At 64.4% G+C, this 226,898-nt stretch carries 206 protein-coding genes, 9 tRNA genes and 1 riboswitch (1 of these 216 running past the window's edge); of the genes, 123 read left to right on the top strand and 92 right to left on the bottom strand.

What is annotated here, in order from left to right:
* Positions 1-42 precede the first annotated feature (42 nt).
* The 6 genes from LG367_RS04855 to LG367_RS04880 form a co-directional block, all read right to left on the bottom strand.
* Positions 43-1,305: a CynX/NimT family MFS transporter gene (locus LG367_RS04855; RefSeq protein WP_226468110.1), complete on the bottom strand. Its 1,263-nt coding sequence runs from the start codon at positions 1,303-1,305 to the stop codon at positions 43-45.
* Between the two features lie 257 nt (positions 1,306-1,562).
* On the bottom strand, positions 1,563-2,693 hold the full coding sequence (gene pgaD, locus LG367_RS04860) for a poly-beta-1,6-N-acetyl-D-glucosamine biosynthesis protein PgaD (RefSeq protein ID WP_226468111.1): 1,131 nt from the start codon (positions 2,691-2,693) through the stop codon (positions 1,563-1,565).
* Positions 2,690-3,937, bottom strand: a complete 1,248-nt coding sequence (gene pgaC, locus LG367_RS04865) for a poly-beta-1,6-N-acetyl-D-glucosamine synthase (RefSeq protein WP_226468112.1) — start codon at positions 3,935-3,937, stop codon at positions 2,690-2,692. The genes pgaD and pgaC overlap by 4 nt, the downstream gene beginning before the upstream one ends.
* 7 nt (positions 3,938-3,944) lie before the next feature.
* On the bottom strand, positions 3,945-5,840 hold the full coding sequence (gene pgaB / locus LG367_RS04870; protein ID WP_226468113.1) for a poly-beta-1,6-N-acetyl-D-glucosamine N-deacetylase PgaB: 1,896 nt from the start codon (positions 5,838-5,840) through the stop codon (positions 3,945-3,947).
* Positions 5,841-5,844: 4 nt separating this feature from the next.
* Positions 5,845-7,896 carry a poly-beta-1,6 N-acetyl-D-glucosamine export porin PgaA gene (pgaA, locus tag LG367_RS04875; RefSeq protein ID WP_226468114.1) on the bottom strand — a complete coding sequence of 684 codons (2,052 nt, stop codon included), beginning with the start codon at positions 7,894-7,896 and terminating at the stop codon, positions 5,845-5,847.
* A 274-nt stretch (positions 7,897-8,170) separates the two neighbouring features.
* Positions 8,171-8,247, bottom strand: a tRNA-Pro gene (locus tag LG367_RS04880).
* Positions 8,248-8,527: 280 nt separating this feature from the next.
* Here LG367_RS04880 and hisS point away from each other — a divergent pair.
* From hisS to LG367_RS04895, 3 genes are read left to right on the top strand one after another with little or no spacing between them, the layout of a single operon-like run.
* The gene (hisS, locus tag LG367_RS04885) at positions 8,528-9,931 is read left to right on the top strand and encodes a histidine--tRNA ligase (protein ID WP_226468115.1); all 1,404 of its coding nucleotides are present in this window, start codon (positions 8,528-8,530) and stop codon (positions 9,929-9,931) included.
* Between the two features lie 13 nt (positions 9,932-9,944).
* A complete protein-coding gene (locus tag LG367_RS04890) occupies positions 9,945-11,831 on the top strand; it encodes an HAL/PAL/TAL family ammonia-lyase (RefSeq protein ID WP_226468116.1) in 1,887 nt (628 codons plus the stop codon).
* Between the two features lie 25 nt (positions 11,832-11,856).
* A complete protein-coding gene (locus tag LG367_RS04895) occupies positions 11,857-12,228 on the top strand; it encodes a hypothetical protein (RefSeq protein ID WP_226468117.1) in 372 nt (123 codons plus the stop codon).
* 46 nt (positions 12,229-12,274) lie between these two features.
* Here LG367_RS04895 and LG367_RS04900 read toward each other — a convergent pair whose 3' ends face one another.
* The 3 genes from LG367_RS04900 to LG367_RS04910 are packed head-to-tail and all read right to left on the bottom strand — an operon-like array spanning position 12,275 to position 14,457.
* Positions 12,275-12,721: a DUF6691 family protein gene (locus LG367_RS04900; RefSeq protein WP_226468118.1), complete on the bottom strand. Its 447-nt coding sequence runs from the start codon at positions 12,719-12,721 to the stop codon at positions 12,275-12,277.
* The gene (locus LG367_RS04905) at positions 12,718-13,149 is read right to left on the bottom strand and encodes a YeeE/YedE family protein (RefSeq protein ID WP_226468119.1); all 432 of its coding nucleotides are present in this window, start codon (positions 13,147-13,149) and stop codon (positions 12,718-12,720) included. The genes LG367_RS04900 and LG367_RS04905 overlap by 4 nt, the downstream gene beginning before the upstream one ends.
* Before the next feature lie 27 nt (positions 13,150-13,176).
* Entirely contained in the window at positions 13,177-14,457 is a 1,281-nt protein-coding gene (locus LG367_RS04910; RefSeq protein ID WP_226468120.1) for an OmpP1/FadL family transporter, read from the bottom strand.
* Between the two features lie 235 nt (positions 14,458-14,692).
* On the opposite strand from LG367_RS04910, the gene LG367_RS04915 reads away from it, so the two are divergent.
* From LG367_RS04915 to LG367_RS04970, 12 genes are all read left to right on the top strand, one after another.
* Positions 14,693-15,022, top strand: coding sequence for a YerC/YecD family TrpR-related protein (locus LG367_RS04915; RefSeq protein ID WP_226468121.1), 330 nt, complete (start codon positions 14,693-14,695; stop codon positions 15,020-15,022).
* A gap of 10 nt (positions 15,023-15,032) precedes the next feature.
* Positions 15,033-15,947: an ATP phosphoribosyltransferase gene (gene hisG / locus LG367_RS04920; RefSeq protein ID WP_226468122.1), complete on the top strand. Its 915-nt coding sequence runs from the start codon at positions 15,033-15,035 to the stop codon at positions 15,945-15,947.
* A gap of 26 nt (positions 15,948-15,973) precedes the next feature.
* Positions 15,974-17,302: a histidinol dehydrogenase gene (hisD, locus tag LG367_RS04925; RefSeq protein ID WP_226468123.1), complete on the top strand. Its 1,329-nt coding sequence runs from the start codon at positions 15,974-15,976 to the stop codon at positions 17,300-17,302.
* Positions 17,299-18,408 carry a histidinol-phosphate transaminase gene (gene hisC, locus LG367_RS04930; RefSeq protein ID WP_226468124.1) on the top strand — a complete coding sequence of 370 codons (1,110 nt, stop codon included), beginning with the start codon at positions 17,299-17,301 and terminating at the stop codon, positions 18,406-18,408. The genes hisD and hisC (LG367_RS04930) overlap by 4 nt, the downstream gene beginning before the upstream one ends.
* Positions 18,405-19,487 (top strand): bifunctional histidinol-phosphatase/imidazoleglycerol-phosphate dehydratase HisB, encoded by a 1,083-nt coding sequence (gene hisB, locus LG367_RS04935; RefSeq protein WP_226468125.1) that lies wholly within the window; start codon positions 18,405-18,407, stop codon positions 19,485-19,487. Before hisC (LG367_RS04930) ends, hisB begins: the two co-directional genes overlap by 4 nt.
* Positions 19,488-19,509: 22 nt before the next feature.
* On the top strand, positions 19,510-20,124 hold the full coding sequence (hisH, locus tag LG367_RS04940) for an imidazole glycerol phosphate synthase subunit HisH (protein WP_226468126.1): 615 nt from the start codon (positions 19,510-19,512) through the stop codon (positions 20,122-20,124).
* Positions 20,121-20,876 (top strand): 1-(5-phosphoribosyl)-5-[(5-phosphoribosylamino)methylideneamino]imidazole-4-carboxamide isomerase, encoded by a 756-nt coding sequence (locus tag LG367_RS04945; protein WP_226468127.1) that lies wholly within the window; start codon positions 20,121-20,123, stop codon positions 20,874-20,876. The genes hisH and LG367_RS04945 overlap by 4 nt, the downstream gene beginning before the upstream one ends.
* Entirely contained in the window at positions 20,870-21,658 is a 789-nt protein-coding gene (gene hisF, locus LG367_RS04950) for an imidazole glycerol phosphate synthase subunit HisF (protein WP_226468128.1), read from the top strand. The genes LG367_RS04945 and hisF overlap by 7 nt, the downstream gene beginning before the upstream one ends.
* Before the next feature lie 126 nt (positions 21,659-21,784).
* Entirely contained in the window at positions 21,785-22,378 is a 594-nt protein-coding gene (gene hisIE, locus LG367_RS04955; RefSeq protein WP_264179793.1) for a bifunctional phosphoribosyl-AMP cyclohydrolase/phosphoribosyl-ATP diphosphatase HisIE, read from the top strand.
* Positions 22,379-22,457: 79 nt separating this feature from the next.
* Complete coding sequence (locus LG367_RS04960; protein WP_226468130.1) at positions 22,458-23,996, top strand: calcineurin-like phosphoesterase C-terminal domain-containing protein; 1,539 nt, start codon at positions 22,458-22,460, stop codon at positions 23,994-23,996.
* Complete coding sequence (locus LG367_RS04965; RefSeq protein ID WP_226468131.1) at positions 23,993-24,931, top strand: TolB family protein; 939 nt, start codon at positions 23,993-23,995, stop codon at positions 24,929-24,931. Before LG367_RS04960 ends, LG367_RS04965 begins: the two co-directional genes overlap by 4 nt.
* On the top strand, positions 24,921-25,502 hold the full coding sequence (locus tag LG367_RS04970; RefSeq protein ID WP_226468132.1) for a YdeI/OmpD-associated family protein: 582 nt from the start codon (positions 24,921-24,923) through the stop codon (positions 25,500-25,502). The genes LG367_RS04965 and LG367_RS04970 overlap by 11 nt, the downstream gene beginning before the upstream one ends.
* Positions 25,503-25,742: 240 nt before the next feature.
* Here LG367_RS04970 and LG367_RS04975 read toward each other — a convergent pair whose 3' ends face one another.
* The 6 genes from LG367_RS04975 to LG367_RS05000 all read right to left on the bottom strand — a co-directional run bounded on the left by LG367_RS04975 (position 25,743) and on the right by LG367_RS05000 (position 32,006).
* Entirely contained in the window at positions 25,743-26,609 is an 867-nt protein-coding gene (locus LG367_RS04975; protein ID WP_226468133.1) for a C13 family peptidase, read from the bottom strand.
* Entirely contained in the window at positions 26,606-27,322 is a 717-nt protein-coding gene (gene mtnC, locus LG367_RS04980; RefSeq protein ID WP_226468134.1) for an acireductone synthase, read from the bottom strand. The genes LG367_RS04975 and mtnC overlap by 4 nt, the downstream gene beginning before the upstream one ends.
* A gap of 152 nt (positions 27,323-27,474) precedes the next feature.
* Complete coding sequence (locus tag LG367_RS04985) at positions 27,475-28,029, bottom strand: 1,2-dihydroxy-3-keto-5-methylthiopentene dioxygenase (protein WP_226468135.1); 555 nt, start codon at positions 28,027-28,029, stop codon at positions 27,475-27,477.
* Between the two features lie 251 nt (positions 28,030-28,280).
* Complete coding sequence (locus tag LG367_RS04990; protein ID WP_226468136.1) at positions 28,281-28,919, bottom strand: methylthioribulose 1-phosphate dehydratase; 639 nt, start codon at positions 28,917-28,919, stop codon at positions 28,281-28,283.
* Positions 28,920-29,002: 83 nt separating this feature from the next.
* Entirely contained in the window at positions 29,003-30,439 is a 1,437-nt protein-coding gene (locus LG367_RS04995) for an amino acid permease (protein ID WP_226468137.1), read from the bottom strand.
* A 64-nt stretch (positions 30,440-30,503) separates the two neighbouring features.
* Entirely contained in the window at positions 30,504-32,006 is a 1,503-nt protein-coding gene (locus LG367_RS05000) for an amino acid permease (protein ID WP_226468138.1), read from the bottom strand.
* A gap of 181 nt (positions 32,007-32,187) precedes the next feature.
* On the opposite strand from LG367_RS05000, the gene LG367_RS05005 reads away from it, so the two are divergent.
* Positions 32,188-32,751 carry an NUDIX hydrolase gene (locus LG367_RS05005; RefSeq protein ID WP_226468139.1) on the top strand — a complete coding sequence of 188 codons (564 nt, stop codon included), beginning with the start codon at positions 32,188-32,190 and terminating at the stop codon, positions 32,749-32,751.
* 227 nt (positions 32,752-32,978) lie between these two features.
* Positions 32,979-33,266 (top strand): hypothetical protein, encoded by a 288-nt coding sequence (locus LG367_RS05010; protein ID WP_226468140.1) that lies wholly within the window; start codon positions 32,979-32,981, stop codon positions 33,264-33,266.
* A 109-nt stretch (positions 33,267-33,375) separates the two neighbouring features.
* On the opposite strand, the gene LG367_RS05015 is transcribed toward LG367_RS05010, so the two are convergent.
* The 10 genes from LG367_RS05015 to LG367_RS05060 all read right to left on the bottom strand — a co-directional run bounded on the left by LG367_RS05015 (position 33,376) and on the right by LG367_RS05060 (position 43,082).
* Entirely contained in the window at positions 33,376-34,218 is an 843-nt protein-coding gene (locus tag LG367_RS05015) for a class I SAM-dependent methyltransferase (protein ID WP_226468141.1), read from the bottom strand.
* A 309-nt stretch (positions 34,219-34,527) separates the two neighbouring features.
* Positions 34,528-34,614, bottom strand: a tRNA-Leu gene (locus tag LG367_RS05020).
* Positions 34,615-34,680: 66 nt separating this feature from the next.
* The gene (locus LG367_RS05025) at positions 34,681-35,133 is read right to left on the bottom strand and encodes a DUF2214 family protein (RefSeq protein ID WP_226468142.1); all 453 of its coding nucleotides are present in this window, start codon (positions 35,131-35,133) and stop codon (positions 34,681-34,683) included.
* Positions 35,134-35,252: 119 nt separating this feature from the next.
* Positions 35,253-36,056 carry a c-type cytochrome gene (locus LG367_RS18605; RefSeq protein ID WP_226468143.1) on the bottom strand — a complete coding sequence of 268 codons (804 nt, stop codon included), beginning with the start codon at positions 36,054-36,056 and terminating at the stop codon, positions 35,253-35,255.
* Complete coding sequence (locus tag LG367_RS05035) at positions 36,053-38,515, bottom strand: MtrB/PioB family outer membrane beta-barrel protein (protein WP_226468144.1); 2,463 nt, start codon at positions 38,513-38,515, stop codon at positions 36,053-36,055. Before LG367_RS05035 ends, LG367_RS18605 begins: the two co-directional genes overlap by 4 nt.
* A 250-nt stretch (positions 38,516-38,765) precedes the next feature.
* Positions 38,766-39,800 (bottom strand): DmsE family decaheme c-type cytochrome, encoded by a 1,035-nt coding sequence (locus LG367_RS05040; RefSeq protein ID WP_226468145.1) that lies wholly within the window; start codon positions 39,798-39,800, stop codon positions 38,766-38,768.
* Positions 39,801-39,968: 168 nt separating this feature from the next.
* On the bottom strand, positions 39,969-40,580 hold the full coding sequence (locus LG367_RS05045; protein ID WP_226468146.1) for a TetR/AcrR family transcriptional regulator: 612 nt from the start codon (positions 40,578-40,580) through the stop codon (positions 39,969-39,971).
* A 289-nt stretch (positions 40,581-40,869) separates the two neighbouring features.
* Positions 40,870-41,466, bottom strand: a complete 597-nt coding sequence (locus tag LG367_RS05050; protein WP_226468147.1) for a cysteine dioxygenase family protein — start codon at positions 41,464-41,466, stop codon at positions 40,870-40,872.
* Positions 41,467-41,530: 64 nt separating this feature from the next.
* The gene (metX, locus tag LG367_RS05055) at positions 41,531-42,646 is read right to left on the bottom strand and encodes a homoserine O-acetyltransferase MetX (protein ID WP_226468148.1); all 1,116 of its coding nucleotides are present in this window, start codon (positions 42,644-42,646) and stop codon (positions 41,531-41,533) included.
* 88 nt (positions 42,647-42,734) lie between these two features.
* A complete protein-coding gene (locus tag LG367_RS05060; protein ID WP_226468149.1) occupies positions 42,735-43,082 on the bottom strand; it encodes a hypothetical protein in 348 nt (115 codons plus the stop codon).
* A 278-nt stretch (positions 43,083-43,360) separates the two neighbouring features.
* Between LG367_RS05060 and LG367_RS05065 the strand changes: the two genes are divergently transcribed.
* Positions 43,361-45,718, top strand: coding sequence for a DNA internalization-related competence protein ComEC/Rec2 (locus tag LG367_RS05065; protein WP_425490931.1), 2,358 nt, complete (start codon positions 43,361-43,363; stop codon positions 45,716-45,718).
* Positions 45,719-45,746: 28 nt separating this feature from the next.
* Here LG367_RS05065 and LG367_RS05070 read toward each other — a convergent pair whose 3' ends face one another.
* Positions 45,747-46,613 (bottom strand): aspartyl/asparaginyl beta-hydroxylase domain-containing protein, encoded by an 867-nt coding sequence (locus tag LG367_RS05070; protein WP_226468150.1) that lies wholly within the window; start codon positions 46,611-46,613, stop codon positions 45,747-45,749.
* 166 nt (positions 46,614-46,779) lie between these two features.
* Between LG367_RS05070 and LG367_RS05075 the strand changes: the two genes are divergently transcribed.
* From LG367_RS05075 to LG367_RS05135, 13 genes are all read left to right on the top strand, one after another.
* Complete coding sequence (locus LG367_RS05075) at positions 46,780-47,445, top strand: MotA/TolQ/ExbB proton channel family protein (RefSeq protein WP_226468151.1); 666 nt, start codon at positions 46,780-46,782, stop codon at positions 47,443-47,445.
* Positions 47,446-47,449: 4 nt separating this feature from the next.
* Positions 47,450-47,899, top strand: a complete 450-nt coding sequence (locus LG367_RS05080) for an ExbD/TolR family protein (RefSeq protein WP_226468152.1) — start codon at positions 47,450-47,452, stop codon at positions 47,897-47,899.
* Positions 47,896-49,659, top strand: a complete 1,764-nt coding sequence (msbA, locus tag LG367_RS05085) for a lipid A export permease/ATP-binding protein MsbA (protein ID WP_226468153.1) — start codon at positions 47,896-47,898, stop codon at positions 49,657-49,659. The genes LG367_RS05080 and msbA overlap by 4 nt, the downstream gene beginning before the upstream one ends.
* Entirely contained in the window at positions 49,656-50,654 is a 999-nt protein-coding gene (gene lpxK, locus LG367_RS05090) for a tetraacyldisaccharide 4'-kinase (RefSeq protein WP_226468154.1), read from the top strand. The genes msbA and lpxK overlap by 4 nt, the downstream gene beginning before the upstream one ends.
* A gap of 463 nt (positions 50,655-51,117) precedes the next feature.
* Entirely contained in the window at positions 51,118-51,891 is a 774-nt protein-coding gene (kdsB, locus tag LG367_RS05095; RefSeq protein WP_226468155.1) for a 3-deoxy-manno-octulosonate cytidylyltransferase, read from the top strand.
* Between the two features lie 17 nt (positions 51,892-51,908).
* Positions 51,909-52,394 (top strand): low molecular weight protein-tyrosine-phosphatase, encoded by a 486-nt coding sequence (locus tag LG367_RS05100; RefSeq protein ID WP_226468611.1) that lies wholly within the window; start codon positions 51,909-51,911, stop codon positions 52,392-52,394.
* A gap of 33 nt (positions 52,395-52,427) precedes the next feature.
* Positions 52,428-53,858 (top strand): redoxin domain-containing protein, encoded by a 1,431-nt coding sequence (locus LG367_RS05105; RefSeq protein WP_226468156.1) that lies wholly within the window; start codon positions 52,428-52,430, stop codon positions 53,856-53,858.
* Complete coding sequence (gene uvrC, locus LG367_RS05110; RefSeq protein ID WP_226468157.1) at positions 53,855-55,714, top strand: excinuclease ABC subunit UvrC; 1,860 nt, start codon at positions 53,855-53,857, stop codon at positions 55,712-55,714. The genes LG367_RS05105 and uvrC overlap by 4 nt, the downstream gene beginning before the upstream one ends.
* A 251-nt stretch (positions 55,715-55,965) precedes the next feature.
* Positions 55,966-56,616: a CDP-diacylglycerol--glycerol-3-phosphate 3-phosphatidyltransferase gene (pgsA, locus tag LG367_RS05115; RefSeq protein ID WP_226468158.1), complete on the top strand. Its 651-nt coding sequence runs from the start codon at positions 55,966-55,968 to the stop codon at positions 56,614-56,616.
* A tRNA-Gly gene (locus tag LG367_RS05120) sits at positions 56,607-56,682 on the top strand. The genes pgsA and LG367_RS05120 overlap by 10 nt, the downstream gene beginning before the upstream one ends.
* 129 nt (positions 56,683-56,811) lie before the next feature.
* Positions 56,812-56,885 (top strand) — tRNA-Cys (locus LG367_RS05125).
* A 255-nt stretch (positions 56,886-57,140) separates the two neighbouring features.
* Positions 57,141-57,983 (top strand): N-acyl homoserine lactonase family protein, encoded by an 843-nt coding sequence (locus LG367_RS05130; protein ID WP_226468159.1) that lies wholly within the window; start codon positions 57,141-57,143, stop codon positions 57,981-57,983.
* 132 nt (positions 57,984-58,115) lie between these two features.
* A tRNA-Leu gene (locus LG367_RS05135) sits at positions 58,116-58,202 on the top strand.
* 95 nt (positions 58,203-58,297) lie between these two features.
* Here LG367_RS05135 and LG367_RS05140 read toward each other — a convergent pair.
* The 6 genes from LG367_RS05140 to LG367_RS05165 form a co-directional block, all read right to left on the bottom strand.
* Positions 58,298-60,064, bottom strand: coding sequence for a cholesterol oxidase substrate-binding domain-containing protein (locus tag LG367_RS05140; protein ID WP_226468160.1), 1,767 nt, complete (start codon positions 60,062-60,064; stop codon positions 58,298-58,300).
* A gap of 212 nt (positions 60,065-60,276) precedes the next feature.
* Positions 60,277-60,585, bottom strand: coding sequence for a hypothetical protein (locus tag LG367_RS05145; RefSeq protein ID WP_226468161.1), 309 nt, complete (start codon positions 60,583-60,585; stop codon positions 60,277-60,279).
* Positions 60,586-60,670: 85 nt separating this feature from the next.
* On the bottom strand, positions 60,671-62,803 hold the full coding sequence (locus LG367_RS05150; RefSeq protein ID WP_226468162.1) for a peptidase domain-containing ABC transporter: 2,133 nt from the start codon (positions 62,801-62,803) through the stop codon (positions 60,671-60,673).
* A complete protein-coding gene (locus LG367_RS05155) occupies positions 62,790-64,076 on the bottom strand; it encodes an HlyD family secretion protein (RefSeq protein WP_226468163.1) in 1,287 nt (428 codons plus the stop codon). Before LG367_RS05155 ends, LG367_RS05150 begins: the two co-directional genes overlap by 14 nt.
* Before the next feature lie 221 nt (positions 64,077-64,297).
* Positions 64,298-65,389: a hypothetical protein gene (locus LG367_RS05160; protein ID WP_226468164.1), complete on the bottom strand. Its 1,092-nt coding sequence runs from the start codon at positions 65,387-65,389 to the stop codon at positions 64,298-64,300.
* A gap of 52 nt (positions 65,390-65,441) precedes the next feature.
* Positions 65,442-66,290, bottom strand: a complete 849-nt coding sequence (locus tag LG367_RS05165) for a hypothetical protein (RefSeq protein ID WP_226468165.1) — start codon at positions 66,288-66,290, stop codon at positions 65,442-65,444.
* Between the two features lie 236 nt (positions 66,291-66,526).
* On the opposite strand from LG367_RS05165, the gene LG367_RS05170 reads away from it, so the two are divergent.
* From LG367_RS05170 to LG367_RS05180, 3 genes are all read left to right on the top strand, one after another.
* Positions 66,527-67,078 (top strand): DUF1993 domain-containing protein, encoded by a 552-nt coding sequence (locus tag LG367_RS05170; protein WP_226468612.1) that lies wholly within the window; start codon positions 66,527-66,529, stop codon positions 67,076-67,078.
* Between the two features lie 9 nt (positions 67,079-67,087).
* Entirely contained in the window at positions 67,088-68,710 is a 1,623-nt protein-coding gene (locus tag LG367_RS05175) for an FMN-binding glutamate synthase family protein (RefSeq protein WP_226468166.1), read from the top strand.
* 96 nt (positions 68,711-68,806) lie between these two features.
* Positions 68,807-70,078, top strand: coding sequence for a PQQ-dependent sugar dehydrogenase (locus LG367_RS05180; protein ID WP_226468167.1), 1,272 nt, complete (start codon positions 68,807-68,809; stop codon positions 70,076-70,078).
* A 64-nt stretch (positions 70,079-70,142) separates the two neighbouring features.
* Here LG367_RS05180 and LG367_RS05185 read toward each other — a convergent pair whose 3' ends face one another.
* The 3 genes from LG367_RS05185 to LG367_RS05195 form a co-directional block, all read right to left on the bottom strand.
* Complete coding sequence (locus LG367_RS05185) at positions 70,143-71,348, bottom strand: neutral zinc metallopeptidase (protein WP_226468168.1); 1,206 nt, start codon at positions 71,346-71,348, stop codon at positions 70,143-70,145.
* Between the two features lie 395 nt (positions 71,349-71,743).
* Positions 71,744-71,818: transfer RNA gene (locus tag LG367_RS05190), tRNA-Val, on the bottom strand.
* A 156-nt stretch (positions 71,819-71,974) separates the two neighbouring features.
* Positions 71,975-72,826 (bottom strand): hypothetical protein, encoded by an 852-nt coding sequence (locus tag LG367_RS05195; protein ID WP_226468169.1) that lies wholly within the window; start codon positions 72,824-72,826, stop codon positions 71,975-71,977.
* A gap of 188 nt (positions 72,827-73,014) precedes the next feature.
* On the opposite strand from LG367_RS05195, the gene LG367_RS05200 reads away from it, so the two are divergent.
* Entirely contained in the window at positions 73,015-73,404 is a 390-nt protein-coding gene (locus LG367_RS05200; protein WP_226468170.1) for a hypothetical protein, read from the top strand.
* A gap of 51 nt (positions 73,405-73,455) precedes the next feature.
* On the opposite strand, the gene LG367_RS05205 is transcribed toward LG367_RS05200, so the two are convergent.
* Together LG367_RS05205 and LG367_RS05210 are read right to left on the bottom strand one after the other, a co-directional pair.
* The gene (locus tag LG367_RS05205) at positions 73,456-74,085 is read right to left on the bottom strand and encodes a TetR/AcrR family transcriptional regulator (protein WP_226468171.1); all 630 of its coding nucleotides are present in this window, start codon (positions 74,083-74,085) and stop codon (positions 73,456-73,458) included.
* Positions 74,086-74,113: 28 nt separating this feature from the next.
* Entirely contained in the window at positions 74,114-74,371 is a 258-nt protein-coding gene (locus tag LG367_RS05210) for an acyl-CoA-binding protein (protein ID WP_226468172.1), read from the bottom strand.
* A gap of 156 nt (positions 74,372-74,527) precedes the next feature.
* Between LG367_RS05210 and LG367_RS05215 the strand changes: the two genes are divergently transcribed.
* Positions 74,528-76,516 carry an SDR family oxidoreductase gene (locus LG367_RS05215; RefSeq protein WP_226468173.1) on the top strand — a complete coding sequence of 663 codons (1,989 nt, stop codon included), beginning with the start codon at positions 74,528-74,530 and terminating at the stop codon, positions 76,514-76,516.
* Positions 76,517-77,137: 621 nt separating this feature from the next.
* On the opposite strand, the gene LG367_RS05220 is transcribed toward LG367_RS05215, so the two are convergent.
* Both LG367_RS05220 and LG367_RS05225 read right to left on the bottom strand, forming a co-directional pair.
* The gene (locus LG367_RS05220) at positions 77,138-77,662 is read right to left on the bottom strand and encodes a phasin family protein (RefSeq protein ID WP_226468174.1); all 525 of its coding nucleotides are present in this window, start codon (positions 77,660-77,662) and stop codon (positions 77,138-77,140) included.
* Between the two features lie 112 nt (positions 77,663-77,774).
* A complete protein-coding gene (locus LG367_RS05225; RefSeq protein WP_226468175.1) occupies positions 77,775-79,043 on the bottom strand; it encodes a patatin-like phospholipase family protein in 1,269 nt (422 codons plus the stop codon).
* A 94-nt stretch (positions 79,044-79,137) separates the two neighbouring features.
* On the opposite strand from LG367_RS05225, the gene LG367_RS05230 reads away from it, so the two are divergent.
* Positions 79,138-79,854 (top strand): DUF8198 family protein, encoded by a 717-nt coding sequence (locus LG367_RS05230; protein WP_226468176.1) that lies wholly within the window; start codon positions 79,138-79,140, stop codon positions 79,852-79,854.
* 76 nt (positions 79,855-79,930) lie between these two features.
* On the opposite strand, the gene LG367_RS05235 is transcribed toward LG367_RS05230, so the two are convergent.
* Positions 79,931-80,206, bottom strand: coding sequence for a polyhydroxyalkanoic acid system family protein (locus LG367_RS05235; protein WP_226468177.1), 276 nt, complete (start codon positions 80,204-80,206; stop codon positions 79,931-79,933).
* A 113-nt stretch (positions 80,207-80,319) separates the two neighbouring features.
* On the opposite strand from LG367_RS05235, the gene LG367_RS05240 reads away from it, so the two are divergent.
* On the top strand, positions 80,320-81,144 hold the full coding sequence (locus tag LG367_RS05240) for an FHA domain-containing protein (RefSeq protein WP_226468178.1): 825 nt from the start codon (positions 80,320-80,322) through the stop codon (positions 81,142-81,144).
* On the opposite strand, the gene msrQ is transcribed toward LG367_RS05240, so the two are convergent.
* Positions 81,121-81,789 carry a protein-methionine-sulfoxide reductase heme-binding subunit MsrQ gene (msrQ, locus tag LG367_RS05245; protein ID WP_226468179.1) on the bottom strand — a complete coding sequence of 223 codons (669 nt, stop codon included), beginning with the start codon at positions 81,787-81,789 and terminating at the stop codon, positions 81,121-81,123. The two genes, LG367_RS05240 and msrQ, sit on opposite strands and share 24 nt — an antisense overlap.
* Before the next feature lie 13 nt (positions 81,790-81,802).
* Positions 81,803-82,783: a protein-methionine-sulfoxide reductase catalytic subunit MsrP gene (gene msrP / locus LG367_RS05250; protein ID WP_226468180.1), complete on the bottom strand. Its 981-nt coding sequence runs from the start codon at positions 82,781-82,783 to the stop codon at positions 81,803-81,805.
* A 302-nt stretch (positions 82,784-83,085) separates the two neighbouring features.
* Between msrP and serC the strand changes: the two genes are divergently transcribed.
* The 4 genes from serC to aroA are packed head-to-tail and all read left to right on the top strand — an operon-like array spanning position 83,086 to position 87,899.
* Positions 83,086-84,186, top strand: coding sequence for a phosphoserine transaminase (gene serC, locus LG367_RS05255; RefSeq protein ID WP_226468181.1), 1,101 nt, complete (start codon positions 83,086-83,088; stop codon positions 84,184-84,186).
* Positions 84,179-85,372 carry a prephenate dehydratase gene (gene pheA / locus LG367_RS05260; protein WP_226468182.1) on the top strand — a complete coding sequence of 398 codons (1,194 nt, stop codon included), beginning with the start codon at positions 84,179-84,181 and terminating at the stop codon, positions 85,370-85,372. Before serC ends, pheA begins: the two co-directional genes overlap by 8 nt.
* 41 nt (positions 85,373-85,413) lie before the next feature.
* A complete protein-coding gene (gene hisC / locus LG367_RS05265) occupies positions 85,414-86,589 on the top strand; it encodes a histidinol-phosphate transaminase (protein WP_226468183.1) in 1,176 nt (391 codons plus the stop codon).
* Entirely contained in the window at positions 86,586-87,899 is a 1,314-nt protein-coding gene (gene aroA, locus LG367_RS05270) for a 3-phosphoshikimate 1-carboxyvinyltransferase (protein ID WP_226468184.1), read from the top strand. The genes hisC (LG367_RS05265) and aroA overlap by 4 nt, the downstream gene beginning before the upstream one ends.
* A gap of 30 nt (positions 87,900-87,929) precedes the next feature.
* On the opposite strand, the gene LG367_RS05275 is transcribed toward aroA, so the two are convergent.
* Together LG367_RS05275 and LG367_RS05280 are read right to left on the bottom strand one after the other, a co-directional pair.
* Positions 87,930-88,505 (bottom strand): energy transducer TonB, encoded by a 576-nt coding sequence (locus LG367_RS05275; RefSeq protein WP_226468185.1) that lies wholly within the window; start codon positions 88,503-88,505, stop codon positions 87,930-87,932.
* A 309-nt stretch (positions 88,506-88,814) separates the two neighbouring features.
* A complete protein-coding gene (locus tag LG367_RS05280; protein WP_226468186.1) occupies positions 88,815-89,447 on the bottom strand; it encodes an energy transducer TonB in 633 nt (210 codons plus the stop codon).
* 86 nt (positions 89,448-89,533) lie between these two features.
* On the opposite strand from LG367_RS05280, the gene serS reads away from it, so the two are divergent.
* The gene (gene serS, locus LG367_RS05285; protein WP_226468187.1) at positions 89,534-90,814 is read left to right on the top strand and encodes a serine--tRNA ligase; all 1,281 of its coding nucleotides are present in this window, start codon (positions 89,534-89,536) and stop codon (positions 90,812-90,814) included.
* A 93-nt stretch (positions 90,815-90,907) separates the two neighbouring features.
* On the opposite strand, the gene LG367_RS05290 is transcribed toward serS, so the two are convergent.
* Complete coding sequence (locus LG367_RS05290) at positions 90,908-91,486, bottom strand: FMN-dependent NADH-azoreductase (protein WP_226468188.1); 579 nt, start codon at positions 91,484-91,486, stop codon at positions 90,908-90,910.
* A 114-nt stretch (positions 91,487-91,600) separates the two neighbouring features.
* Here LG367_RS05290 and LG367_RS05295 point away from each other — a divergent pair, with 114 nt between their 5' ends.
* From LG367_RS05295 to galE, 14 genes are all read left to right on the top strand, one after another.
* Positions 91,601-92,623: a LysR family transcriptional regulator gene (locus tag LG367_RS05295; RefSeq protein ID WP_226468189.1), complete on the top strand. Its 1,023-nt coding sequence runs from the start codon at positions 91,601-91,603 to the stop codon at positions 92,621-92,623.
* 65 nt (positions 92,624-92,688) lie between these two features.
* Positions 92,689-92,778: transfer RNA gene (locus tag LG367_RS05300), tRNA-Ser, on the top strand.
* Between the two features lie 54 nt (positions 92,779-92,832).
* Positions 92,833-93,528: a hypothetical protein gene (locus LG367_RS05305; RefSeq protein ID WP_226468190.1), complete on the top strand. Its 696-nt coding sequence runs from the start codon at positions 92,833-92,835 to the stop codon at positions 93,526-93,528.
* Between the two features lie 589 nt (positions 93,529-94,117).
* Positions 94,118-95,554 carry an undecaprenyl-phosphate glucose phosphotransferase gene (locus tag LG367_RS05310; protein ID WP_226468191.1) on the top strand — a complete coding sequence of 479 codons (1,437 nt, stop codon included), beginning with the start codon at positions 94,118-94,120 and terminating at the stop codon, positions 95,552-95,554.
* A gap of 104 nt (positions 95,555-95,658) precedes the next feature.
* Positions 95,659-96,372 carry a polysaccharide biosynthesis/export family protein gene (locus LG367_RS05315; RefSeq protein ID WP_226468192.1) on the top strand — a complete coding sequence of 238 codons (714 nt, stop codon included), beginning with the start codon at positions 95,659-95,661 and terminating at the stop codon, positions 96,370-96,372.
* A gap of 3 nt (positions 96,373-96,375) precedes the next feature.
* Entirely contained in the window at positions 96,376-97,866 is a 1,491-nt protein-coding gene (locus tag LG367_RS05320; RefSeq protein ID WP_226468193.1) for a GumC family protein, read from the top strand.
* 1 nt (position 97,867) lies between these two features.
* Positions 97,868-98,986 (top strand): glycoside hydrolase family 5 protein, encoded by a 1,119-nt coding sequence (locus LG367_RS05325; protein ID WP_226468194.1) that lies wholly within the window; start codon positions 97,868-97,870, stop codon positions 98,984-98,986.
* Positions 98,983-100,314, top strand: coding sequence for a VpsF family polysaccharide biosynthesis protein (locus LG367_RS05330; protein ID WP_226468195.1), 1,332 nt, complete (start codon positions 98,983-98,985; stop codon positions 100,312-100,314). Before LG367_RS05325 ends, LG367_RS05330 begins: the two co-directional genes overlap by 4 nt.
* Positions 100,314-101,498, top strand: a complete 1,185-nt coding sequence (locus LG367_RS05335; protein ID WP_226468196.1) for a glycosyltransferase family 4 protein — start codon at positions 100,314-100,316, stop codon at positions 101,496-101,498. The genes LG367_RS05330 and LG367_RS05335 overlap by 1 nt, the downstream gene beginning before the upstream one ends.
* Before the next feature lie 164 nt (positions 101,499-101,662).
* Positions 101,663-103,681 carry a WecB/TagA/CpsF family glycosyltransferase gene (locus tag LG367_RS05340; protein ID WP_226468197.1) on the top strand — a complete coding sequence of 673 codons (2,019 nt, stop codon included), beginning with the start codon at positions 101,663-101,665 and terminating at the stop codon, positions 103,679-103,681.
* 196 nt (positions 103,682-103,877) lie between these two features.
* A complete protein-coding gene (locus tag LG367_RS05345; RefSeq protein ID WP_226468198.1) occupies positions 103,878-105,290 on the top strand; it encodes a glucosamine inositolphosphorylceramide transferase family protein in 1,413 nt (470 codons plus the stop codon).
* On the top strand, positions 105,287-106,429 hold the full coding sequence (locus LG367_RS05350) for a glycosyltransferase (RefSeq protein ID WP_226468199.1): 1,143 nt from the start codon (positions 105,287-105,289) through the stop codon (positions 106,427-106,429). Before LG367_RS05345 ends, LG367_RS05350 begins: the two co-directional genes overlap by 4 nt.
* A complete protein-coding gene (locus LG367_RS05355) occupies positions 106,426-107,553 on the top strand; it encodes an acyltransferase family protein (RefSeq protein WP_226468200.1) in 1,128 nt (375 codons plus the stop codon). Before LG367_RS05350 ends, LG367_RS05355 begins: the two co-directional genes overlap by 4 nt.
* A gap of 8 nt (positions 107,554-107,561) precedes the next feature.
* On the top strand, positions 107,562-108,572 hold the full coding sequence (gene galE / locus LG367_RS05360) for a UDP-glucose 4-epimerase GalE (RefSeq protein ID WP_226468201.1): 1,011 nt from the start codon (positions 107,562-107,564) through the stop codon (positions 108,570-108,572).
* A gap of 12 nt (positions 108,573-108,584) precedes the next feature.
* On the opposite strand, the gene LG367_RS18610 is transcribed toward galE, so the two are convergent.
* The 6 genes from LG367_RS18610 to LG367_RS05390 all read right to left on the bottom strand — a co-directional run bounded on the left by LG367_RS18610 (position 108,585) and on the right by LG367_RS05390 (position 114,486).
* Complete coding sequence (locus LG367_RS18610) at positions 108,585-109,742, bottom strand: GNAT family N-acetyltransferase (protein WP_226468202.1); 1,158 nt, start codon at positions 109,740-109,742, stop codon at positions 108,585-108,587.
* Positions 109,739-110,707 carry a cupin domain-containing protein gene (locus LG367_RS05370; protein WP_226468203.1) on the bottom strand — a complete coding sequence of 323 codons (969 nt, stop codon included), beginning with the start codon at positions 110,705-110,707 and terminating at the stop codon, positions 109,739-109,741. The genes LG367_RS18610 and LG367_RS05370 overlap by 4 nt, the downstream gene beginning before the upstream one ends.
* Before the next feature lie 90 nt (positions 110,708-110,797).
* Positions 110,798-112,213, bottom strand: a complete 1,416-nt coding sequence (locus LG367_RS05375) for an oligosaccharide flippase family protein (protein ID WP_226468204.1) — start codon at positions 112,211-112,213, stop codon at positions 110,798-110,800.
* A 292-nt stretch (positions 112,214-112,505) separates the two neighbouring features.
* Complete coding sequence (locus LG367_RS05380) at positions 112,506-112,871, bottom strand: hypothetical protein (RefSeq protein ID WP_226468205.1); 366 nt, start codon at positions 112,869-112,871, stop codon at positions 112,506-112,508.
* Positions 112,872-112,956: 85 nt separating this feature from the next.
* The gene (locus tag LG367_RS05385; RefSeq protein ID WP_226468206.1) at positions 112,957-113,547 is read right to left on the bottom strand and encodes a class I SAM-dependent methyltransferase; all 591 of its coding nucleotides are present in this window, start codon (positions 113,545-113,547) and stop codon (positions 112,957-112,959) included.
* A 21-nt stretch (positions 113,548-113,568) separates the two neighbouring features.
* The gene (locus LG367_RS05390; RefSeq protein WP_226468207.1) at positions 113,569-114,486 is read right to left on the bottom strand and encodes an oxidoreductase; all 918 of its coding nucleotides are present in this window, start codon (positions 114,484-114,486) and stop codon (positions 113,569-113,571) included.
* 120 nt (positions 114,487-114,606) lie between these two features.
* On the opposite strand from LG367_RS05390, the gene LG367_RS05395 reads away from it, so the two are divergent.
* From LG367_RS05395 to LG367_RS05405, 3 genes are all read left to right on the top strand, one after another.
* Entirely contained in the window at positions 114,607-115,245 is a 639-nt protein-coding gene (locus LG367_RS05395) for a TetR/AcrR family transcriptional regulator (protein WP_226468208.1), read from the top strand.
* Positions 115,246-115,329: 84 nt separating this feature from the next.
* The gene (locus LG367_RS05400) at positions 115,330-116,223 is read left to right on the top strand and encodes a ZIP family metal transporter (protein WP_226468209.1); all 894 of its coding nucleotides are present in this window, start codon (positions 115,330-115,332) and stop codon (positions 116,221-116,223) included.
* Between the two features lie 73 nt (positions 116,224-116,296).
* Positions 116,297-116,944 (top strand): response regulator, encoded by a 648-nt coding sequence (locus tag LG367_RS05405; protein ID WP_226468210.1) that lies wholly within the window; start codon positions 116,297-116,299, stop codon positions 116,942-116,944.
* Positions 116,945-117,075: 131 nt separating this feature from the next.
* On the opposite strand, the gene rne is transcribed toward LG367_RS05405, so the two are convergent.
* Positions 117,076-120,279, bottom strand: coding sequence for a ribonuclease E (rne, locus tag LG367_RS05410; protein WP_226468211.1), 3,204 nt, complete (start codon positions 120,277-120,279; stop codon positions 117,076-117,078).
* 476 nt (positions 120,280-120,755) lie between these two features.
* Here rne and LG367_RS05415 point away from each other — a divergent pair, with 476 nt between their 5' ends.
* Entirely contained in the window at positions 120,756-121,715 is a 960-nt protein-coding gene (locus LG367_RS05415; RefSeq protein WP_226468212.1) for an RluA family pseudouridine synthase, read from the top strand.
* On the opposite strand, the gene LG367_RS05420 is transcribed toward LG367_RS05415, so the two are convergent.
* The gene (locus tag LG367_RS05420; RefSeq protein WP_226468213.1) at positions 121,716-122,183 is read right to left on the bottom strand and encodes an energy transducer TonB; all 468 of its coding nucleotides are present in this window, start codon (positions 122,181-122,183) and stop codon (positions 121,716-121,718) included.
* A 59-nt stretch (positions 122,184-122,242) separates the two neighbouring features.
* Entirely contained in the window at positions 122,243-122,584 is a 342-nt protein-coding gene (locus tag LG367_RS05425) for a 4a-hydroxytetrahydrobiopterin dehydratase (RefSeq protein WP_226468214.1), read from the bottom strand.
* A gap of 110 nt (positions 122,585-122,694) precedes the next feature.
* On the opposite strand from LG367_RS05425, the gene LG367_RS05430 reads away from it, so the two are divergent.
* The 4 genes from LG367_RS05430 (at position 122,695) to LG367_RS05445 (ending at position 127,981) form a co-directional block, all read left to right on the top strand.
* Positions 122,695-123,291, top strand: a complete 597-nt coding sequence (locus LG367_RS05430; RefSeq protein ID WP_226468215.1) for an NfuA family Fe-S biogenesis protein — start codon at positions 122,695-122,697, stop codon at positions 123,289-123,291.
* A gap of 43 nt (positions 123,292-123,334) precedes the next feature.
* Complete coding sequence (locus tag LG367_RS05435) at positions 123,335-124,981, top strand: hypothetical protein (RefSeq protein WP_226468216.1); 1,647 nt, start codon at positions 123,335-123,337, stop codon at positions 124,979-124,981.
* A gap of 159 nt (positions 124,982-125,140) precedes the next feature.
* The gene (locus LG367_RS05440; protein ID WP_226468217.1) at positions 125,141-127,279 is read left to right on the top strand and encodes a TonB-dependent siderophore receptor; all 2,139 of its coding nucleotides are present in this window, start codon (positions 125,141-125,143) and stop codon (positions 127,277-127,279) included.
* Positions 127,280-127,525: 246 nt separating this feature from the next.
* Positions 127,526-127,981 carry an SRPBCC family protein gene (locus LG367_RS05445; RefSeq protein WP_226468218.1) on the top strand — a complete coding sequence of 152 codons (456 nt, stop codon included), beginning with the start codon at positions 127,526-127,528 and terminating at the stop codon, positions 127,979-127,981.
* A 162-nt stretch (positions 127,982-128,143) separates the two neighbouring features.
* On the opposite strand, the gene LG367_RS05450 is transcribed toward LG367_RS05445, so the two are convergent.
* Complete coding sequence (locus LG367_RS05450; RefSeq protein ID WP_226468219.1) at positions 128,144-128,587, bottom strand: c-type cytochrome; 444 nt, start codon at positions 128,585-128,587, stop codon at positions 128,144-128,146.
* Between the two features lie 8 nt (positions 128,588-128,595).
* The gene (locus tag LG367_RS05455; protein WP_226468220.1) at positions 128,596-129,009 is read right to left on the bottom strand and encodes a c-type cytochrome; all 414 of its coding nucleotides are present in this window, start codon (positions 129,007-129,009) and stop codon (positions 128,596-128,598) included.
* Positions 129,010-129,848: 839 nt separating this feature from the next.
* Between LG367_RS05455 and LG367_RS05460 the strand changes: the two genes are divergently transcribed.
* The 3 genes from LG367_RS05460 (at position 129,849) to LG367_RS05470 (ending at position 137,729) form a co-directional block, all read left to right on the top strand.
* Positions 129,849-130,970: an efflux RND transporter periplasmic adaptor subunit gene (locus LG367_RS05460; protein WP_226468613.1), complete on the top strand. Its 1,122-nt coding sequence runs from the start codon at positions 129,849-129,851 to the stop codon at positions 130,968-130,970.
* The gene (locus LG367_RS05465) at positions 130,967-134,479 is read left to right on the top strand and encodes an efflux RND transporter permease subunit (protein WP_226468221.1); all 3,513 of its coding nucleotides are present in this window, start codon (positions 130,967-130,969) and stop codon (positions 134,477-134,479) included. Before LG367_RS05460 ends, LG367_RS05465 begins: the two co-directional genes overlap by 4 nt.
* A 145-nt stretch (positions 134,480-134,624) precedes the next feature.
* The gene (locus LG367_RS05470) at positions 134,625-137,729 is read left to right on the top strand and encodes an efflux RND transporter permease subunit (protein WP_226468222.1); all 3,105 of its coding nucleotides are present in this window, start codon (positions 134,625-134,627) and stop codon (positions 137,727-137,729) included.
* 3 nt (positions 137,730-137,732) lie between these two features.
* Here LG367_RS05470 and LG367_RS05475 read toward each other — a convergent pair whose 3' ends face one another.
* The 3 genes from LG367_RS05475 to LG367_RS05485 are packed head-to-tail and all read right to left on the bottom strand — an operon-like array spanning position 137,733 to position 138,966.
* The gene (locus LG367_RS05475; RefSeq protein ID WP_226468223.1) at positions 137,733-138,140 is read right to left on the bottom strand and encodes an antibiotic biosynthesis monooxygenase family protein; all 408 of its coding nucleotides are present in this window, start codon (positions 138,138-138,140) and stop codon (positions 137,733-137,735) included.
* Positions 138,137-138,373, bottom strand: a complete 237-nt coding sequence (locus LG367_RS05480; protein WP_226468224.1) for a hypothetical protein — start codon at positions 138,371-138,373, stop codon at positions 138,137-138,139. The genes LG367_RS05475 and LG367_RS05480 overlap by 4 nt, the downstream gene beginning before the upstream one ends.
* A gap of 47 nt (positions 138,374-138,420) precedes the next feature.
* A complete protein-coding gene (locus LG367_RS05485; protein WP_226468225.1) occupies positions 138,421-138,966 on the bottom strand; it encodes an NADPH-dependent FMN reductase in 546 nt (181 codons plus the stop codon).
* Between the two features lie 157 nt (positions 138,967-139,123).
* Between LG367_RS05485 and soxR the strand changes: the two genes are divergently transcribed.
* Both soxR and LG367_RS05495 read left to right on the top strand, forming a co-directional pair.
* Positions 139,124-139,564: a redox-sensitive transcriptional activator SoxR gene (gene soxR / locus LG367_RS05490; protein WP_226468614.1), complete on the top strand. Its 441-nt coding sequence runs from the start codon at positions 139,124-139,126 to the stop codon at positions 139,562-139,564.
* Between the two features lie 77 nt (positions 139,565-139,641).
* Positions 139,642-140,061 carry an MAPEG family protein gene (locus LG367_RS05495; protein WP_226468226.1) on the top strand — a complete coding sequence of 140 codons (420 nt, stop codon included), beginning with the start codon at positions 139,642-139,644 and terminating at the stop codon, positions 140,059-140,061.
* A 30-nt stretch (positions 140,062-140,091) separates the two neighbouring features.
* On the opposite strand, the gene LG367_RS05500 is transcribed toward LG367_RS05495, so the two are convergent.
* The 7 genes from LG367_RS05500 to LG367_RS05530 form a co-directional block, all read right to left on the bottom strand.
* The gene (locus LG367_RS05500; protein WP_226468227.1) at positions 140,092-141,330 is read right to left on the bottom strand and encodes a TraB/GumN family protein; all 1,239 of its coding nucleotides are present in this window, start codon (positions 141,328-141,330) and stop codon (positions 140,092-140,094) included.
* 236 nt (positions 141,331-141,566) lie between these two features.
* On the bottom strand, positions 141,567-142,481 hold the full coding sequence (locus LG367_RS05505; RefSeq protein WP_226468228.1) for an alpha/beta hydrolase: 915 nt from the start codon (positions 142,479-142,481) through the stop codon (positions 141,567-141,569).
* A gap of 199 nt (positions 142,482-142,680) precedes the next feature.
* On the bottom strand, positions 142,681-143,307 hold the full coding sequence (locus LG367_RS05510) for a TetR/AcrR family transcriptional regulator (protein WP_226468229.1): 627 nt from the start codon (positions 143,305-143,307) through the stop codon (positions 142,681-142,683).
* A gap of 194 nt (positions 143,308-143,501) precedes the next feature.
* A complete protein-coding gene (locus LG367_RS05515) occupies positions 143,502-144,074 on the bottom strand; it encodes a GNAT family N-acetyltransferase (RefSeq protein WP_226468230.1) in 573 nt (190 codons plus the stop codon).
* Between the two features lies 1 nt (position 144,075).
* Positions 144,076-144,960: a carbon-nitrogen hydrolase gene (locus LG367_RS05520; RefSeq protein ID WP_226468231.1), complete on the bottom strand. Its 885-nt coding sequence runs from the start codon at positions 144,958-144,960 to the stop codon at positions 144,076-144,078.
* A gap of 90 nt (positions 144,961-145,050) precedes the next feature.
* Positions 145,051-146,103 carry an agmatine deiminase family protein gene (locus tag LG367_RS05525; RefSeq protein ID WP_226468615.1) on the bottom strand — a complete coding sequence of 351 codons (1,053 nt, stop codon included), beginning with the start codon at positions 146,101-146,103 and terminating at the stop codon, positions 145,051-145,053.
* A 197-nt stretch (positions 146,104-146,300) separates the two neighbouring features.
* Entirely contained in the window at positions 146,301-146,651 is a 351-nt protein-coding gene (locus LG367_RS05530) for a hypothetical protein (RefSeq protein WP_226468232.1), read from the bottom strand.
* Between the two features lie 254 nt (positions 146,652-146,905).
* Here LG367_RS05530 and LG367_RS05535 point away from each other — a divergent pair, with 254 nt between their 5' ends.
* Positions 146,906-147,232, top strand: a complete 327-nt coding sequence (locus LG367_RS05535) for a hypothetical protein (RefSeq protein WP_226468233.1) — start codon at positions 146,906-146,908, stop codon at positions 147,230-147,232.
* A gap of 93 nt (positions 147,233-147,325) precedes the next feature.
* Here LG367_RS05535 and ykgO read toward each other — a convergent pair whose 3' ends face one another.
* The gene (ykgO, locus tag LG367_RS05540; protein ID WP_010342887.1) at positions 147,326-147,451 is read right to left on the bottom strand and encodes a type B 50S ribosomal protein L36; all 126 of its coding nucleotides are present in this window, start codon (positions 147,449-147,451) and stop codon (positions 147,326-147,328) included.
* A gap of 151 nt (positions 147,452-147,602) precedes the next feature.
* On the opposite strand from ykgO, the gene cmk reads away from it, so the two are divergent.
* From cmk to galU, 8 genes are all read left to right on the top strand, one after another.
* Positions 147,603-148,289, top strand: coding sequence for a (d)CMP kinase (cmk, locus tag LG367_RS05545; protein ID WP_226468234.1), 687 nt, complete (start codon positions 147,603-147,605; stop codon positions 148,287-148,289).
* A gap of 253 nt (positions 148,290-148,542) precedes the next feature.
* Complete coding sequence (gene rpsA, locus LG367_RS05550; protein WP_226468235.1) at positions 148,543-150,231, top strand: 30S ribosomal protein S1; 1,689 nt, start codon at positions 148,543-148,545, stop codon at positions 150,229-150,231.
* 80 nt (positions 150,232-150,311) lie between these two features.
* A complete protein-coding gene (locus LG367_RS05555) occupies positions 150,312-150,617 on the top strand; it encodes an integration host factor subunit beta (RefSeq protein WP_226468236.1) in 306 nt (101 codons plus the stop codon).
* Positions 150,618-150,682: 65 nt separating this feature from the next.
* Entirely contained in the window at positions 150,683-150,958 is a 276-nt protein-coding gene (locus LG367_RS05560) for a lipopolysaccharide assembly protein LapA domain-containing protein (protein WP_226468237.1), read from the top strand.
* Between the two features lies 1 nt (position 150,959).
* On the top strand, positions 150,960-152,138 hold the full coding sequence (gene lapB, locus LG367_RS05565) for a lipopolysaccharide assembly protein LapB (protein ID WP_226468238.1): 1,179 nt from the start codon (positions 150,960-150,962) through the stop codon (positions 152,136-152,138).
* A 74-nt stretch (positions 152,139-152,212) separates the two neighbouring features.
* Positions 152,213-153,133 carry an MraY family glycosyltransferase gene (locus LG367_RS05570; protein WP_226468239.1) on the top strand — a complete coding sequence of 307 codons (921 nt, stop codon included), beginning with the start codon at positions 152,213-152,215 and terminating at the stop codon, positions 153,131-153,133.
* A 33-nt stretch (positions 153,134-153,166) separates the two neighbouring features.
* Positions 153,167-155,077 carry a polysaccharide biosynthesis protein gene (locus LG367_RS05575; RefSeq protein WP_226468240.1) on the top strand — a complete coding sequence of 637 codons (1,911 nt, stop codon included), beginning with the start codon at positions 153,167-153,169 and terminating at the stop codon, positions 155,075-155,077.
* A gap of 110 nt (positions 155,078-155,187) precedes the next feature.
* The gene (gene galU, locus LG367_RS05580) at positions 155,188-156,105 is read left to right on the top strand and encodes a UTP--glucose-1-phosphate uridylyltransferase GalU (protein ID WP_226468241.1); all 918 of its coding nucleotides are present in this window, start codon (positions 155,188-155,190) and stop codon (positions 156,103-156,105) included.
* Positions 156,106-156,220: 115 nt separating this feature from the next.
* Here the strand turns inward: galU and LG367_RS05585 are convergent, their stop codons facing one another.
* The 3 genes from LG367_RS05585 to LG367_RS05595 are packed head-to-tail and all read right to left on the bottom strand — an operon-like array spanning position 156,221 to position 160,534.
* The gene (locus LG367_RS05585) at positions 156,221-157,426 is read right to left on the bottom strand and encodes an acetyl-CoA C-acyltransferase (protein ID WP_226468242.1); all 1,206 of its coding nucleotides are present in this window, start codon (positions 157,424-157,426) and stop codon (positions 156,221-156,223) included.
* Between the two features lie 51 nt (positions 157,427-157,477).
* Complete coding sequence (locus tag LG367_RS05590) at positions 157,478-159,850, bottom strand: 3-hydroxyacyl-CoA dehydrogenase/enoyl-CoA hydratase family protein (RefSeq protein WP_226468243.1); 2,373 nt, start codon at positions 159,848-159,850, stop codon at positions 157,478-157,480.
* A gap of 24 nt (positions 159,851-159,874) precedes the next feature.
* On the bottom strand, positions 159,875-160,534 hold the full coding sequence (locus tag LG367_RS05595) for a TetR/AcrR family transcriptional regulator (protein ID WP_226468244.1): 660 nt from the start codon (positions 160,532-160,534) through the stop codon (positions 159,875-159,877).
* 264 nt (positions 160,535-160,798) lie between these two features.
* Here LG367_RS05595 and ndk point away from each other — a divergent pair, with 264 nt between their 5' ends.
* The 12 genes from ndk (at position 160,799) to LG367_RS05655 (ending at position 173,925) form a co-directional block, all read left to right on the top strand.
* Complete coding sequence (gene ndk, locus LG367_RS05600) at positions 160,799-161,224, top strand: nucleoside-diphosphate kinase (protein ID WP_226468245.1); 426 nt, start codon at positions 160,799-160,801, stop codon at positions 161,222-161,224.
* 13 nt (positions 161,225-161,237) lie between these two features.
* Positions 161,238-162,446: a dual-specificity RNA methyltransferase RlmN gene (rlmN, locus tag LG367_RS05605; protein ID WP_226468246.1), complete on the top strand. Its 1,209-nt coding sequence runs from the start codon at positions 161,238-161,240 to the stop codon at positions 162,444-162,446.
* 24 nt (positions 162,447-162,470) lie between these two features.
* Positions 162,471-163,271, top strand: a complete 801-nt coding sequence (gene pilW, locus LG367_RS05610) for a type IV pilus biogenesis/stability protein PilW (RefSeq protein ID WP_425490932.1) — start codon at positions 162,471-162,473, stop codon at positions 163,269-163,271.
* A complete protein-coding gene (locus LG367_RS05615) occupies positions 163,268-164,119 on the top strand; it encodes a helix-turn-helix domain-containing protein (protein ID WP_226468248.1) in 852 nt (283 codons plus the stop codon). Before pilW ends, LG367_RS05615 begins: the two co-directional genes overlap by 4 nt.
* 216 nt (positions 164,120-164,335) lie before the next feature.
* Entirely contained in the window at positions 164,336-164,971 is a 636-nt protein-coding gene (locus tag LG367_RS05620; RefSeq protein WP_226468249.1) for a YfgM family protein, read from the top strand.
* A gap of 29 nt (positions 164,972-165,000) precedes the next feature.
* Positions 165,001-166,251 (top strand): outer membrane protein assembly factor BamB, encoded by a 1,251-nt coding sequence (bamB, locus tag LG367_RS05625; RefSeq protein WP_226468616.1) that lies wholly within the window; start codon positions 165,001-165,003, stop codon positions 166,249-166,251.
* A 496-nt stretch (positions 166,252-166,747) separates the two neighbouring features.
* Complete coding sequence (der, locus tag LG367_RS05630) at positions 166,748-168,163, top strand: ribosome biogenesis GTPase Der (protein WP_226468250.1); 1,416 nt, start codon at positions 166,748-166,750, stop codon at positions 168,161-168,163.
* Between the two features lie 13 nt (positions 168,164-168,176).
* The gene (mobA, locus tag LG367_RS05635) at positions 168,177-168,767 is read left to right on the top strand and encodes a molybdenum cofactor guanylyltransferase (protein WP_226468251.1); all 591 of its coding nucleotides are present in this window, start codon (positions 168,177-168,179) and stop codon (positions 168,765-168,767) included.
* A 50-nt stretch (positions 168,768-168,817) separates the two neighbouring features.
* A complete protein-coding gene (locus tag LG367_RS05640; RefSeq protein WP_226468252.1) occupies positions 168,818-170,065 on the top strand; it encodes a molybdopterin molybdotransferase MoeA in 1,248 nt (415 codons plus the stop codon).
* Positions 170,066-170,137: 72 nt separating this feature from the next.
* A complete protein-coding gene (gene moeB / locus LG367_RS05645; protein ID WP_226468253.1) occupies positions 170,138-171,292 on the top strand; it encodes a molybdopterin-synthase adenylyltransferase MoeB in 1,155 nt (384 codons plus the stop codon).
* A gap of 121 nt (positions 171,293-171,413) precedes the next feature.
* Positions 171,414-172,445 carry a DUF2272 domain-containing protein gene (locus tag LG367_RS05650; RefSeq protein ID WP_226468254.1) on the top strand — a complete coding sequence of 344 codons (1,032 nt, stop codon included), beginning with the start codon at positions 171,414-171,416 and terminating at the stop codon, positions 172,443-172,445.
* A gap of 121 nt (positions 172,446-172,566) precedes the next feature.
* A complete protein-coding gene (locus LG367_RS05655; protein WP_226468255.1) occupies positions 172,567-173,925 on the top strand; it encodes a cytochrome ubiquinol oxidase subunit I in 1,359 nt (452 codons plus the stop codon).
* A gap of 12 nt (positions 173,926-173,937) precedes the next feature.
* On the opposite strand, the gene LG367_RS05660 is transcribed toward LG367_RS05655, so the two are convergent.
* Positions 173,938-174,711 carry an alpha/beta hydrolase gene (locus tag LG367_RS05660; RefSeq protein WP_226468256.1) on the bottom strand — a complete coding sequence of 258 codons (774 nt, stop codon included), beginning with the start codon at positions 174,709-174,711 and terminating at the stop codon, positions 173,938-173,940.
* Complete coding sequence (locus LG367_RS05665; protein ID WP_226468257.1) at positions 174,711-175,028, bottom strand: DUF1244 domain-containing protein; 318 nt, start codon at positions 175,026-175,028, stop codon at positions 174,711-174,713. The genes LG367_RS05660 and LG367_RS05665 overlap by 1 nt, the downstream gene beginning before the upstream one ends.
* A 102-nt stretch (positions 175,029-175,130) precedes the next feature.
* On the opposite strand from LG367_RS05665, the gene folD reads away from it, so the two are divergent.
* From folD to guaA, 3 genes are all read left to right on the top strand, one after another.
* Complete coding sequence (gene folD, locus LG367_RS05670) at positions 175,131-175,988, top strand: bifunctional methylenetetrahydrofolate dehydrogenase/methenyltetrahydrofolate cyclohydrolase FolD (protein ID WP_226468258.1); 858 nt, start codon at positions 175,131-175,133, stop codon at positions 175,986-175,988.
* A gap of 113 nt (positions 175,989-176,101) precedes the next feature.
* Positions 176,102-177,559, top strand: coding sequence for an IMP dehydrogenase (gene guaB, locus LG367_RS05675; RefSeq protein ID WP_226468259.1), 1,458 nt, complete (start codon positions 176,102-176,104; stop codon positions 177,557-177,559).
* A 117-nt stretch (positions 177,560-177,676) separates the two neighbouring features.
* Positions 177,677-179,260 (top strand): glutamine-hydrolyzing GMP synthase, encoded by a 1,584-nt coding sequence (gene guaA, locus LG367_RS05680; RefSeq protein ID WP_226468260.1) that lies wholly within the window; start codon positions 177,677-177,679, stop codon positions 179,258-179,260.
* Between the two features lie 96 nt (positions 179,261-179,356).
* Here guaA and LG367_RS05685 read toward each other — a convergent pair whose 3' ends face one another.
* Both LG367_RS05685 and LG367_RS05690 read right to left on the bottom strand, forming a co-directional pair.
* The gene (locus LG367_RS05685; protein WP_226468261.1) at positions 179,357-180,061 is read right to left on the bottom strand and encodes a helix-turn-helix transcriptional regulator; all 705 of its coding nucleotides are present in this window, start codon (positions 180,059-180,061) and stop codon (positions 179,357-179,359) included.
* Between the two features lie 41 nt (positions 180,062-180,102).
* Positions 180,103-181,173: an alpha/beta hydrolase gene (locus tag LG367_RS05690; RefSeq protein WP_226468262.1), complete on the bottom strand. Its 1,071-nt coding sequence runs from the start codon at positions 181,171-181,173 to the stop codon at positions 180,103-180,105.
* 343 nt (positions 181,174-181,516) lie between these two features.
* Here LG367_RS05690 and LG367_RS18615 point away from each other — a divergent pair, with 343 nt between their 5' ends.
* The 3 genes from LG367_RS18615 (at position 181,517) to LG367_RS05705 (ending at position 184,954) form a co-directional block, all read left to right on the top strand.
* On the top strand, positions 181,517-183,433 hold the full coding sequence (locus tag LG367_RS18615; protein ID WP_226468263.1) for a DUF11 domain-containing protein: 1,917 nt from the start codon (positions 181,517-181,519) through the stop codon (positions 183,431-183,433).
* 210 nt (positions 183,434-183,643) lie between these two features.
* Positions 183,644-184,033, top strand: coding sequence for a glutaredoxin family protein (locus tag LG367_RS05700; RefSeq protein WP_226468264.1), 390 nt, complete (start codon positions 183,644-183,646; stop codon positions 184,031-184,033).
* Between the two features lie 408 nt (positions 184,034-184,441).
* The gene (locus LG367_RS05705) at positions 184,442-184,954 is read left to right on the top strand and encodes a DUF1993 domain-containing protein (protein ID WP_226468265.1); all 513 of its coding nucleotides are present in this window, start codon (positions 184,442-184,444) and stop codon (positions 184,952-184,954) included.
* Positions 184,955-184,965: 11 nt separating this feature from the next.
* Here the strand turns inward: LG367_RS05705 and LG367_RS05710 are convergent, their stop codons facing one another.
* Positions 184,966-185,721, bottom strand: a complete 756-nt coding sequence (locus LG367_RS05710) for a sulfite exporter TauE/SafE family protein (RefSeq protein WP_226468266.1) — start codon at positions 185,719-185,721, stop codon at positions 184,966-184,968.
* Between the two features lie 223 nt (positions 185,722-185,944).
* Here LG367_RS05710 and LG367_RS05715 point away from each other — a divergent pair, with 223 nt between their 5' ends.
* Positions 185,945-186,406, top strand: a complete 462-nt coding sequence (locus LG367_RS05715; RefSeq protein WP_226468267.1) for a (2Fe-2S)-binding protein — start codon at positions 185,945-185,947, stop codon at positions 186,404-186,406.
* Positions 186,403-188,751, top strand: coding sequence for a xanthine dehydrogenase family protein molybdopterin-binding subunit (locus tag LG367_RS05720; RefSeq protein ID WP_226468268.1), 2,349 nt, complete (start codon positions 186,403-186,405; stop codon positions 188,749-188,751). Before LG367_RS05715 ends, LG367_RS05720 begins: the two co-directional genes overlap by 4 nt.
* Here the strand turns inward: LG367_RS05720 and LG367_RS05725 are convergent.
* The gene (locus tag LG367_RS05725; RefSeq protein ID WP_226468269.1) at positions 188,748-189,590 is read right to left on the bottom strand and encodes an NAD(P)H-dependent oxidoreductase; all 843 of its coding nucleotides are present in this window, start codon (positions 189,588-189,590) and stop codon (positions 188,748-188,750) included. The genes LG367_RS05720 and LG367_RS05725 overlap by 4 nt on opposite strands.
* Positions 189,577-190,587 (bottom strand): zinc-dependent alcohol dehydrogenase family protein, encoded by a 1,011-nt coding sequence (locus LG367_RS05730; RefSeq protein ID WP_226468270.1) that lies wholly within the window; start codon positions 190,585-190,587, stop codon positions 189,577-189,579. Before LG367_RS05730 ends, LG367_RS05725 begins: the two co-directional genes overlap by 14 nt.
* A 123-nt stretch (positions 190,588-190,710) precedes the next feature.
* Between LG367_RS05730 and LG367_RS05735 the strand changes: the two genes are divergently transcribed.
* Positions 190,711-191,616: a LysR family transcriptional regulator gene (locus LG367_RS05735; RefSeq protein WP_226468271.1), complete on the top strand. Its 906-nt coding sequence runs from the start codon at positions 190,711-190,713 to the stop codon at positions 191,614-191,616.
* A gap of 38 nt (positions 191,617-191,654) precedes the next feature.
* On the opposite strand, the gene LG367_RS05740 is transcribed toward LG367_RS05735, so the two are convergent.
* Entirely contained in the window at positions 191,655-193,007 is a 1,353-nt protein-coding gene (locus LG367_RS05740; protein ID WP_226468272.1) for an Nramp family divalent metal transporter, read from the bottom strand.
* Between the two features lie 173 nt (positions 193,008-193,180).
* Between LG367_RS05740 and mntR the strand changes: the two genes are divergently transcribed.
* On the top strand, positions 193,181-193,654 hold the full coding sequence (gene mntR, locus LG367_RS05745) for a manganese-binding transcriptional regulator MntR (protein ID WP_226468273.1): 474 nt from the start codon (positions 193,181-193,183) through the stop codon (positions 193,652-193,654).
* Positions 193,651-194,166, top strand: a complete 516-nt coding sequence (gene tadA, locus LG367_RS05750; RefSeq protein WP_343225833.1) for a tRNA adenosine(34) deaminase TadA — start codon at positions 193,651-193,653, stop codon at positions 194,164-194,166. The genes mntR and tadA overlap by 4 nt, the downstream gene beginning before the upstream one ends.
* Before the next feature lie 22 nt (positions 194,167-194,188).
* Here tadA and LG367_RS05755 read toward each other — a convergent pair whose 3' ends face one another.
* The gene (locus tag LG367_RS05755; RefSeq protein WP_226468274.1) at positions 194,189-195,244 is read right to left on the bottom strand and encodes a saccharopine dehydrogenase family protein; all 1,056 of its coding nucleotides are present in this window, start codon (positions 195,242-195,244) and stop codon (positions 194,189-194,191) included.
* Between the two features lie 72 nt (positions 195,245-195,316).
* A complete protein-coding gene (locus LG367_RS05760) occupies positions 195,317-195,844 on the bottom strand; it encodes a DUF2721 domain-containing protein (protein WP_226468275.1) in 528 nt (175 codons plus the stop codon).
* Positions 195,845-195,903: 59 nt separating this feature from the next.
* On the opposite strand from LG367_RS05760, the gene orn reads away from it, so the two are divergent.
* Positions 195,904-196,476 (top strand): oligoribonuclease, encoded by a 573-nt coding sequence (orn, locus tag LG367_RS05765; RefSeq protein WP_425490925.1) that lies wholly within the window; start codon positions 195,904-195,906, stop codon positions 196,474-196,476.
* Here the strand turns inward: orn and LG367_RS05770 are convergent.
* Together LG367_RS05770 and ppsA are read right to left on the bottom strand one after the other, a co-directional pair.
* Entirely contained in the window at positions 196,431-197,372 is a 942-nt protein-coding gene (locus LG367_RS05770; RefSeq protein WP_226468277.1) for a mechanosensitive ion channel family protein, read from the bottom strand. The two genes, orn and LG367_RS05770, sit on opposite strands and share 46 nt — an antisense overlap.
* An 83-nt stretch (positions 197,373-197,455) precedes the next feature.
* On the bottom strand, positions 197,456-199,852 hold the full coding sequence (gene ppsA / locus LG367_RS05775; RefSeq protein WP_226468618.1) for a phosphoenolpyruvate synthase: 2,397 nt from the start codon (positions 199,850-199,852) through the stop codon (positions 197,456-197,458).
* A 119-nt stretch (positions 199,853-199,971) separates the two neighbouring features.
* On the opposite strand from ppsA, the gene ppsR reads away from it, so the two are divergent.
* The 3 genes from ppsR to LG367_RS05790 all read left to right on the top strand — a co-directional run bounded on the left by ppsR (position 199,972) and on the right by LG367_RS05790 (position 201,772).
* Positions 199,972-200,790, top strand: coding sequence for a posphoenolpyruvate synthetase regulatory kinase/phosphorylase PpsR (ppsR, locus tag LG367_RS05780; RefSeq protein WP_226468278.1), 819 nt, complete (start codon positions 199,972-199,974; stop codon positions 200,788-200,790).
* Between the two features lie 189 nt (positions 200,791-200,979).
* Positions 200,980-201,495, top strand: coding sequence for a DUF1249 domain-containing protein (locus LG367_RS05785; RefSeq protein WP_226468279.1), 516 nt, complete (start codon positions 200,980-200,982; stop codon positions 201,493-201,495).
* A 97-nt stretch (positions 201,496-201,592) separates the two neighbouring features.
* The gene (locus LG367_RS05790; RefSeq protein WP_226468280.1) at positions 201,593-201,772 is read left to right on the top strand and encodes a hypothetical protein; all 180 of its coding nucleotides are present in this window, start codon (positions 201,593-201,595) and stop codon (positions 201,770-201,772) included.
* Between the two features lie 70 nt (positions 201,773-201,842).
* Here the strand turns inward: LG367_RS05790 and LG367_RS05795 are convergent.
* Both LG367_RS05795 and LG367_RS05800 read right to left on the bottom strand, forming a co-directional pair.
* Positions 201,843-201,918: transfer RNA gene (locus LG367_RS05795), tRNA-Glu, on the bottom strand.
* Positions 201,919-201,965: 47 nt separating this feature from the next.
* Positions 201,966-202,041: transfer RNA gene (locus LG367_RS05800), tRNA-Ala, on the bottom strand.
* Between the two features lie 159 nt (positions 202,042-202,200).
* Between LG367_RS05800 and LG367_RS05805 the strand changes: the two genes are divergently transcribed.
* The 5 genes from LG367_RS05805 (at position 202,201) to LG367_RS05825 (ending at position 208,452) form a co-directional block, all read left to right on the top strand.
* Positions 202,201-202,989, top strand: a complete 789-nt coding sequence (locus LG367_RS05805) for an APH(3')-II family aminoglycoside O-phosphotransferase (RefSeq protein ID WP_226468281.1) — start codon at positions 202,201-202,203, stop codon at positions 202,987-202,989.
* Positions 202,990-203,150: 161 nt separating this feature from the next.
* Complete coding sequence (locus LG367_RS05810; RefSeq protein ID WP_226468282.1) at positions 203,151-203,687, top strand: RNA polymerase sigma factor; 537 nt, start codon at positions 203,151-203,153, stop codon at positions 203,685-203,687.
* Between the two features lie 14 nt (positions 203,688-203,701).
* Complete coding sequence (locus LG367_RS05815; protein WP_226468283.1) at positions 203,702-204,685, top strand: FecR family protein; 984 nt, start codon at positions 203,702-203,704, stop codon at positions 204,683-204,685.
* A 238-nt stretch (positions 204,686-204,923) separates the two neighbouring features.
* A complete protein-coding gene (locus LG367_RS05820) occupies positions 204,924-207,929 on the top strand; it encodes a TonB-dependent receptor (RefSeq protein WP_226468284.1) in 3,006 nt (1,001 codons plus the stop codon).
* The gene (locus LG367_RS05825; RefSeq protein WP_226468285.1) at positions 207,916-208,452 is read left to right on the top strand and encodes a hypothetical protein; all 537 of its coding nucleotides are present in this window, start codon (positions 207,916-207,918) and stop codon (positions 208,450-208,452) included. Before LG367_RS05820 ends, LG367_RS05825 begins: the two co-directional genes overlap by 14 nt.
* A gap of 393 nt (positions 208,453-208,845) precedes the next feature.
* Here the strand turns inward: LG367_RS05825 and LG367_RS05830 are convergent, their stop codons facing one another.
* Both LG367_RS05830 and LG367_RS05835 read right to left on the bottom strand, forming a co-directional pair.
* Positions 208,846-209,085: a hypothetical protein gene (locus LG367_RS05830; protein ID WP_226468286.1), complete on the bottom strand. Its 240-nt coding sequence runs from the start codon at positions 209,083-209,085 to the stop codon at positions 208,846-208,848.
* A gap of 46 nt (positions 209,086-209,131) precedes the next feature.
* Entirely contained in the window at positions 209,132-209,770 is a 639-nt protein-coding gene (locus LG367_RS05835) for a DUF6988 family protein (RefSeq protein ID WP_226468287.1), read from the bottom strand.
* 527 nt (positions 209,771-210,297) lie between these two features.
* On the opposite strand from LG367_RS05835, the gene LG367_RS18740 reads away from it, so the two are divergent.
* Positions 210,298-210,417, top strand: a complete 120-nt coding sequence (locus tag LG367_RS18740; protein ID WP_226468288.1) for a DUF3653 domain-containing protein — start codon at positions 210,298-210,300, stop codon at positions 210,415-210,417.
* A 111-nt stretch (positions 210,418-210,528) separates the two neighbouring features.
* On the top strand, positions 210,529-211,116 hold the full coding sequence (locus tag LG367_RS05845; RefSeq protein WP_226468289.1) for a hypothetical protein: 588 nt from the start codon (positions 210,529-210,531) through the stop codon (positions 211,114-211,116).
* Positions 211,117-211,142: 26 nt separating this feature from the next.
* On the opposite strand, the gene LG367_RS05850 is transcribed toward LG367_RS05845, so the two are convergent.
* Both LG367_RS05850 and LG367_RS05855 read right to left on the bottom strand, forming a co-directional pair.
* On the bottom strand, positions 211,143-211,715 hold the full coding sequence (locus LG367_RS05850; RefSeq protein ID WP_226468290.1) for a hypothetical protein: 573 nt from the start codon (positions 211,713-211,715) through the stop codon (positions 211,143-211,145).
* A 144-nt stretch (positions 211,716-211,859) separates the two neighbouring features.
* The gene (locus LG367_RS05855) at positions 211,860-212,270 is read right to left on the bottom strand and encodes a DUF4124 domain-containing protein (RefSeq protein WP_226468291.1); all 411 of its coding nucleotides are present in this window, start codon (positions 212,268-212,270) and stop codon (positions 211,860-211,862) included.
* A gap of 93 nt (positions 212,271-212,363) precedes the next feature.
* Here LG367_RS05855 and chrA point away from each other — a divergent pair, with 93 nt between their 5' ends.
* Positions 212,364-213,533 (top strand): chromate efflux transporter, encoded by a 1,170-nt coding sequence (gene chrA, locus LG367_RS05860; protein ID WP_226468292.1) that lies wholly within the window; start codon positions 212,364-212,366, stop codon positions 213,531-213,533.
* Positions 213,534-213,551: 18 nt separating this feature from the next.
* Here chrA and LG367_RS05865 read toward each other — a convergent pair whose 3' ends face one another.
* On the bottom strand, positions 213,552-214,841 hold the full coding sequence (locus tag LG367_RS05865) for an MFS transporter (RefSeq protein WP_226468293.1): 1,290 nt from the start codon (positions 214,839-214,841) through the stop codon (positions 213,552-213,554).
* 251 nt (positions 214,842-215,092) lie between these two features.
* Between LG367_RS05865 and cyoA the strand changes: the two genes are divergently transcribed.
* The 8 genes from cyoA (at position 215,093) to LG367_RS05910 (ending at position 223,061) form a co-directional block, all read left to right on the top strand.
* Positions 215,093-216,160 (top strand): ubiquinol oxidase subunit II, encoded by a 1,068-nt coding sequence (cyoA, locus tag LG367_RS05870; protein ID WP_226468294.1) that lies wholly within the window; start codon positions 215,093-215,095, stop codon positions 216,158-216,160.
* Positions 216,161-216,260: 100 nt separating this feature from the next.
* A complete protein-coding gene (cyoB, locus tag LG367_RS05875; RefSeq protein ID WP_226468619.1) occupies positions 216,261-218,237 on the top strand; it encodes a cytochrome o ubiquinol oxidase subunit I in 1,977 nt (658 codons plus the stop codon).
* The gene (gene cyoC, locus LG367_RS05880) at positions 218,230-218,865 is read left to right on the top strand and encodes a cytochrome o ubiquinol oxidase subunit III (RefSeq protein WP_226468295.1); all 636 of its coding nucleotides are present in this window, start codon (positions 218,230-218,232) and stop codon (positions 218,863-218,865) included. The genes cyoB and cyoC overlap by 8 nt, the downstream gene beginning before the upstream one ends.
* Complete coding sequence (gene cyoD, locus LG367_RS05885; protein WP_425490926.1) at positions 218,862-219,257, top strand: cytochrome o ubiquinol oxidase subunit IV; 396 nt, start codon at positions 218,862-218,864, stop codon at positions 219,255-219,257. Before cyoC ends, cyoD begins: the two co-directional genes overlap by 4 nt.
* The gene (locus LG367_RS05890; RefSeq protein WP_226468296.1) at positions 219,254-220,036 is read left to right on the top strand and encodes an SURF1 family protein; all 783 of its coding nucleotides are present in this window, start codon (positions 219,254-219,256) and stop codon (positions 220,034-220,036) included. Before cyoD ends, LG367_RS05890 begins: the two co-directional genes overlap by 4 nt.
* Positions 220,037-220,047: 11 nt before the next feature.
* Complete coding sequence (locus LG367_RS18515) at positions 220,048-221,391, top strand: ATP-binding protein (RefSeq protein ID WP_264179797.1); 1,344 nt, start codon at positions 220,048-220,050, stop codon at positions 221,389-221,391.
* On the top strand, positions 221,381-221,935 hold the full coding sequence (locus tag LG367_RS05905; protein ID WP_226468297.1) for a response regulator transcription factor: 555 nt from the start codon (positions 221,381-221,383) through the stop codon (positions 221,933-221,935). Before LG367_RS18515 ends, LG367_RS05905 begins: the two co-directional genes overlap by 11 nt.
* Before the next feature lie 163 nt (positions 221,936-222,098).
* Positions 222,099-223,061 (top strand): methyl-accepting chemotaxis protein, encoded by a 963-nt coding sequence (locus LG367_RS05910; RefSeq protein WP_226468298.1) that lies wholly within the window; start codon positions 222,099-222,101, stop codon positions 223,059-223,061.
* Positions 223,062-223,100: 39 nt separating this feature from the next.
* Here LG367_RS05910 and LG367_RS05915 read toward each other — a convergent pair whose 3' ends face one another.
* From LG367_RS05915 to crcB, 3 genes are all read right to left on the bottom strand, one after another.
* The gene (locus tag LG367_RS05915) at positions 223,101-224,369 is read right to left on the bottom strand and encodes an NTP/NDP exchange transporter (RefSeq protein WP_226468299.1); all 1,269 of its coding nucleotides are present in this window, start codon (positions 224,367-224,369) and stop codon (positions 223,101-223,103) included.
* Positions 224,370-224,384: 15 nt separating this feature from the next.
* The gene (locus LG367_RS05920; RefSeq protein ID WP_226468300.1) at positions 224,385-225,356 is read right to left on the bottom strand and encodes an aldo/keto reductase; all 972 of its coding nucleotides are present in this window, start codon (positions 225,354-225,356) and stop codon (positions 224,385-224,387) included.
* Positions 225,357-225,522: 166 nt separating this feature from the next.
* Positions 225,523-225,927 carry a fluoride efflux transporter CrcB gene (crcB, locus tag LG367_RS05925; protein WP_226468301.1) on the bottom strand — a complete coding sequence of 135 codons (405 nt, stop codon included), beginning with the start codon at positions 225,925-225,927 and terminating at the stop codon, positions 225,523-225,525.
* A gap of 89 nt (positions 225,928-226,016) precedes the next feature.
* A riboswitch (Fluoride riboswitch) is annotated at positions 226,017-226,086 on the bottom strand.
* Between the two features lie 173 nt (positions 226,087-226,259).
* Between crcB and LG367_RS05930 the strand changes: the two genes are divergently transcribed.
* Positions 226,260-226,898 carry the 5' end (the start) of a tetratricopeptide repeat protein gene (locus tag LG367_RS05930; RefSeq protein ID WP_226468302.1) on the top strand. Its footprint extends 1,761 nt past the window's final position, so 639 of the gene's 2,400 nt are visible here — the first part of the coding sequence; the start codon lies at positions 226,260-226,262; the stop codon falls past the right edge of the window.

Consider the following 226,898-nt stretch of genomic DNA (forward strand, 5'->3'; position numbering starts at 1 on the left):
AGCACTCAACTGCCGTCACCACGAGCGTACTCAAGACAAGATCTACCAAGTATCTTCAAGCATCCGCGGCCGCGATGCCATCCAGCCGCCGATCAACAGCACACCCACCGCGACCAGCAGCATCGCGAACGGCCACGTCCAGCCGTGGGTGTATTCGTGCAGCACACCGAACAGCAGCGGACCCAGGCAGCTCAAGGCATAGCCCAGCCCCTGCATGAAACCGGACAATGCCGATGAACCGGCCGGTGTGCGCGTGCGCAGATTGATCAACGTCAATGCCAGCGGGAACGTCGATGGTCCGAGGCCGAGCAGTGCCACCCACAGCGCCGGCAACAGCATGGGCGCGAACAGCAGGCCGGCGAATGCGGTCACGTGGCAGGCCGCGCATGCGAGGATCAGGGGGAAAGGATTGCGCACGCGCACGGCCAGTGCCGGCATGCCCAGGGCGCTCAACAGGCCGAGCGTGGAGAACAGCGCCACCATCACGCCACCGAAAGCGGGTGTGGCGCCGGCTTCGGTCAGCAGCTTCGGCAACCAGGTGAACATGGAGTAGGTGATCAGCGAGGTGGTGCCGAACATCAGCGCCAGGCCCCAGGCGATCGGTGAGCGCCAAGCCTTGCCGCGCACGGGCGGAGCGGTCAGCTCGGGTGCTTCGTCGCCATCCTTGCAGGCATGATCATGGACTTGCGCCAGCGCCGATGACTTGCGTCGTTCGGCGATCAGCACGCCGACCCACGGCACGGCGGCGATGAGCGCGGTCACGGCCCAGATGCCCATCGACCAGCGCCAGCCGGCGGCGTCGGCGAGCGGTACGGCGAGCAATGCCGGCAGAATGGTGCCAGCCTGCAGCACGGTGAGGTAGATCGTGCTGATCGTGCCGACTCGATCGGCGAAATAGCGCTTCACCAACGGCGGCAGCACCACGTTGCCGATGCCCATGCCGGCGAGGGCGATGATCGAGCCGAGCATGAGCACGCCGATGTTGCCGGCGAACGAGCGCAGGATCAGGCCGGCCGCGGCCAGCAGCATCGACAGCAGCGCGGTGCGCTCCAGGCCGAGGCGGTGCGCGATCGAGGGTGTCGTCACGCCGAGCAGTGCGAACGAGGCGGTGGGCAGCATGCCGAAGACGCCGGCGACGGTGGCGCTGAACCCGAACGTATGTCCCAACGAATCGAGCAGCGGCGTCAACGAAGTGACGGCCGTGCGCAGATTGAACGCCGACAGGGCGATGCCGGCCAGCACCAGTGCCGCGCCCTTCACCTGGGGTGTTGCGATGGCACTAGGAGATGTTGTCAAGCGGGTCATGGATAAGAACTCGAATGCATCCGAGCAAGGATGGCCACGGAGTCGCCGGACCATGCGTGACGGATGCCATCTATAAGATTGCACGGATACGCGGAATCGCGCATCTGCGAGAAGAATTCGTCTATGGGAGTCGGCCGGACGGAAATGTCCGGGAATACTCCAGTATCAGTTTAACCGGGGTATGTGACGAACACGTCGGGAAAGCCGCAACGGAGTGTTGCGGACTTTCCGATCGTGCTTTCCCATCGGGGCCGCGATCAGCGATCCGGCGTGAATTCCACCGGCACCAATACCGTCGATGCGACCGGCTTGCCGTTGCGCACGGCCGGCGTGAAGCGCCAGCGCATGACCGTGTCGTGCGCAACGCGATCGAGTTCGCGCACGCGGCTGCGACGCGCGAAATCGACCTTCGTCGGTCTGCCATCCGGGCTGACCGTCACGCGCAACACCACCAGACCGCCTTCGCCTCCGCGCAATGCCTCGCGCGGGTAGGGCGGCTTCGGACTCTGGCCCGGAATCGGCTTGGCTGCCGTCGTCGTCGGACGTGGTTTCTTGTCCTTCTTCTCTTTCTTCGGCTTCTTGGTCTCGGTCTGCTTGGCGACGACCTTCTTCTCCGCCTGCGGCTCGACGGTGTTCTGCGGCGGCGTTTGTGCCTGCTGCAAAACCTGCGTCTGTCGCTGTGCCTCGTCGATGGCCGCCTGCAGTTCCTTGGTGGCCTCCGCGAACGCACTGGTGCCCTGCGGGACCGGGCGATGCAGGACCGGATCGGTATAGGTATGGGAGATCAGCACCAGTGCGCCGACCGCAACGGCGATCAGGAGCAGGCCCAACGGCACCAGCCAGCGGCTCGACTTCGTTCCCGGCAACAGCGTCCGTGATTCGGCGGGTGGCGCGGGTGGCGGGGAGGGTGTTGTCGGCGCGGTCGGCGCGACGGCCGTCACCGACAGCGGGAAGGCGCGCTCCTGATCCATGTGCAGGATCGAGATGCGGCCGCTGTTGAGTTCGGCGGCGATCTCCGGCGTCGCGTGCAGCGCGGCGGCGACCCGATCGAGCGTGATATCGGCCTGCGGGCTCCGCCGTTCCTTGTCCTTGAAGCGCCAGCGGTTGTACTCCGCCCATAGGATCAGCAGGACGGTTGCCGCGATGGCGATCAACGGCAGCGCCAGGATCAGGAACGGATCGATCTGGTGCTCGCGCAGGTACAGCTCGAAGATGGTGGTGCGGATGCCGAACAGCCACAGCACCAGCGTCAGCAGCGGCAGCCACAGATAGAGATACAACGCCCAGAACGCGGCGGTGATGATGCCGAAGAAGGAGCGGTGCAGGGTAGGTTGAGCACTCGGCTTGCTGATGATGCGCGGATCGAATTTTCCCCGGGCGGCGTTCATCGCAACCCCCGGTCCGGGCTGACCCAGGTCGCGCGTTGCCGGCGCCGCTTCAGCAGCGTCTTCGGCACGGCGGTGACCGTGGTGAGCAGGCTGAGCAGCCAGTATGCGATCGGATACCAGATCATCCAGTAGTAGTTGCGGCCGACGCGCGCTTCGTAGCGGCGGTCGATGATCAGGCTGGCCGCGAACTGGGTGAGGCAGACCATGGCCAGGATCACGCCATGCCACGACGGCAGGATGCTGCGCACTTCCAACTGCGCGGGCATCTGCACGAACAGGCCGATCGCCCACAGCAGCATGATGAACACCATGATGTAGGCCCAGACCACGCTGAGCAGGTATTCGAACAGCACCAGCCACATGCGGCGCTTGCGCCAGCTCAGCAGGTCACTGGTATGGCGTAGCATGACCTCGACGCCGCCCTGGGCCCAGCGCAGGCGCTGCTTCCACAAGCCCTTGAGGGTTTCGGGCATCAGGATGAAGCACAGCGCGCGCGGCTCGTAGCGGATGTCCCAATGGTCCATCTGCAGGCGCCAGCTGATGTCGATGTCCTCGGTGATCATGTCGTCGGACCAGTAGCCGATCCGATGCAGGGCGGTACGACGAAACGCGCTGATCACGCCCGAGACCGTGAACAGCCGTCCGTACACGCGTTGTGCGCGCTTGATCATGCCGATGATCGAGGAGAACTCGCCCACCTGCAGGCGGCCGAGCAGGGTGGAGCGGTTGCGGATGCGCGGATTGCCGGTCACCGCGCCCACGCGCGGCCCCGACATCAGATGCCACACCATCCAATGCACGGCGTACTCGTCGAGCAGGGCGTCGCCGTCAATGCAGACCAGGTATTCCGAACGCGCCGCCAGCGCGCCCATGCGCATGGCGTTGGCCTTGCCGAGATTGCGGTCGAGGTGGACCACGCGCAGCCGCTCGTGCTGCGCGGCGAGCTGATTGAGTTGCTCGGCCGTGTCGTCCTTGCTGCCATCGTTGATGGCGATGACTTCGAAATCCGGATAACGCTGCGCGAGCGCGGCGCTGATGGTCTCGCGGACCTGTTCACCCTCGTTGAAGCAGGGGATCAGGACCGAGACCAGCGGCGTGGACGCCAGAGGCGGCGGCTCGATGCGTGGCCGCTCTTTCCGTTCGCGACGGAAGTAGTAGTACAGACCGCCGGAAATCCAGAAGAAGGACATCACGATCGGGTACAGGAACGCGAACTGGAACAGCAGGGCAATCACCGGCGCCATCTTGGCTTTATCTCCTTAAGGGGTAGGGGAACCCGCGCGAGGAAATGATCTCGCGGGCCGTCTCCAGACGCGGTCTGTTGGCGATGAAATCGTCCGGATACCAGGCCAGATGGCGAACGCCCATCGCTTTCAGCTTGCGTGCCTGCTCCAGCAGGGTCTTGTCCGCGATCGGCTTGCGGCTGTTCCAGTCCACCGTCTGCAGTTCGAAGATGGTCTTGTCGAACTTCGGATCATGCTCGCCGACCATTTTCGCCAGGTGCTGCATCCAGCTCCACGGACGGTCGCCGCTGCCTTCCAGCCACGGCATCGCCATCAGCGCGGTGTAGTCGTAGTAACGGTTGAACGTGTCCAGCCGCTGCGCGAACCAGGCCTCGCTGGCGGGATCGATCACGGTGCGCGCGTACAGATTGCGCACCGTCTTCAGCTTCGAGCGCCAGTGTTCGGCGGTGTTCCTCAGATCGAGCGTGAAATCGATCAGCGCCTGCGTGCGCTTTGCGGGATCGTTGCCCAGCGAGGGCAGCTCGTTGTCGCGCAGGAAGGCATCGTCATGGAACAGCAGGCCCTGGAAGCTGCTGCTGGCGGCCATTTCATCGTAGATGCCTTCGATGATCTTGCGCGCTTCCGGCTTGGTGAAGTCGAGGCGATAGACGTCCTTGGAATCGGCATTGGCGATGCCGAGCTCGCGGCGCTTGTCCGCATCCGGCAGTTCGAAACCGAGCACGGGCAGCCAGGCATAGACCTGGGTTTGCGCGCGCGTCTGCAACTGCCAGGCGACGAAGCTGAAGAGATCGGCGCGCATCGGCAGATAGCTGTTCGGGAAATACAGCGCGTCGGCGGAACCGTTGCCGTCGGGGTCGGCGAAGGCCTGCAGGAACACGTAGTTGGGGCCGATCTGCTTGATGCGTTCGATCAGCGCATCGATGTTGCGCGACTGCTGCTGCGGGTCGGCGTCGTAGACCGAATCCAGATCCACCTGCACGGCGCGGATGCCGTCCAGGCGCAGATCGCGGCGCAGGTCGACAGCCAGATCGGCGGCGGTCGGATTGTTGGTGATCAGCATGCGGCCGAGGCCTTCCAGCCCGTGATCCAGCCAGGTCGTGCGGCCTTCGAGGTCGAAGGTCGCGGTCATGCCCAATTCCTTGGAAGTGTCGTTGGCGACGCCGTTCTCGGCGCCATACGGCCAGACCAGCGAACGCGGCGCGCGGCCGAGGTGCTGCTTGATCTTGTCGCGGCTGCGGGCGAGGTCGGCGCCGATGCGGGCACGATAGGCGTCTTCATCCTCGTATTTGCCGTTGGCCGAGTCGTAGAGCAGCGTGACTGCCGCCGGGCGCTGGTTGCCTTGCGGATTGGCCAGCAGGCCCTGGTGCATGTTGTCTGTGTGCGATGCGACCTCGACCAGCCCGGAATCCTGCATTTCGCGCAGCTGTTCCCAGGTGACGAAATCGTCGTGGCCCATCGGGCGGCTGAACTGCACGGTCTGGCCTTGAGGCAGATCGACCCATGCCGTGATCACGGCGACCAATGCCGGGTAGTTGTAGGCGCGCAGCAACGGGAACACCTTGCTGTACACGCTGCGCAGGCCGTCGTCGAAGGTGAGCAGCACCGGTTTGCTCGGCAGCTTGGCGCGGCCGGCCGAGGCGTCGATGACCTGCTGCAGGCTCACCGGGTGATAGCCCTGCGCATTGAGCCAGTCGAGGTGGCCGATGAAGTTCTGCGTGCTGATCGCGAACTGGTCGGGATCGCCATGCGGCGCGACGTCGTCACGCACGTCGTGATAGTTCAGCACCAGCAGCGGCTCCGGCTGCGTAGCCGTTTCGGCTGCGGCCACGATGCCGCCGACGGGCAGCAGGCCGAGCAGCAGCAACAGCAGGCCGAGCGGTCTCAGGAAACGATGACGATGCATGATCTTATTTACCCCAACGGAATTCGGCATCGAAGCCAAGATGACGCTCACGCTGCCCGTCGTAGACCGGGCGCGACCAGTTGACGCCGTAGACCAGCACCTGGCCGGTCGCGAATTGCCATTCGTGTTCGTAGCGCAGCGATGGCACCCAGGCGGTTCCGTAATCCTCCTGCCAGTAGGGCGCGACCGTCACCGTCAGGCGGTGGCGGAAATAGCGCTCGTACTCGCGCCACACGATCTGGTCGGCGCGCACGCCGAATTCCAGCGAGGCATCGCGCGAGGGGTTGAAGTAGGGCGCGTCGTCGCGCGTGCCGCGGCTGGTGTAGATCGAGGCCAGGCCGTTGAGCAGGAAATGCGGTCGCGTGACCAGTCGCTGGTCGAGGTTCACGCCCAGCGACTGGCGGCGGTTGCCGTCGTCGAAACGATAGGCCTGCGCACTGGCCTGCACCGTGGTGAGTTCGCTCGGATGCCAATTGGCGGAAAGCGCGGCGGAGTCGGCGGTGATGCCGAACGCGCGGGCCTGCAGGGAGGCTTCCGGGTCGTACTTGCGCAGCGTCAGGCCGGCGTCGAAGACGTCGCTGAAGCGCCAGCCGACATCGAGGCTGGCGCCGGTGTTGTCGAGGTCGTCGTGGGAACGGTTGGCCTGCAGGTGCACGTCGAGGCGGTCATAGGTGTAGCGCACGCCAAAAGCGCCGCGGCGATCGTGGATGCGGCGGTCGTTGAAGTCGGCGTAGCGGTCCGCGTAGCCGGCGGTGAGACGCCAGCGGTCGCCCAGCAGCGGAGTTTCCGCCTCGATGCCATAGACGCCATCGCGCGAACCGACTGGCGAGACGTTGCTGCTGCCGTTGCTGTCGCTGCGGCCCCAGGCCGCGAATGCGCGCCACTGCCAGCCCACGTTCTGGTTCCAGCGGTCGCGCAGGGTGCGTGACTGCAGGGTGTCGGGATAGACCGTCTGCAATTCGTTGTAGATCGGACGCGCCTGTTCGACGCGCTGCAATTCCAGCAATGATTCGACTTGTCCTGTGCGGGCATCGATGCTTTGTGGATCGAGCGTGCTGGCGATGCGATGGCGTTCCAGCGCGCGTTCGTGCCAGCCGCGGCGATCGTAGATCGAACCGAGCGAGGACTGCACGCCGGAATCATCCGGGCCATAGGCACTCATGGTTTCCAGCGTCTTCTGCGCGCCGGTCAGGTCGCCCGCGTAGGAGCGCACCATCGCTTCGTTGACCTCGGCGTGGTAGCGATCCCAGTTCTCGTAGGGCAGCGGGGCGCCGGGTACGGTGCGCCAGTCGGGATTCGCCTCGACCAGCGCCTTGAGCTCGGGCTGGGCGAGATCGAAGCGCTCGGCTTCCATGAGCGCGTAGGCGTGCATGATCTTGTACTGGACTTTCTTCGGATTGTCGTCCGGGATTGCCTCGATGGCTTTTTCCAGGACCGGAATCGCTTCCTTCGGCCGCTTCTGATCCATCAGCGAGGCGCCGATCGGGATCATCGCGTAGCCCGGGATGTCATATCCTTCGGCGCGCAGCTTCTCGTATTCCTCGACCACCTCGCGATGGCGTTCGAGCCTGTTGAGCAGGTCCAGCCGGTCGTAGCGCATGCGCAACGGCATTTGCGACGCATCGATCCCGGCACGCTTGAGATAGTCCTGATTGGCCGCTTCGACGGCGCGGGCCTCCTCGAGGCGCCGGGTTTCGTCGGCGACGAAGTATTCGCTGGCGGAGGTGAGCCGTGCCAGACGATCGAGCTCGATGCGCTGCGCCTCCTCGGCGCTGAACAGCTGCGGCTTGGCCTGATACAGCTGCCAGGCGCGCTCGCGGGAGCCGATCTCGCTCAGGGTGTGGACGCGCAGGACGTAAAGCGTGTCGTCGTCCGGATACTTGGCCGCGGTCTGCTCGATCAGGGAGAGGGCGGGGAGCCACTGCTTCTGGTCGCGCAATTGCCGGATCTCGGAAAGAGCGCTGTTTAGGCCCGAGGGCTGGCCGGTGCCGGACTGTGCCCAGGAGGGCGAGGCGGCAGCGGTCGCGAGCGCAACCGCCAGTGCGAGGCGGCACATCGATGGAAAAGTCGGCATTGGAGCCCCAGCGTGTTGCGGCGAGTTATGAAATGCGACTTAAGTCACACAATTCGTCAGAGTAAGCCAGAAATCGTCAACGAAGTCTGAACTCAGGCTTTCGAATCTTCACAAACATGAACCACTTGACGCCTGGATATCGTCACACGACCGGTGTGAGCGCGCAGAGAACCCAATCACAGAGCCACGCCCCGGGTAGACGCGTGGATACGCGTCCGTGGAATTCGAAGAGGGGCGGGAGGAGAAATCAAGAAGATGGTCGGGGAGACAGGATTCGAACCTGCGACCTCTACGTCCCGAACGTAGCGCTCTACCAGACTGAGCTACACCCCGACTTGGGTGAGCCGCGCATTGTAGAGATGCGGGGTGGGGTCGGGCAAGCGTTCGTTCGCATTCCGGTGCCGGCGGGAAGATCGCGGGTGTTCGACCCGGCGCCACGCATGCGGGGCGCGTCGCCCTTGCGCGGGTTCCGCCGGCGTGGTCAGCCGCGTTGATTCTCCGTGCCATCGCGCCGGATGCAGCGGATGTCCGGCCGGCGTGATGCCAAGCGCGAGCCCCGCGACGTTAAACTGTAGGCAGCAATGCGCAGACGATCTGCGCCGGAGTCCTCCCCTTGATCAAGCCACGCACGCCCCCGGGCGTCCTGGAGCTGTTGCCCCGCGACCAGATCGCGTTCCAGCGCATGCTCGACACCATCCGCACCACGTTCGAGCGCTTCGGCTTCCTGCCGGTGGAGACGCCGGTGTTCGAGCTGTCGGAAGTGCTGCTGACCAAGTCGGGTGGCGAGACCGAGCGGCAGGTGTATTTCGTGCAGTCCACCGGCGCGTTGGAGAAGGCGGGTGACGGCTTGCCCGAGCTCGCACTGCGCTTCGACCTCACCGTGCCGCTGGCGCGCTACGTCGCCGAGCACGAGCACGAACTGGCCTTCCCGTTCCGCCGCTACCAGATGCAGCGTGTCTACCGAGGCGAGCGTGCGCAGCGCGGCCGCTTCCGCGAGTTCTACCAGTGCGACATCGACGTGATCGGCAAGGATGCGCTGTCGCCGCGCTATGACGCCGAGATTCCCGCGGTGATCCACGCCGTGTTCTCCGCCTTGAACATCGGCGAGTTCACCATCCAGCTCAACCATCGCAAGCTGCTGCGCGGCTTCTTCGAGGGGCAGGGCATCGCCGACGATCAGCAGGTCGCGGTGCTGCGCGAGATCGACAAGCTCGACAAGCGCGGCGAGGATGCGGTGCGGGCGACGCTGGCCGGAGAAGGCTTCGGCCTGTCTGATGAGGTGATCGACCGCCTGATGACGTTCTCGCGTGTGCGTTCCAGCAATCATGACGATGCGCTGGCGAAGCTCGACGCGCTTGGTGCCGGAACGCCGCTGTTCGAGGAAGGCCGCGACGAATTGCGCGCGCTGCTGCAGCGGCTGCGCGCGATGGGCGTGCCGGAGTCGAACTATGCGATCAACCTGTCGATCGCGCGCGGCCTCGATTACTACACCGGCATGGTGTACGAGACGCAGCTCGATGCGCATCCGCAGATCGGTTCGATCTGCTCCGGCGGCCGCTACGACAATCTCGCCAGCCATTACAGCAAGTCGAAGCTGCCGGGCGTCGGCATCTCGATCGGCCTGACGCGCCTGTTCTGGCAGCTGCGCGAAGCCGGCCTGATCGCGACCGCGGAAAGTTCGGTGCACGTGCTGGTCTCGCTGCTCGACGACTCCGCGCTCGATCACGCGCTGGCTTTGTCGCAGCGCCTGCGCGCGGCCGGGCTCAATGTCGAAACCCAGCAGGAGCCGCGCAAGTTGGCGAAGCAACTGCAATACGCCGATCGCGCCGGTATCCGTTTCGTGGTGATCCGTGGCGAGGACGAAGCCGCGAAGGGTGTGGTGACGGTGCGCGATCTGCGCCGTGGCGAACAGTTCGAAGTGGCCGATGCCGAGATCGCCTCGGCGCTGCGCACCGAGCTGGAACAGGCCAGGTTGGAACAGGCCAAGCTGCAACTGCGCGCGTCGCCACAATCCTGAGCATGAGGTCCAGATGAAAGCGATTCGACTCGATGGACGCTCGCTCACGCGCGCGCAGCTGTGCGCGGTGGCGCATGGCGCGCAGGTGGCGTTGGACGAGGGCGCGCTGACGGCGGTGGCCCGCGCGGCGGATTTCCTCGCCGAACAAGTGCGCCGCGAAGAACCGATCTACGGCGTCTCCACCGGCTTCGGCAGCAATGCCGACAAGCTGCTGGGCGCGCATCCGCTGCGCGATGAGTTGCCGGGAGCCGCGCCTTCCGGCCGTTCGCTGCACGCGGAGCTGCAGCAGAAGCTGATCGTCACGCACGCGGTCTGTGTCGGCGAGCCGCTCGCGACCGAGGTGGTGCGCGCGATGCTCTGCATTCGCATCAACACGCTGCTACACGGCCACTCCGGCATCCGCGTGCAGACGCTGCAGGCGCTGGCGGCGATGCTCAACGCCGGAATCGTGCCGGTGGTGCCGGCGCTGGGCTCGGTTGGCGCGTCGGGCGATCTCGCGCCGCTGTCGCATCTGGCGATCGTGCTGCTGGGTGGCGGCGAAGCGTTCTACGGCGGCGAGCGCCTCCCCGGCGCCGAAGCGCTGCGTTGCGCAGGCTTGGAACCGGTGTCGCTGTCCTACAAGGAAGGCCTGGCGCTGAACAACGGAACCGCGCAGATGCTTGCAAGCGGTGTACTTGCGGTGCAGCGGATGGAGGAGCTGCTCGACACGGCCGATCTCGCCGCGGTGATGACCATCGATGCTTTCGCGGGACGCCTTGGCGCGTTCGCCGAGGAAGTGCATGCGCTGCGCCCGCATCCGGGACAGGTGCATGTCGCGGCGCATCTGCGCGAGCTGCTCGGCGGTTCTACGCTCGCAGACATTCCGTATCACCTGGTGCCACGCTTCCGGCAATGGCTGCCCGCGAGCTGGGACACACCGGAAGCGCAACAGCTCAGCTTCGATATCGGCTGGGACTGGGTGCCGTTCGGCCAGCGTCACGGCCGCGAGAAGTTCTACAAGCGCTTCAAGCCGTTCCGCGGCGGCAAGAAACATCAGCCGCAGGACAGTTATTCGTTGCGCTGCATCCCGCAGGTACACGGCGCGGTGCGCGACGCGGTGGCGCAAGCCAAGCGCGTGTTCGACATCGAACTCAACGCAGTTACCGACAATCCGCTGGTGTTCCCGGACAAGCAGGCCGAGCACGTCGAGCAGCAGGTGATCTCCGCCGGTCATTTCCACGGCATGCCGTTGGCGCTGGCGATGAGTTACGTGAAGGCGGCGATCCCGGTGCTGGCCTCGATCAGCGAGCGGCGCCTCAACAAGCTGGTCGATCCGGCCACCAACGACGGCCTGCCGGCTTTCCTGATCGGCAACGAGGACGGCACCGAATCCGGCTTCATGATCGTGCAGTACACCGCGGCGGCGATCGTCAACGATCTGGCCAGCCGCGCGCATCCGGCCAGCGTGTACTCGATTCCGACGTCGGCCAATGCCGAGGATCATGTTTCGATGGGCGCCAACGAGGCGCGCCATGTGCTGGCGATGGCCGACGACCTCGGCAAGGTGCTCGCGCTCGAACTGATGACCGCCGCGCAGGCGCTGGATCTGCGCCGCGACATGATCAACGCCGCGCGCGATCTCGCCGACCGCGCCGACGCCCGCACGTTCGCCGCGAAGGTGCAGGGCGGTCCGGCGCCGGATCATCCCGACTACGCCGGATTCCTCGCCGAAGTGGAAGCGCTGCGCGCGGAACTGGCCGCCGCCGACGCCTTCCATCCGGGCGCCGCGGTGGCGACCGCGCATGCGGTGATCCGTCGCGAGATCGCCTTCCTCGACCAGGACCGCGCGCTCGACGCCGACGTGGCGGCGGCGGTGCGATTGGTCGCCGACGATACGGTTCTCACGGCCCTGCACGCATGATCGGATCACACGAGGCAAGCTCGCCATGAACTTGACGCTGCACTACGGTTGGCTGGGCGTGCTGGAGGCGGGGGCGATCGCGTTCGCGATCGGTGCGGTGATTTGCCTGATCTGGCGGCCGTTGTGCCGCTTGATGGGATTGGACACCGGCCATGTGATCGGTTGGGCGTCCTTCGCGTCGGTGCTCATCAGCGCCGGTATCGATCTGCGGCATCTGGTGTCGCTGTTCTTCGTCAATCCGGGTTCGCCGGCCTACGCGCAGCAAGCGCTGGCCGGCATCCACGATCCCGATCGCCTCGGGCTGCGTGTATTGCTCGAAATCATCGGCGCGTTGACGGGTGTCGTGCTGGTCTGGCTGGCCTATGAGCAGATCGGAAAGCAGCGTCCGCGCGACTGATCGAGTCGCCGCGGATGGCGGGATCGATGAGACGCCGTCGTCGCGATCAGGATGCTCCGTTCGCGCGGCCGGCTCTCAATCGCCATGCCAGCGCGCCCGCCAGCAGGGACGGCAGGAATAACGCGGCCTCGCGACCGCTGCCGGGCAGGGCGGCGAGTAGGGCGATCGCGGGTCCGGGACAGTAGCCACTCAATCCCCAGCCGAGACCGAACAACACGGCGCCGATCGCCAGCGGGCGATCGATGCGGGTGGCGAGTGGCAGCTCGAAGGACGTCGCCAGCAATGGTGCCCGGCGTCGCAGGATCAGCGGGAACAGAACGCCGGCGACACCGACCGCGCCACCCAGCACGAACAGGAGGCTGGGATCCCAATGACCACCGAGGTCGAGGAATCCCAGCACCTTCTCCGGCAACGTCATGCCGGACAGCGCCAGCCCGGCGCCGAACACGAGACCCGCGCCAAAGACGGCGGACAGCGCGCGCGATGTGCTCATCCCAGCCATTCCGGAAGATGACGCAGCACGCTCGCCGTCAGCAGGCCGACGCCGAGGAAGATCACGGTCGCGACCAGCGAGCGCGGCGAGCGGCGCGCCAGCCCGCAGACGCCGTGGCCGCTGGTGCAGCCATTGCTCATGGCCGTGCCGTATCCCACCAGCAGGCCCGAGACGATCAGGAGCCAAGCCGGTACGCCGGCACGACCGAGCGGCGCCGGCACGCCGAGCCGATACAGCAGCGCGGCGCCCGCGATCAGGCCAAGCAGGAACAGCGCACGCCAGGCGAACTCGAAACCGCGCGACAGCGGCAGGCTGCCGACGATTCCGCTGATGCCGGCGACGCGGCCGAGCACAAGCAATAGCCAGCTCGCGCCGGCGCCGATCAACAGGCCGCCCAGCAGGGCACTCACGGGTGTGAATGAAGCCATCAGCGGAAGCTCGCCAGGAAGTGCGGACTACAGTTTCCACGCATACGCGAAGCCTAGCGAATCCTCGCTCAGCTGGATGTCCGCCTCGCCGCCGCCGAACGGCTGCGGGATCGAGCCGCGTCCGTTCACTTCCTTCTCGAACGCGTGGCTGTAGTAGATGCTGAACTCGCCGCGTTCGCCGGTTTGCCAGGTGGCGCCGAGACTGAGCTGATCCTGCACCGCGCCGGGCGCGAGGATGTTGAAGAAGGTCTGATCATCGGGAATCGGCTGCTCCGCATGACTGAAACCGGCCCGCAGCGTGAGCCTCGGCGAATAGTCGTAGCTGGCGGCGATCTTGTAGACATCGATGTCGCGCCAGCCGAAGCCTGGTCCTTGTTTTCCACCCAGGGGCTGGCCTTGCAAGAGCGGTGCCAGCGAATTCCCGACGGATTTGGTTTTCGAGTAATAGATGCGCTGCACGTCGGCCAGCAACGTCAATTTGTCATTGGCGCGGAACGCGGCGCCGATGCTGGCGTTCTGCGGAATGTCGAAGCCACCGTTCTCGGCGAACAGGCCTTCGTAGTCGTCGAAATGGCCTTCGATCTTCGAGGCCCAGGTCGCGCCGAAGCTCAAGCGCTCGTCGAGGAAGCGGCCGGTCCAGCCCAAGCGCACGCCCACGCCGGTGGAGGTGGAATAGTCGTTGCCGGTGAGTCTGTCCGGCGCCAGCGATGCGCCGGCGAATCCTTCCAGCCCTTTCGCGTAGAAGCGCTGCACGGCGAAGTTCAGGCCGATGCCGATCGACTGCTGTTCGCCCACCCGGAAGGCCAGGGACGGTGTGAGGAAGATCTGCTGCAGGTTCACGCCCGCCGAGCCGCGGCCGCCGAAGGCGCGATAGGGGTTGCGGCGGTAATCGGTGTTCATGCCGCCGTTGCCGGTGAGCGAGAGGCCGAAGGACACATCGTCGTTGATGCGATGGGTGTGGCCGGCCTCCGGCAGCAGGAAATATTCGCGGGCGTTGCCGGAATACTCGCCATCGGCGCCAAACGCGTTGCCTTCGATCGTCGAGGAGCGATCCGGGCGGAACACGGTCAGCCCGACATCGACGCGATCGCCGACGAACAGGATGCCGGCCGGATTGATGAATCCGGCCAGCGAATCGACCGGGAACGCGGTGCCGGCGCCGCCGAGGCCGTTCGACTTCACGCTTGGGCCATTGCTGAAGTACCCGTTGGTGGCGAAGGCGCTGAAGGGCAGGGATGCCATCGCCAGGGCGAGAATGCCCAGGCCGCGCGCGCCCTTGCGGCGCGGCAGGAATGCCGACGTTTGCATGTGGAACCTCGTTTACGACGTGGGGAATTCCGATATAGCCGCGTGCGTGAGTCCCTCCAAACCATTGTTTTGCATCACGACAGAAGACGTGGATATATGTGCTTGATTTTGTTCAGAGACGTGAGGGGGATGAGAAATCCGTCGCCGGGCCAACACCTGCTGTCGGATCGGGATCACCGGCTTGACGAGTCCGTTTTCATGAATTAATGTATTAACACGCTAATACATTAATTCGATGAAACAACGACTCGAACCCCTGCCGGAACGCGATGCCGACGCCTCTTTCAAGGCGCTGGCGCGGACGCTTGCCAGCCTGAGCCGTCCGCAGGACGTCGCGGCCTTCCTGGAAGACCTGTGCACGCCGGCCGAGATCGAAGCCATGGTCGACCGCTGGCGGGTGGTGCCGCTGCTGCTGGAAGGCGTGCCGTACCGGGAAATCCACGAGCGCACCCAGGTCAGCGTGACGACCATCGGCCGGGTCGCGCGCACGCTCGAACGCGGTGCGGGCGGCTATGCCATCGCAGCGCGTCAGCTACCGTCTTCGCGCCAGAAAGCGTCGCACTGAGGAATCCGATATGAGTCTCACTGCCGCCGCGACCGCGCGCGATCGTCTGCGCATCGCTATCCAGAAATCCGGCCGCCTCAGCGAGCCCGCGCGCGCGCTACTGGCCTCGTGCGGACTGTCGTGGCGCGAAAGCCGCGACAAGCTGTTCTGCTACGGCGAATCGCTGCCGGTCGACCTGCTGCTGGTGCGCGACGACGACATTCCGGGGCTGCTGGCCGACGGCGTCTGCGATTACGGCATCGTCGGCCGCAACGTGCTCACCGAGCAGGCGGGCGAGCGCGCCGAGCGCGGACTGCCGCAGGTGGCCTTCGAATTGCGCGCGCTCGGTTTCGGCGGCTGCCGTCTCGACATCGCCGTTCCCGAGGAGTGGCAGTGGGAAGGACCGGCGCAGCTGGAGGGACGGCGCATCGCCACGAGTTATCCCTATCTGCTGCAGAACTGGCTGCGCGAGCAGGACGTGCAGGCGACGGTGGTCACGCTGTCCGGTTCGGTGGAGATCGCGCCTCGGCTTGGACAGGCCGATCTGGTCTGCGATCTCGTATCGAGTGGCGCGACCCTGACCGCCAATCACCTCAAGCCCGTGACGACGCTGCTGCAGAGCGAAGCGGTGCTGGCCGGTCCTCAGGTACCGTTCGCGGATGCGCGCGCGGAACTGGCGCAGTTGCTGCTGCGTCGTCTGGAAGGCGTGCTGAAGCTCAAGGACAGCCGCCTGTTGCTGTTCCAGGCGCAACGCAGCGCGGTGCCGGATCTGCTCAAGCTGCTACCGGATGCGGAAGCGCCGACGATGATGCAGGTGGACGGTGCCGATACATTGGCGCTGCAAGCACTCTGCCATGGCGCGATGACCTGGCAACGGCTGGAAGACCTCAAGCATGCCGGCGCGCGCGGCCTGATGGTGGTGCCGGTGGAGCGGACATTGGCATGAACGCGGCGATGCGAACCGGAGTCGCCGTGTCACGTCTCGATTGGGCCGTGCTCGATGCCGCCGCGCGCGAGAACGCGCTGCAGCGGGCCACGCAAGCGACTTCACGTCAGACAACGGAAGCAGTGGCCGACATCCTCGCGCGCGTGCGCGAGGGCGGCGATGCGGTGCTGCGTGAGCTGGGAACGCGCTTCGATGGCGTGACATTGCCGTCACTGGAAGTGCAAGGCGAGGAATTCGATTCCGCCGAGGCGAGCGTCCCCGCGGAACTGCGCGCGGCGATGGTGGCGGCCATGCGCCGCATCGAGGCTTTCCACCGCGCCGGCATGACACAGCCATATGCCGTGGAGACCGCACCGGGCGTGGTGTGCGAACGCGTCATCCGTCCCATCGCGCGCGTCGGCCTGTACGTGCCGGCGGGTAGCGCACCGCTGCCATCGACGGCGTTCATGCTGGGTGTGCCGGCGAAACTCGCCGGTTGCCGCGAAACCGTGTTGTGCACGCCGCCGCGACGTGACGGCACCGCCGATCCCGCCGTGTTGGTGGCGGCGAGGCTCACCGGCGTGTCGCGTGTCTTCAAGCTGGGTGGCGCGCAAGCGATCGCGGCGATGGCGTTCGGCACGGAATCGGTGCCCACATGCGACAAGTTGTTCGGGCCGGGCAATGCCTACGTCACCGAAGCCAAGCAGCAGGTCGCGCAGTCCGGTGCCGCCGCGATCGACATGCCGGCGGGGCCGTCGGAAGTGCTGGTGATCGCCGATAGCGGCGCCAATCCGGCGTTCGTGGCGGCCGATCTGTTGTCGCAGGCCGAGCACGGCCCGGATTCGCAGGTGCTGTTGTTGTCCGACAATGCCGATTTGTTGTCGCGAGTGGAGGCGGAGCTCGCCGAGCAGCTCGCTCAGCTGCCGCGTGCTGAAATTGCACGCACATCCTTATTGCGCTCGCGCCTGATCCTGGTGCAGTCGCTGGAGCAAGCTTTCGAGATCAGCAATACCTACGCGCCCGAGCATCTGATCCTGGCGCTGCGCGAACCGCGCGCCTGGCTCGATCGCGTGCAGGCCGCGGGCTCGGTGTTCCTCGGCGACTGGACGCCGGAAGCGCTCGGCGACTACTGCAGCGGGACCAATCACGTGCTGCCGACGAACGGAGCCGCACGCGCGTACAGCGGCGTGAGCGTCGCCAGTTTCCAGAATTTCGTCAGCGTGCAATCGGCCACGCGCGCCGGCATCGACGCCATCGGGCCGGATGCGGTGACGATGGCCGAGGCCGAAGGGCTCGATGCGCACGCCAATGCGGTGTCGCTGCGATTGAGCCCAGCGGTCGCGCGCCAGGACGATCGCAGGGAGGCCAGGGGATGAGCACGCTGCTCGATCTCGTCCGTCCTGATCTGCGTGGCTTCGGCGGCTACAAATCCGCACGCAGCGAAGCCTTGCGCGGCGATGTGTGGTTGAACGCCAACGAATCGGCCTGGGCGAATCCCGCCGATGCCACGGCGTCCAGCCGGCGTTATCCCGATCCGCAGCCACTCGCTTTGCGCGCCGCGCTGGCATCGCTGTATGGCTGCGAGCCCGAGCGCTTGCTCATTGGCCGTGGCAGCGACGAGGCGATCGATCTGCTGGTGCGCGCATTGTGCGTGCCGGGACGCGATGCGGTGCTGATCGCACCACCCGTGTTCGGCATGTACGCGGTCAGCGCGCGGTTGCAGGGCGCGTCCTTGCTGGAAGTTCCTTTGCGTGATGGCGAAGCCGGATTCGTTCCGGATTTCGATGCCATCGCCGATGCGGCGTTGTCGCAGCCGGTGAAGCTGGTGTTTCTGTGTTCGCCCGGCAATCCGACGGGCGAAGCGCTCGCGCTGCGGGAGATCGAGGCATTGGCGGACAAGCTCGCGGGACGGGCGCTGGTGGTGGTGGACGAGGCTTACGGCGAGTTCTCCGGAGCAGAGTCCGCCACGACGTTGCAGGCGCGCTGCGAGAATCTGGTCGTGCTGCGCACCTTGTCGAAGGCGCACGCACTGGCGGCCGCGCGGATTGGTTGCGCGATCGCTGATCCGGCCCTGATCTCGGTGTTGCGTGCCTGTCAGGCTCCGTATCCGGTACCGACGCCTTGCGCGGAGCTTGCGCTGGCGGGTCTATCGCCGCAGGTGCTGGCGGAAACCCGGCAGCGCGTCGCGCTCGTGCGCGCGGAGCGCGAGCGTGTGCGCGAGGCATTGGTGAAGTTGCCCGGCGTGAAGCGTGTCTATCCGTCGCAGGGCAATTTCCTGCTGGCACGCTTCGGCGATGCGGAGACGGCGTTTCGCGCGCTGTTGGGCGCGGGTGTGGTGGTGCGCGATCAGCGCGCGGCGCCGCAGCTCGGCGACGCTTTGCGCATCACGATCGGAACGCCGCAGGAGAACGACCGAGTGTTGGCAGCGTTGAAATCTTGTTCTGCCGCGGGCGGAACGGTGACGCGGGAGGCGGCGGCATGACCACGCAGACACCGGTCCTGTTCGTCGACCGCGACGGCACCCTGATCCAGGAGCCGGCCGATTTCCAGATCGATGCCTACGAGAAGCTGCGCTTCGTCGACGGCGTGATCCCGGCGCTGTTGAAACTGCGCGATGCCGGTTACCGCTTCATCATGGTCACCAACCAGGATGGCCTCGGCACCGAGGCATTCCCGCAAGCCGCCTTCGACGGACCGCACGCATTGATGATGCAGATCCTCGAAAGCCAGGGCATCGTGTTCCGCGATGTGCTGATCGACCGCAGCTTCCCGGCGGACAACGCGCCGACACGCAAACCCGGCATCGGGCTGGCGCTGCCGTATCTGAAGGACAGAAGCATCGACTGGACGCGCTCGGCGGTGATCGGCGATCGCGAGACCGATCTGCAGTTCGCCACGAATCTCGGCATTCGCGGCTTCCAGCTGCATACGGCGCAGTTCGGCGGCGAGTGGGACTGGGCCACCATTGCCCACGAACTGGCCGACGCGCCGCGACGCGCGACGGTGCAGCGCGATACCAAGGAAACCAAGATCCGTATCGTGCTCGATCTCGATCGCAGCGCCGATCCGCGCGTGCACACCGGCCTGCCGTTCTTCGATCACATGCTGGAACAGATTGGCAAGCACGGCGGCATCGCGCTGGAAGTGCGGACCGACGGTGACCTGCACATCGACGAACACCACACCGTCGAGGACACCGGCCTCGCGCTCGGGCAGGCGTTGCGCGAGGCGCTTGGCGACAAGCGCGGCATCGGCCGCTACGGCTTCACACTGCCGATGGACGAAACCTTGGCCAGCGCGGCGCTGGATTTCAGCGGCCGGCCGTATTTCGTCTTCGACGGCGCATTCCGGCGCGAGCGCGTGGGCGATCTGCCCACCGAACTGGTGCCGCACTTCTTCCGTTCCGTCTGCGATGCCGCCGGCCTCAACCTCAACCTGCGGGTGCGCGGCGACAACGACCACCACCAGGTCGAGGCCTGCTTCAAGGCGTTCGCGCGCGCGCTGCGCCAGGCGGTGCGGCGTGAGGGCACCGAATTGCCGACTACCAAGGGTCAGCTGTGAGGGGCCGGCCATGAGGGAGCGCGTGACGGATGTCGCACTGATCGACGCGGGCGGTGCCAACCTCGGCTCCGTGCGCTATGCCCTGGAGCGGCTCGGGGTGACCCCGCGCATCGTCCGCGACGCCGACGAGTTGGCCGGCGCCGACCGGGTGATCCTGCCCGGCGTGGGCGCGGCTGCACCGGCCATGCGCGCCCTGCGGGCCCAAGGGCTGGTGGAGGCCCTGCGCGATCTGAAAGTGCCGCTCCTAGGCGTCTGCCTGGGCATGCAGCTGCTGTACGAGTCCTCGGAGGAGGGGGAGACCCCCTGTCTGGGGCTGCTTCCGGGGCGGGTGAAGGCGTTGCGGCCGGCTCCGGGAATCCGCATTCCGCACATGGGGTGGAATGCCCTGTCCTGCGTTACAGGAGATGGACTGTTGCAAGGCATCCGGGACGGCGATCGTGCCTACTTCGTGCACGGCTACGCCGCCCCGGTCGACGTGGGCGTGTCGGGGACCAGCGTGCTGGCCACCGCGCATCACGGCGAGGCCTTCGCAGCCATCGTCCGGCATGGACTGTATTTCGGCGCGCAGTTCCATCCGGAACGATCTTCGGCCCTTGGGTCACGGCTGCTGGAGAACTTCATCCGATGGGTACCATGAACGCATATGTGCTGCGCGAGACCTTCCAGATCTACCCGGCCATCGATGTCCGTTCCGGACGCGTGGTGCGGTTGGCGCAAGGTGACTATGCGCGCGAAACCCGTTATGCCGACGACCCGTTCACGCTCGCCAAGAGCTATGCGGATGCGGGCGCGCAGTGGCTGCATCTGGTCGATCTCGACGCCGCCCGCAACGGTGGCTACACGCTGGGCGATCTGCTGCGCCGGCTCAAGGCGGAAACGCCGCTCTCGGTCCAGACCGGCGGCGGCGTGCGCAGCGAGGCCGACATCGAACGTCTGCTGCAGGAGGGCGCAGATCGCGTCGTGGTCGGTTCGCTTGCCGTCACCGAACCCAATCGCGTGGTGCGCTGGATCAACCGCTACGGGAACGAACGCGTGACCGTGGCCCTGGACGCCTGGTGCGGGCAGGATGGCCGCTGGTTCCCCACCAGCCACGGCTGGACCCAGCCCGGCCGCCGCAGCCTCGGCGATCTGGTGCGCTTCTATTCGCGCTCCGGCTTGCGCCACCTGCTGTGCACGGACATCGCCCGCGACGGCACCCTGGCCGGCCCCAATCTGCAGCTTTATCAACTGCTGCGGCAGTGGGCGCCGCGACTCGAATTGCAGGCCTCGGGCGGCGCCCGCGATCTGGACGACGTGCGCGACGCGCGCGGCGCCGGTTGCGCGGGCATCGTGCTCGGCAAGGCCCTGCTCGAAGGCAGGTTCGACTTGCCACAGGCGTTGCGGTGCTGAGCCGACGCATCATTCCTTGTTTGGATGTGCGCGACGGCCGTGTCGTCAAGGGCGTGCGTTTCCGCGATCACGTGGACATGGGCGACATCGTCGAACTGGCGATGCGCTACCGAGACGAAGGTGCCGACGAACTGGTGTTCTATGACATCGCCGCGAGCCCGCAGGGCCGCAGCGTCGATCGCGGCTGGGTGGAGCGCGTGGCGCGGTCGATCGATATTCCGTTCTGCGTCGCCGGCGGCATCCGCAGCGTGGAGGATGCGCGCGCCGTGCTGCATGCCGGCGCCGACAAGATTTCGATCAACACACCGGCGCTCGAACGGCCGGCATTGATCGGCGAGATCGCCGAAGCCTTCGGCGTGCAATGCGTGGTGGTCGGGATCGATTCGCTGCGCGACGGCGACGGCCAGTGGCGCGTGCGCAGCCATACCGGCGATCCGGACAACATGCGCGCCTTGTCCAGGCGCACCGTCGATTGGGTGGTGGAAGCGCAGGAACTCGGTGCCGGCGAAATCGTGCTCAATTGCATGGGCAGCGACGGTGTGCGCGGCGGTTACGACATCGCGCAATTGCAGGCCGTGCGCGCGTTGTGCCATGTGCCGCTGGTGGCTTCTGGCGGCGCCGGTGCGCCGGCGCATTTCATCGAAGTGTTCCGCGACGCCGATGTCGATGCCGCGCTCGCCGCCAGCGTGTTCCACAGTGGGCAGATCGCGATTCCCGTGCTGAAGCGCGAACTGCGCGAGGCTGGGATTGAGGTGCGTGATGGTGAGGGAGCGCGCGCTTAGCGGATGCCTTCAAGGCGTCCGCTGCGCTCCCGAACGCCCGGCCATGGATGGCTGGGCAGAGCATCCGCAGACGGTACTGTTGCGCCATGGAAGGCATCGACGCTCTTTTTTGAAATGGAAAGACCTATGAATATCGAGTCCCTGGCCTGGGACAAGCAAGACGGCCTGCTGCCGGCGATCGTGCAGGATGCGTGCACCCTGCGTGTGCTCATGCTCGGCTACATGAACCGCGAGGCGCTCGAGACGACATTGCAGAGCGGACGGGTCACCTTCTTCAGCCGCAGCAAGCAACGGTTGTGGACCAAGGGCGAGGAGAGCGGCCACGTGCTCGAATTCGTTTCCGTCGAGACCGACTGCGATAGCGACACTCTGCTGGTGCAAGCAAATCCGCGCGGGCCGACCTGCCATCTCGGGCGCACGAGTTGCTTTCCTGAGGCGCCGAGCTCGCAGCTGGGCGCGCTCGACGCGCTGATCGAGCGCCGCGAGCGCGAGCGTCCGACCGACAGCTACACCACGCGCCTGTTCGAAGGCGGCACGCGCCGCATCGCCCAGAAAGTGGGAGAGGAAGGCGTGGAGACGGCTCTGGCGGCGGTTGCCGAGGGCGATGACGCGCTGCTCGGCGAGGCCGCCGATCTCGCCTACCACCTGCTGGTGCTGCTGCGCGCGCGTGGCTTCGGCCTGGCCGATCTGGAGGCCGCTCTGCGGAAACGTGAGCGCTAGCGCTCGCGCATGACGTTCCGTAGATAGGGGCGAGGGGAGCGGCGCGGCATAATCGCGGCTTCCCACCAGGATGCCGGCGATGAGTCATCGCTTCCTTTGTGTATGTTTCCTGTTGATCGGCAGCGCCGCCGCGCATGCCGCGACGATCCGTGGTGTCGTGTTCGACGACGGCAACGGCAATGGCCGACGCGATCCGGGCGAGCGCGGCATCGTGGATGTCGCGGTGTCGAACGGGCGCGACATCGTCCGCAGCGATGCGGCGGGGCGCTACACGCTGGAAACCCGGCCGGGCTTGCCGGTGTTCGTGATCAAGCCGGCTGGCTGGCGCGTGGAAGCGGGCGGCGAAGGGCTGCCGGGTTTCTGGCGCGAGTCGTCGTCCGATGCCGACTTCGCTCTGCGCAAGGCACCACGGTCGAAGCGTGCGCTGGACGTGCTCGTTTTCGCCGATCCGCAGCCGAAATCGCAAGTCGACGTCGACTACTACCGTCGTGACATCGTCGAGCCGCTGATCGGCAAGACCCAGGCCACGCTGGGCCTGAGCCTGGGCGATATCGTCAACGACGATCTCTCGCTTTATCCCGGCATGAATGCCGTCACCACGCGTCTCGGCGTGCCGTGGCTGCACGTCGCGGGCAATCACGATCTCGATGCGGACGCGGGTGACGACGAAAGCTCGCTGCGCACGTTCCGCCATCACTTCGGCCCCGACACCTTCGCATGGGAGGAATCGCAGGCGAATTTCGTGCTGTTCGACGACGTGATCTCCCAACCTGGGATGAAGCCCGCCTATGTCGGCGGCCTGCGCGAGGATCAGCTCGCGTTCCTCGAAGCTTATCTGCGCGATGCACCGAAGGATCGCTTGCTGATGCTCGGCATGCATATTCCGCTGTTCGAACCGGATGGGGAAGACACGTTCCGGGACGCCGATCGCGAGCGCCTGTTCGCGCTGCTGCAACCATTCCCGCACGTGCTGGTGCTGAGCGGGCACAGTCATACCCAGCGTCATTTCTTCCATGACGCGAAGACGGGTTGGCATGGCGCCCGTCCCTTGCACGAATACAACGTCGGTGCCGCCTGCGGTGCGTTCTGGAGCGGCGTCAAGGACGCGCAGGGCATTCCCGACACGACCATGAGCGATGGCACGCCGAACGGCTACGCGACGCTGCGGATCGATCGCGCTGGCGGTTATTCGTTGGCCTGGCATCCGGCGCGACTCCCCGCGGGTGATGCCGCTTTCACCGCGGAGATGGCGCTGCATGCGCCGAAACTGCTGCGCAAGGGCGCGTATCCGGCGGCGGGCGTGTACGCGAACGTGTTCATGGGCGGCGACGACACGCGCGTGGAGTACCGGATCGACGGCGGCGACTGGAAGCCGATGCGGCAGGTCGCGCAACCCGATCCCGGCGTGCTCGCGGAGAATGCGCTCGATGATGCGGCGACGGCGCTGCGCGGCTACGATCGCGCGGCCCAGGCCACGCCATCACCGCATTTGTGGCGTGGCACCTTACCCACCGATCTGGCGCTGGGCGAGCACGTGGTCGAAGTCCGTGCTTTCGATCAATGGCAGGGCGAGCGGGGTGCGACGACGCGTTACGGTCTGGCGGAAGCGCAACCATGAAGATGTTGGGCGATTTCCACGATGTTCTTCGTTGGAGTGGCTTCGCTTCCTTGATGATGTGCATCGCTGCAGGGACGGCCCTGCACGCGAGAACACCACCGAAGGTCGAAGCCTGGATTCCCGAGGGTGTATCCAGCGACCAGTTCGAATCCCATCCCGCCTTCGACCCTACCAACGGCGATTTCTATTTCGTTCGCAGCAATCCGCAATTCAAGGGCTGGCGCATCCTAGTCAGCCAGTGCGGCGCCGAAGGCTGGACGTCGCCGCAGCCGGTGGCATTTTCGGGTGATGGCGTGGAAGCCGATCCCTGGTTCGCCGAGGCAGGGCGCACGCTGTACTTCATCAGTACGCGCTCGACCGACGGTATCAAACGCAAGGATCTCGACATCTGGCGCGTGCAGCGCAATGCCGACGACAGCTGGGGCACGCCTGAACGCTTGCCGGAGCCGGTGAATTCGACTGGGAACGAATGGTTTCCGCGCCTGGACAAGGATGGCTGGCTGTATTTCGGTTCCGATCGCCCTGGCGGGCTCGGCAAGACCGACATCTGGCGCGCGCATCGATCGCAGGACGGTCATTGGACAGTGGAGAACGCGGGCACGGCGCTCAACACCGCCGACGACGAATACGAGCCATTGCCGGCACCGGATGGCCGCACGCTGATTCTGATGGCCAACGATGGCCTTTACCGAAGCGAGCGTGATGCGCGTGGTGCGTGGCGCCCACGCGAGAAGCTGCCGGCGCCGATCAATGTCAACGGCAGCGAGATCGGCGCACTGTTCTCGCCGAGTAGACACTCGCTGCTGTTCGCGCGCGATCTCAAGGGCGAGAAGTCGGGCGAATTCTTCGTCTGGCGCCTTCGCGGCGACGAAGCATGGCCGCCGGCCTGTCCGGCATCGGACGCACAAGGAAAGGTGGACAAGCATGGTCGCTGAGCTGCCGACAGACTTGCCGATCCGGCATTTCCGCAATGCCGCTGCCTTCGAGAAATGGCTTGCGGCAAATGTGGGCGAGAAGGGGCTCTGGCTGAAGATCGCCAAGAAAGAGTCGGGCATCGCTTCGGTGACGTATGCCGAGGCAATTGAAGTCGCACTGTGCCACGGGTGGATCGATGGCCTGAAGCGTAGCTGCGATGCGCAATTCTTTCTGCAGCGTTTCACGCCGCGGCGCCCGCGCAGTCTGTGGTCGAAGATCAACATCGCTCATGTCGAGCGCCTGACCACCGCCGGCCGCATGCAACCGGCCGGCCTGCGCGAAGTGGAGGCCGCCAAGGCCGACGGCCGCTGGCAGGCCGCCTACGACAGCGCGACGACGATGGAAGTACACGCGGAACTGGCGGTGGCGTTGGCGAAGAATCGTAAGGCCAAGACCTTCTTCGAGACGCTCGACAAGACCAACCGCTACGCAGTGTGCTGGCGCGTGCAAACGGCAAAGAAGCCGGAGACGCGCGCGGCCCGCATCGAGAAGCTGGTGGCGATGCTGGCGCGCGGAGAGAAGATCCACTGAGGCAGATTGCTCGTCATTTCCGCAAAGGTGGGAATGACGAAGAACTTCCCTGGCCAAAAACGAAAAACCCACGCATCGGCGTGGGTTTCGTTAACGACTGGCTGGCGAGCGGATGCTGGCGGGCGAATCGTTGTGCGCGTGGCTGGCTGGCGTTGAGCTGGCTGGCAGCGCCCGCGCAGTGTAGCGGGGCGCGTTTTTCGATGACGAAATGAGAATCGCTTTCAGCTGTGGCGGGCCGCCTCAGCGGTCGTACGGATAGGTCACCGATGCTCCGATCTGCAGTTGCCGCTGCCAGGCCTGCAGCCGAGGGACGATGCCGTCGCCGACGTCGATCTGGGGCATCGACGGTTCCTGGCCGTCCTCGCGCTCCCATTTCGCGATCTCGGCCGTGGCGATGTCGTAGGCGCCGATGAAGCTGTCACTGTGGTTAAGCCCGTCGACGAGAAAGGCGCGACCGAAATAGGTGATGTTGGATTCCACGCCGCAGCCGAACGAGGTGCGGTCCTCGCGCGATGCGGTGATCACCAGGCTGTCGCTGCTGCGCAGGCCCGGGACGAAACCGCCCGAGTAGCAGGCCGAGACGATCACGATGCGGTTGCGGATGCCGGAGGCATTGAGCGCGCCGCGCAGCTGTTGCGGATCGATGGTGGTCTGGAAGACGGGCAGCAGTTCCGAGATCAGCTCGTGCTTCTCGGTGCCGTGCGTGGTGAGGAACAGCAGCACGATGTCCTCGTCGCGATCGACGATCTTGCCGATGCCGGCCAGGGCCAGGCGCAGGTTGTCGAGCGTCGCCAATGGCCGCTGCGCATCGCCGAGGCTGTCGAGGTGGTTGACCAGCGTCACCACGCGTCCGCTGGTGCCGAAGCGCTGCGACATCAGCGTGTCGAGATATGCGACTTCGTTGCGGAACACGTCCTCGTTGCCGTCGCCGGCGAAGCCGACCACGTAAAGATCGACCTTGCCCGGCCGCTGCGGCGACAGGCCAGCGAGGGATTTCTGCAATAGCTCGCGATCGCGTTCGGGAACACTGATGTCGTCGCCGGCTTGGGCAGGCAGGGCGGCCAGCGCGAGCGCCAGCCAGACGAGTGCGTGCAGTGCGGACTTCATGTGTCGTCGGGTCGTATCTCGGCGAAGCTTTCCACGCGGGGATGGCCGTGCGTGGCCTCGCCCGTGCGTGGCTGCGGGTAATCCTCGCGGCGATCGACCAGCACCGTGCGCAGGCCGGCTTCGCGGGCGGCGTCCAGTTCCTCGACGACATCGGAGAGGAACACGATCTCGCCAGGATCGTGCTTGCCAGAGCCGTGCCCCAGCACTTCGGTGATGCGGCGATAGCTGCCGGATTCGCGCTTGCCGCCGACTTCGGTGTCGAAGAACGCGCCGAACACAGGCAGTAAATCGCCGGCCTCGGTGTAGCCGTATAGCAGTTTCTGCGCAGGCACCGAACCGGAGGAATAGACGGCCAGCGATCGGCCTTCCTCGTGCCAGCGGCGCAGCGCCGCGGCCGCGTCGGGATAGATGTGCGAGGTGTAGTCGCCGCTGCGGTAGCCGTCGGCCCACAGCATGCCTTGCAGCGCTTTCAACGCGGTGTGCTTGCGATCCTGGTCGATCCAGCCTTGCAGCGTCTCGACGATCACATCATCGCTGCAGATGCCGCCTGCCGCCTCGATCGCCACCGCGTCGAGCCAGCGCCGCACTTCCGGTTCCTGCCCGTGCTCGCGTACGAAGCGCGGCAGCTCGCGGCGCGCGTACGGGAACAGCACGTCCTTCACGAACGAGATGCTGCTGGTGGTGCCTTCGATGTCCGTGAGAATGGTGCGCATGAGGTGTGAGAGTCTGAGATTCTGCTTTTGCTCGTCATTCCCGCGAAGGCGGGAATCGATGGACTTTGCGGTTGATTTCGCAACTCAGGCACGAACGTCCATGGATTCCCGCCTTCGCGAGAATGACGAAGGATTTGGAAGGCTGGTGTGCGTCAGGCCGCCTGTTTCTCGTAGCGCGGGAAGCGCTGCGCGATGTCCGTCCCGGTGAAGTGGCCGATCCAGCCGTCCGGCTGCTGGAAGAACCGGATCGCGACGAAGCTCGGCTCGGCGCCCATGTCGAACCAGTGCGTGGTGCCGTCGGGCACGGCGATCAGGTCATTCTTCACGCATTCGATCTCGTAGACCTTGCCACCCACGTGCAAGGTGAACAGGCCGGAGCCGTCGACGAAGAATCGCACCTCGTCTTCCTTGTGGTAGTGCTCGTCGAGGAACTTGCCGCGCAGCTCCTCGCGCTTCGGATTGTCCGGCGCGATGCTGATCACGTCGATCGTGGTGAAGCCGCGTTCGGCGGTGATGCGGTCGATGTCGGCCTGGTAGGCGGCGATCACTTCTTCCTGGCTCGCACCGGCCTTGATCGGCTGGTTGGCCTGCCAGCGTTCGAAGGTGACGCCGATCTTGTTCAGTTCGCGCGCGATGGCATCGCCGTCGTGGCTCACGAACTCGGGCGCGTCGGGGGCGTTGTCGGCGAAGATGCGGAGTCTGCTCATGGGGGAGACCTCGTCGGGTGAGGAGCCGCGCTTGGCCGATGTCCTATCGACATCGGCTGCGGCTCCGAACGCCCGGCCATGGATGGCCGGGCCGGACGTTCCGAAGCCGACATGACAACGCCATGGACGGCTACGGCGTCTTCAAGATTAACAGTTGAAGATGATCGTTCCTATCTAAGCGCTGGAACGGCAGGATTCAAGCCTTGGAACGTCGGGCCGGCGCATTGTCCGGGGCCTGCGAAACCGCCGTCTCAGGCGGTATGCAGCTTGCGCAGCTCCAGTTCGCAATTGATCAGGAACTCGAACGCTTCCAGATGACGCCGCGCCTCGGCCATGTCGCGGCCCCAGGCGTACAGGCCGTGGCCGTCGATGAGGTAGCCCCACAGCCGGTCTTTGTCGAGCAGGGCGTCCACCTGGGCCGCCAGCGTCGGCATGTGCTGGGTGTTGGCGAAGACCGGCACGTCGATCATCGTCTCGTGCGTGGTGTTGCCGTGGAAGGCCTTGAGCAGCTCGTAGCCTTCCAGGCGCAGATGGCCGGCGCCGGCGAACAGGCGCGAGGCGACAGTCTGCGCCTGCGAATGGGTATGCAGCACGCAGCCGATTTCCGGGAAGCGCTTGTACAGCTGCGTGTGCAGCAGCGTTTCCGCGGACGGCTTGTGCTCGGTGGCGACGGGCTGGCCGTCGAAGTCGACCACCATGATGTCCGACTCCTTCAGCTTGCCCTTGTCGCGGCCGGAGACGGTGATCGCGGCGAAGCGGTCGTCGAGGCGGCGCGAGAAGTTGCTGCTGGTGGCCGGCGTCCAGCCGCGCGCGGCCAGCTCGCGGACGTTGATGATGATCTCGCCGGCGAGGTCGCAGAAGCGGTGATAGTCGTAGGGCAGGGCGCTCATGCCGCGAGTTTACAAACAAACCGGTGGGCGGCGGTGACAGGAACGTCCGAATTTCGGAAAACCGCCCTTCGGGCGGCGGTTGCTTATTTCTGTGGCTGGTTGCGCAGCCGGCTATGGCGGTACCCGTAACCGAAGTAGATCAGGAAGCCGATCGCGCTCCAGCCCGCCATCAGCATCCAGTTGTGCGGACCCATCGGATACAGCAGTGCCAGGCAACTGAGGACACCCAGCGTGCAGAGCACCGGCGCGAACGGCATGCGGAACGGGCGCGGCAGATCCGGCTGGGTGCGGCGCAGGATCAGCACGCCGGCGCAGACCGCGGCGAAGGCGATCAGGGTGCCCATCGAGGTTAGGTCGCCGAGGATGTCCAGCGGGAATACTGCAGCCAGCACGGCGATGCCGATGCCGGTGATGACCGTGTTGATGTGCGGCGTGCGGTATTCGGGATGGATCCTGGTGAACAGTGGCGAGAGCAGGCCGTCGCGCGCCATGATCATGAAGATGCGCGGCTGGCCGATGATCATCACCAGGATCACCGACGACAGGCCGATCAGCGCGCCGATTTCAACGATGACGCGCAGCCAGCCCAGTCCCGGATGCGCGGCCACCGCGGTGACCACCGGCTCGTCGGTGCCGAGCAGCGTGTACGGCACCAGTCCGGTCATGACCGCCGCCATGGCGATGTAGAGCACGGTGCAGATGCCGAGCGAGAGCATCATGCCCAGCGGCAGGTCGCGCTGCGGGCTGTGCGATTCCTGCGCCGCCACCGACACCGCCTCGAAGCCGATGTAGGCGAAGAACACCATCGACGCGCCGCGCAGCACGCCTTCCCATCCGTATTTGCCGGGGCCCTGGCTTTCGGGGATGAACGGCGTCCAGTTCGCCGGCTCGACGTATTTCCAGCCGACCGCGATCACCAGAATGATCAGCCCGGTCTTGAGGACGACCATCGCCATGTTCATCGCCGAGGACTTGCTGATGCCTACATAACAAAGCCAGGTCAGCAGCAGCACGATGCCCGCGGCCGGCAGATTGAGAATGGCGCCGGTCGGATGCAGCTTGGCGTCGAGCGGCGCCTGCACCAGCGCCTTTGGCAGCACGATGTCGAAATGTTGCAGGAGACTGAGGAAATAACCGGTCCAGCTCGCCGCCACCGCCGAAGCGGACAGTCCGTATTCCAGCACCATCATCCAGCCGATGAACCAGGCCGCGCCTTCACCCAGCGTCGCGTACGTGTAGGTGTAGGCACTGCCGGAGACCGGCACCATCGCCGCGAATTCGGCGTAGGCCAGCGCGCAGAAAGCGCAGCAGATTGCCGCCAATACGAAGGAAAGCATGATCGCCGGGCCGGCATGCAGCGCCGCCGCCTTGCCGGTGATCACGAAGATACCGCCGCCGATCACCGCGCCGATGCCGAGCGCGGTGAGCCCCCACGGGCCGAGCACGCGGCGCAGGCTCAGACCCTCGGCGTCGCTATGCGCGGCGTGCGGGTGTTTGGTAGCCAGAAGTTGTCGCAACATCGTCCGTTCCGGTTGAATGGAAAGGCCAGCGAATGCCTCGCTGGCCTTAGTGGCATCTTGCCGATCAGCCGGCCGCGATGGCCGCCTTGCGGATCTTGCTGTTGCGGTAGCCGTAGACGAAATAGATGACCATGCCGATCGCGACCCAGGCTGTCATCAGACGCCAGTGCTCGGAGAAGGCCTGCCAGAACAGGAACAGGCAGGCGAGCGCGCCCACCGGGCAGACCACGATGGCGAGCGGCACGCGGAAGGGGCGCGGCAGGTCTGGGCGCGTATAGCGCAGCACGAGGACGCCAATGCAGACCGTCGCGAAGGCGAGCAGGGTGCCCATCGAGACCAGTTCGCCCAACACGCCGATCTCGAAGCTGGCGGCCAGCGACGCCGCCAGGATGCCCACGATGATCGTGCCGACGTAGGGCGTCTGATACTTGGGATGGATCTTGCTGAAGAATCGCGGGATCAGGCCATCCTTCGACATCGTATAGAAGATGCGTGGCTGCGCGATCGCCATCACCAGGATCACCGAGCTCAAGCCGGCCAGCGCGCCGATCACCACGAGCCCGCGCAACCAATTCAACGACGTGTACTGGGCCAGCGCGGTGGCGACGGGCTCAGGCGTGTTGAGGATGCGGAAATCAGCGATGCCCGTCAGTGTGCCGGACACGAGGATGTAGAGCAGGGTGCAGATGAAGAGCGAGCCGAGGATGCCGATCGGCATGTCGCGCTGCGGATTCTTGGCTTCGCCGGCCGCGGTGGAGACCGCGTCGAAACCGATGTAGGAGAAGAACACGATCGCCGCCGCGCGCGCGATGCCGCCCCAACCGAACTTGCCCGGACCTTCGCTTTCGGGAATGAACGGATGCCAGTTTTCCGGCTGGATGTAACGGACGGCAACGGCCAGGAACAACAGGATCACTACCAGTTTGATCGTCACGATGATGGCGTTGACGAACGCCGACTGGGTGATGCCGACGTAGCACAGCCAGCTGATCGCGGCGACGATGCCGATCGCAGGCAGATTGATCACAGTACCGGTTGGTGTAGGTGCGCCGTTGACGAAGGTGAAGGGCGCGGACGCCAACTCCTTGGGCAAGGCGATGGATGTCCCTGTCAAATCGCTTAGCAGTTGCAGGAGTTCATTGAAGTAGCCCGACCAGCCTACCGAGACCGTGGCGACCGCGAACAGATATTCCAGTACGAGACACCAGCCGATGAACCAGGCGACGAACTCGCCCAGCGTGGCGTAGGAGTACGAATAGGCGCTGCCCGACACCGGCAGCATCGCCGCAAATTCTGCGTAGCAGAGGCCAGCCAGGGCGCAGGCGAAGCCCGCGAGCACGAAGCTGAGCACCACGGCCGGACCCGCGTGCGCGGCGGCCGCTTGCCCGGTCAGCACGAAAATGCCTGCTCCGATCACGCCACCGATGCCCAGCATCACCAGATGTTTGGCGGTCAGCGCTCGTTTGAGCGTCGCCTCACCCTGCAGATGATCGGCATGGGCGGGCTCACCGGCGTCGACATGCGGCGCCGGCTCCACCGGCTTGGTGATGAACAGGCCTCTCGACATCGAATTCCCCTCTCCCAAAGAAAAAATGTGACTGAACTCGCCATTCTTGGATGGCGATGACCGTGACCGGTGCTAGGCGGCGGGCCACCATACCCCACGGGAGAAACGGGGAGCAACAGGCGATGGTCATGCGCTTGCCGGCATACTTGTCGTTTCGACTCCAGCGATCGCGCACCCAGGCATGCAGGCGAGACATTCAGACCCGATCGAGCGGCTACGTTCCAATTTCATCGATTATCGGCAGCGTTGGCCTGCTCAGGCGGAGGAAACGGCGCTGTTCCTCGAACTGCTCGACGACTCCGAGAATCCTTTCGAACGCGCACGCCTGGCCGGCCACTTCACCGCCTCGGCCTGGCTGATCAGCGCCGACGGCCAGCGCCTCCTGCTCACCCACCACCGCAAGCTCGATCGCTGGCTGCAGCTCGGCGGCCACGCCGATGGCGACACCGATCTGCAGCGGGTGGCGCTCAAGGAGGCGGAAGAGGAATCCGGTCTGACCGATCTTTCGGTCGAGGCCGGCATCTTCGACCTCGACCGGCACTGGATTCCGGAACACAAGAACGTGCCGGGCCACTGGCACTACGATGTCCGCTACGTCGTGCGCGCACGGGGGCAGGAGGCGTTCGTCATCAGCGACGAATCCAACGCGCTGGAGTGGCGTGACATCGAGGACCTGTTTCGCGATCCATCGCTGGACCCGTCCATCCACCGCATGGCGGAGAAGTGGAGCCAGCGCGCGACATGAATAGGGGCCGGTGCCAGGCCTCCCATATGACACCGTTGGCATAGGGATCAACAGGTGGCAACGGCTTCACGGCCCCCGAAATCGGCCCTGAGAAATTGTTACATTTGCTACCAACATCGTTTTAGACTTGGGATGTCCGGGAGTTCGTGGCGCCAGCCGTCGCGTCCCTGTCTCTCGTCGGGAGTGCGGCGTCCGCCGCGACACCACTACATGTGCGGAGGCAATGCATGAAACGTGTTTTGAAAGCTGGGGGCTTCAAACAGCTGCTTCTGTTGGGCGCCGTGGGTTTCGTGACGTTGTGGACGGCCGGCAGCTCCGCCGGCACGACGGCGCAAGGCGGTTGGCTGATCAGGTATTACTCGGGGCCGGATTACGCCGTGGTGACCGGTCAAAGATATGTGCAGTACGCCCCTTGCCCAGCGGGCGTCGCAACTCCCGCCTCGTGGGGAGACGCAACGAAGTATTCCAAGGAAATGGCCTATAACTGCAGCACGCTGCAACCGATGCAGCGCTGAGCGCCAGGTTCCAAAACGCGAAAGGCCGGGCATGTGCTCGGCCTTTTCGTTTGTGTGGAGAACGAACGGCAGCACATGGATGCCAATCGAAGACCAACGACATAGGCCATCATCTTCGGCCCGCCGCACACAGAGCTATATTTGGAATCCGAACGCCGCCATCAGCCGTCACGTACTGCTGAAGCTTTTCGGCGAGTCTGCGCCGATATTCTGCCTGCCGCCCGGACGACTTGTCGGAAAACAACGAGGCAAATCCCGGCGAAACATCCATTAGGTACTGCGTGCAGTCATCGGTGGACGCAAATGCCAAGGTCAGCGTGACCTCTTCAGTGCGAACATCCGAAAATCCGGCATCAATCATTTCCGTTTCCAGCGCATTCTCAGGCGGAGAAGGCTCGGGCGACGGCATATCGAACATCTCTCGGGCGACAGTCATCGCAAGGCTCGCCAGGGGGCGGGCCTTCGGCCCGGCTTCCCAGACAGATGCGACGAACGAGCCATCGAGCGTCAGCATGCGTCGTATCGCGATCAACGCGTTCGACGGATTCGATAGATCTGTTGGACCCCAGCGCCAGAGAATGGCGTCAAAGCTGCCGTCGCGGAAATCCAGTCGCTCGGCATCCGCTTCCAGGAACTCCACATTCGTCAGCCCCAATGCAGTTGCCCGCTCTCGGGCGATATCGAGCATCTGAGAGGAGAGGTCCGTCGCGACGACCCGTCCCGCGGGACCAACACGGCTTGCCGCCAGCAGTGCGGGCTCGCCAATCCCGGTTGCAATGTCCAACACCCGTTGGCCCGGTTTGACTTCCGCCAGTTCGATCATGCGCTTGCTTACGTCTTGAGCGCCATTTTCGATAGTCAGCCACCACTTCTTCCAGCCGATCGCAACGCTATCCCACTGTTGGCGTTGCTCCTCCTTGTTGTGTGCCAGGTCATTGGATTGGGTGTTCATGGATTCGATCTCATGCTTCTTGCCAAACAATATTCAGGGAGCACAAAGGCCGCTACTCGGCCGATGGCCAGAATGGAGATCAAGTGACAAGGTGCGGATGGCGATTGCGTTCGGGGTTTCAGCGCTAGTGCTCGTGGGGAGGCATCTCGCTAGTCAAGGCGGATGGGCTCGCCTCATGTCCCCAATTATGCCTCTCGATGCCCCGATGCAAAGAGGCGATGTGATGCGGCCGGGCACAAAAAAGCCCGCATTTCTGCGGGCTTTCGCGTGCGTGACGGACGTGGTGGAATGTCCGGATTTCGCATTTTTTGGTGCCGAAGGTGGGACTCGAACCCACACGCTTTTAAGGGCGGCGGATTTTGAGTCCGCTGCGTCTACCGATTCCGCCACTTCGGCGCGGCCGGGAAGTATAGCCGAGGGCGGCGGTTCGGTGCTCGGGGTGCGGATCGGAAGAATGCCGGCTCAGAACATGCCGTAGCGGGCCATGGCGGCGGCGCAGACGAAGATCACGGCCACCATCAGCAGTTCGAAGCGGACGATGCGGGCGAGTGTCGCCGCTTCTCCGGCCGGGGGCAGGAAGGCGGGATCGGCCTTCAGGGCCTTGCGCCAGCGCAGGAAGCGGATGGTCGGCCACGCCGAGAGGATGGCGGCGAGGATGAAGAGGGTGATCTTGGCGTGGAACCAGGGGTTGTGCAGGTAGTAGTTCCAGCCCTTGGCGCCGTAGAGCAGGCGCAGGATGCCGACGACGAGCAGCAGGGTGGCGGTCATGCCGTAGCCGGCATCGACGCCGGCCAGGCGCTTGAGGGCGGCGCCGTCGAGCTTGCCGCGCAGGAGGACGGATTCGGTCACCAGCATGGCGATGAATCCGAATAGCAGCAGGTGATGCAGGCTTGCGAGGATGAGGTCGGTGAGCATGGGAGCCGCCTGGCGCGCCGGAGTGCGGCGGAGGATAGCAAGCCATGTCGGGCTCGGCCGTTGCGAGTGTCCAAAAACGGACTTGGTGATGGGTCGCGTGGGTGTTGCGGATGGTCGACTCAGCCGTCGGGCGGCAGGGACGACAGCCATGTCGAGAGTGCCTGGATGCTGTCGTCGTCGAGTCGCTCGCCGATGCCGCGCATGACGAAGTCGGTGGTGGAATCGTGCAGCTTGCTGTCGCGATATTCGGTCAGCTTGGTCTGCAGGTAGATCGATTGTTGGCCACGCAAGGCGGGATAGGCGGCGTAAGGCGTGTGGCCGTCGCGATCCGGGCGCAGGGCGTCGGCATGGCCGCGCGCGTCGACGCCGTGGCAGCCCTGGCAGGGCGGAATGCCCTTGGCGGAATCGCCGGTGAGATACAACTGCTCGCCGCGTTGCGCCTGCGTCGCATCGACGGGCGCGGCGGCGGCATCGGCGGCGGGTACGGGCGGCTTGAGGCCGGCGAAGTAGGCGGCAAGGTTGCGCATGTCCGCGTCGCTGAGATCGGCGACGAGCGGCGTCATCGGTGATTCGGTGAGCGTGCCGCGCTTGAACTCGACCAATTGCCAGTAAAGGAAGTCCGCGCGCTGGCCGGCGAGGTTGGGGAAGTTGGGCGCGATGGCGATGCCCTGCGCGCCGTGGCAGGCGGCGCAGAGTTCGGATTTGGCTTTGCCGGCGCTGGCATCGCCCGCGATCGGATGCACGCGGCGCAGATCGCTGTAAGGCAGGGAAGGCTTCGCGGGCACGGCAGCCGCCGGCGCGTCTTGCGCGGGAGCCGGTGTGGCTTCCGCCGTGGCTGACGGTGTTTCCTGCGACTGCGCGATGGCGAGCGCGCTAGTGAGGCAGGCGCCGACGATAATCAACGAGAGCGATGTGCGCTTCACAGCTGCATCTCCAGCAGGACGCCGACCATGTTGACGCTGTAGCTCTCGGGGCCGCCGTCGGTGTAGACGCGATGGTCGATCACCTGGCCATCCTCGAAGCCGTAGTAATGCCAGTCGAAGACGCTTCCGCGCTGGTAGGTGTCGAACAGGCGCACGTTGAGGCTGCGATGGATCGGGAAGGTCAGGCCGAGCGTGAATGTGTTGACGCGATAGATCATGGCCGGGAATGCGCCGGTGAGCAGCGGCTCCACGACGGGTGAGACGAGCGCGCCGGCCGAGTTGTAGCGATAACTGGTGATGCCACGCGAATAGGTCCAGTTCCAGTCGGCATCGAGCACGACGCGGCCGATGCGCTGACTGAAATTCGCGCCGGCATAGTGATTGCGTTGTTTGTCGCGCGTCCACCAGCGGTTGGCTTCGGGATAAGTGGCACCGCCGAGATTCGGATCGGACGTCGGCGCGGCATCGTTGACGTTGGCGAAATCGAGCGTGGAGCGGTCGTAGCCGTACCAGGCGCTGGCGACGGTGGTCGGTGTCGGCTGCCATTCCCATTGCAGGCTGCCGCCGAGCGTGTCGTAGCGCTGGCGGCCGAGGAGGGCGTCGTAGTCGTTCCAGTCGCCGCGCAGCGAGGCGTAGAGCGTCATCTCGCGTGGCAGCGTGACGGTGGCCATCAGGTCCAGCTTGTTCTGCACGCGGCCGGAGACGTCGTACTTGCGCAGCTGCGCGACGGTGTGCGCAGTTTCCTCGCCGGTGAAGCCGGGGAGTTGGCTGGAGAAGGTGAATTCGTAGGGATCGTAGTCGTATTCGCTGCCGGTGCGGCGCAGGTAGGTGTAGTTGGCGCGGAAGGTCAGCCAGTCGAGCGCACGGTTGTTCCAGGTGAGCTTGAGCGCATGGTCGCGCGTGGCGGCGACTTCGCGATGCGTGCGCTCGGTGCGGTCGAAGGTGTAGGTGGCGCCGAGGGTGTTCTTGTTGTCGAAACGCCAGTCGCCGCCGAAGGACACTTCGTTGAGTTCGTTGTCCAGCGGCATGTTGCGGATGGTGGTGAAGCCGCCGGGGTTGGTGACCGGATCCCACACGCCGGATTCGCCGGGCACGACGCTGCCTTGCGAACCGTTCTCGCTCGGATAGCCCCATTGCCCGGTGAGCGGGTTGTAGGCCCAGTAGGTGCCCGAATAATCGTTGCGCTGGTATTTGGCGCTGGCCCGCCAGGTGAGGTGGTCGGTGGGTTGCAACACCACGCGCGCGTCGACCAGTTGCGAGTTGATGCGCAGATCGGCGCGGCGGCGCGAGAGCGCGGCGGGCGTGTTCCAGTCGGCGCAGTCGAGCAGGGCGCCGGGGATGCCGTTGATGCCGAACTGTCCCTGGCAGTTCATCGGCGCGACCAGCTTGTCGTTCTGGCGCATGGTGCCGCCCGAAGCAGTCAACGAGAACTCGCCGTTCCAAGCGATCTTGCGGGTGAGGCCGACACGCAGATGATGGTAGTCGTTGTCCGGTTCGTAGGAGAACGAACCTTGCGTCAGCGTCGGCGACGTCAGCCCGGGCACCACCGGCGTGAGTGCGAACGGCACTTCGTAGTCGAAGCTGCGATTGCCGTGGCGGAAGAACGAGCCCGAGTAGCTGAATTCCATGCGCCAGAGATTCCCGGCGAAACGTGCGCCGCCGTTGAAGTTGACGGTGCTGTCGTCGATGGGGCGCGGGATCTCGTAAACGCCGCCGTTGTCGGCGAAGGGATAGTTGAAGAAGAACGGGCCGCCGAACGGTCGCGCGCCCTTGCGCGATTCGTGGCTGGCGTTGGCGAAGGCGGTCCAGCGCTTGTTGATGATGTAGTTGATGCCGATGCCTTGCTTGTCGCGCACCACCTTCAGGAGCCGTTCCGGCTGCGCCGCGGAGACGGCGGCCACCTGCGCAGAGGTGCTGGCGCCGGGTGTGAGGCCGTCCTTCAGCGTGAGATGGTTGCTGCCGACGCCGTTCCAGATCGAGCGCGCATTGCCGCTGGTGACATTGGCCTGGCTGCGCGCGAACGCCTGCACGCGGAACTTGCCGGCGCGCCCGAACACCACACGCGCAGACTGGTTGTCGTCGTTGATGCGGTTGGCGCGCAGGTCGAAATAGCTGCCGTCGGAGGGTTTCTCCAGGCGCAGGTCGGCACCGAGGTAGAGGCCGTCGTCCCAGTTCGAATAGCGGCGCCACAGCATGTTGTTCTCGTCGCCGTGTACGCCGAGGTAGCCGAAAGTCAGAAGGCCGCGATAGACGCCCGTGTCGTCGCCCTTGTAGTCGGAATAGGCGGGCGGGCAGGCGTAGAGGAATCCGGTCGGCGTGCGCTTGTGCTCGCCGGTGAGCCAGCTGGCGCCATCCTCGTCGCAGCGATAGGCACCCACGCCACTGGGATCGAGCGCATTGCCGAATTGCAGATCGGTGCCGATACCGCTGTCCTGCGCGAACGCGCAAGGCGCTGCCAAGGCCAGCGATAGCAACGCGCAACGAGAAAATGCCGTCGTCTTGGCGAAGATCGAAATCCGGTGCTTTTGCTCGTCATTCCCGCGAAAGCGGGAATCCAGTGCCTTTTCTGTTGATCTTGCGTCACCTGCGCGAAAGACGCTGGATTCCCGCTTTCGCGGGAATGACGAACAAAAAACAAGGCTGCGTCCCCAGCGGAGTGTTTGTCTGGGCGAAGAGCGGAAGTCGTACTCGTCCAAGACTACTTCCTCCCTATTTGTGCAGCCGCGGACCGGCGGGATTGTTGGACCCGTGAATCTGCGCGTGGCAGGTCAGGCAACCGCGTCCCATCAGGCGCTCGTCCGGCGCGATGCCGTTAGCGAGCTGCTGTTCGCCGAACAGGTCGTTGGGATGACGCGTGTGCGAGTGGCACTGCTGGCACAGCATCGGTACCGGCGCCACCAGCAGCGCATGCTGGTTGGAGCCGTGCGGGGTATGGCAGTTGAGGCAGTTCTCGCGCGCGGGCGCGTGCTCGAACAGGAACGGCCCGCGCTTCTCGGCGTGGCACTGGTAGCAGGTCTCGTTGACCGTGTCGGTCTTCAGCAGCGCGGTGTTGATGGTGCCGTGCGGGTTGTGGCAATCGACGCAGGCCATCTGGCCTTCCGGCAGCGGCATGTGCGAGCGGCGGTTGAACTGCTGGCGGATGTCCCGGTGGCAGGTGGCGCAGGTTTCGTTGATCGACTGCTTGGCCTCCAGGCCTTCCGCGGACAGCTGCGCCATCGGGTTGTGGCAGTCGCTGCAGGAGAGGTCGTTGCGCTGGTGGATCGAGCCGAGCCAGTGATCGCGCGGGCCGCCGGCATGACAGCCGAGGCAACTCGCCGTCTGCGTCTTGATCGGCGTGGCGCCCTGTTTGGTGAAGGCGATGATGCTGCCTGGTTGTGTCGGGTTCTGCGCATGCGCCGATCCGGCGCCGTGGCAGGCCTCGCAGGTCGCGGTCTTGGGATCGGCCGCGAACGCGGCGTTCATGCCCAGCGCGTGGATGGTGTGCGCGAAGTTCTGGCTTTCCTTGCTGTGGCAGGTGGTGCAGACCTGCCGTCCGACCGGCTTGGCATCCGGCGCGCCGGGATTGTCGGGGATGGACGGATGATCGAAGCCGGGCGCGGGATCGAAGCCGTGTCCGGCTTGTGCCTCCTCGCTGCTGAAATTGGTCGGTGGGAGGTTGTGAGGATTCGCTCGGGCCTCGACGCCTTCCTGCGCGGCGACGGGCGCGAACCAGGCCGCGGCGGCGAACACGCACGCAGCAGCCATTCCAATAGCCAAGAAAATCCGCATCGACCCCTTCCCGTGCGCCTGGCTGGCCGGAACGCTGGCTCGCCGCAGGGCGTAATCTTTATTACGTTTAGACTGCGACCGGATTCAGCCGCCGTCAAGTCTCCCGGGACGGTTCGTGCTTGGCGGGAAGAAAAACAGACTGTCCTATCGGGGCAGCGCGCCGTGCAGGAACAGGTCCATGGCAGCCCGCGCTTCTTCCTGGGCCTTGGTCAGGTCGGGCACAGTCAGGTTGCCGCTGGCCACACGGATGATCAGTTCGCCGAAGATCATCATGAAGAATTGCGCCGAGGCCAATTGCGGGGAATGCAGCGACAGCCGGCCGGCGTCGACTTCGTGTTTGAGGTAGTCGGTGAGCATCGCCTGCGCCGGCGCCACCGCGTTCTCGAAGAACCAGTCGCGCAGGCCGGGGAAGTCGCGGCCCTCGCCGATGACGATGCGGTGGATCAGCACCGATTCGGGGGTGAGGATGCTGTTGATGATGCTCTCGCCGGTCTGACGCAGCGCGATTTCGGGCGGCAATCCGGACAGATTGAGCGCCTGCAATTGCTCCGCCACCACGGCCATGTGGCGTTCGATGATCGCGTGCGCAAGGCCTTCCTTGTCGCCGAAGACACGGTACAGCGTCGCCATCGAACCGCCGGCGCGGGCGACGATGTCACTCAGCCGCGTTTGCCGGTAACCCTTTTCAAGGAAGACATCGGTGGCCGCGTCGAGGAAACGTTCGCAGCGTCGTTCGCCGCGTTTGCACAGCTCCACATCCGGGCGCGGTCGGAACGGCGTATCAGTCCCTTTGCGAGCGATAGTTGTGGATTTCGACATGGGCGGGCGAGATTGCGGCTCGTGAGTGGGATGTCATTCGATATGCTGCTATGCAGCATCCCAGACTGAGTATAGGCCTCCGTTACAGAAACGGGTGGGAAGGACGTCACTGCGGCCATGACCGTCCGATAGCCGGTATCGGACCGTTCACGACCAGCCAAACGTCAAGAATCGATGATCAAGATTCAGTGATCGAGATCTGGCGGGCGAGATCAGGCGGGTGAGATCAGGCCGCCTGATCGGTCTTCAGTGCGCTGTCGGTGCGCAGGAACCATTCGCCGGACTGCGGGAAGAACTTGGAGCAGCACTCCATCGGCGCCTGATAGATGTGCAGCGACACCGCGACCGCGTCGTCGCTGGCATTGGCGATGGTGTGGTACTCGTGCGGCGGAATCAGGCTGCCGGCGCTGCCGGGGCCCGCGTGCATGCCGCCCGCGGCGCGGAAGCGGAAACGATCGCCGTCGCGTTCGAGCAGTTCGTATTGAGTGATTTCCAGCTCGCCGTCCCAGACGCCTTCCACGCACCACAGGCCGGAATGGTCATGGATCGGCGTGCCCTGGCCGGGCCCCCAGGTCATCGCCACGACGCTGTAGCCATGCTTGGCGCTGCGATAGATCTCGCGGCGAGCGTAGTGGTCGGCGATGGCGCTGTGGACGCAGTCCGGAAGATGCACGTCCGGGTCGCGGATCAGCGCACACAGCGTGTTGCGCAGGCTGGCCGTGACGGCGTGTTCGTCGCCCAGCGACACCGAGTGGTCGATGGCGGCGACGAGTTTGTCGTGGCCGGGGAAGTCGAGATCGGGCAGGGGAGCGACGGAAGCCATGGGAAGGTAGTGTACGCCTGGATGCGATTAGTTGCAGGTGAAACTCTAAGCCGCCGAAGCGCGCCTAGAGCGACTTGAGGAAGTCCCCGACCGCCGGTCCGAAGCGTCCGATGTCGACCAGGAAGGCATCGTGTCCCTGCGGCGATTCCAGCGGCAGGAAGGTGGCGTCGACGCCGCCGGCGCGCAGCCCGTCGGCGATCTGCTGTTGCTGTTGCAGCGGGAACAGGATGTCGGTGTGAACGCCGATGGCGAGCGCCTTTTCGACCCGCAGCTTCGCCAGCCCCTGATCGGCGGTGCCGCCGCAGGATTCGCCCAGATCGAACCAGTCCATCGACCGGCTCAGGTAGAGATAGCAGTTGGGATCGAAATTGCGCACGAAGCGGCGCGCATGGCCTTCGAGGTAGCTTTCCACCTCGAACTCCAGGCCGAACGGGTCCTCGTCGTCGCGGCGATCGGATTCCAGCCGCACGCGTCCGAAGCGTCCGTCCCATTCCAGCGCCGAGCGATAGGTGATCACGCCGAGCTTGCGCGCCATGCGCATGCCGCTTTCCGGATAGTTCGCCTCGTCGTAGTTGCCTTCGTTCCATTTCGGATCGAGGCGGATCGCCTCGCGCTGCAGCGAGCGGATCGCGATCGAGAACGGCAGCGCGTGCGCGGCACCGGAAATATTGATGTGGCTGCGCGCCACACCCGGATGGCGCGCGAGGAAGGCGAGCGCGGTCATGCCGCCCATCGAATTGCCGATCACGCAGGCCAGACGCTCGAAGCCGAGCGCGCGCACCACGTGCGCGGCGGCATCGGCGATGTCCTCGATCGAAAGTTCGGGGAAGGCGAGTTTGTATGACGTGCCCGTATTCGGGTCGATCGCGGCCGGCCCGGTCGATCCCTTGCAGCTGCCCAGGGAATTCACGCAGATCACATGCCAGCGCGTCGTGTCGATCGGTTTGCCGGGCCCCAGCATCGCCTCCCACCAGCCGGGCGCCGGGTTGGCGTCATGCATGGCCGCGTGCGCGTCGGGCGAAAGGCCGGTGAGGATCAGGATCGCGTTGTCGCGCGCGGCGTTCGGCGTGCCCCAGGTTTCATAGGCGATGCGGGCACCGGCCAGCGTGCCGCCGCGTTTCATCGGGAAGGGGGAAGGCAGATCGATGTAGCGCGTGCCGGGCGGGATGAATTCGGTCATGCGCATAGTCTAGTGGGTGACCGCGTGTTCCCACGAGCGCCGGGCGATGAACTTCTTGATTGGTTCGCGGGGAAACGGAGGACGGTGATCAGTCTTCCTCGGCTGGATACGCCCGTTGCGGCCGCGATTGCCGATGGCGCTCGCCGCCTGGTCCCTGATTGAGCAGCAGGCGATTCCCGTACAGAGATTCACCTTTGTCGATCGCGAAGGCATGGGCCAGCTTGTCGAAGGACGGTTTGTCGTTTTCGAACAACTGCAATTCATCCGCGGACAGCCAGAAGTAGACGCTGTAGTAGGCGATCCACGGGATCACGACCTCGAGCACGGCGATCCCGGCCTGACGGTCGCGCAGGATCGAGTAGTAGTTGTCGCGATCGACGAACACGCTGACGAGCGTGGCGGGATCGAAGACGTAGCTGTCGAGGGTTTTGGTCATCGGGATCCGATTCTGGCACCGGGCCGTCAAGGAAAATCCTACATCGGTTCGGGGTTTCGCCCGATTTCTCCGGTTCGCGGCGCGAGCGATCCTGCGGGCTGCGTTCTTCGGCAAATGAAAAGCATGTCCGAAATCATGTCCAGCCATCGGTCTCGGCCGCTCGTGCATGTTGAGCTGGCCGCAGGGTGAAATCGGGATGGCTCCGCTTCGCGGCAGCCCGGCTGGAAGGGCAGGTCGCGCCGTTTGGAATCGCGACGGCGGTTTCGCTGCTGGCCGGCATCGTGGCGTGTGCTTGCCTGCCGGTCCTGCCGCCATGGCCATTGCTGATCCCGCTGTTGCTGATCGGGTCGGCGCTGTGGTTTCGGCCCGATCGCTCGAGGGTGCTCGGCGCGCTCCTCACTGGTTTTTCCCTCTTCGGATTGCATGCGGCGCATGCGTTGGCGCAACAGCTCGCGCCGGAGCTCGAACGGCAGGATGTCGTGGTCAGTGGGCGCATCGTCGAGTTGCCGGATCACGAAGATGGGCGCATGCGTTTCCATCTGCGGGTCGAGGAGACCGCATCGCCGCGATCGGCGAGCCTGCGCGGGCGATTGCTGCAGGTGGCGTGGTACGACACGGAAGAAAGCGTCTCGCAATGGAAACGGGTGACCTCCGGCAGCCGCTGGCGGTTCGCGCTGCGCCTGCGCGCGCCGCGCGGATTGCGCAATCCCGGCCCGCTCGACAGCGAGAAGACGGCGCTGGCGCGCGGCATCGCCGCGACGGGCTACGTGCGCAATCCACATCTCGCACGCCAACTGGCACCTGCCACCGGTGTCGATGCCTGGCGCGAACGCATGTCGGCACGCATCGCCGAAACGGTGCCGGCGTCCTCATCGCGATTCGTGCAGGCATTGGCGCTCGGTGATACGCGTGCTTTGAGCGACGAAGACTGGGACGTTCTGCGCGCGGTCGGCACCACGCATCTGATCGCGATCTCGGGATTCCACGTCGGCATGATCGCGGTGCTGTTCGCGTGGCTGGCGGCGATCATGTGGCGCGTGTTTCCGCGATTGGCCTTGAGAGTGCCGCGTCCGCAGGCGATGGCGGGCGCTGCCTTGTTCGGCGCGGCTGGTTATGCGGCTGCATCGGGGTTGGCGTTGCCGACGTTGCGCACGGTGTTGATGATCGCGGTGGTGGTGTCGGCGCGTTTGTTGCGCCGGCCGGTGCGTGTCGTGGATGCGCTGGCATTGGCCGCGCTGGTGATGCTGCTATTCGATCCGATGGCGGTGTTGACCGCGGGGTTCTGGCTCAGCTTCGCGGGCGTCGCATGGCTTGCCTGGTGCCTTCCGCAGAGCGGTGCCGCCAGTGGAAGCAAGCGCATCGTGGGTGATTTCCTTTCCGCGCAAAGCGTGGCGACCTTGGGCTTGCTGCCGCTGACGGTCGTGCTGTTCGGACAGGCATCACTGGCCGGGCCGTTCGCCAATCTCGTTGCGATTCCGTGGTGGAGTCTCGTGGTCGTGCCGCTGTCGTTGCTGGGCACCGCGCTGGAAGTGATCCATGCCGGCTGGGGCGGTGGCGCATGGCGCGGGGCGGCGTGGTGTTTCGATCTCACCTGGCCGCTGTTCACGACATTGGCCGAGAGCCGCTTCGCACTGTGGTGGTTGCCAGAGCCGCGCGGGTTCGCCTTGCCGCTGGCGTTGCTCGGCGCGTTCTGGTGTCTGTTGCCGCGCGGTACGCCAGGCAAGGCTCTCGCGGCATTGTTGTGGCTGCCGTTGTTGTGGCCGGATCGCGGGTTGCCGAAAAAAGGCGAAGCCGAATTCGTGATCCTGGATGTGGGGCAGGGATTGTCCGTGCTGGTACGGACGGCTGGTCACAGCCTGCTCTACGACATGGGGCCGTTTTCCGGCAGGCCGGCGCGGGGATGCGCGGGCGCTTGCGAAAGGGTTCGCATGGCCGGCTTCGACACCGGCGAGCGCGTGGTGCTGCCGGCCCTGCATGCGTTGGGTGTGCGGCGCCTTGACGCCGCGGTCGTGAGTCATGGCGACAACGATCACGCCGGTGGCTTCCCGGCGGTGCGTCGCGCGATGCCGATGCCGGTCGCCTATGCGCCGGAAGGCGTCGGCATCGTTGGAACGCGTGCCTGCCATGCCGGCACGGCATGGGAATGGGAAGGCGTGCGCTTCCGCTTTCTGCATCCGCCGCCGCACTTTCCCTATCTGGGCAACGAGTCCAGCTGCGTGCTGCGCGTGGAAACCCGGCACGGTGCCGCGCTGCTGGTCGGCGACATCGGCGAAGTGGTGGAACGTGATCTGGTCCGGCGCGATGCGGCATCACTGCGCGCGGAGATGGTCGTGGTGGCGCATCACGGCAGCCGCGAGTCTTCAGACCCCGCCTTCGTTGCTGCGACGGGCGCACGTTTTGCCCTGGTGTCGGCGGGATACGGCAATCGCTATCGACATCCGCATCCATCGGCCGTGCGACGCTGGCGCGAGGCTGGCGCCACGGTGGCCGCTACGCTCGATGGCGGTGCCTTGCGTGTCCGGATGGGCGAGGAGGGCGCCACGCTCGAAGCGCGTCGGCGGTCGCAGCCGCGGCTATGGGATGCGGCGCGCCGGCAATTGCGTCTTTCCTTGGAGGACTCAGAAGAGCCGGAGTGATTCCTGGCGTATCGAAGCGCGCTTTCGATTATTTGTCGCGCTTGGAATACATCTTCTTTTCCCACGTCTTCTGCTTCTGTCCCGCTTCGCGCAGGAACGGCGCCAGCGGTGCGAGATTCAGCAGGCGGCGATTGAACCAATTCCAGGGCTGCCGCAGCGGACGCGCGAAATCGATGAACAACACCACGCGCCAGCCGTCGGTATCGTTCCAGACCTCATGGTTGAAGCTGTCGTCGAAGATCAGGCAGCGGCCTTCGCTCCAACTGCGGAACTCGTTGCCGATGCGGATGCGGCAGCGCTCGCGCGGCTCGGGCACCAGCAGACCGAGATGGCAGCGCAGCAAGCCGTTGTAGGCGCCGCGATGGGCGGGGATGTGCTTGCCCGGGGTGAGGATGCTGAAGAACGCGGTGGTCAGGCCCGGCACGCAGGACAGCAACTTCATCGTTTCCGGGCAGCGCCGCGCGTTGCCTTCGCAATCCATGCCGGCGCTGACGAGGAAGAAGGTCTTCCAGGTGTCGTCGGAACTGATCGTCTCCACTTCCTTGAGGATCTCGTGGAAGCTCGGCATCTGGTCGCGATAGACCATCACCTGGTCGAGTTCCGCGCGGACTTTTTCCCAACCGTTCTCGAGCTGCGCCGTCCACGGGAAATCCCGGGCCTCGTAGATCGCCGAATCCGGCAGCACCGACACGGCGGCCACCGCCGCCTCCAGGTGTTCCTGCGCCTTGAGCGCCAGGCGGCCAAGCCAGGTGCGAGGCAGGCCCAGGGTATGGGCGCGGGTGTGATGGTCGATGGTCGGGGGTGTTACGGGGTTGGACGCTGCGACGGGGGCGGTATCCGTCCTGCGCGACCCGAGGCCGGTGGCGGTTGCAGTTTCGTCGTGGGTCTGCGGCATTCTTCCATCGGTCATGGAGTTCGAGCCCATTGCCTTATCCGGGAGGCCCCGTATTTTACCGGAACGTGACAAAAGACCCTGAAGTGAAGCTTGCCCATTCGCCAGTCCGGGCTTTCCTCCGTATGCTTATCTCCCAAATGAACGCGTGATGGGTCGGAGGTAGAAAGTGCTGGAACTGGTGAAGGCGGGCGGCTGGCCCATGCTGCCCCTGGTGCTGTTGTCGGCGCTGGCGGTGGCGATCGTGGTCGAACGGTTCTGGGCGCTGCGGCGCAAGGCCGTGCTGCCGCCGGGACTGGGCAGCGAAGTGCGCGCCTGGGCGGCACGTGGCCGGCTCGATCCCGAGCACATCGATTCCCTGCGCGTGAATTCCCCGCTCGGCGCCCTGCTGGCGGCGGCGCTGGACGTGCGCAACCGTTCGCGTGAGGAAATCCGCGAGCGCGTCGAGGATGTGGGCCGCCATCAGGCCCATCGCATGGAACGCTATCTGAACGCTCTGGGCACCATCGCCGCGGCGGGTCCGCTGCTCGGCCTGTTCGGCACGGTGGTGGGCATGATCCAGATGTTCCTTGGCATCATGGACCACGGTGTCGGCGACGTCAGCCAGCTCGCCGGCGGCATCGGCAAGGCGCTGGTATGCACCGCGGCCGGCATGGTGGTGGCGGTGCCGGCGCTGATGTTCCATCGTTTTTTCCGCGCCCGGGTCGACGCCTATCTGGTCGACATGGAGCACGAGGCGATCCAGCTGATGGACGCGATCGATCCGCGCAATACGCGTCGTGCCGCTTCGCCGTCCGCGAACGCACCCGCGACATCATTGGCGGAGCAGGTCTGATCGCATGCGTATCCGCGACCGTCGCGCCGAGGACAATCCCGACATCAACCTCGTGCCGTTGATCGATGTGATCCTGGTGCTGATCATCTTCTTCGTGATCACCACCACCTTCGACATGCGCTCGGTGTTGAAGCTGGAACTGCCGCGCGCCGACGGCGAGCGCAGCGACGCGCAGGCGAAGACGCTCAACCTGCTGATCAATGCCGACGGCCGTTACTTCGTCGACGATCGCGAGGCGTTGCGCACCGATGTGGAATCGCTCAAGCGCACCATCGCCGAGGTCGCGGGCAGCGACCGCGAACGCACCGTGCTGATCCGCGCCGACGCGCGCACGCCGTGGCAGGCCGTGATCACCGCCTACGACGCACTTGGACAACTGGGTTTCCGCCGCATCGCCAATGCCACCGCGCCGGAACAGCGTGGTGGTTCTGGCGGTTCGGGACAGGCGCGATGAGTAGCGATTCCAAGCTCGCAGCCACCTGGCCCATCTACAAGCGGTTGCGCGGTTTCGCCGGCAAGTACCGCTGGCTGTTGTTGCTGGCGCTGGTCGGCATGCTGATCGAAGCCACGGCCGGCGGCGCCTTCACTTATCTGATGAAGCCGGTCGTCGATCAGACCTTCGTGATCAAGAACGAGCGCATCGGTGTGTGGCTGCCGCTGGCGATCGTCGGATTGTTCATGGTGCGCGGCATCGCCGGCTTCGCCGCCGACTACTACATGGCGCGTTCCGGCCGCGGCATCGCCCGCGATCTGCGCGTGATGGTGCTGGGCAAGTACCTGCGCATGCCGGGCCTGCGTTTCGACAGCGAATCGGTGTCCTCGATGCAGGTGCGCCTGGGCTCGGACAGCGATCAGGTCGCACAGGCCACGATCGACGCGGCCAAGGTGATGCTGCAGCAGAGCTTCCAGATCGTCGCCGCGCTGACGGTGATGTTGTTGACGAGCTGGCAGGTGACGATCGCGATTCTGGTGCTAGCGCCCCCGTTGTCCTTCGTGATGAGCCGCGTCTCCAAACGCTATCGCCGCGTGAGCTACCGCATCCAGGAAAGCGGTGCGCAGCTGATGCAGTCGGCCGACCAGTCGCTGCACGGCCATCAGGAAGTGAAGATCTACGGTGCCCAGGAAGTTGAGCACAACCGCTACGCGGCGCTGGCCGACAAGAACATGCGGCTGGCGATGAAGGTCGAGGCCACGCGCGGCGTGTCGTCGGCGCTGGTACAGTTCATGGGCGCGGTGGGGCTGGCGATGTTGCTGGTGGTGGCGGGCCACGAGGCTTTCGCCGGACGTCTCACCGCCGGCGGTTTCGTCACGCTGATGACGTCGATGGTGGCGATCCTGCCATCGCTGAAGCAGCTCACCAATGTGCAGAATATGCTGCAGCGAGGCATCGCCTCGGCGGAGCGCTTGTTCAGCGTGCTGGACGCCGACAACGAGCGCGACTCGGGCACGCGCGCGATCACGCGCGCGCAAGGCCTGATCGAATTCCGCAACGTGAGCGCACGCTATCCGGGTCAGACGCATCCGGCGCTGTCGGGTGTGAGTTTCGTCGCCAAGCCCGGCACCGTCACCGCGATCGTCGGCCGTTCCGGCAGCGGCAAATCGACGTTGATCAAGCTGATTCCGCGTTTCTACGAGCAGGAATCCGGCGAGATCCTGCTCGATGACGTTCGACTGGAAGAATATAAGCTCGTCGATTTGCGCAAGCAGATCGCACTGGTCGGACAGCAGGTCATGCTGTTCGACGATACCGTCGCCGCCAACGTCGCCTACGGCGAGATGGCGTCGGCGAGCCAGCAAGCGCTGGATAGCGCCGTGCGCGGCGCCAATGCCGCGGAATTCATCGAGCGCCTGCCGGAAGGGCTGCAGACGCCGATCGGCAGCAACGGCTCGCGCCTGTCCGGTGGCCAGCGCCAACGCGTGGCGATCGCGCGCGCGATGCTGAAGGACGCGCCGATCCTGATCCTCGACGAAGCCACCGCCGCGCTCGACACCGAGTCCGAGCGTCTGGTGCAGGATGCGCTCAATCGTCTGATGCCCGATCGCACCACGCTGGTGATCGCGCACCGATTGTCGACCATCGAGCACGCCGATCAGGTGCTGGTGCTCGATCACGGCAAGCTGGTGGAGCGGGGCACGCATACCGAACTGCTGGCGCAGGGCGGGCTGTATTCGCATCTGCATCGCATGCAGTTCCGCGAACCAGACGCGACATGAGCACAGGCGCGGGAAAGGCGCCGGCGTACTGGTTCGGTGGTGCGGTGCCGTGGCATGCGTGGATGTTGTCCCGGATTTACGGCGCGGCGATCGCGTTGCGGATGCGCTTGTTCCGCATCGGATTGTTGCGGCGCGTGCGCGTCGGTAAGCCGGTGCTGGTGGTCGGCAATCTCATCGCCGGCGGCAGCGGCAAGACGCCACTGACGATCGCCGTGGTGGAACGCTTGCGGGCCGCCGGATGGAAGCCCGGCGTGGCCACGCGTGGCTATGGCCGCGCCGATGCCGGAACCGCGCGTTGGGTCGAGCGCGATACCGATCCGACGCTTGGCGGCGACGAGCCGGTGCTGATCGCGCGGCGCACACACGCGAAGGTGCGAGCGGATCGCGATCGTGTGGCGGCTGCGCGCGCCTTGATTGCAGCCGGTTGCGACATCGTGGTTTGCGATGACGGGTTGCAGCACTATCGGTTGCAGCGGGATGTCGAGATCGAGGTGATCGATGGGCGGCGGCGCTACGGCAACGGCGAGTTGCTGCCCGCCGGGCCGTTGCGTGAGCCGGTGGAGCGTGCGCGGAGTTGCGATTTCCACGTTCTCAATCTTGGTGGCGACGATGGTGTGGAAGCGGGGTTTGGCGAGTGGCCGATGCGACTGGTCGCCGATCAGGCCTATCCGTTGCTCGGTGGGCGGCCGAGTGCGTTGACCAGTTTCGCCGGTCAGCGTGTGCATGCGGTGGCCGGGATCGGGGATCCGGAGCGGTTCTTCGCGATGCTGCGTGGGTTCGGGATCGCGGTGGTGCCGCATGCGTTTGCGGATCATCATCGGTATTCGGCCGATGATTTGCAGTTCGGCAGCGATTTGCCGGTGCTGGTGACGGAGAAGGATGCGGTGAAGTGTGCTGGGTTGGCGAGTGATCGCTATTTCAGCGTGCCGGTGCGGGGGGAGTTGTCGGAGGCGTTTTGGGTGGCGTTGCTGGATCGGGTGGGGCGGTTGCGCTGAGCGTTCCGAGAGGGTTGCTTTTGCTCGTCATTTCGGCGAAAGCAAGGTTTTTAACAGCTGGATGGCTGGTCATTCAGATATTCGCTTGATCGTCGTCCCAGCGGAAGCTGGGATCCATTTTGATGTTGCTCGTCATTCCCGCGAAGGCGGGAATCCAGCGACTTAGCTTTTGGTCTTTGCCGTTGGTCGTGAAGAGCGAAAGCGTTTCGTCCGCTACGCGGCCGAGTTCATTTCTTTTGGTAAGCGCCAAAAGAAACGAACCAAAGAAAAACGCTTTCCCCGACGAAGCAGCCCCAGGGTTTCATTGCTATCAGGATTTTTTCGACTCGCCATCCATGGCTCGGTCGAAAAACGGCGCACATCCTGTGCGCCGCCCTCCGGGTCTCCTGTTGTCATGGTGGTTTGGCATCTTTAGAAGCAAAAAGCGGTTACGCTTTCGTATCTCTTGTGGCATCCGATTCTCATGTCGTCCTCTTCCGGCTTCGTCGTTGCCATCCCAGCCCGCTTCGATGCCACCCGATTGCCCGGCAAGCCCTTGCGCCTGCTGGCGGGCGAGCCCCTGGTGCTGCACGTCGCGCGCCGGGCATTGGCGGCGGGCGCGCGGGAGGTGTGGGTGGCGGCTGATGACGAGCGCATCGCGCAGGCGCTGGAAGGGAGCGGGGTGCGGGTGGCGATGACGGCCAGGAGTCATGTTTCGGGGAGTGATCGTCTCGCCGAGTGCGCGGACATCGCGGGATGGAGTGATGACACGCCGGTGGTCAATCTGCAGGGGGACGAACCGTTCGCGCCGGCGGCGGCGATTCGTGCGGTGGCGGCGCTGTTGACGTCCGGTGATGCCGAGATGGCGACGTTGGCAGAGGCGATTCTCGATCCGGATGTGTTGTTCGATCCGAATGCGGTGAAGCTGGTGCGCACCGATGCCGGTCTTGCGCTGTATTTCAGTCGCGCGCCGATTCCGTGGCATCGCGATGCATTCGCGCGGGATCGTCGTGTGCTGGTGCCTGGCGAATGTCTGCGCCATATCGGCATCTATGCTTATCGCGCCGGGTTCCTGCGGCATTTCACCAAGTTGCCGCCGGGGCGGCTCGAGCAGTTGGAATCGCTGGAGCAATTGCGCGTGCTAGAAGCCGGTTTCCGCATCGCGGTCGGGGTAACGCCGGAGCCTTTTCCGGGCGGGGTCGATACGCCCGAGGATCTCGCGCGCGCGGAACGCAGGCTGAGCGGCTCGGATGAGTAATCCCGATGACTGAACCCTTGCGCTTGCTGGTCGTCTGTCTCGGCAACATCTGCCGTTCGCCGATGGCGGAAGGGGCGTTGCGTGCGCGCGTGGTCGAGGCGGGACTGTCGGACGTGGTGCGGATCGACTCGGCCGGCACGGGCGGCTGGCATGCCGGCGATCCGCCCGATCCGCGTGCGATCGCCACGGCGCGGCGGCATGGCGTCGACATTTCCGGCCTGCGGGCACGCAAGCTGCAGTCGCAGGACTTCGACCGGTTCGATGCGCTGCTCTGCGCCGACCACGCCAATCTGCGCGACGTGCGGGCGCTGGCACCGGCGGGCGCGCCCGCGGCGCTGTCCCTATTCATGGAGTGGGCCGGCCTGGAGGGTGCCATCCCTGATCCCTACGAGGGCGGCGAGGCCGATTTCGAACGCGTCTGGCAGCAGGTGGACGAAGGGGCGCGGGTGATCGTAGCGCGGTTGCTGACCCCGGATGTGTCGGTGGCCTCGGGAACTGGTTGACGCCTTCGCGTGCAGGCGGGAAGCTGACCGCACATGACCACCCTTGCCGTCGCGCCGGAGTTCCCGGGCAATCTCGAATGGCTGAACCTGACCCAGCCGCTGCGCATGGCGCAGCTGCGCGGGAAGGTGTGCGCGCTCGCCTTCGTCAATGCGGGGTCGGCCTGGTGCCAGCAGCGGCTGGGCGATCTGGCCAATCTGCGCCGGCGGCATGGCGATCGCATCAACGTGGTGGCGGTGCACGTGCCGCGCTTCGAGAACGAGCGCGATCCCGGCCGGGTGGTGATGCTGTTGCGGCGCCAGCGCTTCGAATTTCCCGTCGCCCATGATCCCGACTGGACCTTGTGGCAGCAGTACGGCATCGAGGCCTGGCCGACCGTCGTCCTGATCGACGGCGAGGGCAAGGTGCGCAAGCGCTGGGTCGGTGACACCCAGGTGCGCGAACTGGATGCGGCGGTGTCGGAACTGCAGGACGAAGTCGTGATGCCTGCGTATGACGCCGATCCCATCGAATTGCGGCAGATGCGCGAGCCATTGCTGCCTCTGAACTTTCCGGCCGGGCTGGCGCTGGATGCCGGCACGCTCTACGTCGCCGACAGCGGCCATCACCGCATCCTGGCCTGCGATCCGGGCGGGCGCGTGCTGCGTCAATTCGGCAGCGGCGGGCCGGGGTTCATCGACGGGCCGATGGAGCTGTCGGCGTTCAACCAGCCGCGCGCGCTGTGCGTCCACCACAACAATCTGTTCGTCGCCGACAGCGGCAATCATGCGATCCGGCGCGTCGATCTGCGGACCGGCGAGGTCGATACGGTCTGCGGCGCCGGGCGGCCAGGCCAGCCGGAGCCGGGCGTGTTCACCGACCCGCGCCGGGTGGCGCTGGATCAGCCGCGCGCGGTCGCGATCGATGCCTCGGGCACGATGCACATCGCCACCGTGGGCGACAACCGGATCTGGTCGCTTGACCTCGGGCGCCGCGAGATTCGTCTGCTCGCCGGATCGGGCGCCCTCGACGTGATCGACGGTGTCGGCACCGCGGCGGCGTTCGCCGAACCGGTGGCGCTGGCGGCGGTGCAGCAGCTGCTGTACGTCTGCGACGGTGCCGGTTCGGCGATCCGCAGCGTCAACACCCGCACCGGCCAGGTCACCACATTGTTGGGGCAGGGCGTGTGGGAACACGGCCACGTCGATGGCGCGCGCGGCGAGGTGCGTCTGCAGCAGCCGCAGGCGATCGCGCTCGATCCGAACGCGCCGATGCTCTGGATCGCCGACAGCGGCAACGACGCGCTGCGCACCCTGCGCCTGGGAGGCGGCGAGGTCAACACGATTTCCCTTCTGCACCGTCTGCACGCGCCGGCCGGTCTCACGGTGGCGAACGGCGCGGTCTGGATCGCCGACAGCGACGCCCACGCCGTGCTGCGGCTGGATGTGCAAGAGGGCATTCTGCGACACGTTCCGATCGGCGAATGACGGCAGGATCCGAGGAATTCGACGGCAAGGCATTCGTGCGCGGCCTGAGCACCGCGCCGGGCGTGTATCGCATGTTCGCGGCCGACGACAGCGTGCTGTACGTGGGCAAGGCGCGCGAGTTGCGCAAGCGCGTCTCCAGCTATTTCAACGCCGCGCCGAAGAATGCACGCACCATGGCGATGCTGGCGCAGGTCGCGCGCATGGACGTCACGGTCACGCGCAACGAGGGCGAGGCGCTGCTGCTGGAAAACCAGCTGATCAAGTCGCTCAAGCCGCGTTACAACGTGATGCTGCGCGACGACAAGAGCTATCCCTACGTGCTGCTCACCCAGGAAGCCTGGCCGCGATTGGCCCTGCATCGCGGCGCACGTGCGATTCCCGGGCGCTATTTCGGGCCGTATCCCAGCGTCGGCGCGGTGCGCGAGACGCTCAATCTGATGCACAAGCTGTTCAAGCTGCGCAGCTGCGAGGACAGCGTGTTCCGCAACCGTTCGCGGCCGTGCCTGCAGTACCAGATCGGCCGTTGCAACGCGCCCTGCGTCGGCCTGGTGCAGGCGCGCGATTACGCCGAGGCAGTGCGTCGCGTCGGGTTATTCCTCGACGGCCGCAGCGACGAACTCGGCGAGGAACTGCTCAAGGCGATGGAAGCGGCCAGCGAGCGCCTGGATTTCGAGGAAGCCGGCCGCCTGCGCGACCTGATCACGGGAATCCGCCGCCTGCAGGCGCGCCAATACGTCGACGGCAACGCCGCCGATCTCGATGTGCTGGCCTGCGCCATGCAGGGCACGCATGCCTGCGTGTTGCTGTTGGCCTTCCGCGACGGCCGCAACCTCGGCACGCGCTCGTTCTTCCCGAAGACCAACGGCAGCGACAATCCCGCGGAAGTGCTGTCGGCATTCGTCTCCCAGTACTACGCCGAGCAGACGCCGCCGCGCGAGATCGTGCTCGACCGCGACATCGAGGATGCCGAACTGCTGGAGAACGTGTTCAGCACCGTCGCCGGCCGCCGCATCGCGATCAAGACCAGCGTGCGCGGCGAGCGGGCGGGCTACCTCGACCTGGCGCGGCGCAATGCCGAGGTGACGCTCGCCACCGAACTCGGCAGCCAGGCCGCCCAGCATGCCCGCGCCGAATCCCTGCGCGATCTGCTCGGCCTGGAGGATCTGCCGCAGCGGATCGAATGCTTCGACATCAGCCACACCATGGGCGAGGCGACGGTGGCCTCGTGCGTGGTGTTCGATGCTGCAGGCCCCGTTCGCAGCCAGTACCGGCGCTACAACATCACCGGCATCGAGCCCGGTGACGACTACGCGGCGATGAAGCAGGCCCTGGAGCGGCGCTTCCGCCGCGCCGTCGAGCAGCTGGAAGCCGAAGGCGGGGAGGCGGACGGCGCCCGCGAAGGCCTCGGCATTCTCCCCGACGTGCTTCTGATCGACGGCGGCGCCGGCCAGGTGGCCCAGGCGAGGGAAGTCCTCACCGATTTCGGCATCACCGGCGTCATGCTGGTCGGTGTGGCCAAGGGCGAGGCGCGCAAGCCCGGCCACGAGACCCTGCTGCTGCCGGACGGCCGTGAGCTGCGCCCGGGCGCGGCGTCCTTGGGCCTGCAGCTGATCCAGCAGGTGCGCGACGAGGCCCACCGCTTCGCCATCACCGGACATCGTGGGCGCCGGCAGAAGGCGCGCAACGTCAGCCGGCTGGAGGACATCCCCGGGATCGGCCCGCGCCGGCGCGCCAGCCTGCTCAAGCATTTCGGCGGCCTCGGCGGCCTGAAGAAGGCGGGGGTGGACGAGATCGCCCAGGTCGAAGGCATCAATGCGGCCCTGGCCGAGCGCATCTACGCGACATTGCATGCGTGAGCCGCCCCGGGCATGAACTCCGGGCCATGCCGCGTGGTGAATGATCCGCGGCCATGGCGCCACCACGATCCCGGTGGATCGCACCTTCCTCTTATGGTGAAAGGCTGCCGATTTTCGACAAGTCAGTGGTCACGCATGGGCACATGCGCGGATTTTGTGCAGGAGCATCAAAACGAAACCCCTCGATTCCTCACTTTCCGCCCCCATCACTGCACTAAGATGTCCCCGCACCGCACCCGATAGATCACCGGATGAAGCTGACTCTCCCTACCTGGCTGACGCTGCTTCGCATCATGATGATCCCGGTGCTGATGCTGGTGTTCTATCTGCCGTACAAGTGGACCAATTTCGCCGCGGCCGCGATCTTCGCGCTGGCCGCGATCACCGATTGGCTCGACGGCTGGATCGCGCGCCGCTACCACTTGTACTCGGCGTTCGGTGCGTTTCTGGACCCCGTCGCCGACAAGCTGATGGTCGCTACCGCCTTGTTCCTGATCGTGCAGGGTCATCCGACCGCATGGATGGCGCTGTGGGCGGCGGTGATCGTCGGTCGCGAGATCGCGGTATCGGCGCTGCGCGAGTGGATGGCCGAACTCGGCCAGCGCGCGCGGGTGCAGGTGGCGTTCATCGGCAAGATCAAGACCGTGGCGCAGATGCTCGCCCTGTTGTGCCTGCTGTATGCGGTTTCGCCCGCGCCGGGCAAGCAGCCGCGACCTGAACTGTTCCTGGGCGAGGTCGTTTTCCACATCGGCGACTGGCTGTTGGCGATCGCCGCGATCCTCACGCTCGTCTCCGGATATGCCTATTTGCGCGCCGCGTGGCCGGTTTTGCGCGCGGGAGAGCGCGCAACAGTTGACACGCCGACATCTGACGGTAAAATTTCGCCTCCTCCGCGGGAATAGCTCAGTTGGTAGAGCACGACCTTGCCAAGGTCGGGGTCGCGAGTTCGAGTCTCGTTTCCCGCTCCAGTTTCAAGAAATACGAGGACGTCCCCATCAGGTGACGGACTTCGAGAGGAAACCCCGGCATCCGGGGTTTTGCTTTATCGGGCGCTTGAAAACGCCGCCCGGATGCGCCAGCCTCGGCGCATCGTCACCGGCCTGGTGGCAGAGTGGTCATGCAGCGGACTGCAAATCCGCGTACGCCGGTTCGATTCCGACCCAGGCCTCCATCGCGTCGGAGACTCCCGTGAGAACGGGTACTTCGCCGTGGTGCGAGCGATCGAGCGGAATCAGCCCGCTAACTTACTTACGATCGATTTTGCGCGACGTCCGCATATCAGCCTGACAGACCCGAAACCCTGGACTGCGGCGGGGATTGCCTGAAATGCATGGCGGAAGTCGTTGAAGATCCTGATTGCGTGCTGGCAATGAGTGAGATCATGCGAGCCGTCAACCCGACATCATCCAACCCCGCGAACTAGACAATGAATGCCTGTCTACGCCTACTAGCTGTTGCACTCCTTGCTTTTCCTATATCTCTGATCGCAGCCGCGCCGGCCACGAAACCCGATCTGCGCCTGTGGCGTCTGGATTGCGGTGAGTTGTGGACCTACAACCTGGATGAAATGTCCGATACGCGCGCCTATGTCGGCCGGAGCAAGTACTTCGTAGGAAGCTGCTACCTCATCCGGCATGGTGAGACCTATCTGCTCTGGGATGCGGGCCTGTCGCGGGAGTATCTGCACAAGCCTTTCGCCCGAGGTGATGCGGATTCCAATTCGTTGGCCATCACTCTGGTCGATCAGTTGGCCAAGATCGGAGTCGAGCCATCGCAGATCGCTATGATCGGCATCAGCCACTATCACTTCGACCATATCGGCCAGGCGGCCGATTTCCCGCAGGCGAAGCTGCTGATCGGCCAGAAGGATTTCGAGGTCCTGGGCCAACCGGGCCAGGAATGGCGCGCGAAGCTGCTTGCCCCTTGGCTGCGCAAGGATGCCAAGATCGAAAAAATCAACGGCGACTCCGATGTCTTCGGAGACGGCAGCGTCGTGATGCTCGATCTCCCGGGACACACGCCGGGCCATCACGGGTTGCTGGTGCAGTTGCCCAAGCGCGGCGCCGTGCTGCTGTCGGGCGACGTGGTGCATTTCCGCGAGAACATGGAGTCGATGGGCGTGCCCTCGTTCAACACCGATCGCGCGCAATCGCTCGCCTCGATGGATCGCTTTGGCAAGCTCGCGCGGAATCTGCACGCGACCTTGATCATCCAGCACGAGGAAGAGGATGTATCGAAGCTGCCGGTATTCCCGGAAGCAGCCGAGTAAGTGCGCCTCGGCAACGGAACGGCATCTAAAACAGGCCCCGCGCACAGCGTGAAGTACCATTTGGGTCGTGTTGAATCCTGACGGCTTGAGTCTTTGATCTGGCGTCGCGGGTTCAGGCAAACTAAACGGCATGCCCGGATGGCGAAACTGGTAGACGCAAGGGACTTAAAATCCCTCGACCGCAAGGTCATGTCGGTTCGATTCCGACTCCGGGCACCAGGTGATGAATGAAAAAGGCCATCCGAAGATGGCCTTTTTTGCCGGATGGGCAAGGGCTTTCGATCTCGAAACTGCCTGGACGCCTGAAGTGCTGGTTACAACAGCTTGTCCAGCAGTGGCGAGGTAAACACTCGGGCGGGATCGTACTTGTCCAGAATCTTGCGCGCCGTCTCCCATTGCGCGTTCGCCGGTTGCCCGATGCTGATCGACTCGGGAACGACGGAAGACAACACATACGGGTTGTCCCAGGCCTGGGCATCGGTATAGCCCCAGCCCTTGCTCCATTCGACGCGAGCCTGCGCGTAGTCTCCGGTGTAGTTGGAGAGCACCCATTCCTCCATCTCACGGTAGAACTCGTTGGCATGCGCCGTGCCCGGCAGGGTGAGGATGTCGAGCCATACCGCGACATCCCATTCCGGTTTGTCGAGGCGTGGTCTGAGCGCCGACAGCAAAGGCGCGACCGCGCCTTCGACGGCGGCTTCCGACGGCGTGTCCAGGCCGGTGACGCGAATCTCGACCGGTCCATTCATCGGGTACTGATTGCGGCTTTGGTAGTCGGCGATCATCTCGTCGTAGCGCTTGACGAATTCATGCACGACGCGCTGCACGTCGGAGCGTCGGGTGAGGATCGCGTAGCCATTCGCGGTGACGCGCAAGGTGCTGGGTTTGACGTATAGGAGCGTGTTCTTCGACGCGCCCCAGATGTCGAGATTCAATGTCGCGACGAGGCCCGCTTGCACGGCGGCGAGCTGGGCTGCGCCGAACAATGGCGTGATCGCGGAGATGCCTCGGTTGATGTCGCCGATCAGGTCGGTGACCAGCTTCGGCAGGTTCTCGGCGAAGATGTAGTTGAACGGCGCGAAGACCGGACGCGAGAACAGCGGACGTTTCGGCGAAACCGTCCAGACCTTGGTCCACGGCGTGCGGGTGAACGGGAAGGTGATCGTTTCGATGCGGCCGGCGCTGTCGAGGAAGCTGGCGAAGGTGCGGCCACCGGAACCGGGCGGCGCGAACAACTCGTCGGTGGTGATGTCGGTGAAGCTTTGGCAGCGCAAGTATTGGTTCGGGCCGGCCTGCAGCGTGGCGCTGGTGATGAACGCGCGTCCGAGATGCGTGAGGAAGGCCGCGGATTCGAATTCGTCGCGACGAAAGGTTTTCAGCACGTAGCGGCCGGAAGTGTGCTCCCAGACCACGGCCGTGAGTGAAAGAACGCTGTTGCTCACCGAGCCGAAGCTGTGTCCGGGCCGCGCCTTCTCGCCTGGTGCCGGAACGGCCGTGCCGTGTCCGTTGATGGCCAGGGCGCCGCCCAGCGTGATGTCGCCGGGGGCTGGAGTGGAGATGAATCCGAGGCCGGCGGTTTCCAGTTTGGCCATGAGATCCTGCATCAGCACGCCGGTTTGTGCCGTCACTCGCGCGGGTTGCGTGCTGGCGTCGATCTGGACCTTGTTGAGGGACGTGGTGGTGTCGATCAGCAGCACGCCGGACGCGTTCTGCCCCGGCTGGAAGGTCAATGGCGACCAGTTGTGCATCGCGCCGCGCGGGCGCACCTTGAAGCCGTTCTCGAACGCCCAGTTGACGATCTGCAGCACTTCGTCTTCGTTGCGGGGCGAAGTGGTCCAGGCATCGTCGACCTTGATGTCGCCGGCCCAGTTCTGGAAGGCCTGCCTGTACAGGCGAACCTGCGAGGGGAAGCTGGTGGGGGCGTCGCCGAGTTCGCTGGCGTTGACCTGGAATGCGGGCATCCACGCGACCGTGGCTGCCGCCGCGCCCGCGGAAAGCGCCTTGCCCACGAAGCGCCGTCTGGAAGTGTCTTGGGGAGCGGATCCGTTGTTCGGATCGTATTTGCTATCGGAGTTCGACATGGGGAAGGCTCTGGGAATGGAAATCTTTGGGAATTGAAATGGTGTTCTTGAGCGCAAACGCGCCCGAATCCCGATTTCTCGAGACGGAGAGAGGAATCTGAAAGCGACCTGGACTGGCGCGGAAATGCCGCTTGCCTAGCGCCAGGTGTCAACGGCGTCGCCGATGCATGCCCGGTGTCGACCCCGGGCATGCAATGACGAACGCGTCAGGCTCAGAACGGAGCCGGGCCGTGCTCGGTCGGGTAGTGATAGTTGATCGTGCCTTCGCCACCGAGCAGGTTTCCGATCACTTCCACTGTGCGAAACACGGTGTAACCGGCCAGATCAGCGGCCTGGTGGATGGCACCGGTGATGCCGAAGGTGTACGGGCTGAGGCCATCGAACAACACCCCACCGACCGACGAAACGAGCGGCGTGTTGAGGAATTCGTTGGCCAGATTGTCGAGGCCGATGATGGCATCGCCGATCAGGGTGCCCGCGCCGGACACCTGGGTGGCTTCCTGGAGACTGAGTTCTTGCATGGATGTACTCCTGTTGTGAGGGATGAATTGCTTGCCAGATACCCCGTCTGGCACGGGTCACGACCGCCCATCGCGCGCTGGACGATCAGTTTTGGGGCTTGGGCCATAGATCGATGACCCGGTCGGCGCTGGCGATCGTCTCGGGCCGGTGCGCGATGACGATGCGCGTGGTGCGCAAATGCTTGATGGCTTCGTTGACCTGCTTTTCGCGATTGATGTCGAGGTGGCTGGTGGCCTCGTCGAGCAGGAGCAGGCGAGGGCGCCGATACAGCGCGCGCGCAAGCAGCACGCGCTGCCGCTGTCCGCCGGAAAGCGAAGAGCCCATGTCGCCGACCAGGGTCTGGTAGCCCATCGGCATGGCTGCGATGTCGGAAGCGATTGCCGCCCAGCGTGCGGACAGCTGGACGCGTTCCTGGTCGATGCCGTGATCGAAGAAGGCGATGTTGTCGGCGATGGAGCCGGCGAACAGTTGGTCTTCCTGCATGACCGCGCCGATCTGCGCGCGATAGCGCGACAGGCCCAGCTTGCGGATGGGAACACCGCCGAACAGGATTTCGCCCTCCTGCGGCTCCAGCAGGCCGAGCATCAGCTTTGCCAGCGTGGTCTTGCCGCAGCCGGATGGGCCGATGATCGCCACGGACTCGCCACTGCCGATGCGCAAATTGCAATGCCGGATCACCCAGGGTTCGTCGTCGGCATAGCGGAAGGACACATTGCGCAGTTCGATGCCGGCATCGTCCAGTTCGCCATCCCAGCCGATGTCTTCTTGCGGTTCGGGTGCGCTCAGCGCGATGTCGGCCAGACGCTCGGTATGCAGCTTGAGCATGCGGAAGTCGATCCACTTGTCGACAAGACTGCCGGCGCGACTGGTGAACTGATCGGCGTAGGCGATGAAGGCCACGAGCATGCCCGCGGAGAAGCTGCCGTCGAGCGCACGCAAGGCGCCGATCCAGATCAGGGCGACGCGACCGACACCGAACAGGATCTGGTTGAGCGCGCCGAAGGCGAGCGAGAAGCGCTGGATGCGGATGTCGCGGTTGGTGGTGTCGACCACCGCGTTCATGTAGCGCGCGCGCCGTTCTTCTTCCTGGTTGTAGAGCTTGATGGGCAGGACGCCGCGGATCGATTCCAGCAACTCGCTCTGCTGGCGTGCCGCGTAGATGATCTGGTCTTCGTTCAAGCGCCGCAGGCGGCCGAAGATGGCCCATCGGATCAACGCGTAGGTGATGAACAGCCCGACCACGATCGCGGTGAGCGAGGGGCTGTAGGCGAGCAGCACGATCAAGGTGATCACCGACATCAATCCGTCGAGAAGCGCGCCGATGAACTGCGTGGTGAGCGTGCGCTGGATGGCCTGGATCGAGCCGAGTCGCGAGACGACATCACCGACATGCCGCTTCTCGAACCAGTCCAGCGGCAGGCGCAACATGTGGCCGACGACATTGCCGACCCACTGAACGCCGAGCTTCATGCCCAGTACCGTGACGGCCCAGGAGCGGGCGGCACCGACGGCGATCTGCAAGGCCAGGATGGTGAGGAATCCCAGGCAGAGCAGGGTGAGCAGATCGCGATCGGCTGATGGCAGCACCTGATCCATGATCCATTGCATGAAGAATGGACTGGTCAGGGCAAAGGCTTCGAGCGCCAGCGCCAGCAGCGCGATCTGCACCAGAAAAGGCACGACGCCATGCATCGTGCCGGTGAGCTGCCTGAGTGAAACGGACAGGCGCTGCTGCACGGGTTCGAAGCCGGCCGCGGGCAGCAGTTCCAACGCGATGCCGGTGAAAGCGGCGGAGGCTTCGGCGAAAGTGAGCCGGCGCTCGCCGCGCGCGGGATCGTGAATGACGATGCCGCGCTTGTCGACTTTCTTCAGCACGACGAAGTGATTGAGCTCCCAGTGCAGCACGCAGGGCGTGTTGAGCTTGGACAGCTCGTCCATGTCCAGCCTGAGCGGGCGGCCGCTCATGTGCAGTGCGGATGCCATCGACATCAGCTGCGCGAGATTGCTTCCCTTCAGCGACGTGGGGAAGCGGCGGCGCAGTCCGGCGAGATCGACGTCGTGACCGTGGTAGCTGGCGATCATCGTCAGACAGGCCAGCGCGCACTCGGTGGCCTCGGTCTGCAGGATCATCGGCAGATGACGGCCCCAGCCGAACTGCAGCGGACGTACCGCCGTGTTCGGAGAGCCGTCGGACTGGCGCGGGCTACCGTCCGCCATTGTCCGTCTCGCGTGCGGCGTATTGATTGCTCAGGCCGTAGAGCGGTTCGAACAACCACTCCATCAGACGTCGGCGTTCCAGCAGGATGTCGGCGTCCAGCGTCATGCCGGCACGCAATGATTCGGACTTGCCGTACACACGGATCTGCTGCTTCTCCAACGCCACATCGATGCGATAGCGCGGCTCCGAAACCTGTTGTCCCGTCAGCGCCGTGACCTCGGCCGGCGCCAGCGCATTGCGCGAAATCGCGGTGACGCGGCCGTATTGCTGGCCGAACTTCTGGTAGGGATAGGCCTGATAGCGCAGCACCACGCGATCGCCGGCTTCGATGAAGCCCGCCGCGCGGCTGGGGACGAGCAGTTGTGCTTCGAGCCGTGCGCCTCGCGGCAGGATCGACAGCACCGGCTGGCCGGTGCTGAGCGACTGGCCCGGTTTTGGTAACAGCGCGGAAACGACACCGTCCTGCGGCGCGCGCAACAGCAGCGCGCGCTGGACTTCGTTCTGCGCGAGCGAGCTGTCGGCATCGGACAGCTTGCGTTCCGTTTCGTGGCGCTGGATCGAGGCATCCAGCGGTAATTGCGACAGTTGCTGATCGACCGAGGCCAGCTGTTGATGCAATTCAAGCCGCTGACCGCTCATCGCCTTGTATTGGGTCTGCGCGGCGAGCATCGTCGACTCCTGCTGCTGGATCTGGAAGGCGGAGACGTAGCCTTCCTTGCGCAGCGGCGCGATCCGTTTCAACAAATCCCTGGCGCTGTCGACCTGGCGTTGCTGGATCGCCAGTTGACCTTCGATTTCCTGCAATTGCGCTTGCAGGAGGCGACGCTTGTCTTGGAGGGAATCCCGTTGCTGCACCTGCGATCGCTGTTGGATCGACAGATCGTCCTTCAAGCGCTGACGCTGCGATTCCAGTTGTGCGTTCACCCTGGCCAGCGTGCCGCCGAACGCCTCGCTGTCGATTTCTCCGGAGATTTCCAGCAGCGGGTCGCCTTTCCGGATCTGCTGTCCCTCGCGCACGAGAACGCGGGTGATCCGTCCGCTTTCGGTGGCGGTGATGTTGATCAGGCCGGTGGTGGGGACGAGTTGCCCGGTGACGCGTTCGCGCCGGGTGTAGTGGCCGAAGCTCAAGAAAAGGATCAGGCAAAGGGCGGCCGCGCTGGCGATGCCGGCGTAAGTCCACAGGGACAGGGATTGCGCGATATGGATTTCACCCAGCCACCGGCGCTGCTGCGCAGCGATCGCTTCCGGGCGAAAGAAGTCCTTTGCAGCCATTCCCCTGTCTCTTCTCTATGACGTTCTGACGGTCGAAATCCCATCGACTTGGCAGAACGGGCCAATACACCCCCGGATGGAGGGACAAACCCATTTAAAAGTGAGACTCGTGTAGCAGTTGTGATGGACTTTTCATCACATTTTCTTCACCCAAAGAAATCCGCCGCCCTTGCGGGGCGGCGGAGGATGTTCCGGAGTTTCGACGCGTTGCCGGCAACGGCTTAATTGACGCGGATGCCGATGTACGAAGCGTTCTCGTAGTCGTTGTCGTAGGACTCGGAGTGCGCGGCGGGATCATCGATCGATGCACCGAGCCAGCGCAGCGAGCCGCTCGCCAGGGTGGTCGGGATCGTGATGGTCCGCGTCGTGAGGAACGGCACATCGCGCGACTGGCTGACCCAGAAGTTTTCCATCACCGTGTCCAGCGAGGTGATGCAATTGTTGGTCGACAGATAAACGCGAGCATCGGCCAGCAGCGGGGTGGTCTTGCCCATGTTCTCGTAAGTCAGTTCGAGACGGACGGACTGCCCGGCGTTGACCCGGTAGACGGGCTCGGGGAAGCTCGACCACAACGGCAGTTCCGCGCCGGTAGCGGCGTCGAACAGGCGCGTGCGGCTGTGATCGCTGTAGCCACCGCCCAGCACGCCCGTGCGGCGCCAGTTGGCGACACCCAGTTCCTCCAGCGCACCGGCCCATGCTCCGTACAAGGCCACGACACCGCTCACCGCATCTTCGCCGGGATAGGCGTAGGCGAGGCCGCAGTTGGCGTGAATGTGCGTCCAGTCCTCGCCCATGATGTTGTAAACGTCGCCTTCGTGACCAAGACCCGCGACGTGGCCGAGTTCATGCATCGCCGTGGTCTGGAACGGACGCGAGCCACCGCCATAGGGCCACAGGCTGCTGGCCGTGTGCGTGAAGTGATAGGCCACGGTGTTGTCGAAGCGGACGTCGGCTTCGGTGAAGGTGCAGGTTTGCGTGTTGTACCAAAAGTTGGTGATCGCCGGCGCGCCGAAGTTCGAGGACCACCACACTTCGTTCTGTCCGTTGCCGAGGCCGACGGAGGCGTCGTCCCAGCTCATGGAAATGCTGAAGTTGCTGGGCTGGTTGTACCACTTCGACACGGTCTCGCTGAGCGCGTTACGCCAGTCGCCGACGGGGAATCCGACGCCCGATGCGCTCATCGAGGCATTCGAGCTGGACCACTTCACGTTCTGGCCGTTGCAGGTGGCGATCGGTACCCAGGCGAACGATTGGCCGCTGACGAAAAAGCCGGCCAGGACGGCGAAGAGATAAAAAATTCTGTTCAAGCGCATGATGGTTTCTCCTGATATCTACGGATATTCCTTGAGGATGCTCGGACCGCTGTCAGGGCCGCTTGGGTTGTTTCGGTCCCTGCGGGGCTTTCAGCGTGCGACGCAGTTTTTCTTCCACCAGTCGCTGTTCGATGAGATCCGGTTCGCCACGCAGCGTTACGGCGGGCGCGACAGCGGGGCGCTTCGGCGCCGGCAAGGGCGCGGATGCCGCGATCCGGAACGGCAGCCCAGGCTTGGCGCTCGGCTGCGGTGCCGCGGCCTTGAGCGCTTCGGGACGATTGGTCGTGGTGATCAATCTCTGCACCGCGCGCACGAATTCGCTTTCAGTGGCCCGGCGGGCACCGCTCGGCGGAGAGAACGGAGTGGCCGAACTCGGCGCGGCGAAGCCGATTTCGACCTTGCCCATGCGGTGCGTCAACACCTCGGGGAGCGGGCGGGCCTGTCCGCGGATGAAGCGGTTTTGCGGGTCGAGAAAGATTTCATGCCCGTCATCGCTGTAGACCAGACCGTTGACGACGCGAAACCGGCCCTGGTCCCAGCCCACGAGCGGAGCAATGGCCTGGCCGTTGCCCCGCACGAACAGAAGGTCGCGATCGCCGACATCGAAGGTCGGCATGCCGGCGACCATCATGGCCATGTGGCCGCCCTGCATCGGGCCGCCCTGCATGCGCAGCACGATGATGTTTCCGTCTTGCGATGCGCCTTTCAGCAGGCGATCGATCCGGTACGTCACGAAGGTATGCGGCAGCGATGGGGCGCCGTTGCCGGGTTCGGACATGCGATAGTCGACGGAGATCACCTCGCCCTCGAAAACCAGTTCGGCGTCCTTGGAGAGCTGTTGAGGCGTGACCGGATCGATGATCGAGGCACCGACCGGCAACATCGTCAAGGCGTACAACATCAGGCCCGCCAGAGCGTTTCTGGCGGCGCTTTTGGGTGTCGAAATCATGATGCTCCTCGCTTTGAGCCGTGTGATCGGCTCATAGGTCCATGGGTGATTGAAGAGCTGCAGTCCCTTCCCGTATCTAGTGACGACCGGGCGCCGAGCGTTTCACCCCAAATGCGAGGATTGGATTTCGGAGGCCGACTTCGGCACGATCGCGGCTTGCCAGTGCCCGGGCCTCCTGCGTGACCACAATGCTGTATGACGCCACCGTGCCGATCTTGTCGCGCTACTTGCAGCGCCTGGACGGTTTGCTCGCGCTGGCCGAGGTGCAAGTGCGTGATGGCGGCCTGTCGGAACGAGAAGTATTGGAGGCGAGGCTGGTCGAGGACATGTTCCCGCTCGCGCAACAGGTGCGGAGCGCATGCGGCTTCGCATTCCGCACCGTCTTTCCGCTGATGGGACGCGAAGTTCCAGAGATGTCAGGAGAGCAGGGCTCGCTCGCGGATCTGCGCCTGCTCGCGCGGGAGACACGGCAGGCCTTGCAGGGATTGCCGGCGGATGCGTTCGAGACGGACGCGGCCTCGGTGACGGGAGAGGCCGGATTCACGTCGCTCACCCTTCCGTCGCGTGAATATGCCTTGCACTACGCCATGCCGAACTTCTTCTTTCACCTGTCGATGACGTATGCGGTGCTGCGCTTCCTCGGCGTTCTCGTGGGGAAACCCGACTTCGACGGGTATCATGTCTACCCGCCAGGATTCCGTTTTCCGCCGGCGGACGCTGGATCGATGCCGGACGATTGAGGAGACAGCATGTCGCGTTATCTCGCCTACGTCATCAGCGTTCTGTTGGCGATTCTCTGCATCATGCTGGCATTGCGACACCCCGGCTGGTGGTGGGGCGCGGGTGTCTTCACGTTTCTCGCGCTCTCTGGAACCTGGGACTTGCTGCAGACGCGCAGCACGCTGCGCCGCAACTATCCGCTGCTGGCGAATTTCCGCTATTTCCTCGAATCGATCGGGCCGGAAATCCGCCAGTATTTCGTCCAGAGCGACACCCAGGAGGCACCGTTCTCGCGCCAGCAGCGCGCCCTGGTGTATCAGCGCGCCAAGCACGTATCCGACGTGGTGCCGTTCGGCACCGAGCAGGACGTGTACGGCGTGGACTACGAATGGATCAACCATTCGCTGGCACCGACCGAGATCGCCTCGCACGATTTCCGCGTGCGCATCGGCGAGAATGCGGCGCAGCCATACGACGCCAGCGTCTTCAACATCTCGGCGATGAGTTTCGGCGCGCTGTCGGCCAACGCCATCCGTTCGCTCAACGCCGGCGCCAAGCGCGGCGGCTTCTATCACGACACGGGCGAGGGCTCGATCTCGCCGTATCACCGCGAGGGCGGCGGCGATCTCGTCTGGGAGATCGGGTCCGGCTATTTCGGATGCCGTGACGAAGAAGGTCGCTTCAACGAAGAACGCTTCGTCGCCAACGCCCGCGATCCGCAAGTGAAGATGATCGAGATCAAGCTCTCCCAGGGCGCCAAGCCCGGGCACGGCGGCGTGCTGCCGGCGGCGAAGGTGAGCCCGGAAATCGCCGCCACGCGCGGCGTGCGCGTCGGCGTGGACTGCGTGTCGCCGGCACGGCACACGGCATTCTCCACGCCGGCTGGATTGCTGGAGTTCGTCGCACGATTGCGCGAGCTGTCGGGCGGCAAGCCGACCGGGTTCAAGCTCGCGATCGGTCATCCCTGGGAATGGTTCGGCGTGGCCAAGGCGATGCGCGAGACGGGAATCCTGCCGGATTTCATCGTCGTCGACGGTGCCGAGGGCGGCACAGGCGCCGCGCCGGCGGAATTCGTCGACCACATCGGCGTGCCGATGCACGAGGCGTTGATGCTGGTGCACAACACCCTAGTCGGGCTCGATCTGCGCGATCGAATCAGGATCGGCGGCGCGGGCAAGATCACCAGCGCGTTCGACATCGCGCGCACGCTGGCGATGGGCGCGGACTGGTGCAATGCGGCGCGCGGCTACATGTTCGCGCTCGGCTGCATCCAGTCATTGAGCTGCCATACCGATCGCTGTCCCACCGGCATCGCCACGCAGGACCCGGCGCGCTGGCGCAAGCTCGACACCGGCGACAAGACGGCACGTGTGCACCAGTTCCACGAGAACACCTTGAAGGCACTGCGCGATCTGCTGTGCGCATCGGGGCTCAACCATCCGAGCGAATTGGGACCGGAACACATCGTGCGACGCGTCTCGCCGATCGAAGTGCGCTCGCTCGCGGCGCTGTACCGGTTCCTAGAACCAGGCGAACTGCTGAAGGGAATCCCTGAACACGCGGTCTTCAAGGAGTTCTGGTCAGTCGCGCGCAGCGACAGTTTCGCGGCGCCAGAGCGCGTGATGGCGATGCGCGCGGCGAAAACGTTCTGAGTCGGATTGCCTGACTTGGATTGCGGTAACGCGTTCACAGCATTCCACTTCGAGTTGAGATAGAACGAATCTCATCATCCCAGCGGGAGTGTCGTCATGCGCGGAATCTGGTTGGCCGCCATTTGTTCCTGTGTCCTGCTGACGTCTTGCGACAAGCTCAGCCTCACCGGCAAGGATGGATTGATTGCCGTGCTGAAGATCGGTTCCGATTCGCCACAGCCGCTTGCCGCGGTGCGAGCGGGGCCGCAGGAAGCCGCGCCACCCGCCGCCGCCACGGCACCGATCTACACCGGCGGCAAGCTGCCGTCGATCCAGTTGTTCGTCAGCACGGAATTCGCGCGCTTCGCCGAACCCTGGGCAATGACGTTCCTTCCCGACGGCCGCCTGCTGGTGACGGAAAAACAAGGGAAGCTGAAAGTCTTCGATCTCGCCAGCCGGCAGACCAGCGAGATTTCCGGCGTCCCCACCGTCGCCTACGGTGGGCAGGGCGGTCTTGGCGATGTGGTGCTGCATCCGCAGTTCAACAGCAACCGGCTCGTCTATCTCAGTTATGCGGAGCAGGGCACGAACGACACACGTGGCGCGGCGGTGGCGCGCGCGGTGCTGAATTTGAACCCGGGCGGCGGCGGAAGCCTGTCCAACGTGCAGGTGGTCTGGCGGCAGGTGCCGAAGGTGACGGGCGAGGGCCACTACAGCCATCGCATCGCCTTCGATGGCAGCGGCAAGCTCTGGATCACCTCGGGCGATCGGCAGAAATTCGATCCGGCGCAGGACATGCAATCGAATCTCGGCAAGATCATCCGCCTCAATGCGGACGGTTCGATTCCATCCGACAATCCCTTCGTCAATCAAGGCGGCGTGGCCGCGCAGGTGTGGTCGCTCGGGCATCGCAACGTGCTCGGCCTGGCCTTCGATCCGCAAGGCCGCCTGTGGGCGCACGAGATGGGGCCGATGGGCGGTGACGAACTGAACCTGATCGAGCGCGGCTCCAATTACGGATGGCCGATCGTCTCCAATGGCGACCACTACGACGGGACACCCATCCCCGATCATCCCACGCGTCCGGAATTCAACGCGCCGGAAGCCTGGTGGAACCCAGTGATCGCGCCGGCCGGTTTCATCATCTACACCGGCAGGATGTTCCCGTACTTCCGCGGCGATGGATTCATGGGCGGATTGGCGTCGCAGGCTTTAGTCCGCGTCAAGCTCGGCGGCGCGGCATCGCCGCCCTGGGCGCGGGAAGCGGCCCGCTATCCGCGAGGACAGCGCATCCGTGAAGTGGAGCAGGGACCGGATGGTGCGATCTGGCTGCTGGAGGATGGCGGGAATGCGCGTCTTCTGAAACTCACCCCCGGGATTGGAATCTAAGTTCTCGCGGTTGAATCAACTGCACACGACATCCCGGCCGAAGCCGGGATGTCGTGCGTTGCAATCAATTGGCGTCCGGTTTCACGAGGATTGGCAGCTCACGTTCGAACAGATCACTGACGGTCAAAGAAGGCAGGATGTGTCCCTTCTTCTGCGCGCTGGCGGCCAGATCCGAACCCCATATCGACGCGTTGAATCTTTGATCGGGCGTTCCGTGATGGTTGGAACTACTGAAGTTGCAATCGCCGATTTGATAGAAAGAGTTCAGCGAAGGCAGTAGCCGCTTCGCGTTCAAGGTCGCGCCACGCTTGTGCGTGAGGAAGTAGGTGCTGAACGCATCCGCCATCAGCTCGGTGCGTCGCGTGGCCTCGGCGCCGGTCAGATCGGATTCGAACAGGTCGTTGTCGTACTGCACCTGATGGCCGAATTCGTGACCGAGAACAGCGCGCGGCGCGACGTCGCCAAAACCGATCGCAGCCATGCCCTGCATCATGCCATCGCCCATGATGATGCGATCACCCAGGTCTTCCAGTCCGCTGCCGGGCTTCGGGCTGAAAGCGAACGCGTTGAAGGTGAACAAGGGATGGTTGCCGCCCTTCAAGGAAGGATAGGCGTGGATGTGGTCGTACACGCTTTGCGCCGCGAGCTTCGCCACCTCGTCTGAAACACCGTACAGGGCCTTGATCACGCGCTCCAGACGCTCGACGCTACTGAAGACGTCGGCGCCGTGGAAGGGCAGCAGCTGGATCTTTGAGGAGTCGATATCCCAGAAGCGCTTCAGATCCTTCATCTCCGAAGTCAGTAGATGGGTGTACTCGCCATTGACACCGAAGTAGTTGCTGCTGGATTCGGAGCCGAACAGCAGCGCATCGTATTGCGGGAAATCGAGCACGGAGTTGGCGAAGTTCGAACCGAGCTCACTGCCGATTCCCCGGATCGCTGAAATCAAGTCTGGCGTGACGGTGCCGTCGATCCACAGCGAGAGATCGGTCGTCTCGCAGCGATAGTCGCCGGGGTTGATGGCGCTATCGACGAGCTGCGACCACGGGGATTCCGGAATGCCCAGGCGCGTGCTGACGCTTTGGACGCGGCGTTCCCAGTCGTCCGGCAGGGCGTTCAAGGTGGCTTCGAGACGCTGCAGCGATCGCAGTTCTGTAGCCGATGTGGTGGTGGATTGTGGCTGCGACGATGCGGCGCCGACGATGGTCGTCGTGGCGCAAAGTGCGGAGGCGATTAGCAGCTGCCTGGTGAGGGTCTTGAGTCTGATCATGGTCTTTCCCCAATGCTTTGGATTCGTTTTTCCATACGTATGTGCAACGGGCGCTTTCCAGCGACCCATTGCATGTAACGGGGATGTGAAGGAAGACCCTACTTGTACTGTGCTGGTCTTGCTCGCGTGTGCCGTTGAGGCAACTGCTGTGATGCAGCGATTTCTTATGATTTGTTGCTATCGAATCACCTGGATGTCGCGCTGCGAATGATTTGTTGCGGATGCACAACACGAAAGCGAGTCATTGAACGTCGAGAGGCCCAGAGTTTTCCACAATGCTTGAGCAAGTCTGGATAGGTGTTTTCAGACCAGACTCTCGAGCGATTTATTTTTTCTGAGTAGCCGGAGAATATTCCGGGCAACAAAAAGGCCACCGGTGAAGGTGGCCTAATCGTTGGTGGGCGGTGCAGGGATCGAACCTGCGACCCTTGCCGTGTGAAGGCAATGCTCTACCGCTGAGCTAACCGCCCAAGTCGTGGCATGACGCTGCCGCGAGCGAGCCGCGAATTCTAAAGGGGAGGTGGCGGTTCGGGCAAGCCGGGAGGCCATCCGGGGCCGATCCGGTCAGGAAACGGCCCTCGACTCCGGTGGAAGCGCTCCTTGCCCCGGCGGCATCCGCCTTCGCCTTATTCGATCTCCGAGCGCGCGTAGGCCACATCCAGCGCTTCCATGGCATCGGCGGGCTTGAGCTTGGCCGCCTTCTCGTAGGCCGCGGCCGCGGCGTCCTCCTTCTTGTCGCCGTGCAGCAAGAGCAGGACGTTGCCGTGCTCGATGTGGGCGATCGGGGAGTCCGGGGTGAACTTGAGGGCGCTCTTGATGTGCGATTCGGCGTCCGCGGCTTTGGCGCCGTAGGTGAGGCCGCCGATCATGGCGCCGATCTTGTTGATGATCTCGGCGTGGTAGAGGGCGAGGGCGGTGTGGGCTTCGGCGTGCTTGGGGGCGAGTTCGAGGGTGGTGTCGAGCGCGGAGCGCACCTTGCCGGCGATGCCTTCCTTGAGCGCCTTGGCGATGCTCAGGCCCTGGCTGTAGCGGCCGAGGGCGAAGGCGTGGCGGTAGTGGCTGTTGGCCTCGTCCGGCAGCGCCTTGATGGCGGCCTCGGCGATCTTGGCGGCCTGTTCGTAGCGCTTGAGCTTCTCGGCCTCGTTGGAGACAAGATAGGTGGCGTGGATGCCGAGCGCCTTGACGGCGACCGAGGCGCCGACCGGGCCGAGCGCTTCACCGGCGTCGAAGGCGGCCTTGAAGTCGCCGCGATGGAATGCCCGCCAGGCGTCCTGGAGCGCGGCGGCGAGGGCGGCGGCGTCGAGCTTTGGCGCGGCCTTGCCGGCCGCCTTGAGCAGGGCGGCGGCGCGCTTGTCGTCGGGCCAGGGTTCGCAGTCGCCGGCGTGCAGCCGGGGCCAGGCTTTTTTCAGCGCGTCGCCGGCGTAGGCGAAGGGTTTGGCGTCGTGCGGAAAAGCGGCCCAGGCGGGTTTGGCGGCCATGCGGAATCCTTTTGGCATTGTTTTCGGGGGCGCCAGCATCCCGCGCCGAACGGCGGCTGGCAAGCCGCACAGCGGCAAGCGGCGGCCGATGAATCGGGCGCGAACGCGTAGTGTGATTGCTCCATGCCCAACCGACAGTCTATGGCCTTGGAAATCGGCCCTATCGGCCGATGTCAGGAGTTCCGAACATGGTGGCCAAGAAGCAAACCCGCTCCTCCGGCAAGGAAACCTCGCTGCGCCACGTCTGGCTGGCTTCGCTGGGCGCGGTGGTTGTCGCCCGTCGCGAGATCCGCAACGCCGCGCTCAAGACCGTGAACCGTCTGAGCCGTCGCGCCAACGACGTGCAGAGCATCGCCCGCGGCGGCCTGATCAGCGTGCGCGAGCAGGTCGAGCCCAAGGTCGAGCAGTTCAGTGCCGAGATCGAGGCCCGTCTGCATCCGGTACTGGTGAAGCTCGGCATCGCCCCGAAGGCGGCCAAGCCGGCCCGCAAGGCGGCGAAGAAGACCACGCGTCGCACCGGTACCGCGACACGTCGCCCGGTCGCGCGCCGCACAGGTGCGCGCAAGGCACGTGCCTGAGCGCATTGAGCTGATCAGTCAGGCGCGGCCGGCGATCGCCGCCGCGCCGATTCAGTCGAGATAGGCCTGCATCAGGGTGTTCAGATGCACCCGCTCGGCGTCGCGCAGGAACGGCGCGAGCAGCATCATCACCTGCACGATCCCTTCGCGGATCGCCGTCTGCTCGTCCTTGTCGCCTCGCACCGAGGCGTAGTTCAGCCAGAACGTGGCCAGGACCAGGACATTGGTCGAGGCGGCATCGAGTTCGGCCGCCGAGGCGCGGATCACGCCGGCCTGCGTCAATCCCCGCATGACTTCGTGGGCGCTGTCGTCGGCGCGCTTGAGGATGCGCGCGAAGCGGATGCGCAAGCGCCGGTTGCGGCTGAGGATTTCGACCAGGTCGCGATAGAGGAAGCGGTAGTCCCAGATGCACTCGAAGACGAGATGCAGCTGCAACCAGATGTCCTCCAGCCCCGGCAGGCGCCCCTCCGGCGGGGTCAGCGCTTCATCCATGCGCGTATCGAAGCGGCTGAACAGCTGCTCGATGATGTCGTCCTTGTTACGGAAGTGGTAATACAGGTTGCCCGGGCTGATCTCCAGCTCGTCGGCGATGTGATTGGTGGTGACGTTGGGCTCGCCCTGCGCATTGAACATCGCGAGCGAAGCATCGAGGATGCGCTGGCGCGTTTGTCGCGATGCCATCGGGCGAGGCCCCTGTCGTCCCGCGCCGTCAGCCGGCCAGCTTCTTCACCAGGTCGATGTATTGCTGCTTGGCGGCGTCCTGCGAGGTGCCCTTGAGCTTGGCCCAGGCTTCGTACTTGGCGGTGCCGACGAAATCGAAGAAACCCGGCTTTTCGCCGCTGACATCACCCGCGGAGCCCTGTTTGTAGAGGGCGTAGAGTTGCAGTAGCGTGTCGTTGTCCGGACGTTCCGACAGCCCCTTCACATCCAGCTGGGCCTGGTCAAACTGGGTTTGCAGATCGCTCATGGTGCCTAGTCTCCCGGGTTGGACCGGCATGACACCATGCAACCGCCGAGGGGGTCAATACGCTCGCGAATTGGCGCGGCAATTGTCGCGAGCCTCCGCCTCTGGCAACGTAGCCGGCTACAGCCGCCATGCGCGGCGCGACTCATGAGGAAGGGCATGAGCTATTTCGTCACTGGTGCCACCGGGTTCATTGGACGTTTCCTGATCGGCAACCTGCTCAAGCGCAAGGGGACGATCCATGTGCTGGTGCGTCCGGATTCGCAGAAGAAATTCGACGCCATCGCCAAGAAGATGGGATGGGATCTCAAACGGATAGTCGTGGTGCCGGGGGACATGACGGCGGCCAAATGCGGCGTTTCGGCGGCGCAGGTGCGCGCGCTGAAGGGCAAGGTCCGGCATTTCTTCCATCTTGCCGCGATCTACGACATGGAGGCCAGTGCCGAGTCGCAGCATGCGGCCAATGTCGACGGCACCCAGCATGCGCTCGATCTGGCCGCCGCGATCGAGGCGGGGTGTTTCCATCACACCAGTTCGATCGCCGCTGCCGGTCTGTATCCGGGCATCTTCCGTGAGGACATGTTCGACGAGGCGGAGGGATTGAAGGATCCCTACCTGCGCACCAAGCACGACTCCGAGGGCCTGGTGCGCGAGGAAACGCGCATCAAGTGGCGCATCTATCGTCCCGGCATGGTAGTCGGCCACTCGCAGACCGGCGAGATGGACAAGATCGACGGGCCGTACTACTTCTTTACCTTGATCAAGAAGCTGCGCCAGATGTTGCCGCCGTGGATGCCGACGCTGGGCATCGAGGGCGGGCGCATCAATATCGTGCCGGTGGATTACGTCGTCGATGCGATGGACCACATCGCGCACAAGCCCAAGCTCGACGGGCACACCTTCCATCTCACCGACCCCGAGCCGCTACGCGTGGGCGAAGTGCTCAACGTGTTCTGCCGCGCCGGCCACGCGCCGGAGATGACGATGCGGCTGGATGCGCGCATGTTCGCCTTCGTCCCGAGCGGCTTGCGCAGTGCGATCACGAACCTGCCTCCGGTGAAGCGTTTCACCGGCATGCTGCTGAAGGATTTCAAGATCCCGAAGAGCGTGATGAAGTTCATCACCTATCCGACGCGCTTCGACAGCCGCGAGGCCGAGCGCGCGCTGAAAGGCAGCGGCATCACGGTGCCGCCGCTGGAAAGCTACGCGTGGCGGCTGTGGGACTACTGGGAACGCCACCTTGACCCCGACCTGTTCGTCGACCGCACGCTCAAAGGCAAGGTGCGCAACAAGGTGGTGGTGATCACCGGCGGCTCGTCCGGTATCGGCCTGTCGACCGCGCAGCGCGTGGCCGAGGCCGGTGCCGTTACCGTGATCGTCGCGCGCGGCAAGGAGGAATTGTTCAAGGCGCGCGACGAGATGAAGGCGAAGGGCGGCAAGGTGTTCGCCTATACGGCCGATCTTGCCGACATGGCCGACTGCGATCGCCTGGTGCAGACGATATTGAAGGAACACGGCCACGTCGATGTGCTGATCAACAACGCGGGCCGCTCGATCCGCCGCTCGATCGAACTGAGTTACGACCGCTTCCATGACTTCGAACGCACCATGCAGCTGAACTACTTCGGCAGCCTGCGCCTGATCATGGGTTTCATGCCGGCGATGATCCATCGGCGCAAAGGTCACATCATCAACATCAGCTCGATCGGCGTGCTGGCAAACTCGCCGCGCTTCTCCGCCTATGTCGCCTCCAAGGCGGCGTTGGACGCGTTCAGCCGCTGCGCCCAGGGCGAACTCTCGGGCAAGGGCATCTCCTTCACCACCATCAACATGCCGCTGGTGAAGACCCCGATGATCGCCCCGACCAAGATGTACGAGAGCGTGCCCACGCTGACGCCGGACGAAGCGGCCGATCTGTTGGTGAAAGCGATCATCGAAAAACCGAGCCGCATCGCCACGCGCCTGGGTATCTTCTCGGCACTGCTGAATGCAGTGGCGCCGAAGGCCTACGAAGTGATCATGAGCACCGCCTTCGAATTGTTCCCGGATTCCGCCGCGGCGAAGGGCGACAAGAAGGGGCTGAAGGAAGAGCACACCAGCAGCGAGCAGATGGCGTTCGCGGCGTTGATGCGTGGGGTGCATTGGTGACATTGCTGCGAGGTTAGGGGCAATGTCGCTGATTGACTGACTGTGGTCCCGGCGGAAGCCGGGATTCATTTGGCTGTTGGTCGTCATTGCGGCGAAAGCCGGGTTTTTAACAGCCGGATGGCTGGTCATCCAGCTTCTCGCTTGATCGTCATCCCAGCCTAAGCTGGGATCCATTTCGCCTTTGCTGTTGCTGTTGAAAATCCAAAGCGTTTCGTCCGCTACGCGGCCGAGTTCATTTCTTTTGGTAAGCCCCAAAAGAAATGAACTCGCCCCGAAGGGGCGAAACGCCTTTGATCTTCACATGCAACAGCAAAGGCAAAATGGGTTCCAGCTTCCGCTGGGATGACGATGCCCCGAGAAGCTGGATTCCCGCCTTCGCGGGAATGACGAGTAAAGCTAACGCCAATCCCATGCATGGGTTCCCGCATTCACGGGAACGACACCCAGTCAAAACAACAAACCCCAGAAACTAGAAGCCCGCCAACCCGAAGCCGTAAGGGGAGGGAGCATACGGTCTTCTGATGGGTTGGCGGGCGAAAACGCTTACAGCTACATCTTTACCGGGGAATCCTACAGGATCAAGTCCCAAGATCAGCCGGCATTGGGTTTGTCGAATTCAGATCAGCGCGCGCGCTTGGCGGTTGCCTTCTTCGCCGACTTGCGAACAGCCTTCTTGGCCGGCGCCTTGGCGGCCGCGGACTTGCGCGACGTCGGACCCTGGCGACGCAGTTCGGCGGTCAGCGCTTCGACGCGCTTGCTCAGATCGGTGAGATCGTCACGGCCCGGCACGCCGAGCTTGGTGAGCGCGCGCTGCACGCGATCCTCGAACACCTTCTCGAGACGGTCCCAGGTGTCGGTGGCGCGGCCGCGGGCCTGCTCGACGCGCTGGTCGACGGCGTCGCGGACCACATCGGCGCGGCCACCGGCGATCTTGCGCGCGGTCTGCTCGAGGTTGAGGCCTTCCTTGACGAGGGTTTCGAACAGCTTGCCGCCCTCGGCCTGCGCGCGGGCGAAGGCGCCGACGCCGGCGTGCCAGATCTGCTGGGCGGATTCGCTCAGCGACTTCGACAGCTTGTCGGCCTGGGCCTGCAGATCAGGCTTGCTGGAGGCAGTCTTCTTGCTTGCGGTTTTCTTGAACTTGGCCATGTTGCCCTCCCGGGCGCTCGTATGCATTTGCATGCATCGTCCGCGTCTTGTCTAGAGCATTCACACGACCAGCACACAATGCATGCTCGGGCGCCGCAGCGCCCGCCCATGGTTATGCGGACAAACGCCGGCTACGACGGCGGTGCGTGCGCTTGGCGATGACGCGTTCGGTGTCTTCCAGGGCGCGGCGCAGCCTGGCGGTGGTTTCGGTGCCGCGCGGCGGCAAGGGTGCCAGCCCGCTCAGGATGGTGCGGTGGGGATCGTTGAGGATCTCGTCGCGCAGGCGGATGCCGTTCGCGGCCAGCGCCGGGCGCAGTTCGTCGGCGCGACGGCGCAGTTCCTCCAGCGTGTGGCGATAGGCCTGCTGGCAGACGCGGCGGCGCGAGGCGAAGCTGAAGAGATTGGTGTGGAACAGCTCGCCGTCGTCGGAATTGGCTTCGAACACGAGCTGGTCGACGTCGGGATACTGCTGCGTGTATTTCGCCAGACCGACCTGCATGCGTGATTGCAGCAGGCTCCGGAAGGTCTGCGAGAGCACCGCCGGCAGGCCGCCTTCGGCAAGTCGGTGGTGCATGGCGTTCTTCGCGCCATTGCCGCTGCTGTTGAAGGGCACCAGCGGATTGATGCCGATCAGCAGGTCGATGCCGCGCTCCAGCAGCACCGAGGCATGCAGGGTGCGGCGCAGGGCGCCGTCGACGTAGTGGCGACCGCGTAGCTCCACCGGCGGATACAGGCCGGGCAGGGCGGCGCTGGCCTGTACCGCCTGCGAGATCGGCACGTCGTCCCAGCCTTCGCTGCCGAAGACAACGGGTTCGCCGTTGTCGAGTTCGACGGCGACGACGAACAGCTTGTTGGGCAATTCGCGGAAATCGTTGCTGCGACCGCGGCGGTTGAATACGCCGCGCATGAAGCGTTCGACTTCGGTGTTGTCGAACAGTCCGGTCGGGACCAGGCCGCCGAAGCGTTCGATGATGTCGGACCAGCGCGCGTTGCGCGGGTCGAGCAGCAGGCCGCGCCACCAGTCGATGGTCAGGCGCGGCAGGCTGGCGGCGCGCTGCAGGTATTCGTAGAGCGCCGGGCGTAGGAAGGTTTCGGGGCGGAACTGGATGTCGCGACTGTCACCGGTGATGAAGACCCGGCACATCTCGTCGGTGGTGATGCGATTGGCGAGCCCGGCGGCCAGGAAAGCGCCGCTGCTGACACCGACGTAGCCGTCGAGATCGTTGATGTCGAGGCCTTCGAACGCCTCGTCGAGGGCGCGCAGCGCGCCGAGTTCGTACATGCCCCCGATCGGGCCGCCGCCGGCGATGGCCAGGCCGATCCTGGCCGGCTGACGCTTGCGGGAAGGGGCGCGTCTCTGCGCCGTATGGAGTGAAAGCATGCCGACCGTCACGTTCCTGGGATGGCGGAGTTTAGCCGATCCGCCGGGATAAACCGGCTCGCCTTGGGCACCGGTAGCATGGATGATAAGCATCATGGCCCGATCGCCCCTAGCCGCCCGAATCGCGCGCCGGCTCGCTTGGCACCTGCGGCTGCAGGATCCTAAACGGGAGCCGCGCAACAAATCGCCCTGGCTGCCTGAATTGCGGCGCTGGCAGGCCGAACGCCTGAAACGAAGTTTCCAGCGCTTCCTGACCGACCCCAAGCGCCGGCCGGCGGCCGAATTCTTCCTCAGCGACGTTTACGGCGACCGCGATTTCACCCGCCGCGACGCCGACATCGCGCGGGTGTTGCCGATGATGCAGCGGCTGCTGCCCAAGCGCCTGCTGGAAACGGTGGCCGATGCGATGGAGCTGGGCGTGCTGTCGCATGCGCTCGATCTGCGCATGGCCGAGGCATTGCAGGCGCTGGCGCCGCGCCGGAAGCGGCTGGACGAGGCGCTGTACGCGGAGGCGTATCGCGAGATCGGCCTACCGCGGTTGCGGGCGCGGCAGATCGCGCTGATCCGTAGTGTGGGCGCCGGATTCGGGCGTGCCCTGAAGATGCCCGGCGTATCGGCGCTGCTGGCGTTCTCGCGCGGGCCGGCCAAGCTGGCGGGGCTCAGCGAATTGCAGGGGTTCCTGGAGCGCGGCTACGCCGCGTTCGAGGCGCTGGGGAATCCCGACAAGTTCGTGGCCGAGATCGAGCGTGACGAGCGGGAGGTGTCGCGGCGGTTGTTCGAGGGCGAGGACGATCCGTTTTTGCTGGATTGATTGGCTGGATTGAATTGCCGAATCCGGTTCGTATCCGGTCCGTCGCGAGATTCGCGCCAGCTCAATAAAAGATGTGCTACGAGAATTTCTCGTCGAGCACGCGCCGGATTTCCTTCTCGACCGTGCCTTGCAGCGCCGAGAGCAGGAACCCCAGCTTGGCGGTGACATGCAGCTGCTTCGCCGTCAGCGCGATCTTGCCGTCGACGCCGCTGCGCGTGAAGTTCATGGTGTCGCCGTCCCAGCCGTATTCGAAATCGAAACGGTCGGCGAGCTTCTTCGCCACGTCTTCCACGGCCTTGCGTGCCTTGGTGAGGGGCATGGAATGTTTGTGTCGGATGTCGATACCGGCCATGCGTGGCTCCGTGCTGCGTCGGTGGGCGTATTTGATGGGTGTTTCGGTGGACGTATTCTGCGGCGTCGCGCCACGGCCTCCAAGTCTGGACGGCCATGATAGATTGCCGCCGCATGGATCCCCTGAAACTGCGCTTCGTCGGCCGCGACCAGCCCGAGCTGATGCTCGGCGCCGGCATGCATGGCATCGGCCGCGCGAACGGCCGCGCTGATACCCTTGGTCTGCTGGATGAAGCGCAGGCGCCGCTGGTGCGGTTCTTCGTGGACCGCCGCGGCGTCTGGCTGACGGTGGCCGACGGCGTGCGCGGCGTGCACGTCAACGGGCGCGAGATTCGTCGCATGGCCATGCTGCGCGTGGGCGATGCGGTCTATATCGACGGTATCGAGATGCGGCTGGTGGGCGCGCGGCCGCCGCAGGTGCCCGAGAAGCTGCCGAAGGACGCGGGCGACGTGGACGTCGCCGATGGAACTCGCGTGCTGCTGCGCGGCGTTGGCGGGCAGTACCACGGACGCAGCTTCACGCTGGAGCGCTCGCGCCTGGTCGGACGCACCGAGGAGGCGGACATCCGTATCGACGATCCCGCCTTCGCCGATCGCCATGCGCGCCTGGAGTTGGTGGGCGATCGCATCATCCTGCGTGATCTCGGCTCGGTGGACGGCAGCGTGGTCAACGGCGAGTCGGTGCGCAATGCCTGGCTGCAGCCGGGCGATCAGATCGTCTTCGACGCGCACCATCGCTTCGTGGTGGAGGCGCCGGCATTGCGGCGGGCGGAGCGCGAAACCCGGTTGACGCCGGTCGATGAGCACATCTTCGAACTCGAAACCCCGGCCGATGCGGGGAAGGGGCGCTCGACCGCGTGGCGTCTGCCATGGCTGCTGCTGGCGGCGCTGGTGCTGGCGGGATTGCTGGCGCTGCTACTGCTGTTCGGCAGCGCCTGATCGCACCGGCGATCGCCGCGGGGAAGGGGCGGCACGCCGCTTCGCCCCCCATTTCCAGGCACGCCATCCGAGCAGCACAGCCAGGATCGCCGCGTACAGCAGCGGCTCGCGGATGTCGGACTTCACCAGCCACCAGAAGTGCAGCACGGCCAGCACGCCGATGAGGTAGACCAGCTTGTGCAGGCGCCCCCAGTTGCGTCCCAGGCGCTTGATCCAGCCCTTGGTGGAGGTGATCGCCAGCGGCAACAGCAGCAGCCAGGCGGCGAAGCCGACGGTGATGTACGGGCGCTTGGCGATCCCCTCGAAGATCTGCGTCCAGTAGTTGCGCAGGTCCAGGAACAGATAGGCCGAGAAGTGCAGTGTGGCGTAGGCGAACGCGTACAGGCCGAGCATGCGGCGGAAGCGGATCAGCACGGCCTGTCCGGTCAGCTGGCGCAGCGGCGTGATCGCCAACGCGATCATGAGGAAGCGCAGCGCCCACAGACCGAGGCGATGTTCGATCTCGGCGACCGGATCGGCGCCGAGGGCATCGCTTCCCGTGTTGTAGACGTCCCAGAACTGCCAGGCGAGGATCGCGAGTGGCGTCAGCGCGGCGAGATGGACGGCGGTCTTGGTGGCGATGATGGCTGTGGAAGTCTTCGGCATCGGCGCGGGGCGTTCAGAACCACTTCTTCAAATCCAGGCCCGTGTATAGCGAGGCGACCTGCGGCGCGTAGCCGTTGAAGATTCGGGTGGGGATGCGCTCGGCGAACAGGTTGCCGGTCTTGCCGGCGATGCGGCGTTCGGTCTTCTGGCTCCAGCGTGGGTGATCGACGTTCGGATTGACGTTGCTGAAGAAGCCATATTCCGACGGCTGCAGGTCGTGCCAGGCGGTTTCCGGCATCGTCTCGACGAAGTTGATCTCGATGATCGACTTGATGCCCTTGAAGCCGTACTTCCACGGCACCACCAGCCGCAGCGGCGCGCCGTTCTGCTGCGGCAGCGCCTTGCCGTACAGGCCGGTGGCCAGGATCGTGAGCGGATGCATGGCCTCGTCGATGCGCAGGCCCTCGCGATACGGCCAATTGATCGAGCGGTAGCGCACTTCCGGCATCTGCTTGGGATCGGCGAGCGAGGTGAAGGCGACGTACTTCGCCTTCGAGGTCGGTTCGAATTTCTTCAGCACGTCGGCCAGCGGCACGCCGAGCCAGGGGATCACCATCGACCAGCCCTCCACGCAGCGCATGCGGTAGATGCGCTCCTCGGGCTTCAGGCCCTTGAGCAGGTCTTCCAGCGAAATCTTGCCGGGCTTGGCGCATTCACCGCCCACGGTCACCGTCCACGGCGAGGTGCGCAGCGTGCGCGGCGCGCGCGAGGGGTCGTTCTTGCCGGTGCCGAATTCGTAGAAATTGTTGTAGCTGGTGACGTCCTGGTAGCGGGTGAGTTCCTCGTCCGTGCGGAACCCGGATTTGGCTTGTGCCGGTGTGATGGCGACTTTCGGCGGTGCCGGCGGCTCCGCGCGCGAGCAGGCGCTGAGCGCGAGCGCCGGGGTTCCGACCAATGCGGTCAGCAGCCGGCGGCGCTGGCGGTAAACCGTTTCGTCGGTGACTTCCGCGGCGGGGATGCGGAGGGCGTCGCGCAGGACGTGTCTGGGGAACATGGCATGACTCCGGAAAAAACAATTCGCTTTTCCTTCTCCCATCGGGAGAAGGTGGCGCGGAGCGCCGGATGAGGGAAGGAGAACGACTTGCCAGGAAGAGTTCTCGTGAGCGGGAATTATTCCGCCCTCATCCGCCCCTACGGGGCACCTTCTCCCGGCGGGAGAAGGGAAAGCAAGAGCATAGAGGCGGTACCTGGGCAAAAAGTTGCGCGGAAAACCATTGCAGCAGCCCTGCTGCACTGCGGCATACTAGCCGGCCACGCCACCAGCGGACGAACCGCAAGATTAGGGGATCCCCAACGATGTCGCGCGCCTACAACTTCGCTGCTGGACCCGCCGCGCTGCCTGAAGCGGTCCTGAAAACGGCGCAGGAAGAATTGCTCGAATGGCGCGATGCCGGCGCCTCGATCGTGGAACTGAGCCATCGCGGCCCCGAGTTCCTCGAAGTGGCGCGTGAAGCCGAGGCCGATCTGCGCCGTCTGCTGACGATCCCCGACGACTACGCCGTGCTGTTCCTGGCCGGCGGCGCCACCACGCAACAGGCGTTGATCGCGCTGAATTTCGCTTCGCCCGGGCAGAAGGCCGACTACGTCGTCACCGGACACTGGGGCAAGACCGCGCTGAAGCAGGTGACGCCCTACGTCGACATCAACATCGCCGCGAGCGGCGAGGACGGTGGTTTCCGCACCATCCCGGCGCGCGAGACCTGGCGTTTGTCGAAGGACGCCGCTTACGTCCACATCACCGCCAACGAAACGATCCACGGCGTCGAATTCCGCCCGGCCTGGGGAGAGACGCCGCCCGACGTCGGCGACGTGCCGCTGTTCGCCGACTTCAGCTCCAGCATCGCTTCCGAGCCGATCGACATCACGCGCTACGGCCTGATCTACGGCGGTGCGCAGAAGAACCTCGGCCCGGTGGGCGTGAGCGTGCTGATCGTGCGTCGCGACCTGCTCGAACGCACCGGCCAGCCGCGCGCCAACATCTTCAACTACGCCTCGCACCTGCAGGCGGAGTCGATGCTCAACACGCCGCCGAGCTACAACTGGTATCTGGCCGGATTGGTATTCAAGTGGATGCTGGCAGAGGGCGGGGTGGAGGAGTTCGCGCGCCGCAGCGAGGAGAAATCGCGGCTGCTGTACACGACGATCGACACCTCCGGTGGCTTCTACCGCAACGACGTCGATCCGGCGGTGCGTTCGCGCATGAACGTGCCGTTCTTCCTGCGCGACGAATCGCTCAACGACAAGTTCCTCATCGAGGCCAAAGACGCCGGCCTGATCTCGCTGAAAGGCCACAAGGTGCTGGGCGGCATGCGCGCCTCGATCTACAACGCGATGCCGGTCGAAGGCGTTCGCGTGCTCGCCGCTTTCATGAAGGATTTCCAGAATCGCCATGGTTGACCGTACACGCAAATCTGCCGGAAAGACTTCGGCCAAAAAACCGGCTGCGAAAAAGCCTACGATCAAGAAGCAGAAAACCGCGGCTGTCGAAGCGCCGCAGGAAACGGCCAAGCCCGATCTGCTCGCCGTCCGCGCCCAGATCGATGGGATCGACCACCGGATTCAATCCCTGATCGCCGAACGCGCGCAGTTCGCGCAGCAGGTGGGCAGGGCCAAGGGCAAGCTCGCCGCCGCGGTCGAGTACTACCGTCCCGAGCGCGAAGCGCAGGTGCTGCGCCGCGTGGTGGATCGCAACGACGGCCCGCTGTCGGACGAAGTGCTGGTGCGCCTGTTCCGCGAAATCATGTCGGCCTGTCTGGCGCAGCAGGAGCCGCTCAAGATCGGCTACCTCGGGCCGGAAGGCACGTTCTCGCAGCAGGCGGTGCACAAGCACTTCGGCCATTCCGCGAAGGGCCTGCCGCTGTCGAGCGTGGAAGAGGTGTTCAACGAAGTCGCTTCCGGCGCCGCCGATTTCGGTGTGGTGCCGGTGGAGAATTCCAGCCAGGGCACGATCCAGTCCACGCTCGATCTGTTCCTGACCTCGCCGCTGCACATCTGCGGCGAAGTCGAACTGCGCGTACACCAGTACCTGATGTCGCGCAGCGGCCATATCGAGGACATCGAGCGCGTGTACTCGCACCGCCTGTCGCTGGCCCAGTGCGGCGGCTGGTTGCGCCGCAATTTGCCGAAGGCGCAGAAGGAAGCCGTCGTCAGCAACGCCGACGCCGCCCGCCGCGCGCGCAATGCCGACGATGCCGCTGCCATCGCCAGCGAGAACGCCGCGCATGTCTACGGCCTGAAAGTCATCGCAGGGCCGATCGAGGACCATAGCGACAACACCACGCGCTTCCTGGTGATCGGCCGCAGTACCTTCCCGCCGTCCGGCAACGATCGCACTTCGCTGCTGGTGTTCATCCGCGACCAGCCCGGCGCGCTCTACAAGATCCTCGAGCCGCTGGCGCGCCGCAACATCAGCATGAACCGCATCGAGTCGCGTCCCGATCACGGTGCGCTGTGGCAATACGCATTCTTCATCGACGTCAGCGGCCATGCCGAGGAGTCGCCGCTGAAGGATGCGCTGTCCGAGATCGATCGCTTCGCTGGTGACGTGCGCGTGCTCGGTTCCTACCCGGTCGCGGTGCCGTGAGCGCGCAGCCACGGCCTTCCGGCACGACGGATGTTGCAACGATGAACTCCGATACGGCCGCTGAAGATCGCGCATTCTTCGCGAGCCTGGCACGGCCGGCGATCCGCGATCTGCGCGCTTACGACCCGGGTCATGACCTGGTCGCGCTACGCCGCGAATTCGCGCAGCGTGTGCCGCAGCAGATGCTGCAGAACGAACTGATCGAACTCGGTTCCAACGAGAATCCCTACGGCCCGAGCCCGCGCGCGCGTGAGGCGGCGCTGGCGGCGATCGACGAGATGTACCGCTATCCCGATCCGCGCGGCGGTGATCTCAAGCGCGCATTGGCCGCGACGCATGACGTCGACCAGTCGCAGATCTCGCTCGGCAATGGTTCTCACGAATTGCTGATGCATCTCGCGCAGGTGTTCGCCGGACCGGGTGTCGATGTGGTGCTGCCGCAATATGGCTTCGCCGTGTTCGTGATCGCGGCACGCGCGGCCGGTGCGAACGCGGTGATCGTCCCGGCGCTGCCGGCCGACGACGCGATGCCGTACGGCCACGACCTCGATGCGCTCCTGGCCGCGGTCACGCCGGACACGCGCTTGCTGTACGTCGCCAATCCGAACAACCCGACCGGCACCTGGTATCCGGCCGACGCCTTCGAACATTTCATCGCCGCCGTGCCGGAGCGCACCCTCGTGGTGGTGGACGAAGCCTACGCCGAATGCGCCGACGCGCCCGACTACGCGAGCGCGCTCGCGCTGCTCGGGAAACATCGCAACCTTATCGTCACCCGGACCTTCAGCAAGGCCTATGCATTGGCGGGATTGCGGGTCGGGTATGCGATCGGGCATCCGGAACTGATCGCCATCCTCGAGCGCATGCGCGAGAGCTTCAACATCAACAACGTGGCACTCGCGGCGGCGGAAGCGGCGCTTGGCGACGAGGCCTATTTGCGCACGACACTCGCGCGCAACGCGGAACAGCGCGCACGCCTCGCCGAAGCCCTGCGCGAGCGCGGCTGGCGGGTATCGCCGTCGCAGACGAACTTCCTGCTGGTCGAATTCGGCGGGGCCACGGTCGCGATCGAGGCAGCGCTGCGCGAAGCCGGCGTCGTGCTGCGTCCGATGGGCGGCTATGGCCTGCCTGGGCATCTGCGCATCAGCGTGGGTGACGAGAACGAGAATCGCGGCTTGCTCGCCGCGCTCGATCGCATCGCGGGCACCGTGGCATGAGCGGAGGCGGGCAGTCCTGGGTAGCCTCCACGGGCGCGGCCCTGCATGGCGCGGCGACGGTGCCCGGCGACAAGTCGATCTCGCATCGTGCGGTGATGCTGGGCGCGATCGCGGACGGCGTATCCAAGGTCGAAGGTTTCCTGGAAGGCGAGGACACGCGCGCCACCGCCGCGATCTTCGCCAGGCTCGGTGTGCGCATCGAAACGCCGTCGCCGTCCACGCGCATCGTGCATGGCGTGGGCATCGACGGTTTGCAGGCACCGAAGGAAGCGCTGGATTGCGGCAACGCCGGCACGGGCATGCGCCTGCTGGCGGGTTTGCTCGCGGGGCAGCGCTTCGACAGCGTGCTGGTCGGCGATGCTTCGCTGTCGAAGCGGCCGATGCGGCGCGTGATCGATCCCCTGACGCAAATGGGCGCGCAATGCGACGCCGAGACCGGCGGCCTGCCGCCGCTGCGCATCCGTGGCGGCAGGCAATTGCACGGAATCGATTTCGCGAGCGAGGTCGCCAGCGCGCAGGTCAAGTCCGCGGTGCTGCTGGCGGGGCTGTACGCAGAAGGCGAGACGAGCGTGCGCGAGCCGCATCCCACACGCGATTACACCGAGCGCATGTTGTCGGCGTTCGGCGTCGAGATCGAGTACGCGCCGGGCTACGCGCGCCTGCGCGGCGGGCAGCGCCTGCGCGCGCACGATGTCTCGGTACCGGCGGATTTCTCTTCCGCGGCGTTTTTCCTGGTGGCGGCGAGCATCATTCCCGGTTCCGAATTGCGTCTGCGCGCCGTCGGCCTGAATCCGCGCCGCACCGGATTGTTGGCCGCGTTGCGCGCGATGGGCGCCGATATCCGCGAGGAAAACGCGGGCGTGCATGCCGGTGAGGCGGTCACCGATCTCATCGTGCGTCACGCGCCGCTGCACGGAATCGAGGTGCCGGTGGAGCTGGTGCCGGACATGATCGACGAGTTCCCGGCGCTGATGGTGGCCGCCGCTTGTGCCGAAGGCACGACGGTGATCCGCGGTGCCGCGGAATTGCGAGTGAAGGAATCCGATCGTCTCGCCGCGATGGCGACCGGTCTGCAAGCGCTCGGTGTCGTGGTGGAGGAAACGCCCGATGGCGCGATCATCCAGGGCGGCGCGTTGCGTGGCGGACGAATCGACAGTCGCGGCGATCACCGCATCGCCATGTCCTTCGCGGTGGCGGGACAACTCGCGACCGGCGAGGTGCGGATCGACGATGTCGCCAACGTAGCGACATCGTTCCCGGGGTTCGATGCGCTCGCGCGCGAGACCGGGTTCGGTCTGCGCGCCCTCTGAGGAAATGCGATCTGGCGGCGGTCGCCCAAACTACTGTCGATCGCTCAATCGATAGTCGACCGGCACCCGGACACTGGAGGCGATGGTCCTGCCATCCCGCATCGCCGGCTTGAATTTCCAGCGCCGGATTTCACTCATCGCCGCGCGGTCGAGCACACGCGAACCGCTGCGTTGCGCGAGCCGCACGCTGCTCACGCGGCCCGCCGCATCGATATGGGCCACCACCATCACCGTGCCTTCCTCGCCGGCGCGGAAGGCGTCGCGTGGATAGTCGATCCGCGGACGGCCGACCAGGGCGACGTCGCGATCGCGACGCTTGACGGCGGATTTGGCGATCGGTGAGGTCGACTTCGACGGCGTCGCTTTCGTATCTTCCGATGCAGGCGACTTGATGTCTTGCTCGTTCGCATCCGGCTCCACGAGCGCGCTGTCGGTATTGGGTGGCACCGCGTCGAGCGGGCCCAGCGCTGTGCGTTGGTTGTAGAAGTACCAGGCGAATGCGATCAGAGCGATCAGCAGCAGAATCCAGATCAGTGGACTGACGCTTCTGTTCGGTTCCTCTTCAAGCAGCGGCGGATCGTTGGAGAGCCGGTGGGGATCCGACATGGGGTGACTCCTTCTCTTGCAGGAGACGCGAGCACGCCGACGCCTCCCTGGACAACGTGGAGAGGGTTCCACATGGATCGTTTCGGTTCCGTTATGCGCGTGAAGTGCGTTCAGCTTCTGCTATGTGAACGCGCGAGGTCAGTGAGTGCATGACGTTCAGAAAAGCTGGATGACCAGCTATCCGGTTGTTAAAAACCCCGCTTCCGCCGCAATCACGATCGCGGTCAGGCGTTCTGAAAACTCCATGCTCGATCCGAACATTCGATCCGAGCATTGGGGAACGCTGAATCAGCGTTCGAATTTCCCGTGCTATTGCGCGCTGTTGAAAGCGATCGGCACCTGCACCTCGCCGGGAATCGGCTGCCCGTCACGTCGCGCGGGCTGGAAACGCCACTTGCGCACGGCATCGGTTGCGGCGCGATCGAGCGAGCGCGAGCCGCTGCTGCGGACCAGATCGATGTCGCCGGGCACACCATCGGCGCCGACGTGGATGCGCAGCAGTGCTTCGCCGGATTCTCCGCGGCGCAGGGCCTCGCGCGGATAGTGCGGCGCCGGGCTGGAGATGGGGACGGGCGTCGTGTCCGCCGCGCCCGTCGTCGCGGTGCTCGGAGCAGGGCGGGGGGCGGGGGGCGGCAATTGCTCGCGCGGCGGTGGCGGGGCCGGCGTTTCATCGACGATGCGAGCCTCCTCGCCGGAATCCTCTTCGTTCGCCGCGGGCGCGCCGGTGCTGCCGGGCGCATCGGTATCGGGCACGGGCAGCGGCTCGAACTGGTGGCCTTCCGTGCTCTGCGTGGCGCCGTCGACGCGGTAGAAGTCGTGTTCGTTGCGCTGTTTCGCCCAGATCAGGAGGAACAGCAGCAGCCCCGCGAGGAAGGCGATGCCGATGCCGAGCCAGGCGCGGCGTGTGGGGGCGAAGCGAGCAAGACGGGATGTCGTGGACATTCTCGCATTCTGGCACAGCCGCGATGCCCCAATCCGGGCGCTGACACGCGATAATCGCCGGCTCTCGTCCACTGCTCCGGTTCGTCATGCTCGATCCCGTCCTTCTGCGCCAAGATCCCGCCGCACTCGCCGAACGCCTGCGCGACTCGCGCGGTTTCGAGCTCGACGCCGGGTCCCTGCAGTCGCTGGAGGCCGAGCGCAAGCGCATCCAGGTGCGTACCCAAGAATTGCAGAACCTGCGCAACACCCGCAGCAAGGCGATCGGGCAGGCCAAGGCCAAGGGCGAGGACGTATCGGCGCTGCTGGCCGAAGTGGCCGGCTTCGGCGACGAGCTGAAGGCGTCGGAAGTGGAGCTGGAACGCATCCGTACCGAACTCGATGCGCTCGCGCTCGGCATTCCCAATCTGCCGGACGACTCGGTGCCGGCAGGCAAGGACGAGCACGACAACGTCGAGCAGAACCGCTGGGGCACGCCGCGCGTGTTCGATTTCGAAGTGAAGGATCACGTCGAACTCGGCACCCGCAACGGCTGGCTCGATGGCGACACCGCGGCCAAGCTCAGTGGCGCGCGTTTCACCGTGCTGCGCGGACAGCTGGCGCGGCTGCATCGTGCGCTGGCGCAGTTCATGCTCGATCTGCATGCCGGCGAGCACGGCTACGAGGAAACCAATGTTCCTGTGATCGTGAATGCCGACAGCCTGTACGGCACCGGCCAGTTGCCCAAGTTCGAGGAAGACATGTTCGTCACGCAATTGGGCGAACACAAGCGCTACCTGATTTCGACGTCGGAGATTTCTCTGACGAACATCGTGCGCGAGGAGATCGTCGAAGCGGAGAGATTGCCGCTGCGCATGACCGCGCATTCGCTCTGTTTCCGTTCCGAGGCCGGAAGCGGTGGCCGCGACACGCGCGGGATGATCCGCCAGCACCAGTTCGAGAAGGTCGAACTGGTGTCGATCGCGAAGCCGGAGGAGAGCGACGCCGAGCACGATCGCATGACGCGCTGCGCGGAAGTGGTGCTGGAGAAACTCGGCCTGCCGTACCGCCGCGTGCTGTTGTGCACCGGCGACATGGGCTTCGCGGCACGCAAGACCTACGACCTCGAAGTCTGGCTGCCCTCGCAGAACACCTACCGCGAAATCTCCTCGTGCTCCAACTGCGGCGATTTCCAGGCGCGGCGCATGCAGGCGCGCTGGCGCAATCCCGCCACCGGCAAGCCGGAGCTCGTGCATACGCTCAACGGTTCCGGTGTCGCCGTCGGTCGCGCCCTGATCGCGGTGATGGAGAACTACCAGCAGGCCGACGGCAGCATCGAGGTGCCGACGGCGCTGCGGCCGTACATGGGCGGCGTCGACCGCATCGCCTGAGACGGCGTCGGGATCCGTCCGTCGAGATCAGGTCGCCGAGCCGCTCGAATGTCGCCTTGCGATCAGTGCGGAAGCGGACTGGGCCGCGAGGTCTCAGGCGGCCGCCGCGCAGCGCTCCGACACTTCGGCCAGGGCACGATCGATGGCCTCGCTGCGGTGCCGCGGCGACATCGCGACGCCTTCGGCACGCACGAACTCGATCTGGGTGATGCCCAGGAAGCCGAACAGGGTGCGCAGATACGGCTCGATGAAATCGCTCGGGCCGCCGGCATGCAGGCCGCCGGAACCGATCGCCACGACCACGCGCTTGTCGCCGGCCAGGCCGACCGGCCCGGATTCGGTGTAGCGGAAGGTCTTGCCGGCGACCGCGATGCGGTCGATCCAGGCCTTCAGCTTCGAGGGGATGGTGAAGTTGTACATCGGCGCGCCGACGACGATCACATCGGCCTCCAGGAACTGCTGCATCGTGCGTTCCGCGTCGGCCCGTTCGCCCGCGTCGGCGCCGGTGAAGGAGCCTCCGCTCAGGTGGCAGATCGGCTCGGCCTCGAGATCGCGGTATTCGACCACCAGGTCGCGGTCGCGCTTGCGCGCCTCCGCGACGACGGCGGCGGTCAGCTGGCGGGTGACGGAATTGGCGCCGAGGGCGCTGGAATCGATGTGCAGGAGCTTCATGGGACCTCCGGAAATGGACGGCGGCTGCCGTGACGGAGGTCAACTTATGTTGTTGCGTGTGTGGAATAAAGGTGATTAAATATCACGGATCGTTCCGTTTTTGGAGCAAAACTCATGCAAGACCTCAATGATCTCTATTACTTCGCCATGGTCGTCGACCACGGCGGTTTCGCCGCGGCCGAGCGCACGCTGGGCATTCCCAAGTCGCGTCTGAGCCGCCGCATCAGCCAGCTCGAGAACGATCTGGGCGTGCGCCTGCTGCAGCGTTCGACGCGCCGATTCGCGGTCACCGACGTCGGCCAGAGCGTGCATCGTCATGCCCAGTCGATGCTGGCCGAGGCCACCGCCGCGCGCGAAGTGGTCGACCGCCTCAGCGCGGAGCCGCGCGGGGTGGTGCGGGTCAGCGTGCCGGTCGGGATCGCCCAGCAGCTGATTCCGCAGATGCTGCCGGAGTTCCTGGCCAAGTACCCGCAGGTGCGGGTGCAGATGCACGTGAGCAATCGCCGCGTCGATGTGATCAACGAAGGCTTCGACATCGCCCTGCGCGTGCGTTCCAAGCTGGACGACGATGGCAGCCTGGTGATGCGCAGCTTCGGGCAGATCCAGGAATTGCTGGTCGCCAGCCCGAAATACCTCGATCGCGCCGGACGCCCCACGCAGCCGGAAGAACTGCACGACCACGTCACCCTCACCATGAACGAGGACGAGGTGCGGCAGCGCTGGGAACTGCAGGGCAAGGACGGCGAGATCCGCCGCGTCGAACTCAAGCCACGCGTGTCCGGCTTCGATTTCCCGATGCTGATGGCGCTGGCCAAGCAGGGACTGGGCATCACCATGCTGCCGGAAACCCTGTGCGCCGATGCCGTGCGCAACGGCGAACTGGAAGTGGTGCTGCCGGATTGGCGCCTGCCGCAGGGCATCGCCCATGTCGTGTTCGCCTCGCGTCGCGGCCTGCTGCCGGCGGTGCGCGTCTTCATCGACTTCCTGGCCGAGAAGCTGCCGCCGTTGATCGAGGAGTCGCGCCTGAACTGCGAGAATTGCAAGGGCAAGTCCTCCAGCAACAAGACCAACGGCGCGGGCGGCAACGGCGCCTCGCGCAAGCCGACGAACGACACGCCGCATGCGACAATGCGCTGAGGGACATCGAACGGGCTAACCCGCCGCTCGGTCCCGGCATGGACGACGCAAGACGCAATCAATAGGGAGAGATGGCCGAGCGGTTTAAGGCACCGGTCTTGAAAACCGGCGAAGGGTCAAACCTTCCGTGGGTTCGAATCCCACTCTCTCCGCCACTCGGCCAAGAGATCGCCATGCATCGAAGGGCGCCTGCGAAGACAACTTCAGAGATGTCGCAATCTCGCCGGGTCGTGTGGCGTCATGTCGGTAGCCTGGTGGTTGCGTTGCCGTTGTTGAGCCAGGCATGGCCTTTGTCGGCGCGGCCGCCCAATGCCTGGCCCGGTAGTTATACGGCCAAGGTGGAAGCGCTGGCGCTGCTGCAGTCCTTCAACGCCGATCTGCTGAGCCATGACAGCGCCACCCTGACGCTGGAACGCTGGTGCGGTGCGCACGCGATGGCGGCTCCGCCGAAAATCACGGCCCATGTCGTCTCGGGTGCGCAAGCGCCTTTGCCTGACGATCTGCGCGAACGCTTGAAGTTGGCGCGTGGCGAGAAGATCAAGTATCGGCAGGTGGAGTTGCGCTGCGGCGATCACACCTTGTCGATCGCGGACAACTGGTATGTGCCTTCGCGGTTGACGCGTGCCATGAATCGTCTGCTGGACACCACGACCACGCCGTTCGGCAAGGTCGTGCAGCCTCTGCACTTCAGACGTCAGACGTTGTCCGCGCAGATGCTCTGGTCGCCTTTGCCCGACGGGTGGGAAATGTCGCCACCCGAGTCGGTGCCGACGCAGGAGCCGCTGATGATTCCGCCGCGCATCCTGCAGCATCGCGCCATTCTTTATAGCGGTGCCAACGTTCCCTTCAGCGCGGTGCGCGAAACGTATACGGATCAGGTTTTGCGATTTTCACGCAATCCCTAGGAACGCGCGGAACACAGAGGAAGCCGTCCCCTGCATGCGGCCGTTTCCGACGGGAACATCACGATCGCCCAGATACCGTCATGACACGGCAGGCGCTGGTGCTGTTTCCCAGGCACGAGCCTGCGCGCAACAGCCGTGACCGTGATTGCCTTGACGACGAGGCGGCGAGCCCACTCGGCAGCCATTTCGAGCGAGTGACAAAAAAGAGCAGGTAGCCATTTGGATGCCGCTCCGCCTGCACACGAACTTCACATTGAAAATGTGATCTGTGTTGACCGCAAAACCGAGAATCGACGAGACTGGTGAGGACCAGATCACACGATCCACGGTTTCTGTAGCCAAAGGCGGCGATGCGCTCCAGCGCGCGTCGACATGTCGGGGATCGCGATGTCGGTCGAACCAAGTTCACGCTCGAAGGGGGCTATCGCCCCGTCCATTCGAATCCTTCCCGGTCCCGCCTTCGCGGCGCGCTGCAGGCGGGGGACCCATCATTGGGGCGGGGCGGCTGACGTCGATGCGTTCGTGATGCCGGCGGGCGGGGGATGACGTGCTCGCAGACGATCTTCCCCGCGGCTCCCGCTCGACGACCATGAAGCTTCCCTTCTCGAACGCGATCTTCGCATTCGCGCAGCCGGCGACGATCCGCTACACGATCGTGATGGCGCGGCTGGCGCATTTCGCCATTGCCGCGCTGCCAGGGCTGTTGATCGGCTTGGTGCCCACGACGGCGGCATCCATCGAATTCCCGCAGGCGTTGGCCCTGTCGATCATCGCCGGCCTGCTTTGCGTGCTGATACTCGGCATCGTCGGCGTCTACGGCGGCCTCTTGTTCAGCAACCGGCTGCTGATCCGGCGGTTCTTTTTCGCGTGGACGGCCTCGTTCGGCCTGTTGCTGGCGGTGCATTACCCCTTCCGCTTCCTCGAGCACGTGCCGCGCAATTCGCTGTTGGCCTGGTATCTGCTGTCCTTGTCGCTGCTGGTGCTCAGCCGGCTGACGATGCTGGCGTTCTTCCAGCGACGGGTCCAACGCGGCAAGTTCATCCAGCACTCGGTGATCCTCGGCATGACCGAGAACGCGATGCATCTGGCCGACCACGTGCTCAGCCACGCGGATGTGGGGGCCGGCCTGATCGGGTTCATCGACGATCGCCATCCTTCGCGTCTGCCTCCGCACCAGTTGCCGCACCTGGGCGGGATGGACACGCTGGAGCGCTTGGTGCGGAACGGCGAAGTCGACCAGATCCTGCTGGCGCTGCCGATCTCGGCGTACGAGCGCAACCATCATTACGTGCAACGCCTGCGGCAACTGCCGGTGCAGGTGCTGCTGGTACCGGACATGGCGATGTTCCGCATCGCGCACCGTCGCGTGGTGCCGGTGGCCGGGGCGCCGATGTTCGTGATCGCCGAGCCGCCGCTGCAGGGCTGGGCACCTCTGATCAAGCGCTGTGAGGACATCGCCATCTCGACTCTGGCGTTGCTGCTGCTGTCGCCGCTGATGCTGCTGGTGGCGATCGCGGTGAAGCTGGAATCGCGCGGACCGGTGCTGTTCCGGCAGAAACGCTACGGCTACAACCACCGCCTGATCGAGGTCTACAAGTTCCGCTCGATGTACCACCACCTGCGCGACGAGCATGCCGGCGTACAGACCGGCAAGAACGATCCGCGTGTCACCCGGGTCGGGCGCTTCATCCGCAAGACCAGCCTGGACGAGCTGCCGCAGCTGTTCAACGTGCTCGCCGGCAGCATGTCGATGGTGGGGCCGCGCCCGCACGCGACGGCGACGAAGGCGGCCAACGTCCTGTTCGAGGACGCGGTGAAGGAATACGTCGCCCGTCACCGGGTCAAGCCGGGCATCACCGGCCTGGCTCAGGTCCATGGCTACCGCGGCGAGACCGACACGATCGAGAAGATCCAGCGGCGGGTCGAGTACGACCTGGAATACATCGAGAACTGGTCGCTGTGGTTGGACCTGTCGATCCTGCTGCGGACGCTTCCGGCCGTCTTGTCGGCCAGGGCTGCGTACTGATAGGTGGTCCAGACGACGAAAGGCCCCCGAATTAAGGAATAATAGTGATGAATGTCACAAAATAAGCTGGATATGAATCTCATGGACTCGCGAGAACGCTCGAGATGATCTTCGCCTCCCACTTTGGCAAATTCCCGGCGTGCTGGGCATTGCTTCTGGCCGTCGCGCTGTCGACGCCGGTTCCCGCCCAGCAGGCGGTGCCGGCGAGCGCGCCCGCGGAAGCGGTACAGACGGCCGACTACCGGATCACCCAGGGCGACGAGCTGGCGCTGAAGTTCTTCTACGTGCCCGAACTCAACGAGACCGCGACGGTGCGGCCGGACGGCAAGATCAATCTGGCGCTGATCGGCGACATCCAAGCCGCCGAGCTGACGCCCGAGCAGTTCGCGCAACACCTGCGCGTGGCCTATGCGAACCATCTCCGCCATCCGGAGGTGACGGTCGAGATCGAAAAAGGTTTCGCCCGGCAGCAGGTGTTCGTCGGTGGCGAGGTGGCGCATCCGGGCATGCAGCCGCTGACGCCGTCGTTGACCCTGATGCGCGCGCTGATCGTCGCGCAGGGATTGAAGGACACCGCGGCGCCCAACCGTGTGGTGATCCTGCGCCGCGATGCCACGGGCGCCTCGCAGGTGATCGAAACGAATTTCGCCAGGCAGATGCGCGGCAAGGGCGGCGCCGATCCGGTGCTGCAACCCTACGACGTGGTGTTGGTGCCGCCATCCCGCGTCGCGGGCTTGAACAAGTGGATCGATCTGTACATCCGCCGCAACCTGCCGATCGGTTTTTCCTACAACATCAACGATCGCGGGGAGTACTAGCGCATGGATGATGCGAACCCCGGTTCGGCAGGCGTGAGCGGCAACGGCGTCCTGTCGCGGCCGTACACGCTGCGCGAGGCGCTCGAAATTCTTTTCAGGGATCGTCGCCGCATCCTGCTTGCGTTCGCGATCAGTCTTGGCGTGGTCCTGATCGCGGCATTGCTGATGCCCGCGCGTTACGTGTCCGACGCCAGCCTGCTGGTGCGGCTCGGGCAGGAATATGTCTACGTGGCCGAAGCCAGCAGCGGCAACAGCGGCGCCATGCCGCTGGCCTTCAGCCGCGACGAGGCCTTGAATGCGGAAGCGCAAATCCTGGCAAGCCGCGATCTGATCGGCCGCGCGATCGGCAAGATCGGCATCGCGCGGTTGTATCCCTCGCTCGCCAAGGGCGAGGACGATCCACGCAAGCCGAAGCTCGACCAGGCGGTGGAACAGTTCCGCAAGAGCTTCGAAGCCGAGCTGCTCAAGGATTCGACCGTGCTGCACCTGAGCTTCGCGCACAAGGATCCGGCGGTGGCGCAGCAAGCGTTGCGCGTGCTGGTGGAAACGTACCTGGATCGCCGCCGCGCGATCTTCTCCGATGCCCATGTGCGTTTCCTCGGTGAGCAGGTGGCCGAGGCGGGCAAGCGCCTGCAAGCGGCGGAAGCGCGCCTGGCCGATTTCAAGCAGGAACACGGCATCGTCAATTACGAACAGCAGCTCGCGCTCCTGCTGCAGCAGGGCAACGATCTGGAAAACCGCCTCAACGAAACCAGCCAGCAGGCGGAAACCGCCAGCGCGCGCGCCAAGAAGCTCAAGCAGCTGGCGGACAAGACGCCGGCGAATCTGGTCGTCTACAGCGAGACCCTCGGTGATCCGCAGACGCCGCGACAGTTGCTCGATCTGCGTCTGAAAGAGCAGGGGCTGAGCGCGCGTTATGTCGACGACAACCCGCTGGTGCAGAACGCCAGGAAGGATGTGGCGACCGCCGAGAGCTTCCTATCGCAGCAGCAGCGCAATCCGCCCAAGAACGTCCGCACCGCTCGCAACCAGGTGCTCGATCAGGCCGAACTGGACCTGATGCGCGCCGCATCCGACGAGTCGGCGCTCGCCGGCGCACGCAAGGCGTTGCAGGCGCGCCTGGAACAGCTCCGTCGTCGTGCCGAAACGCTCTCCGAGCAGCAGGCGCGCCTGAACGCGCTGAGCCTGGAACAGAAGCTGCTCGAGGAGAACTACGGCAACTACGCCCGCAAGCTGGAAAACGCGCGCATCGACGAGGCGCGCGAGCAGAAGGAGCGCACCAACGTCAGCGTCTTGCAGAGCGCGAGCCGGCCGCTTGCATCGAAGAGCATGCGCCTGCCGCTGCTGGCGATCGGATTCCTCTTCAGCCTGGGCGTGGCGCTGGTCGTGGCGTTCCTGTCCGAGGCCTTGCGCACGAGTTTCCAGATGCCGGAACAGGTGGAACGCGGTCTGGGGGTTCCGGTGCTCGCGACATTGCCACGAGTGGGAGGTTGAGATGCGACATCTAGTCCGGATTCTCTGCGCGCTGCTGCTGGTGGCGAATGTCGGAACAGCGATGGCCGCGGGTACCTTCCAGCGCGGCGTCAATCTGAGCCGATGGCTGGATACCTACGCCAAGCTGCCGATGTCGGATCAGGAGTTGCGCGACTTGCGCGCCGCGGGATTCGATCACGTGCGCCTGCCGATCGATCCCGTCGCGCTGGGATGGTCGCCGGAGCAGGGACCGGGTCTGCGCGATGCGCCGAAGTTGCGCGCGGCGATCGCCGCCGTGCTGGCCGCGGACCTGGATGTCATCGTCGACATGCATCCGGAGCCCGGGATTCAACAGCCGATCATCGAAGACGAGCATGCCGACGACTTCGTGGCCTTGTGGACCTGGTTGGCCACGCAGCTCAAACACACGCCGTCCAATCGCGTGGCTTTGGAGTTGCTCAATGAGCCGCAGTACAGCGGATTCGGCGGTTCGATCCGGTGGAGCCGATACCAGAAGCGTCTGCTGCAGGCGGTGCGCGCCGTGCTGCCGCGGCATCAGGTCATCGTCAGCGGCCGTCAGACCGGTTCGCTGGAAGGGCTGCTCGAACTGTCTCCACTCGCTGATGCAAACCTGATCTACAGCTTCCATTTCTATCTTCCGGGCATCTTCACGCATCAAGGCGCGGACTGGATGCGGGACGTGCCCTGGACCACAGCGGGGCATTGGCGCAACGTGCGCTATCCGTCCATGTTGGCGATGTTGTTGCTCCCGCACATGGACGGGACCGGCGACCGGAGGCAGGCAAGGGAAGAAATCTTCCAGTATTTCAAGACCGGTTGGGACCGCAGGGAAATCGCGGCGCAGTGGCGGCCGCTGGTGGAGTGGGCGCGGAAATACCCGGGCGTGCGCATTCGTCTGGGCGAGTTCGGCGTGATTCGCGCCGGTGTCGATCCGCTGTCGCGTTACCTCTGGATCGCGGACGTGCGTTCGCAGGCGGAAGCCAATGGCTGGGGCTGGACGCTATGGGACTACGGCGCCAATTTCGGTATCACCACTCGCAGCAATGACAACGGCATGCCGCGCGGTGTGCTGGAACCACAAGCGCTCTCCGCACTCGGGTTGGGCCGGCACCGGCGATGAATATCGCACTGGCCAATGCCGGAGTCATGCATCGGCGCGCGGTGTACGCGCTGACGCTGCTCGCCTTGGCGGTCTACATGACGCTGGCATCGCCGGCATTGACGGCATTGGGCATTCCTTATTCGTCGTCCAACGGCAGCATCGTCTTCAAGTTGCATCCGGGAACCTACCTGCTTTGGCTGACCTTGGCGTTGTCGTTGTTCGCCGAGGGAAATCCGTTGACGGCGCTGGTCAGGCGCCTGCGCGAGATGCCGCTGCTGGTCGCTTATGCCTCCGGCATCGCAGTGGCCTGCCTTTACTCGTTGTCGCGTTACGGCATGTCCGGAATGGCTTTCTACGTCGACACGTTGACGATGCCGGCGGTGATCGTATTGATCCTGTGCCGCTTCGATCAGGCGCAATTGCGGGGCGTCTTCCGTCTGATGCTGTCGCTATTGGTGATCAATGCGGTGATTGCCCTCGGGGAAGCCGCGGTGCGGCGGACACTGATCCCGTTCAGCATTGGCGACGCGGTCGTGACCTTCAACAGCGGCAGCGACTTTCGCGCCACGGCACTGCTCGGACATCCGCTCGAGAACGCACTGGTGACCAGCGTCATGCTGCTGGCGGCGCTGGATGTGCCGATGCTGGCCATGCGTCGGCTGGGGATCAGTATTTTGTTCGTATTGTCGCTGCTGGCGTTCGGCGGTCGTACCAGCTTCCTGTTGAGCACGATCGTGTTGCTGGCGTACGCGACGGTGCGATGCTTGTGGGGCCTGCGGACAGGCAAGTACAGCTATTTCCGAACCGTTGGCGTGTTGACCGTCGTGGTATTGGCGTCGCCGGTGGCGACAGCATTGGTGTGGGCGAGCGGCTTGGGCGAGCGCGTGTTGAGCAAGCTGTATCTGGACGACAGCGCGGAGGTGCGCCTGCGCATCTACGATGTCTTCGACTACATCGATGCCTCGGGGCTGTTCTTCGGCTTGTCTCCCGAAAGGATCCAGCTCGTGTCCGCCTGGATCGGGCTGGACCCGACCTTCGAGACGATCGAGAACTTTTGGCTGTTGATGCTGCTGCAGCTCGGCGTGTTCGTCTTCATCGTGTTTTGCGCGGGATTGCTGAGCGGCATGCTGCTGCTCTGGCGGCGCAGCGGTCTGGGAGGGCGTCTGGCGCTGTTCGTGTTCTTGCTTACCGCGTCGACGACCAACTCGCTCGCGTCCAAGAGCAGTTCGCTCACCGAGTTGTTCGCGATCCTGTATTGCCTGGCTGCCTTCGCCGTTCCCACCGTCATGTCGGGTGGCACGCGCGGCACCGGAATTCGTCCTTCCTTCCGCACGGCGACGATCTGATGAACGCCATCCATCTCCTGCCGCTGGAGGAAGAAGCTTCGGCCGAACGGCAGAAGCGTGCCTTGTTCCTGATCAACGGCGAGCACTATGCCGGCGCAGAGCGCGTACAGGATCTGCTCGCGCTGCATCTGCCTTCGTTCGGATGGCGGGTCGACTTCGTCTGCCTGAAGCCGCGCGCGTTCGCGGATGCGCGCGAGGCGCGTGGCAGCAATGTGATCGACTTGCCGATGCGCTCGCATTTTGATCTGGCGCCGGTACGCGAAGTCGCGCACCTGCTGCGACAAGGCGGTTACGACGTGCTGCATACGCACACCGTTCGGTCCCTGTTGATCGGCTATTTCGCATCGGGCCGCTCCGGGAAACCGATGGTGCATCACGTCCATAGCCGCACCGATCGCGATACCGAGAACGCGCGTCGCAACGCATTCAACAGCATGGTCCAGCGTTTTGGACTGCGCCGTGCACGGCGTCTGATCGCGGTATCAGGTAGCACGGGCGAGTACCTGCGGGAGCTCGGCTACGAAGATTCGCGCATCAGCGTGATTCCCAATGGAGTGCCGTCCGCGAAGGTGGCGCGGGACTGGCATGCACCACGGTCGACGTGGACGATCGGAATGGCGGCATTGTTCCGGCCGCGCAAGGGCGTCGAAGTATTGATCGAGGCGTTGGCGGCCTTGCATGCACAAGGGCGTCCAGTGCGCTTGCGTGCGGTCGGTGGTTTCGAGAACGAAGCCTATCGTCAGCAGGTATTGGCCTTCGCCGAGGCCAAGGGTGTGTCGGCGCTGATCGATTGGACAGGATTTACCCGCGATGTCACCGGAGAGTTGGCCAGGATGGATCTGTTCGTGGTGCCGAGCCTGTATGGCGAAGGATTGCCGATGGTGATGCTCGAGGCGATGGCGGCCGGGTTGCCGGTGGTGGCGAGTAGCAACGAGGGCATGCCGGAAGTGCTCGATTACGGTGCCACGGGCGTCCTGGTGCCGCCCGGCGACGTCGTGGCGTTGACGCGGGCGCTCGATCGGCTGATCGAAAGTCCGGACCACGCCCGTGTCCTGTCGCAAGCCGGGTTGCAACGGCAGCGCGAACGTTATTCCGAAACGGCGATGGCGAGGCAAGTCGCGGCGGTCTACCGCGAACTGTGTCAGCAGTCATCGCATCAAGAAAATCGCAGGAAGGCGGGATGAATCCGCTTGCATCGGCACCCAGCATCGCCTTTCTTCTGGGCGTTCCGTTTCATGACGTCAGCATGGAGGAGACGCTCTCGCACATCGACGGGATGATCCAAGCCGGCAAACCGGGATACCTGGCCACGGCCAATCTCGATTTCGCCGAGCAGGCGAGCCGCGATGTGGAATTGCAGCGCATCCTTTTCGATGCCGATCTGGTGTTGTGCGATGGGACGCCACTGGTCTGGATCTCGCGCTGGTTCGGCGCCGGGCTGCGGGAGCGCGTGGCAGGCGCAGACTTGTTGCCGGAACTGTTCGCGCATGCGGCAGACAAGGGGTATCGCGTGTTCTTTCTCGGCGGCACGGAAGATGTCCTGGAAGCCGCTCGCAAGAAGATGGAGGACGCGCATCCCGATCTCGTGATCTGCGGTACGTACTCGCCGCCTTTCTCCGGGCTGATGGACATGGACGACGAGCAGATCCGTCAACGTGTCGTGGAAGCCCGGCCGGATCTTCTTCTGGTCGCGTTCGGTTGTCCGAAACAGGAGAAGTGGATCTATCGCAACTATCGCGCGCTGGGCGTGCCGTGTTCGATCGGAATCGGTGCCAGCCTCGACTTCGTCGCGGGAAAATTCAAGCGTGCTCCGGTGTGGATGCGCAAGGCCGGGTTGGAGTGGCTGTTCCGATGGCTGCAGGAACCCAAGCGCCTGTTCAAGCGCTACGCCCGGGACTTGGCGTTCCTGGCGCATATGCTGCCGAAGCAGCAATGGATGTCACTTCGCATGCCGTGGACGGCGCAGTCCTCACCGCCGGATCCCGCGGGGCTGGATGCGGCGGAATATCTGAGTTGGCGCGGCGCGATCGATACGTCGGCCGTATCGCAGAACAAGTTGCAGCAACCCGCCAACCGCGACAAGTCTTCCATCCTGCTCGATTTGTCTGCCGCCACTGTTATCGATAGCGCCGGGCTTGGGGCGCTGGTCGAATTGAACAGGAAAACCGAGCAGGCGGGCGGGCAACTTGTGGTCTATCGGCCGGCTCCGCCCGTGGCCGAGGTCATGCATTTGCTCAACATCGATCGGCTGATCCAGATCGCTCCGGACGATGCCACGGCGAGCGCGTTGTTGAAGCAGGGCGGACATGCCTTGTCCAGCCAGTTTCACCATGACGGGGCGAATCGGAATCTGCTCTGCACATTGCAGGGCGTGCTGACGGAGCGGACCTTGGCCGGGCAGCACGAGAACGTTTTTCGGCAGTGGGCGCAGGCACACGATGCCGTCACGTTGGCGTTCGATCTGTCGGCGATTCGGTTTATGGACAGCAGTGGTCTGGAATTCCTGCTGGGATGCGTCGAGATGGCGAAGCAGCGTCCAGGAGGGTCGTGCCGTATCGACGGCATCAGCCCGAATGCATTGAACGTGATCGGACTGGCCGGGCTTGAAGGCAGTTTCGGCCTGGGCAAGACAGTGCGAAGCCGGGGCGATTCCGGAAAACGCCGTGAGCGGGATATGCCGAGGATGGAAGCCCGGGAACTCGAAGCTGCGGTACGCAATGGAGCCGTAGGAAATAAGACAGGAGTTTTACAAGTGTCTTCGAATGTGGAGTGCGGCGAGGCGACATTCCCGGCAGCCAGCGGCTATCTGGTGAATCTGCTGCAGCGTATCGATCAGGCGATCGGTGTCGTTCCCGGCAGACTCGTGCAATTCATCGCGGCCGGGCGTTGCGAGGGTGTGAGTTCCATCGCCGGGAGTTACGCCGCGGCGTCTGCGCAAATGTATCGACGCAAGGTACTGCTGTTGTCGGACGAATTCGGCGGCCAAGAGGAGATCGCCTTGCCCGATCTGGCGCAAGGCGATGGGTTTGCGGAAGTGGTTTCCCGCGCTGCCGGCGTCACGCGGATGTGCCTGCTCAGTCGCAACGCCGGATACGAAAGCAGCTATGCGGTCCTGGCCGACGGGAACGCGTGGAAGCGGCTGTGCTCGTCGTTCGATGAAGTGGTGATCGACGCCAAATCACCGTTCGCGATGCTGTTGGCGCCTCGTGCCGACGGCGTGGTCGTCGTGATCGAAGCCGACGCCACGCCCGCATCGGCGGCGCGCAAGTTGCTCGAAGACCTCGCGGCGGTGAACGCCAAGGTGCTGGGCACCATTCTCAACAAGCAGCGCTCCTATTTGCCGCGGGTGTTGCGTGAGCGTTTCTGAGACAAGGCGGGATTTCAGGCTCGTCGTGCTGTTGCCCGCCGGGCAGGGGCGCGTTTGGCAAGCGCGAGCCGCGCAGGTATTAGCCGCGTTTCCGGGCATTGAGGTGCAGGTTTGCCATGTGGATGTCGACTCCGCTGGCGAAGACAGGGATTGGACCGAGTGCGCGAGGGCGATGCCGGAACTGCGCGAGATCCCCATGCCGCCAGCCGACGAGGTGCCGCGAGGGATGCATTGGAATGTCGTCGTGGATCTCGCCGGTGTTGAGTCTTCCGAGGTGGAGGCATGGAAAGCGCGAGGCCGGCACGGCCTCTGGCAGCCACGCGATGCGCAAGGCAGGCATCTGGCGGATGCCTTCGCCTGTCATGCGTCGATCTGTTCCGGAAGTGGCGGCGAACTGTTTCTGGTGCGCAATGGCGTGGATGTGCTCAATACGGTTCGCTTCCATGCGAGTCCGGACTATCGGCGCTCCTTGACGCGGTTGTACGCGCAGACCGAGTGGTTGATCAAGGGCGCGCTGCGCCCCTTGTTGCTGGGCGGCGGAAGAGCGATTGCGACGAAATTCTCGCCGCGCCCGGCGCCGAGTCGATTGCGACGCAAGCTGCAAGGCAGGGCAGGTGCCGTGCGCGCGCGGCTGCGTCGGATCGCCGCGAAATGCTTGAGCGAGAACTGGATGATCGGAGTCATCGAGGCGCCGATCCACAGTCTATTGTCGTCGTCGTCACAACCGAAAGTGAAATGGCTCGGCAAGCGCGCCTCAACTCACTATCACGCCGACCCGTTCGGGATTCCCGGGCAGACGAACAAGCTGTATTGCGAGACATTCGACTACCACAACGGTGATGGACGCATCGAACTGCTCGAACTGGATGGGCGGGATGCCATCGAAGCCATCGCGCCGGCTTCCTTGCCGCTGTCCGGACATTTGTCCTATCCGTATTTGTTCAATCATGAGGGGCGTCTCTACGGCATTCCCGAGACGGCGAAACAGCGACACTGCAAGCTCTACGAGATCGACGGTAACGGGCACTGGCACTTCGTCACCACGCTGTTGGAAGACGTCGCCGCCGCCGATGCCACGCTGTTCTTCTGGGATGGGTTGTTCTGGCTGGCCTACACCGATATCGCGCTAGGCGAATTCGACAACCTGTGCCTGAGCTGGTCGCGGAATCTGACCGGTCCATGGCAGCCGCACGCCGGCAATCCGGTCAAGATCGATCACCGCAACTCGCGCTCGGCCGGAACGCCGTTCGTGCACGATGGTGTGCTGTACCGACCCGCGCAAGATTGTAGGTCCGCCTATGGGCAGGCGACGGTGATCAACAGGGTGGTGCAGTGCACGCCGTATCAGTATCTGGAAGAGCCCGTGCGGCGCCTCTGTCCTGATCCGTTCGGAGCCAATCCCCATGGCCTGCATACGCTTTCGGCCTGGGGTAGCCGCACTTTGGTCGACGGCAAGCGCTATGTGATGAATCTGCATGAGCTGCGTCGCAAGATCAATCGCAGGTTGCGAGGACGTGGGAGGGCCGACGAGGGGCTGGTGCCGAAGCTCGCCGGCAAGGATACGACCACCAATGAGCGCGCTGGCCCGCTCTGGAAGAACGTGCCGTGATCGACCGATTCTTGCCACGCACCGTCTTGTTCTATCTGCCCCAGATGAAGGTGGGCGGTGCCGAGATTTCATTGTTGCGTCTGGCGAAGGGGTTGCACGAGCGCGGCGTGCAAACTGCTTTCGTCACGCATCGCGCCGATGATGCCGCCCGCGCCTTGACGGGCGATATCGAACTGCTGTCCCTGGACGTGGATCGTTCGCTCGCGGCCTGGCATCGTCTCAGCGGCTTATTGCGCCAGCGCAGGCCGGACGTCCTGGTCTCGGCCCTGACGCATAGCAACATCATCGCCGCCGTCGCCGCGAAACTGTCCGGGACGCGGACGCGGGTGGTCGTCACCGAGCACGCGCCGGCATCCTCGATGCGTCAGCTCGATACCTCGCGAACGTATCGCATCACGCTGCAACTGGTGCCTTGGATCTATCGCCTCGCGGACGCGATCGTCGCGGTCTCCAAGGGCGTGTACAAGGATTTCCTGCCCATGCTTTCGACCAGCACCCAGCGAAGGCTCACGGTCATCCCCAATCCCGTGCTGCGTGCGAACTGGTGGATTCAATCGCAGGTGCAGATCAACGATCCCTGGTTTCGCGCGGGGGCACCGCCGGTGATCCTCTCGGTGGGGAGGCTCAGTCCCGAGAAGAATTTCAGTCTGCTGATCCGGTCATTCGCGCAGCTGCGGCCACAGGCGTCGCCGCCGCGTCTGGCGATCATCGGTGATGGCCCCGAACGGCCGGCATTGCAGAAGTTGATCGACAGACTCGGGCTCAGCGAGCGGGTGCGTCTTCTCGGACAGTGCGAAAACCCATTCGCCTACATGCGGCGTGCCGCCATGTTCGTGCTCGCATCGCGTTTCGAAGGGTTCGGCAACGTGTTGATCGAAGCGATGGCCTGCGGCATTCCCGTCATCAGCACCGATTGTCCGGTTGGCCCTCACGAGATCCTCGAGGGCGGTCGCTACGGCACGCTGGTCGCGACCGACGATGCGGATGCCCTGACGGAAGCCATCGAGGCACGGCTGCGGGATTTGCGGCCGGAACCGGAAGCAGTGGCGCGCGCGCTGGAATTCACCGCGGAGCGCAGCGTGGAGGATTACCTGGCGCTGTTCTCGCGCGTGGCGCGCAAGGCAGGGGGATATCGATGATGCAGAGTGTCGAGCAGCAATACGCCGCCAAGCCGGCGCCGCAGCGGAACAGCACGATCGACATCGCCAAGGGGTTAATGATCCTGCTGGTGGTGTTCGCCCACAATCCGCTGCTGCTCCAGTACGAGAGTGAACTGCAGCGGGTGATCTTTTCCTTTCCGCTGGCGTTGTTCTTCCTGGTCACGGGATTCTTCCTGAAAGCGGACGCGCCGATGCCCGCCTTCGTGCGTTCGCGTGCGTCTTCGCTGCTGAAGCCATTCTTCGTCGTATTGCTGGCATTGGCAGTGATGAAGGTGGGCAAGCAGGTTCTGCTGCCGCCGGAAGGCGAGAGTCCGTTGGGCCTGAAATATTTCGCCGGAATCCTGTACGGCACGGGCCCGACGATCGATTGGACGCCGCTCTGGTTCCTGCCCAGCCTGTTCGTCACCTCGGTCTTCAGCCTCGTGGTGCTGAAGCTGATCGGGAAGAGACCCAGGATCATCGTGGCGCTGGCGGCGGCGCTGATCGTGATCGGTGCCACGGTCGCCAGTCATTTCTGGAGCGGCGGACTCTGCACGGAATCGGCAAAGGCGGCGGCGATTCTTCCAGGGCTGCCTTGGAGCCTGGACCTGTTGCCCATCACTGCGTCCTTCATGCTGATCGGATACGTGCTGGGGCCGTGGGCGAGGTCGTTCGAGTTCAATGCGCTTGGATTCGTGTTGTCGTTGGCGGCTTTTATCGCCATGCACGTGTTCTTCAACGAGACGATGGATCTCAATTGCAGAATCTATGGGAACATTTTCGTTTCCACGATCCAGGCCTATGCAGGAAGCTATCTCGCGCTCAGCGTGTCTTCGTTGCTCGGGCGGGTTCCGGTGTGCAGGACCTTGTTGACCTACATCGGCACGGGAACGATCTTCATCTTGCTTTTTCATGTCTACATCGAGAACACGTCGATCCGTGTCCTGTCCGCCTACCTGACGAATCCTTATGCGATCGCGGCGCTGAGCTTCCTGGCGGCAAGCCTGGGTCCGTTGGTGATCATGGAAATCGCCAAACGCAGCGCGCTCCTGAGCGCGGCGCTACTTCCAAGGCAGCCGCAACGGCAGCGCGAAAGCCGGCCCGTCAACGACGCGGCGGGTTAGGAGCGAGCATGAAGGTGATGGTATGCGGCGGTGCGGGGTATATCGGCTCGCATACGGTCGTGGAGCTGATCGCGAGCGGACATGCGGTGGTCGTGGTCGACAGTCATGCCAATTCGTCTCCGAAGGCGCTCGAGCGCGTGGAACGCATCACCGGCGAGAAAGTGGAGAATGCGTGTGTGGATGTCCGTGACGCCGCCGCGCTCGCCGGCGTGTTTTCACGTCATGATTTCGATGCCGTGATCCACTTCGCGGCACTGAAGTCCGTCGGGGAATCCTGGCAGAAGCCGTTGACGTACTTCGACAACAACATCTCCGGCACCATCGTGCTGATGCAGGAGATGGCACGCGCGGGTGTGGGGAAGTTCGTGTTCAGTTCCTCCGCCACCGTGTACGGCGCGCCGGATTTCAGCCCGATCCCGGAATCGGCGGCGCTGCGAACCGCCAGTCCTTACGGGCGCACAAAACTGATCGCCGAGGAATTGATCGAAGAACTCAGCCATGTCGATCCGGGGTTCAAGGCCGCGGTACTGCGTTATTTCAATCCGGTCGGTGCCCACCAGAGTGGATTGATCGGAGAGGACCCGAGCGGAACTCCCAACAACCTCATGCCCTACATCTGCCAGGTGGCGGTGGGGCGGCGGCCATACCTGCAGATTTTCGGCAACGACTATCCCACGCGCGATGGCACCGGTGTGCGCGATTACGTGCATGTCGTCGATCTCGCGCGTGCGCATGTGCGAGCCGTCGAGCATCTTGGCAAGGGCGGGGAGACGTTCACCGTCAATCTCGGCACCGGATGCGGCCACAGCGTGCTGGAGGTCGTCGCCGCGTTCGAACGAGTCAGCGGTCGGCAGGTGCCGCTGTCCTATGCGCCGAGACGCGCGGGTGATGTCGCGGAGTATTTCGCCTCGCCCGAACTGGCGCGTCGTCTGCTGGGTTGGAAGGCGGAATACGATCTGGACAGGATGTGCGAGGACGCGTGGCGCTGGCAGTCGATGTCCCCCGACGGATACGTTTGATCGGAAGCGGACTCAATTTCCCGTTTGCTTGACCGGGAGCGCAGGGCTTTCTCCGGCTTGAATCGGCGGTCTGCTCTTCAAGCGAATCTTGAGCTCATGCTTGAGTCTGAGGAACGCGGCATAGGGCATCCCTTTCCAGGACAAGGCGGTCGTCAGCTCGTACAGCGGAAGTTCTTCGGGTCTGAAACCCTTCTTGTACGGGTAGTCGCCGATGGTGAAATCGAAATCCCGCACACCCTGCGCATGCAGTGCCGCCATCGTGCGTTCGATCACCAGACGGCCGGGCGAACAGTTGCGCCACTCGCCGCCAGCGTTGCCGATGCGGATCATCGCGTAATGATGATCGCGGCGCACGCCTAGCAGAGCACCGACGACTTCGTCGCCAGCGATCAATGCGCTCAGCACGGTATCGCCGGAAGCGAGGCCATCGACGATCAGGCGGCGATAGAAATCGCGATATCCCGGCTCGTCGAGGATATAGGCCCAGCCCTTGTTGGCGATCGCGCTGCGCTGATAGGTCTCAAGCGCGTCCATGATCCGTGTCGCGTCGGCGATGTCGGTGATCAGGCGGAATTCGGCATCCGGATGGCGGGTGAAGACGCGCCACGATCGCTCCAGCTCCTTGCGATGGGTCTTCTCGCGACTGAAACGCCAGGCATCGAAATCTCCATCGACCGTGACGAGGTTTCCGAACAGGGACGACGGACGCGTGCCGCGCAATCGCTGCAAGGGATTGGGCCGTCCGCCCACGAGCGCGGGCATCTTGTGAGCGCAAAACACGTCCGCGGATGGCAGCGCGCGTCGCAACGCCGCGAACATGGCGCGCACGTGTTCGGGGTCATCGGGACAATCGACAGCCAGCAGCGGAGCGACGTAGTCCGTGACACCGAGATCCGCGAACTCGATCCGGCGCAGCCCGCCACGGCGATGCAGCAGCAACGGCAGGGCCATCAATGGCCGGCCGTCATCACGACGCACGATGCTGGCAAACAAAGGCTGCCGGCCGGGTTGCGCGCCAAGCGTGGCATACCAGGCAGTGAGCCATCGCGGCGTCTGGAACAAACCAGCCGTGAGATCGCCAGCCGCGATCCATTCGTGCCAGCGGACGATGGCGGAGGCGGGATTGGTGTCGACTGTCGCGAGATAACAATCGACGGTCGAAGGACTCACGCCGCGTGTCCTTCGTTCGCCAGTGCCGAACCGAGGTCGATGATGCCGCCTGGAGTATCGGGGTCGAGGCGGAAATCGATCGGACGGGCGTGCTTCCGCAGCACGTCCAGGCGGCCGCTGCGACGCCACAACGCTTGCAATGCGGTCTTGGCATGGAAAGCACCGCCCGTGATCGCGCGCGATCGCGGCGCGTGGCCGAAGTTGTGGCGCAGGATGCCGTTGGCGAGATTGACGATGTGCTTGCGGCGGATGTCCTGGGTCCAGTATTCCAAGGTCATCGAGACGTTGAGGCAGTCGTGGTTCTCGATCCGGTGCGGTGCATTGAGCGGCCAGAATAGTCCCTGGCCCGGCTCCAGTTCGAAGACTTCCGCTTCCGCGTCGAAAGCGGGGTCATAGCGCAGCCCGACTTCCAGTTGTTTGAGCGCGATGTTCTCCAATCCTTCCTCGGTGAGGAAAGGCGCGCGCGGCGGATAGATGTAGATGCGCTTCCTGCCCTGCAGTTGCAGCAGGCCCTGGCCGGGCAGATCGGCGTGGTAGTAGACCTGCGCGCCCGGGGAGGACACCAGGATGCCCATGAGGTGGTCGTAGCTGGAAACCGGCGGCGCCAGCGCGTGCGCTTCCGTGAAAATTCCGGTCACCAGCTCGCGCAGCTGTGGAACCACTTCGGGAGCATTGCGCAGGTTCAACCACAGCCTGCCGTGCTCGATCGCATCCAGTACTTGCTGGCCGGAGAGCGCGCCGATATCGCCTTCGCGCCAGACCCGTCTGCCTCCCGCGCCTTGTTCGCCCATGTGCACGATGGCGTAATGCTCGCGTGGATAGCGTTCGATCAGAGCGGAGAGGCCGTCGCGCGCGAAGCGCGGGTCGAGGTGCAGGCGGTGCTGGAACAGATGCGGCCGCAACTGCCACTGTCGTGGCGAATCGGCGCTCAGCGAGGTCAGCGGGACGCTTGTGCTGTTAGCCATGAACCTTCAACTCCCTGATGCTGTGTGTCGCATTTGCGATGAAGAAGACGTGACGCGGTTGTTGCCTTCCATGATGGAAGTGCATGAAATTCAGAGCGTGCGCAGCTTTCCCAGATGGCCGCGATAACCGAGCGCGAGCGTGGCGATGTACACCAGGCCTCCCAAGGCGACGGCCGCGAGCAATTGCATCCAGCCAGTCAGCGGTGGCAGCACGGACAACGCGAGCGACATCACGGCGGTCGCCAGCACGATGCGGAGCAGGTGGCGGCCCGGGAACGGCATCTTCAATCTGCCGATCGCGATCGCGAAGGCGAGCAGGGCGCCGACCGACACCGCGATCAGCGCGCCCCAGGCCGCGCCCACCACGCCGAGGGTGCGCAATCCGACCGCGGCACCGATCAGGAACAGCAGCGTTTCCAGGATGTCGAGCGCCAGCGTCCAATTGGTTTTCTGCGCGAGCAGGAACGCCTGGTTGGCGAAGTGACTGCGCAGGTTCTTGACCAGGCCCGCGAGTGCGGCCAGTGGCAGGATTTGCAACGTCACCGCCACGTAGGGCTCGGACACCGCGACTTTCGTCAGTGCGGGCGTCAGCAGGATCAACCCCGCGACAGTCGGTAGCAGCACACTGCACAGCAGTACGCCGTTCAAGGACAGCTGATGCATCGCGCGATCACGCGCGCCGCTGGCTTCCAGCCGCAGAGCGAGAGGAAACGCGGCCGCCGTGACCAGCATCGCCGCGAACGAGCAGGCGCGCTGTCCCAGCGTCCAGCCCACCGAGAACATGCCCACCGCGGCGATGCCCAGCTCGTGTTCCACCACGAAGCGGCTGCCATTGCCGGGCACCCATGCGAGCAGGCCGCTGGCGGCCAGCGGCAGTCCATAGCGATAGGCGTGATGCAGTGTCGCCGGATCGGCGGCCTGCAAGCGAAAATTCACGCGCAGCTTGGGAAGGGCTAGGATCAGCGAAATCGTCTGCGCGATCGCATACGACGCCAGCACATGCATCGGCTCCACCGGCACCAGACTGGCCCAGAGCACGCCGATCAGCAGACCAACCACCGGGCCGACGGTCTGCAGCACGGTATAAGTGCCGACGATGCCATCGGCACGGGCACGTTCGGCCAGATGCGTGCAGTACGAGCGCGTGAAGGAGAAAGCGAACAGAACAACCAGCAGTTCGCGGCTGGGCCATTCGTGCATGACGTAGCGCATCAGCATCAGCAGCGCGGCCGCCTGCAGCATCGCATTGGCGAGGAACAGCCGTGTCTCTATGACGTCCATCCGCTGTCGCAAAGCGGTATCGGCGCTGGGCAGGAATCGCAGCAGGAAGTACGACCAGAACGACAGCAGCAACAGATACACCGCTTCCTGCGCCGCCATCGCAAGCGTGAACAGGCCGAATGCGTCGGGATCGAGCCAGTGCGTCCACAGCACGATGGCCACGAGCTGCGCCAGCGGCCCCAACAACTGGGCCGGCAGGTACAGGACGGTTTGACGGATCAGCACGTCGCCACGCCGGCTTCGACAAGACGCGACATCGTGCCGGTGATGAGGTCACTGCCCAAGGTGGGTTCGAGCAGCTTTCCGATATTTCCCATGCATTGACAGCGCGGCCAGGAGAGTGATGATTATCACATTTTTGACGCCCGTAAACGGGCGCTGACGTCGGCCGTCAAGGCGTTCATCGAACGTGGTTCCAGTCCGTCGTTTTGCCCGAGAAGCCGTCGGCGAGCCGTGAAACGGCCAGTCGGTTGCTGAACGTGCCGAGGGTTTCGCTAGCCGCGTTGCACGCGACGTGTCAGGGAGCTTCGCCTTTGGCGACGGAGAGCAGCAGGCGCACGAACGTCAGCGTCTGCGCGCTGATCCGGCCGCAGCCGACGCAGCCCCTGTCGTCATATTCGTCGGAGACCCGCTGCAGCGCGCCTCGCAATTCCTCAGCGATCTTTTGCTCGCCGGAGAGCAGGGCGCGCAGCGGATGTTCAGGCGAGCCGTCGCCGGTCAGGTCGACATCGCCGGCATAGTTGCAGTCCAGCGATACCGAGCCGTCCGAGAAATGGGTCGCGACGTAGGTCACCTCGCGGCGCGCCAATACGCTTTTGTCGTGCTTCAATGGCCTTCCCCCCTGTAGCAGGCCCAGTGTAAGCAATCCCTGGAAGCGCGACATCCATCCGTATCGCGTGCCGGTGAGAAACGCCGGTATCGGGGGAGATTGGGGGATTATCGAAGCGGTTCCATCCTGTTGAGTGGGCTCAGAACACCGGAAAGCGGAACGGCATGCGTCGTGAAATCCGATAAACGGCGGCGGGCGGCACATTGAACAGGGTTCCGCCGATGCGGGTCGCCTTCAATCCGAGGCGGTCCAGCACCGCGCGCGACACCGGGCAGCGCGGCCCGTACGTGAACTGATAGAACGCTGCGCCCGGCCGGGCATAGCCGAAGGCGCCGGCGAGGATCGCGATGACCTTGCGCGTGGGCATGGAGAGCAACGGCAACCCGCTGACGATGGCGCCGACCGGCGTGCCTTCGAAGATCCTGTCCTGGGCGAGACGGGCGGCATCCATCCTCAGAACGCGCGTGCCGCGGAACCTGTGCTCGAGCAGCTGCGCGAAGTCGGGCGCCGATTCGACCAGGGTGAGGGCACTCTCGTCGACGCCGCGGGCCAGCAACGCGCGCGTGAACGCGCCGGTGCCCGCGCCGAGTTCGAGAACGGCACCGGATCGCGGCGACACTTCACTCGTGATGAGTTCCGCGAGCGCGTTGCCTGATGGAGCCACCGCGGCGATCTGCAACGGACTGGTGATCCAGGCGCGGAAGAAGGGAAAGAAGTCGGCGGTGGACATCGGACGCGGTTCCCGTGGCTTTCAGAAGGTGGGCGATACGCCGGTGAGGCGTTCCGAAAGCTCCCAGAGCTTTCGGGCGAGTTCGGCATCCCGTGCCGAGGCGACAGGCTGGACGAAGGTGGGGTGTCCCTTCTTTTCGTTGCGTCCGTCCGGCCCGATGAACTGGCCGCTTTCGACATCGGGCGCGGTCGTCGCGTAAAGCAGATTCAGTGCGCCCATCTCGGCGCTTTGCGCCAGCAGGCGATTGCCGATGCGCATGAAGAGATGAAGCAGGCCGGTCGGGCCGCTGAGCTGCAGATTGGTGGCCGAATAACCGGGATGCGCGAGGATGCTGCGGATCGGCAGCCCGGCCGATCGCAGTCTGCGATCGAGTTCCAGGCCGAACAGGACATTGGCGAATTTCGACTGCGCGTAGAACGCCACGCGGCCGTAATGTCTGGTGCCGTCGAGATCGTCGAAATGGATCGTGCCGCGCTTGTGCAGATCGGACGATACCGTGATCACGCGCGGGTCACGGCCCGCTTTCAATCGCTCGAGCAGCAATCCGGTCAGCGCGAAGTGCGCGAGATGATTGACGCCGAATTGCAGTTCAAATCCCTGCCGCGTGAGCGAGCGCGGCGGCATCATGATGCCCGCGTTGTTCACGAGCACATCGATGGGCGTGCGTTCGGCGAGAAGGCCGCGCGCGAAGGCCTTGACCTGATCGAGATCGGCAAGATCGAGCAGACGCACGTCCAGCCGTGCGCCACGCACCTGGGATCGGATGCGTTCGGCGGCTTGCCGGCCCTTGGTCTCGTCGCGGACCGCCATCAGGACGCGCGCGCCGCGTCGGGCGAGTTCGAGGCTGGTGACGTAACCGAGGCCGCTGTTGGCGCCGGTGACGAGGATGGTGCGTCCGGATTGGTCCAGGATGTTTTCGGCGGTCCAGGGAGTCATCATTGCCTCGATCGGGAGTCCGGGGTGTCGGCACGCCTGACTGAATCTTCGGGAAGAATCTAAACAGTGTTAAATTGCATCATGACAGATAATTTGAACGATGTATAGATTGAGATGGTGGCGATGAAACCTTCCTCGTCCGGCGGCTCTGGCGGACCCCGCGACAGCTATCACCACGGCGCGCTGCGCGATGCCCTGATCGTGGCGGCGGACCAGATCCTGGAAGAGCGCGGCCCCGAAGGGTTTTCGCTGCGGGAGGCCGCGCGCCGGGCGGGCGTGTCCGCGGGAGCGCCGGCGCATCATTTCGGCAGCACGGCCGGGCTGCTAACCGAGGTCGCCATCCTGGGATTCGACGGCCTCCGCAATGCACTACACGAAGCGGGCGAGGCGGCATCGACGCCGGGCGCCCGCTTGCGCGCACAAGGCGTCGCCTACGTGTGCTTCGCACTCGCGCATCGGGGGCGTTTCCAGTTGATGTTCCGTCACGACTTGCTGCAGCCCGACAACGAACGTCTGGAGTCCGTCGGAAGCGCCGCGCTCGCCGAACTCGAAACCAGCATCCGGACCTATCTCGGCGCCGACAAAACCGCGAACCCGAAGGTGTTGCGCGCGATGGTGCTCAATGCCTGGTCGACCGTGCATGGATTCGCGCATCTCGCGCTCGACGGCAAGTTTTCCTCATTCGCGCACCCGCAGTCGTTGAACGATTTCGTGTCGGAGACCTTGGACGAGATGCTCGGGATCGCCTGGCCCGACTCATGAAACGTCGTGCGTTGGACACGATGCATCGCCGCGCACGGCGTGGCGTCTATCCAGATACATCGGCGATATGGTGAGATTGTTCGCATGCATACCCCGAACCTGCCACCCGCTGCCGCGCTGCGCCGTCTACTCGGTTTCGGCATCGTGGTATTCGGCTTGTTCGCGGCGCTGCAGATGGGATGGCAGCACCTGCAATCCGAATATCCCGCACCTGTCTTCAATGCACTGCTCGCCGGATTGATGACGGCGGCGGCGACCGCGCTCGGCGCGTTGCCGGTGGCGTTTCCACAGCGCGTCTCCGAGCGTGTGCAGGACAGCCTGTTCGGTTTCGGGGCGGGCGTAATGCTGGCGGTGTGCGCGTTCTCGCTGATCGTGCCGGGCATCGACGCGGCGAAGGCGCAGGGCATCGGTACATGGAATTCTAGTTTTGTCGTGGGCGGCGGCATCCTGCTCGGCGCGGCGGCGCTGCTGGCCGTGGAGCGCTTTCTGCCGCACGAGCATTTCATCAAGGGCCGTGAGTGGCAGTCGAACACGACGCTGCGGCGCGCCTGGTTGTTCGTCTTCGCGATCCTGTTGCACAACCTGCCCGAGGGATTGGCGATCGGCGTGGCCTATGCGGGCATCGGCGAGGCGCGCGCCGGCGCGCTGGCGACGGGCATCGCGATTCAGGACATTCCCGAAGGGCTGGTCGTCGCCGCGGCACTGGTGGCGGCCGGTTATCGACGCAGGACGTCGGTGTTGATCGGCATGGCATCCGGACTGATCGAACCGGTCGGCGCCGTGCTCGGTGCCATCGTGATCCGGTATTCGATGCCGCTGTTGCCGTGGGGATTGGCGTTCGCGGCCGGCGCGATGTTATTCGTGATTAGTCATGAGATCATTCCAGAATCTCATCGCAAGGGACACGAAGCCTTCGCCACCGGCGGTTTGATCCTGGGCTTCGTGCTGATGATGATTCTGGATGCGTCGTTTCGCTGACTCCGTCTTCACCTTTGAGCATGAAAATGCGTGTTAGCCTGATTTGCAGGAATTTTGGGGGCAGGGGAGCAGCATGACCATCCGTGTGTTTCTGGTCGATGACCATGCTTTGGTGCGAACCGGCATGCGCATGATCTTGTCCGGCGAGGACGACATCGAAGTGATCGGTGAAGCCGCCAGCGGCGAGGAGGCCTTGCCACTGATCCGCAAGCTGAAACCGGACGTGGTGCTGTGCGATTTGCATCTGCCGGGCGTGAGCGGAATGGAAGTGACCGAACGCATCGTCAAGGGCGATCACGGCACGCGCGTGGTGGTGGTGTCGGTGCTGGAGGATGGGCCGATTCCCAAGCGTGTGATCGAAGCGGGCGCATCCGGTTACGTGGGCAAGGGCGGCGATTCCGCGGAGCTGGTCCGTGCGGTGCGCGATGTGGCGCGCGGCAAGCGTTATCTGGCCAGCAATGTCGCGCAGAAACTGGCGCTGTCGGGCCTGGGCGGCGACGGCACGCCATTCGATGCCTTGTCTCCGCGCGAGTTGGAAGTGGCGATGTTGTTGCTGCAGGGGTTGCGGCAGGAGGACATCGCCAAGAAGCTCAGCCTGAGCGCGAAGACCGTCAACACGCACAAGGCGCGACTGTTCGAGAAACTGGCGATCCAGGACAACATCGCGCTCGCGCGGCTGGCCGGGCAGTACGGGCTCAACGATCCCGCGCAGGCGTTCTAGGCGTCTGCATCAAATATCTATCGTTATCGATCTGATCTGATCTGATCTGATCTGATCGTGGCCGTTGCTTTGTCGCGGCCGAAAAAAAGCCGGCCCGATGTGTTCGGGCCGGCTGAGTGGAGCTTCGAAATTTACGCGCTGCGTGACGTCGGCGGCTGATCGTCGTCGTTGGCGCCGTCTTCGTGAGCGACGTTGCGCACGGCTTCCGCAGGCGTCTCCAGTGTCGTCGGTTCGACCACCGGATCGGGCAGGGGGCTCACGTCGAAGAGACCGGCCATGCGCGGTTCCGTGGTGACGCGATCTGTCGCGGGCCGATCTTCATGCGCGGGCGCCGGCGAGGATGCGCTATCGAACGATGTCGCTGTTTCATTGACGACTTGTTCGGTGGTCGGGGCTTCCGCAACGGGTGCTTCCACGATCGATGCTTCGACGGTGGGGGCTTCAACGCTCGGCGCTTCCACGATCGGAGCTTCTGCTACCGGGGCTTCTGCGACTGGTGCTTCTGCAATCGGTGCCGTCGTGGTTTCCGTCGATGCCGCTGAAGTCGTGGACTCGACTTCGACCGGCTCCGCATGCACGGAAGTCCAAGACGTCGTCGACGCGATGGGCTCGCGAACGGGCGTCGCATCTTCCACGGGTGCTGCCGAGGCAGGCGTGTGATCAGCTTCGACAGGTTCGGATACGGCGATGACCGGAGTGCTCGGCTCCGAAGGTGTGGTCACCGGCGCTGCCTCCAATCGAGGCGCTTGCGCGACATTGGCATCGGTCGTTTGCTTGACCGGCGCGGGCGTCGCTTCAACGGAAGCGCGAGGCGCGGGAGCATCCGATTCGTCATCGAAATCGAACTCGGGCTGCGAACGGTCCATGCCGATTTCCACTTCTTCACCGGCACCGACATCATCCGCAATGTCGTCCGCCGCGGCACCCGCGCCGGCCGCGGCTTCACCGCCACGACGACGACGACGTCCACCGCGACGACCGCGACGGCGACGGCCGCCGGCTTCGCCGTTTTCCGTTTTTTCCTGCTGCGCATCGGTGCTGGATGCCGGTTGTGCGGCATCGGCGGTGACGGCGGCCGCGGGCGGTGTCGCCAATGCCTGTTCAGCGGCGACAGCGGTGGCCGCGATCACCGTGGGCTCGGCGACATTCGCGCTCGCGGGCTTCACGACGTTTTCCGCGGACACCGGTGCCGGAGTGGCGACAGTGACGTCCTTGCGGGGCTCGTCGTTCTGCTTCTGCGCGTTTTGCTTCTGAGCGTTCTGCTGTTGCGGCGCCTGCGGTTGTTTCTGCTGATTCTGCTGCGGCGGGCGCTGCTGTTGCTGCGGCTTGTTCTGTTGCGGTTGCTTCTGCTGCTGCCCCTTGCCTTGGCCTTGCTGGCCCTGGGAGGGCTGCTGGCCGGCAGGCTGGGCGTTTTGCTGGCGTGCTTCGCCACCGCTACGCGATTCGTCGCGACGGTTGCGATCGCCACGGTCGCGGTCACGATCACGGCCTTGCGGCTTGCCGCCGCGCTGATCACGACGCTGCTGCTGATTGCCGCCACGATCGTTGCGATCACCGCGTGCTTGCGCATCCGTCCGTGCCGGCGTGGGTGCAGGCGTGGGCTCGGATCCGAACAGGCCCTTCAGCCATCCGATCAGGCCACCACTGGTCGGTGCGACCTGCGGAACGGCCGCGACCGGAGCCGGTGCGGGCACCGGTGCCGGCGGCGCCGGACGCGGTTCGCGCAAGGGCGCGGGCTGCGTGGGTTTGACGTTCTTCACCACGGGCGCGGTCGGAACGTTGAGGTTGGCTTTGGTCAGTGCGATGGTCGCGAGCCGGCGCGGCGTGCCGCGCTGGTAGCTGGGCTTGGCGGTTTCCTCGGTCAGTTCGTTTTCGCGCAGACGCGTGACTTCGTAGTGCGGCGTGTGCAGCTGTTCGTCGGCGACGATGACGATCGGCGCGTCGTGGCGCTGTTCGATCTCGGCGAGCGCGCGGCGCTTCTCGTTGAGCAGGTAGTTGGCGATCTCCACCGGCGCCTGCACCAGCACCTGGCCGGTGTTGTCCTTCATCGCGTGCTCTTCGGCGAGGCGGACGATCGACAGCGACAGCGATTCGATGCTGCGCATGCGGCCGTGGCCTTCGCAGCGCGGGCAAACAATCTGGCTGGATTCGCCCAGCGACGGACGCAGACGCTGGCGCGACATCTCCATCAGGCCGAACTTGGAGATGCGGCCGAGCTGCACGCGCGCGCGGTCGAAGCGCAGGGCGTTCTGCAGGCGGTTCTCGACCTCGCGCTGGTGCTTGTTCGAGGTCATGTCGATGAAGTCGATCACCACCAGGCCGCCGAGGTCGCGCAGGCGCATCTGGCGGGCCACTTCGTCGGCCGCCTCGAGGTTGGTGTTGAACGCGGTCTCCTCGATGTCGCCGCCCTTGGTGGCGCGCGCCGAGTTGACGTCGATGGCGGTCAGCGCCTCGGTCTGGTCGATCACCAGCGCGCCGCCGGAGGGCAGGCGCACGGTGCGCTCGTAGGCGCTCTCGATCTGCGATTCGATCTGGAAGCGGTTGAACAGCGGCGTGTCGTCGGTGTAGTGCTTGAGCTTGCGCAGGTTGTGCGGCATCACCTGCTCGACGAATTCCTTGGCCTCGGCGTACATCTCCGGGGTGTCGACCAGGATCTCGCCGATGTCCGAGCGCATGTAGTCGCGCAGGGCGCGGATGATCAGGCGCGATTCCTGATAGATCAGGAACGGCGACGGCTTGGACAGGGCGGCGTCGGCGACGGCCTTCCAGATCGACAGCAGATAGTCGAGATCCCACTGCAGTTCTTCGGCATCGCGACCGACGCCGGCGGTGCGGATGATTACACCCATGTCGTCGGGGATGGTGAGCTTGTCCATCGCCTCCTTGAGGGCGGCGCGGTCGTCACCCTCGATGCGCCGCGAGACGCCGCCGGCGGTGGGCGAGTTCGGCATCAGCACCATGTAGCGGCCGGCCAGCGAGATGAACGTGGTCAGGGCGGCGCCCTTGTTGCCGCGTTCCTCCTTGTCGACCTGGACCACGATTTCCTGGCCCTCGCGCAGCAGTTCGCGGATGCCGGCCTTGTGATGGTCGACACCGGACTGGAAGTAGTCGCGGGAGATTTCCTTCAGCGGCAGGAAGCCGTGGCGCTCGCCGCCGTATTCGACGAAGGCGGCTTCGAGGGAGGGTTCGAGCCGGGTGATGCGGCCCTTGTAGATGTTGGATTTCTTCTGTTCTTTCGACGGTTGTTCGATGTCGATGTCGTAAAGCGTCTGTCCATCGACGATGGCCACGCGCAGTTCTTCAGCCTGCGTGGCATTGATCAGCATGCGTTTCATTGTTGCGTTCCTCGCGCGCTTCCTCCTGCCCGGGGGCAGGGCACGCGGCAACGCCTTGGCGTGACGCCTGGATCGGCCTGATGGTGCCAGCCTATTGGAGCAGGCCTGATCGCCAGCCGCGCAAGCGCAGCGGCGACCTGGTTTGCCATCCAGCGCTACAACACCACGGCGGGCCGCGGGAGCGCTTGTTACATAAAGTGTTACAGGGCCGGCGGCTTCGGCTCATGCCGGTCAGGGCAGAGCTTGTGCCACGCGGGACATGTTCAGCGCGAATGGGATGACCATCCGACGAAGCGCGGAGCCGCTGGGCCGTCGCTGTTAACATCAATGCCCCGGGGGCAGTGATGTCGCGCGGACCTATCCGCGGGGAGGCGGGCTTTCGGCCCTCGCCGACGTGCCTGTTGGCACATGGCGGTAACTCCCTGCGAAATCAGAACCTTACCTCGCCTCGCGAGTGTAGCAGACGAAAAGCATCGATGGCCCATTCAGCTTCTCCCGCTTCATCGACCGGTGGTGTTCGCATGGTCCGCGTGGCCGACGACCGCGACGGACAGCGCCTCGACAACTTCCTCCTCGGGCAGCTCAAGGGCGCGCCCAAATCCTTGATCTACAAGCTGGTCCGCAGCGGCCAGGTGCGGGTGAACGGCGGTCGCGCCAAAGCCGACACGCGGTTGCAGGGCGGGGACGAGGTCCGAATCCCGCCGGTGCGCCTGGGCGAGGCGGCGGACAAGGGCACGCCGGCCCGGGGACTGCTGGAGGCGATGGAGGCCAGCATCGTCTTCGAGGATGCACGCCTGTTGGCGATCAGCAAGCCGTCGGGCGTCGCCAGCCATGGCGGGAGCGGGATTAGTTTTGGCGCGATCGAGACCTTGCGTGCGCTGCGGCCCAATCAGTCATTGGAATTGGTGCATCGTTTGGACCGGGACACCTCCGGCCTGCTGGTGATCGCCAAGAAGCGTTCGGCGCTGGCCGAACTGCAAGCGCTGATGCGTGAGGATGGTGGTATCACCAAGCGTTACCTGGCCCTGCTGGTCGGACGCATGCCGGATGGCGTGATGAGCGTCGATGCGCCCCTGCACATCGGCCTGCGCCAGGGCGGCGAGCGGCATGTGCAGGTCAACGCGGCCGGCAAGCCCTCGCTCAGCCACTTCAAGGTGCTGGAGCGCCGCGGCGGACATTCCTATTGCGAGGTGCGAATCGAGACCGGGCGCACGCACCAGATCCGTGTGCATGCCAAGCACATCGGGCATCCTGTCGCCGGCGACGACAAGTACGGCGATGTGGCGGTGAATGCGCGCTTGCGCGAGCAGATCGGGTTGAAGCGCATGTTCCTGCATGCCGCCTCGCTGGAGTTCGCGCTCGATGGCGGCAAGGCGCCGTACGTGTTGAATGCGCCGCTGGCGACGGAACTGGTCGAGACGCTGGACCGCTTGTAGTTATCGAACTGGCGGATAAAAGGACTTGGCCTGCTCCGATGTCGTATCGGGGTGGGCCTCCCAATATTTTTCCAGATCGAAATCCACCGGAATGCGTATGCTGTCGCTTTGTGGCATCCCGTTATAAACGGCGGGGTTGTATCGCCAGTGTCGAGCCGCTTCCAGGGCGGCCTGGTCGAGTTGACGATTCTTGGAGGAACGATCAACGAATGCTCTCAGGAATTCTCCGTATTCGTTGACCTTGACGATCACGACCACGGTTCCTTCAATGCTGTCGTGCAACGCGTCTGGTGGGTAGACGGGCGGATTGGAGTTCTTCGACAGGATATCCACGGAGGCTCCCCGGTCGCTTCCTATTCCTCCAGGCGGAGGCGGCACACGGCCTTGTGCGTAGCCGAAGTTGCACATGAAGGATCCAGCAATCGCAATGACAGCGATTCCCGGCCAAGCACGCTTGAATTTCATCATCAGTTGACTCGCTGCTCCGGGCAAGTCTTTGCAACGCTGGCTTCAGACGACACGATGGATCAGGAAGCGAGCGCCTCGGCCTTCGCCGCGCAAATGAAGTCGTTCTCGCTCAACCCGCCGACATCGTGGGTGGAGTAGCGCACGACGCAGCGGTTGTAGTGGACGCCGAGGTCGGGGTGATGGTCCTCGCGGTTGGCCACGTGTGCGAGCGCGTTCACGAACGACATCGTGTGGTAGTAGTCGTCGAACTTGAAGGTCTTGACGATGGCCGCACCCTCTTCGACGAGCTCCCAGCCCGGCAGTTGCGTTAACAATGCGTTGGCGCGGGCGGCGTCCAGCCTGTGCGCGGGGCCTTTGCGCGGGACGCAATGGGCTTGGGCGAGTTGGGTAATCTCGGACATGAGCGGTTCCGGCAGGCCTGACTGTGTGCAGGATGAACGACGGATGGAAACAGCGACGGGAGAACGGCGTTCGGACGAGCGTAATCTCCGCCGCCCGCTAGAATACGACGATGATTAATATTTCCGAAACCGCCCAGGCGCATTTCCGCAAGCTGATCGAGCGCGAGGCCATTCCGGGCCTTGGCGTGCGGCTGGCGGCGATGCATGCCGGCACGCCGAAGGCGGACGTGCGTCTGGAGTTCGCCGAACAGCGCGATCTGCAGGGCGACGAATGGGCGATCGACTGCGAAGGCTTCACGCTGTGGCTGGATGCGCCAAGCGTGCCGTTCCTCGACGGCGCGGAGATCGATTACACCACGCAGGCGACGGGCGGACAGCTGCAGATTCGCGCGCCGAAGATCAAAGGCGAAGCGCCGGCCGAATCGGCCTCGCTGGTCGAGCGCGTGCGTTGGACCGTCGAGCACGAGATCAATCCGCAGCTGGCGCAGCATCGCGGCAACGTGGCGGTGCAGGAAGTCACCTCCGACGGCGTGGTGGTATTGCGCTTTGGCGGTGGATGTCACGGTTGTGGCATGGCCGACGTGACGTTGAAGCAGGGGATCGAGAAGACACTGCTGACCCGGGTGCCGGGCGTGACCGCGGTTCGCGACGCCACCGATCACGACACCGGGCAGGCGCCTTACATCGCCCGGAACGGCACGGCGTGAGTAGACCGACGGGCGCAGCCGGACGCGAGCGGGGACGACACGAGTGTTTTCCTCCGCCGAACTGATCCAAGCGTTGCGCAGACGCCTGCGCGACGACTCCACGCCACCGGGGGAATTCCCGCCGGGATGGGCGGCATGGTTCGCGTCGATGCGCGAACGCGTCGGCGCGATCACCGGCGCCACGGTGGAAGCGGTCCTCGCCATTTTCCTCGCGCGCGAACCGGCGCCGCCACCGCGCGCGAGTGGCGAACTCAATCGCTGGCAGGCCTTCACCACGTTGTGGCGTCAGCAATGGCATCCCGCCAGCGAGGACGATCGCGGCGTGCGCATCACCGCGAGCGTGATCACGCTGCTGGTGCATCTGTTCTTCGCCGCGTGTCTGATCTATCTCGCCTACGTTCGTTTCATGGCGTTGCCGACGGAAGCGGCGCGCGAAGGCGAGGAAGTGATCCAGGTCGAATACATCGGCACCGGCACGCCGGAGGAGCAGGGCGGCGGTTCGCCGCAGGGCGAACCCAATCAGGAGCCCGCGCCGAGCGCGGCGCAGGCCGAGCCCAAACCGACGCCGACGCAGCAGGCGCCGCAACAGGCCAGCGCGTCTCCGCCGCCTGCCGCCACGACACCGACGCCGCCGACTCCCGAGACACCCGTGGCAGCGGTGCAGCAACCGTTACAGGTCACCGAAACACCGGTGCCCGATCAGACCTTCGTCCTGCCGCCGGCGCCGCCGGTGGATGTGCCGCAGGCCACCATCCGCACGCCCGAACTTGGCATGCCGTCGCGCGACGTGCAGGTGGTCGAAGTGCCGGCGCCGATCCAGCCGATCACGCCGCGTGACGTACCGGCGCCACAGATCGCGACACCGCAACTCCAGCAACGTCCGGTGGATGTGAGCGTGCGCGAGGTGCCGGCGCCGCTGACCCCGGTGCAAGTCCGCGACGTGCCGATGCGTCCGACACCGACGCCGCAGATCGCCGCGCCCGCGCGCAGCGTGACCACGCGCGATGTGCCGACGCCTCCCACACGGCCCGCGGAAACGCAGACCGGCAGCGCAAGCACGTCCCAGCCCCAGCCAAAGCCCGCGACGGGCACCACGCCTTCGGCAACGACGCCACGCCCGCCCGGCGGGACAAGCACTGCCAGCGGTGGTCCCAAAACGCCTGCGCCGAGCGCCGGCAGCGGTCCGAAATCTTCGCCCAAGCCCGGCGCATTGCCGTCGCCGAAGCGCGGCGACGATTGGGGACTTGCCGATCGCAATCGCCCCGGCGGCCAGGCGGGACAACCGGGCGGTTTGTTCAATGCCGACGGCAGTCCGAGGATTCCCGGTGACGGCAGGGTCGGCGGCGGCTTGCCGCCGGGCACGGTGACGGAAGATTTCGAGAAGATCGATCGCCACGGCACCTGGCTCAAGCGTCCGCCGTTCGATTACGAGCCGACCAGCTTCGACAAGTTCTGGGTGCCGAGCGAAACGCTGCTGCAGGAATGGGTGAGGCGCAGCATCAAGACGGTGCTGATTCCGATTCCGGGCACATCGAAATCGATCAATTGCTCGGTCGTCCTGCTTGCGCTCGGCGGCGCGTGCAGCATCAGCGATCCCAACAAGCAGGATGTGGAAGCCGAGGCGCGTCCGCCGCCGGATGTTCCGTTCAAGCCCGAGCTGCAGGAAGATCAGAATAGCTTGAAGAAATGATGCGGTGGGCGCGCTGTCATGCGCGCCTGCGGCGATGTGATGCGCATCGCGATGCGATCCGGTGTGCCGGAATCCCGCATCTTCCTTTAGAATGCGCGGGCGTTCCCAGCTCGTGGCCAGGCAAGCGCACTTTCAGCCGCTTCCCTCCCACGAGTCGACATGACCACGCCACGAATTCCGCGTCGTTCCCTGCGCTTTTCCCTGCTTGCCTTCGGTCTGCTGCTTTCGCTGCAGGCCGCCGCCGAATCGACCACTATCGAGTCCGCCGCCGATGACGCTGCGGACAAACGTCCGGACGCCAAGACGCTCGACGCCGTCCAGGTGCGCGGCGAAGCCGAAGGCTATACCGTCGAGCGCACCAGCGCCGGCACCAAGACCAATACGCCGCTCAACGAAGTGCCGCAGGCGATCAGCGTGATCACCGCGACGCAGATTCGCGACCAGAACGCGCAGAACCTGCAGGAAGTGCTGCGCTACAGCGCCGGTGTGCGCACCGATCAATATGGGCTGGACAATCGCGGCGACTGGTTCGCGCTGCGCGGCGGCAGTTCCGGCACCACGTTGCTCGATGGCATGCGCCTGCCGTTGACTGGCTACTACGGCGTGATCCGCGAGGAGCCTTATGCCTTCGAACGCATCGAGGTCATGCATGGGCCATCCTCGGTGATGGCGGGGCAGACCGCGCCGGGCGGTGTGGTCAATCTCGTCCACAAGCGGCCGCAGGCGGAGGCTTCGCACGAGATCGCGGTGCAGGTGGGGAGCGATGAGCGTCGCCAGATCGCGGCCGATCTGACCGGTCCCGCGAATGCCGATGGCACGCTGCTGTACCGCCTCGTCGCGCTCGCGCGCGACAACGAAACGCAGGTCGAATATGCGGACGATCATCGCCGTTACATCGCCCCTTCGCTGACGTGGATTCCGAACGATGCGAACACGCTGACCGTCTATCTCGAATACCAGAAGGACCTCAATCGCAACACCAACGGGTTCTTCCCGATCGTGGGCACGCTGTATCCCTCGCGCAGCGGGCGCATTCCGGTGGATCGATTCGTCGGTGAGCCGTCGTGGGATCGCAACGGCGGCGAACGCATACGTTTTGGTTATGCGTTCGAGCATCGCTTCAACGAGAACTGGAGCTTGCGTCACGATCTGCGTCATGATCGACTGACGGGCGGATTCCGCACCATCTACGCGGATTTCTTCTCGACGGCGAATCCCGGCGGTGTCTACCTGGACGAGGAACAGCGCCTGCTGTCGCGACTCACCTACGGTAGCGACGACCACTCGCGCATCACCAACAGCGATCTGTTGCTGGAAGGCAGGCTGGGAAGCGGACGTGTCAGGCACACGCTGCTGGTCGGCGTGGATGCGATGGCGTTCAATGCGGATCAGCGCATCTCGCCGGATGCCTACTGTCCCGAGCCGTTCGATGTGTACGCGCCGGTGTATGGCACATGTCCGGAGCCGCAGTTCACGGCCGAGAACGTCTGGACGCATACCCGCACCCGTCAGGTGGGCATGATTGTGCAGGATCAGATCAAGCTCGACGAGCGTTGGGTCTTCGTCGGCGGTCTCAGGCGCGACTGGCTGGAGACCAACGATTCCTCGGAACAGGCGTGGACCAAGAATCTCGGCGTGGTGTATCTGGCGAAGGGCGGATGGTCGCCTTACTTCAATTACGCGGAGTCGTTCCAGCCCGTGGCCGGTCAACCGCACGGTGGCGGCACGTTCGATCCCAGCCGTGGCAAGCAGGCGGAAGCGGGCGTGAAGTGGACGCCGGATGGATATCACTTCACGGCGACGGCGGCGGTCTACAAGCTGGAAGAGAAGGGGCGGCTGGTGTCCGATCCCTTCAATCCCGGCTATTCCGTCCAGGCCGGTCCGATCGACGCCAAGGGCATCGAACTGGAAGCCAACGGCAGCATCGGCAACTGGGACCTGATCGCCAGCTACACGCACACCAAGGCGACCAGGGAAGACGGCACCCGCTACGAGAGTTATCCGGAGAATTCGGCCGCGTTGTGGGCGGTGCATCGCTTCGCCGCGCTGCCGGGGCTGCGCATCGGCGGCGGCGTGCGTTACGTCGGCAAAACCTGGGACGGCGCGGATGGCCCGTACGTGACGCCGTCGAACACCTTGTTCGACGCGATGGCGTCCTACGACGTGGGCGCGTGGCGTTTCTCGTTGAACGCGGTCAACCTCACCGACAAGACATATCTGGCGACGTGTCTCTCGCGCGGCGATTGCTGGTACGGGACCAAGCGCCGTGTGATGGCGGAAGTGGCGTATCGCTGGTGAGACGAACCATGGGCTGGCCGGTGCGCAAGGGAAAGGCGACGTCGTTCGGTTCAATCGCGGCAGTCAGGCATTGAAAACCGCGTCAGGAAGCGGTCCCGGCACCGCTTCCTGGCACGGACTTCACGACCGGTGGCCGGAACCATGCCCAAGAGCGGGCCCACGAATCAATTCGTCCCGTGCATGTCGATTTCGCGCAGGCTGGTTCGTCGTAGGGAAGAGGACTCCTCCTCGTCACCAGGAATCGTCATGACCACCAACGCCAATACCGTTCGTCTCCACCGCGTCCTGAACGCCCCGCCCGAGCGGGTCTACCGCGCCTTCCTCGATGCCGATGCCCTTGCCAAGTGGCTGCCGCCGAACGGCTTCACCTGCAAGGTCCACGAGTTGGACGTGAAGGTCGGAGGCACGCATCGGATGAGCTTCACCAATTTCTCCACCGGCAACGGCCACAGTTTCGGCGGCACGTATCTGGAACTCGTGCCAGGCGAGCGCATCCGCTACACCGACAGCTTCGAAGATCCCAATCTGCCTGGCGCGATGACCACCACCATCACGTTCCGCAAGGTGATCTGCGGTACCGAGGTGAACATCGTGCAGGAGAACCTGCCGGAGGCCATCCCGGTCGAGTTCTGCTACCTGGGCTGGCAGGAATCGCTGGTGTTGCTGGGCAAGCTGGTCGAACCGGAAATCCCCGACGAGTGATGGAATCGGGCATCTGACCGGGAAGCGCTCCGACCGTCGTGGCGCGGGCCCGGAGCCCGGTCAAGAAAAAGGCCCCACGATGTGGGGCCCGGATGCTTGGACTTGAATTTCAGCGGTGGGCGGGGCCATGCGACCCTGTCCCGTCCCGCGACAAGACGCTTTTCAGTGCGTGTCGTGCAGGTCGCGCAAATGACGCGTGCGCGAGCTGAAGTAGGCGGCAAGGTCGGCGATCTGCTGATCGGTCAGATCCTTCGCTTGCTGCGTCATGAGCGCGTGCTCGCGGTCGCCATCGCGATACATCTCGAGCGAATGCGCGATGTAGTCGGTGTACTGGCCGCCGAGCTTGGGGTAGGTGGGGTCGATCGGCTTGTTGCCTTCCTCGCCGTGGCAATCCACGCAGGACTGGCCGGTGGCCTTGCCCTTGGTGTGCGCGAGCTTTTCGCCGGCATCGATGTGACCGGCCGGCAGCCCGGCGGACGAGGAGGTGTGGCCTTCGGCGCGGTCGGCCGAGGAATGCTCGGCGGGCGTGTCGCCGCCGGAGCATCCGGCAAGGACCAGCGAGGCGGCGAGGGCGATGGCGAGACGGGACTTGGACACGAACGTCATGGCGCGGTTCACTGCTTGAGCGAGGAAAGAAACGCCGCGATGTCGGCGATGTCCTGATCCGAGAAGCTCTCGGCCTGGGCCTGCATGGTGGGGTGCTTGCGGGCGCCCTTCTTGTATTCGGTCAGCGCGTTGGTCAGGTACTGCTCCGACTGTCCGCCGATGAAGGGCACGTGATAGTTCGGATACGCGTTCTTGTAGCCGGTGACGCCGTGGCAGCCCTGGCAGGTGTAGGTCAGCTGCTTGCCACGCTCGACGGAACCGACCGGCTTCACGGCGGCAGCCGGCGCCGACGCGGCGGGCTGGGCCGCAGGAGCGGGCTGGGCAGGCTGTTCGGGAGCTGGAGCGGGAGCGTTCTGGGCGATGGCCGCGAAGGAAAGCGCGGCAAGGGCAAGGCTGGCGGCGATCGTCAACGGTCGCGTCATGTCGGGTATCCGCAAATCCTGGATGGCTGAGTGGAACTGGCTGACAGGGTGGCCGATAGGCGGCGATTCCGCGCAACCCGTCAACGCACAATCTCCACAGTATAGCCTGTCATGACGCGGTCGTAGAGGCCGGTGCGGGTCGGGCGGTGATCGGGACATGGGAGCCGAGTGTGGCGGGCTGCGTTCGGGCGCCTGTCTCGTGCCGCGTGACGATCAGGCGGCCGGACGCCGTCGGCATCATCGAGGTTGGCAGGAATCACTTGTCCATCACAGCCGTGAAGGATCGCGCGCGGCACGGCATGCCGGATGAGCGAGGCGGGCAATCAGCGGACGAGAAACGGCATGGCCGTGTTCGATGTCTCGACCGATTTCCCTCTCTCGCCGCGCGCAACGTCGCGATGTCGACGACCAGCGCGGCACACGCGAAAACATGATGAGAAGTAATCGGAAAGAGATCCCCGGCGCGACCGAGAACCAGGCAGGAGCGCGACCGCAGCCACGCTCCGTTACATGTGTTGCATCGCCTGCATGCCATTCATCCGAACATGCAGCAGGGGTGTGATATATCGAGGCATCCGGAATAGACGACGGACGCTGCTTCTTCAATGTCATCGGTTCAGTTCGCGGGGTGAACAAAACACCCGGCGCGCTGTCTGCGGATTGGCATCTTCGAGGCGTAGACCAGTCGAACAGGGGCATGCCCCGGTCTTCGGAAACAGCACACGGCGCGGACACCCTCCCGGCAGTCACCATGACCTCTGGCGGATGTGGCGTTGGGGTGGGTGATATACCTTGCTACAACACCGTAGGGGTTACCTGAGAACATGGCAATGGAACTGATGAGTCGCGGCTTGCAGCGCACCCTGCTGGCCGTCTGTTTGGGGGCGGGTCTGGTCCTGTTGGGCGGCTGCAAGGGCGGCCCCGAGGGCGATGCCCAGGCCAAGGCGCCGGGCGCCGAGAAGGCCGACGAGGCCGTTCCGGTGGAGGTGGCCAAGGCCAGCCGGCGCTCGATCGCGGCCAGCTACACGGGCACCGCGCCGCTGGAGGCGCGTGCCGAATCCCAAGTGGTGGCCAAGACCTCCGGCGTGGCGCTGGACGTCCTGGTCGAGGAAGGTCAGCATGTGAAGGCCGGCCAGGTGCTGGTGCGCCTGGACCCCGACCGCGCCCGCCTGCAGGCGGCGCAGAGCGCGGCGCAGATGCGCAAGCTGGAAGCCAACTACAAGCGCTCGCAGGCGCTGGTGGGGCAGCAACTGATCAGCGCCAACGACATGGATCAGTTGAAATACGATCTGGAGAACGCGCGCGCGGTCAACAACCTCGCCAATCTCGAGCTGTCCTATTCCAACGTGGTGGCGCCGATCTCCGGCGTGATCGCCTCGCGCTCGATCAAGACCGGCAACTTCGTGCAGATCAACTCGCCGATCATCCGCATCATCGACGACTCGCGCCTGGAAGCCACGCTCAACGTGCCCGAGCGCGAGTTCGCCACGTTGAAGGCCGGGCAGCCGGTGCTGATGCAGGTCGACGCCCAGCCGGGCAAGACCTTCCAGGGCACGGTCGACCGCGTCGCGCCGGTGGTGGATTCCGGCAGCGGCACGTTCCGCGTGGTTTGCGCGTTCGAAGGCGCCGGCACGTTGCAGCCCGGCATGTTCGGCCGCATCCGCATCGATTACGACCAGCGTGCCGACGCGCTGGTGATCCCGCGCCTGGCGCTGCTCGATGACCAGGGCGATCCCGCTGTCTTCGTGGTGCGCAACGGCAAGGCCGTGCGCGCGCCGATCAAGGTCGGCTACACCGACGGCGAATGGACCGAAGTCCGTGGCGGCCTGCAACTGGGCGATGCCGTGGTGACGGCAGGCAAGGTGGCGCTGCGTGAAGGCAGCAGCGTGCAGGTGATCAACGGCGCGCCGGCGGCGAAAGCCGTCGCTGTCTCGGCTCCCGGCAAGGACGGCAAGCAATGAGCGAGGGCGCGCGCGAAGGCGTCGACGGCGAAGGCTCGCACGGATCCGCGGACACGGGTTCGGGTCTCGTCGAATTCTCCACGCGTCGCCGCGTCACCGTGGCGATGTTCTGGATCACCATGCTGTTGTTCGGCGTGATCGCACTGTCGACGCTGAAGGTGAATCTGCTGCCGGACCTGAGCTATCCCACGCTCACCGTCCGCACCGAATACACCGGCGCCGCGCCGGCGGAAATCGAAACGCTGATCACCGAGCCGGTCGAGGAAGCCGTCGGCGTGGTCAAGAACCTGCGCAAGATGAAGTCGATCTCGCGCACCGGCCAGAGCGACGTCGTGCTCGAGTTCGCCTGGGGCACGGACATGGACAAGGCCAGCCTGGACGTCCGCGACAAGATGGAGGTGCTGCAGCTGCCACTGGAAGCGAAGGAGCCGGTGCTGCTGCGTTTCAATCCGTCGACCGAACCGATTTTGCGCATCGCGCTGTCGGGCAAGGCCGCGCCAGCGAACGATGCCGACGCGGTGCGCCGGCTCACCGAACTGCGCCGCTACGCCGACGACGATCTGAAGAAGAAGCTGGAGCCGGTGGACGGCGTGGCCGCGGTCAAGGTCGGCGGTGGTCTGGAGGATGAAATCCAGGTCGACATCGACCAGCAGAAGCTCGCGCAGCTGCACCTGCCGATCGAGACCGTGATCGATCGTCTGAAGCAGGAGAACGTCAACGTCTCCGGCGGACGATTGGAGCAAGGTTCGCAGCGTTTCCTGGTGCGCACCGTCAACCAGTTCGCCACCGTCGACGAAATCGCCAACATGCTCGTCACCACGCAGGCGGCCGGCGGCGGCAACGCGGCCAATGCGATGGAGGAGATGGCGCGAGTCGCCGCCGCCAGCGGCGATCCGGCGTCGATGGCCGCCGCGGCGGAAGCGCAGAATGCTTCGTCCTCGAGCAGCACCAGCGTCGCAGGCGGCATGCCGGTGCGCCTGCGCGACGTCGCCACCGTGCGACAGGGCTACAAGGAGCGCGAAGCGATCATCCGCCTCGCTGGGCGCGAAACGGTCGAGCTGGCGATCTACAAGGAAGGAGACGCCAACACCGTCGCCACCGCCGACGCCATCCAGAAGCGGCTGGAAGAGATCAAGTCGCAGATTCCGCCGGACGTCGAGCTGACCACCATCGATGACCAGTCGCTGTTCATCCGCCACGCCATCAGCGACGTGAAGATGGATGCGGTGATCGGCGGCTGTCTCGCCATCCTCATCATCTTCCTGTTCCTGCGCGATGGCTGGAGCACCTTCGTGGTGGCGCTGTCGCTGCCGGTGTCGATCGTCACCACGTTCTTCTTCATGGGACAGTTGGGGCTGAGCCTCAACGTCATGTCGCTGGGTGGCCTGGCGCTGGCCACGGGCCTGGTGGTGGACGACTCGATCGTGGTGCTGGAAAGCATTGCCAAGGCGCGCGAGCGCGGCCTCGGCGTGCTGCAGGCCGCGGTCGCGGGCACGCGCGAGGTCAGCATGGCGGTAATGGCCTCCACGCTGACGACGGTGGCGGTGTTCCTGCCACTGGTGTTCGTGGAAGGCATTTCCGGGCAGCTGTTCCGCGATCAGGCGCTGACCGTGGCGATCGCCATCGCGATCTCGCTGTGCGTGGCGATGACGCTGATCCCGATGTTGAGCGCACTGAAGACGCGGGCGCCGATGGCGTTCCCGGAAGAATCGCCGCATCAGCAGTGGCATCCGGACTCGAAATGGCAGAAGCCGGTCGCGGCCACCGGCCGTGCCGCCGGCATCGGCGCTCGCGGCGCGTTCTTCGGCATCGCCTGGGTGTTCGTGCGCATCTGGCGCGGCCTGGTCGCGGTGATCGGGCCGGTCATGCGCGCGCTGAGCGATCTCGCCATGGCGCCCTACAACAACGCCGAGCGCGGTTATCTGAAACTGTTGCCGGGCGCATTGCGGCGCCCATGGCTCGTGCTCGGCTTCGCCGCCGCGGCGTTCGCGCTGACGCTGGTGACGGTGCCGATGCTCGGTGCCGACCTGATCCCGCAGCTGGCGCAGGATCGCTTCGAGATGACGGTGAAACTGCCGCCCGGCACGCCGCTGCGCGAGACCGACCGGCTGGTGCGCGAATTGCAGGCCGCGCATGGCAAGGACGAAGGCATCCGCACGCTGTACGGCGTCAGCGGCAGCGGCACGCGGCTGGACGCTAATCCGACCGAAAGCGGCGAGAACATCGGCAAGCTCACCGTGGTGATGGCCGATGGCGGCAGCGAGGAAATCGAGGCACGCGAGACCGAACGCCTGCGCGCCACCATGCAGGGCTATCCCGCGGCGCAGGTCGATTTCAGCCGGCCGGAACTGTTCTCCTTCTCCACGCCGCTCGAAATCGAACTGCGCGGACAGGATCTGCAAGGCATCGAGGATGCCGGCCGGCGCATGGCCGCGTTGCTGCGCGCCAACCCGCATTACGCCGACGTCAAATCGACGGTGGAGCAGGGCTTCCCGGAAATCCAGATCCGCTTCGATCAGGAACGTGCCGGTGCGCTCGGACTGACCACGCGGCAGGTCGCCGACATCGTGGTGAAGAAGGTGCGCGGCGACGTCGCCACGCGCTACAGCTTCCGCGACCGCAAGATCGACGTGCTGGTGCGCGCGCAGGTCAGTGATCGCGCCTCGGTCGACAGCATCCGCCATCTGATCGTCAACCCCGGCAGCGCGTATCCGGTCACCTTGAACGCGGTCGCCGACGTGGTCGAGACCACCGGGCCCAGCGAAATCCATCGCGCCGATCAGGTGCGCGTGGCCGTCGTCTCCGCCAACCTGCGCGACATCGATCTCGGCACGGCGATCCAGGAAGTCCAGAAGCTCGTCCGGGACAACCCGCTCGGTGCCGGCGTCGGCATGCACATCGGCGGACAGGGCGAGGAACTGTCGCAATCGATCCGCTCGCTGCTGATCGCGTTCGGGCTGGCGATCTTCCTCGTGTACCTGGTGATGGCCTCGCAGTTCGAATCCCTACTGCATCCCTTCGTCATTCTCTTCACTATTCCGCTGGCGCTGGTCGGCGCGGCGCTGGCGCTGCTGCTGACGCGCTCGCCGGTGTCGGTGGTGGTGTTCATCGGCCTGATCCTGCTGGTTGGCCTAGTGGTGAAGAACGCGATCATCCTGATCGACAAGGTCAATCAGCTACGCGAGCAGGGCGTGCCCAAGCGAGATGCATTGGTGGAAGGTGCCCGCTCGCGCCTGCGGCCGATCATCATGACCACGCTGTGCACGCTGTTCGGCTTCCTGCCGCTGGCGCTGGCCTTCGGCGAGGGCGCCGAAGTGCGTTCGCCGATGGCGATCACCGTGATCGGCGGCCTGCTGGTGTCGACGCTGTTGACGCTGGTGGTGATCCCGGTGGTGTACGACCTGCTGGATCGGCGTCCCGACGAGGATTACGTGGCACGCGCCAAGCGCATCCGCATGAACGAAGAGCAGGCGCACGCGGCGATCGCCGCCGATGGGGAAGCTGGGTGAGAGACCGCGCCTAGCCGATGCCCTATCGGCATCGGCTGTGGGCTCGAACGCCCGGCCATGGAGGGCCGGGCCGGACGATCGGAAGATGTAGTTGTTTCGCCATGGATGGCAGCACGTTCACCAATAAAGGTAGTTGTCCGGCCATATGAGCATCGCCGAATTCAGCATCAAACGCCCTGTCACCACGATCATGTTCTTCGTGTCGATGGTGGTGGTCGGCCTGATCGCCGCCTTCCGTCTGCCGCTGGAGGAGATGCCGGAAGCGAACTTCCCGGTGATCTTCGTGCAGCTGCCGTACACGGGCTCCACGCCGGAGGAAGTCGAGCGCATGATCCTGCGCCCGGTCGAGGAAGCGTTGTCGACCATGCCCGGCATCAAGAGCACACAGGGCAGCGCGCGTGCCGACGGTGCCAACATCATGGTGATGTTCAGCGACTGGGAGCGTGATGTCGCCGTTGCCGCTTCGGAGGCGCGTCAGCGCATCGATGCGATCCGCGACGATCTGCCCGACGAGCTGCAGCGTTACATCGTCGGCAACTGGGACAACAGCGACCGGCCCGTGGTCGGCGTGCGTCTGGCTAGCGGCAGCCAGAATCTTTCCGACGCTTACGATCTGCTGGATCGCCAGTTCAAGCGCCGCATCGAGCGCATTCCCGGCGTGGCGCGCGTGGACATCAGCGGCGCGCCGCCGAACGAGGTCGAGATCGCCATCGATCCCGACCGCATGGAAGCGCACGGCATCGTGCTCAACGATCTGACGCAGCGGCTGCAGACGGTGAACTTCTCTGTATCCGCGGGCGAGATCGACGACAGCGGCCGGCGCCTGCGCGTGCAGCCGGTCGGCACGCTGACCGACCTGCAACAGCTGCGCGATCTGGTCGTCAACGACAAGGGCGTGCGCCTGGGCGACATCGCGGACGTGCGGCTGAAACCGCAGCGCATGAATTACGGACGCCGCCTCGATGGTCATCCCGCGGTCGGCATCGACGTCTTCAAGGAGCGCAGCGCCAATCTGGTCGAGGTGTCGAGGCGCGTGCTGGAGCAGGTCGACGAGATCCGCCAGGAACCGTCCATGCGCGGGATCCAGACCAAGATCCTCGACAACCAGGGCAAATCCGTCACCAGCTCGCTGACCGAACTGGCCGAAGCGGGCGGCATCGGCCTGCTGCTGTCGGTGATCGTGCTCTACATCTTCCTGCGCCACTGGCCGTCGACGCTGATGGTGACGCTGGCGATCCCGATCTGCTTCGTGATGACGCTCGGTTTCATGTACTTCGCCGGCGTCACCTTGAACGTGCTGTCGATGATGGGCCTGTTGCTCGCGGTTGGCATGCTGGTGGACAACGCCGTCGTGGTGGTGGAGAGCATCTACCAAGAGCGCGAGAAGCTGCCGGGCCAGCCGCGCCTGGCCTCGATCCTGGGCACGCGGCACGTGGCGATCGCGCTGTCGGCGGGCACGCTGTGCCACTGCATCGTGTTCGTGCCCACACTGTTCGGCGAGCGCAACGTGCTCGCGGTGTATCTGTCGCAGATCGCGGTGACGATCTCGGTCTCGCTGCTGGCGTCGTGGCTGGTGGCGATCAGCCTGATCCCAATGATTTCCGCGCGGCTGAAGACACCACCGGCGGTCAACCAGGCCAGCGGCCTGATCCATCGCCTGCAAGGGCGCTACGCGCGCGTACTGCGCTGGACGCTGGAGCATCGCGGCTGGAGTCTGCTCGGCATCGCGCTGATCGTCGCGATCAGCATTGGGCCGATCATGTGGACGAAGAAGAACATGTTCGGTGGCGACCAGGGCAACGAGACCTGGGTGAACTACCAGTGGAAGGGCGGCTATACCAAGGAGCAGATGTCCGACGAAATCCTGCGCGTCGAGCATTATCTGGAAACCAACCGCAAGCGCTTCCACATCAGTCAGGTGTATTCCTGGTACAGCGAGGAAGGGCAGGCCAATACCCGCGTCACCTTCGACGAGAACTACAAGGGCGACTTCAAGCCTTTCATCGACCAGATCAGCAAGGAGGTGCCGAAATCGGCGCGCGCCACGGTCGTCGTCGGCAACCAGGACGATGGTGGCGGCGGTCCGCAGAGCCAGCGCATCGAGGTGCATCTGGTCGGCGATTCGACCAAGACCCTGGCCGAATTGGCGGTCGATCTGGTGCCGATCCTGGAACGCCGCAAGGAACTGCGCGATGTGCGTGTGAATGCCGGCGATCAGGATAGCGAACTGTCCGTGCAGGTCGATCGTGATCGCGCGGCCGCGTTCGGCTTCAGCGCCGAGCAGGTATCGACTTTCGTCGGGTTGGCGCTGCGCGGTGCCAAGCTGCCGGATTTCCGCCGCGGCGACACCGAGGTGCCGGTGTGGGTGCGTTTCGCGGGCGCCGAGAAATTCCGGGTGGAAGACCTCGCGGCGTTCAGCGTGCGCGCGCCTGACGGCCGCAGTGTGCCACTGCTGTCGATGGTGAACACCGACGTCAAGCCGTCCTCGACGGAGATCCAGCGTCTCAACCGCCAGACCACGCTGACGCTGACCGCGCAGCTGCCCGACAAGGTCACCATGCCGGAAGCGCGCAAGGCGATGGAGGACACGCTCAAGAGCGTCGCGTTCCCGGCCGGCTATAGCTACACCTTCCAGAGCGCGAACTTCTTCGATGAAAGCGAGATGACGCAGCAGATGTTCTTCAACGTGCTCATCGCCATGGTCATGATCTACATCGTGATGGCGGCGGTATTCGAATCGCTGCTGTTCCCGTCGGCGATCATGAGCGGCGTGGTGTTCTCCGTGTTCGGCGTGTTCTGGCTGTTCTGGATCACCGGCACCGAGTTCAACATCATGGCCTTCATCGGCATCCTGGTACTGATGGGCGTGGTGGTGAACAACGGCATCGTGATGGTGGAGCACATCAACAACCATCGCCGACGAGGCATGACGCGCACCGAAGCGCTGGTGGCGGGCAGCAAGGAGCGATTGCGGCCGATCCTGATGACGATGGGCACCGCGATCCTGGCGATGGTCCCGATCGCACTGGCGAAAGGGAAGAGCGACGAGATTTCCTACTTCCCGATGGCGCGCGCGATCGCGGGCGGACTGGCGTTCTCCACGATGGTGAGCCTGCTGTTCCTGCCGACCATCTACGCGATGCTGGACGATCTCAGCAACGGTGTCACGCGCGTCTTCAAGCGGGCGCGCGGCGGCGGCGCGCCCGCGGCCGCTGTGGCGGCTGCGGTGGCGGCGGTCAAGGCGGAGTAGGGATCAGGACAGGCGCAGCTGCTCGGATGCCTGCGCCGTCGCGGTCCGTGGCGAAGCCTCCACATCGAGTTCGCCGGTGCCGGCTACCGGCTCGCAAGCGCGCGAGAGCGAATGTTCCAGCAGCGGGTCGAGACGGCGCAGATGCTCGGCGAAGGTTTCGCTGCGCGCCCATTCCGTCTTTCCCTGCACGGAGTCGAACGCGGTGACGACGACGACCGCCTCACCGTCGTGCGAGCGGTAGATGCGGTTGCCGCGCCAGCCGTAGCGGGCGGCTTCGTGGCGCAGGCGTTGCGTTTCGGCGACTTGCAGCCTCAGGAATTCCTCGCGCCGCCCCGGTTTCGGCAGGAACGTGTCGATCAACACCACCGGGCCGTTGGGGATTTCTTCTGTCTCGTCATCGTCTTCGATCATGTCGTGGTCTCCAGGAACAATTCGCCGTCGCGGATGCGCAATCTGGCCAGTCGGGTCTCGCCGTTTTCGTTCGAGCGCAGGAAGAGCGGCGTGCCCAGCGCGAGGATGCCCATCAGGACTTCGAGCCAGGGCTGCTCTCCGATCGGTACTCTTTGCTTGCCGGACATCAGGCAATCGAACGGTGCTCTGTCCAACGTGATCGCGACGTCGCGGATGAGGTTGGGGTGGATCATGGAGCGGCTCCTTTGTTTCGATGACGGACGCAAACGCGCCATCGATGTCATGCGGCATCCGCGTAGGGCGTGTCGTGGCGCGCGTGTCGCAACGCCAGCGACCACCAGCACAAACGCGCCAGCAGCGTGCGCATCGCGGCCTGGGATGCTTCCGGGTCGTGCAGCGCGCCGTTGCCGTCGAACAATCGCCAGGCGTTGGCGAAGCAGACGCAATCGCGCATGGTCACCGCATGCAATTCGGCGAAGACCTGCCGCAACTGCTCGACCGCGCGCAAACCGCCCGACATGCCGCCGTAGCTGACGAATGCCACGGGCTTCGCCTGCCACGGTTGCCCGACGGTATCGATCAACGCCTTCAACGGCGCCGGATAACCGTGGTTGTATTCGGGCGTGACGATCACGAACGCATCGGCCGCGTGCAGTCGCGCGGCGATCGCATGCGCCGGGTCCTCATGCGCGGGATCGATGATGTCGATGGCGAATCCGCCGTAGTCCTCGATCCTGGCCTCGACCCAGCGCGCCACGGTGTCGCAGAAACGGCCTTCGCGCGTGCTGCCGAGGATGAGGGCGAGGCGGATCTTGTCTTGCGGCATCGATGTCTCCGATGGGGGTGGGGAAGGGAACGGTCGCGTTTGTGGCGGCGCTTGGAGTGATCCAGGTTGCGGATGACTCCGATCAAGCGTAAAACCTCAACTTAGCTTTAGGTCAAGGGTTGCCATGAACGAATCGCCACCACCGCTGCCGAAAGGCATGCACGTCGAACTGAGCGTGGGCGAGTTGGCCGAACGCAGCGGAGTCGCTGTTTCCGCGCTGCATTTCTACGAAACCAAGGGGTTGATCCAGAGCTGGCGCAGCGCCGGAAACCAACGTCGTTACAAGCGTGAAACGCTGCGTCGCGTGGCGGTGATCAAGGCCGCGCAGCGGCTTGGGATCCCTCTGAATACGATCAGGGAGGCCCTGGACAGCCTGCCGCAGAACCGCGTGCCTACCGCGTCGGACTGGCGAAAATTATCGGCGCGATGGAAGGCCGATCTGGACGATCGCATCGCACGCCTCACGCATTTGCGCGATCAGCTCGATGGCTGCATCGGTTGTGGTTGCCTGACGCTGAAGGAATGTCCGCTGCGCAATCCGCTCGACAAATTGTCGAAGGAAGGGCCGGGGCCGCGGTTGCTGGACCCGGAAGATTGAAGTGCGGTCCGACGATACATTCGAGCGGGTGACAGCTTCGCTGATCGCCCGATTCCTTGCAGAGCGGAGATCATGAAATGAATCAGATCGCGATCCTGTATCCGGTCATCGCCATGGCGGCGTTGACTTTCATCGTGCTTCTGCTGATTCCGTACCAGCGCTTCAGGGCCGTCATCCGCAAGCAGGTTGTTGCGGACGATTTCAAGTTTGGGGAATCCGGAAGCGTTCCGCCCGCGGTCTGCATTCCCAACCGGAATTACATGAATCTGCTGGAGCTGCCGTTGCTGTTCTACGTGGGGTGCCTGGTCATGTTCGTCACGCAGGCAGTCACCCCCGTGGCCGTGGGATTGGCATGGGCGTACGTGGCATTGCGATCAGTGCATAGCCTGATACACCTGACGTACAACAATGTCGTACATCGCCTGGCGTTCTTCGCGCTGAGCAATGTGGCTCTGGTCGCGCTCTGGATCTTGCTGGTCACCAACATGGGGAAGTGAACTGCTTCTCCTTGGTTCCGTCTACTGCTCCTAATGGAACAGCTTGCCGATGATTCGCGCGCCAGCAAGCCAGAAACCAATGCCGCTGCCGAGATTGGTGAGCATGAAGTTCAGCACCACGCGCGAGACACGATTGCGGTACCAGCCGCGCACTGTCTGCGCGTCGTCGCGCAGGGCGAGGAAGTCGCCATAGGCCGGCTTGCGGAAATGCGCTTCGATCAGCGCGCTGAGCATGCCGGGCGGAATGCCTGGCCGGAATGGTTTCAGCGGCGCGGTCAACGCCGCGACCAGGATGCCGAGCGGATGTCCACGCGCCGCGATGCAGCCGATGGCCGCGCCACCCGACATGAACAGCACCCATTGCAGCAACAGGTCGGCGCCGACATTGAAACCGCCGCGCCAGAAGCCCCAGGCGATGCCACCGAGCACCAGAGCGGTGATGATCAGCGTGATCCACGGAATCTTGCGCTTCTTGCGCACGAATTCGAGTTCTGTGCACAGCGCGGCCGGATTGCGCGCATCCTCGCGCAGATAGCGCGCCAGCCCCTGCAGATGTCCCGCGCCGATCACAGCCAGTACGTTGCGTGATTCACCCGCGCTCTGGCGCAGGCGCGCGGCCATGTACTGATCGCGCTCGTCGATCAGCGTCGCGTACAGGGCCGGGCTTTCCTTGGCGAATTCGCCGAAGCTCGATTCGAGCATGTCGCCCTGCTTGAGCTTCTCGATTTCCTGCTCGCCGACTTCCTCGTCGACGAACAATCCGGCAACGAGACCGCTGCCGAGCTTGATGCGCCCCCAGAAGCCGAGCTTGGCGGAGATGCGCTTGAAGGTGATGCCGACATCGCGGTCGATCAGATGCATAGGCAGGCTGCGTTCGCGCGCGTCGAAGGCGGCGGCTTTCAGTTCGGCGCCGGGTTCGATGCCGAGTTGTTCGGCCAGGCGACGCTGATAGGCGGCCAGGCCGAGATTGGCGGCGAACAGGGCCGCCTTGCCTTCGCGGATCACCTTGACCAGATCGAGCTTGGCCAGCGCCTCCGGATCGCTCAGCGCCTGCAGGCGTTGCGCATCGAGTTCCACCGCGACTGCGTCGAAGGGGGCACCGTCCGGATCCCCATCCGCGATCGCCGCGCGCACGGCAGCGACGCTTTCCTTCGACACGTGCGCGGTGCCGAGCAGGGTATAGCGGACGCCGTCGCGTTCGACGATGGCATGCGGCTGGTCCTGCCAGCTGGCCTGGGGAGCGGGGGCGGTCGGAGCGGTGGTTTGCAAATGCAGCGTCCTTCAATGAATCGGCGAGTGCGTATGCGTAGAGTGGCGAGGCTGTGGCCGAGTTCCTGTCGCCATCCGTCGCGGGGCGGAAGTTCGCCGTTTTGCAGCGTGCTCCTTCATCCGCGCATGAAAACCGACGGCGCCTCTCGGCGCCGTCGCGGCATGGTAGCGGAATTTTCCGGGACGGTCCGTGCCCGCCCGCGCGGCGAGCAGGCGGGCGCGTCCGGCCGGGGATTTCAGCAAATCCCGGCGGTGTCGAAATCCCGATCGAGTTCGTCGCGCGCGTCCGCGGGCGTGGAGCGGTGCGGTTCGGCGGTTTTCATCAGCGCCGGTGCCGCCTGGGTTACGAAAGCGACCGCCTGCGCGACCACGGCTTCCTCGCGCAGCAGCCTGCGATGGCCGAATTCCGTGGTGGTCACCAGCCGCGCCTGCGGCCAGGCGGCGGCGAGGTCCTGGCTGCCCGCGTAGGACACTTCGGCGTCGTCGCGGTCATGGACGATCAACAACGGCGGCACCGGGCGCACGGTAGGCAGCGCGGCGACGTCGAATTCGGGCCAGGCGCGGTCGAAACGGCGTTCGACATAGCGGGCGAAATCCGCCATCACCCGCGGGCTGGCGCCGAGCATGCGTCCGAACGGCGTCATCGAGGCCTCGGGATGCACGAAGGGGGCGAGGAAGACCATTCGCGATGGCGGGCGCCAGCCGTCACGGATCGCCAGGGCGACGGCCGCGCAGCCGCCGGAATGCGCGATCAGGCCGGCAATGGGGCCGAAGCGGGGCACCAGCGCGGCGGCGGCTTCGCGGAGGGCTTCCGCGACCTCGACGAAGCTCGATCTGCGGTCGCCGGGACGGCTGGTCTGCGACGCGCCGTGTCCCGGGCCGTCGATGGCGACGGCGCGATAGCCCGCGGCGACCACTGCCGCCGCCAGCGATTGCATCTGCCCAGAATGGCCGCCCCAGCCGTGCAGCAGCAGGACGGTGGGGCCGTCACCCCAGGCCCAGCCCGCGACGTCGCGGCCCCGTACCTGAAAGTGCAGGCGCTCGCCGCTCTGCAGGAATGCCTTCGCTTCCGGGCGCAGCGGCGCATGGATCGGTGTGAACCAGAGTCGGTCGATCGCGCGCACCGCCAGCGAGGGTGCCAGGATGCTCAACGTCCGCACGCCCGCGCGCATCAGTCGCAGTCGGAGATTGGGACGGCTTGGTGGGGAAGTCGTCGGGCGCTGGCGGGTGGGGGCTGTGGTCTCGACGGGCGTCAGTTCATTCGCCGATCTTGGAGCGCTAGAAATATTACGAACGATCGTGCTATTTTTATCGACAGCAACTTGCATGGCGCAACTCCTTGGCGTGGGGTCAGGAGGAGGAGGGGACGGAAGAGCGGTACGCGTCGAGGAGGCGGTCGAGACCGCGCTTGCCCCTTTCGACGGCGGGTGCGGCACCGGTAAGTCCGGCATCGTGGTGGACGGCGAGGGCCAGTCCGAAGAGTTCGAAGGCCATCTGCGTGGGGTCCGTGTCGGCGGGCAGTTCGCCGCTGTCGACGGCCATTTGCACGGCCCGGGCGAGTTGCGCCCGCCACAGGTTGTCGTGCTGGATCAGACGATCGCGCAAGGGGCCGGGCCGGTCGTCGTACTCGACCGCCGCCGCCGCGAACACGCAGCCGCCACGATGGTTGACGTGCCGGACCCAATCGAACCAGTAGAGCAGGATGGCCTGCAGACGCTGCAAGCCGCGCGGCGCCTTCAGCGCCGGCATCAGGACATGGGCGGTGAAGCGTTCCACCGCCACGTCGAGGACGGCCAGCTGCAGATCCTCGCGGGAGCCGAAGTGGGCGAAGACGCCGCTCTTGGACATGCCCACGGCCTGGGCGAGGGGGCCGATCGACAGTCCTTCCAAGCCCGAGTCACAAGCGATGTCGTAGGCGCGATCGATGATCGCTTCGCGGGTGGTGGCGCCTTTCTGGGTGGCGGTAAGGACGGGCATGCGAAGAGATTAGCACGATCGTTCGTTCATGCTTGGCCGTTTGTCGGCTGAATATTTCTATCAGTAAGGATTGATAAGTGAAAATATCTAATTGATAGATATATAAAAATCAAGATTACATCTGATATTTAAAGTAGTACGTGAAATCTATTTTTGTGCCTGTATCGACCGATGCGCCGTCGATTCCATGATCGCTAAGTCAATCCGGGAACGTTCGGATCCGGGGTCTGATCCTGATCGCCATTCCCGAGCGGCCGCAGCATCTGCACCGTATCCAGCCAGCGCCCGTGCTTGCGCCCGATGCCGCGGAACACGCCGGCGACGCTGAAACCCAGGCGCTCGTGCAGCACCACCGAGGCGACATTGCTGCCGTCGCCGATCACCGCGACCATCTGCCGGAACCCGAGCGCCGTGCAGTCCTCGATCAGTCGTTGCAGCAAGGCGCGGCCGACGCCGCGGCCGTGGAGGTCGTGGGCGACGTAGACGGTGTCCTCGACGGTCCAGCGGTAGCCGATGCGCGTGCGGTAGCTGCTGGCGTAGGCATAGCCGGCGAAGGCGCCGTCGAACTCGGCGACGAGGTAGGGATAGCTCTGGTCGACGATTGCGCGCCAGCGGCGGCGCATCTCGGTTTCGTCCGGTTCGTCGTATTCGTAGGTGGCGACGTTCTCGCGCACCTCGCGGGCGTACAGGGCGGTGATCGCCGGCAAATCCTCTTCGGCCGCGGCGCGCAGCCGCAGTTGACCGGAGAAAGCCGCCGACGTCGACATGCTAGTCACGATATCGCTTGAGTAGGTCGTCGTAGGCATCGATGCGACGATCGCGCAGGAACGGCCAGATGCGGCGCACGTGTTCGCTGCGGCCAAGATCGACTTCGCACAGCAGGATCGTCGGATCGGTACCGGCCTCGGCGAGGAATTCGCCCTGTGGCCCGAGCACATGGCTGTTGCCCCAGAACTGGATGCCGGAAGCACCAAGCGGCGACGGCTCATGCCCCACGCGATTGCAGGACAGCACCGGCAGACCGTTGGCGACGGCGTGGCCGCGATGGCTCAACACCCAGGCGTCGCGCTGGCGGTTCTTCTCGTCCTGCGCATCGTCGGGATCCCAGCCGATGGCGGTGGGATAGAGCAGCAGTTCCGCGCCGGCCAGCGCCATCAATCGCGCGCCTTCCGGATACCACTGGTCCCAGCACACCAGCACGCCGAGGCGGCCGACCGAGGTGTCGATCGGATTGAAGCCGAGATCGCCGGGCGTGAAGTAGAACTTCTCGTAGAAACCCGGGTCGTCCGGGATGTGCATCTTGCGGTACTTGCCGGCGGTGCTGCCGTCGGCGTCGAAGACCACGGCCGTGTTGTGGTACAGGCCGGCGGCGCGGCGCTCGAACAGCGAACTGACCAGCACGACGCGATGCTGCTTCGCCAGCTTGCTCAGCCGCTCGGTGCTGGGGCCGGGGATCGGCTCGGCGCGGTCGAATTCCTGCACCGACTCGTGCTGGCAGAAGTACGCGCCGTTGTGCAGTTCCTGCAGCAGCACCAGCTTCGCGCCTTGCGCGGCGGCCTCGGCCACGCGCTGCTCGATGACGGCGAGATTGGCCTCGGCGTCGCCGTGGTTGCGCTCCTGGATCAGGGCGACGGGCAGGGTGGTTTTCTTCATGACGAGTCGAGTAGTACGAGTGCGGATGATTGTAGTGGCGGGACGCTATCGCTCGTCATTCCGGCGAAAGCCGGAATAACGAACAAATCCCTAGCTTGTTCGCACCAGCCCGCGCGGCAACTGCATGGTGATGCAATGCAGGCTGCCGTTCTGCCAGATCAATGGACGGCAGGGCACCTGCACGATTTCGCGATCCGGGAAGGCCCGGCGCAGCACGTCGGCGGCGGCCGCGTCGGCGGGATCGCCATAAGCGGGCATCAGCACTGCTCCGTTGATGATGAGGAAGTTGGCGTAACTGGCTGCCAGACGTCGGTTTTCGTCGACGATTGGTTGCGCCCAAGGCAGCGGGAACAGGCGGTAGGGCTTGCCATCGACGGTACGCAGCGCGGCGATCTCGGCGGCCATGGCGCCCAATTCCGCGTAGTGCGAATCGGTCGGGTCGTCGCAGGCCTGGAACACGATCGCATCCTGCGCGGCGAAGCGGGCGAGGGTGTCGATGTGGGCGTCGGTGTCGTCGCCTTCGAGATAGCCGTGGTCCAGCCAGAGCACGCGCTCCTGCGCCAGCCAGCCGGACAGCTTGCGGGTCAGTTCTTCGCGCGAGGCTTCCGGGTGGCGCTCGTGCAGGCATTGCCAGGTGCTCAGCAGCGTGCCGTCGCCGTCGGTATCGATCGCGCCACCCTCCAAAGCAAAATCAATGTTTTGCCGATAACTATTGAGGAAAGTTCCAGCTTCGGTGAGCCGCTGCACCAGCAGATCGTCGCGGCTCGCCTCGAACTTGCCACCCCAGCCCGTGAAGCGGAAGTCGAGCAGGTGGAAGCCTCCGGTCTCGCGAGGGCCTTCTTCGATCAGGGTGATCGGGCCGGAATCGCGCAGCCAGGTGTCGTCGTATTCGACCGGCAGGAAGGTCACGCGCGCCATGTCGATCCGCGCCGAAGACAGCCGCGCCCGTGCGTAGGCTTCGATGTCGTCGTCAGCCACACAGATCAGCACGTCCTGGAAGCGGGTGATCGCCGCCACCAGCGCGATGTAGGTCTCCTCGACCTCGCCCAGGCGCTCGGCCCAGTCGGTGCCGGCGTGCGGCCATGCGATCAGCACCGCGGATTGGGGTTCCCACTCCGCAAGGAAGCGCAGTTTCGATGAAATCATGGGGGTTCCGGTGCCGTCCGCGCACCGGGCCGCGTCATGCGGCCGGTTGCGTCGACTCTTCAAATGAGGGGCGCAATTCTATGAAAAGTCAGTGCGCGAATGCGACGCGCGCGCAGACGCGTTGCCTTCCGTGCAGGCATGGGAGCATGACCGCGCCACGGGTGCGGCCCGGTTCCAGAAGAGGATTTCCCCGCTCAGCGGATCGCGGGCTTCGGGCCGGTCTCGTTCGGCGACGCCTGGTTGGCGACCGCGTCGATGACGTGGCTGTTCTCGAAGTAGACCGTGAAGGCCGGATATTTCCAGCGATGGATCGTCGGCCATTTCCGCTTCTGGCCGCCGCGCGGTTCGAGCTTCTCGCTCGGCGCGCCGAACCGGGACTGGACCGCGGCCATGCTGGTGCCACGGGCGGGCAGCTGCAGCTGCTGCTCCTGTTTGACGCGATTGACGAGCAGCACGTCCGCGGACGCGGCCCCCGCGACTGCGAGCAGCAATGGAGCGGAAAGCAAGGCAAAAGACGACAGGCGCAACGACGGGCGCAACGACATGACCGGACTCCCCTGGTCGAGACGGATGGATTCGCGTCTGCCTTGTAGCAGATCGGCGCGACGGCGACACAGGTTGAGAGGCGAGGGTGTGCGCGTTGTCACGCGCAGCGATCGTTCCACGATCGGCCATGCCCTGACCAGCAAGCGGCACTTCTGGCCTAGGCTGACGTCCCGGCGGAAGTGCAAGCGTTCCTGCGCGACCATCAACGAAGTCGGAACCGTTAAAACCTCTCGCCTACCGGACAGACCGAAACATGCTGGACATCTACTACGTGGGCGCCTCCGTCACGGTCATGCCCGAGGACCCTGGTCACCTGGAACTTGCCGGCTCTCTTGATCTCGAGGCGCATCGTTTGCTTGCCGCCCTGTTCGAGAAGAGCCGACAGGCAGGCGCCGATCTCCAGTATTTCCAGGATTCGTTGCTGAAACCCGCGCAGGTCGTGATATTGCTGGAGACCTTCCTGGCGAATGCGCATGAATCGCGTGGGGATCGGCAGGCGCTTGCTGCGTTCGAGGTGGTGCGCGGCGTCCTCGAGGGCGCGGTGAGCAGAGGCCTTGGGCTTGCCGCCTTTGCTGATTGAACGCCTGGTTGTCGAAGGGGCAAAACAAAAAGGCCGCGTTTCCGCAGCCTTTTTGCATCTCGCGTTTGCCTCGGCATGGCCGAGGAGAAAACCTCAGCGCTGGCGCGCCTTGAAACGCGGGTTGGACTTGCAGATCACGAAGACCTTGCCACGGCGACGGACGACTTTGCAGTCGCGGTGACGGGCCTTCGCCGATTTCAGGGAGGACAGGACCTTCATGACAGAGCCTCAGGAAACAGGTTAAGGAGAAACTGGAGTTGGAACAAATGCAAGCCCGCTATTCTAGCCGGTAATCTCTACGCGATTCAAGCGCTTGCATGAGCAAGTCGCGCGGCCCGGCTACAATGGTCCAAACCACCGGGGCGAAACGATGACCGCAGACACCACTGGATTGCCGCCGCCCGTGCTGACCATCGACGGTCCCTCCGGCTCGGGCAAGGGCACCATCAGCCGCGCGGTCGCCCAGCGATTGGGGTGGCATTACCTGGATTCGGGCGCCCTGTACCGGGCGGTGGGGGTGGCGGCGGGATGGGCCGACCTCGACCTCGACGACGCCGGCGCCCTGGTCCGCTGCACCTTCGACACCGAAATCGGCTTCCGCGACGACCCCGACGGCGAGCTGCGGGTGCTGATCAACGGCCACGACGCCACCGACGAACTGCGCACCGAGACCGCCGGCGCCGCTGCCTCGGCCATCGCCGCCATCCCGGAGGTCCGCGCCGCCCTGAAGGACCGCCAGCGCGCCTTCCGCCGTCCGCCGGGCCTGGTGGCCGATGGGCGCGACATGGGCACCGTCATCTTCCCCGATGCGCCGTTCAAGGTCTTTCTCACCGCCAGTGCAGAGGAAAGGGCGGAAAGACGCTATAAACAGTTGAAAGACAAGGGGGTTTCGGTTACATTGGACGGTCTGCTGCGCGAGATTCTCGCCCGCGACGCCCGCGATGCCAATCGCGCGGTGGCGCCATTGCGACCGGCCGAAGACGCCGTCCGCATCGACACCACCGGCCTCGGCATCGAAGCCGTCGTCAAGCAGGTGCTGGCTCTGGTCGAAGCGTAAGTGTGATCGCGACCACGGCGTCTCTCTCGTCCCGATGAAGGAAAGGGTGGAGACGACGAAACCGGCATCTGGAATTCGCGCGCAGCAGAACGAGTCCCGCATGGCGCGAGCCGTGCGGATTTTCCTTTCCAACCACAACACTCACGGCCATACGCAATCCCGCGACGGCCAATAACGGGTGGATCGGAGTGGTGAATGCGGATTCTTCCGCAGCAGCCTTTACCGATCTGTGTCATCAACCGAGATATTTTCAATGACCGAATCATTCGCAGAACTGTTCGAACAGAGCCAGACCAACCTGGCCAAGCTCAAGCCCGGCGCCATCGTCACCGGTACCGTTGTCCAGGTCCGTACCGACGTGGTCGTCATCAACGCCGGCCTGAAGTCCGAAGGCATCGTGCCGATCGAGCAGTTCCGTAACGACGCCGGCGAGATCGACGTCGCCGAGGGCGACATCGTCAAGGTGGCGCTGGACTCCCTGGAAAACGGCTTCGGCGAGACCGTGCTGTCGCGCGAGAAAGCCAAGCGCGCCATGGTCTGGGACGAGCTCAAGGAAGCCCTGGACAAGAACGAGACCATCACCGGCCGCATCAGCGGCAAGGTCAAGGGCGGTTTCACCGTCGACATCCGCGACGTGCGCGCGTTCCTGCCCGGTTCGCTGGTGGACGTGCGTCCGGTGCGCGATCCGGTGTACCTGGAAGGCAAGGAACTCGAGTTCAAGATCATCAAGCTCGACCAGAAGCGCAACAACGTCGTGGTCTCGCGCCGCGCCGTGGTCGAAACCGAGCATTCGGAAGAGCGCGAGCAGCTGCTCGAGAAGCTGGTCGAAGGCGCCAAGCTCAAGGGCGTGGTCAAGAACCTCACCGATTACGGTGCGTTCGTCGACCTCGGCGGCATCGACGGCCTGCTGCACATCACCGACATGGCGTGGAAGCGCGTGCGTCATCCGTCCGAAGTGGTCGAAGTCGGCCAGGAACTGGAAGTGCGCGTGCTCAAGTACGACCGCGAGCGCAACCGCGTCAGCCTCGGCCTGAAGCAGCTGGGCGAGGATCCGTGGGACAACATCGCCCGTCGCTACCCGGCCAACACCCGCGTGTTCGGCAAGGTCAGCAACGTCACCGATTACGGCGCGTTCGTCGAGATCGAGCCGGGCGTGGAAGGCCTGGTGCACGTCTCCGAAATGGATTGGACCAACAAGAACGTCAACCCGTCCAAGGTGGTGCAGGTCGGTGACGAGGTCCAGGTCATGGTGCTGGACGTGGATGAAGAGCGTCGCCGCATCTCGCTCGGCATCAAGCAGGTCACCAGCAATCCGTGGGAGACCTTCGCCGCGATCCACAAGAAGGGCGACAAGGTGTCCGGTCAGATCAAGTCGATCACCGACTTCGGCATCTTCATCGGCCTGGACGGCGGCATCGACGGCCTGATCCACCTCTCCGACATGAGCTGGAACTCCACCGGCGAGGACGTGGCGCGCAACCTCAAGAAGGGCGACACGCTGGAAGCAGTGGTGCTGGCGGTCGATCCGGAACGCGAGCGCATCAGCCTGGGCGTGAAGCAGCTGGAGCAGGATCCGTTCGGCCAGTTCATGGCGAACTATCCGCGCGGTTCCAAGGTCACCGGCACGGTCAAGGAAGTCGACGCCAAGGGCGCGACGATCGAGCTGGCCGATGGCGTGGAAGGTTACGTCGCCGCGCGCGATGTGTCCGAGGAGCGCGTCGAGGACGCCAGCCACTTCCTGAAGGTCGGCGACAAGATCGAAGCCAAGTTCACCGGCATGGATCGCAAGGGCCGCACGCTGCAGTTGTCGATCCGTGCCAAGGACGAGGCCGACACGGCCGAGACCCTGGCCGAGTACAACAAGGCCACGTCGGATGCCTCCAGCGGCACCACCAAGCTTGGCGCGCTGTTGCGTGAGCAGCTCGGGAACAAGTCCGAGTAAGCACGAGCAAGTGAGAAAAACATGGCGGTCCGGCTTCGGCCGGGCCGCCATTGGCCCATGTCACAGCGGTACCCCTGTCCATGACCAAATCGGAATTGATCGAGATCCTCAGCCAACGTCAGGGCCATCTGAAGGTCGACGACGTGGACATGGCGGTGAAGTCGCTCCTCGAGATGATGGGCGGCGCGCTGGCCCATGGAGAGCGCATCGAGATCCGTGGTTTCGGCAGTTTTTCCCTGCATTACCGGCCGCCCCGCACCGGTCGCAACCCCAAGACCGGCGACGCCGTCGCGCTGCCCGGCAAGCACGTCCCGCACTTCAAGCCCGGCAAGGAATTGCGCGAGCGCGTCAGCACGGCCACGCCGCTTCCCTCGGAAGAGGACTGAGCCTCCCTCGAGCGCTTCCGAAAGATGGCGCTTGCAGCTCTTACATTCGGCTAAGCTAGTCGCATATGCGACTGGTTCGTCTTCTCATCGCTTTGTTGTGCATCGCGGCCGGCGTCGCGATCGGCACGCTCAATTCGCAGGCGATCACCCTCGAGTTGGGTTTCCTCACGCTGCGCAGCACACTTGGCGTCGCCTTGCTGGCGGCGATGCTGTTCGGCGCCATCATCGGCGGTCTGTTGCTGGCCGCGTCCGTGATCCTGCCGCTGCGGCAGCAGTTGCGGCGCGAGCGTCGCGCGCGTCCTGCTCTTAACGGCACTCTTACCGGTACCGGTGACACCTGACATGGCCTTCATCACCGAATACTTCTGGTTGTTCCTCCTGTTGCCGGTCGCGGCGCTGAGCGGCTGGGTGATCGGCCGTCGCGGCGGCGAGCGCCACAGCGACTCCCAGGTCAGCCGTCTGTCGACCACTTACTTCCGCGGCCTGAACTATCTGCTCAACGAGCAGCCGGACAAGGCGATCGAGCTGTTCCTGCACATCGCCGAACTCGACAAGGACACCTTCGAGACGCAGGTGGCGCTCGGCCATCTGTTCCGCCGTCGCGGTGAAGTGGATCGCGCCATCCGCCTGCACCAGGGGCTGGTGCAGCGGTCGGACCTCAACGACCAGCAGAAGGTGCAGGCACTGCTGGCGCTGGGCGAGGACTACATGCGCTCGGGTCTGCTCGATCGCGCCGAAACCGTGTTCACCGATCTGGCCAAGATCGACCAGCGCGCACCGCAGGCGCTCAAGCATCTGATCGGCATCTATCAGTCCGAGCGCGATTGGCCGAAGGCGATCGAGAACGCATCGCGTTACGAGACCGTCACCGGCGAGCCGATGGGCAAGCTGATCGGGCAGTTCGAATGCGAGCTGGCCGATCGTTTGCGCGCCAGCGGCGATGCCGACGGCGCGCGCGCCGCGATCGCGCGTGCGTACGCGGCCGACTCCAGCTCGGTGCGCGCGGGCATGCTGGAAGGGCGCATCGAACTCGATGCAGGCAACGATGCCGCCGCCATCCGTGCGTTCGAGCGCGCGGCGCGGCATGACTCCGATTACCTGCCCGAAATCCTGCCGGCATTGCTGCCGGCCTACGACCGCGTCGGCGATCAGCCCGGCGCGCGCCGTTTCCTCTCGGAGATGAGCGAGCACTACCGCGGTATTTCCCCGGTGCTGGCACTGACCAAGCTGGTCGAAGCCGAGGACGGCGTACCGGCGGCGCGCAATTATCTGGCGCAGCAGTTGAAGGATCGCCCTTCGGTGCGCGGTGAAGCGGCGTTGATCGACCTCACGCTCGCCGAAGGCAGCGACGAGGTGCGCACCTTGACCGACCTCAAGCACATCACCGATCAGTTGCTGGTGCGCAATCCGAGCTATCGCTGCAACCGTTGCGGCTTCGGCGCGCGCAGCCATCACTGGCAATGCCCCAGCTGCAAGGAGTGGGGCACGATCAAGCCGTTGCTCAACTACGCCGTCGTGTGAGCTTGAACCAGATATCACCGAACTGGTGGTTGGTCGCCTGCTTCGGCATCGCTTGCATCGGAACATGGCTGGCCTTGCGCTACGCGCGCTGGCGCAATCTCGTCGACGAGCCAGGCGAACGCCGCAGCCATACGATCGCCACGCCGCGCGGCGGCGGCATCGGCATCGTCGCGGCGCTGCTGTTCGCGCAGGGACTGCTCGCCTGGCAGGTGCCGGAATCGCGCGCGTTCCTGCTGCCAACCGCGGTCGGACTGACGCTGGTCGCCGCAATCGGGTGGGTGGACGACCATCGATCCTTGTCGCCGTGGCTTCGCCTGGTCGTCCATGCCGTGGCGGCAGTATTGCTGTCCTGGGCCGTGTACGAGATCTCAGGCGATGCGTTGGCGGCATGCCTTGCCTTCGGGCTGGCATTGGCCCTGATCAACATCTGGAACTTCATGGATGGCATCGACGGCATCGCGGCCTTGCAGGCGGTGGTCGTCGCCATCGCTTATGCCTGGCTCACCGGTGATGTGGTCGCGCGCTGGCTGGCATTGGCGCTGGCCGTGAGTGCCGCGGGCTTTCTGCCATTCAATCTGCCGATGGGCGGGCGGGGCAAGGCCCGCATCTTCCTTGGAGATGTCGGCAGTGGTGCGCTCGGGTATGCATTGGCCATGCCGATGGCGTTGATGCTGGTGCGCGATCCTCGGCCCGCGACATGGGTGCTGATGCTGGTTCCCCCCTCGGCCTTTCTTCTCGACGCTGCGTTGACACTCTCTTCACGCATGCTGCGCGGCGAGCGTTGGTGGACACCGCATGTCGAGCATGCCTACCAGCGTTGGGTCCGACGGATCGGCAGCCATCGGACAGTGACGCTTACCTATGCGGCCTGGGCCGCGGCGGGAGGCGTATTGGCTTCAGTCATTCGCGAGACAGGTATTGCACTTATCATCGCCGTCAGCTTTGCGTGGTTCTCTGGGGGAGGGATCGCGTGGATGCGCCTGCGAAGGCGCTGACGCTCAGCAGCACAGCCAGGGATTCGAGAACGCATGAGTGGATGGAAAAGCCGAGTTAGTGCCACCGCGCCTCGGGCCGCCGTCGTGCTGCACGACCTTTTCATGGTGTGGCTTTGCTGGGCCGGACTGAACCAGTTCCGCTATTCGATCCAATCGGTCTCGATCGACCTGCCGGCGTTCTCCACGGAAAACCTGCTGATCCTGGTCGCCCAGGGTGTGGTGTTCTGGAAGGTCGGCCTGTATCGCGGCGTCTGGCGCTTCGCCAGCCTGCCGGACCTGCTCAATATCCTGAAGGCCAGCATTGCCGGATTGGTGGCGATCGTGCTGGCCCTGTTCCTCTATAACCGCCTCAACCAGACGCCGCGCTCGGTGCTGGTGCTGTATCCGATCGTGCTGACCGCGCTGCTGGGCATGCCGCGGCTGCTGTACCGCAGCTGGAAGGACCACAGCATGGCCCGGACCGACAAGGCCGCGCTGCGGGTGCTGATCCTCGGCGCCGGCCAGGCCGGCGAGACCCTGGTCCGCGATCTGCGCCGCACCGGCGCCTACCAGCCGGTCGGCTTCCTCGACGACGCCGCCAAGTTGCGCGGCAGCGAGCTGCAGGGCCTGCCGGTGCTGGGACGGGTGGAGGAGGTCGACAAGATCGCTCCCGAGACCGGCGTGAACCTGCTGGTGATCGCCATGCCCTCGCTCGATGCCGCCTCGATGCGGCGGATCGTGGCCGCCTGCGAGCGCACCGGCCTGCCGTTCCGTACCGTGCCGCGCCTGGACGACCTGCTGGAAGGGCGTTCGCTGCCCGGCGAGCTGAAGGAAGTCGCGATCGAGGACTTGCTCGGCCGTCAGCCGGTCACGCCCGACTGGAAGGCGATCCGTGGCTGGCTGGGTGGCCGCAGCGTGCTGGTCACCGGTGCCGGTGGCTCGATCGGTTCCGAACTGTGCCGCCAGTGCGCCAAGCACGGCGCGCGCCAGATTACGCTGCTCGAGATGGACGAGCTGGCGCTGGCCACCACCGAATCGGAATTGCGCCGCGATTTCCCCCAGATCGAATTCGTCCCTGTGCTGGGCGACTGCGGCGATGCCGCGGTGATGCAGCACGCGCTCGGCCTGTCGCATCCGGAGGCGGTGTTCCATGCCGCCGCCTACAAGCAGGTGCCGGTGCTCGAAGCGCAGCTGCGCGAGGCGGTGCGCAACAACGTGCTGGCCACCGAAACCGTCGCCGAGCAGAGCCTCAAGGCCGGCGTCGGCACCTTCGTGCTGATCTCCACCGACAAGGCGGTCGATCCGGTCAACGTGCTCGGCGCCAGCAAGCGTCTGGCGGAGATGCTGTGCCAGGCGATGTCCGGCGTGCAGGGCACGCGTTTCATCACCGTGCGCTTCGGCAACGTGCTGGATTCGGCCGGCAGCGTGGTGCCGCTGTTCCGCGAGCAGATTCGCAACGGCGGGCCGGTCACCGTGACCGATCCGGAAGTGACGCGCTACTTCATGACGATCCCGGAATCCTGCCAGCTGATCCTGCAGGCCTCGGCGATCGGTTCGCGGCAGGCGATCTACACGCTCGATATGGGCGAGCCGGTATCGATCCGTCTGCTGGCCGAGCAGATGATCCGTCTTGCCGGCAAGCAGCCGGATCGCGATATCGCCATCGTCTACACCGGATTGCGCGCGGGTGAAAAGCTGCACGAGACGCTGTTCCACGCCGACGAGCGCTATCGCCCGACCGCGCATCCGAAGATCCTGCAGGCCGAGGCGCGCGAAGTGTCCGTCGAGGATCTGCGTGTCGCGCGCGTGCAGTTGCGCGATGCGGTGAATCGCTACGATCTCGACATGCTGGCCATACTGCTGCGCGCGGCGGTACCCGAATTCGCGCCGGCCAACGCGCCCGAGGCGCCGCAGAAGCTGGCTACCGTGGTCGCGTTCCCGGCGCGCGCTTCCAGGAAGACCTGACGGCGCGCCTGGGCGCCTCCGGCGCGTGATGCGACGGCATCGCGCGAACCGGCATACACTGCCTACTCTTGCCTCCTGCGTTCTCGCATCCGGCGCAACCAATTGCTGATATGCCAACGAATACGAAGAAGCAACGCATCCGCAAAGCTGTTTTCCCTGTCGCGGGCCTTGGAACCCGCTTCCTTCCCGCCACCAAGACCGTCCCCAAGGAAATGCTGCCGATCGTCGATCGGCCGCTGATCCAATACGCGGTCGACGAGGCCATCGAAGCCGGCTGTGACACCCTGATCTTCGTCACCAACCGTTACAAGCACGCGGTCGCCGACTATTTCGACAAAGCCTACGAACTCGAGCAGAAGCTGGAGAAATCCGGCAAGCACGAGCAGCTCGATCTAGTGCGCAACGTGCTGCCGGAAGGCGTGCGCGCGGTGTTCGTCACCCAGACCGAAGCGCTGGGCCTCGGACATGCCGTGTTGTGCGCGAAGCCCGTGGTCGGCGATGAGCCGTTCGCGGTGATGCTGCCAGACGATCTGATCTGGAACAAGGACGGCCCCGGCGCGCTCAAGCAGATGGCCGATCATGCCGAGAAATTCGGCGTCGGCGCGATCGCGGTGCAGGATGTGCCTGAGGAACAGACCGCCAGCTATGGCATCGTCGCCGTAGAAGGCTTCGAGGATCGTCATGGCGCGATCCGTCGCATCGTCGAGAAGCCGCAGCCCGCGGATGCGCCGAGTACGCTGGCGGTGGTAGGCCGCTACATCCTGCCGCCGACGATCTTCGATCACCTGGAAAAGACGGGGAAGGGTGCCGGCGGTGAAATCCAGCTGACCGACGCGATCGCCAGCCAGATCGCCGATTCGCAGATCGACGCCTATCGCTTCAAGGGCACACGTTTCGACTGCGGCACGCACATCGGCCTGGTCGAGGCGACGATCCGCTTCGCCCTCGATCACGAAAAGATCAGCGATGCCGCGCGCGATTCGATGACGAAGGCGCTGCAGGAGCTGGGCGTGATCGATCTGAGCTGAGGCCTTCGACGGCCGCGCATGCTGCACGAGCAGGGCATGCACGCAATTTCGGATATGAAAAACGGCGCCGTTGGCGCCGTTTTTCGTTTGGGGCCCGAGCCCGAGGCAGGGTGACTCAGAGCGCTTCGAAAACGCCCGCCGCGCCCATGCCGGTGCCGATGCACATCGTGACCATGCCGTACTTCTGCTGGCGACGACGCAGGCCATGCACGATCGTGGCGGTACGGATCGCGCCGGTGGCGCCGAGCGGATGGCCGAGCGCGATGGCGCCGCCGAGTGGATTCACCTTGGACGGGTCGAGGCCGACGTCGCGAATCACCGCCAGCGCCTGCGCGGCGAAGGCTTCGTTGAGTTCGATCCAGTCGATCTGATCCTTGGTCAGGCCCGCCTGCTTGAGCGCCTTCGGGATCGCCGCGATCGGACCGATGCCCATCACTTCCGGACGCACGCCGGCGACGGAGAACGACACGAAACGCGCCAGTGGCGTCAAGCCGTAATCCTTGATCGCCTGCTCGGAGGCTAGCAGCACGGCGGCGGCGCCGTCGCTGGTCTGCGAGGAATTGCCGGCGGTGACCGTCCCGCCGAACTGGCCGTTGCGGAACACCGAACGCAGCTTGGCCAGGCCTTCGGCGGACGTATCCGGACGCGGGCCTTCGTCGTTCTCGACCAGCAGTTTCTTCAGGCGGATGGTGTTGCCACCAAGATCGGGCTGGTGCGAAAGCACTTCGTAAGGCGAAATCTCGCTCTTGAACTCGCCGGCCTTGATCGCGGCCAGCGCTTTCTGGTGCGAGGCGAGAGCGAAGGCGTCCTGGTCCTCGCGCGAGACTTTCCATTCCTCGGCGACTTTCTCGGCGGTGATGCCCATGCCGTAGGCGATCGCGACGTGGTCGTCCTTGAACACGGACGGCGACAGCGCGACCTTGTTGCCCATCATCGGCACCATCGACATCGATTCGGTGCCGCCGGCCAGGACGAGATCGGAGTTGCCGAGACGAATCTCGTTGGCGGCCAACGCCACAGCCTGCAGGCCGGACGAACAGAAGCGGTTGATGGTCTGCGCGGCGATGGTGTTGGGCAGACCGGCCAGCAGCACGCCGATGCGCGCCACGTTCATGCCTTGCTCGCCCTCGGGCATGGCGCAGCCGATGATGGCGTCGTCGATGCGGTTGACGTCGATGCCCGGCGCCTCCGCGACCACGGCTTTGAGCACGTGCGCGAGCATGTCGTCGGGACGGGTGTTGCGGAATACGCCCTTGGGTGCCTTGCCGACCGGGGTGCGGGTGGCGGCGACGATGTAGGCGTCTTGGATTTGCTTGCTCATGGATGACTCCGGGATTCGAGATTCGAGGTGGGGATTCGGATGGCCCGAATCTCAGTTCCGCAACGGCTTGCCGGTCTGCAGCATGTGCAGCACGCGGTCCTGCGTCTTCTTCTGCTGCGCCAGTTCGACGAAGTGCTGACGCTCCAGTCGCAGCAGCCAGTCCTCGTCGACGAACGAACCGCGATCCACTTCACCGCCGCATAGCACGGTGGCGATGCGCGAGGCGATCTCGTAGTCGTATTCGCTGATGAAGCGGCCCTCGAGCATGTTCACCAGTAGCATCTTGAAGGTGGCGATGCCGACGTCGCCGGCCACTTGCACGCGGCGTGCCGGCAGCGGCGGGCGATAGCCGGATTCGGCCAGCGCGCGCGCTTCCTGCTTGGCGGCGTAGAGCAGCTCGTAGTTGTTGAAGGCGATCTTGTCGGTGGAGCGCAGCAGGCCGAGTTCCTTCGCCTCGTAACCGGAGGTCGACACCTTCGCCATGGCGATGGTCTCGAAATAGCGCTTGAGTTCGGCGAACACGTCGCCGCCCGGACCGGCGGCCTCGGAAGCGCGCACCGCGATTTCCTTCAGGCCACCGCCGGCCGGCAGCAGGCCGACGCCCGCTTCGACCAGACCGATATAGCTCTCCAGCGAGGCCACGGTCTTGGCGCTATGCATCTGGAATTCGCAACCGCCGCCGAGCGCGAGTCCGCGTACCGCGGCCACCACCGGCACCAGTGAATACTTGATGCGCTGGCTGGTGGCCTGGAAGTTGGCGACCATGCCTTCGAAGCCTTTCAGATCACCCTTCTGCAGATAGGCGATCGCGCCGGTGAGGTCGGCACCGGCGGAGAAGGGTTCCTTGGTCTGCCACAGCACCACGGCCTTGAAGTCACGCTCGGCGCGGGCGATGGCTTCCTGCACGCCATCCAGCACCGCGTCGGAGACGGTGTTCATCTTGGTCTTGAACGAGACCACTGCGATGTCGTCGCCGTCGCTCCACATGCGCACGCCGTCGTTCTCGAAGACGGTGTCGCCCTGCGGGAAACTCTCGCCCAGCAGCGGATCGGGGAAACGCTGGCGCTGATAGACGGGCAGGGCCGAGCGCGGCAGCTTGGCGTTCTTGCCCGGGCTGTAGCTGCCCTCGGCGGCATGCACGCCGTCGCGGCCGTCGAACACCCAGTCCGGCAGCGGCGCGCTGCTCATGGCCTTGCCGGCGACGATGTCGTCGGCGATCCACTGCGCCACCTGCTTCCAGCCTGCGGCCTGCCAGGTCTCGAACGGGCCGAGCGACCAGCCGTAGCCCCAGCGGATGGCGAGGTCGACATCGCGCGCGGTCTCGGCGATGTCGGCCAGGTGATAGGCGCTGTAGTGGAACAGGTCGCGGAACACCGCCCACAGGAATTGCGCCTGCGGATGCTGGCTGGCGCGCAGCTGGGCGAACTTCTCCGCCGGATTCTTGTTCTTGAGGATCTCGACCACTTCCGGCGCGGCGACGCGATCGGAGGGGCGGTAGTCCTGCTTCTCCAGGTCGAGCACGACGATGTCCTTGCCGACTTTGCGGAAGATGCCGGCGCCGGTCTTCTGGCCGAGCGCGCCCTTGGCGATCAGGGCCTCGAGCCACTTCGGCGCCTTGAAGTACTGATGCCAGGGATCGTTGGGCAGGGTGTCGGCCATCGTCTTGATGACGTGCGCCATCGTGTCGAGGCCGACCACGTCGGAAGTGCGGTAGGTGGCCGATTTCGGACGGCCCGCCAGGGGGCCGGTGATCGCATCCACCTCATCGAAGCCGAGCTTGAATTCGGCGGTGTGGTGGATCGTCGCCAGGATCGAGAACACGCCGATGCGGTTGCCGATGAAGTTCGGCGTGTCCTTGGCGTACACCACGCCCTTGCCGAGGTTGGTGACGAGGAAGGTTTCGAGGCCTTCCAGGATCGCCTTGTCGGTGGTGCGGGCCGGGATCAGCTCGGCCAGGTGCATGTAGCGCGGCGGGTTGAAGAAGTGCACGCCGCAGAAGCGATGGCGCAGCTGCTCGGGCAGCACTTCGGCCAACTTGTTGATGCCCAGGCCCGAGGTGTTGCTGGCGAGCACGGCGTGATCGGCGACGAACGGGGCGATCTTCTTGTACAGGTCCTGCTTCCAGTCCATGCGCTCGGCGATGGCCTCGATGATCAGGTCGCAGTCCTTGAGCTTGGCCAGGCTCAGCTCGTAATTGCCAGGCACGATGGCCTCGGCGAACGACTTGCTGCCGAACGGAGCGGGGCTGAGCTTGCCGAGGTTGGCGATGGCCTTCAGCACGATGCCGTTGGGGTCGCCTTCCTTCGCCGGCAGGTCGAACAGGACCGTGTCGACACCGGCGTTGACCAGGTGCGCGGCGATCTGCGCGCCCATGACACCGGCACCGAGCACGGCGGCACGACGTACAAGTAGTTTGTTAGACATTGTCGATAACCATTTGAGTGGGGGTTATTTTTCGGCCTTGAGCCTGTCGGCCTGGGCCACGTCGGCCAGGAACCCGGCCGTGCTGAAACGGATCAATTCACGTGCCGCCCGTGCGCGATGTTCGGTCTCCGATACGCCGCTGGGCCGCTTGATCAGTCCGAAGTCGGCCATGGCGTACATCAATGCCCCGGCCAGGAAATCCAATCGCCAGTACCGCTGTTCCTTGCTCAGTCCAGGCACGCAATCGGCGATCGCCTTGGCGAATTCGCGCACCACGTGCCCATACTGCTCGGACATGAACTTGCGCAGTCCCTCGTGCTTCTCGACGTAGGCGCGCGCGATCACGCGCACGAAGGCGCGGCTGCCGCGGTCCTGCGTGAGCGCGAGCGCGGGCTCGACGAAAGCGGCCAAAATCGGCTCCAGTTCGCACGGATGCGCCTGCTGCGCCTCCTTCAACAGGGCCAAGCGGGCCGCGCTCATTTCGTCCATGCGCCGCCGGAACACCTCGTTGACGAGGTTTTCCTTGCTGCCGAAGTGGTAATTGACCGCCGCGATGTTGACGTCGGCGCGGCTGGTGACCTGGCGCAGCGACGTGCCGCCGAATCCATGCTGGGCGAACAGCTCCTCGGCCGCACCGAGGATGCGGTCCTTCGTGGAGAACTGATGGCCGGGCGGACTGGGCATGGCGAGGGAATGAATCAAACGCTTGTTTGATCCTAGTCCTCGCCCGCACTTCCGTCAACGCGCCGGGTCGGTGCGAGTCAAGCAGAGAACGTGCGGAACGGGTGCAGAGGTCGTTACGAATCCGCTAGAATTACCGTAGCCAAGTCGGCTAAACCCGCGTCCGCACGCGGGTTTTTCCATGTTACTCTGGGCCCTTAGCAGGGAAGATCCGCGTCCCGCGGACCTTCGACGGCGAATGGCCCGGCCTTTCCGGAGAGCATCCCAATGGCGCTGGAGCGCACCCTGTCGATCATCAAACCCGATGCCGTCGCTAAGAACGTCGTCGGCGAGATCTATTCCCGTTTCGAAAAAGCCGGCCTGAAGATCGCGGCGGCGAAGATGAAGCATCTTTCGCGCAAGGAAGCCGAAGGCTTCTACGCCGTGCATCGCGAGCGTCCGTTCTTCAACGCGCTGGTCGAGTTCATGATCAGCGGCCCGGTGATGATCCAGGTGCTCGAAGGCGACAACGCGATCGCGAAGAATCGCGAACTGATGGGCGCGACCAATCCGAAGGACGCCGCGGCAGGCACGATCCGCGCCGACTTCGCCGATTCGATCGACGCCAATGCCGTGCACGGTTCCGATGCTGCCGAAACGGCTGCGGTGGAAATCGCGTACTTCTTCCCGACCACGGACGTCTACGCGCGCTGAGTTGAGTTACGACGTGAACGACACGATCGACAACAAACAGGACCATGCCGGGCAGAAACCCGGCAGGCAAAACCTGCTCGACCTCGATCGTGAGGGCCTGGAGAACTTCTTCGCCGACACGCTCGGCGAGAAGCGCTATCGCGCCCATCAGGTGATGAAGTGGATTCATCACCGCCACGTCACCGACTTTGCCGAGATGACCGATCTCGGCAAAGTGTTGCGCGGCAAGCTGGAAGCGCATGCGGAAGTACGCGTGCCGCAAATCCAGTTCGAAAAACCCTCCACCGACGGCACCCACAAGTGGCTGCTCGGCATGGACAACAGCAACGCCATCGAGACGGTGTTCATTCCCGACAAGGGGCGCGGCACGCTGTGCGTGTCCTCGCAGGTGGGCTGCGCGCTCAACTGCCAGTTCTGCTCGACGGCGACGCAAGGCTTCAACCGCAACCTCTCGACCGCCGAGATCATCGGACAGGTGTGGGTGGCGGCGAAGCATCTCGGCAACGTTCCGCACAAGCAGCGCAAGCTCACCAACGTCGTGATGATGGGCATGGGCGAGCCGCTGATGAACTTCGACAACGTCGTGCGCGCGATGAGCGTGATGCGCGACGACCTCGGCTACGGTCTCGCCAACAAGCGCGTCACGCTGTCGACCGCCGGCATGGTGCCGATGATCGACAAGCTCGGCGAGGTCAGCGACGTGTCGCTGGCGGTATCGCTGCATGCGCCCAACGACGAATTGCGCAGCGAGCTGGTGCCGCTCAACAAGAAATATCCGATCGAGGAGCTGATGGCCGCGTGCGAGCGTTATGCGCGCCGCAAGAAGGGCGAGTCGATCACCTTCGAATACACGCTGATGAAGGGCGTGAACGATCAGCCGATGCATGCGCGGCAGTTGGCGCGGCTGATGCGCCAGTTCGACAACGCGCTGCAGATGAAGGACGCGGCCAAGGTCAACCTGATCCCGTTCAACCCGTTCCCGGGCACGCGCTACGAGCGTTCGTCCGAGGCCGACATCCGCGCCTTCCAGAAATCGCTGCTCGACGCGCACGTGCTGACCATGGTGCGGCGCACGCGTGGCGACGACATCGATGCGGCCTGCGGACAGCTCAAGGGGCAGGTGGCCGATCGCACGCGTCGCCAGGCCGAACATCGCAAGCGCCTTGGCCTGCAAGCCGGAGTATCCGAAGTCGACAATGTCGCGCCAGGGAGGGTCGCGTAAGGCATGCGCCACGCTCGTATCCTTCTGGCATTGCTCGTGATCGTGATGACGACGGCGGCCTGTTCCCGACTGACCTTCGTCAAGCCCAATCCCAAGATTGGCAAGACCGAATCGACGGGTCCGACCTACGATTTCAAGGATTCGCCCGAGGTCAAGCGCGAGTCCGATGTGCGCGATCGCATCGGGCTGGCGCAGGCACGCCTTGGCACCGGCCAGATCGACGAGGCCGAGCGCCATGCGCAGGCAGCCCTGCGCATGGACCCGAAGTCGCCAGATGTCTACACGGTGCTCGGCGTGATCGCGGACCAGCGCGGCAACAGCGCGCAGGCCGGCGGCTACTATGCCAAGGCCGCCGAGTTGGCGCCCACGCAGGGCATCGCGCTCAACAACTACGGTGCGTGGCTCTGTGGAAATGGCCGCGCGGCGGAGTCGATGACGTGGTTCGATCGCGCGCTCGCCGATCCCAGTTATCGCGAACGCGCTTCGGCCATGGCCAATTCCGGTGCCTGCGCACTGCAGGCCGGACAGCTCGAAAGGGCTGAAAAAACGCTGCGTGCCGCACTCGCCTTGGAGCCTGAAAATCCCGTCGCCCTCGAGGCGATGGCCGACGTCCAGTACCGAGGTACCCGCTACATGGAAGCGCGCGCCTTCTCGGAGCGGCGTCTGGCGGCCGCGCCTGCTTCGCGCGACGCACTTCGACTGGCGTCACTGATTGAAAACAAGCTTGGCGACAAGGCTGCTGCCGACCGTTATGCTCAACGACTAAGAGCGGAATTCCCGCAGACGGGACCCGCTCAACAATTAGGGGAACCCAGCCAACCATGATCCCGCCCAATCCGAATATGGCGGACGGCGCCCTTGTGGCGCAGGAACGCGGCTGCGGGCAGCGCTTGCGCAATGCGCGCGAAGCTGCCGGCCTGAGCGTGGCCGATGTCGCCACACGCTTGAAGATGCCGGTACGCATCATCGAAGCACTCGAAGCGGAAGACTGGGCACGGATCGGCGCACCGGTCTTTGTGCGCGGACAATTGCGCAGCTATTCGCGCATGCTTGGGTTGCCGATCGAACCGGTGCAGAGCGCGTCCGGCGTCGCCCCGATCGAGCCGACCCATCTGGTGGCGCACTGGCGCACGCCGCTCCTGCAGCGCGTCGCCGATCAGGTCGGTGGCCGTCTCGTCTATATCGTTATCACCGCGCTGATCGTGCTGCCGGTCTGGGTGGCCACGCGTTCGCATCTGGACAGCAGCGAGGAACTCGCGGCGCCGCTCGACGTGCCGGCGGACAAGCTGGCCGCCGCGCAGCAGACGGATACCGCGGCGCAGCCCGCCGTCCGTGAACCTTCCACGGTGGTGGCCTCGATGGTGCCGCCGCGCCAGAGCGCGCCGGCGCCCGCGACGACATCGACCGCGCCCGAACTCAGCCTGCACGTCAACGACGACAGTTGGGTGCAGATCCGCGGCAAGGACGGAAGCACGATCGAGGAAGCGCTGCTGAAATCCGGCGAAACGCGCACATACCCGGCCGCCAACGTCGACCGCGTCGTGCTGGGCAACGCCAAGGCCGTGGAAGTGCAGCGCAACGGCCAGGCCCAGGACCTCACGCCCTTCATGCGTGCGAGCGTGGCACGCTTCACGGTGTCCCCCGACGGCTCTCTCGCGCCGGTTTCCGACTGAGATCCCTAGGTTTTTTGGCGATCGGGAACATCCTCGTGGGGGGCATCCTCGCGCCGGAATGCGGTTTCGCACCGCATCCGCGATAATGGCGCATGAATCCGCATCGGCCGCGCCGCGTCATGGCGCGGCCGGTCTGGTACTGTCGGCCCGCTTCACGGGCCATCCATCCGCATTGGCCCGACATCGGCGGGCAAGCGGCATCACGGCAGCATTGAGATGGCAATAGACGATCTTCTCGACGAACACGAACAAAGCGAACGCGTCCTGACCTGGCTGCGTCGCAACGGCGCCGGCCTGATCGGCGGCGTGGTGCTCGGCCTGGCTCTCATCGGCGGTTGGCAGTGGTGGCAAGGCTATCGCGTCTCCGAAGGCCAAAAAGCCGGCGAGCGCTATCAGACCGCGCTGAAGACCCTGCAATCCAAGGACCTGAAGAAGGCCCAGGCCGAGCAGGGCACGCTGAAGGACACGGCCTACGGCGCGTTGTTCGCGCTCGATCTGGCCAAGGCCCAGGTCGACGCCAACCAGCGTGATGCCGCCATTGCGACCCTGCGCGGCGTCACCACAGAGGACGCCGGTCTGCAGAACATCCTCAACCAGCGCCTGGCGCGTCTGTTGATCGATGCCGGCAAGGCCCAGGATGCATTGCAGGCGCTGGGGAGCGCCGACGATGTGGTCAGCCTGGAAGTGCGCGGCGATGCCCAGGTCGCGCTCGGCAAGCGCGACGATGCGCGCAAATCCTACAGCGATGCCTTGACCAAACTCGACGTCGCCGCGCCGCAGCGCGGTCTGCTCGAACTCAAACTCACCGACGTCGGCGGCAAGCCGGCCGATAAACCCGAGGCCCGGTCTTGATGAGTATGTCCTTGATGAAAAGTTTCCCGATGCCGTCCGGTACCGTCCTGCGCCGTTCCGCGCTACTCGTGCTCTGCGCGTTCGCCTTCACCGGATGCAGCACCGTCAAGGGCTGGTTCACCAGCAAGGACAAGGAAGACGCCAAGAAGGCCAACGAGCCGGCGGAACTGACCGAATTCACGCCGTCGGCGCACGTGAGCAAGCTCTGGTCGGTCAAGGCCGGCAAGGGTGAGCAGCGCCTCGGCGCCCGCCAGGGTCCCACGGTCGCTGACGGCCGCGTCTATGCCGCCGCCGTCGAGGGCGGGGTGCATGCCTTCGATCTGCAGACCGGCAAGGAAGTCTGGCACTTCGTGCCCCAGCGCAAGAACGAGAAAGGCAAGGAGAAAAAGGACAAGGAAATCCGTCTGGCGGGTGGTCCCGGCGCCGGTGACGGCCTGGTCGTGGTCGGCAGCCTCGAGGGTGACGTGATCGCGCTCGACGCGGCTACCGGCACCGAGAAGTGGCGGGGCAAGGTCGCGAACGAAGTGATCGCCGCGCCGGTGATCGGGCAGGGACTGGTGTTCGTGCGCTCCAACGATGGACGCGTCAGCGCGTTCGATGCCGCCAGTGGCGAGCGCCGCTGGTTCTGGAATCACGAGATGCCCTCTCTGACGGTGCGCGGCAACGACTCGCCGACACTCGCCCCGGGCGTCGTCTTCGTCGGCAACGACGACGGCACGGTGACCGCGCTGGCGGTGTCCGATGGCCGGCCGCTCTGGGACCAGGTCGTGGCCCAGCCCGACGGCCGCAGCGAACTGGAGCGCATGGCCGACGTCGACGGCGCACCGGCGCTCGACGGCACCACGCTCTACGTCACCAGCTTCAAGAAGCAGACCGTGGCGATCGACGGGCCTAGCGGGCGTCCGATCTGGGCGCACGACAATGGCGGCCCGGGACGCGTCGGCGTCGCCAGCGATCGCGTCGTGGTCGCCGATCCGGCCGGCACGGTGTGGGCGCTCGACAAGAACAGCGGCAGCGCATTGTGGTCACAGCCGATCCTGGCGCGACGCAATCTCACCTCCGCGGTGGTGCAGGGGGATTACGTCGTGGTCGGCGATTACGACGGCTATCTGCACTGGCTGAAGCTGTCGGACGGCAGCCTGGCGGCGCGCGAGCGCGCCAGCGGCAAAGAACCCTTGCGGGCGAGTCCGATTGTGGTGGATGGCATCCTGATCGTGGAGAACACGGATGGGGATGTGAGTGCTTATCGGGTGGATCAGGCGGCGACTGCGCAGAACTGAGGGTTTGTGCGTCATTCCCGTATAGGCGGGAATCCATTGACTTTGCCTTTGCTTGTCATTCCGGCGAAGGCCGGAATCCAGTCGTTCGCTTGATCGTCGTTCCAGCGGAAGCTGGGATCCATTTTGTTTTTGGCTTTGTTTGTGAAAAGCAAAAGCGTTTCGTCCGCTGCGCGGCCGAGTTCATTTCTTTTGGTAAGCCCCAAAAGAAACGAACCAAAGAAAAACGCTTTCCCCGACGAAGCAATCCCATAGTTTCGTTGCTATGGGGATTTTTCGACTCGCCATCCTGGCTCGGTCGAAAAACGGCGCACATCCCTGTGCGCCGCCCTACGGGTCTCTTATTGCGCTTGTTGCTTGTCGATTTTTAGAAGCGACCAACCGTAGCCGCTATTGCGGGAAGTTCTCGGTCGTGTAAAACCCTCCTTTTGGCGGGAACGACCGCAAAACGGTTACGCTTCCCCTGTTTCAACCCCGAATCCTCGTTCCCGGCATCAAAATGCTCCCTCTCGTCGCCCTGGTCGGTCGCCCCAACGTCGGCAAATCGACTCTGTTCAATGCCCTCACGCGCACGCGTGACGCGCTCGTACACGACGAGCCGGGGGTGACGCGTGATCGTCATTACGGGGTGTGCCGGCTCGATGAGGCGCGGCCGTTCGTGCTGGTGGATACGGGCGGCATCGCGGGGGAGAACATCCATCTGGAGAACACGGGCTTGGCCGGTGCCACCGCGCGTCAGGCGCGAGCGGCCGCGGAAGAGGCCGATCTGGTGCTGTTCGTGGTCGATGGCCGCGAAGGGCCGTCCGCGCTCGATGACGAGATCCTGCGCTGGCTGCGCAAGACGTCGCGCCCGACATTCCTCGTCGTCAACAAGACCGATGGCGTGGACGTGCGCGCGGCGCTGGCGGAGTTCGCGCGCTACGGTTTCAGCGATGTCCTGCCGGTCTCGTCCGCGCACCGGCATGGCATCGATACCTTGCTCGCCAAGGTGCTCGCGACGCTGCCGCCGGACGGCGATGCCACGATCCTGGATGAAGATCCCGAGCGCATGCGCATCGCCTTCATCGGCCGTCCGAACGTGGGCAAGTCGACGCTGGTGAACCGTCTGCTCGGCGAGGAGCGGATGATCGCGTCCGAAGTGGCTGGAACCACGCGTGATGCGATCGCCGTCGATCTCGAACGCGATGGCCGCAAATATCGATTGGTCGATACCGCCGGCATCCGCCGCAAGTCGAAGGTGGAGGAGGCGGTCGAGACGTTTTCGATCATCAAGACCTTGCAGGCGATCGAGCAGGCACAGGTCGCGGTGATCATGCTCGATGCTTCCGAGGGCGTGACCGAGCAGGATGCCAGCGTGCTCGGCGCCGTGCTCGATGCCGGGCGCGCGCTGGTGGTGGCGGTCAACAAGTGGGATGGGCTGAGCACGTATCAGCGCGAGCAGGTCGAGGCCTTGCTCTCGCGCAAGCTTGCCTTCGTAACATGGGCCGAGTCGGTGCGCATCAGTGCCAAGCATGGCTCCGGGTTGCGCGAGCTGTTCCGCGCGATCCATCGCGCGCATGCCTCGGCCACGCGCGAGCTCGGCACCGCCGAGATCACGCGCGCGCTGGAAATCGCCTACGAGGCCAATCCGCCCCCGACCGTGCGCGGTCACGTCGCCAAGTTGCGCTTCGCCCATCCAGGCGGGACCAATCCGCCGACCTTCGTCGTGCATGGCAGCCGCCTGCGCACGCTGTCGGACACGTACCGCCGCTATCTCGAGAATTTCTTCCGCAAGCGCTTCAAGCTGGTCGGAACGCCGGTGCGCTTCGTGTTCAAGGAAGGCGAGAATCCGTACAAGGACAAGAAGAACGTGCTGACCGAGCGTCAGGTGGCGAAGAAGCGCCGGCTGATCCGCCACGTCAAGCGGGGCAAATGAGAATCGGCGACCGATGAGCGCCATCCACGCCGTCCCGTCGTCACAGGCGGTCACGCTCGGCATCCTCGCCGGCGGTCGCGCCACGCGTCTGGGCGGATGCGACAAGGCCTGGCTGGAACGCGCCGGCAAGCCGCTGGTGCTGGGGCTGGCGCAGGACTTCGCGCAGCACGTGGATGCCATCCTGGTCAGCGCGAATCGAAATCAGGAACGTTATCTGGCGCATGGCCTGCGCGCGATCCACGACCGTGTCGACGGAATCGGCCCGCTGGGCGGGCTGGAAGCGCTGGCGACGGCTTGCCGCAGCGCCTGGCTGTTGACCTTGCCCGTGGACGTTCTGCATGCGTCCAGTGATCTGATCGAAGCCTTGTCGTTATCCGAGACGGGAGCATTCGTCGAAGACGACGACGGCGTGCAGCCGCTGGTCGCGTTGTGGCACGTCGAGACGCTGCGTGAAGCGGCCGCGACCGCCATCGATGCCGGCGACCTTGCCGTGCATGCACTGCAATCGCGTCTGGGCATGGCGCGCGTGCGGCTGGATGGCTTGCGTGTCGGTAATCTCAATACGCCGGAAGATCTCGTCGCCGCCGGTATCGACGTGTCTTGATGAGCGGTTGTGTCGGAACAACCGGCATGACGAAGCGGTAAGCTGTTTCCATGAGCACGTTCCCATTCCGCATCGCCTTCGATGAAGCGCTGGCCATCGTCGAGCGCGTCGCCGCGCAGCGTCGTCTGCCGGTCGAACGCGTGACGCTGTCGCGCGCGCATGGCCGCATCCTCGCCGAGGACATCGTCGCCGGGCTCGCGCAGCCGCCTTTCGACAACTCCGCGATGGACGGCTTCGCATTCCGGCATGCCGATCTGACCGGGGAAGGCACCACTTTGCATCTGGCCGGAGAGCAGTTCGCGGGCCGTGCGCTCGATCTGCGCCTGGAACCCGGGCAGTGCGCGCGCATCACCACCGGCGCGCCGTTGCCGCAGGGGGCCGATACCGTGGTGATGAAGGAGAACACCACCGTCGACGGCCATCGCGTGCATCTGGATGTCGTGCCCAAGCGCGGCCAGCACGTCCGCGTCGCGGGCGAGGACACGCGCGTGGGCGATCGCGTGCTGCACGCGGGCGAGCCGCTGACGCCGGCACGCATCGCGCTGGCGGCCTCGCAAGGATTGCCGGAACTGCCGGTCGCGCGCCGCCCGACGGTCGCGGTGTTCACCACCGGCGACGAACTGATCGAGCCCGGCTTGCCGCTCGCACCCGGCCAGATCTACAACTCCAACCGCGAACAGCTGATGGGGCTGTTGCGCGCCGACGGTCTCGAACCGACCGCATGGCCGACGCTGCCCGACGATCCCGCGCAACTCGAATCCGCCTTGCGCCATGCCGGCCACGCCTTCGACGTGGTAATCACCTGCGGCGCGGTGTCGGCCGGCGAGAAGGATCATCTGCCGGCGTTGCTGCAGGCGCGGGGCAGGGTGCATTTCTGGAAGGTGGCGATGAAGCCGGGCATGCCGGTACTGCTGGCCGATGGCGGCGGCGAGTACACGCCCGACAACGGCAGGCTCGGTACTGCGCTGTTCCTGTGCCTGCCGGGCAATCCGGTGTCGGTGCTGGCGAACTGGCTCACGCTCGGGCGCGCCCTGGTCGACGGGTTGCAGGGCCGGGCGGCACCACGCCCGCGCTGGCGCGCGCGGCTCACCGCACCGTGGAGCAAGACGCACGAGCGCCTGGAATTCCTGCGCGGGCGGCTGCATGCGCTCGAGGATGGTTCTCTGCACGTCGAGGCCAATCCCGCCGACGGCTCGCATCGCATGCGCGCGGCCGCCGATTCGGATGCGTTGATCGTGCTGGCGGCCGGTCAGCGCGAATATCCCGCCGGGGCGCTCGTGGACGTGTTGACGTACTGACCGATCCGCTGCGGCAACGTGGCGTTCCGCCGCTGATGCGCGCGCGGCGTCGAACAGCGCGATAATTCCAGCATGACGGTTCATGAAATCACCCCGCGCGAAGCGCAGCAGCGACAGCGGTTCGGCGCCGTGCTGATCGACGTGCGCGACGACCACGAGCGCGAGACGGGAATGGCAGCCGGCGCGAGAGGGATTCCGCTCCAGGCACTCGAACTCGATCCGCCGCACTACCTGCCGGATCGCGACGGCGAAGTGCTGCTGATTTGCCAGGGCGGCGCGCGTTCGAAGCTCGCGGCGGAGGCACTGCTGCAATCGGGGTACAAGCATGTCCTGTCGGTCGCGGGCGGTACCAGCCGCTGGCTGGCCGACGGCCTGCCGCTCGATGCGCCTGCCAGTGGCGCGATCGATGACGATGACATTGACCGTGATTTTGTCGAGCGCTACTCGCGCCACATGCTGCTGCCGGAGATCGGCCTGCAGGGACAGCGGCGTTTGGAGAAGGCGCACGTCCTGCTGATCGGCGCGGGCGGCCTGGGATCGCCAGTAGGTTTTTATCTCGCCGCGGCCGGCATCGGGCATCTACGCATTGCCGATGACGACGTGGTGGATCGCAGCAATCTGCAGCGGCAGATCCTGCACGAGGATGCCGGCATCGGTTCGCCGAAAGTGGCTTCGGCCAAAGCGCGACTGCTGGCGCTCAATCCGCGCATCGAGGTGGAGGCGGTCGCCGAGCGCGTGACGTCGGAGAACGTCGAGCGCCTGCTCGATGGCGTCGATGTCGTCATCGACGGTGCCGACAATTTCCCGGTGCGTTATCTGCTCAACGATGCCTGCGTGAAGCTGGGCAAGCCGCTGGTGTACGGCGCCGTGCATCGTTTCGAAGGGCAGGTAAGCGTGTTCGATGCTGGCCGCGAGCGTGGCACGGCACCGTGCTATCGCTGCCTGTTCCCCGAACCGCCGCCGCCGGAAGCCGCCCCGAACTGCGCCGAGGCCGGCGTGCTCGGCGTGCTGCCGGGTGTGATCGGCATGCTGCAGGCGACCGAGGCGATCAAGCTGATCCTGCAACTGGGCGAACCGCTGCGCGGGCGTCTGCTGCATTTCGATGCGCTGTCGATGCGGTTTCGCGAGACGCGGCTGTCGGCCGATCCCGATTGTCCGGTCTGTGCGGCTGGCGTGCCGTTTCCGGGCTATATCGATTACGTGCGCTTTTGCAGCGGATCGGCCTGATTGGATATCGCGCGGTGGGCCTGTTGAGCCTCCGTATCTGCGCACAAAGCGATCAAACGTGAACAAGCACTCAGGATGGGTATGGCAGGATGCGTCATCCCCCGCACGTCGAGCTTCCTGAATGATCCGAGCGCGCACCCCGGTCATCCCGTTTCCCATTCTGCTCGCCCTCGTCTTGCTCGCCTCGCTGGCGATGCCGTTCGCCGCCCAGGCCGCCGTCTGCAGCGCGGGGGCGGCCACGATGCCCAACGCCACCTATGCCCAGAAGATCGCGGCGGTCGCTTGTCGCGAAAACGTCCTCTGGTACACGCCGTTCATCGACGCGGAGGGCAGGCTGGCCAGCATCACCGTGTCGGAAGGCGAGACGATGGCGCTCAGCGACGGCTACACGCCGGCCTGGAAGCGCGTCGCCGACTACTGGCGCGACAGCGGGTTGATGGGACAGATGGCGAGCTTCCCCGGCGCCACCGAATGCAGCTACGCGAATGCGAGCTATGCGCCGCCGGCCTGCCGCGCGTTCCTGATCGACAAGCCCTGGTCGGCGGCATTCGTGTCCTATGTGATGGCGCAGGCGGGATTGCCGGGCTTCAAGCCTTCGCCCAGTCACTTCGATTACGTGCGCACGGCTTACGCGCAACCGGCGGACAGCGCCTATCGCTTCGCGGACCCGGATGCGGAGCCCGCCACGCTCGGCGATCTGCTGTGCTTCGTGCGCGCGAACAGCACGCCGCTCGGCTTTCTCGGCATGCAGAGCTATCTCGCCAGCGGCAACGGCGGCGGCCTCTTCATGCATTGCGACATCGTGGTGGGCGTGGATCGCAACGGCGGCAAGTTGTATCTCGTCGGTGGCAATGTGCTGCAGGGCGTGACCATGCGCATCCTCGGCATCGATCGCAATGGCCTGCCGAAAAATCTGCCGCGCGGCGCCGGTCGCTCCACCACGTGCTGGCCGGAAAACGAAGCGGGCTGCAACTTCAATCGTCAGGACTGGGCGGCGCTGCTGAAGCTCAGGCCGGCATCGGAAATCGCATCGCTGCCGTTGCTCGCGCTGCCGCCCGCGTCGCCAATTTCCGCGCCGTCCGCGCAGCCGCAAACGCAGTGTTGTGTGAATTGCGTCGTGGGTTCCGGTATCCCGCGTTGTCCTAGGCCGTGATGCGAAACGCCAGCGTCGCGAGCCGCGCTGGCCACCGTGATGATTTGGTGATGTACGTCTCAAAATTCACGTCGCACTGACAGCATATCTGTGACATTCATCCCGTAATCAGGGGAATGTCATGAACGCCGAAATTCTCGTGCGAATCCAGTTCGCGCTCGGGATCGCGTGCCACATCGTTTTTCCAGCCATCACCATCGGATTGGCTTGGCTGCTGGTCTACTTCGAAGTGCGCTGGCGCCGCAGCGGGGAAGCGCACTGGCAGGCGCTGTACCGCTTGTGGGCGTGTGTCTTCACGATCAGTTTTTTCTTCGGGATCGTCACCGGCATCCTGCAGGGCGTACAGCTGGGATCGAATTTCTCGCCTTTCCTGCATGCCACCCAACACATCCTCGGCCCCTTGCGCTGGGCGGAAGGGTGGCCGCTGCTGCTGGTGCAATGCACGGCGATCGCGATCATGTTGTTCGGGTGGCGACGTCCCGGCCGACAGACGCATTTCATCGCCACGCTGCTGATCGCGTTGCTGCTGACCAATGCCGCGTTCTGGATCCTGGCCGCCAACAGCTGGATGCAGACGCCACAGGGCATGCGTCTGGAAAACGGCCAGTGGCTGCCGGAAGACTGGCTTGCGGTGATCTTCAATCCTTCGCTGCCCGCGCGCCTGGCGCACATGCTGACCGCGGCGCTGCTCAGCACCGCGCTGGTGGTGGCGGGCGTATGCGGCTATCGCTGGCGACGCCAACACACGGCATCGTCCTTGCAAGGTCTGCGCACGGCGGTGTTGGCATTGGCGATCCTCGCGCCCTTGCAGATCGTCACCGGCCACTACAGCGCCGAAGTGACCTCGCGCCATCAGCCGGCGAAGTTCGCCGCGATGGAAGGGCTGTGGCGAAGCGGGGAGGGAGTTCCGCTGGTGCTCTGGGCGATGCCGAATACGAAGAGCGAGAGCAATCGCTATGCAGTGGAAATCCCGCATGGCGGCAGCCTGCTGCTGACGAAAACGTGGAGTGGATTCGTTCGCGGCCTCGACAGCTTCGAGCCGCAGGACCGACCGCCGGTGCCCATCGTGTTCTACAGTTTCCGCGCGATGGTGGTGCTGGGGTTGTGGTTCCTCGGATTGGGGCTGTTCGGCGCCTGGCAGCACATCTACGGGCGTCTGGAACACAGCCGCCGCTACATGCGATTGCTGGCCTGGTCGAGTCCGCTGGGTTTCGTCGCCACCATCCTGGGTTGGATCGTGACGGAGGTGGGGCGTCAGCCCTGGATCGTCAGCGGATTGATGCGAACCAGCGAAGGCATCACGCGGACGGCCTTGATCGAAAACGTGGCGGGGTCGCTGCAGCTGATGATCGGCGCCTATGCCTTGATGTTCGTGCTGTACATCTACCTGATGTGGTGGGCACTGCGGACATCGGGTACGAAACGTGTGGCTGACGACTGGCGGCAGTCGTGGGAGCGGGAAGAGCACGCCATCGAATAGCCCTGCTCGTGATCAGCGCATGAAGCGTGCGAGCGCTTCGCCGTATGCGGTGGAGTCCGAGAGGTTGTTGTGGTCGGCACCGGTGATGTCGACCACTTCGGGCGGTTTCGGTAATGCCGCGATCAGGTGATCGGTGCTGGTGGCGGGAATCACTTCGTCGCGACCGGCGCGCAGGATGAGCACGGGCGCCGTGTAGTCGCGCAAATAAGTAGTCGATGTGTAGCGGTCGTGGATGAGCCAGTGGATCGGCAGCCAGCCGTAATGCGATCGCGCGACGTTTTCCATGCTGTCGTAGGGCGTGATCAGCGCGAGCCGCTCGACCGGTCGCTGCGCGGCGAGGTAGCTGGCCACGCCGCTGCCGAGGCTGCGGCCGATCACGCGGATCGCTTGGTCGGGATGTCGCGCGCGGACGTGGTCGTACAGCGCCAGTGCATCGCCGAACAGCCCGGCCTCGCTCGGCGCGCCGTCGCTGGCGCCATACCCACGATAGGCGAGCAGATAGACGCGATGCCGTGGAAACCGGCGCGCGAAGTCATCGCGATTGTGTTCCACGCGCTCGCCGTTGCCGCCGAAGTACAGGATCGGCGCGCCATCGTCGGGGCCGATCGTCCAGCCGCGCAGCGTGACCTCGCCGCGCGCGAGCGAGAAATTCGCCGCCGCGGCATCCACGCGCGTGAATTGCGGGTAGTACATCATCTGGCGCTGATGGGCGTAGACCCACCAGCAGAGCGCCGCGTAAATCAGCAGCGGCACCGCGCACAGAAGCACGAGCAATGTACGCGGCATCAACGCCCTGTCGCGCGCGGGTGCTTGCGTTGCGCTTCTTCGAATGCTTGCAACTGCTCGGGTGTCGCCGGCGGCTGATGCGCGGCCTTCCACTGCTCGAACGGCTGCCCGTAAATCGCTTCGCGTGCCTCTTCCTTGGTCATGGTGATGCCGCGTGCCTCGGCGGCTTCGCGGTACCAGTCGGCGAGACAGTTGCGGCAGAAGCCGGCGAGGATCATCAGGTCGATGTTCTGCACGTCCGGGCGCTCCTGCATCAGATGCTGGAGCAGGCGGCGGAAGGCGGCGGCTTCGATGTGGGTGGTTTCGGGGTCTGTCATGGGGGTATCTAAGTTCATTGGTCGTCATCGCGGCTTTCGCTGGGATGACGGAATGGGGACAATAACGTTCCTGCAACTCTAGCGCAGCGCCTGCTCCTGCCCATGACCGCCAGAATCCTCGACGGCCGCCGAATCGCCGACGAACTGCTCCACGCGCTCCGCCTGCGCGTCGACGCACGGATCGCCGCCGGCAAGCCGCGTCCCGGGTTGGCGGTGGTGCTGGTGGGCAGCGATCCGGCTTCGCAGTCCTACGTGCGCAACAAACGCCGCGCGGCGGCGATCGTCGGCATCCAGCCCTTCGATTTCGACCTGCCGGCCGGCACGACGGAAGCGGAGCTGCTGACGCTGATCGACCGCCTCAACGCCGATCCGGCCGTGCACGGCATCCTGGTGCAGCTGCCGCTGCCGGGCATCCCCGACGCCACGCGGCTGATCCATCGCATCGATCCGCGCAAGGACGTCGACGGCTTCCATCCGGAGAACGTCGGCCATCTGGCCCTGCGCCAGTTCGGCCTGCGGCCGTGCACGCCGCGCGGCATCACCACGCTGCTGGCCTGGACCGACCGTCCGGTGCGCGGGCAGAGCGCCACCATCGTGGGCGTGAGCAACCACGTCGGCCGGCCGATGGCGCTGGAACTGCTGATCGCCGGCTGCACCGTCACCAGCTGCCACAAATTCACGCCGCAGGACATCCTGAAGCGGCACGTGGGCGAGGCCGACATCCTGGTCGTCGCCGTCGGCAAGCCCGGCCTGATCCCGGGCGACTGGGTGAAACCGGGCGCGGTGGTGATCGACGTCGGCATCAACCGGCTCGAAGACGGCCGCCTGGTCGGCGACGTCGGCTTCGCCGCGGCGGCCGAACGGGCAAGCTGGATCACCCCGGTGCCGGGTGGCGTCGGCCCGATGACCGTCGCTACGTTGATGCAGAACACGCTCGAGGCGGCCGAAGCCGCTGACTGACGGCCGAACGCGATCCGCAGCGTTGCGATTCCAGTGCGGATCTGGACGCCGGAAACGAGCGCAGGCAGGCCCGGACGCGATACAATGACGTGCTTCCCCCTTCCGGACCGCCCATGCTGCGTATCCAGGCCGAAGCGCTCACCTACGACGACGTTTCCCTCGTCCCCGCGCACTCCATCGTCCTGCCCAAGGACGTCTCCCTTGCCACCAGGCTCACCCGCGACCTGCGCCTGAACCTGCCGATCGTCTCGGCCGCCATGGACACGGTCACCGAAGCACGTCTGGCGATCGCCATGGCCCAGCTCGGCGGCATCGGCATCATCCACAAGAATCTCAGTGCCGAACGCCAGGCGGCGGAAGTGGCGCGAGTGAAGAACTTCGAAGCTGGTGTGATCAGGGAGCCGTTCACCGTCGGTCCCGACACCACGATCGCCGAAGTGCTCAAGCTCACCCGCGCCCGCAACATCTCCGGCGTGCCGGTGGTGGAAGGTGGGCAACTGGTCGGCATCGTCACTGGCCGCGACATGCGCTTCGAAAAACGGCTCGACGATCCGGTGCGCAACGTGATGACCAAGAAGGAACGCCTGGTCACCGTGCGCGAAGGCGCTTCCGACGAAGAAGTGCTGCAACTGCTGCACAAGCACCGCATCGAGAAGGTGCTGGTGGTCAACGACGGTTTCGAACTGCGCGGCCTGATCACCGTGAAGGACATCCAGAAGGCGCGCGACAACCCGAACGCCGCCAAGGATGCCTCGGAAAGCCTGTTGGTCGGCGCCGCGGTCGGCATCGGCAGCGATACCGAGCAGCGCATCGAGCTGCTGGTGGCCGCGGGCGTGGACGTGATCATCATCGACACCGCGCATGGTCATTCGCAGGGTGTGATCAATCGCGTCGCCTGGGTCAAGAAACATTTCCCGACGTTGCAGGTGGTCGGCGGCAACATCGTCACCGGCGACGCGGCCAAGGCGCTGGAAGATGCGGGTGCGGACGCGGTGAAGGTCGGCGTCGGCCCCGGTTCGATCTGCACTACGCGCGTGGTCGCGGGTGTCGGCGTACCGCAGGTGACGGCGGTTGACATGGTGGCCGAGGCGCTGGCCGATCGCATTCCGCTGATTGCCGACGGCGGCATCCGCTACTCCGGCGACATCGGCAAGGCGCTGGCTGCTGGCGCGTCCACGGTGATGATCGGCGGACTGTTCGCCGGCACCGAGGAATCGCCGGGCGAAACCGAACTGTTCCAGGGCCGCAGCTACAAGAGCTATCGCGGCATGGGTTCGCTCGGCGCGATGGAGAAGGGTTCGAAGGATCGCTATTTCCAGGACGCGAGCGACGCCGACAAGCTGGTGCCGGAAGGCATCGAAGGCCGCGTGCCGTATCGCGGGCCGCTGTCGGGCGTGGTTCATCAGCTCGCCGGTGGTTTGCGTGCGACGATGGGTTACGTCGGCTGTGCCACCGTCGAGGAGATGCGCAACAAACCGACCTTCGTGAAGATCACCGGGGCAGGGCAGCGCGAGAGCCATGTCCACGATGTGCAGATCACCAAAGAGCCGCCGAATTACCGAGCGGGCTGAGTCACGGTGACAGGAGAAGAGGAGTGAAGAACGCGAGTCTCACTCCTCTTCGACTATTCCACCTCCGAAAGTTTCACGGGTCTCGATCCTTTATTCATCAGGTTTTCTTTTCCGGCCATGACCGATCTCCATAGCGACAAGATCCTCATCCTCGATTTCGGTGCGCAGTACACGCAGCTGATCGCGCGCCGCATCCGTGAGCTCGGCGTCTATTGCGAGATCTGGGCCTGGGACCATGATCCGGCCGAGATCGCGAAGTTCGCGCCGAAGGGGATCATTCTTTCGGGTGGTCCGGAATCGACCACCGAACACGGTTCGCCGCGAGCGCCGCAGGAAGTCTTCGACGGCGGCCTGCCACTGCTCGGCATCTGCTACGGCATGCAGACGATGGCCAAGCAGCTCGGCGGCGAAACCGAGTCGGCCGATGCGCGCGAATACGGACATGCCGAAGTGTCGCTGGTCGCCGCCGATCGTTTGTTCGAAGGGCTGAAAGATCATCCGGGTTCGCCGCCGCGGCTCGATGTCTGGATGAGCCATGGCGACCACGTCTCCAAGGCACCGCCGGATTTCACCGTCACCGCGAAGACCGACCGCGTTCCCGTCGCCGCTTTCGCCAACGATGCCAAGCGCTGGTACGGCGTGCAGTTCCATCCCGAGGTCACGCACACCAAGTCCGGGCAGGCGTTGCTGCGCCGCTTCGTGGTCGACATCTGTGGTTGCGCGACGTTGTGGACGGCCGCCAACATCATCGACGACCAGATCGCGCGCGTGCGCGAGCAGGTGGGCAGCGACGAGGTGATCCTCGGCTTGTCCGGTGGTGTCGATTCCTCGGTGGTGGCGGCGTTGCTGCACAAGGCGATCGGCGATCAGCTCACCTGTGTTTTCGTCGACACCGGCCTGCTGCGCTGGCAGGAGGGCGATCAGGTGATGGCGACCTTCGCCGGCGCTTCCGACAAGCATGGTCTTGGCGTGAAGGTGATCCGCGTCGACGCGCACGAACGCTATTTCGAGAAATTGAAAGGTGTCGATGAGCCCGAAGCCAAGCGCAAGATCATCGGCAATTTGTTCGTCGAGATCTTCGACGAGGAATCGCACAAGCTCGCCAACGCCAAATGGCTGGCGCAGGGCACGATCTATCCCGACGTGATCGAATCGGCCGGCAGCAAGACCGGCAAGGCGCACGTCATCAAGAGTCATCACAACGTCGGTGGCCTGCCGGAGCACATGAAGCTCGGCCTGGTGGAGCCGCTGCGCGAACTGTTCAAGGACGAGGTGCGCCGCCTCGGCGTCGAACTCGGCCTGCCGCGCGAGATGGTCTATCGCCATCCGTTCCCAGGCCCCGGCCTCGGCGTGCGCATCCTCGGCGAAGTGAAGCCGGAATACGCCGAACTGCTGGCCAGAGCCGATCACATCTTCATCGAGGAACTGCGCAAGGCCGATCTTTACGACAAGACCAGCCAGGCCTTCGCCGTGTTCCTGCCGGTGAAATCGGTAGGCGTGGTCGGCGACGCGCGCGCCTACGAATGGGTGATCGCGCTGCGTGCGGTGGAGACCATCGACTTCATGACCGCGCACTGGGCGCATTTGCCTTACGACTTCCTCGGCAAGGTCTCCAATCGGATCATCAACGAGGTGCGTGGCGTCTCCCGCGTGGTCTACGACATCAGCGGCAAGCCGCCCGCGACGATCGAGTGGGAGTAAGGGAGGCGTGGATGGCGCTGGAAGAAAATACGAACTGGGATAGTTCATCGACTATCCATCGCGCAATGTAGTTCGGGGCGCCTTCCAGCTCTCTCGCTACAGATGCGATTGCGCTGGATACGTCTCCGCCATTCTGCGTTTCCATCGCAGACGCAACATGGCGGGGCGGGTATCGTGGCGATCTTCCAGGAATTCGGCGGCGATGATTCGGTTGGTAAAGAACGGCTGAAAATCCTGCTGCAGTTCACACCACGCGGCCAGGATGCGTGTGTCGTCGAAGAAGCCAATGCTGATCGGCCAGATGACGCGGCTGGTCGTATTGCCAAGCTCGTCGCGATAGCCGATCCGGATCTTGCGGCCCTCCCGAATCCAGGCGCGCGTGCGGGCGATGTCGATGCCGTCGGGCGCCGTGTCGGGCACTCGCCGTGTGCAGACCGGTGGATCCGCGACCAACGGACGCAAGGCATTCGGCACGACGGCCGCGATTTTCGCGATGAGATCGCGCGCCGCGAGCGCCAGCACCGGATCGCCCCGGCTTGCGACCCACTGCGCGCCGAGGGCTGCGGCTTCAACCTCGTCGGACGTCAGCATCAACGGCGGCATATCGAATGCCTTGTCGAGTACGTAGCCGAAACCCGCTTCTCCCTGGATCGGCACGCGTTGTCCCATCAGGTTGACGATGTCCCGATAAATCGTTCGGGTGGAGACTTCGAGTTCGGCCGCGATCTCGCCGGCGGTCACCGGGCGGCGAGATCGTCGCAGGATCTGGATGATCTGGAATAGCCTGTCGGCGCGGCTCATGTCAGTGCGGTTCCCTGGAAGCCTCTTGCCAAGTCAATCCGCTAAGCCACATGCAATGCCCAATCCTTCAGGATGGAAGCATAGAGCGGCGTATCCTCTTGATGAAGTATGTGGCCCTTCTCCGGCAGCGACAGGTAGTCGAAACGCTGCCCGGCCTTCTCGACCAATTGGCGCGCGTAGCTGACCTGGGAGTCCGTCGTGGCGCCGCGCACGATGCCGGTTTCCGGATCGATCCCGCGGGCATGATGCGTGAAGAGCATGGAGGTCTTGGCGGACTGCAGCATCAGTTTGTGGCTGCAACCCGCCATCGCGGTACCGGTGAACATCGCGCGGGCATGCTCGGGGTCGAACTCCTTGAGACTTTGCGGCGGTTCGTCTCCGGCAGGAATCCGTCCCTGCATCCAGGCCGGAAGCATGGACGGCGCGTTGGACTGCATGCCTTTCCAATCGCCGACGCGCCATTGGTCGCCTAGATACGTCATGAAAAGATTGAACAGGTAGCCGGGGGCGAATTGACGCATTCCGGTTCCGTAGGCCGGCACCAGTTCGGATGTGAAAAGAGTGGCATCCTCGAGATAGACCGCGCGCACCAATCCCGGAGGGGCGTAGGCGGAGAGCCACGCCGCCATCAAGCCGCCGAGTGATTGCCCGGCGACAAGCGTGGGCCGTTTGATGACCCGCTCGATGAAGCGCACGAGATCGTTGCCCCAATTGTCCAGGGTGTAGCGGCCCGGTGTCCGGCTCGAACGCCCCTGGCCGCGGACGTCGACCGCGTAGATTTGCAAGTCGGCTTCGAGCAGTTTCATAGCCGCTTCGTAGCCCCACCAGGATTCGGCCAAGCCTGGGACCAGCAGCAATGCCGGCGAGGATTCGGAACCGGTCACCGCATAGTTCAGAACCACCTCGCCGAGGTCGACCGTGGACTCGGGATAGGCGTGGGCGATATAGGTTTCTTTTGGAAAGTCCGGACCGTAGTAACGACGACTCATGACGGTAATGTTCCTTTCGTAGGGGGCTTGATGCCTGCAAGATTCAAGCTCGAAGGCGATGCGAGCTGTCAGGAGGGAGCTCGCGGCTGCGAGGAGGGCGTTATACGTCTGTGCTACTGACACCGTCTGTCAGTAGGAAGTCGGCGAAGTTCGGCAAGATGCAGCGGCGCTGCTTTAGTCGCCCCTGGGCTGTTCAAGGCCCGGTCCCAAACGGCGCATCGAGGCGTGAGATTGAAGCGGCGAGGAATTCGCCATGCTTCCCGTTCGAATGTTCTGCCCAGGAGGGGCAATTAGCGTCGTGAATTGACGACGAATTTTGTGTATTGAATAAGACTCGTAACCCAATATGATGGTGATGTTTGACGTGAAGAAAATGTGACGTTTATCACCATTTTACTCCGGCCGATGCAGCCACGGGCAATCCATCAGCGTCTGGAGCACATTGGAGGGGAGTTTGGATTCGATCGTGCAGGTTAAGCCGCGCTCGCGACGCTTTGACAACGGTCTGTCGCGCGCTGGATTCACAGTCATCGCCGGGCTGCTGCTGGTATTCGCCACATCCGTGCAAGCGCAGGTGCAGCGGACCTTCGTCAATCCCAGTTTCGAACAGCCCAATCTGGGCACGACTGCCTGCGTCGCATTCGCGACCGATGCCCAGGTGCCAGGATGGAGCACCACGCATCCTTCCGGGACCAGTAGTGGTTGCACTCTTCCTGCCGCCACCGGACCACTGATCGAGCTGTGGGCGAACAATTTCAACAGCGTGCCCGCGCGCGTCGGCAATAACCACGCCGAACTCAATGCTTCGCAGGCATCCCGGATCTATCAGACCGTCTGCCTCGTCAACGGTGAGACGATCAACTGGCGTTTCTCGCACCGTGGTCGCCAATCGGCCACCATCGCGGACGTCATGGATTTCAATATCGGCCCGACGGCTACCGGCACCACCACGCGCATCGTCCAGGCCAGCGACGCGAACGACGGCAATCCCGGCGCCGCCAGCATGTGCATCACCGGCGGCACCTGTTCACGTGCCACAGGCCCGAACGGGTGGGGCGACTATAGCGGCAGCTTCACCTGGAATAGCGGCACCGGCAGCCAGACCATCGGTTTCGAGGCAATTTCCTCGCAGGGCGGGATTTCCGTCGGCAACTTCCTCGACGACATCCAGATCACGTTGCAGCCCTACATCGAATTCTCCAGCAGCACGTACCAGACCGTCGAAGGCGCCACCATCAATGTTCCTGTGCTGCAAGTGACGGGAACGGTCCCGACCGGCGGCATCACCGTGCCGATCGTGATCACCGGCACCGCCACGCTCGGGCAGGACTACACCACCGCCAGCGGTACCAACACCATCAATGTCACGATCCCGGCAGGCGTGTATGACAGCAACACGTTCAACCTGACCATGTCCTCGCTGCAGGACACGGTGATCGAGAACAACGAGACCCTGGTGCTGACCATCCAGCCGTCGACGGGCTACGTGCTGACGTCCACGGTCACTTGCGGCGGTACGGCCAACAACAACGTGACGTGGACGCTGCTGGACGACGATGTCGATCTGCGGGCGAGCAAGAGCGTCAGCAACGCCACGCCGGCCGGTGGCGTTGCGACCACTTTCACGGTCACCTTCGAGAACAATACCGCCGCGACGCTGCTGGCGCCCACGACATCGCACAATGCGGTGGCGGCGGTTTCCGATGCCATTCCTTCCGGACTCACGTTCACGAGTTGGACTTGTGTCGCCAGTAACGGCGCGAGCTGTCCGGGCGGAACGACCAACGGAACGACCAGCGGCACCGGCGCGATCAGCGGCAACGCGACACTGCCCGCGGGCAACGCGGCGGCCGGCGGACGCGTGGTCTATACGATCACGGCGACACCGAGCGCCACGCAGTGCACGGCCGTCACCAACACCGCCACCATCACGACGCCGTCGGCGTTGAACGAAGGCACCTCGGTGCAGACCGGATTCGTCTCACCGGCGCCGGGGGGCGCGGCCAACAACACCGCACAGGCTTCGGTCGATCCGGTGTGCAGCAATCTGAGCCTCACCAAGACCAACACCCCCGGTTCCGGCGCGACCGATCAGACCAACGACACGGTGACTCGCGGAACGAGCACCGTCTACAGCATCGTGGTCAGCAACAACGGCCCGGATGCCGCCAACAATGCCGTCCTGCGCGATCCGGCACCGAGCGGCCTGAATTGCACGGCGGTCAGCTGCGGCAGCGCGACCGGCGGTGCGATCTGTCCCGTTTCGGGAACGGGAGCAGGGCAGCTGTCGGTGGCCAATCTGCAATCGGGAGGCGGCGTGGTGTTGCCGATAGTGCCGGCCAACAGTTCGCTGACCGTGAGCCTGACCTGCACCGTGCTGTGACGGTGCACGCGCTTTACGCCGAAGCATGGAGCGCGTGGTAACGACAGTACGTCGCGCGGATGAAATGACGTGCATCACATGGTGGCGCCGATGTTGCAGTGCGTCTAGACGTCCCATTTGTCCGCGCTAGGATCGAGATGGATGCATGGCGCCGTCTCACGGACGGCATATGGACTCGGCGGGATCTCCGTTCCGGAGGCAAGGAGGGCCATGAAAATTCTCGTCAATCTTGTTCTGGTCGCGGCGTGCCTCGCTGCGGGACTCTGGGCCGGCCCTCATTTGCGCGCCACCTATGACCGCTGGTTCCCGCCCCCGGAGTTCGTGACGGGGAATTACCAGGCGCTCTATCGCCAGACGGGAAAACCCGTGGTGATGTTCTCGACTTCCGAATGTCCTTACTGCCGCAAGGCACGCGAGCTGTTCAAGCGCGAAGGCGTGGACTATCGGGACTTTGTCATCGATCAATCGCCGGATGCCGACAAGCAGTTCGAAGCTCTAGGGGGTGGAGGAGTGCCGCAGTTGTTCATCGGCGATCGCCGCATCACTGGCTTTCGTGAGAAAGCGATCCGTGATTCGCTTGCATTGATCCGACAGAAGTGACTCGAGACACTCGCATGTCGGTCGCGAAAGGAGATGCGGCCAGCGCACGGAATGGCATCGGCTATTCCGGCATCGGGGATGGCCCGGCTAGGGAATTGCTGGACTGTCATGGTTGCACGATTCAAGGAGATAAGCTGATGAAAACGAAGAATCGCCGTGTCAGGTTGTTGTTGGCAGGTTGTGCGTTCGCCCTTGGGCTGGGCATCAGTTTCACGGCGTTCGCGCGTCCATGTTGCAGCAACTGTGATCCTGAGGATCCGGATTCGTTCTGTTGGGCGATCTGCAGTCCAGAGTGCTGAGGCTCGTGCGTCATGGAGGGGCGGCCATCGCCCCTCTTTCGTAACGGCAATCGGGAGACGGGCTAAGATTCTTATCTTGTGGTCCAAGAACCTTGCACCGGATTTGCCGATGACGCTTTCGCTCTACGATGTCTCCGTTCCCGCGCTCGTGCGCGGGCTCGAGAATCTCTCACGACAGATCGACAAGGGCGCCGCGCACGCGCGCGAGGCTGGGATCGATCCCGCAGAACTGGTCCAGGCGCGCCTGGCCCCCGACATGTTGTCCTTGGCCGGCCAGGTGCAGCGCGCCAGCGATACGGCGAAGTTCGGTGCCGCACGCCTGTCACAAAGTGAATCGCCGAGCTTCCCGGACAACGAAGCCACGCTGGACGAATTGCAGACGCGAATCGCCAAGACGATCGACTATCTGCGCAGCGTCCCGTCGGATCGGATCGAGGGTGGCGACGATCGTGAGATCCGTTTCCGTTCTGGTTCGCGGGAATTGCAGTTCACCGCCCGCGATTACGTCCGCGGTTTCCTGTTGCCGAATTTCTACTTCCATCTGACGACCGCCTACGGCCTGCTACGCCACAAGGGTGTGCCGCTCGGGAAGCTGGATTATCTGGGCACGATCCAGGGCTGAGAGACAGGCTGTTAGCCGCTCACATAAGCTCGCATGAAAAACGCGACGGTGATGCACGCCGTCAACAGCAATGTTCCGGCGCGCACGAAGCGCGCGGGCAGGCGGCGGCCGATCAGTGCGCCGCCATAGCCACCGATCGCCGCGGCGATCAGCATGATGATCGTCTCCGGCCAGTGGACGGCGCGAGCGGCGACGAAGATCAGCACCGCCATCGTGTTGGCTGCGCTGACCATGAGAGTGCGCGGTGCGTTCAAGCTCTTCAGATCGCGCCCGTCCAGCAATCCCCAGGCGGCCATCATCATGATGCCGACGGCGCCGCCGAAATAGCCGCCGTAAACACCCAAGCCGAACTGGATGGCCAGCATTGCCCAGGCCGGGACATGCCAGCGGCGACGCAGCCATTCACCCAGCCGGTTGCCGAGGCTGAGCGCCAGGAACGCCAAGAGCAGCAGCCATGGCAGCACGAAGTCGAACGTTTTCGACGGTGTCCACAACAGCAGAAGTGCGCCGATCACGCCGCCGGCGAGCGTCACCACCAGCAAGGAACGCAAGGAGGCCGCGCCTACCGGTCCCAAGCCATCCCGATATGCCCAGGCACTGGCGATTCCACCGGGGTACAGCGCGACGGTGCTGGATGCGTTCGCTTGCACCGACGGAACGCCCGCCGCGATCAATGCAGGAAGGCTGACGAACGAACCGCCGCCGGCGAGGGCATTCATGGCGCCCGCAGTCAAGCCGGCGAAGAACAAGAGTACGAACGCATCCATGCGGAAAGGCTAGTAAGGCATTTCATCGCCGTAGTCCAGCGACATCGTATGTTTGGCTGAACACTGTGTCCTTCCAGCGATCGATGCATAGGCCGGAAGTCATGCGCGCAGACTTCTACTTTGGTTGATGTGCCCGTGAACGCGACGGCGATTCGCATAGCGCGCTACATGCTTGCGCTATAGTCGGGCGAATCGCCCACCCAGCCAACTCGCAAGGTGAATCATGATCACTCTGACCGTCAATGGACAGGAACAGCATTACGAAGGCGATCCCAACATGCCGCTGCTGTGGTACCTGCGCGACAGGCTGGGATACACGGGGACCAAATTCGGATGCGGCATGTCGCTGTGCGGCGCTTGCACCATCCACCTCGACGGTGTCGCCATGCGCGGCTGCGTCACGCCGGTGGCGGCGGCCGAAGGCAAGCAGGTGACGACGATCGAAGGCCTGTCACCGGATGTCAGTCATCCGTTGCAGAAAGCCTGGCAGGAACTCGACGTCGCGCAATGCGGCTACTGCCAGCCGGGCCAGATCATGCAAGCGGCTTCGCTGCTGAAGACCAATCCGAATCCCAGCGATGCCGACATCGACGGCGCCATGGCCGGCAACATCTGCCGCTGCGGCACGTACACACGCATCCGCGCCGCCATCAAGCTGGCCGCGGGGCAGGGAGGTGCGGCATGAAGCGCATCGGGAGCAACGGCGACGAGATGGCGCCGCACAACGAGAAGATTCTCAACGAAAGCAGGCGCGCGTTCGTGCTGGGCTTTGGCGCCGGCAGCTTGCTGCTCGCGGTCGGCGGAATTCCGCTGGCGCATGCCCAGGATGCGACACCGCCCAAGAAATACGGCGGAGAGGCGATGGAAAACGGATTGCGGGACGATCCGAACCTCTTCATCGAGATCGCGCAGGACGGCACGGTCAACATCGTCTGCATCCGCTCGGAAATGGGCCAGGGCGTGCGCACCAGCGTGGTGATGGCGATCGCCGACGAACTCGGCGCGGACTGGTCGCGGGTGAAGGTGAAACAAGCGTCGGGCGACGAAGTGCGATACGGCAACCAGGACACCGACGGCTCACGCAGCCTGCGACAAGGCTTTGCCGCCTGGCGTCGCGCGGGCGCCGCCGCGCGCACGATGCTGGAAACCGCCGCCGCGACGGCCTGGGGCGTGGACGCCAGCGAAGTGAAGGCCGGCGTGCACGAAGTCGTCCACGCAAAATCCGGGCGCAAGCTCGGATTCGGCGAACTCGCCGGCAAGGCGGCCGCGCTCCCGGTGCCGAAGTCCGACACGCTGCGTTTGAAATCGCCGTCGGAGTTCCGCTACATCGGCAAGGGCAAGACCCATCTGATCGACGGCGCCGATATCGTCAGCGGGCGCGCCAACTACGGCATCGACACGCGGCTGGACGGCATGCTCTACGCCGTGGTCGCGCGTCCGCGCACGTACGGAGACAAGGTCGCGTCATTCGATGCCGGCGACGCGGAAAAGGTCGCGGGCGTGGTCAAGATCCTGCCGCTGAATGCAACGCCGATCCCCTCCGGTTACCAGCCGCTGGGCGGCGTCGCGGTGGTCGCCGACAACACGTGGAGCGCGATCCAGGCACGCCAGCAATTGAAGATCGAATGGACGCGCGGGCCGAATGCGGATTACGACTCGCTCGCCTATCGCGCCCGCATCGAAGCCGCGTGCAAGCAACCGGGCAAGGCTGTGCGCACCGAAGGCGATGCCGACAAGGCGCTGGCGAGCGCGGCCAAGCGTTTCACCGCCGATTACTACGTTCCGCATCTTGCGCATGCGCCGATGGAACCGCCGGCGGCGGTCGCGCGTGTCGATGGCGATCGTTGCGAAGTCTGGGCTTGTACGCAGGCTCCGCAGGCGACGCGTGAAGAGGTTGCCAAGGCACTCGGCATCGCATTGGAGAACGTCACCGTCAACGTGACCTTGCTCGGCGGCGGTTTCGGCCGCAAGTCCAAGCCGGATTTCATCGTCGAAGCGGCGCTGCTGTCGAAAGCGGTCGGCAAGCCGGTCAAGCTGACCTGGACGCGCGAGGACGACATCGTCAACGATTACTTCCACGCCGTCTCCGCCGAGCATTTCGAAGCAGGCCTCGACGCATCCGGCAAGGTGACCAGTTGGCTGCACCGCACCGCGTCGCCGGCGATCGCTTCGACCTTCGGGCCAGATCCGCTGCACCTGTCGCCATCCTTCCTCAGCCACGGCATCCTCGATCTGCCGTTCGCGATTCCGAACATCCGCCTCGAAACGGCGGAGGCGAAGGCGCATACGCGCATCGGCTGGTTCCGTTCGGTCTACAACATTCCACATGCCTTCGGCATCCAGAGCTTCGTCGCCGAACTCGCGCATGCCGCGGGACGCGACCACAAGGATTTCCTGCTCGAATTGCTCGGTCCCGACCGCAAGTTCGAACCGAAGGCGCTGGTCGACGTGCGCAACTATGGTGAGGACCCCGCGTTGTATCCGGTCGACACCGGCCGCTGGCGTCGCGTAATCGAAACCGTGGCGAAGGAGGCGGGGTGGGGCCGCAAGCTCCCCAAGGGACGCGGTCTCGGCATCGCCGCGCACTACAGCTTCGTCACCTACACGGCGGTGGTGTGCGAGGTCGAGATCGGCGACGACGGCACGCTGACGATTCCGCGCGTCGATATCGCGGTCGACTGCGGGCCGCAGGTCAATCCCGAGCGCGTGCGTTCGCAGATGGAGGGCTCCGTGATCATGGGGCTGGGCCTGGCATTGCACGGCGAGATCAGCTTCAAGGACGGCGCCGCGCAGCAGACCAACTTCCACGAGTTCGAAGTGCTGCGCATGAACGAGGCGCCGCGCGAGATCCGTGTGCACATGGTCGCGCCGAACGATTTCGAGAAACCGCTCGGCGGTGTCGGAGAACCCGGTTTGCCGCCGGTGGCGCCGGCGTTGACCGATGCGATCTTCGCCGCCACCGGCACGCGCATCCGTGCGTTGCCGGTGCGTGACCAGCTCACAGCGGCGGTGAAGGCGAACGCGGCCTAAGCCTGGTCGGAGGATTCCTCCGCGATGTGCATCGCGAAGCCGTTCGAGCCCGGACGTTCCAGTCCGGGCTTGAGCGTGAGCGCCGGGATGTCGTACGCGCCGCCGTTCTGCATGCGATAGGCGATGGGCGGCTGCGTCCACAGGCCGTCCAGGCGTTCGGCGAGCCGCGCGCGGATGCGCGCGTGGCCAGCCGTATCGAGCTTGTTCGGACGATAGACGACGAACGGCGGCAACACCTCGAATCCCGGGTAATGCAGGATGCCGTGGTTGATCGGAAAGAGCAGATCCTCGATCGGTCCGTTGATGCCGCGCGGGCCGTAATGCGTGTCCCAGCCGCCGGCGGTCACCGAGAGCATCGCGCGCTTGCCGACGAAGACGCCTTCGCCGTAGCGATCGCCCCAGCGTTCGTCCGAATGCTCGCCGACACCATAGGCGAATCCATTGGCGAACACGCGATCGACCCAGCCCTTGAGGATCGCCGGCATGGTGAACCACCATAACGGGAATTGCAGGATCAACGCGTCGGCCCATCGCAATTTTTCCTGCTCGGCGACAACGTCGGGCGTCTGCGTTCCGGTGTCGAACGCGTGGCGCGAGTCGACGACGATGTCCAAGCGGGCGTCGGGATCGCGATCCATGAAGTCGCCGGCGTCGAGCGCGGACTTCCAGCCCATCGCGTAAAGGTCCGACGTCTGCACTTCATGTCCGGTCTCGCGCAAATGCTGCTCCATGAACGTCTTGAGCGTGCCGTTGAGCGACGCCGGTTCCGGGTGTGCATGGACGATCAGGACGCGGCGTGGACGCTCTTGCGAAGCATCGGAACGATCAGCCGGCGACATCGATGACCACCTTGCCGAACGGACCACGATCCAGCGCGTCGAGCGCGGCGGGCAAGGCGTCGAAGGCATGACGCGAATCGATCACGGGCTTCAGTTTTAGATGATCGACTGCACGGACCAGATCCTCCAATGCACGCCGGTGACCAACGCCGATGCCCTGCACGGTGACGAGCTTGAGCAGCAACGGAGCGACGGGGCCGGAAACTTCGAATCCTTCCAGGACGCCGATCACCGAGATGCGTCCCGACCCGGCCACGGCTTCCAACGAACGGCCGAGATGCGATCCGCCAGCGATCTCGAGGATATGGTCGATGCCGCGCCCATCGGTGAGCCCGTGCACGGCTTCCACCCAGTCCTCGTCGCGCTTGATCCCGTGATGGGCACCGAGTTGCAGCGCGCGTTGCAGCTTGTCGTCGCTGCCCGACGTCACGAACACTTCGGCGCCGAGCGCATGGGCGATCTGCAATCCGAACAAGGCCACGCCGCCGGTGCCTTGCACCAGCACGGTCTGGCCAGGCTTGAGGCCGCCAAGTTCGACGAGGGCGTACCAGGCGGTCAGCGCGGCGATGGGCAGGGTGCTCGCTTCGCCATCGTCGAGGCTGGCCGGTGCGTGCACCAGCCAGTCTTCGGGCAGCGCGAGATATTCGGACAGCACGCCGGGGAGGACGCCGCCCAGGGTCGCGTGGTACGCGCGCTGCGTGGAAATCGAAGGCCCATCGATCCAGTGCGGAATGAAATTGGCGATGACGCGATCGCCCTCGGCGAAGCGCGAGGTGCCGGCGCCAGTGGAGACGACCCGGCCGACCATATCGGAGGCCGGGATGAAGGGAAATTGCAGGGGCAGCCCGGCGCCGGATTCGATCACCATCTTGTCGCGGTAATTCAGCGATACGGCCGAGACTTTGACCAGGACCTCGCCTGGGCGAGGTTCGGGAACGGGAACGTTTTCGAGCCGCAGGTGCTCTCTGCCAATGGCGTCGAACGACCAGCGGCGCATCAGGGAAGTTATGGGGGGCTCAACTTGGGAGCGGTGATCCGCGAGAAGATCATCGTAAAGAGAAATAAAATCCCCAGTGATGAATTAGAATCCGATGATTGATTCCAAATAAGCGCCAATAAGATGAACGATCGGATCGCCGGCATCGATGTGTTCGTGGAAGCGGCGGAGGCAGGCAGCTTCTCGGCAGCGGCGGAGCGACTGGTGCTGACGCGTTCGGCCGTGGCCAAGACCGTCGCTCGGCTCGAGAAGCGGCTGGGCACACGCCTGTTCCACCGCACCACGCGGAAGCAACTGCTGACCGAACAGGGACAGTTGTTCTATGCGAGCTGCCGGCGCGCGATCGAAGAGATCAAGGCTGGCCAGGCGCAACTGGAATCGGGTCGCAAGGAAGTGAGCGGGCGATTGCGGGTGAGCGTGCCGGTGCTGTTCGGGCGCATCTGCGTCGCGCCCGTGCTGCTGGAGATGGCGCGCGCGCATCCTGGTTTGCAGCTCGACATCTCTTTCAGTGATCGGGTGGTGGATCTGGCCGCGGATGGATTCGATCTCGCCATCCGCAACGGACCGCTTGGCGACAGCGGCGATCTGATTGCGCGGCGATTGGTGCGGCAGCGGATGACGCTATGCGCTTCTCCCGACTACTTGGCGCGACATGGCGCGCCTTCCAGCCTCGATGATCTGGAGCGACACGAGGCTGTGGTCTACGCACGGCCGTCCAAACGCGTGCGTAGCTGGCTGTTTCCGCAATCCTCCGGCGAAGTGCGCGAGGTCGAACCGCGTTCGCGCCTGCGTTTCGATGACCTGGAGGCGATCGTCAATGCCGCGATGGCGGGACATGGCATCGCGTGGCTGCCGTGTTGGCTGATCCATGAGGGCGTGCGCAGCGGGCGGCTCGTGCGCGTGCTGGATCAGCAGCCCGGCATGCTGTTCGACTGTCACGCCGTGTGGCTGCGCGAAGTCGGGACGTCGCCACGCATCCGCGTCGCCGTGGATGCCTTGTTGGATTCATTGCCGGAAGTGATGCAGTGATCCGCATCTAGCAACGCGCGCCGCCTGATTTCCCCGACTCAGCCGGCGAAAGTGTCGTAAAGCAGCTTGAGGTTGAGGCCAACGATGAGCAGCGCGATCGCCCAGGCGATCCGCGACAGCCAGCGCGGCGTGACCAGCGCCCCCATCTTGGTCTTGTCGGACACGAAGCGCACCAGCGGAATCACCGCGAACGGCAGCTGCATCGACAGCAGCACCTGACTGAACACCAGCAGCTTGGCCGTGCCTTGCTCGCCGTACAGCGCGGTGACGATCACCACCGGCACGATGGCGATGCCACGCGTTACCAGCCGGCGCGCCCAGTCGGGCATGCGCAGGCGCAGGAAGCCTTCCATCACGATCTGCCCGGCCAGCGTCGCCGTGATCGTGGAGTTGGCGCCGGAAGCGAGCAGGGCGATCGCGAATAGCGTGGAGGCGATGCCGACGCCGAGCATCGGCGACAGCAGTTGGTAGGCCTGTTCGATTTCCTGCACGTCGGTGCGGCCGTTCGCGTGGAACACCGACGCCGCCATGATCAGGATCGAGGCGTTGACGAACAACGCCAGCATCAGCGCGATCGTGCTGTCGGTCACCGCCCAGCGCAGCGCAGAGCGGCGGCCTTCCTCGGTGCGCGGATAGGCGCGCGTCTGCACGATCGAGGAATGCAGATACAGATTGTGCGGCATCACCGTCGCGCCGATGATGCCGATCGCGAGATACAACGCGGCCGGATCGGTCACCACCTTCGCCTGCGGCACGAAGCCGCCCAGCACATCGCGAATCGGCGGCTGCGCCAGCAGCATCTGGATGGCGAAGCAGGCGAAGATCACCAGCAACAGCGCGATCACGAAGGCTTCCAGCGTGCGGAAGCCGCGTTTCATCAGGTACAGGATCAGGAACACGTCGATCGCCGTGATCACCGCGCCGGCGGTGAGCGGGATGCCGAACAACAGATTGAGCGCGATCGCGGTACCGATCACCTCGGCCAGATCGCAGGCGATGATCGCCGCCTCGCAGGCCAGCCAGAGCAGGAAATTCACCGGCTTCGAATAGTGGTCGCGGCAGGCCTGGGCGAGATCGCGTCCGGTGGCGATGCCCAGGCGCGCGGCCAGCGCCTGCAGCACGATCGCCATCAGGTTCGACAGCAGGATCACCGAGAGCAGGGTGTAGCCGAATTTCGAACCGCCGCTGAGGTCGGTGGCCCAGTTGCCTGGGTCCATGTAGCCCACCGACACCATGTAGCCGGGGCCGAGGAAGGCGAACAGGCGCCGCCACCAGAGGCTGGAATGGGACACGGCGACGCTGGCGTTCATCGAGCCCAGACTGGGCGTGGCCGGCTCCTCGGTCTGTCGCCAGGCCGGGCTGGGGTTCGGATAGGGCAGGCGTTCGGCCATGCGCTGGGGGGAATTTAAGGGATCGGGGTCGCCGGATGGCTCGTAATATAGCAAGTGCTAATCTATAAAGCAAAGGCGGTAAAAATGAATCGAGCAGTATTTTTCACGTTTTCGGGGGAAAATAACCGGCCGAGCCGTGAACGAGCCGCGGCACGCACAGAGGAAATTGACGGATGGCCAATCGCGCCTCCAAACACCCGCCCGCGGCCGACGGCCCGACGCTCGTCGATGCCGAGGTCCATGCCGAGACGTTCCGCCACGTGCGCGAGGCGCATCGTTCGGAACTGATCGAGGACTACGTCGAGCTGATCTCCGATCTGATCACCGACGGCGGCGAGGCGCGCCAGGTCGACATCGCCGCGCGACTGGGCGTGGCGCAGCCGACCGTGGCGAAGATGCTCAAACGGCTAGTGAAGAGCGGACTGGCGCAGCAGCGCCCGTATCGCGGCATCTTCCTCACCGAGGCCGGCGAGCGTCTGGCCGCCGAAAGCCGCGAACGTCATCGCACGGTGGAGCATTTCCTGCTCGCGCTCGGCGTCGACGCCGACACCGCGCGACGCGATGCCGAGGGCATCGAGCATCACGTCAGCGAGGCGACGCTCGCGGTGTTCGCGGATTTCGTGAAGCGATCGCAGGACAAGCGGTGAAGTCTCCCGTCGCAGAACCGGAAGAGGCGGCCTTGTCGGAGGACGTGCGCCGGATGCGCCACGCGCTGGCGCTGGCCGAACGCGCGGAGCGCGAGGACGACGAGATTCCTGTCGGCGCAGTGCTGATCGACGCGGCCGGCGAAATCGTCGGCGAAGGCTGGAATCGTAACATCGGCGACCACGATCCCACCGCGCACGCGGAGATCGTGGCGATGCGCGCCGCCGGCCGCCGGCTCGGCAATCATCGCCTGATCGGCTGCACGCTCTACGTCACGCTCGAGCCGTGTGCGATGTGTGCGATGGCGATGGTGCATGCGCGGTTGGCGCGTGTGGTCTATGCCGCGGCCGATCCGAAGACCGGCGCCGCGGGCAGTGTTTTCGATCTGTTGGCCGACCCGCGTCATAACCATCGCGTGCAGGTGCAAGGTGGTGTATTGGCAGAAGAGGCAGGCGTTCGCCTGACCAATTACTTTCGCCGCAAACGGGGCAAACAGCCGCTCGGCGATGGTTGATTCGGCGGTCTGACGCGGCTTGTTACGACCGATCCGTGGCAATCTCGAAAGAGAGATGTTGCGGCGAGAGCGCCCGCAGGAAATCCACGGCATCGAAGGCTTCACCGGCGGATACGGTGCCGGTCAAGCGGCAGCGACCATCGAGGATGCGCTCGACCGCTTCCACGAGTAGTGGCGCCGTGATCGCGTAGATGTCACGTCCCCACGCCGCCGCATGCCGCGTTTCATCGCCCTTGCGAATCATCGCTTCCATGAGAAAGGCCTGGGAGGATTTTCCGCTCTCGTCCGCGGGCACCGGCGCTGGCGTGTCCGGATCGTGGATGTCGTCCCATGGCTTCGTATTGAGGAACGCATGCACCTCCGGCGCTTTCAGATGCCGTGAGATGTTGACGATCTCCGACAGCGGGAAGGCGATCATGTCCTGCGTTCCGAATCGCGACGAGAATCGCCATGTGCGAGTAGGCCGAGGATCGGGAAGGACTTCGTGTCGGCCGCCGGAGATGACGAAACGGGGTGCGGGATTGCGTTCCCCGGTCAGTCGCGACCCGTGCGTCGGATGCCAGCTGTCGAGCGCGGTGGCGATGGTGATCTCGTCCGCCGTGTCCCAGTCCCGCATGGCGGCCGTGGCCAGCAGATCGCTCAAGCCGCCGTAGAAGGCCATCGACGGCATGATCAGGATGCCGGCGCGTGTCGCCGCATCGTTGAACCGTTCGAATGCGGCAAGCGCGACGCTCTGTTCGGCTGCGACATCGAGATAATGGATGCCGTTGCGCAACGCCGCTTCTATGATGGGTGCCGCCGTGTCGATAAAAGGACCGGCGCAATTGATGATCAGGCTGGCGTCGGAACAGGCGCGGTCGAGCGAGGCGGGATCTTCCACCGAGGCGAGGCGCACTTCCGCTTCGGGATGCGCGCGCGCGACCGCTTCAAGCTTGTCGATGTCGCGGCCGCAGAGCACAGGAATCCAGCCGTGCCGGGACAGTTCCGCCACCACGAAGCGGCCGGTGTGGCCCGCGGCGCCGAAGACCGGGATTTTCTGCTTGCCGGCTTGAATTGTTGGCGGGATGTGTTGCGTCATGAGATCTCCACTCGTGTGCTGGTTGGACACGAGCAGTAGGCCAGGGCGCCACCGATGCCGCTGTCGGAATCTTTAGCGATCGTCCGAAGCGTGCTGCTCCTTGCGCTCGGCCGCCTTATCCGCCGCCTGCTCGCGCTTGCGCATGCGCGCGATCGCGTGGCGGTGATCCATCTCCTCGTTGATAGTGGCCACCGCCAGCCGTGCCTCGCGCGCCAGGTAGAGGCTGGCGGCGAACATCGCCAGGACGCCGAGCGCAGCCAGCACCGTCGGCAGCAGGCCGATGCGATAACCGAGGAAGGCATCCGCGGCCAGGCTCAGGCTGGTGCCGACGAAGCAGCTGATCGCGCCATACAGGCATTGACCGCCGCGCAGGATCAGCACGCTGCGTCGTCGCTGGATGGTGATGCGCCGCTCCAGCACGTCGCGGTATTCCTGATCGGAGGTGTCTTCCAGCTCCTTCAGCACCACGCGCAGGCGGTCGTTGATCCGGGCCAGGCGGTTGTTGGCGGAGGTCAGCAGGGACGCGGTCGCGGTCAGGAAGAACGCGGGCGCGAGCATCGCGGTCAGGACATCGTAGTGGGCGAGGGCGGAACTCGGCATGGCGGCTGCACGGGGCGGGGCTGCGCTATGATGCCGCGCTCCGACAACCGCGACGAGTCATGGCAGTGAATTTCGAAAGTGAGGGACGACTGATCTGGATCGACCTGGAAATGACCGGGCTCGACACCGACCGCGATTCCATCCTCGAAATCGCCACCATCGTCACGGACTCCGAGTTGAAGGTGCTCGCCGAAGGCCCGGAGTTCGCCATCGCCCATCCGCTGTCCGCGCTCGAGGCGATGGACGAGTGGAACCGTCACCAACATGGCAAATCGGGCCTGTGGCGGCGGGTTCTGGAGGAGGGCGTGCCCATGGCCGAGGCGGAGGCGCGCACGCTGACGTTCCTGCAGCAGTGGGTGGGGCACGGACACTCGCCGATGTGCGGCAATTCGATCTGCCAGGACCGCCGCTTCCTGCATCGGCAGATGCCATCGCTGGAGAAACACTTCCACTACCGCAACCTCGATGTCAGCACGATCAAGGAACTGGCACGCCGCTGGGCCCCGGAAGTGCTGGCCGGCTTGCACAAGGACTCAGCGCACACCGCGCTCAGCGACGTCCGCGATTCGATCAAGGAACTGCGCCACTATCGCGCCTTCATGGGGCGTTTCGCCACGTCCTCGATGGCTTGAGTGGAGCCTCGTCCGGCCGCGCCGGGCAGCAGCACGCTGGGTGTCGACATCGGGCCGGCTTTCGCACCGCCGATGGCGTGGTGGTACATGTGCACGTCGCGCTGCGGGTAGGGGATGCGGATGCCGGCATCGTCGAAGGCTTTCTTGACCCGCTCGATCAGATCGCACTTGGTGTTGAAGAAATCCGCGTTCGATACGTGACAGCGGATGCCCAGGTTGACGCTGTTGTCGTCTAGCGCGTAGACGAGCACGTCGGCGGCGGGCTCGGCGAGAATGCGCGGTTCCGTCTGCATCACTTGCATGGCGGTATCGCGCGCCAGGTCGATGTCGTCGTCGTATCCGATGCCGACCACCAGTTCGATGCGGCGTTTGACATCCGGCGTGAGATTGACGATCGAATCATTGGTGACCTGGCTGTTCGGCAGCACGATGGTCTGGTTGTCCGCGCCGCGCAGTCGCGTCTGGAAGATGCTGATGGCCTCTACCTGGCCGGAAGCACCGGCGATCTCGACGATGTCGCCGACGCGGAACGGTTTCAGCGTCACCAGCATCACGCCGGAGGCGATATTCGAGAGCGAGTCCTTCAGTGCGAGCCCGATCGCAAGGCCGGCGGCGCCGAGCACCGCGATCATCGAGGTCATTGGAACGCCGACGATCTGCAGCACGGTCAACGTCAGCACGATCAGCAGCAGGATATACACGACCTTGCGCAGGAATTGCACCGCCGTGAATTCGATGCTCGTGCGCAGCAGCATCCTTTCCGTCAGCTTGGTCAGCCATTTGGCGATGCGGAAGCCGATCAGCAGAAGCAGCGCGGCTCCCGCGAGGCGGATGCCGATGGCAATGGCGATGCTGGACCAGTGATTGCCGCCTAGATTATCGAACCAGGTGTTCATGCTCCTGTCAGGTGTCGATGAAATGAAACGCCCCGCATAGGCGGGGCGTTTGCAAGACTAGACGATGTCACGTTATCGCAAGGTCAAGTACCACTCTTGGCCTTCGATTTCGCAAGCCTGAGCCAGGTGTCGACGACGGTATCGGGATTCAACGAGACCGACTCGATGCCTTCCTGCATCAGCCATTCGGCGAGATCGGGATGATCGCTCGGTCCCTGACCGCAGATGCCGACGTACTTGCCCTTGGCGCGCGCGCTCTTGATCGCCATCGACAGCAACTTCTTCACCGCCGGATCGCGCTCGTCGAACAGGTGCGCGACGATGCTCGAATCGCGATCGAGGCCGAGCGTGAGCTGGGTGAGGTCGTTGGAGCCGATCGAGAAGCCGTCGAAGATGTCGAGGAATTCGTCGGCCAGCAGCGCGTTCGACGGCACCTCGCACATCATGATGATCTTCAGGCCGTCCTCGCCTTGTTTCAGACCGTTGGACGCCAGCACTTCGAGCACCTTGCGGCCTTCATCGAGCGTACGCACGAACGGGATCATCACCCACAGATTGTCGAGCCCCATCTCGTTGCGCACCTTGCGCACGGCCCGGCACTCGAGCGCGAAGGCACCCGCGAAGGACGGATCGACATAACGGCTAGCGCCGCGGAAGCCGATCATCGGGTTCTCTTCGTGCGGCTCGTAGTTGCTGCCGCCGATCAGGTTGGCGTATTCGTTAGACTTGAAGTCGGACAGCCGCACGATCACCGGATTCGGTGCCACCGACGCGGTCAGCGTGGCGATGCCTTCGGCGAGACGATCGACATAGAAGCTGACCGGATCGGCGTAGCCTGCGATCTTGGCGTCGATCTTCTTCTTCGTTTCCGCATCCTGCTTGCCGTATTCCAGCAGCGCGTTGGGATGTATGCCGATGTGCGCGGCGATGATCATCTCCAGGCGCGCCAGGCCGATGCCGGCGTTGGGCAGCATGGCGAAGTCGAATGCGCGCTCCGGGTTGGCCACGTTCATCATGATCTTCAGCGGTGCCTGCGGCATCGACGACAGATCGGTGGTGATGCGTTCGAAGGGCAGGGTGCCCTTGTAGATGAAGCCGGTGTCGCCCTCGGCGCAGCTGACGGTGACCTCGTTGCCGTCCTGGATGGTGTCAAGCGCATTGCCGGTGCCGACGACGGCCGGCACGCCGAGTTCGCGCGCGATGATCGCGGCATGGCAGGTACGGCCACCGCGGTTGGTGACGATGGCCGAGGCGCGCTTCATCACCGGCTCCCAGTCGGGATCAGTCATGTCGGCGACCAGCACGTCGCCGGGCTGCACGCGGCTCATGTCGTCGAGCGAACGCACCACGCGGGCGACGCCGCTGCCGATCTTCTGGCCGATGGCGCGGCCTTCGGTGATCACCTCACCGCGCTTTTCGAGCTGGAAGCGTTCGATCTGCGTGGCCTTGCCGCGCGATTTCACCGTCTCCGGGCGCGCTTGCACGATGAAGAGCTTGCCGCTGACACCGTCCTTCGCCCATTCCACGTCCATCGGGCGGTCGTAGTGCTTCTCGATGATCAGCGCCTGGCGCGCGAGCTCATGCACGTCCTCGTCGCTGATCGAGAACTTGTTGCGCAGTTCGGCCGGCGTGTCCTCGTTGCGCACGCGCTCGCCGGGCTTGTCCGAATACACCATGCGAATCTGCTTGGCGCCGAGCGAGCGGCGCAGGATCGCAGGCTTGCCTTGCCGCAGCGTCGGCTTGTAGACGTAGAACTCGTCGGGATTCACCGCGCCTTGCACGACGTTCTCGCCGAGGCCGTAGCTGCCGGTGATGAACACCACCTCGCGGAAACCCGACTCGGTGTCGAGCGTGAACAGCACACCGGAAGCGCCGACGTCCGAACGCACCATCAACTGCACGCCGGCGGAGAGGAACACGTCCTCATGCTTGAAGCCGTGGTGCACGCGGTAGGCGATGGCGCGATCGTTGTAGAGGCTGGCGAAGACTTCTTTGACCTTGTGCACCACGTCATCGGCGCCGACGACGTTGAGGAAGGTTTCCTGCTGCCCGGCGAACGAGGCATCCGGCAGGTCTTCCGCCGTGGCGGAGGAACGCACGGCGACCGCGACATCACTGCCGCCGTTTTCCTTGCACAGTTGTGCATAGGCAGTGCGGATGTCGGTATCGAGATCGGGTTGCAGCGGCGCGTCGATCACCCAGCCGCGGATTTCCTTGCCGGCCGCGGTCAGTGCCGGTACGTCTTCCACATCGAGCGTGGCCAGCCGGTCGAAAATGCGCTGGTGCAGATCGTTGTGCGCGATGAAGGCCTTGAAGGCGTCGGCGGTGGTCGCATAGCCGCCGGGCACCGAAACGCCGAGCTTGGCGAGGTTGCCGATCATCTCGCCGAGCGAGGAATTCTTGCCGCCGACTTGGGCGAGGTCGGTCAGGCGCAGGTCGTGCAGCCACAGGATATTGCTGTTTTGAGCGCGGGCGCTCAGGGCAGGTTGGTCCAAAACCAGGCACTCCGGTGTTCATGCAGTGGGGGAAGCGGGCAAGACCCGCCGAAGTTGTTATTTTACCTGTCGCGTTGCCCCACGCATCCATGGAGCCTTAACACGTGACGACACGCCCGGTCTTTTATGTCTCCGACGGTACCGGCATCACCGCCGAAACGATCGGCCACAGTCTGTTGACGCAGTTCACTGAAACCGTTTTCGTCACCGACCGCATTCCCTTCGTCGACAGCCCGGAACGTGCCCGCGAGGTCGCCGAGCGCATCCGTGCCTCGGGGGAGACGTTCGCGACCAGGCCCATCGTCGTGAGCTCGTGTGTAGACCCGATGATGACCAATCTCATCGGTGAAAGCGGTGCGCTGATGCTGGACGTGTTCGCGCCCTTCATCGAGCCGCTGGAGAACGAACTGGGGCAGGGGCGCCAGTCGCGGGTCGGCCAGGCGCACGGCATTGCCGATTTCGAGGTGTACCACCGCCGCATCAACGCGATGAACTACGCGCTCACCCATGACGATGGTATCGCCATCAATTACGACGAGGCCGATCTGATCCTGGTCGCCGTCTCGCGCGCCGGCAAGACGCCGACCTGCGTGTACTTGGCGCTGCATTACGGTGTGCGCGCGGCGAACTATCCACTGACCGAAGAGGATCTCGAGCATGACCGTCTGCCGCCGCGCCTGCGCGCGTATCGCAACAAGCTGTTCGGGCTGACCATCGATCCGGCGCGGTTGCAACAAATCCGCCAGGAGCGGCGCCCCAATTCCCGTTATGCCGAACTGGAGACGTGCAAGCGCGAGGTGTCGGCGGCGGAGATCCTGTTCCGCGCGGAACGCATCCCGGTGCTGAGCACCACGCACACGTCCATTGAGGAAATCGCCAGCAAGGTGTTGACCACCCTGGGCATCCATCGCGAGATGTTCTAGGCCGGAGATTCCAGGATTCCAGCGGTTTCGTGCTGATCAAATCTGCTGATCAAGCCCGCCGATTAAACCGGGCCGGCGCCGGCCGCAAATCGCGGCGGGTGGGAATCGCGGAAGAGCTTCTACATTAGGCGTCCGCGTCAAGTTCGTCAATGCTGCCGCAAACGCGTTCGTGCGTGTAGCATCCGGCCCATGTCGCAAGTAATTTCCCGCGCCGAACGCATCCCGAGACTCAGCCGTTTCGGCTGGCTGATGGGGTTGTACGCGGAAAACTTCAACCGGCTGACGCGGCTGTTCGAGCCAGCCGATCTCACGCCGGGCGCCTACGTTTCCGTCATCGGCGACGGGCTCGACCTGCGCCTGGATGTGATCGAGCAGCATCCCTACACGACCGAACTGCGCATGACTTATGCGATGCAGGATCCGCTGACCGGCGAACCGGACCCGTCGGCATTCCTGCGCCTGTATCGCGACGCCCGCCAGGTGGAGGCGACGCATTGCTATGTCGGACGCCGCTGGCAGGATGTGATCGGGATGTTCCCGCCGCCGGCCGAGGTGCTCGGGCATCGCATGCGCATGAACACCTTCCTCGGCAAGTGGCTGCAATATCTGGCCGAACGCGGCCACGGCGTGGCGACCTTGCGCCTCGCCGGAGCGGAATCTTCACTTCTTGAAGCAGGTTTTGAAGCACGTCGCACTTCTTTTTAATGATCCGTTCACTGCTTTTACGCTCAGCAAACGAGCCCCGCGGACGGGAGTGCTAGCATCCTCGGCGACGCGCATGAATGCGCATGAGGAGATCTCCATGACCAAACTCGACAAACCCTTGCGACGCGAAGTGCAGATCGGCGACAAGGCCTACACCCTCACCATCGACCCCGATGGCCTCAAGCTGGTCGAGAAGGGGCATCGCAAAGGCGTCGAAGTGAGCTGGAGTTCGATCGCGAGCAGCGAGCATTCGGCCTCGCAGACCCCGACGGCATAAATCGTCTTCTTTGGACGGAAAAACGAAAAGGCCCGCTATTGGCGGGCCTTTTCGTTTACAGCAGTAAAGTTGGCGTCCCCACGGGGATTCGAACCCCGGTGTCCACCGTGAAAGGGTGGTGTCCTAGGCCTCTAGACGATGGGGACGCAGTGAAACCTGAAACGCATTCCGATCGGGCCTAACGACTGGAATTTGGTGGAGCCAGGCGGGATCGAACCGCCGACCTCCTGCATGCCATGCAGGCGCTCTCCCAGCTGAGCTATGGCCCCACGGCTGGAAAGCGCGAAATTCTAACGAGCGCTTGTGCGGTGCGCAAGGGTTTTGATGTCGGAATGATGACCGCGAGCTGCACGCCTGGAGATGGCTGGTCGAGAGCACCATCTGATCCCGATCCTCCAATTCCGACCAACACCCTGAAATCGTGGGACATGACGACAGAAACCACCATTGAAATGCCCCGCGCCTGGGAATCGAGGCTAGCCGGGTATCACTGGAAAGGCCAGACGATCGGCTGCTCGACGGCGGCCGTCTTCCGGCTGTCGGCGCGCGGGCGCCCGGCGCTTTTCGCCAAGACGGACCCCACCGACCCGCATGGCGAGTTGCCCGACGAAGCGGCGCGGCTGCGATGGCTGTCGGCGAACGGCATCGCATGTCCCGTGGTGCTCGCGGAAACACGGGAAGCCGGGCGCGATTGGCTGCTGTTGAGCGCGATCCCGGGGCGCGATCTGGCCTCGTCTCCACATCTCGATCCAGACCGGATCGTGGAGATTGCCGCGGACGCGTTGCGAGCGTTGCATCAATTGGATGTCGCCGCCTGTCCATTCGATCGCAGACTCGAACGGAGCATCGCGCTGGCGCATGCACGCGTGCGTGCCGGTCTCGTCGACGAGGACGATTTCGACGATGAACGCCTCGGCCGCAGTGCGGTCGATCTGTTCGAGGAACTCCAGGAACACCGGCCACATGACGAGGATCTCGTGGTGACCCACGGCGATGCCTGCCTTCCGAACCTGATCGCGGATGACGGCCGGTTCGCGGGATTCGTCGATTGCGCGCGTGCCGGCGTCGCCGATCGTCATCAGGATCTGGCGCTGGCCGCCTGGAGCATCCGGCACAACCTTGGAGAAGCGTGGGTCGCGCCTTTCCTGTCGCGTTATGGCGGTGCCGTCGATCCCGGCTGCCTCGTGTTCTATCGATTGCTGGACGAGTTCTTCTAAGCTCTTCCCGTATTCCTCCAAACGCGATCGAAGCTGCGCGCGGCCAAGCATCGCGACAAGAGGGATATGTGTCTTTCGATTGGTTGACACCGCCCTCGACGCAGCCGCACATTCCCCCGATGTATTGAAGCGGCAGGACTGTGGTGGTGTCGGAGTCGCCGGTGGGAAGGGCAGAGGGCAGGGTGCCGCCGGTCGACGATGGCAGCTTCGAGGCTTTCGTGCGCGACAATCAGGCTGAGTTGCTGCGTTTCTTCCAGGGACGCGTGACGCAGGCGCAGGATGCGGCCGATCTCGCCCAGGAAAGCTGGACGCGATTGATGCGCTACTGGGGCAAACAGCCGCCGGACGCCATGCGCCATCTGTTGTTCAGCATCGCGCGCAATCTGCTCAACAATCATTGGCGTTGGAGCCGCTTGCGCCAGATCGAGCAGCCTACCGATTTCGCCGAGTTCGATGTGGTTTCCGAACATCCCGATCTGGAGCGGCAGTTGCAGGGGCGCCATTCGCTGCAACGGTTGGAGGAAGCCATCGTCGCCTTGCCGCCGAAATGCCGCACGGTCTTCCTGTTGAGCCGGGTGGAGGGTCTCAGCAACGGTGAGATTGCCCGGCGTTGCGGGATTTCCGTGAAGATGGTCGAGAAGCATCTGGCCCGCGCCATTGTGAAATGCCGGGCGCAGGTAGGAGATTGGGGCGCTTGAGGGTTAATGAGGCTATGACCCCGATCGATGAGTCCATTTTGGAAGAGGCGGCGGACTGGTTCGCCAGGCGTCGTGACGGCGTTCGAATGCCGGCCGACGAAGCGGCTTTCCAGGCGTGGTGCCGGCGCAGCGACGCACATGCACGGGCCTATGCCGATATCGAACTGTCGTGGGAGGCCTGGGGCGTAGCGAAGGAATCGCCCCGGCTGCGGGCCATGGCGGCCGAGGCATTGGCCGAGACCGCGCCGTGGCGCCGCTCTCCGGGCTTGTCGTGGAAGCCCATGCTGCTGGCGGCCAGCGTCGCCGCCGTGGCCGCCATCGGCGTCGTGCAGATATTGCCGCTGTCCAGGCCGGAGGCACCGGTTGCGATCACCTATCGCACCCAGATCGGTGAGCAGCGGACCGAACGGCTCGCCGACGGCACCCGGGTCACGCTGAACACCGATACGGAATTGCAGGTGCGCTACGGCGAGGCGCGCCGTGAGATCACGCTCGAACACGGCGAAGCCATGTTCGACGTGGCCCACGATCCCGCGCATCCGTTCGTGGTGACCGCCGCTGGCGGCACCGTCACCGCGCTCGGCACGCGTTTCCAGGTGCGTGATGAAGCCGGCGCCGCGGCCGTCACTCTGTTGGAAGGGCGCGTGGAAGTGGCGGCGCTACGCGAGCGCAAGGTGCTCGCGCCGGGAGACGAAGCCCGTTACGGCGGCAAGAGCGGTGAAATCCGCGTGCGCCGGATCGACCCGGCCACGGCAACGAGCTGGACTCACGGACGCCTGGACTTCAGCGGTCTGCCGCTGGCCGAGGCGGTGGCCGAGGCCAACCGATATTCGACAGTGAAGTTGCGGCTGGGTGATCCACGCCTGGCCGATCTGCCGGTCGGCGGCAGTTTCCGCGTCGGGGACAACGCGTCCATCGCTTCGGCGCTGGCGGCGGTCTTCCCGGTCCAGGTAGCAAGCGCGAATGCGCAGGAGATCGTGTTGATGCCGCGGGAGTGATGGCGGTCGGGATCGCAGGGGAACAGCCGATACCCGGTCCCGATTTTCGCGGCCCGGGGTAGGGTTCGGGCGGACCTGATTGTTATCACCCTGTGTAGGCGGTATCGATCGCGGTACTGCTCGAAATGGGGAGGTCATGAGCAGGGCGGGCAGAGGAAGTTGCCTCTACGGCGCGTTATGCGTCGCACTCGGTGTGGCTTTGGGCGTTCCGGCGCCCACGGCACGGGCGCAATCGTCCGTGCATTCCACGGCGCCGCGGCTGTTCGAGATTCCCGCTGGCCCGTTGTCCGGCGCGCTCAGTGCCTGGGGCGCGCAGAGCGGCATGCAGCTCGTGTTTCCTCCGGAACTGATCGCCGGAAAGGCCGCCAGGAAAGTGTCGGGCAAATACACGGCGGGTGAGGCGCTGAACCGTCTGCTGGGCGGGACCGGTGTCATCTGGGAGACGCTCAACGACTCCACGATCGTCCTGAAGAAGGCGCCACCGCCAAGGCCGCCGAAAACGACGTCCGCGGCATCCGGTGCGGCGACCACGGAGGAACCGAGAACGCTCGATCGCCTCATCGTCACCGGCTCCAACATCCCGACCGTCGACGCCGAAACCGCCTCGCCGGTGCAGGTCATCACGCGGATGGAGATCGAGCGAAGCGGCAAGGCCACCGTCGCCGATTATCTGCAGACGCTGACGGCAGACGGGCAGGGCTCCATCCCCAAGACCTTCGGCAACGGCTTCGCCAGCGGCGGCACAGCGATCTCGTTGCGCGGGCTCGGTGCCAGCGCCACGCTCATCCTGGTCAACGGACGCCGCATGGCTTCGTTCGGTCTGGCCGACGACGGCCAGCGGTTGTTCACCGATCTCAGTACGATTCCGCTCGAGATCATCGAACGCATCGAAGTGCTGAAGGACGGTGCTTCCGCGATCTACGGATCGGATGCGATCGCGGGTGTGGTCAACATCATCCTGCGCAAGGAATTCACCGGCGCCGTGGTGAAGGGGAGCTACGGCATCTCGGGGGAGGGCGACGGCGAACTGCGCAAGGGTTCGATCGCCGCCGGTACAGGCAATCTGGCGGGCGATGGATACAACGCCTTCATCAGCATCGAAGGCACGCAGGAGGACGCCATCCATGTCGGCGACCGTCGTGATCGCAAATGGATCGGCACCGGCGACTGGCGTCGCTGGGGATATCCACTCGATGCCAATGCGTTTCTGAGCGGCACGATCGTTGGCAGGAACGCGCAGGCCTCGCCGGTCGGCGCGATCGAACCGGTCTCCGGCTCGGGGCGATGGGAATCGCTGCCGGGCTGCGAAGTGTTGTCCGACGTGACCCCGCAGGACCCGGGTGGCGGCTGTTTGTGGGACAGCGCCCAATTTCGCGATATCTCGCCGAAGACGCGCAGCATCAATGTCTACGCCCGTGGGACCTTCGCGCTCTCAGATCGAGCGGAGCTGTACGCGGAGTTCGGATACGCGAGGAACAAGACGCGCTCTTCCTTCGCTCCCTCGAGCGTTTCCGGCTCCTGGGGCGGCGTCAATGCCAATTCTGGCCCTGGGGCGACCCGGCTGGGTGCCGATCATCCCGACAATCCCTACGACGTGCCGGTTCGTCTCCGCTATTCGGCATTCGACGTCGGCCCGAGAGTCAACGAATCCGACAATCAGGCCGCCCGCATCCTGATCGGGATGAAGGGCGTCGCGGAGGCATGGGATTACGATCTGGCCTACCAGCATTCGCAGAGTGATCTGCAAGTCGTCAGAACCGGGTATCTGCACTATGGCCGCGTGCGACAGGTGCTCACCGATCCCGACAGCCCGGTCGGCTACTGGCGGATCGGCGTTAATTCCGGTCTGAATTCGCAAGCGCTCTACGACTACATCTCGCCAAAGATCAGCGCGCATTCGACGACCAAGCAGGACATGGCCGACGCCAAGGCGTCACGCTCGCTGCTCGACTTGAAAGGCGGCCCGCTGGGTCTCGCGTTCGGCATCGAATTGCGCAGGCAATCGATCGCATTGACGCCGGCGAGTTTCACCGAGAGCAGGCAGATCATCGGCCTCGGATATTCCGCCTACTCGGGCGTGGAGGAAGTCGCGGCCGTCTATGGCGAACTGCAGGCGCCACTGACGGACTCCCTGAAATTGTCAGGCGCGGTGCGCCTGGACAAATACAAAGGCTACAAAGCCATCGCGAGCCCGAAGCTCGGGATCAAGTGGCAGCCCTTGTCCTGGATGGCATTGCGGGCGAGTTACACGGAAGGTGTGCGGGCGCCCAGTCCGATCGAAGCGGGCAATGGCGGCCTGGCGAGCTTCACTGCCGCGCGTGATCCGGTTCGATGCCCGGATGGCACGCCAGCGCCAGGTGCCGGTCCTGATGATTGCGAACTCAAACCGATCGACATTTTCATTGCGCCCAATCGCGATCTGAAGCCGGAAAGAGCGAAGCATTACTCGATCGGAGCGGTGTTCGATCCAACCCCGACGACATCACTGACGCTGGATTTTTTTCAAATCCGCCGCAGGAACGAAATCCTGGTTCAGGATTTCCTCGCCGAGCTCGTGAAGAACGGCGACAACATCCATCGTGACGACGACGATCTGCCCGGTCGACCACACACTGGAACACTCCAGGGCATCGATCTGGCCTATGCGAATGCCGATTCCACCTTCGTGCAGGGATTCGATTTCAGCGCCCGTCAGCGTTTCGAACTGGGAAGCTCGGCAAACCTCATGCTCGATCTTCAGTGGACGCGCATGAATTCGTTTGAACGCAATACGGGTGGCGTCAAGACGGAATACGCGGGCACGCACGGGGATTGCAATGTCACCAATTGCATCGGCATTCCCAAGGACAGGATCAACCTCGGCGCCACCTGGGACAACGGCGATTGGAGCGTCAGCGGTGTGGTGAATTATCGCGGCAAGCTCGACAACACCTATGGGAGGACGGAGCTGTTTTCCCCTGACGGCGTCACGATGCTCAGACGGCCTTCGGAATGCGGAAGCAAGTTTTCGGATGGGTCGGATGCGCCGCGTGGTTGCGAGCTTGAGTCGTTCTACACCATCAACCTGTCTGGAAGCTGGCGTCCCAGCGAAGTGCTCGAGTTGTTCGGATCGGTGCAGAACGTGACCGACAGGGTCGCGCCGCTGGATCCGCTGACTTACGGCGCCGTCGGCTACAACCCCCTCGATTACGGCGGCGCGGTTGGCCGCTATTACACGGTGGGCGTCAAATATGCCTTCCGATAACACTTTCGGTCCGACAAGGCCGAATTCAATTTTTGGGAAACGGAGAGGAGAAGAAATGAAAGCTTTATTCGCCGCGGGATTGATCCTGATCGCCATTTCGGGTTCATCCATCGCGGGAGATATCACGCTTCAGCAACCAGGCGAGATCATCGCCCAGCAGAAGGCGATTCGTGTGGACGTCGAAGCGGAAAAAGGACGATTCGAGACCATGCCCAAGGTCAAGCGCAAGAAGATCCTGGCCGACCAGGACAAGCTGTTCGGGCTTCTCGACGGGAAAACGGATGCTGCGGAATTGAGCGAGCCGGAGCGGACCGAAGTGAAGGCGCTGCTCGCATCGATTTCAGGTGCGATCGAGAACAAGGAAGACGAGCGCATGATCTGCACACGCGAGCAGAAAACTGGCAGCAACTTCACCACGAAGGTCTGTCGTTCGGTCGCACAGATTCGCGCCGAGAAGGAATCGGCGGACAGGAACATGAAAGACATGACACGGCAGACTTGTAGCGAAAGAGGCTGCTTCTGAGTCAATGGCTGACGGGCGGCCTGTTATCCGGTCGTCCGTTCTCCGGCATTTTTCGATTCATGCAAGGGTTTGCCTTGTCCGCAAAGGAATGCGGTGCCGCCGCCGGTTGCGGCTCGACTCGAATACTGCGGATCGCATGTTCGCTGCCTCGCCCGAGGTGAGTGGATCGCGCCAGCACAGTCCGCCAGCATGGTTGTAGGCGGTCACGTCGTCGCTGTGACGTCGCATGTCGATCACACATAGTTGTAGCCGGAGAGACTCCATGTCGCGCGTACCTCGGCGACATGCACGCCATTCATGAGGGTAGGGTGGAATGCGCTTTCCGGAAACGGCAGCAGCGAGCGCGCTGAAGTGACCAGGGCGATGTCAAGGACAGCCTTTGTTGACTTGCCGTCAGCCGTTCTCGATATATCCCAAAGCGTCTAAAAGCACGGACAGGCCTGATAAAAAAAATAACAACCCGAACAAGAAGAAGAGACAGCCAATAACAATTGCTCTCCAGCCGATTGCTGTCAGCACTGGAGGATCAAGTTCACCTACGTATTTTCTGCGGATGATGATTCGTACCGCCCAGACCATAACAATCAGCCCAATACCGGAAGTGCATACAATTAATGTGATAAGTTCGAGCATATCTAGAACTCTGGAAGATTGATGTCGGATTTATACAAGTCAGCTTCTAGGATCTCGAAAATTGATCTTTCCACGAGCCATCGTCCCACTGATCTACGATTTTTATATCGGGAAGGCCTTTCCATTCCCAAGATTCTTTAGGAAACTTCAAATTATATAAGTTTTTCCCCTCATTCATTAGAATTTGTCTTGCGGCCGCAATGTATTCGGAAAGATTAGGGGTGTCGTGAATAGCTACGTTGATGGCGGCGGCTGTGGTTTGAATAGAATCTGACAGCCACAGCATGACTAATTTTTCTTTGTATGAGAAGGGAGGGTAGTGTCCTTTTCTTGTTATCTGGATCATTTGTCCGTGCGTAAAGGCGTGCAGGTAACCTGGAAAACTGTCATGTAGTAGTTTTGCCTCAGGGAAAACTTCGACGATGGCCTCAAGAAGGCCGCCTATCAGTGGAAGCCGATCTTTTCTGCTTGGTTGTTTGCGCGGGTTGATGAGGTGCTTTATTTTGCTGGGTGGCGCGCAATACGCGAGCCAATATGCAGTTGCAGAGGCTTCAAGTAATGGACGAAGCAATGCAGCTGCGGAGCCAGTATTGTTCGCTTCTATCAATCGAGCGATGGCTAGATGATGTTCGCTCGCAAGGCTGGCTGCGCATTGGGCCAGATACAATCGTGCCAACTTGGGCAATTCGGTTGTCGTACGGCTATGTAGAATCCAACCGTGTTGCCGTGAGAGCAGGCAGCGTTGACTGAGGACTTCCAGTTCCGGTGTCGTGTACAACCTGTCCCCCTGACTGGCCCGCACAGAGCGACAGCATAGACCAGCCCGTCCTCGGTCTGCGTTGCTCACTGCAGTGGCGCGGCTGGCGACACTGCCCACAGACCGGCGACCTCATCGACCCGACCAGCTACACGAGCACCGAAACCACGCCGTCGATGCCAAGAAACATTTCAGAGCAGCTTTGAATTGCCGCGCTATGGATCAGGCCATTGCGATCGCATCGCGGTGGGGAACGCCCAGGCTTTTAGCCGGTTGGTTAAAGCTGCGAAGAGACGGAGGCCACATCTGATCTTATTTCGCATAATGTACATTATGTTCAATGCGATGCACCGCTTGGCTCGCCGCCTGCGCCACCAGTTGCTGGCGTGGCTGGTGCGCTTGCAGCTTTCAGACGATGGCGCTTACATGATCCCCCAACCTACAGGGGGTTAATCATGGACGACAGCGAGGCCAACCCCTCGGCGTGGTACGGATGGCGGCTGCAAGGCCGCCATCTCGTTTCCCCGGACGGCCAACGCATCCGCCCAGAGTTCGGCCATGCATCAAAGTCATGATCGTCCACCTCGCCGATTACCGTCACAACGACGTCGCGGTGAGCTGACCACCTATCCCCTGAGGAAATCTAAGGGCATCACGCTTATGATCTAAGACACAAGGGGGAAATTATGGATAGCGGAGTAGCTGGCCTCTTAGGCGCACTGATTGGCGGCATCATTTCATGGTTCGCTACATGGAGCATAGAAGTACGTCGAGATCGTAGACAGGCAAGAAACCTTGCTCTAGCAGCTGCTAGTGAAATAGACGCTGCGCTGGAAATGGTCAGTGCACGTAACTGGAGGCAAGAATTTGTGACGGCCCTTGCCTTGGCGGAAAAAGGGATCGTCGACCTCGGGACGATCCATGTTCGAGATGATTATCTTCCAATGTGCCGCGCGGCAATGGCTCATGCAGGCGTAATTAGCCGCGAACTCTCAGTGGATTTAGCAAGGTTCATTACACTTGCAGATGCGCTTACATCTGATCTTAAACGCATGGCTGAACATTCGCCAGGAACGTATGGAGCATTATTTGCTGAAGACGATGCCGAAGGCGCTGCAAGGGTCTATGAAAGCTTAATAAAAATTATAGATTCTGCATTTGTTGTTGGTACTAGAATGGTAACGCTAGTAGACAAAATGTATCCGAAAGAGATAAGCGGTTACGTGGCTCGCTTTAAGGGTGCTTGGAATATCATTGCTGCCGGATCGCTATAACGCATGCCTACTGCATATCAGAACAACTAACCTACTCTCGCTTCTCTGACCGGTTTGACCTTTGACGAAAGCAATGACGCAATACGATCGTTGAAAAGACAAAACACATCCAAAGTGTGCTCGCCGTGTCCACCGCCGCTGATCATATCTTCTGGCTTCTTAGGCACTGGATAACGCCCCAACCAAACTATGTATTTGGATAGGAACTCGCAAAGATCGGCTTCACTCTTACTCAATGAAACACCTGCGATTGCAGCAAGATCATTGAGGTTATGAGTTTGATACTTGGTATCGCTAGGATCTCGCGTGGCCTCGGAAAAATAGATGGCCTTCAATCCCACTTCGATAGTGTAACCGGCTAAAAGAAACGTAGAGCCCCAGCCGCTTACAAGAAAGCTGTCTAAGAAGTTCGCATTCGTCAGTTTGGCTGAATCAAAACTTTGAATCTCCACGTACATGCGATCAACAAGAATTCGAGAGCCCATAGAAAGCTGTTTATAAGTCGCGTGCCAACGATGCGGACTAACACTGTCTTCTGCGTGCGTATCAATACCGCCCGACGTAAAAAAGCCAACCATAGATTTCTTGCAATCATTCATGATCGCGTCCCTTCCTGAATCATGAATATATCTCAGAAACTGATCGGCTCGTAAGGCGGGTCTTGCCCGATGGAGCGGCGTGCATATGACCATGAATTGCCGCAGCGTGCTTGATCGCTGGCCTGATTGGGTTGGCTGGCCCGGTTAAAAGCCTCTACAGGCCGCAAACACGGCATCGTTGAGGCGTCGCCGTAGATCGATGCTTGAGGTGTTTTCCATGCGCGCCCGATCGCGCTTTGCCTGTTCGCATTCGGCGGATACGCGTGGCGTTCGGTGTTGCGGTGGACTGTGGTAGACCCGGTCCGTTCCGGCAGCCTTGGCAAGCCGTCGATTCTCGGCCATGCGCCGCTTGGCGTCGTCGCGGGCGCGCTTGTGGTCCTCGCTGGAGCGCTCCTCATCAGTCGTCACGTTCTTGACCGATGCTGTCCGGGTGCCCGAGGGGCACGGCATGTTCTGCAGTGTCACCTGCCCGCCTCTGTCTACGCAGCGGTAAACATCCGCTGCCGGCACTGACCCGGCAGTCAGACACAACAAAAAGCCCACGATCCATTTCATGGCATACCCCCTGTATGTCGGAGAATAGCCAAAGCATCGTCAGTGAGATTTCACGGTCAGATTGACGACGTCCAATCACGGAGCGCGTTGCCGGTGGCGGAAATTTTCTGGGTATTCCTGAAGCTGGGCCTGACTTCGTTCGGCGGTCCCATCGCGCATCTCGGCTATTTCCGGGAGGAATTCGTGCGTCGGCGGCAGTGGCTGGACGATGCGGGTTTCGCGCAGTTGCTGGCCGTCTGTCAGTTCCTGCCGGGGCCGGCCAGCAGCCAGTTGGGGTTCGCCATCGGGCTGTTTCGAGGCGGATGGCCGGGAGCGTTGATGGCGTTCGTCGGGTTCACCCTGCCCTCGGCGTTGCTGATGTTCGGTATTGCGCTGCTGGCGCCGCATGTCGATGGCGGCATCGGCAGCGCGGTCGTGCACGGGTTGAAACTGGTGGCGGTTGCCGTGGTCGCGCAAGGCATTCTCGGCATGGCGCGACAGCTGACGCCGGATGTGCCTCGTGTCCTGATCGCCGCGGTCGCGGCTGCGTTGATCTTGTTGACGGGCAATGTCTGGATGCAACTGGTCGCCATCGCGCTGGGCGGTGCGGCGGGACTGTGGATGTGCAGGCGTGTGACGCCGCCGCCAGCGGCGACTTTCCCGGTGCGCTATGGCACTGGCGTCGCGATGTCGTTCTTCGTGCTGTTTCTGGTCGGTCTTCTTGCGAGTCTGGCCTTGCCCACGGAGCAAACGGTTTCCACGGGTGGATTGGCCGCGGCGTTTTATCGAACCGGTGCTTTGGTGTTCGGTGGCGGCCACGTCGTGTTGCCGCTCCTGCAGCACACGGTGGTCGAACCTGGCTGGGTGACGTCGGATGCGTTCCTGGCCGGCTACGGTGCGGCGCAGGCGATGCCGGGGCCGATGTTTTCGCTGGCGGCGTTCCTGGGAGCGAGTGCATCGTTGGATACATCGCCAGGACTTGGTGCGAGCATCGCCTTGATCGCGGTCTTCCTGCCGGGTTTCCTGTTGTTGCTGGCGGTGCTGCCCGTATGGACGCGTCTGGCGGCGCGGGCGTGGGCGATTCGCGTCATGGCGGGAATCAACGCGGCCGTCGTCGGTCTTCTGGTGGCCGCGTTCTACGATCCTGTCTGGACTGAGGGGATTCGCGGTTTCGCCGATGTTGTGATCGCCGCTGTCGCCTTCGTGATGCTGATGGCGTTTCGTCTCTCGGCGCTGTGGACAGTGCTCTGGTGCGTCGTTGCTTCGGCCGCGCTGACTTTGTAGCGGATCGGCGAGGCGGAATCAGCTCTTCAGTTTCAAGACGCGATTCACGCCCAGCGCGGCCAAGGTGCAGATCGCGCCGGACAGCAGATAAGCGCCGACGAAGGCGAGGCCGAAATGCGCGCACAGGCCCAGCGCGACCAGCGGCGCGAAGGCGGCGCCGATCAGCCAGGCGAGATCGGATGTGAGCGCGGCGCCGGTATAGCGGTAGCGGGCGCCGAAATTGGCCGTCACCGAACCCGCCGCCTGGCCGTAGGACAGGCCGAGCAGGACGAAGCCGATCAGGATGAACACGTCCTGCCCCAAAGTGCCGGAGCCCAGCAGCGTCGGTGCGAAGCCGCTGAACATGGCGATCGCCGCGGCCAGCGCGCCGAGGGTGCGCGGACGGCCGAAACGGTCGGCGATCACACCGGAAACGACCATGGCACCGGCCGCGAGCAGCGCGCCGATGATCTGCACGCCGAGGAACTCGCTGACCGACTGGTTCGAGTACAGCAGAATCCACGACAGCGGGAAGATCGTGACGATGTGGAACAGCGCATAGCTCGCCAATGCCGCGAACGCGCCGATCACGACATGGCGGCCCTTGGCGGCGAACAGTTCGAGCACGGGCGTGGGCTCGAGATCATGCTGACCGAGCTCGCGCTCGTATTCGTGCGTGACCACCAGGCGCAGGCGCGCGAACAACGCCACGACATTGATCGCGAAGGCGGCGAAGAACGGATAGCGCCAACCCCAGTCGAGAAAATCTTCCTTCGACAAACTGGAATTGAGGAAGGCAAACAATCCGGCGGCGATGATGAAACCCGCCGGCGCGCCGAGCTGGCCGAGCATCGCGTACCAGCCGCGGCGATGCTTGGGGGCGTTCAGCGCCAGCAACGACGGCAGGCCATCCCAGGAGCCGCCCAGAGCGATGCCCTGCCCCACGCGGAACAGCGACAGCAATACGATGGAAAGCGCGCCGATCGTGTTGTATCCGGGCAGGAACGCGATGCCGGCGGTGCAGGTGCCGAGCAGGAACAACGCGGCGGTGAGCTTGGTGCTGCGTTCCCAGCGGCTCTGGATCCACATGAACAGCACGGTGCCGAACGGCCGCGCGATGAAGGCGAGCGCGAAGATGGCGAACGACCACAGCGTGCCCTCGAGCTTGCCGAGGAACGGAAAGAACACCGACGGAAACACCAGCGCCGAGGCGATGCCGTAGACGAAGAAGTCGAAATATTCCGAGGCACGCCCGATCACCACGCCGACCGCGATCTCGCCCGGCGCGACTTCCGAATGCGTGTCCGCATTGGGGGGCGGCGTGCTCATGTGGCCAGGGGTTGCATGATTCTCGGCGTGCATGGATTGGAGCTGGTCAGTTTTGGAGCTGGTCAGTTGCGGAGCGGCAGGCGTCATCGCCCTGTAGCACGGATGCCTGAGACATCCGCATGCCGGGATGTCGCTAGCTTCTCACCATCGCGCCAGTCGGGCCATAGGACAAAACGTCCAATCGTCGGCACTGCGAGTCACGACTAAAGTGCGTCATGCCGCGGCGGACGCGGTCCTGAATTCCAAGTGTCGTGTTCCTCCCCCCGATGACCACTCTGAAGTCCCTGTGCCGCCGATTGTTGGCCGCTGCCGCCCTGCTGCCCCTGGCCGGCTGCAATACGATCCTGCTGAACGCGCCCGGCGATGTGGCCGCGCAGCAAGGCAATCTGATCGTCGTTTCGACGCTGTTGATGCTGCTGATCATCGTGCCGGTGATCGCGCTGACGCTGCTGTTCGCCTGGCGCTACCGCGCTTCCAACAAGGAAGCGACCTACAAGCCCGACTGGGACCACTCGACCCAGCTGGAACTGCTGATCTGGGCTGCCCCGCTGCTGATCATCATCGCGCTTGGCGCGCTGACCTGGATCAGCACGCATACGCTCGATCCTTATCGTCCGCTCGATCGCATCTCCGCCGCGAAACCGGTGCCGGCCGGCACCAAGCCGCTAGTGGTGGAAGTGGTGGCGCTCGACTGGAAATGGCTGTTCCTCTATCCGGAGCAGAACATCGCCACGGTGAACGAACTGGCCGCGCCGGTGGATCGCCCGATCCAGTTCAAGATCACCGCGTCCACGGTGATGAACTCGTTCTACATCCCTGCCCTCGCCGGCCAGATCTATGCGATGCCGGGCATGGAGACTTCCCTGCACGCGGTGATGAATTCGCCCGGTGAGTACGAAGGCTTCTCGGCCAATTACAGCGGCGCCGGTTTTTCCGGCATGCGCTTCAAGTTCCATGGCCTGAGCGAGGGCGATTTCGAGCGCTGGGTGCAGAACGCGAGGAACAGCGGCAGCCCGCTCGATCGTCCCGACTACCTGCAGCTCGAGAAGCCCAGCGAACGCGAGCCCGTGCGCCACTACGCCAGCGTCGCGCCGGGTTTGTACCGCGCGATCCTCAATCGCTGCGTGGACACCGACCGCATGTGCATGGACGAGATGATGGCCATCGACGCCGCTGGCGGGCTCGGCCTGGGCAGTGTCGAAGCGCTGCTTCCGCGCCGCAAGGGCGATCTGCGCGGCGGCCCCATCGTGGCCTCGGCGATGTGTACCGCCGATAGCGCCGGCAAGCCGTGGAACACGGCGATCAGCCTCGCCCCATGACGCAAAAAAGACAGGCTTGGCGCGAGCGCCGCCTGCCGCAAGGATTCTTGGAGTCGATATGACCGAACAACCCCACCCCTCGGGAAGTCTCGCCCGGCTGATCTTCGGCCGGCTCAGCTGGGACGCGATCCCGCTGCACGAGCCGATCCTGATCGCCACCTTCGCCATGGTGGCGATCGGCGGCCTCGCCATTCTCGCGGCGATCACCAAGTACCGGCTTTGGGGCTATCTGTGGCGCGAGTGGTTCACCAGCATCGATCACAAGAAGATCGGCGTGATGTACATCGTGCTCGGTCTGGTGATGCTGCTGCGCGGCTTCGCCGACGCGATCATGATGCGCTTGCAACAGGCGATGGCCTTCGGCGACAACATGGGCTATCTGCCGCCGGAGCACTACGACCAGATCTTCACCGCGCACGGCGTGATCATGATCTTCTTCGTGGCCATGCCGCTGGTCACCGGCTTCATGAACTACATCGTGCCGCTGCAGATCGGCGCGCGCGACGTGGCCTTCCCGTTCCTCAACAACTTCAGCTTCTGGATGACGGCCTGCGGCGCGGGGCTGCTGATGATGTCGCTGTTCGTGGGTGAATTCGCCAAGACCGGCTGGCTGGCGTATCCGCCGCTGTCGGGCATCGCCTACAGCCCCGACGTTGGCGTGGACTATTACATCTGGTCACTGCAGATAGCCGGTGTCGGGACATTGTTATCAGGCGTCAACCTGATCGCGACCATCATCAAGATGCGCGCGCCCGGCATGACGATGATGAAGATGCCGGTCTTCACCTGGACCTCGCTATGCACCAACGTGCTGATCGTGGCGGCGTTCCCGGTACTGACGGCTGTGCTCGCGCTGCTGTCGCTGGATCGCTACGTCGGCACCAATTTCTTCACCAACGATCTTGGCGGCAACGCCATGATGTACGTCAACCTGATCTGGATCTGGGGCCATCCGGAGGTCTACATCCTGATCCTGCCGGTGTTCGGCATCTTCTCCGAGGTGGTCTCGACCTTCAGCGGCAAACGCCTGTTCGGCTACGCCTCGATGGTCTACGCGACCGTGGTGATCACGATCCTGTCGTACCTGGTGTGGCTGCACCACTTCTTCACGATGGGTTCGGGCGCGAGTGTGAACTCGTTCTTCGGCATCACCACGATGATCATCTCGATCCCGACGGGCGCGAAGATCTTCAACTGGCTGTTCACCATGTATCGCGGCCGCATCCGTTTCGAGGTGCCGATGCTGTGGACGGTCGGCTTCATGGTCACCTTCGTGATCGGCGGCATGACCGGCGTGCTGTTGGCCGTGCCCCCGGCCGACTTCGTTCTGCACAACAGCCTGTTCCTGATCGCGCACTTCCATAACGTGATCATCGGCGGCGTGCTGTTCGGCCTGTTCGCCGGCATCAACTTCTGGTGGCCGAAGGCGTTCGGGTTCAAGCTCGACCCGTTCTGGGGCAAGTGCTCGTTCTGGTTCTGGTTGACCGGTTTCTGGTTCGCCTTCGCGCCGCTGTACGTGCTCGGCCTGATGGGCGTGACGCGCCGCATGAGCCATTTCACCGATCCTTCGTTGCAGATCTGGTTCCAGATCGCCGCGTTCGGCGCGTTCCTGATCGCGATCGGCATCGCCTGCATGCTGATCCAGTTCTATGTCAGCATCCGCCGCCGTCATCAGCTGCGCGACGAGACCGGTGATCCCTGGCAGGGCCGCACGCTGGAGTGGTCGACTTCGTCGCCGCCGCCGGCCTACAACTTCGCCTTCACGCCGGTGGTGCACGACAACGATGCCTGGCATGACATGAAGCAGCGCGGCTATGAGCGTCCGACTTCCGGCTTCCTGCCGATCCACATGCCCAAGAACACCGCCGCGGGCTTCGTCATCGCGATCCTGAGCACGTTGTGCGCGTTCGCGCTGGTCTGGCAGATGTGGCTGGTCGCGGGCGTCGCCTTCGCGGCGATGCTGATCGCCGCGATCGTGCATACCTTCAACTACAAGCGCGATTTCAACATCCCGGTCGACGAAGTCGTCGTGACCGAGGACAAGCGCACGCAACAACTGGCCACCGCTCATGTCTGACGCTCACGCCATCGCCCTCCACCACCCCGACGGGCGTCCGGTCTTCTTCGACGCCAAGAGCAAGCACCATCCGGAGAACGGCACCCTGCTCGGGTTCTGGCTCTATCTGATGAGCGACTGTCTGGTGTTCGCCTGCCTCTTCGCCGTTTATGGCGTGCTCGGGCGCAGTTATGCGGCCGGTCCGTCGGGTGCGGATCTGTTCGATCTGTCGTTGGTGGCGGTCAACACGTCGATGCTGCTGTTCTCCTCGATCACTTATGGCTTCGCCATGGTGGCGATGCAACGCGGCAAGACCGGCGCGGTGCTGGCTTGGCTGGCGGTGACCGGCCTGTTCGGTCTCGCCTTCCTTGGCATCGAGTTGTACGAGTTCGCGCATCTGATCCATGAAGGTGCCGGTCCCCAGCGCAGTGCCTTCCTGTCCTCGTTCTTCGCTCTGGTCGGCACGCACGGCCTGCACGTCACCTTCGGTGTGATCTGGCTGGTGGTGCTGATGCTGCAGGTCGGCAAGCTCGGCCTGACCGCGGCCAATCGCCGCCGTCTGCTGTGCCTGTCGATGTTCTGGCATTTCCTCGACGTCGTGTGGATCGGCGTCTTCACCTTCGTCTATCTGATGGGAGTACTGCCGTGAGCCAGACACCCGCGCACTACGACAATCATTCCGATCACGGCGCCGATCATCACGATGACGGCATCCACTTCAGCGTCAAGGGCTACGCGATCGGCTTCCTGCTCTCGGTCGTCCTGACCGCGATCCCGTTCTGGCTGGTGATGGGCAAGGTGATCCCGAGTTCTGGGATGACCGCGTTCGTGATCCTCGCCTTCGCCGTCGTGCAAATCCTCGTGCACATGGTCTACTTCCTGCACATGAACACGAAGTCGGAGGGCGGCTGGAACATGCTCGCGCTGATCTTCACCCTCGTGCTGGTGGTGATCCTGCTTGCCGGCTCCTTGTGGGTCATGCATCACATGAATACCAACATGATGCCGATGTCGCCGCACGACATGCGCAACATGCCGTGAGCGCGCTCGATCACGAGCCTGCCCCCGCGAATGCGAAGCCGCGTGGCAAGACAGCGCTGATCGCGCTGGCCGTCGTCTTCATCGTCGCCTTCGTGGGATTGATCGCGCTGGGTGGCTGGCAAGTCCAGCGCCGCGCCTGGAAACTCGATCTGATCGAACGCGTCGAATCGCGCATCCATGCGCCGCCTTCCACCGCACCGGGACCGGATGAGTGGTCGCGGGTCAGCGTCGCCCGTGACGAATACAAGCATGTGCGGCTGGACGGCCGTTTCCTGGCGGATCGCGATACGCGGGTGCAGGCCGTGACCGATCTTGGCGCGGGCTTCTGGCTGCTGTCGCCGTTCCGCACCGCGGACGGTAGTGTCGTACTGGTCAATCGCGGCTTCGTGCCGGCGGACTGGAAGGCGCCAGTAGGTTCAAATCCAGCCTCCGCTACCAGTATCACCGGTTTATTGCGCATGACCGAACCCGGCGGCGGCTTCCTGCGCAAGAACGCGCCGGCCGAGGACCGCTGGTATTCGCGTGACGTGCAGGCGATCGCCGCCGCGCGTGGCCTGGGACGCGTCGCGCCCTACTTCGTCGATGCGGACCGCCAGGGCCCCGTGGACGCGGCCGAGCCGCGCTGGCCGGTCGGTGGCTTGACGGTGGTGCGCTTTCCCAACAACCATCTCGTCTACGCGCTGACGTGGTTCGGCCTCGCGCTGATGGTCGCCGCGGCCGCCTGGCGCGTGGCGCTGGAGGAACGCCGGCGGCGCGTCGCCGCCTACTCTTCCGGCTGAGAAAACTGTCGATGCAGGATTTGTCGATCTCCCGTCCGCTCCAGAAGGCCGCGCCGTCGGTGATCGCGCCTCGTGGCAGCGTGAAATCCCTGCATCCGTTGATCCAGCTGCGCTGGATCGCGGTGGTCGGGCAGATCGCCACCATCCTCTTCGTCTATTACGGCCTCGACATCCAACTGCCGCTGGTGCCGATGGCGGTGGTGCTGGCGTGCCTGATCGTCTTCAACCTGTTCAGCACGCTGCGCTGGCGCCATCGCGAGGAAGTCGGCAACAACGCCTTGTTCCTTGCGCTGCTAGTCGATGTGGTCACGCTGACCGCGCAGCTTTATCTGAGTGGTGGCGCTGCCAATCCGTTCGTGTTCCTCTACCTGCTGCAGGTCGCGCTGGCGGCGGTGCTGTTGCGTTCGTGGTCGAGCTGGGCGGTGGCCGCGGCGGCCAGTCTCGGTTTCATCGGGTTGATCATGTTTCCCGGGCCGGTGACGATTCCGGCGCATCCGGATCGCGGCCTCGCCGATCCCTACGTGCAAGGCTTGTTGTTGTGCTTCGTGCTCAACGGCACGCTGCTGGTGGTGTTCATCACCCGCATCGGCCGCATCCTGCGCGCGCGCGACGCGCATCTGGCCGATCTGCGCCAGCGCGCCGCCGAGGAGGAGCACATCGTGCGCATGGGATTGCTGGCCTCCGGCGCGGCGCATGAACTCGGCACGCCGCTGGCGACGCTGTCTGTGATCCTCGGCGACTGGAAACGCATGCCGCCCTTTACCCAGCAGCCGGAGCTGCAGCAGGAACTCGACGAGATGCAGGCGCAGCTCAATCGCTGCAAGACCATCGTCACCGGCATCCTTCTCTCGGCGGGCGAAGCCCGCGGCGAAGCGCCCGCGCAGACCACCGTTGGTGCCTTCCTCGACGACCTCGTTGCCGAGTGGCGCGAGACACGTCCGGTGCGCGCTTTCGACTACGCCAACCGCTTCGGCGAGGATCTGACCATCGTCTCGGATTCGGGTCTCAAGCAGATGATCTGCAATGTGCTCGACAATGCCCTGGAAGCTTCGCCGGGCTATGTCGCGCTGGAAGCCTCGCGTGACGGCGACGATCTGGTGCTGGCGGTCAGCGATTCCGGCCCCGGTTTCGCGCCGGCGATGCTGTCGCACTTCGGCAAGCCCTATCAGTCGAGCAAGGGACGTCCCGGCGGCGGTCTCGGGCTGTTCCTTGCGCTGAATGTCGCGCGGACGCTCGGCGGCAGCATCACGGCGCACAATCGCGGCGATACTGGTGAAAGCGGTGGCGGCGCGGTCGTCATCATGACGTTGCCCCTCTCCTCCCTCACTCTTGCCGATGCACGCGATGAACGCTGAGCCGCACCCAGTCGAGCCGCGCCAGTTGCTGATCGTCGAGGATGACGTTGCGTTCGCGCGCACGCTGAGTCGCTCGTTCGAACGGCGCGGCTACGCCGTGCGCACCGCGACAGGCCTGGACGAGATCGAACCGTTGCTGCGCGAGTATTCGCCGGGATATGCCGTGGTCGATCTGAAGCTGGCCGGTGGCAGTTCCGGACTGGCTTGCGTGCAGGCGCTGCATGCCCACGATCCGGCTATGCTGATCGTAGTGCTGACCGGCTACGCCAGCATCGCCACCGCGGTGGAGGCGATCAAGCTCGGTGCTTGCCACTATCTCGCCAAGCCGTCGAACACCGACGACATCGAAGCCGCGTTCGAGCGCGCCGAAGGCGATGCGACGGTGAAGGTGACCGAACGCCAGACCTCGATCAAGACACTGGAATGGGAGCACATCCACGAAGTGCTCGCGGCGACCGATTTCAATATCTCCGAGGCCGCGCGCCGTCTCGGTATGCACCGCCGCACGCTGGCGCGCAAGCTCGGCAAGCATCGGGTGAAATGACCCCGAAGAGATGAACGCGATCTTTGGCGAATCTTGTGATGCCGAAGTGAAAATTTGCTCGGATGATCCCTAGGGCACGCCCTAGTATTTTTGGCTTCGGTCACTCTTATACCCTGTCGTCGGTCACTGCTGTGCCCTGCCCCTGCTCATTCTTGGAGTGGTTATGAGCATCGTCGACGGCAACATCCCCAGGCTTGATTCCATCGCGAATCCCGCACGCCTCCCGCTTTCGGGGCCAGCCGACATCACCGCGCCCAAGGCATTGGCGGATGCCATTAGCCAGTTGCGTGCGACCGTCGAGCAGATGGGGCCCACGCTCGATCAGACGACGAAAGCGCTCCAGCCGTTCACGCTGCTGAAGAACGGCGACACCGGCCCAGCCAATCGACTGGCCACACTGACCGATCGCGGCGATCAGTCGTTGGGCGACCTTCGCGTCGCGACGGATCAGGCCGTCGACCGCTTCGAGCTTCCGCAGACCGATGACGTCGTTCGCGATGGCCTCGCGGCGATCAGCCAGGTATCCGAAGCCGTCGGACAGGTCGCGGATGTGGTCGGCGACATCGCCAGTCTCGTCCAGCAGGTCGCGGCGCAGGTCAGCCGCATCCCCGGCCCTGTCGGGCAAGTGGCCAGCGCCGTCTCGCGGGTGGCCGGTGCCGTCGACAGCATGTCGGGTGCTGTGAACAAGCTGTCGGGAACGGTCGATCATCTCGCCGAGACGGCCGGCCGCGGCGATCCCACGGAGACGTTCGGTGAAGTCGCCCGGGCCGCCAGCGACGTGGCCGAAGTGGTGTCGCAGATTTCCTATGCCGTCGGCGATATCGCCGGCGCCGTCCAGAGCCTCTCGGGCATGGTCAGCTGGATTCCCGGGCCGGTCGGCCAGGTGGCCGGTGCCGTCGGCAACATCGCCGGCGCGGTCGACAATATTTCCGGCGCCGTCGGCGGCGTTTCCAATGCGTTGGGGTATATCAACGACGCCGGGATCGACGGCGGTGCGCCCGGTGCGATGACCGCGGCCTTCAATTCGATCGACGATGTGGTCAGGGCCGCGCTGCAGGTCGCCAAGGCCGTGGGTCAGATCGCCATCGCCGTGGGCCAGATTTCGGCCGCATCCGCGGGCGTGTAACCACCATAACGCCGCTGCCGGGCCTCGACTGCACGCGACTCAGCCACCCGCGATGCGGCGATGGGCACGCGCCAGCGCGCCGCCATTGAACGCCCACAACAACGCGATCACGGCGCCTAGCACCGCGGCGATCGCCGGCTGCTGCGCCAAGGCATCGACACCGGCCTTCAGCCAGCTGCTGAGCGCATCCGCGCCGCGATAGACCACGCTGTCGACGAAATTCTTCGCCTTGTACTTGGCTTCCGGTTCCACCACGGTCCACAGCATTTCGCGCCCAGGTCGGATGAAGGCGTACTCGCCCGCGCGTCGCACCACCATCACGATCGCCAGCACGGCGAAGGTCGGCGCGAACGCCAGCCAGAGGAAGCCGAACACGGTCACCACCGGCACCGCCACCAGCAGCACGCCGATGCCGAGGCGCTGCGCCAGCCGTCCGGTCAGGAACAGCTGCGACAGGATCGACAGCGCCTGCACGATGATGTCGATCGTGCCGAATACCTTCGTCTGCGCATGCTTGTCGGGGAAGTTGAGTTCCACCAGCCGCGCCTGCTCGAAATACAGGAAGGTGCTGACGCTCGCCAACAACAGCACGAATACGGAGATGCCGATCATGTAGGGGGATTTCAGCACCTCGGTGGCACCGGCCAGCGGACTGCCGCCCAGCGGGCGTTGCCGCTGCAGAATTTCTTCCGCCGACAGCGGCCGTGCATCGCGCCAGCGCTGCACGGCACGCGCGGCACCAGCGGCCGCGATCAGGAACAACGCCGACAGCAGCAGCAAACCGGCATGGCCGATGACATCCACCAGCGCCACGCCGAGTGTCGGGCCGACCAGTCCGCCCAGACTCGCGCCGCCCGCCATGATGCCGAACAGGCGCTTGGCCTGCGCGATCGCGAACAGATCGACGAGCACGCTCCACGCCACCGAGATCGCGATCAGGTTGAACACCGAGATCCAGATGTAGAACGTGCGCGCCAGCCAGACGTTGTCGGGCGAGAGCATGAAGCCGAACGCGAACCCGGTCAGATTGACGGCGAAGAACCCGAACACCCAGTACAGGATGCGCCGCCGCTGCACGCGCGACGCGATCCAGCCGAACAACGGCATCGCCGCCAGCGTCGCGATGAAGGTGCCGGTGAACAACCATTGCAGGTTGTCCACGCCGCCGGTGATGCCCATCGTCTCGCGCACCGGCCGCAGCATGAAATAACCGGCGAACAGCAGGAAGAACAGCGTGAATCCGGCGAAGACCGCGCCAGATTCCTCCTCCCGCAGATCGAACAGGCGCGTGAACCAGCGTCGCAGCATGTGCCCTGCCCTGTCTCAGCTCAGTGCCGCGACAAGGGTGGCGCGCTGCTTGTCGTCGAGCAGTGCGCCGACGCCGCCTTTCAGATTGTCGGTCTGGTTGTCGGGTTTGGACGTGGCGGGAATCACCACTGTCACCGCTGGCGGGCTGATTGCATACTTCAGGAACAGCTGCGCCCATGAATCGGCGCCGACCTCCTTGGCCCAGTCCGGCACCGGTTTGCCCTTCACCTGAGCGAAGAGTTTTCCATCCGCGAAAGCGCGATTGATCATGACCGCGATGCCGAGATCCTGCGCCAGCGGGAAGATGCGCTTTTCGGCGCCACGCGCGATCGGTGAATAGTTGATCTGCACGAAGTCCGGCTTGAGCTTCTGCATCAGGTCGGCGAGTTCGTCCTGGGCGCTTTCGACGTAATGAGTCAGGCCGACGTACTTGGTCTTGCCCTGCTGTTTCAGCTCGCGCGCCAGCGCCAGTTGTGTTTCCGTGTCGCCCAGGTTGTGGACTTGCAGCAGTTCGACCTTGTCCGTCTTCAGATCGTTCAACGATTGGTTGAATTGCTTCAGACCTTCGTTATGGCCGGTGACGCCGGACAGCTTGGTCGCCAGGAACAATTTGTCGCGCACGCCGGCTTCTGCGATGAGCGCGCCGAGCACGGGTTCGGCGGTGCCGTAGGTCGGCGCGGTGTCGATGACGGTCGCGCCCGCGGCGACGAAACGCTTCAGCACCTCGCGCAGCGGATCGCGGCTGGCGGCATCGTCACCGACTTCGAAGGAACCGGACGTGCCCATGCCGATGACGGGGATCTGCTCGCCGCTGGAAGGAATCGCACGCTTGAGCAAGGTACCCGAGAAAGGCTTCGGCGCCGGTTTTGCGGCTGTGCCGGTAATACTCGCGGATGTGGTGTCCTGGCTGCAGGCGGCCAGCGGCATCAGAGCGACGGCGGCGATCGACAAGGCACTGCTCGAAATGAAATCTCGACGCGAAGACATGCACAACCTCCGATGATGGACGGCATCTGCCGAGGTTGAGCCAGACTGCGCTATGGTCATGTCATGAGGCAGTGCCATTCGACATGCCGCGATGTTGTGTTCGCGTTAGGTCGGCGTGACCCGTGTCACGCGATGCTGTTCGAGTCGAAAGCGACTCGAGCCGCGATCAGCCGATCGGATGCATCACCGCCGCCGCGCGTGAACCCGCCCAGACGAGCACGAGACCCAGCACGATGGATGCGGCGAGATACACCAGCATCAGTTCGCTGCGCTGCGAGCGTGCGAAGAGCAGGCATTCGAGCATCAGCGCCGAGAAGGTGGTGAGCCCGCCGAGCACGCCGACGATGAGGAACGCACGCAGGTAAAGCGCCGATGGTCCCCGCCCTTCGAGCAGCACGGCGATGTAACCGACCGCGAACGAACCGATGAGGTTGACCGCGAAGGTGCCCCAGGGGAAGCCGTTGCCCAGTTGCCGCAACAGCCAGCCGCCGATCCAGAACCGTCCCGCCGCGCCGAGCGCGCCGCCGGCCATCACCAGTCCCAATTGCCCCCACCAGATGGCCGGATTCATTGTTCGACCTCAAAAATCGAATAAAAACACATGACTAGCCCTCATTCTTGAAGTTGTTTGAAGGGCGTGCGCCTACCGCCCTCGTGCAAGGTCCGGTAGGCATCATCAGCTGGATGTCGGCGCCAGCGGTTCAGGGAGGATGCCATCTCCCGTGATCGGATTTGAGCCGTCAGATTATGCCGCGATCGGTCTTCGTGCGCGTCGGGCTCGATCGCCGGCATGTGGTGACTCGTCATTCCGGTCGCCGATGCGACATCATTGCGGGTATCCCTCCGGCAAGCCCGCGACCCTGTGCGCGGGCTTCCGACAACGGAAGACCTTCCCCCGCTTCCATGACGATTCTCCGCTATCGCTTCGGCGATCATTCGCTCGACCTCGGCAAACGCGAGCTGTACCGCGCGGACCAACCGGTTCCGCTGCCGGCGCGCGTCTTCGAATGCCTGAGTTTCCTGATCGAACACCGCGACCGTGCCGTCAGTCGCGACGAACTGGTGCAGGCCGTGTTCGGTCGCGCCGATGTGTCCGACGCGCAGCTCGCGCAGATCGTGGTGCGCGCGCGGCGCGCGGTCGGCGACGACGGCCATGAGCAGCGCTCGATCCGCACCGTGCCCCGGTATGGCTTCCGCTGGATGGAAGAGACCGTGGTCGAGGTGACTGGAGCTGGAGACATTCCATCGGCGCCTGATGAGGTTGTGGAAGTCGTTGCTCCTGATCCGGTACCGCGGCCATCGGATGTGACGGAAGAAGAAATCGCGTTCATGCCCTCCTCCGAGCCTGCCGCGCATCGTCCCCGGCGTTGGGGATGGGCGGTCGCCGCGACGGTGGTCGTGCTGGCGCTGGCGGTATGGGGTGCTCAACGCTTGTGGCTGTCGCACCCTGCGCAGCCAGCCGCCGATATCGCGGCTCAAATGTCTTCCAGTCGAATCCTGATGGTGCTGCCCAGCGACGTCGACGACCGCGACACCGCCAGC

This window comes from Luteimonas panaciterrae (assembly GCF_020511115.1).
Lineage (GTDB): Bacteria > Pseudomonadota > Gammaproteobacteria > Xanthomonadales > Xanthomonadaceae > Luteimonas > Luteimonas panaciterrae.

What these genes read in the sequence shown, in the direction of transcription:
- LG367_RS04855 (WP_226468110.1), bottom strand. Translation starts at nt 1,305, where the DNA reads ATGACCCGCTTGACAACATCTCCTAGTGCCATCGCAACACCCCAGGTG.
- pgaD (WP_226468111.1), bottom strand. Translation starts at nt 2,693, where the DNA reads ATGAACGCCGCCCGGGGAAAATTCGATCCGCGCATCATCAGCAAGCCG.
- pgaC (WP_226468112.1), bottom strand. Translation starts at nt 3,937, where the DNA reads ATGGCGCCGGTGATTGCCCTGCTGTTCCAGTTCGCGTTCCTGTACCCG.
- pgaB (WP_226468113.1), bottom strand. Translation starts at nt 5,840, where the DNA reads ATGCATCGTCATCGTTTCCTGAGACCGCTCGGCCTGCTGTTGCTGCTG.
- pgaA (WP_226468114.1), bottom strand. Translation starts at nt 7,896, where the DNA reads ATGTGCCGCCTCGCACTGGCGGTTGCGCTCGCGACCGCTGCCGCCTCG.
- LG367_RS04890 (WP_226468116.1), top strand. Translation starts at nt 9,945, where the DNA reads ATGAAAGCGATTCGACTCGATGGACGCTCGCTCACGCGCGCGCAGCTG.
- LG367_RS04895 (WP_226468117.1), top strand. Translation starts at nt 11,857, where the DNA reads ATGAACTTGACGCTGCACTACGGTTGGCTGGGCGTGCTGGAGGCGGGG.
- LG367_RS04900 (WP_226468118.1), bottom strand. Translation starts at nt 12,721, where the DNA reads ATGAGCACATCGCGCGCGCTGTCCGCCGTCTTTGGCGCGGGTCTCGTG.
- LG367_RS04905 (WP_226468119.1), bottom strand. Translation starts at nt 13,149, where the DNA reads ATGGCTTCATTCACACCCGTGAGTGCCCTGCTGGGCGGCCTGTTGATC.
- LG367_RS04910 (WP_226468120.1), bottom strand. Translation starts at nt 14,457, where the DNA reads ATGCAAACGTCGGCATTCCTGCCGCGCCGCAAGGGCGCGCGCGGCCTG.
- LG367_RS04915 (WP_226468121.1), top strand. Translation starts at nt 14,693, where the DNA reads ATGAAACAACGACTCGAACCCCTGCCGGAACGCGATGCCGACGCCTCT.
- hisG (WP_226468122.1), top strand. Translation starts at nt 15,033, where the DNA reads ATGAGTCTCACTGCCGCCGCGACCGCGCGCGATCGTCTGCGCATCGCT.
- hisC (WP_226468124.1), top strand. Translation starts at nt 17,299, where the DNA reads ATGAGCACGCTGCTCGATCTCGTCCGTCCTGATCTGCGTGGCTTCGGC.
- hisB (WP_226468125.1), top strand. Translation starts at nt 18,405, where the DNA reads ATGACCACGCAGACACCGGTCCTGTTCGTCGACCGCGACGGCACCCTG.
- LG367_RS04945 (WP_226468127.1), top strand. Translation starts at nt 20,121, where the DNA reads ATGAACGCATATGTGCTGCGCGAGACCTTCCAGATCTACCCGGCCATC.
- hisIE (WP_264179793.1), top strand. Translation starts at nt 21,785, where the DNA reads ATGAATATCGAGTCCCTGGCCTGGGACAAGCAAGACGGCCTGCTGCCG.
- LG367_RS04960 (WP_226468130.1), top strand. Translation starts at nt 22,458, where the DNA reads ATGAGTCATCGCTTCCTTTGTGTATGTTTCCTGTTGATCGGCAGCGCC.
- LG367_RS04965 (WP_226468131.1), top strand. Translation starts at nt 23,993, where the DNA reads ATGAAGATGTTGGGCGATTTCCACGATGTTCTTCGTTGGAGTGGCTTC.
- LG367_RS04970 (WP_226468132.1), top strand. Translation starts at nt 24,921, where the DNA reads ATGGTCGCTGAGCTGCCGACAGACTTGCCGATCCGGCATTTCCGCAAT.
- LG367_RS04975 (WP_226468133.1), bottom strand. Translation starts at nt 26,609, where the DNA reads ATGAAGTCCGCACTGCACGCACTCGTCTGGCTGGCGCTCGCGCTGGCC.
- mtnC (WP_226468134.1), bottom strand. Translation starts at nt 27,322, where the DNA reads ATGCGCACCATTCTCACGGACATCGAAGGCACCACCAGCAGCATCTCG.
- LG367_RS04985 (WP_226468135.1), bottom strand. Translation starts at nt 28,029, where the DNA reads ATGAGCAGACTCCGCATCTTCGCCGACAACGCCCCCGACGCGCCCGAG.
- LG367_RS04990 (WP_226468136.1), bottom strand. Translation starts at nt 28,919, where the DNA reads ATGAGCGCCCTGCCCTACGACTATCACCGCTTCTGCGACCTCGCCGGC.
- LG367_RS04995 (WP_226468137.1), bottom strand. Translation starts at nt 30,439, where the DNA reads ATGTTGCGACAACTTCTGGCTACCAAACACCCGCACGCCGCGCATAGC.
- LG367_RS05000 (WP_226468138.1), bottom strand. Translation starts at nt 32,006, where the DNA reads ATGTCGAGAGGCCTGTTCATCACCAAGCCGGTGGAGCCGGCGCCGCAT.
- LG367_RS05005 (WP_226468139.1), top strand. Translation starts at nt 32,188, where the DNA reads ATGCAGGCGAGACATTCAGACCCGATCGAGCGGCTACGTTCCAATTTC.
- LG367_RS05010 (WP_226468140.1), top strand. Translation starts at nt 32,979, where the DNA reads ATGAAACGTGTTTTGAAAGCTGGGGGCTTCAAACAGCTGCTTCTGTTG.
- LG367_RS05015 (WP_226468141.1), bottom strand. Translation starts at nt 34,218, where the DNA reads ATGAACACCCAATCCAATGACCTGGCACACAACAAGGAGGAGCAACGC.
- LG367_RS05025 (WP_226468142.1), bottom strand. Translation starts at nt 35,133, where the DNA reads ATGCTCACCGACCTCATCCTCGCAAGCCTGCATCACCTGCTGCTATTC.
- LG367_RS05040 (WP_226468145.1), bottom strand. Translation starts at nt 39,800, where the DNA reads ATGGCTGCTGCGTGCGTGTTCGCCGCCGCGGCCTGGTTCGCGCCCGTC.
- LG367_RS05050 (WP_226468147.1), bottom strand. Translation starts at nt 41,466, where the DNA reads ATGGCTTCCGTCGCTCCCCTGCCCGATCTCGACTTCCCCGGCCACGAC.
- metX (WP_226468148.1), bottom strand. Translation starts at nt 42,646, where the DNA reads ATGACCGAATTCATCCCGCCCGGCACGCGCTACATCGATCTGCCTTCC.
- LG367_RS05060 (WP_226468149.1), bottom strand. Translation starts at nt 43,082, where the DNA reads ATGACCAAAACCCTCGACAGCTACGTCTTCGATCCCGCCACGCTCGTC.
- LG367_RS05070 (WP_226468150.1), bottom strand. Translation starts at nt 46,613, where the DNA reads ATGCCGCAGACCCACGACGAAACTGCAACCGCCACCGGCCTCGGGTCG.
- LG367_RS05080 (WP_226468152.1), top strand. Translation starts at nt 47,450, where the DNA reads ATGCGTATCCGCGACCGTCGCGCCGAGGACAATCCCGACATCAACCTC.
- msbA (WP_226468153.1), top strand. Translation starts at nt 47,896, where the DNA reads ATGAGTAGCGATTCCAAGCTCGCAGCCACCTGGCCCATCTACAAGCGG.
- lpxK (WP_226468154.1), top strand. Translation starts at nt 49,656, where the DNA reads ATGAGCACAGGCGCGGGAAAGGCGCCGGCGTACTGGTTCGGTGGTGCG.
- kdsB (WP_226468155.1), top strand. Translation starts at nt 51,118, where the DNA reads ATGTCGTCCTCTTCCGGCTTCGTCGTTGCCATCCCAGCCCGCTTCGAT.
- LG367_RS05105 (WP_226468156.1), top strand. Translation starts at nt 52,428, where the DNA reads ATGACCACCCTTGCCGTCGCGCCGGAGTTCCCGGGCAATCTCGAATGG.
- uvrC (WP_226468157.1), top strand. Translation starts at nt 53,855, where the DNA reads ATGACGGCAGGATCCGAGGAATTCGACGGCAAGGCATTCGTGCGCGGC.
- pgsA (WP_226468158.1), top strand. Translation starts at nt 55,966, where the DNA reads ATGAAGCTGACTCTCCCTACCTGGCTGACGCTGCTTCGCATCATGATG.
- LG367_RS05130 (WP_226468159.1), top strand. Translation starts at nt 57,141, where the DNA reads ATGAATGCCTGTCTACGCCTACTAGCTGTTGCACTCCTTGCTTTTCCT.
- LG367_RS05140 (WP_226468160.1), bottom strand. Translation starts at nt 60,064, where the DNA reads ATGTCGAACTCCGATAGCAAATACGATCCGAACAACGGATCCGCTCCC.
- LG367_RS05145 (WP_226468161.1), bottom strand. Translation starts at nt 60,585, where the DNA reads ATGCAAGAACTCAGTCTCCAGGAAGCCACCCAGGTGTCCGGCGCGGGC.
- LG367_RS05150 (WP_226468162.1), bottom strand. Translation starts at nt 62,803, where the DNA reads ATGGCGGACGGTAGCCCGCGCCAGTCCGACGGCTCTCCGAACACGGCG.
- LG367_RS05155 (WP_226468163.1), bottom strand. Translation starts at nt 64,076, where the DNA reads ATGGCTGCAAAGGACTTCTTTCGCCCGGAAGCGATCGCTGCGCAGCAG.
- LG367_RS05160 (WP_226468164.1), bottom strand. Translation starts at nt 65,389, where the DNA reads ATGCGCTTGAACAGAATTTTTTATCTCTTCGCCGTCCTGGCCGGCTTT.
- LG367_RS05165 (WP_226468165.1), bottom strand. Translation starts at nt 66,290, where the DNA reads ATGTTGTACGCCTTGACGATGTTGCCGGTCGGTGCCTCGATCATCGAT.
- LG367_RS05170 (WP_226468612.1), top strand. Translation starts at nt 66,527, where the DNA reads ATGCTGTATGACGCCACCGTGCCGATCTTGTCGCGCTACTTGCAGCGC.
- LG367_RS05175 (WP_226468166.1), top strand. Translation starts at nt 67,088, where the DNA reads ATGTCGCGTTATCTCGCCTACGTCATCAGCGTTCTGTTGGCGATTCTC.
- LG367_RS05180 (WP_226468167.1), top strand. Translation starts at nt 68,807, where the DNA reads ATGCGCGGAATCTGGTTGGCCGCCATTTGTTCCTGTGTCCTGCTGACG.
- LG367_RS05185 (WP_226468168.1), bottom strand. Translation starts at nt 71,348, where the DNA reads ATGATCAGACTCAAGACCCTCACCAGGCAGCTGCTAATCGCCTCCGCA.
- LG367_RS05195 (WP_226468169.1), bottom strand. Translation starts at nt 72,826, where the DNA reads ATGGCCGCCAAACCCGCCTGGGCCGCTTTTCCGCACGACGCCAAACCC.
- LG367_RS05200 (WP_226468170.1), top strand. Translation starts at nt 73,015, where the DNA reads ATGGTGGCCAAGAAGCAAACCCGCTCCTCCGGCAAGGAAACCTCGCTG.
- LG367_RS05205 (WP_226468171.1), bottom strand. Translation starts at nt 74,085, where the DNA reads ATGGCATCGCGACAAACGCGCCAGCGCATCCTCGATGCTTCGCTCGCG.
- LG367_RS05210 (WP_226468172.1), bottom strand. Translation starts at nt 74,371, where the DNA reads ATGAGCGATCTGCAAACCCAGTTTGACCAGGCCCAGCTGGATGTGAAG.
- LG367_RS05215 (WP_226468173.1), top strand. Translation starts at nt 74,528, where the DNA reads ATGAGCTATTTCGTCACTGGTGCCACCGGGTTCATTGGACGTTTCCTG.
- LG367_RS05220 (WP_226468174.1), bottom strand. Translation starts at nt 77,662, where the DNA reads ATGGCCAAGTTCAAGAAAACCGCAAGCAAGAAGACTGCCTCCAGCAAG.
- LG367_RS05225 (WP_226468175.1), bottom strand. Translation starts at nt 79,043, where the DNA reads ATGCTTTCACTCCATACGGCGCAGAGACGCGCCCCTTCCCGCAAGCGT.
- LG367_RS05230 (WP_226468176.1), top strand. Translation starts at nt 79,138, where the DNA reads ATGGCCCGATCGCCCCTAGCCGCCCGAATCGCGCGCCGGCTCGCTTGG.
- LG367_RS05235 (WP_226468177.1), bottom strand. Translation starts at nt 80,206, where the DNA reads ATGGCCGGTATCGACATCCGACACAAACATTCCATGCCCCTCACCAAG.
- LG367_RS05240 (WP_226468178.1), top strand. Translation starts at nt 80,320, where the DNA reads ATGGATCCCCTGAAACTGCGCTTCGTCGGCCGCGACCAGCCCGAGCTG.
- msrQ (WP_226468179.1), bottom strand. Translation starts at nt 81,789, where the DNA reads ATGCCGAAGACTTCCACAGCCATCATCGCCACCAAGACCGCCGTCCAT.
- msrP (WP_226468180.1), bottom strand. Translation starts at nt 82,783, where the DNA reads ATGTTCCCCAGACACGTCCTGCGCGACGCCCTCCGCATCCCCGCCGCG.
- serC (WP_226468181.1), top strand. Translation starts at nt 83,086, where the DNA reads ATGTCGCGCGCCTACAACTTCGCTGCTGGACCCGCCGCGCTGCCTGAA.
- pheA (WP_226468182.1), top strand. Translation starts at nt 84,179, where the DNA reads ATGGTTGACCGTACACGCAAATCTGCCGGAAAGACTTCGGCCAAAAAA.
- hisC (WP_226468183.1), top strand. Translation starts at nt 85,414, where the DNA reads ATGAACTCCGATACGGCCGCTGAAGATCGCGCATTCTTCGCGAGCCTG.
- aroA (WP_226468184.1), top strand. Translation starts at nt 86,586, where the DNA reads ATGAGCGGAGGCGGGCAGTCCTGGGTAGCCTCCACGGGCGCGGCCCTG.
- LG367_RS05275 (WP_226468185.1), bottom strand. Translation starts at nt 88,505, where the DNA reads ATGTCGGATCCCCACCGGCTCTCCAACGATCCGCCGCTGCTTGAAGAG.
- LG367_RS05280 (WP_226468186.1), bottom strand. Translation starts at nt 89,447, where the DNA reads ATGTCCACGACATCCCGTCTTGCTCGCTTCGCCCCCACACGCCGCGCC.
- serS (WP_226468187.1), top strand. Translation starts at nt 89,534, where the DNA reads ATGCTCGATCCCGTCCTTCTGCGCCAAGATCCCGCCGCACTCGCCGAA.
- LG367_RS05290 (WP_226468188.1), bottom strand. Translation starts at nt 91,486, where the DNA reads ATGAAGCTCCTGCACATCGATTCCAGCGCCCTCGGCGCCAATTCCGTC.
- LG367_RS05295 (WP_226468189.1), top strand. Translation starts at nt 91,601, where the DNA reads ATGCAAGACCTCAATGATCTCTATTACTTCGCCATGGTCGTCGACCAC.
- LG367_RS05305 (WP_226468190.1), top strand. Translation starts at nt 92,833, where the DNA reads ATGTCGCAATCTCGCCGGGTCGTGTGGCGTCATGTCGGTAGCCTGGTG.
- LG367_RS05310 (WP_226468191.1), top strand. Translation starts at nt 94,118, where the DNA reads ATGAAGCTTCCCTTCTCGAACGCGATCTTCGCATTCGCGCAGCCGGCG.
- LG367_RS05315 (WP_226468192.1), top strand. Translation starts at nt 95,659, where the DNA reads ATGATCTTCGCCTCCCACTTTGGCAAATTCCCGGCGTGCTGGGCATTG.
- LG367_RS05320 (WP_226468193.1), top strand. Translation starts at nt 96,376, where the DNA reads ATGGATGATGCGAACCCCGGTTCGGCAGGCGTGAGCGGCAACGGCGTC.
- LG367_RS05325 (WP_226468194.1), top strand. Translation starts at nt 97,868, where the DNA reads ATGCGACATCTAGTCCGGATTCTCTGCGCGCTGCTGCTGGTGGCGAAT.
- LG367_RS05330 (WP_226468195.1), top strand. Translation starts at nt 98,983, where the DNA reads ATGAATATCGCACTGGCCAATGCCGGAGTCATGCATCGGCGCGCGGTG.
- LG367_RS05335 (WP_226468196.1), top strand. Translation starts at nt 100,314, where the DNA reads ATGAACGCCATCCATCTCCTGCCGCTGGAGGAAGAAGCTTCGGCCGAA.
- LG367_RS05345 (WP_226468198.1), top strand. Translation starts at nt 103,878, where the DNA reads ATGCCGCCAGCCGACGAGGTGCCGCGAGGGATGCATTGGAATGTCGTC.
- LG367_RS05355 (WP_226468200.1), top strand. Translation starts at nt 106,426, where the DNA reads ATGATGCAGAGTGTCGAGCAGCAATACGCCGCCAAGCCGGCGCCGCAG.
- galE (WP_226468201.1), top strand. Translation starts at nt 107,562, where the DNA reads ATGAAGGTGATGGTATGCGGCGGTGCGGGGTATATCGGCTCGCATACG.
- LG367_RS05370 (WP_226468203.1), bottom strand. Translation starts at nt 110,707, where the DNA reads ATGGCTAACAGCACAAGCGTCCCGCTGACCTCGCTGAGCGCCGATTCG.
- LG367_RS05380 (WP_226468205.1), bottom strand. Translation starts at nt 112,871, where the DNA reads ATGTCGCGCTTCCAGGGATTGCTTACACTGGGCCTGCTACAGGGGGGA.
- LG367_RS05385 (WP_226468206.1), bottom strand. Translation starts at nt 113,547, where the DNA reads ATGTCCACCGCCGACTTCTTTCCCTTCTTCCGCGCCTGGATCACCAGT.
- LG367_RS05390 (WP_226468207.1), bottom strand. Translation starts at nt 114,486, where the DNA reads ATGATGACTCCCTGGACCGCCGAAAACATCCTGGACCAATCCGGACGC.
- LG367_RS05395 (WP_226468208.1), top strand. Translation starts at nt 114,607, where the DNA reads ATGAAACCTTCCTCGTCCGGCGGCTCTGGCGGACCCCGCGACAGCTAT.
- LG367_RS05400 (WP_226468209.1), top strand. Translation starts at nt 115,330, where the DNA reads ATGCATACCCCGAACCTGCCACCCGCTGCCGCGCTGCGCCGTCTACTC.
- LG367_RS05405 (WP_226468210.1), top strand. Translation starts at nt 116,297, where the DNA reads ATGACCATCCGTGTGTTTCTGGTCGATGACCATGCTTTGGTGCGAACC.
- rne (WP_226468211.1), bottom strand. Translation starts at nt 120,279, where the DNA reads ATGAAACGCATGCTGATCAATGCCACGCAGGCTGAAGAACTGCGCGTG.
- LG367_RS05415 (WP_226468212.1), top strand. Translation starts at nt 120,756, where the DNA reads ATGGCCCATTCAGCTTCTCCCGCTTCATCGACCGGTGGTGTTCGCATG.
- LG367_RS05420 (WP_226468213.1), bottom strand. Translation starts at nt 122,183, where the DNA reads ATGATGAAATTCAAGCGTGCTTGGCCGGGAATCGCTGTCATTGCGATT.
- LG367_RS05425 (WP_226468214.1), bottom strand. Translation starts at nt 122,584, where the DNA reads ATGTCCGAGATTACCCAACTCGCCCAAGCCCATTGCGTCCCGCGCAAA.
- LG367_RS05430 (WP_226468215.1), top strand. Translation starts at nt 122,695, where the DNA reads ATGATTAATATTTCCGAAACCGCCCAGGCGCATTTCCGCAAGCTGATC.
- LG367_RS05440 (WP_226468217.1), top strand. Translation starts at nt 125,141, where the DNA reads ATGACCACGCCACGAATTCCGCGTCGTTCCCTGCGCTTTTCCCTGCTT.
- LG367_RS05445 (WP_226468218.1), top strand. Translation starts at nt 127,526, where the DNA reads ATGACCACCAACGCCAATACCGTTCGTCTCCACCGCGTCCTGAACGCC.
- LG367_RS05450 (WP_226468219.1), bottom strand. Translation starts at nt 128,587, where the DNA reads ATGACGTTCGTGTCCAAGTCCCGTCTCGCCATCGCCCTCGCCGCCTCG.
- LG367_RS05455 (WP_226468220.1), bottom strand. Translation starts at nt 129,009, where the DNA reads ATGACGCGACCGTTGACGATCGCCGCCAGCCTTGCCCTTGCCGCGCTT.
- LG367_RS05460 (WP_226468613.1), top strand. Translation starts at nt 129,849, where the DNA reads ATGAGTCGCGGCTTGCAGCGCACCCTGCTGGCCGTCTGTTTGGGGGCG.
- LG367_RS05465 (WP_226468221.1), top strand. Translation starts at nt 130,967, where the DNA reads ATGAGCGAGGGCGCGCGCGAAGGCGTCGACGGCGAAGGCTCGCACGGA.
- LG367_RS05470 (WP_226468222.1), top strand. Translation starts at nt 134,625, where the DNA reads ATGAGCATCGCCGAATTCAGCATCAAACGCCCTGTCACCACGATCATG.
- LG367_RS05475 (WP_226468223.1), bottom strand. Translation starts at nt 138,140, where the DNA reads ATGATCGAAGACGATGACGAGACAGAAGAAATCCCCAACGGCCCGGTG.
- LG367_RS05480 (WP_226468224.1), bottom strand. Translation starts at nt 138,373, where the DNA reads ATGATCCACCCCAACCTCATCCGCGACGTCGCGATCACGTTGGACAGA.
- LG367_RS05485 (WP_226468225.1), bottom strand. Translation starts at nt 138,966, where the DNA reads ATGCCGCAAGACAAGATCCGCCTCGCCCTCATCCTCGGCAGCACGCGC.
- soxR (WP_226468614.1), top strand. Translation starts at nt 139,124, where the DNA reads ATGCACGTCGAACTGAGCGTGGGCGAGTTGGCCGAACGCAGCGGAGTC.
- LG367_RS05495 (WP_226468226.1), top strand. Translation starts at nt 139,642, where the DNA reads ATGAATCAGATCGCGATCCTGTATCCGGTCATCGCCATGGCGGCGTTG.
- LG367_RS05510 (WP_226468229.1), bottom strand. Translation starts at nt 143,307, where the DNA reads ATGCCCGTCCTTACCGCCACCCAGAAAGGCGCCACCACCCGCGAAGCG.
- LG367_RS05515 (WP_226468230.1), bottom strand. Translation starts at nt 144,074, where the DNA reads ATGTCGACGTCGGCGGCTTTCTCCGGTCAACTGCGGCTGCGCGCCGCG.
- LG367_RS05520 (WP_226468231.1), bottom strand. Translation starts at nt 144,960, where the DNA reads ATGAAGAAAACCACCCTGCCCGTCGCCCTGATCCAGGAGCGCAACCAC.
- LG367_RS05530 (WP_226468232.1), bottom strand. Translation starts at nt 146,651, where the DNA reads ATGTCGTTGCGCCCGTCGTTGCGCCTGTCGTCTTTTGCCTTGCTTTCC.
- LG367_RS05535 (WP_226468233.1), top strand. Translation starts at nt 146,906, where the DNA reads ATGCTGGACATCTACTACGTGGGCGCCTCCGTCACGGTCATGCCCGAG.
- ykgO (WP_010342887.1), bottom strand. Translation starts at nt 147,451, where the DNA reads ATGAAGGTCCTGTCCTCCCTGAAATCGGCGAAGGCCCGTCACCGCGAC.
- cmk (WP_226468234.1), top strand. Translation starts at nt 147,603, where the DNA reads ATGACCGCAGACACCACTGGATTGCCGCCGCCCGTGCTGACCATCGAC.
- rpsA (WP_226468235.1), top strand. Translation starts at nt 148,543, where the DNA reads ATGACCGAATCATTCGCAGAACTGTTCGAACAGAGCCAGACCAACCTG.
- LG367_RS05555 (WP_226468236.1), top strand. Translation starts at nt 150,312, where the DNA reads ATGACCAAATCGGAATTGATCGAGATCCTCAGCCAACGTCAGGGCCAT.
- LG367_RS05560 (WP_226468237.1), top strand. Translation starts at nt 150,683, where the DNA reads ATGCGACTGGTTCGTCTTCTCATCGCTTTGTTGTGCATCGCGGCCGGC.
- lapB (WP_226468238.1), top strand. Translation starts at nt 150,960, where the DNA reads ATGGCCTTCATCACCGAATACTTCTGGTTGTTCCTCCTGTTGCCGGTC.
- LG367_RS05575 (WP_226468240.1), top strand. Translation starts at nt 153,167, where the DNA reads ATGAGTGGATGGAAAAGCCGAGTTAGTGCCACCGCGCCTCGGGCCGCC.
- galU (WP_226468241.1), top strand. Translation starts at nt 155,188, where the DNA reads ATGCCAACGAATACGAAGAAGCAACGCATCCGCAAAGCTGTTTTCCCT.
- LG367_RS05585 (WP_226468242.1), bottom strand. Translation starts at nt 157,426, where the DNA reads ATGAGCAAGCAAATCCAAGACGCCTACATCGTCGCCGCCACCCGCACC.
- LG367_RS05590 (WP_226468243.1), bottom strand. Translation starts at nt 159,850, where the DNA reads ATGTCTAACAAACTACTTGTACGTCGTGCCGCCGTGCTCGGTGCCGGT.
- LG367_RS05595 (WP_226468244.1), bottom strand. Translation starts at nt 160,534, where the DNA reads ATGCCCAGTCCGCCCGGCCATCAGTTCTCCACGAAGGACCGCATCCTC.
- ndk (WP_226468245.1), top strand. Translation starts at nt 160,799, where the DNA reads ATGGCGCTGGAGCGCACCCTGTCGATCATCAAACCCGATGCCGTCGCT.
- LG367_RS05615 (WP_226468248.1), top strand. Translation starts at nt 163,268, where the DNA reads ATGATCCCGCCCAATCCGAATATGGCGGACGGCGCCCTTGTGGCGCAG.
- LG367_RS05620 (WP_226468249.1), top strand. Translation starts at nt 164,336, where the DNA reads ATGGCAATAGACGATCTTCTCGACGAACACGAACAAAGCGAACGCGTC.
- bamB (WP_226468616.1), top strand. Translation starts at nt 165,001, where the DNA reads ATGCCGTCCGGTACCGTCCTGCGCCGTTCCGCGCTACTCGTGCTCTGC.
- der (WP_226468250.1), top strand. Translation starts at nt 166,748, where the DNA reads ATGCTCCCTCTCGTCGCCCTGGTCGGTCGCCCCAACGTCGGCAAATCG.
- mobA (WP_226468251.1), top strand. Translation starts at nt 168,177, where the DNA reads ATGAGCGCCATCCACGCCGTCCCGTCGTCACAGGCGGTCACGCTCGGC.
- LG367_RS05640 (WP_226468252.1), top strand. Translation starts at nt 168,818, where the DNA reads ATGAGCACGTTCCCATTCCGCATCGCCTTCGATGAAGCGCTGGCCATC.
- moeB (WP_226468253.1), top strand. Translation starts at nt 170,138, where the DNA reads ATGACGGTTCATGAAATCACCCCGCGCGAAGCGCAGCAGCGACAGCGG.
- LG367_RS05650 (WP_226468254.1), top strand. Translation starts at nt 171,414, where the DNA reads ATGATCCGAGCGCGCACCCCGGTCATCCCGTTTCCCATTCTGCTCGCC.
- LG367_RS05655 (WP_226468255.1), top strand. Translation starts at nt 172,567, where the DNA reads ATGAACGCCGAAATTCTCGTGCGAATCCAGTTCGCGCTCGGGATCGCG.
- LG367_RS05660 (WP_226468256.1), bottom strand. Translation starts at nt 174,711, where the DNA reads ATGCCGCGTACATTGCTCGTGCTTCTGTGCGCGGTGCCGCTGCTGATT.
- LG367_RS05665 (WP_226468257.1), bottom strand. Translation starts at nt 175,028, where the DNA reads ATGACAGACCCCGAAACCACCCACATCGAAGCCGCCGCCTTCCGCCGC.
- folD (WP_226468258.1), top strand. Translation starts at nt 175,131, where the DNA reads ATGACCGCCAGAATCCTCGACGGCCGCCGAATCGCCGACGAACTGCTC.
- guaB (WP_226468259.1), top strand. Translation starts at nt 176,102, where the DNA reads ATGCTGCGTATCCAGGCCGAAGCGCTCACCTACGACGACGTTTCCCTC.
- guaA (WP_226468260.1), top strand. Translation starts at nt 177,677, where the DNA reads ATGACCGATCTCCATAGCGACAAGATCCTCATCCTCGATTTCGGTGCG.
- LG367_RS05685 (WP_226468261.1), bottom strand. Translation starts at nt 180,061, where the DNA reads ATGAGCCGCGCCGACAGGCTATTCCAGATCATCCAGATCCTGCGACGA.
- LG367_RS05700 (WP_226468264.1), top strand. Translation starts at nt 183,644, where the DNA reads ATGAAAATTCTCGTCAATCTTGTTCTGGTCGCGGCGTGCCTCGCTGCG.
- LG367_RS05705 (WP_226468265.1), top strand. Translation starts at nt 184,442, where the DNA reads ATGACGCTTTCGCTCTACGATGTCTCCGTTCCCGCGCTCGTGCGCGGG.
- LG367_RS05710 (WP_226468266.1), bottom strand. Translation starts at nt 185,721, where the DNA reads ATGGATGCGTTCGTACTCTTGTTCTTCGCCGGCTTGACTGCGGGCGCC.
- LG367_RS05715 (WP_226468267.1), top strand. Translation starts at nt 185,945, where the DNA reads ATGATCACTCTGACCGTCAATGGACAGGAACAGCATTACGAAGGCGAT.
- LG367_RS05720 (WP_226468268.1), top strand. Translation starts at nt 186,403, where the DNA reads ATGAAGCGCATCGGGAGCAACGGCGACGAGATGGCGCCGCACAACGAG.
- LG367_RS05725 (WP_226468269.1), bottom strand. Translation starts at nt 189,590, where the DNA reads ATGTCGCCGGCTGATCGTTCCGATGCTTCGCAAGAGCGTCCACGCCGC.
- LG367_RS05730 (WP_226468270.1), bottom strand. Translation starts at nt 190,587, where the DNA reads ATGCGCCGCTGGTCGTTCGACGCCATTGGCAGAGAGCACCTGCGGCTC.
- LG367_RS05735 (WP_226468271.1), top strand. Translation starts at nt 190,711, where the DNA reads ATGAACGATCGGATCGCCGGCATCGATGTGTTCGTGGAAGCGGCGGAG.
- LG367_RS05740 (WP_226468272.1), bottom strand. Translation starts at nt 193,007, where the DNA reads ATGGCCGAACGCCTGCCCTATCCGAACCCCAGCCCGGCCTGGCGACAG.
- mntR (WP_226468273.1), top strand. Translation starts at nt 193,181, where the DNA reads ATGGCCAATCGCGCCTCCAAACACCCGCCCGCGGCCGACGGCCCGACG.
- LG367_RS05755 (WP_226468274.1), bottom strand. Translation starts at nt 195,244, where the DNA reads ATGACGCAACACATCCCGCCAACAATTCAAGCCGGCAAGCAGAAAATC.
- LG367_RS05760 (WP_226468275.1), bottom strand. Translation starts at nt 195,844, where the DNA reads ATGCCGAGTTCCGCCCTCGCCCACTACGATGTCCTGACCGCGATGCTC.
- orn (WP_425490925.1), top strand. Translation starts at nt 195,904, where the DNA reads ATGGCAGTGAATTTCGAAAGTGAGGGACGACTGATCTGGATCGACCTG.
- LG367_RS05770 (WP_226468277.1), bottom strand. Translation starts at nt 197,372, where the DNA reads ATGAACACCTGGTTCGATAATCTAGGCGGCAATCACTGGTCCAGCATC.
- LG367_RS05785 (WP_226468279.1), top strand. Translation starts at nt 200,980, where the DNA reads ATGTCGCAAGTAATTTCCCGCGCCGAACGCATCCCGAGACTCAGCCGT.
- LG367_RS05790 (WP_226468280.1), top strand. Translation starts at nt 201,593, where the DNA reads ATGACCAAACTCGACAAACCCTTGCGACGCGAAGTGCAGATCGGCGAC.
- LG367_RS05805 (WP_226468281.1), top strand. Translation starts at nt 202,201, where the DNA reads ATGACGACAGAAACCACCATTGAAATGCCCCGCGCCTGGGAATCGAGG.
- LG367_RS05815 (WP_226468283.1), top strand. Translation starts at nt 203,702, where the DNA reads ATGACCCCGATCGATGAGTCCATTTTGGAAGAGGCGGCGGACTGGTTC.
- LG367_RS05825 (WP_226468285.1), top strand. Translation starts at nt 207,916, where the DNA reads ATGCCTTCCGATAACACTTTCGGTCCGACAAGGCCGAATTCAATTTTT.
- LG367_RS05830 (WP_226468286.1), bottom strand. Translation starts at nt 209,085, where the DNA reads ATGCTCGAACTTATCACATTAATTGTATGCACTTCCGGTATTGGGCTG.
- LG367_RS18740 (WP_226468288.1), top strand. Translation starts at nt 210,298, where the DNA reads ATGGACGACAGCGAGGCCAACCCCTCGGCGTGGTACGGATGGCGGCTG.
- LG367_RS05845 (WP_226468289.1), top strand. Translation starts at nt 210,529, where the DNA reads ATGGATAGCGGAGTAGCTGGCCTCTTAGGCGCACTGATTGGCGGCATC.
- LG367_RS05850 (WP_226468290.1), bottom strand. Translation starts at nt 211,715, where the DNA reads ATGAATGATTGCAAGAAATCTATGGTTGGCTTTTTTACGTCGGGCGGT.
- LG367_RS05855 (WP_226468291.1), bottom strand. Translation starts at nt 212,270, where the DNA reads ATGAAATGGATCGTGGGCTTTTTGTTGTGTCTGACTGCCGGGTCAGTG.
- LG367_RS05865 (WP_226468293.1), bottom strand. Translation starts at nt 214,841, where the DNA reads ATGAGCACGCCGCCCCCCAATGCGGACACGCATTCGGAAGTCGCGCCG.
- cyoC (WP_226468295.1), top strand. Translation starts at nt 218,230, where the DNA reads ATGTCTGACGCTCACGCCATCGCCCTCCACCACCCCGACGGGCGTCCG.
- LG367_RS18515 (WP_264179797.1), top strand. Translation starts at nt 220,048, where the DNA reads ATGCAGGATTTGTCGATCTCCCGTCCGCTCCAGAAGGCCGCGCCGTCG.
- LG367_RS05905 (WP_226468297.1), top strand. Translation starts at nt 221,381, where the DNA reads ATGAACGCTGAGCCGCACCCAGTCGAGCCGCGCCAGTTGCTGATCGTC.
- LG367_RS05910 (WP_226468298.1), top strand. Translation starts at nt 222,099, where the DNA reads ATGAGCATCGTCGACGGCAACATCCCCAGGCTTGATTCCATCGCGAAT.
- LG367_RS05915 (WP_226468299.1), bottom strand. Translation starts at nt 224,369, where the DNA reads ATGCTGCGACGCTGGTTCACGCGCCTGTTCGATCTGCGGGAGGAGGAA.
- LG367_RS05920 (WP_226468300.1), bottom strand. Translation starts at nt 225,356, where the DNA reads ATGTCTTCGCGTCGAGATTTCATTTCGAGCAGTGCCTTGTCGATCGCC.
- crcB (WP_226468301.1), bottom strand. Translation starts at nt 225,927, where the DNA reads ATGAATCCGGCCATCTGGTGGGGGCAATTGGGACTGGTGATGGCCGGC.